A 229,306-nucleotide genomic window follows, 5' to 3' on the forward strand; every position below is an offset into this window, starting at 1 on the left:
AGGATGTTCAGCGTTTATCAAAATGGTTCAGTCTCAGGTGAAAGCATATGAAATGGAGCATGGAACGATTCCGACTGTACAACAGTTAGTAGATGGAAAATATATTGAAAGCAATCGTTGTCCGAATGGAAAAACGATCGTCATTACGAATGAAGGGAACGTTTTAGAGAGTGAATGAACGAGGATTTACGCTCGTAGAAATGTTAATCGTTCTTTTTATTGTGACAACCATTACGATTTTTACCGTTCCACCACTTCAACAAGTGTTAGCTGAACGACAACTACAATATTTTTTAGAACAGTTTAGTAACGATATGTTATATGCGCAACAATACGCCATCAGTCGGAAAAAGACGGTAGCTATTATGTTTTATTTTGATACGTGTCGCTATCAAGTAAGAGAAGGAGGAACGTTTGGGAAGGAACTGATCGCTCGTTCCTTTCCATCTCCTTTCCAGTTTCAAATGGCTACACTATCTCCACCGTTGTTTTATTATCCAAATGGTAATATCAACAAGGCCGGAACGTTGCTTATCGCATACGGTGGGAAAAAATATAAAATAGTTTTTCAATTAGGGAAAGGGAGATTGTATGTCCAAAAATTGTAACGGCTTTACATTTTTTGAACTGCTCGTCTCACTTAGTTTATGGAGTGGTTTAATCGCCGTCATCGTTGCTCATTGGACGGTGATTTTAATAGAAAGAGAAAACAAAAAAGTAGAAACGATCGCCAATCAAATTTTATATGAGGCAATGATGAACGAGCGCGTTGAAAACGAAACGGTCGTTGTACGAGATGCACATACATTTTCATTATTTATACGTTCAAATAAGCGATGTGTTCGTTGGGAAGATAGGTTGAAACGAACAAAGGAAAGATGTGAGACATTGTTGCAATGATGCAAAAAGAAAAAGGATTTACGTTAGTTGAAGTACTCATGTCGCTTACCGTTTTCTTTATCATTTTATTTTTATTGACAACATCGTTCCATTTAGCCTCGAATTACACTGTAAAGCATGGAAACTTTCACTATTTTGAATGGCTTGTTTTTATTCAACAAGCAAAAATTGAGCTAAGGGAATCGAAGGACGTTCGTATATACGGAATGACGATTCAATTCGATAAATGGACAGGTGAGCGTGTGACGTACGAAAAATATGGAACGATCATTCGGCGGCGTGTGAATGCTACCGGTCATGAAATCATGCTTCAATCTATTCAACAAGTATCGTATGAACAAGAACAAACAGGCATTCGTATTCGTGTATTAACGGATAAAGGAGAATTATATGAAGCGTTTATCCCATTTTTTCGTTAACATAAAAAATGAACAAGGCGTTATTTTTCCGTTCACCATTATGTGTGCATTATTGATTAGTGCTCTTTTTCTTCATTCTGTTACATTGTACGATGCAGAAATACAGTTTTTTGAAGAGGAAGAGAAATGGTATGAAGCGGATTATTTAATGAAACAAACGCTCATTTATGTGAAACAAGCGCTTGTCAACGCACCAGAAAACGTGTCATCATTAAGCCAAACAATTTTATTTGTTCATGGACAAGCAGCGTATCACGCAACACGAATCGGATCTACGATGTGGTCTGTAACCGTATCATGCGTAACGAGTAGACAATTTCGTTATGACGTTCAATTTCAGTTTCATTCCTTAACGAACAGCATATCGGCATGGAAAGAACTGTACTAGAGAGGAGAGAGAACATGAAAGCGATTTACTTAACAGGATTTATGGGAGCAGGTAAGACGACAGTTGGAAAACGGTTAGGAGAAGTATTGCAGCTACCTGTGATCGATACGGATGCATATATCGAACAACAAGTTGGAAAAACGATTGCAGACATTTTTGCGGAAGAAGGAGAGGGGGTGTTTCGTGCGTATGAACGGGAAGTATTAAAGAAGCTCCCAACGGAACATATCGTCATCACAACAGGTGGCGGAATTGTTATTCAAGAAGAAAATCGCCGATTTATGAGCAATCATGGCATCGTCATTTACTTGCATTGTGAGCTCCATGAATTGTTTCGTCGTTTAGCTGATGATGCGACCAGACCGCTACTGATGGAAAATAAACAAAGTCAAATGAAACAGCTATTTGAACAAAGGCTTCCGTGGTACCGACAAGCCCATATAACAATTGATACAACGAATCGTACGGTCGATGACATTGTAGAAACCATCGTGTCGTTGCTTAAATCGTCTCGTTTTTGACGATACTAGTATCGAGGTGATGAACGATGGCAGGAAACGACTATGTGAAATTTATGACCGAACAAGTCGTAAAATATTTAGACCAACCGAAAGACGAACGGAAAAAACAAAGGCAACAAAAGAAGGAGTTTAAAAAACAACAAAAGCAACCGTTTTTATATCGTTGGTTCGGTGTCATTCCGTATGCTATTATCCTTTTATTTAAGCGAAAATAAGGCTTGTGTTAGCCTTATTTCGCTTGTAAATAAAACAATCCACCATTGATGACTGACATATGAATTTTCGGCTCATATCTTTGGCGCAATGCTTCTTTTTCATTTTCATACTCTTCTTGTTTTTCTTCGATGCCCTCGTAAAAATGTTTCAGTAATGCTAACTCTTCTTTCCAACGCGCTCGTGCTTCATCCGCCCAATGATGCGTTTCAGATGCGATCAGACGTTCAACAAAGGCTTCGAGTCGCCCCAATCCGCTGAGCGGTTTAATCAGTGGAGAAATGGTAAAGCAATAATCTGGAACAGTGACGCCCCATTGTTTTTCTTTTAACACGTTGTAAAATGATTCAACAATCGATCCACTAATGAGATGGATGCCTAATGATAATAGGCGATCTTGTTTCCGATCGCACTCATATGAAAGCAATATGTTCGTATGAAGCCATGGATGAAGAGCGACGGATCGTTCGGATACTTGTTCATACAGGCGAATGAATCGCCCATTCATTTTAGCAATCGAAAAAATTTGGTGAAGACGTGGTGAACCGAAATGAATATATTCCCCTTCTTTCGTAGCTGATGGTTTCGTAATAAGCGACAATTGTAATGGTTCACCTATAGCGCCGATGCGTTCCATGTAATGCCAATAAAATGGACGATTCATTAATTGCTTATCCATTTCGGCGGTGAGTTGAACGCGTATATGTCCATCGCTACGTTCTAAAATATGGCAATGGGTAGCTATAAAAAAGCGTTCGAGAAAAGATTGAATATCATGTTGCTGCATGCGCACTATCCTCCATGTTCGTAAAAATTTCTACAAAATTTTGCATTTTAATTTTTAATTCCCCTTCGCTTTTGGACTGAGCAATCATGCGTTCTAAATGGCTTGAAAATGCAGGAGATTGTAGCTTCATTAAAATATCATCCAGTTCACCAACAACCCGTTCAAATAGACGAATTTTTTCGTACAGTAACGTAAATATATGTTCTTCGACCGTATTGCGCACGACAAAATTATAAATGTGGACATCTTTCGTTTGGCCGAGACGATGAACGCGTCCGATTCGCTGTTCTAGACGCATAGGGTTCCAAGGCAAATCATAGTTGATGACATGATTGCAAAATTGTAAGTTAATTCCTTCCCCCCCTGCTTCTGTGGCGATCAACACTTGAGCACGATGTTGAAACAGTTCTTTCATCCAATCTTTTTTACTTCGTTTAAATCCGCCGCGAAACGGTACGGAAGAGATGCCATGCTGTTTAAAAAACCATTGCAAATACAACTGTGTGGCGCGATATTCTGTAAAGACAATGACTTTATCGTTTATGGTTTGAATGAGCTCTAACGCTTTTTTCGCTTTTGTATGTTCGGCGATGTCATTCATTGTTTGTAACAATGCACCAATTGTTGCTTCAATATGAGGTTGACGTTCAAGCATATTTTTTAGCGTGCAAAAAAGCGCTTCTTTACTGCTACATATTTCACGCAATAACGTCATATGTGACAGCGATGTATCTAACAAAGGAGATTTGAGCTGTCGAATTTTTTCATATACATTTCGCTCAGCTTCCGAAAAATCAATGAAAATCGTTTCAACGTGTCGCTTCGTCCATTCAATTCCTGTATCGTGGCGACGATGACGAATCATTACTTTGCGAATGAGCTCTTTTAAATGGACGTCATCGTGTAATGTACGCAATTTCCCGTATCTTTTTTGAAATTGTTCGGCATTTCCTAAATGTCCTGGTTTCAGTAGGGAAACGAGATGAAAAATTTCTTCGATACGATTTTGAATGGGCGTTGCTGTTAATAGTAAACAAAACTTTTTTTTCAGCCCTTGAACAAATTCATAATTTTTCGTTTTATTGTTTTTTAACTTGTGTGCTTCATCAATAATAACGATATCGTATGATTGGCTATAAATGATGTCCCGATGTGGTTGTTTTTTCGCGGTATCTATCGATGAAACAACCACATCGCACTGCTCCCATACGTAACTTTTCTTTTGGGCAACGGCGGGAATGAAAAATTTTTCATTTAATTCTTGTACCCATTGTGAAACAAGAGAAGCTGGAACGAGAATAAGCGCCTTTTTCACAAGTCCACGAATCATATATTCTTTTAAAATTAATCCTGCTTCAATCGTCTTTCCTAGCCCCACTTCATCAGCTAAAATGGCTTTTCCGTTCATTTGTTCAACCACTTGACGAGCAACGTCATATTGATGGGGTAAAATAGTAATATGCGGCAAATGTTTTGGAGCTTGTAGCCCATCAAACTGAGGGATGGTTAACGCTTTCGTTGCTTCAAGCGCTAGTTCATACAACTCCCAGTTTGACCACGGACCGTCACGTTCGATACGTGTGGCAAATTCATTCTTCCAACTTCTCTCCCAATGCATTGTGACGTTCATAACGCATCCCTCATTTTCCGAACATTTTTAGTTAAAACGAAATAAATTTACGTATTTTATTTATAAAAAGGTGTTGCGACAAACGAGAAGTTATAAGATAATAAAAAACGTAAGAAAGTTTGTAAAATTGTTTCATTATGTGTTTACATGTAGTGTGGCACAAGAATGACAATTGTATACGGGCGGATGAGAACAAGGGGAGAGACTACGGGATGTAGCGCCGAAGGAGCAAGTGGCAACACGAATCTCTCAGGCAAAAGAACTCTTGTTTGACGCGGCTCTGGAGAGCGTTCACAGACGTGAACCACCCACGAGGACACCTATGCAATGTAGGGAAACTTTCAGGTGAAAGGACAGAGACTACCATATGACAATATGGGGGTCGTCTGTCTTTTTTTATGAACGAGGAGGGGAGCATATGTTACAAAGAACGCCACTATTTCCTCTGTATGCAGAGTATGGCGCAAAAACGATTGATTTTGGCGGTTGGGAGTTGCCTGTGCAATTTTCTAGCATTAAAGAAGAACATGAAGCGGTACGGACGCGCGCAGGATTATTTGATGTGTCGCATATGGGTGAGTTTGAAGTTAAAGGAAAAGATAGTCTTGCTTTTTTACAAAAAATGATGACAAATGATGTTTCGAAATTAACAGACGGTCGCGCCCAATATACGCTCATGTGTTACGAAGACGGCGGAACGGTTGATGATTTGTTAATTTATAAAAAAGCAGACGACCATTATTTGCTTGTCGTAAATGCTGCAAATATTGAAAAAGATTTTGCTTGGCTATGTGAGCATGTCGTTGGTGATGTCGAGCTTGTCAATATATCAAACGATATTGCGCAACTGGCGTTACAAGGGCCACTTGCGGAAAAAGTATTACAGCCATTAACAACGATCGATTTATCCGCAATGAAATTTTTCGCTTTTGCCGATCACGTCGATGTGGCAGGGGTTCAAACGCTCGTGTCGCGGACAGGATATACAGGAGAAGATGGATTTGAGCTATATTGTCGAGCAGAAGATGCCCAAACGCTTTGGCGAGCCATTTTAGAGGCAGGAAAAGAAGAAGGGGTACTTCCGTGCGGACTTGGTGCACGCGATACACTTCGTTTTGAAGCGTGCTTGCCGCTATACGGACAAGAGTTGTCAAAAGACATTACGCCAATTGAAGCAGGGCTTAGCTTTGCGGTCAAAACGAATAAAGACGTCGACTTTTTCGGAAAAGAAGTGTTAAGAAAACAAAAAGAAGAAGGAGCGCCGCGGAAACTTGTCGGAATCGAAATGATCGATAAAGGTATTCCACGTCACGGATATGCTGTATATGGAAACGATGAGCAGATTGGCGTTGTCACGACCGGAACACAATCACCGACGCTCAAAAAGAATATTGGCTTGGCGCTTATTCCTCCTGCGTTTTCGGTAATTGATACAGAAGTAGAAGTAGATGTTCGTGGAAAGCGATTAAAAGCGAAAGTGGTGGCAACACCGTTTTATAAGCGCACAAAATAATGTGAGGAGAGAGAGTCATGCTTCATCGTTATTTGCCAATGACGGAAGAAGATAAGCAACAGATGTTACAAACGATCGGGGTACAATCGATTGACGAACTATTTGCTGATATTCCAGAAAGCGTTCGTTTTCAAGGTGAGTATAACATTAAACGAGCAAAATCAGAACCGGAGTTAATGAAAGAGTTGATGGCACTAGCGGCAAAAAATGCGGATATGAAGACACACACGTCGTTTTTAGGAGCGGGGGTGTACGATCATTACATTCCGACGATCGTTGACCATGTCATTTCACGCTCGGAGTTTTACACCGCATATACACCGTATCAACCGGAAATTTCGCAAGGAGAACTGCAAGCGATTTTCGAATTTCAAACGATGATTTGTGAATTAACAGGCATGGATGTGGCGAATTCATCGATGTATGACGGTGGAACAGCGCTAGCAGAAGCAGCGTTATTAAGCGCGGCGCATACGAAAAAGAAAAAGGTGCTATTATCAAATGCGGTGCATCCCGAATATCGCGACGTGGTGAAAACGTACGTAAAAGGTCCCGGGCTTGAAATCGTAGAAATCCCGTATAAAAACGGCGTGACGGATGTTGATGCATTGCAAAAAGAGATGGATGAACATGTCGCATGCGTTATTGTGCAATATCCAAACTTTTTCGGACAAATCGAGCCGCTAAAAGAGATGGAGCCAATTGCTCATGCGCATAAAGGAATGTTCGTTGTCGCAAGCAATCCGCTCGCGTTAGGGGTATTAACACCGCCAGGACAGTGTGGTGCAGATATCGTTGTTGGTGACGCTCAACCATTTGGTATTCCAATGCAATTTGGCGGTCCGCATTGTGGTTATTTTGCGGTGAAATCGGCACTTATGCGTAAAATTCCAGGACGTCTTGTCGGACAAACGACGGACGAAGAAGGTCGCCGTGGTTTCGTCTTGACATTACAGGCGCGCGAGCAACACATTCGCCGCGACAAAGCAACATCGAATATTTGCTCCAACCAAGCGTTAAACGCCCTTGCTGCATCGGTCGCAATGACAGCGCTCGGCAAAAATGGCGTAAGAGAAATGGCAACGATGAATATTCAAAAAGCACACTATGCAAAAGAGGCGTTTGTCAACAACGGTTTTCATGTCGTATTTACAGGTCCGTTTTTCAACGAGTTTGTCGTTCGTATGAACAAACCGGTAGCGGAAGTAAATAAAAAGTTACTAGAAAAAGAAATCATTGGCGGATACGATCTCGGGCGTGATTATCCAGAACTACAAAACTGTATGTTAATTGCGGTGACGGAATTACGCACGAAAGAAGAAATCGACACGCTTGTGAAAGAATTGGGGGATTGTCATGCATAAAGACCAACCACTTATTTTTGAACTAAGCAAGCCGGGGCGAATCGGATATAGTTTGCCGGAATTAGACGTGCCAGCTATCGATGTTGCACAAGTCATCCCAACTGACTACATTCGAAAAGAAGCGCCAGAACTCCCAGAAGTGTCGGAGCTTGACATTATGCGCCATTATACAGCGCTATCGAAGCGCAATCACGGGGTCGATTCGGGCTTCTATCCGCTTGGATCTTGCACAATGAAATACAATCCAAAAATAAACGAAAACGTTGCTCGTTTTGCTGGATTTGCCCACATTCATCCACTTCAGCCGGAAGAAACGGTGCAAGGGGCGCTTGAATTAATGTATGACTTACAAGAGCATTTAAAAGAAATTACCGGCATGGATGCGGTGACATTGCAGCCAGCTGCTGGTGCGCATGGGGAATGGACAGGGCTCATGATGATTCGCGCCTATCATGAAGCGAATGGCGACTACAATCGAACGAAAGTGATCGTTCCAGATACAGCGCATGGAACAAACCCAGCGTCGGCAACGGTGGCAGGTTTTGAGACGGTGACGGTGAAATCGACAGAAGAAGGGCTTGTCGATTTAGACGATTTACGCCGCGTCGTCGGTCCAGATACGGCAGCGCTTATGCTTACAAACCCAAATACGCTCGGTCTTTTTGAAGAAAACATTCTAGAAATGGCAGAAATCGTACATCATGCAGGCGGAAAGCTGTACTATGACGGCGCGAATTTAAATGCGGTGTTAAGTAAAGCACGCCCTGGCGATATGGGCTTTGACGTCGTTCATTTAAATCTTCATAAAACGTTTACTGGTCCGCACGGTGGCGGTGGTCCAGGTTCGGGGCCTGTCGGCGTGAAGGCGGATCTCATTCCGTATTTACCGAAACCGACGGTGGAAAAAGGGGAAAACGGCTACTATTTCGACTACGATAGACCGCAAGCGATTGGGCGTGTGAAGCCGTTTTATGGCAACTTTGGCATTAACGTTCGCGCGTATACGTATATTCGCTCGATGGGTCCAGATGGCTTAAAAGCGGTGACAGAATACGCGGTACTAAATGCCAACTACATGATGCGTCGCTTAGCGGAACATTACGACTTACCATACAACCGCCATTGCAAACACGAATTTGTGTTATCAGGAAAGCGGCAAAAGAAATTAGGGGTGCGTACGCTCGATATTGCAAAGCGTCTGCTTGATTTCGGCTACCATCCGCCAACGATCTACTTCCCTTTAATCGTTGAAGAATGTATGATGATCGAGCCGACGGAAACCGAGTCAAAAGAAACGCTTGATGCGTTCATTGATGCGATGATCCAAATTGCGAAAGAAGCGGAAGAAACGCCAGAAATCGTCCAAGAAGCGCCGCATACAACGGTCGTGAGACGCTTAGATGAAACGACGGCCGCTCGCAAACCAATTTTGCGTTATCAAAAATAAAGTGCCAGGCGTTTTTGCTTGGCACTTTATTTTTTCTTCACTTTTCCTGTCCACATTTTAAATCCGCCTTTTAAGTGGTATAAGTCGCGATAGCCGTTACGATACAACATTTGTGCAGCGCGACTGCTGCGCATCCCACTTTGGCAATATAAGTAAATCGGTTGATCTTTACGTAATTCTTTCATGCGCAAGCGTAATTGTGAAAGCGGAATGTTACGTGCTCCTAAAATGTGACCAGCAGCGTATTCATCGGGTTCGCGAACATCGATGAGCTGTGCTTTGCGATAGCCTGCACGAAACTCTTCTTCTGTCAGCGTTTGAACGATTCGTTTCTGATAAAAGTATGTAATGACCGCGTACACAATAATTGCCCCGAGAATAATAAGAGCTATTGTCATGGTGTCCCTCCTTTTTTCATCGTTGCCATGTCTATTATATAAATGTTTTAGACAAGAAGCAAAGCATTTTCCATTGACTTATTGTGTTTTCTACACTATAAAATGATAGAGGAAAGGGTGGGGTAGATGGAAAAAGAAGTATGGCGTTTTATTGATTCAGGCAATTGTTCCCCAGCGTTTAATATGGCACTTGATGAAGCGTTGTTAGAATGGCATAGTGAAGGAAAAATTCCACCGACGATTCGTTTTTACGGTTGGAATCCACCGACGCTTTCAATCGGCTATTTTCAAAAAGTAGAAAAAGAAATCGATATGGAAGCGGTAAAAAAATACGGTCTTGGCTTTGTAAGACGGCCGACAGGTGGTCGTGGCGTGCTTCATGATCAAGAATTGACGTATAGCGTCATCGTGTCTGAAGCGCATCCAAACATGCCACAAACGGTGACGGAGGCGTATCGCGTCATTTCGCAAGGCATTTTAGAAGGATTTCGTTTTCTCGGACTTGATGCGTATTTTGCAGTGCCGAAAACAGAAGAAGAAAAAGCAGATTTAAAAAATCCGCGATCGGCTGTTTGTTTTGATGCACCGTCTTGGTATGAGCTTGTTGTTGAAGGGAGAAAAGTAGCAGGCAGTGCACAAACGCGGCAAAAAGGTGTCATTTTACAACACGGTTCGATTTTATTAGACTTAGATGAAGAGATGCTTTTTAGTTTATTTAAGTATCCGAATGAACGAGTAAAAGAGCGATTGCGACAAAACTTTAAAAACAAAGCGGTCGCAATGAATGAATTAACCGATCGGAAAATTACGATCGATGAGGCGAAAGAAGCATTTTTTAAAGGATTTGAAAAAGGTTTAAACATTCAGCTTGAACGATATGAATTAACAGACGATGAGCTTGCTTACGTTCAGCAACTTGCGAAAAACAAATACGAGACAGATGAATGGAATTTTAAACGGTAAATTTTTTTCTTGACAAGTAAAAAGTGCTTGACTTAATTATCAATATGTAGTATGTGTTTTTTAAAAAATCATACTACATATTGATTTTTTTATTGATTCTTGTTGTCGATATATGGTAGTTTAATGTAGTAAGATTATGTTGGTAGAGGAGAGGTAAAAATGACGGTTGCGTTTTCTGAAAAAATGACGGTGAATGTGGACAAGTTGAATGAAGACATTCGCCTGTTTCCACAAGTGCACCCGATTACCCCTGAGATGCACATTACATATAAGGGTGTATCGCGTTTAGTGATGCTCGATCGCTATTCGTTTAAAGATACGGAAAAGTTGACGTTAAGCGTCGGAGATTTTGTCGTTTTAACCGTGAAGGAAGATCCGAAGTTTCCAGCGCGTGGCCTTGGATTTATCGTTGAGCTGGACTGGGAAAATAAAAAAGCACACGTGCTTGTTGAAGAAGAATATCGTCATGTGTTGGAAGGAGAGGAAGCGAAAACAGGCATTGTTGTTCGTTCCCTCGATGTCATTGAAAAGCCACTCGAAATTTTTTATGAACAAATTGCGAAGCGGAACGCAACCGGGCTAGCCGCTGTGGAGCAAACAGAAGAGAAACGACAAGAGTGGTTTGAAAAGTTTTATGAACAGCTCGTCAGCCTGAACTTTGTTCCAGCTGGACGCGTATTGTATGGCGCAGGTTCTGGGACAGAAGTGACGTACTTTAACTGTTACGTCATGCCATTTGTTAAAGACTCGCGCGAAGGCATTTCTGAACATCGCAAACAAGTGATGGAAATTATGAGCCGCGGTGGCGGTGTAGGAACGAACGGTTCGACTCTTCGTCCACGCAATACACTTGCGCGCGGAGTGAACGGAAAATCGTCCGGATCGGTGTCATGGCTAGACGACATTGCGAAACTTACCCATCTTGTAGAACAAGGTGGCTCGCGCCGTGGCGCTCAAATGATTATGCTAGCCGATTGGCACCCGGACATTATTGAATTCATTATTTCGAAAATGCAAAATCCGCGCATTTTGCGCTATTTGCTTGAAAACACAGAAGATGAAGGCATTCAAAAAGCAGCGAGAGAAAAATTAAAGTTTACGCCACTTACTGAACAAGAACGCGCGATGTATCAAGGGATTGTCAATTACAAAAACATACCAGGTTACGGTGGTTTCACGGAAAAAATAATTAAAGATGCAGAAGAAAAGTTGCGGACAGGCGGAACGTATAGCGTGCACAATCCGGACTTTTTAACAGGGGCGAACATTTCTGTTTGTTTAACGAAAGAGTTTATGGAAGCGGTAGAAAAAGATGAAGAGTATGAATTGCGCTTTCCAGATGTTGAAACGTATTCAGAAGAAGAAATGCGTATTTATAACGAAAAATGGCATGAAGTTGGCGATGTGCGCGAATGGGAGAAAATGGGCTATCGCGTTCGCGTCTATCGGAAAATTCGTGCGCGCGAGCTATGGAAGCTCATTAACATTTGTGCAACGTATTCAGCAGAACCCGGCATTTTCTTTATCGACAACGCCAACGACATGACGAACGCAAGAGCGTATGGGCAAAAAGTAGTCGCAACAAATCCGTGTGGTGAGTAGTTTGCCTCACGTAAAAAACTGCGGAATGAAGCAGGAACCCTGAGATGGGAACCTGAACCGAAGGCTGAGCCTAAAAACTCAGTCAGGGGCAACGCATACGGAGTGAACCTGCCTATATAAAAGGCAGAATATAATCTCCGCAAGAGGCCGCAGCACTAATGAACATTCGTTAGTGAAAACGTATGCTGAGCTAACGGGAAATGAACCGTTAGAACTATCGGATAAAAAGCCGATAGGATAACATAAGCTGGAACAACCACTTGCGCCTTATTCTGTGTGCAATTTAGCTGCGATTAATTTGGCAAATATGGTCGATAAAGAAAAGAAAGTCGTTGATTATGAAAAGTTAAAACGAACGGTTGAAGTTGGCGTCCGTATGCAAGATAACGTCATTGACGCCACGCCATATTTCCTTGAGGAAAATAAAAAGCAAGCGCTTGGCGAGCGCCGCATCGGTCTTGGCGTCATGGGACTAGCTGATTTGCTCATTTATTGTGAAAAAGAGTACGGCTCCGAAGAAGGCAATCAGTTAGTGGACGAGCTGTTTCAAACGATCGCGACAACGGCGTATCGTGCGTCGATTGAACTCGCAAAAGAAAAAGGAAGCTTTCCGTTTTTAGTCGGTGAAACAGAAGAAGAAACGATGAAATTGCGTGAAGCGTTTATTCACACCGGTTATATGAAAAACATGCCAGACGATATTCGACAAGATATTCTAACGTACGGCATTCGCAACTCGCATTTATTAACGGTTGCTCCGACTGGATCCACAGGAACCATGATCGGCGTGTCTACAGGACTTGAGCCATATTTTTCTTTTTCTTATTATCGAAGTGGGCGTCTTGGTAAATTTATTGAAGTAAAGGCGGATATCGTTCAAGAATATTTGGACAAACATCCAGAAGCGGATCCGAATAATTTACCGCATTGGTTTGTAACCGCGATGGATTTATCGCCAGAAGCGCATGCGGATGTACAATGCATTATTCAACGTTGGGTTGACTCTAGCCTTTCGAAAACGGTGAACGCACCTCGTGGCTATACGGTCGAACAAGTGCAAAAAGTGTACGAACGATTATGGAGAGGTGGCGCAAAAGGCGGCACAGTATATGTCGATGGTAGCCGCGATGCGCAAGTATTGACATTAAAAGCGGAAGAACATGCGATCGAAGAGCAACTTGAGCTTCTTCCAGAAGAACCGAAAAAACGAGCAGTTGCAATCGTCGAAACGATTCCAGATTTACGGGCGACAGACGTTACGATCGGTTCAGAAGTCGGCAACATTTGCCCGGTATGCCGCGAAGGAACGGTCGAAGAAATCGGTGGCTGCAACACATGTACAAGCTGCGGTGCGCAATTAAAATGTGGTTTGTGATGGAAAAAGGAACGGGAAATCTCCGTTCCTTTTCATTATGAATGATAACAAAAATTGTATTTCATCACCTCATGACAATCAAACATACTAACATTGAGGTGATTGTATGAAGCCGTTTATTCCGCAACTCGTTTATTTTGAGCCAGAAGCGCTCCGTTATCCACTTGGCCAAGAGTTGTATGAGAAATTTAAACATATGCATATCGACATTCGCGAAACGACATCCCACAACCAAGTTCGTGGTATTCCAGGGGATAACGAACTGCAACAATACCGCAATGCAAAATCAACACTTGTTGTCGGTGTTCGCCGTACATTAAAATTTGATACGTCTAAACCGTCAGCAGAATATGCTATTCCACTTGCGACAGGGTGCATGGGTCATTGTCATTATTGTTATTTACAAACAACACTCGGAAGCAAACCTTACATTCGTGTGTACGTCAATCTTGATGATATTTTTGCCCAAGCGAAAAAATATATTGATGAACGTGCCCCGGAAATTACGCGTTTTGAGGCCGCTTGTACGTCAGATATTGTCGGCATCGACCATTTGACGCATGCGTTAAAAAAAGCGATTGAATTTATCGGTACAACCGAATATGGACGCCTTCGCTTTGTCACAAAGTATGAACATGTTGATCATCTGCTTGATGCGAAACATAACGGAAAAACACGTTTTCGTTTTAGCATCAATTCACGTTATGTCATTCAAAATTTTGAACCGGGGACGTCTTCGTTTGATGGACGGTTGGAGGCGGCACGGAAAGTGGCACGCGCTGGCTATCCGCTCGGCTTTATCGTTGCACCAATTTACATGCATGACGGCTGGGAAGAAGGATATTTTGAACTATTTGAACGATTACATGCGAATTTACAAGATATCGACTTAACGGGCGTAACGTTTGAATTAATTCAACATCGCTTCACAAAACCAGCGAAAACAGTCATTCAAAAACGGTATCCGAAGACGAAACTAGATCTTGATGAAACAAAACGAAAATATAAATGGGGACGATACGGGATCGGAAAATATGTGTACCGAGATGAAGAAGCCAATCGGCTAAATGACACGATTCGTTCCTATATTGCACAATTTTTTCCCGAAGCAACAATTGAATATTTTACGTAAATAGTTGTCATGCTTGGTAAACATGTTATAATCATAATGATTGCGGATGTTTGTTTAGGAGGGACATATATGCCAACACCAAGCATGGAAGATTATATTGAGCAAATTTATATATTGATCGAAGAAAAAGGATACGCTCGCGTATCGGATATTGCTGAAGCGTTATCTGTTCATCCCTCCTCTGTGACAAAAATGGTTCAAAAGCTTGATAAAGACGAATATTTAGTATATGAAAAATACCGAGGGCTCGTACTGACTCCGAAAGGAAAAAAAATCGGTAAGCGGCTTGTGTATCGCCACGAGCTACTGGAACAATTTATGCGCCTGATTGGCGTCAATGAAGAAAACATTTATCGCGATGTTGAGGGAATCGAACATCATTTAAGCTGGAATGCGATTGATCGTATTGGTGACTTAGTACAGTACTTTGAAGAAGATCGGTCACGTCTTGAAGCGCTTCGCAACATTCAAAAGCAAAACGAGCAAGAACAGGCATAAACGCTTGTTCTTTTTTGTTTTTTTATGCTCAATTTCTCCCGTTTTTCATACATATATGGCGAGGGAGGGAAGAGCATGGAGATTGATGGTGTCTTTTCCGGTGGAGGTGTGAAAGGTTTCGCATTGGTTGGCGCATACGAGGCCATCGAGGAAAAAGGTTTTCGTTTTAAACGGCTTGCCGGTACGAGCGCAGGGGCGCTTATTGCTTCGTTTATTGCGTCGGGATTTACAAGCAAGGAAATTATAGACATGATGGACGATATGAATTTAATGGATTTTCTCGATGAACGACGTACGATCATTCCGTATGCGTGGTTAAAATGGCTTTTACTTTATTGGAAAATGGGGCTGTATAAAGGAGAAAAGCTTGAACAATGGATAGCTGAACAGCTCAGTACAAAAGGAGTGCGTACATTTGCCGATTTACCTCATGAACGATTGCGCGTTATTGCTTCTGACTTAACAAATGGAACGATGCTTATTTTGCCAGACGATTTACCGAAATACGGCATTGATCCTCTTCGCTTTTCGGTCGCAAAAGCGGTCCGAATGAGCGTCGGCATCCCTTATTTTTTTGAGCCTGTACGGCTAAAGACAGATGAAGGGAAGCATATCGTTGTTGATGGTGGGTTGTTAAGCAATTTTCCGATTTTCTTATTTGATGAAGAGCGAAAAAAAAGACCCGTTCTCGGCATAAAACTAAGCGCGAGGCAGGCACAAAAAGCAAAAAAGAGCATTCATAATGCAATTGACTTATATGAAGCGTTATTTCAAACGATGCGCGAGGCGCATGATGAACGATACATTTCACGCCGTCATGAGAAAAACATTATTTTTCTCCCAGTCAAACATATTGTTGCCACAGATTTTTCAATGACCGATGAAGAAAAAAAGAAGCTTATTTTGTTTGGAAAAGAACGGACAGAGCAATTTTTAAAAACATGGACGTATTAAAAGAAGAAAATCGGGTTAAAAAGAAGCCCGATTTTTTTTCTTTCCTTTTTTACCTTCAATGACTGTTAAATGTGTGGCATGTTTTTTCTTTAAAGCGGTTGGGCGCGTTTGCTTTTTCGACGTCGGCTTCGTTTTTTGGTGGTGGAGTTTTTTCGATTGTTTTACCGCTTTTTGATACGAGTGACCAAAGCGCTGCCTTTGTATCCATTTATATATACCGTAAAAGACAGCCACAATACATATGATAAAAAATATTTGTTTCAACAACTGAATCGGATCGTTCCATAAACGATAAGAAAACCCAAAAATAGCGAATACAATAAGCAAAGTAATAAGCGGGAATGGGCGCCGACGCAATCGATCCACCTCCTTTATCATTACACCACTTCTTCTTGCTGTTTCGTCGCTTCTCCCTCTAACTCAAGCAAACGTTGAAATGATGCGATCGCTACTTCCACTTGATCATTAGTCGGTTCTTTCGTCGTTAATAGTTGTAACCATAAGCCGGGGTAGCCAAGTGAGCGCAACACAGGAACATGTCGCAACGCGTTTGTGACTTGTAATACTTCAAAAGATAATCCTAATACAACGGGAATGAGCGCTAATCGATTTAATACGCGCACCCAAAGTGGTTCAGTTGGGACGAACATGTAAACGAATACGCCAATGATGACAGTAAATAAAATGAAGCTACTACCACAACGATAATGAAGACGAGATTGTCGTTGTACATGTTCAACCGTCAACGGTAACCCATTTTCATAGGCATTAATTACTTTATGTTCTGCTCCATGATATTGAAACAGTCGTTTAACGAGTGGTGTGAGCGAAATAAAGTAAATATACCCTAAAAGTAAAAGAAGTTTAAAAAACCCTTCAACGAGTATTTGTGCTGTGCTCGACGGGAACATCGGTCTCGTTAATTCGGCCAAAAATACAGGAATAAGCGTAAAAATAAACTTCCCAAATAAAAACGATAACACCCCGATGAGCGCAACACCTAAAATCATTGTCCATTTGGATGGAGCCTCATTGTCCAACGCTTCATCTTCATTTGGATCAAGATCATATCGTTCACTTGAAAACTGTAAATGTTTCGAGCCGTTCGCGCTTGCTTGAATAATTGCAAAAATGCCGCGAAGAAACGGAATTTTTTTGAATAAAGCAAGCGTTTTATTTGTTTCGCGTGGAACGTGGAAATACTCAATCGAACCGTCTTTTCGCCGAATGGCTGTGACGGAATGATTACGTCCAGCGAACATGACCCCTTCAATGACCGCCTGCCCGCCATATACGTTTTTACTCATAAGAAGACACCAACCTATTTTCTTTTTTCTTATATTCTACAAGAAAACGCTAAAAACCTCTAGGTCGATGTATCGTTTGTATTTGTATTGTTGCCAAAAATGAGAGCTGATACACATGAGATCCAACATTTTGGACAAGATAAAAACGGAGGTGATTGCTGTGCAAGCAAAAACGAAACAAGACGCACAACTTGAACAAAATAAAAGAGAAAAACCAATGCCCGTTTTAGCAAAAGTTGCATTGATTGGTTTTATTGGAGGTGTATTTTGGAGCTTCCTCGCATACTGTGCTTATTTTTTTCATTTTACAGAAATAGCGCCAAATTTCATTTTGCAACCGTGGGCGATCGGTGATTGGAAAGACGGCGCCCTTGGTCAGACGATTGCGATTTTGTTCATTGGGCTCGCTTCAGTTATTGCTTCGTTTCTGTACTATGCTTTTTTAAAAAATCGTCAAGGCATTTGGCCAGGCGTCGCTTTCGGCATCGGGTTATGGGTGCTTGTTTTTTACGTATTAAATCCCATTTTTCCACAGTTAAAAGCTGTTTCACAACTTGAGCGAAATACGGTTGTCACGATGGTATGCTTTTACATTTTATATGGAATGTTTATCGGTTATTCCATTTCATTTGAAGTTGCAGAGATGAGGCGACAAAAACAGGTCGATGTGGTAAAATAACCATATGTATTTTCATCAGTAAAGGGGGGAGAGGGGGAATGGTTCGATTCCTCCTTTTAAACGGTCCGAACTTAAATCGTCTCGGTATGAGAGAGCCGCATATTTATGGACATACGACACTTGCTCAATTAGAAAAACAATTAACAGAATTTGCCGGTGAATATGGGGCGGAATTAACATGTTATCAAAGTAATTATGAAGGGGCGTTAATTGACCAAATTCATCGGGCGGAATCGTTGTACGATGGAATCATTTTTAATCCAGGAGCGTTTACGCATTATAGTTATGCGTTGCGTGATGCAATTGCAAGCATACAAACACCGGTTATTGAAGTACATATTTCAAATATTCACGCAAGAGAGCCGTTTCGTCATCAATCTGTTCTTGCTCCTGTGACGGCTGGACAAATTGTTGGGCTTGGTGTAAACGGATATCGATTGGCGATTTTAGCGTTGCTTGATATAGTTGAAGGGAAGGGGAAATAACATTGGATAAAGTACAAAAACTTCGTGCACAATTCGCCGAACATGGCATTGACGGATTTCTCATTACAAATGATTATAATCGTCGCTATATGACAAATTTTACAGGAACGGCGGGTGTTGCTTTGATTAGCGAAACGGATGCCGTATTTATTACCGATTTTCGCTACGTCGAACAAGCGACAAGACAAATTGAAGGGTATGAAATTGTTCAACATACACAAACGCTCATTGAAGAAGTAGCCAAACAAGTCGAGCGCTTAGGCATTAAAAAGCTTGGATTTGAGCAAGACGATCTTTCGTATGCAACGTTTTCAGTATATGAAAAAGCGATCAAAGCAACGCTTGTTCCAATTTCAGGCGTAGTTGAAAAGTTACGCTTGATTAAGTCGGAAGCAGAGATTAAGATATTAAAGGAAGCAGCCGAGATTGCCGATGCCGCCTTTCGCCATATTCTTGATTTTATTCGCCCTGGTGTGCGTGAAATTGATGTGGCGAATGAGTTAGAATTTTTTATGCGCAAACATGGGGCGACAAGTTCATCGTTTGATATCATCGTTGCATCTGGTGTGCGCTCAGCATTACCTCATGGAGTGGCGACAGAGAAAGTCATTGAACAAGGAGAGCTCGTCACGCTTGATTTTGGCGCATATTATAAAGGATATTGCTCCGATATTACGAGAACGGTTGCCGTTGGAGAGATAAGCGACGAATTAAAGCGCATATACGATGTTGTATTGCAAGCCCAACTTCGCGGTGTTGAACACATTCGCCCAGGGATGACAGGACGAGAGGCAGATGCGCTCACACGTGATTACATTTCTGCTTGCGGATTTGGGGAATATTTCGGACATTCCACAGGTCATGGGCTCGGCATGGAAGTGCATGAAATGCCAGCGCTTTCGATGCGCTCGGATACAGTGCTACAACCGGGAATGGTTGTGACGGTTGAACCAGGCATTTACATAGCAGGATTAGGCGGTGTTCGCATCGAAGACGACATCGTCATTACAGAAAACGGCAATGAGCGGCTCACTCTTTCACCAAAAGATCTCATTACTTTATAGACGTAGGAGGAAATGAACATGATTTCAGTAAACGATTTTCGTACAGGCTTAACGATTGAAGTTGACGGCGATATTTGGCGCGTCATCGAATTCCAACATGTGAAACCAGGAAAAGGTGCAGCGTTCGTTCGCTCAAAACTTCGTAACTTGCGCACAGGTGCGATTCAAGAAAAAACGTTCCGCGCCGGTGAAAAAGTAAACAAAGCGCAAATTGATAACCGCAAAATGCAATATTTATATGCAAACGGCGATCAACATGTGTTCATGGATATGGAATCATATGAACAAATTGAACTACCTGCAAAACAAATTGAACATGAATTAAAGTTTTTAAAAGAAAACATGGAAGTATTTATTATGATGTATCAAGGCGAAACGATTGGTGTCGAATTGCCAAATACAGTTGAGTTAAAAGTTGTTGAAACAGAGCCAGGCATTAAAGGTGATACGGCATCAGGTGGCTCCAAACCAGCAACGTTAGAAACAGGTCTTGTCGTTCAAGTACCGTTCTTCGTCAACGAAGGCGATGTGTTAATTATTAACACAACAGACGGCACATACGTATCACGCGCGTAATGGAAAAAGGCGCCCCTAAAGCAAATGGGGCACCTCTTTCTTTTATATGTTTTTGATGTCCTTAAATAATTGTGTCAAAAAGGCTAGATGATGACCAAGTGTAACCAAAACAGCAGAACTCGAATTGCGAAATATATCTTTCACAAGGAGTTTCTAATTCAATGTTCCAGAGTCCACTTGAGAATTGTGTAGTATTTACACTAAAATAAAATGTCCTTTCAAATTTGTTGTGTGAGTCCGATTTTTCTATCCATTCATCAAAAATATATAAGAACTGATTTTTATTATATATTTTTACCACGATAGGAAAATCGATTTTTACATTTTTTAGCCTACAAACACAGTGTAAACGCTGATCTAAAGAGTTGAATTTTAAAGACTGTTTTAATGGATATATTGTTTTTTCCTCTTTATTTATAGAGATACTTTTTGATAAAGAAAATTGATCAATTTTAGGTGACATACTCATATCCTGGGTCTCACTTAGAACGGATACAATAGTTTTATCCCGTATAACACATTTTTTTGTGGGATCTGGGACAAAAAATTGATCGTTAATTAGTATTTGATAGAGTTTTAGCTCTGTTTTCAAGGAGTCTGTCAACTCTAATATCCATATATCCCCTTCCGGTATCAAGGGGTATGTCTTTCCAGTAACTATGGAATATGCACCAACGTTGTAAATCGGTAAATCCTTTGGATCATATACAACAGTTTTTATTTCCATATATCTCTCCAGATTTGGATCATTTTTTTGGCAATGCCTCCTTTTATAGCACTAGCGATGAACAGAGTAATCAAAAGTAGAAAATAAACTTCAATTATTAAAAGATGTGTTAAAGGAAGCTTATTTGTGTGCTTAATGTAAAGAAAATACACATACAGGGCGATAGGCAAGTTGAGAAAAAGCCATATATCTATAGTTTTTGAACGTATATTCGAATTACTCACCTTTTCTAAAATAAGACGGATAATTGGAATTGATAAGATAACACATGATATTATTATAAGTAAATATGTCCATTTCAATTGCTACACCTACTTGTAACCTCGGATAATATCTTTGTTGGCATTATATAAGTTGTTAACACTTCTTACCCCTATCTCCATTAATGCTGATATTACTCCTCCACCAACTGTAGATTTTACTGCGACTTTTGTAGATGCTTTTTGAATATATTTACTGTAAACATAACTTCCACCTGCACCAGTAGCTGTAGGAATTCCAAAAGAGTCTTTAATAGCATTAGAAATAGGAGTTGTTATTCGTCTGTCAATTTCATGATAAAGGCTATTTGCCTTTTCAGTGATACCTAGTTTGTATGAAATTTGGTTTAAAGACATATAAGCACCTCCAGGATCCTTAAATTTTAAATTTCAATTAACATTTTACTTTTTTTTTTTTTTTTTTTGTAAATATTTTTAGAAAATTAATTTTTCGGGATAGGTTTCATTTTTTATAAATTCCCTCCTTCTGTACTTCTGAATTGTCCCATTTTCGCATACGTTGTACTAGCACCGTTGTACAAGGAGGATGCGATGAAAATTGATGCAACTGTTTGGACGATGGCGGGTTTACGGTTTTTATCTGCGGCGATTGAATTAAGCGCAGCAATTGTCATGTTGTCGCTGAATGATGTAAAAAAGGCGATTGCGATCAATACATTGCTTGCTGTTGTCGGTCCGACGATTTTTTTCGTTGTTATGATGATTGGGCTTGTTGCGGTGGCGAATGAACTATCATTGTTTAAGCTCGTATGGATCGGTGCGGGAGTTATATGTATATTGATCGGCATTTATGTCGTGAAATGAAGGAGGGAAGAAGATGCAAGCGGTGTTTGATATGTTGCCTAAAACGCTCGTGCATGCCATTCAATCGTTTTCTACTCGTTCCCATTCTACGATCGAAGAAATTCGCATTCGCATTCATCGCCCGTTGGAAGTCATTGCTGGGGGGAGGTCGTACATATGTCCACATGTTGTACAAATGGAAGAAGGCATCGAACTATTAAATAAACTAAGCCAATATTCCCTTTATACGATCGAAGAAGAGTTGAAAAAAGGTTACATCACGATTCAAGGTGGGCATCGAGTCGGTTTAGCCGGAAAAGTAATTACAGAAGACGGAAAAGTAAAAGCGATCCGACATATTACATCATTTAACATTCGGATGGCTCGGCAACAAATCGGCATGGCTGAGCCACTTCTTCCTTACTTATACGACAAACGATGGCTTAATACGATGATTATCGGAGCGCCTCAAACAGGAAAAACAACGATTCTTCGCGATATTGCACGCATCGTAAGCATTGGAGTGAAAGAGAGGCAGATTGCACCTCAAAAAGTGGGCATCGTCGATGAACGTTCAGAAATTGCTGGTTGTGTGAAAGGCATTCCGCAATTTACATTCGGCTATCGTGTCGATGTGCTCGATGCGTGCCCGAAAGCAGAAGGAATGATGATGATGATTCGTTCGATGAGCCCAAATGTATTGATCGTTGATGAAATCGGAAGTGAGGCAGATTGCACTGCGATTTTAGAAGCGGTTCATGCGGGAGTGGGCTTATTTATGACAGCGCATGGACACCATTTCGACGATATAATCAAGCGCCCATCGCTGCGCCCAATTATAGAACAAGCTGTATTTGAACGATTTGTTGAATTGACGAATATCGGACGTCCTGGAACGATTCAAGCCGTTCGAGATGCAAACGGTCGCGATATATATCGAAAGATGAGCGTGATGTAAATGAAATGGATTGGAGCAATATGCATTATATTGGCGACAACATGGTCAGGTTTTGAAGCGTCGCGACTTTTACGCGAGCGCACAAGACAATTGCGCCAGTTAAAAATGGCATTGCAGTCACTTGAAGCAGAAATTATGTACGGGCATACGCCGTTAATGGACGCTGCGTTTCGATTATCTCAACAGCTATCAAAACCGTTATCATGGTTGTTTGAATCGTTTGCGCAAAAGTTGCAAAAAGGAACGATGAATGCTCGTCAAGCATGGGAAGAAAGTTTGCATGAAGTGTGGAAAATGACTGCCTTCAAAGAAGGTGAATTGGAGATTATGAAACAGTTTGGCGAGACGCTTGGACAATACGATCATGAAATTCAACAAAATTATATTCGTTTAACGATGGTGCATTTAGAGAGAGAAGAAGGGGATGCCATCGAAAAACAACAACGTTATGAAAAAATGATGAAAAGTTTAGGTGTATTAACGGGCATTCTCATCGTGCTTTTACTCATATAGAGGAGGACATTTAAAATGGGCGTTGACGTAGATTTAATTTTTCGTATTGCTGGTGTAGGCATTGTCGTTGCTTTTTTGCACGCTGTATTAGAAGGGATTGGAAAAAAAGAATATGCACAATGGGTTACATTATTAGGGTTTATTTATATTTTATTTTTAGTCATTTCGATCGTTCAAGACTTATTCCAAAAAATTAAATCTGTTTTTTTGTTTCAAAGTTAGGAGGGAATGCTCATTGATATTTTGCAAATTGTTGGACTCGGACTTATTGCAACGTTTTTAGTGACGATTTTAAACGAACATAAGTCGAATATCTCACTTTTGTTAACCGTTTTTGTTGGAACAGTTATTTTTTTATTTTTAATTGATCGCATTCAAGACATTTTTCGCATGGTTCAAACGCTAGCGAACGAAGCACACGTTCAAACGGTGTATGTCGAAACGATTTTGAAAATTATCGGCATTGCTTATATTGCGGAGTTTGGTGCACAAATTTCAAAAGATGCCGGCCAAGGAGCGATCGCTGGAAAAATTGAACTAGGTGGAAAAATTTTAATTTTAGCAATGGCGATTCCGATTTTAACAGCTTTAATTGAAACGATTTTAAGCTTTCTTCCGATGAAGGGGTGATGACATGAAGCGCGCTCCCATCTTATTTTTCTTTCTTCTTTTTTTCTTGCCTTCTATTGTACAAGCTTCACCAACAACGAATGAACTAGTGAAACAACAGGCGGAACAAGTTGGAGTTGAGTCGATGAAACAATATTGGGATCATATTGTTCAACAGTATGGTGGTCTATTGCCAGAAAGTCAAAAAGGTTCCTTTTGGCAGTTTATTCATGGCGAAAAAGAACTATCGCTCAGTGAATGGTTGCGGGCGTTTATAAAATTTTTATTGTACGAGCTGATGGCGAATGGAAAATTGCTTGGGACACTTATTTTATTAACGATATTTAGCTTATTTTTACAATCGTTACAAAACGCTTTTTCACATCATGCTGTCAGTAAAGTCGCACATGCAGTTGTTTATATGGTGTTAATGATTATTGCGCTAAATAGTTTTCATGTTGCGGTGACGTATGCGAAAGAAGCCATTCAAACGATGACGAGTTTTATGATTGCCCTTTTACCCATTTTACTTGCGCTGATGGCGTCGTCTGGTGGTGTTGTATCCGTAGCTTTTTTTCACCCAATTGTGTTGTTTTTTATGAATATAACAGGAACGATCGTTGAACATTTTTCATTACCACTTTTGTTTTTAGCGACAATTTTAAGCATCGTTAGTTTATTAAGCGAACATTATAAAGTAACCAAATTGGCGGATTTGTTGCGCAACATTAGTGTCGGTTCACTTGGTGTAATGCTGACGATTTTTTTCGGTGTATTGTCGGTCAAGGGAGCGACAACCGCAATTGCGGATGGAGTGGCGATACGAGCAGCTAAATTTGTGGCAGGAAATTTTATCCCGATTATCGGGAGGATGTTTACGGATGCGGCAGATACCGTTGTCACCGCGTCTGTCTTATTAAAAAATACAGTCGGTTTATTTGGGGTCGCTTTATTACTTCTTATTGCGGCATTTCCAGCGATCAAAATTTTAGTGATTGCTCTTATTTATCAAATAGCCGCTGCGATGTTACAGCCGATGGGAGGAGGCATCGTCATTTCCTGTTTGAGCATAATGAGCAAAAGTATCATGTATGTGCTCGTTGCTCTAATGATCGTATCGCTTATGTTTTTTTTAAGTATGACCGTCATTATCGCAGCAGGAAATTTAACGATGATGGTTCGCTGAAAGGAGAATAGAAGCTGTGGGACTATTGACCGAATGGATTTCCCATCTCATTACGTTCATCTTGCTAGCCGTTATCATTGATCTCATTTTGCCAAACGGATCATTCCAAAAATATGTAAAGATAGTTGTCGGTTTACTGTTTATTTTCATTTTATTTTCACCGCTTCTTCGTTTATTTCATGGAAATGTAGATACGTGGTTCGCTTCGATTCAACACCAACAAAATGAAACGCTTGAAAATGACATTGAAAGAAAGAAAAAAGAAATACAAGCCTCACAACGTGCATATATTTTAGAACAAATGGCTGTCCAGCTAAAGAACACAGCGGCTGAGGAGTTGATGCGCACATATGGTTTAACGGTGACGGATATTTCATTAACGATCGGGGAGACGGAAAAAACCCCCCCTCCGATTGAGGCGATTACGGTTGAATTAGCAGAAGAAACAAGTTCTGTTGTCAAACCGATTCGCATTGAGTCATCGCCACAAATAACAAATGAACATGATGACCTCGCTCGCTTTTTAGCAAACATGTGGGGAGTAGACCCACAAACGATCACGATTCACCTAGAAAGGAGGGAGTAGGGAGGGGTGAAACAATGGATTGAAAAAAACGGACTAATCGCAATCCTTTTGGCTTTCGGTTTGTCATTTATGATCTTTAGCAATGTATTTAACTCCTCTTCTTCAAAACAAGTTCAGCAAGAAACAACTCAAGCTGTATTTCGTCAAACAGATGAAGAGAAAAAATTAAAACAAATTTCCGACTATGAAAAACGATACGAACAACAACTAAAAGAAGCGCTTGAGGCGATTGTTGGCGTTGGTGAAGTAAAAGTAATCGTAAATGTCGATGCCACAGAACAAAACGTACTTGAAAAAAATGCAATCATTCAAAAAAAACGAACGATGGAAGAAGATAAAGAAGGTGGAAAACGTCAAATTGAAGATGAATCAACAGACGAAAAAATTGTCATCGTCCGCAAAGGAGACGAAGAAACACCTCTCGTTTTGCAAACGAAAAAACCAGAAATTCGAGGTGTGCTTGTTGTTGCTAAAGGGGCTGATCAAGTGCAAGTGAAAAAATGGATTGTCGAAGCTGTGACGCGAACGTTGAACGTTCCGAGTCATCGCGTTGCTGTTTTACCAAAAAAGTAAGGGGGAGAACATATGTTGAAAAAGCAAACAGTTTGGTTGTTAACAATGTTTAGTTTAGTTGTCGTCTTATCGGTGTATTATGTAACAAGTCCTCAGCTTACAGAGCAAGTAGCGTTTGACCAAGAGGAAGAGGCAAACAATGAAAAAGGCTTAAAACCGACAGATGAAGCGATGAAAGAAGAAATCGTAAATGAGCAAGATGTGACTGTCGAACAAACGAATACTGGAAGTGACGATTTATTTACAGCACTTCGACTCGAAATTGAAGATGAGCGAAGCAAATTGCGTCAAGAGTTGAATGCCATTGTCGCTTCCAATAACGTATCTGCCGAAGAGAAAAGCAAAGCGATTGACCAGTTGCAACAGCTTTCCCATATTGCAGAAAAAGAAGCGGTGTTAGAAACGTTAATTAAATCGAAAGGATATGACGATGCTCTTGTTCGCGTTCACGAAAATCAAGTGCATATTACAGTGAAAGCAAAAGAACATTCGAAAAAAGCAGCGAATGAAATTATCCAACTCGTTCAAAGTGAACTTGGCCGCGTGCAAGATGTAGCTGTTCGTTTCCAAAAATAACCGGTAAGCCGGTTATTTTTTTTCGGTTGAAAATAAATTTTATAATACTATATAATAATAATTGTTTTTATGACCAGATATAAATTTTCTAACATTTTCTTATCATTTTATTGAATAATGGAAAAGGTGTGTCGTATCATGGTATTGTATAATCTTTTTCTACAAATGATGGGGCGAGGGGTGTAAGTCAATGTTGAAAATCCAAGAAATTCGCGAATTAATCCGATTAGTGAACGAATCAAACATTGTCGAGTTTGTGTATGAACACGACGGATCAAAAATTAAAATGAAAAAAGCTGGAGCAGCTGAACAGGTTGTTGTTGCTTCACCAAAAGTGGACGTGCCGCAAATAGCTGTCGCTCAACAACAAACACCGGTGGCACCAGTTGTGGAGAAGGTGGAAGTGAAAGAAGAAGTGAAGCTGGAAAAACAAGCTATGGCAGCAGAAAACTTACATACGATTACATCGCCGATGGTCGGTACATTTTATGCAGCGCCATCACCAGATGCTGCACCGTACGTAAAAGTTGGCGATAAAGTGAAAAAAGATACGATTGTATGTATTGTTGAAGCAATGAAATTATTTAACGAAATTGAAGCGGAAGTTGATGGGGAAATCGTAGAAGTGCTCGTGAAAAACGGTCAGCTCGTTGAATATGGACAACCTTTATTCCTTGTGAAGCCTGAATAAAGGAGCGATCGTGATGATAAAAAAATTGTTAATTGCCAATCGTGGGGAAATTGCTGTTCGGATTATTCGGGCGTGCAAAGAGCTTGGTATCGAGACGGTTGCTGTATTTTCTGAGGCGGATCGCGAAGCGCTTCATGTTCAATTAGCAGACGAATCATATTGTATCGGTCCAAAAACGTCTAAAGACAGCTACTTAAATTTTACAAATATTATGAGCGTAGCGACGTTAACTCAATGTGATGCTATTCATCCGGGCTACGGGTTTTTAGCTGAAAACGCTGATTTTGCCGAACTATGTCGGGAATGTAACGTTACGTTTGTCGGACCAAGTCCGGAAGCGATTACAAAAATGGGTACAAAAGATGTTGCGCGTGAGACGATGAGACAAGCTGGGGTTCCGATTGTTCCTGGTTCACAAGGAATTATTGAAAGCATCGATGAAGCAATTGCGCTATCGAACGAAATCGGGTATCCTGTAATTATTAAGGCAACTGCAGGTGGCGGTGGAAAAGGCATTCGTGTCGCTCGAAATGAGCAAGAGCTCATTAAAGGAATTACGATCACGCAACAAGAAGCTGCAACAGCGTTTGGAAATCCAGGGGTATATATTGAAAAATACATCGAAGATTTCCGTCATGTAGAAATTCAAGTGCTAGCAGACTCATATGGAAACGTCATTCACCTTGGAGAGCGCGATTGTACCATTCAACGTCGTTTACAAAAACTGTTAGAAGAAACGCCATCTCCTGTACTTGATGAAGAAATGCGTAAAAAAATGGGAGAAGCAGCTGTCAAAGCAGCGCAAGCAGTTCAATATACGGGGGCAGGAACGGTAGAATTTATTTACGACTACCGCAACCGTCAGTTTTATTTTATGGAGATGAACACGCGCATTCAAGTTGAACATCCGGTGACGGAAATGGTAACAGGTGTCGATTTAATTAAAGAGCAAATTCGCGTAGCATCTGGTGAGAAATTAACGTTGAAACAAGAAGATGTGACGTTCAACGGCTGGTCTATTGAATGCCGAATTAATGCGGAAAATCCTGCGAAAAACTTTATGCCATCGGCTGGGAAAATACAAATGTATTTGCCGCCAGGAGGATTTGGTGTGCGAGTGGACTCTGCCGCTTACTCAGGCTATACGATTCCGCCGTATTACGATTCGATGATTGCTAAACTGATCGTTCATGCACCGACGCGTGAAGAAGCGATTGCGCGTATGAAACGCGCCTTAAGTGAATTTGTCATTGAAGGAGTTCATACGACAATTCCGTTTCATTTAAAATTACTTGAGCACGAAAAATTTGTCGAAGGAAACTTTAATACAAAGTTTTTAGAAACATACGATGTAATGAACTCTTAATGATAAAGGAGGGGATTTGTTTGTCTGAACACGTATTAGAAATGGAAAATGGCCATAACAGTTTAGGTAAAGTAGAAATTGCGCCGGAAGTCATTGAAGTGATCGCAGGCATTGCCGCTTCTGAAATTGAAGGAGTAGCGCAAATGCGCGGTAATTTTGCGGCTGGTGTCGTTGAGCGATTAGGTAAAAAAAATCACGGCAAAGGCGTAAAAGTCGATTTAACAGATCGTGGCATTGTCATTGATATTTATTGTGTGATGAACTTTGGTGTATCTATTCCAACTGTTTCGCAAAAAATTCAAGAAAATGTTCGGCAGGCATTGTTGACGATGACAGGATTAGAAACAGCTGAAGTGAACGTCCATATTGTTGGCGTTCAATTTGAAACACCGAAAGTAGAGACGGAAGTCGAGTAAAGAAAAAGGGCCATCTCGTTTATGAGATCGCCCTTTTTCAATGTGTGAGTGTTTTCTTTCGTCGAAATATGGTATGATCATGATATAATTTTCGACAATATGATAGAAAGGGTTTTGGTCATGAAACGGCATACAGCAAGGGAAAAAGCGTTACAAGCGTTGTTTCAAATTGACGTAGGAGGCATTGAACCACACGAAGCGGTTGCTAACGTCATTGAAGAAGAAACAGATCCGTTTATGGAGATGCTTGTTTTTGGCGTAGTTAAGCACCAGAAAGAAATCGATGATTTATTGCGCCAACATTTAGAAAAATGGACGTTAGAGCGTGTCGCAAATGTCGATCGTTCCATTTTGCGCATGGCTGTATTCGAAATGAAATATATGGATGATATTCCGTTGAGTGTAAGTATGGACGAAGCTATTGAATTAGCCAAAGTATTCGGTGACGAAAAATCAAGTCGCTTTATTAACGGCGTACTTGCAAAAATAAAAGAAACATTGTCTTAAAAGAATAAGGGGGAGAAGGGTTTATGACAGCGCAAATCATTAACGGTTTTGAATTAGCAAAAGAAAAACGAGCACAATTAGCGAAAGAAGTCGAGCAGTTAAAACGAGAAGGTATTGTTCCATCACTAGCGGTTATTCTCGTTGGAGATCATCCTGCTTCACAATCGTACGTGAAAGCGAAGCAAAAAGCATGTGAAGAAATTGGGGTTCGTTCAGTTTTACTGACTTTTCCAAGCGACATATCCGAGTCGTTTTTGTTAGAGCAAATTGCTCGTCTAAATGAAGACGGCTCAGTACATGGCATTTTAGTTCAATTGCCGCTACCGCCACAAATTAATGAATTACATGTGATTGAAGCGATCGCACCAGAAAAAGATGTCGATGGTTTCCATCCGCTCAATATTGGACGAATGATGACGGGACAACAAACATTTTTACCTTGTACACCGTATGGTATTTTATATATGGTGCAATCTTTGCAAGTTGATATTGCAGGAAAACATGTCGTTGTCGTTGGACGTAGTAACATTGTCGGTAAACCTGTCGGCCAACTGTTTTTACGTGAACATGCGACGGTAACGTATTGTCATTCACGCACAAACGATTTAGAAGCGATCACACGCCAAGCAGATATTTTAATTGTTGCGGTCGGCAAACCGAAGCTGATCACGTCTTCATATGTGAAAAAAGGAGCAATTGTGATCGACGTCGGCGTTAATCGATTAGAAGATGGAAAGTTGTGTGGGGATGTCGATTTTGATGATGTAAAACAAATAGCAAGCTACATTACCCCTGTGCCAAAAGGTGTCGGACCGATGACGATTACGATGTTGTTGCACAATACTGTACAAGCAGCACGTGAGCAACATAAATAAGCGAGGTTATTTTTGTGACAGACATGAGGTATGTAACTGTTGCGGCGTTAACGAAGTACATTAAGCGAAAATTTGAAGTCGATCCCCATTTACAAGATTTATGGATTAAAGGAGAAATTTCGAATTTTACATATCATTCGCGCGGACATATGTATTTTACTTTAAAAGATGAACAAGCCCGCATTCAAGCGGTTATGTTTGCAGGATATAATCGTCAGCTTACATTTAAGCCCGAAAATGGAATGACTGTACTTGTACGCGGCGAAATTTCCGTATACGAGCCGAGTGGAACGTATCAAGTATATGTCAAAGAGATGCAGCCGGATGGGATCGGTGCCCTTTACTTAGCGTATGAGCAATTAAAAAAGAAACTGGAACAAGAAGGACTATTTGCAAAAGAGCATAAAAAGCCAATCCCAAAATTTCCACAACATATCGGGGTTGTGACATCGCCAACCGGGGCAGCGATTCGCGATATTTTAACGACGATTCGTCGCCGCTATCCGCTAGCAAAAGTCATTTTATTTCCGACGCTCGTTCAAGGGGAACAAGCTTCGTTATCGATCGTTCAATCGATTCAAAAAGCGAATGACATGGGATATATTGATGTGCTCATCGTCGGACGCGGTGGTGGCTCGATTGAAGAACTTTGGGCGTTTAATGAAGAAATTGTGGCGCGGGCGATTTTTGCCTCGCGCGTTCCGATTATTTCTGCTGTCGGGCATGAAACGGACTACACGATTGCTGACTTTGTTGCCGACTTGCGTGCACCGACGCCAACTGGAGCAGCGGAGCTTGCAGTGCCACATGTTGCAGATTTGCTTTCCCGTGTGTCTGATCAACAGGCGCGTCTCATTCGAGCAATGAAAGAACGAATGAATATGGAACAAAAACGGCTTCAATCGTTACGTTCATCATATGCTTTTCGCTATCCAAAGCGACTTTATGAACAAAAAGAGCAGCAACTAGATATGCTTGTTGATCGATTGCAACGGCAAATGAACGATATGTTAAAACAACAAAAAAACAAACTTCAGCAACTACAGCTGACGTTATTGGCCCAGCATCCGCAATCACGAATCGAAAAAGCGACTGACCGTGTTCGTACGTTAGAACAAACAATCGTTCGCAACATGAGCGATGTGATTAAACAAAAGAAGTGGTCGCTTGCAACAACGATGGCGAAGCTCGACGCGCTTAGCCCATTAAAAATTATGGAACGAGGATATAGTCTTGCATACGATGAACAAAACAAACTCATTAAGACAGTGACACAACTGGAAACAGGAGCTCGAGTTCATATCCGTTTTCAAGACGGGCGCGCGCATTGTATTGTTTCTGACATTGAGGAGGAGAACGTATGACGTTTGAAGAAGCGATGAGCAAACTTGAAGACATTGTGCAAAAGTTAGAAGAGGGGGACGTTCCCCTTGAGGAAGCGATTCACTTTTTCCAAGAGGGCATGAAATTATCGAAGTTTTGTCACGACAAATTACAGCAAGTTGAAAAACAAATGGAATTTATTTTACGAGAAGATGGGCAGCTTGAACCGTTTACGGTGCAGGAGGAATAGACGTTGAATACGGAATTAGTATTGCGACAATATAAAGAACAAATTGAACAGCAGCTCCCCGTATACATTGAATCGTTGCGGGCACCTGAGACGATTAAAGAAGCGATGTTATATTCGTTGCAAGCAGGTGGCAAACGCATTCGTCCTCTTTTATTGCTTGCAACGTTACATGCGTTTCGTAAACACATTGACATTGGCATGTCTGTTGCCTGTGCGCTTGAAATGATTCATACGTATTCACTTATTCATGATGATTTGCCAAGTATGGATAACGATGATTTACGGCGTGGTAAACCGACAAATCATAAAGTATTTGGTGAAGCCAATGCTATTTTAGCAGGCGACGCGTTACTGACATACGCTTTTCAAGTCGTTGCCGATGCTGAAGCTATTTCACCTGACGTAAAAGTCCGTCTCATTTCTGAATTAGCGAAAGCGGCTGGACCTGAAGGAATGGTTGGCGGACAAGTAGCCGACCTTGAAGGAGAAGGAAAAACGATTCATTTGCAACAATTAGAATACATTCACCGTCATAAAACAGGAAAGTTGTTACAATACAGCGTTCGAGCGGGTGCCATATTAGGTGAAGCAACAGAAAAACAATTAACGCTGTTAACAACATTTGCCGACCATCTCGGCTTAGCGTTTCAAATTCGCGATGACATTTTAGATATTGAAGGAGACGAACAAAAAATCGGAAAAAAAGTAGGAAGCGACATCGAAAATCATAAATCGACTTATCCTGCCCTTTTGACGCCTGATGGGGCAAAAAGGAAACTTCTCGATCATATGAAAGAGGCGCGTACACTTCTTCATGAAGTCGGGGTGGACGTATCGCTACTACATTATATTTGTGATATCGTCGAAACGCGCGATCATTAATAGCATTGAGGAAATAAGCAACATGTGGTATAGTGGAAAAGAAATGTTAGCCGTTCACACGTTCGTGTAAGCGGCTCTTTTTTGCGTACAAGCATGTTTATCTGTATAATTGAAAATACATAAAACTGTATGATATCGATTGTTTTAGCTTACATGAAAGAGAGTGATCGCGTTGGATGTTACAGCGATTCAAAACCCGAAATTTTTAAAACAAATGTCAAATGAACAGCTCGTTCAATTGAGCGAGCAAATTCGACAATTTTTAATTGAAAAACTATCGAAAACAGGCGGACATATTGGCCCGAATCTCGGAGTCGTTGAATTGACAATCGCCCTTCATAAAGTATTTGACAGTCCAAAAGATAAACTCATTTGGGATGTTGGCCATCAGTCGTACGTGCATAAAATTTTAACCGGTCGTGCCAGTCAGTTTGATACGTTGCGACAATATAAAGGATTGTGTGGTTTTCCAAAACGGAGTGAAAGTGAACATGACGTATGGGAAACGGGGCATAGTTCGACGTCGTTATCTGCCGCAATGGGCATGGCGATTGCGCGCGACTTAAAGGGAACGGACGAATATATTGTTCCGATTATTGGAGACGGCGCACTCACCGGCGGAATGGCGCTAGAAGCATTAAATCATATCGGACATGAGAAAAAAGATATTATCGTCATTTTAAACGATAACGAAATGTCGATTGCTCCAAACGTTGGAGCGTTGCACAATGTGCTCGGGCGACTACGGACAGCAGGAAAATATCATTGGGTAAAAGATGAATTAGAAATGTTGTTGAAGAAAATTCCAGCTGTCGGTGGAAAGCTTGCTACAACAGCGGAACGTGTCAAAGATAGCATCAAATATTTACTCGTTTCAGGCGTATTTTTTGAAGAGTTGGGCTTTACGTATTTTGGTCCGGTAGATGGCCATAACTTTGAAGATTTATTTGAAAACTTACATTATGCAAAAAAGACGAAAGGACCGGTTCTTGTTCACGTCATAACGAAAAAAGGAAAAGGATACCATCCTGCAGAAAGCGATAAAGTCGGAACGTGGCACGGAACAGGACCATATAAAATTGAAACGGGTGATTTCATTCAAACGAAGCAATCTGCTCCTTCTTGGAGTGCGCTTGTGAGTGAAACGGTACGTAAATTAGCACGGGAAGATCGTCGCATTGTTGCTATTACGCCAGCGATGCCTGTTGGATCGAAATTGGAGGGATTTGCAAACGAATTTCCTGAGCGTATGTATGATGTTGGTATCGCTGAACAACATGCTGCAACGATGGCAGCTGGCTTAGCAACGCAAGGGATGAAACCGTTTTTAGCAATTTATTCAACCTTTTTACAACGGGCGTACGACCAAGTGGTTCATGATATTTGTCGCCAAAACTTAAACGTGTTTTTTGGCATTGACCGCGCAGGTCTCGTTGGTGCGGACGGTGAAACACATCAAGGGGTGTTTGATATCGCCTTCTTACGCCACATTCCAAACATGGTATTAATGATGCCAAAAGATGAAAATGAAGGGCAACATATGGTATATACAGCTATTCAATACGATGACGGCCCGATTGCGATGCGTTTTCCGCGCGGCAACGGTCTCGGTGTGCCGATGGATAAAGAATTGAAAAAAATCCCGATCGGTACGTGGGAAGTGTTACGTGAAGGAACAGATGTTGCAATTTTAACGTTCGGTACGACGATTCCGATGGCGCTTCAAGCAGCTGAACGTCTTGCAAATGAAGGGATTTCTGTACAAGTTGTCAACGCTCGTTTTATTAAGCCACTTGATGAAGCGATGTTGCATACGTTACTACAACAAAACATGCCGTTACTTACGATTGAAGAAGCGGTGCTTCAAGGTGGATTTGGTAGCGCAGTACTTGAATTTGCTCATGATCATGGGTACTATGGAGCGATGATCGACCGAATGGGCATACCGGATCGTTTTATCGAACATGGCGGTGTGTCGCAACTTCTTGAAGAAATTGGTTTGACAACAGAACATGTGATGGAACGGATTTATTTATTAACTCCGAAAAAAAGAAAAAGGGCATGAGAGATGAAAGGGAAGAAAGAACGTTTAGATGTATTGCTTGTTGAACGTGGGTTGGCGGAAACGCGCGAAAAGGCGAAACGGACGATCATGGCTGGCCTTGTTTATTCAAACGAAATGCGGCTTGACAAGCCGGGGGAAAAAGTGCCGATTGACATTCCGCTTACGGTGAAAGGAAATGCATTACCGTATGTAAGTCGCGGAGGACTTAAACTTGAAAAAGCGTTGCAAGCATTCTCGCTTGAAGTAAAAGATAAGATTATGGTTGATATTGGTGCATCAACGGGCGGATTTACAGACTGTGCGTTGCAAAACGGGGTGAAGTTGTCATACGCTCTCGATGTGGGCTATAACCAATTAGCATGGAAACTGCGCCAAGATGAGCGTGTTGTAGTCATGGAGCGGACAAACTTTCGTTATGTGACACCGAGTGATTTTCAGCACGGTTTGCCGAATTTTGCAACAATCGACGTGTCGTTTATTTCATTAAAGTTAATTTTCCCTGTCTTAAAGATGATTTTAGTTCCGCATAGCGATGTCGTTGCTTTAGTCAAACCACAGTTCGAAGCGGGAAAAGAGCTTGTTGGAAAAAAAGGAATCGTTCGTGATGCACGCGTTCACGTACATGTGCTTGAAACGATTACAGCATTTGCTCAACAAGAAGGGTACGATATTATTGGGCTAACTCACTCGCCGATTACAGGCGGTGATGGAAATATTGAATTTTTACTTCATTTACGTTGGGAAGGGAAAGAAATCGGGGAAAATCGTTTGACCATTTCCCCGATAGAAGTAGTTGCTAGGGCACATGACGAATTGAAGGAAAATAAGGAACATGTGGGGGAATAACGGTCGGTTATTCCCTCTTGTTTGCCTGTCAATCGTTCGGTAACATAGAAGTATAAATATGCATATGTTATACACACGAAAGAGGTGTTTTCGTTGAATAAAGGACAACGTCATATTAAAATTCGTGAAATTATTTCAAACCATGATATTGAAACACAAGATGAACTTGTTGATATGTTGCGCAAAGAAGGGTTTAACGTCACACAAGCAACGGTGTCTCGCGACATTAAAGAACTACATTTAGTGAAAGTGCCAATGATCGATGGGCGATATAAATATAGCTTACCTGCGGACCAACGATTTAATCCACTCCAAAAGTTAAAACGAGCACTCGTGGATGCGTTTGTGAAAATTGATGGCGCTGGCCATTTACTTGTCATGAAGACGTTGCCAGGAAATGCACATGCCATCGGTGTACTGCTTGATCATTTAGAATGGGATGAAATTGTTGGAACGATTTGTGGGGATGATACGTGTTTAATTATTTGCCGCACGCCTGAAGATACAGAAGTTATTTCAAAACGATTGCTGGACATGCTGTAATAAAGGTGTGAGTGAAACATGTTAGCGGAGTTATCTATTAAAAATTTTGCTATTATTGAGTCCCTTTCGCTTTCGTTTGAGAAAGGGTTAACCGTTTTAACTGGAGAAACGGGGGCGGGAAAGTCAATTATTATTGACGCCATTCATTTATTAATTGGTGGACGCGGTTCGGCAGAATTTGTTCGGTACGGGGAAGCAAAAGCTGAAATTGAAGGTCTTTTTTTGCTTGAACAAGACGATCACCCATGTTACAGCAAATGTGCTGAACTCGGCATCGATATAAGCGATGGTATGATCGTGCTTCGGCGAGAACTAACGATAAACGGCAAAAGCGTCTGTCGTGTGAACGGAAAATTAGTCACGATTGCAGCATTGCGTGAAATTGGCGCTACGCTCGTTGATATTCACGGACAACATGAGCATCAAGAGTTGCTCGATGAGAGTAAACACTTACACTTATTAGACGAATATGGGGGGGACCGTATTCGCGATGCATTGGAAGAATACGGAGCGTTATATGCCACATATGAACGTGTCAAACGTCAACTGCAAAAGCTAAATGAAAACGAGCAGCAAATGGCACATCGTTTAGATTTGTTAACTTTTCAGCTTGATGAAATTCAAAAAGCAGAGTTACAAATAGATGAAGATGAACGATTAATGGAAGAGCGCCGAAAAATCGTCAACTTTCAAAAAGTATACGAGGCGTTACAAAGTAGCTATGAGGCACTTTACGGGGAACAACGTGGACTTGATTGGATTGGACTGGCAATGAATCATTTAGATCATGTTAGCGAGATTGATTCATCCGTTAAACAAGCTCAAGAGATCGTATCGAACTGTTACTACTTGTTAGAAGAAGTTGCTCACCAGCTACGTGAACAGTTAGATCAGTTAGAATATGATCCGCTTCGGCTTGATGAAATTGAAAGTCGCTTAAATGAAATTAATCATTTAAAACGGAAATACGGTCAAACAGTACGCGACATTTTAGAATATGCGGCGAAAGTGGAAGAAGAAATTGAAACGATTCAACACCGCGATGATCATATTCATAAATTGCAGACGGAGCTTCAGTCCATTACTGCCGATTTGTTAGTCGAAGCGAAACATATAAGCGAATTACGTATGCAATATGCGAAACAATTGATCGATGACATTCATCAAGAACTAAAAGATTTATACATGGAAAAAACGACGTTTGATGTCGTCTTTCGAAAACGGAAAGGAACGTATGATGACCCGCTGCTTGATGGAGCACCTGTCAAGTTGCAAGCAAACGGAATGGATGAAGTCGAATTTTTCATTTCGACAAACCCCGGGGAGCCGTTAAAACCGCTGGCCAAAGTTGCATCAGGTGGAGAATTGTCGCGCATGATGCTTGCTTTAAAAAGCATTTTCTCTAAACATCAAGGCGTCACTTCCATCATTTTTGATGAGGTCGATACCGGTGTAAGCGGTCGCGTCGCTCAAGCGATTGCAGAAAAAATTTATCGTGTCGCTCGTCACTCGCAAGTATTATGCATTTCGCATTTACCACAAGTGGCGGCGATGGCGGATACGCATTTATTTATTGCAAAAGAAACGAAGGATGGACGGACAAAAACAACGGTGGAAGCGTTAAATGAACAAGAAAAAATTAACGAAATTAGCCGTATGATTTCTGGCGTGGAAATCACAGATTTGACGAAACAGCATGCGCGTGAATTATTACAATTAGCGAAAAAGATCAAAAATGAAACAACATAAATACCAACATTGGCATTGTTTTTTCATTTTATTCTGTTATATTTCACTCGTTTCAGGCAACATTAAATAGTGTAGGATTCGGTGTGTACGTAGGAACGAGGAGAGTGAAGACTTTGGATTTTGACAAATTAAGAAAAGGAATAGGTGCATTTCTCCTTGTTTCTTTTATCGTTCTAAGTATGGCAACACCATTTCAAAAATATGTAAACATTCCGAAACAAATTGTGTTATTTCAAGGACAAACGGCTCATATACCTGTATTTGGTTCTGCTCACGCGATAACGACGAACGCCGTTTCTGTTCATCAAAAGGAAAAGTTGGCAATTACCGGAGAACATATTGGGGAAAGTGATGTCATTTTACAAATGGCGGGATTTCCGATGAAACAAGTAAACGTAAAAGTATTACCAGATTTTAAAGTTGTTCCTGGCGGCCAATCGATTGGAGTCAAATTAAATACGGTTGGAGTTCTTGTTGTCGGTCACCATTTAGTGGAGACAGAACAAGGAAAACAATCTCCAGGTGAAACGGCCGGCATCCAAGTGGGGGATGCGATTACTCACATTAATGGACAAAAAATCGAAAAAATGACAGATGTTTCCCCATTCATTGAAGAGGCGGGAAAAAAGGGTAAACCTTTACGATTAACCGTTGCCCGTGATCATCATACATTTGAGACGACACTTACTCCGTTGAAAGATAAACACGATCAGGCGTATCGTATCGGATTATACATTCGTGATTCAGCAGCAGGAATTGGAACAATGACGTTTTTTGACCCGAAATCAAACATATATGGGGCACTTGGACACGTCATTTCTGATATGGATACGAGAAAGCCGATTGTTGTTCGTGATGGGACGATTGTTAAATCAACGGTGACGGCGATTGATAAAGGAAGAAACGGTAGTCCAGGTGAAAAACTAGCAAGATTTTCGAGCGACAAACAAATTATTGGTAACATTAAAACGAATAGTCCGTTCGGTATTTTTGGTAAGCTTTCACAACCGATTCAAAATGGCATTTTCGACAAGCCGATGCCAATTGCTCTATCGACAGATGTAAAAAAAGGAAAGGCAAAAATATTGACGGTTGTCGAACAAGATCGGGTAGAAGCGTTTGATGTTGAAATTGTTAGTGTCATACCACAAAAATTCCCAGCTACTAAAGGGATGGTAATTAAAGTCACCGATCCACGATTGTTAGAAAAAACAGGTGGAATTGTACAAGGAATGAGCGGAAGCCCAATTATTCAAGATGGAAAACTTGTCGGAGCTGTCACACACGTATTTGTTAACGATCCGACATCTGGTTACGGTGTACACATTGAATGGATGCTGCATGAAGCGGGAATTAACATTTATGACCGAAGCGTACAAAAAGCGAGCTAATATTAGCTTGCTTTTTGTTTTCTCACACAATTTGTCATATTTTATCATGACATGACATAAAAATGTAGTGTAAAATGAAAGAAACAGCATGTACGAATGTTTTATGAAAAATATAAATTATTTGACTAATTTTGTGAAAGAAAAAGGATTTTTGTCCGTTGTGGCGAATTAAGCACGTATGTGACAAAAGATCATTGCTTTAGGGAGGAAGGATTTCGTGAGTACAATAAAAGTTTGTATTGTAGATGATAATCGAGAACTAGTGCATTTGCTTGAAGAATACATTACAAGCCAAGAAGATATGGAAGTCATTGGCGTTGCATATAATGGGCAAGATTGCTTGCAATTATTGCGCGATCGCGATCCTGACGTTCTCATTCTTGACATTATTATGCCACATTTAGATGGCTTAGCTGTGTTAGAAAAGTTGCGTATGTTCAAACAACCGTTGCCAAACGTCATTATGTTAACAGCATTTGGACAAGAAGATGTGACGAAAAAAGCAGTTGAACTCGGAGCTTCTTACTTCATTTTAAAACCGTTTGACATTGACCATTTAGTGAATCAAATTCGTCAAGTATGTGGCAAAAAGCCAGCCGTATTAAAGCGGCCGCTTCTTGCGCCAATTCGTGATGGAAAACCAAAAAATTTAGATGCAAGCATTACGAACATTATTCACGAAATCGGTGTTCCTGCACACATTAAAGGATATTTATATTTGCGTGAGGCCATTGCGATGGTATACAACGACGTCGAGCTGCTCGGATCAATTACGAAGGTGCTATACCCAGATATCGCCAAAAAGTATAATACGACAGCTAGTCGCGTTGAGCGAGCGATTCGTCATGCGATTGAAGTGGCATGGAGTCGCGGTAATTTAGAATCCATCTCATCTTTATTTGGCCATACGGTCAGCATGTCAAAAGCAAAGCCGACAAACTCAGAATTTATCGCGATGGTTGCTGATCGGCTAAGACTTGAGCATAAAGCAAGCTAATAAAGAAGGTAGTCCATAAGACTACCTTTTTTGGTGTTCATTTTTCTCAATCTCAAGCAACTTTTGGATTAATATGTGCTGAGGCATGTGCATAATTTGTTCTAGTGGCATGTTCAATGCTTTCGCTAGCTTTTGGGCTGTTTCTAACGAAATGTTTAGTGGTCGCATACATTCAACTCCTTTCATATGTTAAGTATAAAATGTTTTTGAAGGTGGGAAAAGGATGACACATATTTTTGCTCATCGTGGTTCAGCAGGAACACATCCAGAAAATACAATGGCTTCGTTTATAGAAGCGGTACGTGTGCAAGCGGACGGAATTGAACTTGACGTACAGCTTTCGAGAGATGGGGTTGTCGTCGTGATTCATGATGAAACCGTAAATCGAACGACAGATGGAACAGGATGGGTAGGACAAATGACGTATCGGCAATTACGGAAATTAAACGCCAATTATAAATTTAAACAATACGGTTTTTGTCCTATTCCATCGCTACAAGAAGTATTGGAGTGGGCGCAAAATACGTCGTTACTCATCAATATTGAATTAAAAAACAATCTTGTACCTTATGAACGGCTAGAAGCAAAAACGATTGAGCTTGTTGAACGATACGGTTTAGCATCGCGTGTCGTTTTTTCATCGTTTAACCACGAAAGTATGGCAACATGTCACAAATTGGCTCCCGATATTGAGACAGCGCTACTATACATGGAAAAGTTACACCGACCGTGGAGCTATGCCCACGCTTTACAGGCATTAGCGCTTCATCCGTATCATCCGACGGTCGATCAATCGTTTGTCGAAGCGGCTCATGCTCATCACTTGCTCGTCCGCCCTTTTACAATCAATAAAGAAGAACAGATGAAAACGATGTTTAGATATGAAGTGGATGGGATTTTTACGGATTTCCCTGAAAAAGCAAAAAACATACGTGAAAAAACGCTTCGATCATTTTGAATCGAAGCGTTTTTTTTGAAAGCGAGGTTGTACTTTATTTCGCTTTCGATCGCGATGAAAAATAAATCCTGCGATAAAGCCGAGACCGACGAGAAAACAAAATAAACCGAGTAAAAACTGAATGGCAAGTGAAGGAATTGGTGCATGCAAAATGCCAAATACGGTATCTCTCATCCATTTAATTCCTAACGCTGCAATAAATCCGGGAATAAGTAAGATGAGTAGGGCGATCATTCGTTGCATAAAACAAAACCCTTTCCATTTGTTCTGTTTTCATCATAAATGTTTTTGTTTGTTTGTCAAGAAGAGAAAAAAACGGTATGATGAAAGCGTCTGCAAAAAATTGCAAACGAATAGGTGATGGGAAATGAAAAAAGTATTAATTGTTGGGGCAGGCAAAGGTGGAAGTGCGCTATTAAAAATGTTCCATGAAACAAAACTAATGGATGTTGTAGCGATCGTGGATCGAAACGACGATGCACCAGGGATAAAGGCTGCACGTGACATGGGTATTCAAACGAGCAACCATTGGCAAGATGTGTTAACGAACGATATTGACGTCATTGTTGAAGTAACGGGAGACGATGAAGTGTTTGCTACGTTGCGTAAAGCAAGTGCTGTGCATACGGTTGTCATTCCTGGTGATATCGCTTATATTATGGCACAACTTGTTGAAGAAAAAGAACAACTCATTGCTACGTTAAAAACAGCGACAACCAAACACGATTTAATTTTCAACTCTACGCATGACGGAATGATTGTTATTGATGAACGTGGTTTCGTGACACATATGAATCCGAGTGCAGAGAAGATGATTGGGAAAAAAAGAAAGGAAGTAATAGGATCACACATTTTACATGTTATTCCAACCAGCGGATTGCCGCGCGTATTACATACAAGAGAAGTTGAATTAAACCAAGAATTGTTATTAGAAAACGGGAAAAAAATGATTACGACACGTATTCCGTTGATAGACGAAAACGGAAAATTGTTTGGTGCTTTTGCGGTATTCAAAGATATTACAGAGGTTGTTCATTTGGCGGAAGAAGTAACAAATCTGAAAGAAATTCGCACGATGTTAGAAGCTATTATTCATTCTTCCGAAGAAGCGATCTCCGTTGTTGATGAATATGGCAACGGCATTTTAATTAACCCAGCGTATACAAAGCTAACAGGCTTATCTGAAGAAGAAGTGATCGGAAAACCGGCAACAGCGGATATTTCAGAAGGGGAAAGCATGCATATGAAAGTGTTAAAAACACGCCGACCAGTCAGAGGTGTGCGCATGAAAGTTGGCCCGAAAAAGCGGGATGTTGTCGTGAATGTTGCCCCGATTATCGTTGATGGGGTGTTAAAAGGAAGTGTTGGTGTCATTCATGATGTTTCCGAAATTGAACAATTAACTTCTGAGTTGCAACGTGCTCGTCAAATTATTCGCACATTAGAGGCGAAATATTCCTTTGACGACATTGTCGGCACGTCAGAAGAGATGATGTTAGCGATTGAACAGGCGAAATTGGCAGCTAAAACCCCAGCAACTATTTTGCTTCGTGGTGAATCAGGAACAGGGAAAGAATTGTTTGCCCACGCTATTCATAATGCGAGTGATCGAAAATACCATAAATTCGTTCGTGTCAATTGCGCTGCCATTTCCGAGTCGCTACTTGAAAGTGAATTATTTGGTTATGAAGAAGGGGCGTTTTCTGGTGCAAGACGCGGAGGGAAAAAAGGATTATTTGAAGAAGCGAACAACGGAAGTATTTTTCTCGATGAGATTGGGGAGTTATCAGCCAATATGCAAGCAAAACTTTTGCGAGTGTTGCAAGAAAAAGAAATTGTGCGCGTCGGTGGCACAAAGCCGATTCCGATTAATGTACGTGTCATTGCTGCAACAAACGTTCACCTCGAAAAAGCGATTGCCGAAGGGACATTTCGTGAAGACTTATATTATCGGTTAAATCGCATGCCAATTTACATTCCGCCGTTACGTGCTCGAAAACAAGATATTCCAGCCTTATGTGAACGACTGATACAAAAACTAAATCAAGACTATGGGCGCAATGTCGAAGGTATTACAGATGATGCGCTAACTTATTTACTCTCGTACGATTGGCCTGGGAACGTACGAGAGCTAGAAAATGTGTTAGGAAGAGCAATGATTTTTATGAAATATAATGAAGTGATCATTGAGCGTAAACATATTTCGCTATTACACAAACCGAAAGAACAAGAACATCTTTCATCTTCTGAATCATCCCATGTTCATCAACCGTTGGCGGTGCTTGTAGAACAATATGAAGCCAAAGTGATTGCGAGCGTTTTACAATCGTGTCAAGGGAATAAAACGGCAGCTGCCAAAAAGCTTGGCATTTCTATTCGAAATTTATATTACAAGCTTGAAAAGTATGGACTTGATAAAAAAAGCATGCAATAATGTTCATAATGTGCAAAAAGTTGCAACGAAAACAAATAGAAGTAAAGCGTTTTCATCATAAAAGAAATTGGCACACTTTTTGCAAGAATAAAAAGTGACGAAAAAACAAAGGGGTTGAGCAGATGAGATGAAGCTACAATCGTTGATCACCAAAGCAACCCAATTTCCTGAGGCAACTGTAGCTGTTGCAGCGGCCGAAGATGAAGAAGTATTAAAAGCGGTCGCACAAGCATTACAAGCGGGATTCGGGCGATTTATTTTATACGGCGATGAATCCGTTTTGTCAAACCTCGTTGCTGAATATGTTCAGGAAGCAAGTGACGATGTGATTCGTATCGTTCATGTTGCGACAAACGAAGAAGCAGCCCACATGGCTGTGAAAGCGGTGCACGAAAAAGAAGCCAGCGTCTTAATGAAGGGGAACGTGCCGACAGCAACCATTTTAAAAGCGGTGTTAAATAAAGAATACGGGCTGCGCACAGGTCGTGTTTTATCGCATGTTGCTGTATTTGATGTACCACATTATGAACGGCCAATTCTCGTCACTGACGCAGCGATGAACATAGCACCTGATTTGCAACAAAAAACAGAAATTATTATGAATGCGGTACAAGTGGCTAAAGCCATCGGAATAGAAAAGCCAAAAGTTGCACCACTTGCCGCTGTCGAAGTCGTCAATCCAGCGATGCCAGCAACGATTGATGCAGCAGCGTTGTCGCTTATGAATCAACGCGGTCAGTTGAAAGATTGCATCGTTGATGGGCCGCTCGCTTTAGATAACGCCATTTCCGTTGAATCTGCCGAACATAAAGGCATTCAAAGCTCGGTAGCAGGACATGCTGACATTTTAGTTGTACCGAACATTGAAACGGGAAATGTGTTATATAAATCGCTCGTATACTTTGCCCGTGCGCAAGTAGGGGCGATAATTGCCGGAGCGAGAGCACCAATTGTATTAACATCTCGCGCAGATTCTGCAGAAAGCAAATTATATTCACTAGCACTAGCCATTTGTGCAACGAACAAATAACAAGGGGGAACGAAAGATGGAGATTTTCAAATATATGGAGCAATACGACTATGAGCAATTAGTATTTTGCCAAGATAAAGAATCAGGATTAAAAGCAATCATTGCTATTCATGATACAACACTTGGACCAGCGTTAGGTGGCACGCGTATGTGGATGTACGAATCAGAAGATGCAGCCATTGAAGATGCGCTTCGTTTAGCGCGTGGCATGACATATAAAAACGCTGCAGCCGGATTAAATCTTGGCGGTGGAAAAGCGGTCATCATTGGGGATCCACGAAAAGATAAAAATGAAGCGATGTTTAGAGCGTTTGGTCGCTTTATTCAAGGATTAAACGGTCGCTACATTACAGCAGAGGACGTCGGTACAACGGTTGCGGATATGGACATTATTTATGAAGAAACAGATTATGTCACAGGTATTTCACCAGCGTTCGGTTCATCTGGAAATCCTTCTCCCGTTACTGCGTACGGTGTGTATCGTGGCATGAAAGCAGCAGCAAAAGAGGCGTTTGGCAGCGATTCACTTGAGGGAAAAGTCATTGCGGTGCAAGGTGTCGGTAACGTGGCGTACAATTTATGCCGTCATCTTCATGAAGAAGGTGCAAAGCTCATTGTTACAGATATCAATAAAGAAGCGGTACAACGCGTTGTCGAAGAGTTTGGCGCAAAAGCAGTTGATCCGAACGATATTTACGGTGTGGATTGCGATATTTTCGCTCCGTGTGCGCTCGGGGGCATTATTAATGACCAAACGATTCCGCAGTTAAAAGCAAAAGTCATTGCTGGCGCTGCCAACAACCAATTGCGCGAAGCAAGACATGGAGACATCATTCATGAAATGGGTATCGTTTATGCGCCAGACTATGTCATTAATGCCGGAGGCGTTATTAACGTAGCCGATGAGCTATATGGATATAATCGTGAACGTGCGATGAAAAAAGTTGAGCAAATTTACAACAATATTGAAAAAGTCATCGAAATTGCGAAGCGTGATGGCATTCCGACATACCAAGCAGCAGACCGTTTAGCTGAAGAACGTATTGCAAAAATGCGTCAATCACGTAGCCAATTTTTACAAAACGGTCAGCACATTTTAAGCCGTCGTCGCACGCGCTAAATAAAAGAAGCGAGGACGGTCGTTCTCGCTTCGTCGATGATAAAAATGGAGGGTTACACATTGCAAGAACATTCATTTCGCATCTTAGTCATTAATCCGGGATCGACGTCAACGAAAATTGGCGTTTTTGATAATGAGCGCTCCATTTTAGAAAAAACGATTCGTCATGATGCAGAAGCGTTACAAGTGTATAAAAAAATTATTGATCAATACGAATTTCGTAAGCAAACGATTTTGGAAACGCTTGATCATGAAGGTATCAATATTTCTAAGCTCGATGCAGTATGCGGCCGTGGAGGCTTACTCCGTCCAATTGAAGGTGGCACATATGCTGTTAATGAGGCGATGTTGCAAGATTTAAGACGTGGGTACTCTGGTCAACATGCTTCAAATCTTGGAGGCATTTTAGCACATGAAATTGCTTCAGCATTAAATATTCCAGCCTTTATTGTCGACCCAGTCGTTGTAGATGAACTTGATCCGATTGCTCGCGTTTCTGGATTTTCATTAATTGAGCGTCGTAGCATTTTCCATGCATTGAATCAGAAAGCTGTTGCACGTCGTGTAGCTAAACAAATGGGTAAAACGTATGAAGATGTCAATTTCATTGTCGCGCATATGGGCGGAGGTATTACAGTCGGTGCACATAAATGCGGGCGTGTCATTGATGTCAACAACGGATTGGACGGAGAAGGTCCGTTTAGCCCAGAACGTGCTGGAACTGTGCCAGCCGGTGATCTTGTCTCCCTTTGTTTTTCAGGCGAATATTATCGCGAAGAAGTGATGCGCATGCTCGTTGGGGGCGGAGGTCTCGTTGGCTATTTAGGGACGAACGATGCGGTGAAAGTCGAGAAAATGATCGAAAATGGTGATGAGAAGGCAAAACTCATTTATAGCGCGATGGCATACCAAGTAGCGAAAGAAATAGGAGCAGCAAGTGCCGTTTTAGCCGGAAAAGTCGATGCCATCATCTTAACGGGCGGTTTAGCGTATGGAAAACAATTTGTGAAAGAAATTGCTGATCGGGTACAATGGATTGCCGACGTCATCGTGCAACCAGGGGAAAATGAATTGCAGGCGCTTGCTGAAGGTGCGCTTCGCGTATTGCGTGGAGAAGAAAAAGCAAAACAATATCCACAAGCGGTCAAAACAACGGTTTAAGGGGATGAAATGATGGCTAAAGAGTACGATGTAGTCATACTTGGGGGCGGAACAGGCGGATATGTCGCTGCGATTCGCGCTGCCCAGCTCGGTTTAAAAACAGCAATTGTTGAAAAAGGAAAGCTCGGGGGAACGTGTCTACATGCAGGATGCATTCCGAGTAAAGCGTTATTGCGCAGCGCAGAAGTGTACGCTCAAACAAAAGAAAGTGAAACGTTTGGTGTAGTTGCTAGCGAGGTGCGATTAGATTTTGCGAAAGTACAAGCGCGCAAACAAGCGATTATTGACCAACTGCATAAAGGCATCCACATGTTGATGAAAAAAGGAAAAATTGATGTGTATGAAGGAACGGGACGTATTTTAGGTCCATCCATTTTTTCACCGATGCCGGGAACGATTTCTGTTGAGATGAACGATGGAACGGAAAATGAAATGCTTGTACCAAAATACGTTGTCGTCGCAACAGGATCTCGCCCACGTACGTTACCTGGCCTAACAATTGACGGTCAATTTGTCATGACATCAGACGAAGCATTACGCATGGAGACGTTGCCATCTTCTATCATCATTGTTGGCGGTGGTGTCATCGGAATCGAATGGGCATCGATGTTAAACGATTTTGGGGTAGATGTTACAGTCATTGAGTATGCAGATCGCATTTTGCCGACAGAAGACCGAGATGTCTCAAAAGAAATTGAAAAAATATTAAAACAGCGTGGTGTACGCATTGTTACAAAAGCGAAAGTGTTACCAGAAACGCTCGTTGTTGGAAATGGTGTACGCATTCAAGCAGAGATTAATGGACAAAACGAAACGTTTACAGCTGAAAAAATGCTCGTTTCCGTCGGACGTCAAGCAAACGTTGAAGGCATCGGATTAGAAAATACCGATATTGTCGTCGAAAAAGGGTTTATTCAAACGAACGAGTATTATCAAACGAAAGAAAAACACATTTATGCGATTGGTGATGTGATCGGTGGTTTACAGCTTGCTCATGTTGCTTCACATGAGGGGATCATTGCAATTGAACATCTCGCTGGAAAAGAAGTTCACCCACTTGATTATGCGATGGTGCCAAAATGCATTTACAGTCGTCCTGAGGCTGCGAGCGTTGGCTTAACAGAAGAAGAAGCGAAGGCAAAAGGATACGAAGTGAAAGTCGGCAAATTCCCGTTTAAAGCGATTGGAAAAGCGCTCGTGTACGGAGAGGCGGAAGGATTTGTAAAAATTGTCGCTGATGCAAAGACAGATGATTTGCTCGGTGTGCACATGGTTGGTCCGCACGTCACAGATATGATTTCTGAAGCTGGATTAGCACGCGTGCTTGATGCGACACCGTGGGAAATTGCGCATACGATTCATCCGCATCCGACGCTGTCAGAAGCGATGATGGAAGCAGCGCTTGCTGTTGACGGAAAAGCGATTCATTTTTAAAGGAGGAATGCATGATGCGTCATAAACAACTCGGTTTAAGCGATGAAACCGTTTTACAAATGTATGAAACAATGGTGTTAGCGCGCAAAATTGACGAGCGGATGTGGCTACTCAACCGCGCGGGTAAAATTCCGTTCGTCATTTCTTGTCAAGGGCAAGAAGCAGCGCAAGTGGGAGCTGCATTCGCTTTAGATCGCACGAAAGATTATGTATTACCATATTATCGTGACATGGGTGTCGTATTAACGTTCGGTATGACACCGACAGAACTCATGCTTTCAGCATTTGCGAAAGCTGAAGATCCAAACTCTGGCGGTCGTCAAATGCCAGGCCATTTCGGGAAAAAGAAAAATCGAATCGTCACGGGCTCTTCGCCAGTTACAACGCAAGTGCCACATGCTGTTGGTATCGCACTAGCAGCGAAAATGGAGAAAAAAGATTTCGTATCGTTCGTTACATTTGGAGAAGGGTCTTCTAACCAAGGTGACTTCCACGAAGGAGCAAACTTTGCTGGTGTTCACAAGTTGCCGGTCATTTTTATGTGCGAAAACAATAAATATGCGATTTCAGTTCCAATTGAAAAGCAGTTAGCTTGCGAAAAAGTATCCGATCGTGCCATCGGCTACGGCATGCCAGGATACACTGTTGACGGTACAGATCCGCTTGAAGTATATCGCGTCGTCAAAGAAGCAGCAGACCGTGCGCGCCGCGGTGAAGGCCCAACGTTAATTGAAACGGTTGCTTATCGTTTAACGGCGCATTCATCAGACGATGATGACCGCGCATATCGTACGCCAGAAGAAATTGCAGAAGCAAAATCAAAAGATCCAATTTACTTGTTTGCAAACTACTTAAAAGAAGTAGGCGTATTAACAGACGAGCTAGAGAAAGAAATTCTCGATCGCGTCATGAAACAAGTCAATGAAGCAACAGATTATGCGGAAAAAGCACCATATGCAGAACCAGAACATGCGTTGAAATACGTATACGCAGAGGAGGAATAAATATGCCTGTCATTTCATATATCGATGCCGTTACGATGGCGATTCGCGAAGAAATGGAACGTGACCCGCGCGTATTCGTACTTGGGGAAGATGTCGGAAAAAAAGGGGGCGTATTTAAAGCAACACAAGGGCTATATGATCAATTTGGCGAAGAGCGCGTCATTGATACGCCGCTTGCGGAATCTGCGATCGTAGGCGTGGGCATTGGCGCCGCGATGTACGGATTGCGTCCCATTGCTGAAATTCAATTTGCTGATTTCATTATGCCTGCTGTAAACCAAATTATTTCCGAAGCAGCGCGTATTCGTTATCGTTCAAATAATGATTGGAACTGTCCAATTGTCATTCGTGCTCCTTATGGTGGCGGTGTTCACGGGGCGCTATATCATTCGCAATCCGTTGAAGCGATTTTTGCGAATCAGCCGGGATTAAAAATTGTCATGCCATCTACACCATACGATGTGAAAGGGTTATTAAAAGCGGCGATTCGCGATGAAGATCCGGTACTGTTTTTTGAGCATAAACGAGCATATCGCCTCATTAAAGGGGAAGTGCCAACAGATGATTATGTGCTACCAATTGGTAAAGCAGACGTTAAACGTGAAGGGGAAGATATTACAGTTATCACGTACGGTTTATGCGTTCATTTCGCGCTACAAGCTGCTGAAAAATTGGCACAAGAAGGCATTTCTGCTCACATTTTAGACTTGCGTACCGTATATCCGCTCGATAAAGAAGCGATTATTGAAGCGGCAAGCAAAACAGGAAAAGTGTTGCTTGTGACAGAAGACAACAAAGAAGGAAGCGTCATGAGTGAAGTGGCGGCAATTATTGCCGAGCATTGCTTATTTGACTTAGACGCGCCAATTATGCGTCTTGCTGGTCCAGACGTTCCAGCCATGCCATATGCGCCAACGATGGAAAAATTCTTTATGGTTAACCCAGATAAAGTTGAAAAGGCGATGCGCGAATTGGCGCAGTTTTAAGGAGGAGTCACGATGGCGATAGAGAAAATTACGATGCCACAGCTTGGCGAAAGTGTAACGGAAGGAACGATTAGTCAATGGCTTGTGTCTGTTGGCGATCGCGTCAATAAATACGATCCGCTTGCCGAAGTGATGACAGATAAAGTCAATGCGGAAATTCCATCTTCATTTGCTGGTGTGATTAAAGAAATTATTGCAAAAGAAGGAGAAACATTGCCTGTTGGCGCTGTCATTTGTACGATTGAAGTCGAAGGAGAAGGACAAGTAGAAGAAAAGCAAACGAGCGTGGAAAACGAATTACCGCCGACGAATGAACAAACGAATAAACAACCGGTGAAAAAGCAAGCCGGTGAGCGTGGACGTTACTCGCCAGCTGTTCTTCGTCTCGCGCAAGAACATCACATCGATTTAACACAAGTGACAGGAACAGGGATGGGCGGTCGCATTACGCGCAAAGATTTACTTAAACTCATTGAGTCTGGTAACGTGCCAAAAGCGGATGCACCAAAACAAGTCGCTGAGCAAGTCCAACAAGTAGAAGTACCGAAACAGGATATCGCACCAAAAATAGAGGCGTCAAAACAACAAGCGCCAAGTGTTCCTGTGCAAGCGGGTGACATCGAAATCCCTGTCACACCAGTCCGAAAAGCAATCGCAACAAATATGCTTCGCAGTAAACATGAAGCACCGCATGCGTGGACGATGGTCGAAGTCGATGTGACCAACTTAGTCGCTTATCGCGATTCGATTAAAGATGAATTTAAAAAGCGCGAAGGCTTCAACCTAACATACTTTGCGTTCTTTGTGAAAGCGGTAGCTCAAGCGTTGAAAGAATTCCCACAAATGAACTCGATGTGGGCAGGCGATAAAATTGTTCAAAAGAAAGATATTAACATTTCGATTGCGGTAGCGACAGACGATGCCTTATTCGTTCCGGTCATTAAACATGCCGACGAAAAATCGATTAAAGGCATTGCGCGTGAAATTGCGGAATTAGCAGCAAAAGTACGCGCAGGAAAACTCCGTCCAGAAGATATGCAAGGTGGGACATTCACCGTCAACAACACCGGCTCTTTCGGTTCAGTGCAATCGATGGGCATTATTAACTATCCACAAGCAGCGATTTTACAAGTCGAATCAATCGTCAAACGTCCTGTGGTTAAAGATGGTATGATCGCGATTCGCGACATGGTCAATTTATGTTTGTCGCTTGACCATCGCGTCCTCGACGGCTTAATTTGCGGTCGCTTCTTAGCACGCGTGAAACAAATCTTAGAAAACATGAATAAAGACAATACGCCAATTTATTAAACGAAAAGAGGGTGTCCACATAGGACCCCTCTTTCATTATATTATCCATTAATTACAATTGTTCGTTGCCCAAGCTGTCTATATATACTACAATAAATATGAATGTTTCAAAAATTAAAAAGAAAGCGCTTTAAAGGTCTTCAAAGGGGAGGGATTGTAATGGCGGATTTTTTAACGATGAAAAACGTCTCGTTTCCTATTCCGACATATGACGAGTGGAAACAGGAAGTAGAAACATCGCTTAAAGGAAAAACATTTGAAAAGTTAGTGACAACAACGTATGAACAACTGCAAGTAAAACCGATCTATGTACGAAGCGATATAGAGGCAACTCCTGAGCAATATCCGGGGTTCCCTGGCTATGTGCGAGGGACGGAGCCAGATGGGTATATGAAAAAAACATGGGCAGTCAGTCAAGCCATTTCTGCCAAAAATCCTAAGGAATGGAACGAAATCGCAACATACGATATTGCAAGAGGACAGACAGAAATTCATCTTATTTTAGACGAGCTCGGATTTTCGATCACGTCGCTAGAGGATATCGAAACGATGTTTTCTGGCATTTCGCTTTCCGATTATTCGATTCGTCTCGATGCAGGGGCATGTTCGTTGTCAGCTTTGGCTCTGTTTGTCGCTTATTTTCATAAACAACAACTTTCGTTCGATTCATTGCGCGGAATAATCGGTATGGACCCGCTTGCGGCATTAGCGATAAAAGGGGGACTTCCTACGTCGCTTTCGACGCTGTATGACGTGATGGCGGATGTGACGAAATGGACGAAAGAACAAATGCCTCATATAAAGACGATCATCGTTCACGGAGAGCCGTATCATCACGGTGGGGCGAATGCGGTGCAAGAGTTAGCGTTTTCGGTTGCGACCGCTGTCGAATATATGAACGAATGTTTAAAGCGTGGGTTGACGGTCGATGAGGTGGCCGAACGAATGAGTTTTTCGTTTGCGATTGGCGCCGACTTTTTTATGGAAATTGCAAAACTACGCGCGGCTCGTGCGATGTGGTCGAATATTGTTCAAGCGTTTGGTGGTAGCGAACGAGCACAAAAAATGTCGCTTCATGCGCGAACGTCGTATTTCACAAAAACGGTGTATGACCCATATGTGAACATGCTTCGGGCATCAGCAGAAGCGTTTGCCGCGATTGTCGGTGGTGCAAATAGTTTACACGTTTCCCCGTTTGACGAAGCGATTGGACCAGCGAATGAGTTTTCCCGAAGAATTGCCCGTAATACACAATTGATTTTACGAGAAGAAGCGCACATCGGGAAGGTCATCGACCCGGCTGGTGGTTCGTATTACGTTGAAACGTTAACGGAACAAATCGCAGAAGCTGCATGGAAGCTATTTCAACAAATCGAAGCGAAAGGCGGCATGACAAAAGCGCTGGAAGCGGGAGTGGTGCAAGCAGAAATCGAAAAAATCGCGAAACTCCGCGAGCAAAACGTCAAGGCGCGCAAAGAACGAATCATCGGCACAAACGTTTACGCCAATTTAGCAGAGCCAAAACCGAATATCCAATCCGTATCGCCGTCAAAAGATGAATCGTATGATGGCGAAACGATGGAACAAAGCGGAAATTGGGTAGATAGCGCCATTGCTTTCGTTCATCGTCGAGCGACCGCTCGAGGAATCGATGCTGCGCTCACCATGACTGGTCCATCGATTGCCATTTCCCCAGTTCGCCAATGGCGGCTATCCGAGCCGTTTGAGCAGCTGCGTCAAGCAGCGGAGCGGCATTTAGAAACGCACGGAAAGCGTCCGACCGTTCATCTCATCAATCTCGGTGCTATCGCCCATCATAAGGCGCGCGCTGATTTTATGACCGGCTTTTTTGAAGCGGGTGGATTTGCTGTCGTAAAAAATGACGGCTATATGTCGATTGACGAGGCGATAAAAGAAGCGTTAGAAGCAGGCGGAACACACTACATCATTTGCGGAACGGACGAAAGCTATCTGGAAGCGGTCCCAGCGATCGCAAAAGCATTAAAGGTCGTGAATCCGCCACGAAACGTCTACGTCGCTGGAAAACAATCGCCGGAAATCGAAACTGCTTTTATAGAAGCAGGGGTGGACGGATTTATTCATATCGGTTCTAATTGCTACGAAACGCTTGTGACGTTTATGAAGGACATGGGGGTGGCTTTAGATGGAGCGGAAAGTTGATTTTACGAATATTTCTTTCCACCGAACGGGAGATACGGTGAGCGAACAACAATGGAAACAGGCTATCGAAGAAAAGCTGAAAACATGTATTGATGACCTTTTCTTCCAAACAAATGAACAAATTGCGCTTAAACCGCTATATACAAAAAAAGATATCGAAGGATTTGATTTTCTCGATTATATGCCAGGCATTCCGCCATATTTGCGCGGACCGTACCCGACAATGTACGTCGTTCGACCTTGGACGATTCGCCAATATGCAGGTTTTTCCACGGCAGAAGAAAGCAACGCCTTTTACCGCCGCAATTTAGCGATGGGGCAAAAAGGGTTGTCGGTTGCGTTTGACCTTGCCACTCACCGCGGCTATGATTCTGACCATCCGCGCGTCGTCGGCGATGTTGGTAAAGCAGGGGTCGCCATCGATTCGGTGCTCGATATGAAAATTTTATTCGATGGCATTCCGCTTGACCAAATGTCCGTATCGATGACGATGAACGGGGCTGTGCTCCCGATCATGGCGTTTTACATTGTCACCGCCGAAGAGCAAGGAGTGACGCGAGACAAACTGTCCGGCACGATCCAAAACGACATTTTAAAAGAATATATGGTGCGCAATACGTACATTTATCCGCCAGAAACGTCGATGCGCATTATCGCTGACATTTTCGCCTATACTGCAAAATATATGCCAAAATTCAATAGCATTAGCATTTCCGGCTATCATATGCAGGAAGCGGGTGCACCGGCGGATATTGAGCTTGCCTATACGCTTGCCGATGGGCTTGAGTATGTGCGTACCGGCTTAAAAGCAGGTATTGACATCGACTCGTTCGCCCCGCGCTTATCGTTTTTCTGGGCAATCGGCATGAACTATTTTATGGAAGTGGCAAAAATGCGGGCAGCGCGCGTGATTTGGGCGAAAATGATGAAAACATTTAACCCGAAAAATCCGAAGTCGTTGGCGTTGCGAACGCATTCACAAACATCAGGTTGGAGTTTAACCGAACAAGACCCGTTCAACAACGTTGTCCGCACGCTCATTGAAGCGCATGCAGCGGCGATGGGGCATACGCAGTCGCTCCATACGAACGCGCTGGATGAAGCGATAGCGTTACCGACTGATTTTTCTGCGCGTATTGCTCGCAATACGCAGCTTTATTTGCAAGAAGAAACGGGCATTTGCCGCGTCATTGACCCATGGGCAGGCTCATATTATGTTGAAACGTTGACGAACGAGCTAATGGAGCGAGCATGGAAGCATATTGAGGAAATCGAAAATCTCGGTGGGATGGCGAAAGCGATTGAAACAGGATTGCCAAAAATGCGCATTGAAGAAGCAGCGGCAAGACGACAGGCGAAAATTGATTCTGGAGCGGAAACGATTATTGGCGTGAACAAATATCGTCCAGAAAAAGAAGTACCAATTGACATTTTAGAAGTCGATAATACCGCTGTCAGAGAGCGGCAAATTGAAAAATTAAAACAGTTGCGTGCTTCTCGGGATGAAGAGCGCGTACAACAGGCATTAAATGCCATCACAAAAGCGACGGAAACAGGGGAAGGAAACTTATTAGAATTGGCGGTAGAAGCCGCTCGTGCTCGTGCGACGTTGGGTGAAATTTCGTATGCGATTGAAAAAGTAGCAGGTAGGCATAAAGCGGTCATTCGTTCTGTTAGCGGGGTATATAGCGCCGAGTTTACGAACGAAGAAGAAATTGCGCGCGTGAAAAAAATGACGGATGAATTTTATGAGCTAGAAGGAAGAAGACCGCGCATTTTAATCGCAAAAATGGGGCAAGATGGGCACGACCGTGGAGCAAAAGTCATTGCCACGGCATTTGCTGATTTAGGGTTTGATGTCGATATCGGCCCGCTCTTTCAAACGCCAGAAGAGACAGCGCGACAAGCGGTTGAAAACGATGTGCACGTCGTTGGAATGAGCTCGCTTGCTGCAGGGCATAAAACGTTATTACCACAGCTTGTTGAAGAGTTGCGAAAATTAGGTCGGGAAGATATTATCGTCGTTGTTGGTGGGGTCATTCCACCGCAAGACTATGAATTTTTATATGAACATGGAGCGGCTGCCATTTTCGGACCAGGTACAATTATCCCGGTCGCAGCACAAAAAGTATTGCATGAAATTTATCGTCGACTCGGTTATGAGGAAGTGAGCGAATGAACGATGAGCGAACATCTCGGCCAGAATGGGCTGATGAAGGAAATATGTTTGCCACATCATACGTCAAAGGAAGCGACGGTGTTTATGCATCAAAAGAAAGACGGTGGGTGAAAAGAAAAGAACGTTCAGTTGAGGAATACGTCGCTGGGATATTAAATAACGAACGTACCATTTTAGCGCAAGCGATTACGCTCATTGAAAGCAATGCGGCAAAACATACAGAAAAGGCCCAACGCATATTGCATGAGCTCCTCCCCTATGTGGGACGTTCCATTCGCATCGGCATTACCGGTGTACCGGGAGCGGGAAAAAGTACGTTTATTGAAGCATTTGGGCAATTTTTATGCGACAAAGGTCATCGTGTTGCCGTGTTAGCTGTTGATCCGAGTAGTTCTGTTACAGGTGGAAGCATTCTTGGCGATAAAACGCGCATGGAAAATTTAGCTCGAAACCCACGTGCGTTTATTCGCCCATCGCCATCGGGTGGCACGCTCGGTGGCGTGCATCGAAAAACGCGTGAGACGATATTGCTTTGTGAAGCAGCAGGATATGATATTATTCTTGTTGAAACGGTTGGTGTTGGTCAAAGCGAAGTGGCAGTGCGCGGCATGGTTGATTTCTTCTTATTGCTCGCCTTAACGGGCGCCGGTGACGAACTACAAGGAATGAAAAAAGGAATGATGGAGCTCGTCGATGCGATCGTCATTAATAAAGCAGATGGGGATAATAAAAAGAAGGCCGAGCTTGCGAAAGAAGAATATAATCAAATTTTACATTACTTACGTCATGCGACGAAAGGTTGGGAGACGAAAGCATATACATGTTCTTCTCTCTACGGAGAAGGAATTGAACAAATTTGGGAAGTAATCGAACGGTTTGTCCAAACAACAAAACAATCTGGCGTATTTGAAGAAAGAAGAAGAGAACAGATGAAAGATTGGTTGCACGCGATGATTAAAGATTATTTGCATATCCGCTTTTTTCAGCATCCGGCTGTACAGCAACAGTTGCCGACGATTGAACGAGATGTGATGGAAGGAAAACAACCGGTCACGATGGCCGCTCAGCAATTAATTCGTTTATATGAGCAAACGTAAAAGGTGTCCGTTATGGGCACCTTTTATATTGGAATGTGTTATAATGAGGGCGGAGTGTGATATTTGTGTTAAAAATTGGTTATCGGACAGTAAAAACAGCGATTGGAACGGCGAGTGCCATTGCGCTTGCCCAATGGTTACATCTTGAAAATTTCGCTTCTGCCGGCATTATTACAATACTTTGTATTCAAGTGACGAAAAAAAAGTCGTTGCAGACGGCACGCGCCCGATTTGTTGCCGGGCTGGTCGGCTTATTGTTTTCGTTTCTCTTTTTTGAAGGGCTTCATTATCATCCGCTCTCGATTGGGTTATTGTTGTTGTTTTTTATTCCAACGACCGTTTCGTTAAAAGTAACTGAAGGGATTGCAACAAGTACGGTTATTATTTTGCACGTATATATGGCAAAAACGATGACGTGGCACCTCGTATATAATGAAGTGATGTTAATGATTATTGGAATCGGTATCGCTTTACTTGTCAATATGTACATGCCGAGCGTTGAAAAAGACTTAAAAGAGTATCAACGTATTGTAGAAGATTTATTTCGTATTATTTTTAAAGAAATTGTTCATTATTTACGTACGAACGAAAGTTTATGGGACGGAAAAGAAATTGCGTTAGCAAGTGATACGTTAAAGCAAGCGAAGGCGCTTGCGTTACAAAACATTGAAAACCATTTTTTACGCAATGAAGATTATTATTATCGATATTTTCGTATGCGTGAACGGCAATTTGAAATTATTGAGCGCATGTTGCCGCTCATTAGTTCAATGACATATACGGTCGAGCAACGCAATATGATTGCCGATTTTATCGACGAATTAAGCGATGCCATTCACCCAGGAAATACAGCGGATCGTTTTATTCGCCAGCTTGAAGCGATGAAAAAGCAGTTTCAACAAATGCCGTTACCAAAAACGCGCGAGGAGTTTGAACAACGTGCTGCTCTTTTGCATTTTGTGAAAGAGATGGAGCAATATTTAATCATTAAAAGCCAATTATAACGGTATGGTCGCTCTTTTTTGATGCACAATAATTGAAAAAGGGTGAGATCATGTCGCTTTTGTTTGCTTTTTTTCTTTTTATTTCGCCGCTTTGGCCACTTGGAGACAATCCGCGCGTTGGCGATCCAATGATCGTTGTCAACAAACAGACGAATCAACTTGCTTTTATTCGTAACGGGAAAATTGAACGCATATATCGTGTAGCAACAGGAAAAACGAATGCGCTCACACCAGAAGGATTATTTACGGTTACGGTGAAGGCGGTGAACCCGTATTATCGGAAAAAAAACATTCCGGGAGGCGCACCGAATAACCCACTTGGCACGCGCTGGATTGGATTTGATGCCCGCGGGACAGACGGTCGAACGTACGGCATTCACGGAACGAATCGCCCGTCATCAATTGGACGGTATATTACTGAAGGATGCGTACGTATGCATAATCGGGATGTTGAGGCGTTATACCCAAACGTGCCGCTTGGAACGAAAGTAGCGATCGTGAAAACAAGTCAATCATTTCAACAGCTCGGGAAAAAGTACGGAGCGCTCAAATAGAACAAGCTGGCCGAATGCGGTCAGCTTGTTCTATATCCACATGCTTAATCCAGCAAGCAACGATGTTAAAAGCATTGAACCGAGCATTAAATAGACGACGATTTTTTGCACTTTTTTTGAATGCATTTTTTTCACCTCTTGTTACCTATTGTACAAACATGCTGATCGACAAACAAGTATGAAAAAATGCAAAAAAGAAGGAAAAAAGAAAAAAGATGTCGAAATGCATAGGTGGTTTGCAACCGAGAACAACAAAGGGGTTGGGGTTATGGAAATGAAAAAAGTCGATCATATTGGCATCGCTGTCAAATCATTAGAAGAGGCGCTCCCGTTTTATACGGATACGCTCGGCTTATCGTGCGTTGGCATTGAAACGGTTGAATCCGAGCAAGTTCGGGTAGCGTTTTTAAAAGTCGGCGATGTCAAGCTCGAACTGCTTGAGCCGCTTTCTGAACATAGTCCAATTGCTTCTTTTATTGAAAAAAGAGGTGAAGGTATTCATCATGTCGCGCTTGGCGTGGATGATATTGAACTGCGCATTCAGGAGTTAAAAAATAACGGCATTCGTATGATTCACGAACAGCCGAAGCGTGGTGCAGGTGGCGCACGCATCGCTTTTATGCATCCGAAATCAGCCCACGGCGTGCTGTATGAACTTTGTGAAAGGGGCGGTGGGCGATAATGGATATGTATGATAAAATTAACGAGCTATATGACCGTCGCCGCGAAATTGAGCTAGGCGGTGGCGACGATAAAATTGCCAAGCAACATGAAAAGGGAAAATTAACGGCAAGAGAGCGAATCGATCTCTTATTAGATGAAGGGACATTCGTTGAGTTAAATCCGTTTATTGAACATCGTTGCACCGACTTTGGATTAGCAGAGAAAAAAGGTCCAGGTGATGGAGTTGTCACAGGATACGGTAAAATCGATGGACGAACAGTATTTGTCTTTTCGCAAGACTTTACTGTATTCGGTGGCGCCCTCGGGGAAATGCACGCGAAAAAAATTACAAATATTATGGATTTAGCTGCAAAAACAGGGGCCCCAATCATTGGATTAAACGATTCTGGTGGCGCGCGCATTCAAGAAGGCGTGTTGTCGCTTGATGGATACGGTCATATTTTTTATCGAAACTCGATTTATTCAGGCGTCGTTCCACAAATTTCTGTCATCATGGGGCCATGTGCAGGAGGGGCTGTCTATTCACCAGCCATTACCGATTTTGTTTTTATGGTCGAGAAAACGAGTCAAATGTTTATTACCGGACCGAAAGTCATCGAAACAGTGACAGGAGAAAAAATTAGCGCGGAGGATTTAGGTGGTGCGCGTGTTCATAATACGATTAGCGGAAATGCCCACTTTTCAGGCGCGACAGAAGAAGAGGTGCTTGCCCAAGTACGACGGCTATTAAGCTATCTTCCACAAAATTGTCAAGAAAAGCCGCCTGTTGCACCTGCACAAAAGGAAAGCGATTACCGTCCCGATTTAGCGGATGCTATTCCTATTGATGCGGTACGTCCATACGATGTGCGAAACGTCGTGTTGCAAGTCGTTGACGAAGGATCATTTATGGAAGTGCAAAAAGATTTTGCGAAAAATATTGTCATCGGTTTTGCCCGCATAAAAGGGGAAGTTATCGGACTTGTATGCAACCAGCCGAAGTTTATGGCGGGAGGACTAGATATTGACTCATCGGATAAAGCGGCGCGCTTTATTCGCTTTTGCGACTCGTTTAATATTCCGATTATTACATTTGAAGATGTGACGGGCTTTTTCCCAGGAGTCAAACAAGAGCATGGGGGAATTATTCGCCACGGAGCAAAAATTTTATATGCCTACTCTGAAGCGACAGTGCCGAAAATTACGGTTATTTTACGGAAAGCATATGGCGGAGCATACGTTGCATTAAACAGTAAATCGATCGGAGCGGATGTCGTATACGCATGGCCAAATGCAGAAATTGCCGTTATGGGACCACAAGGGGCAGCGAACATTATTTTCGCAAGCGACATCGAAAATAGTCCGAACCCAGAAGAAACGCGAGCGCAAAAAATTGAAGAATATCGCGACAAGTTTGCGAATCCATATGTCGCAGCAAAATACGGCATGGTCGATGACGTCATCGACCCACGCGACACGAGAATCAAACTCATTCAAGCACTCGATATGCTTCGTCATAAACAGGAAGAACGTCCGAAAAAGAAACATGGGAATATTCCGTTATAAATTGTTCAATGAAAAAGCGAACAGTACATGTACTGCTCGCTTTTTCTTATGAGAACCATGTTTGTAATTTTGGAATGCGACGAATAACAATCCAATCGAGAACAAAAGCGATGGCCAATGAAAGAGCGACTAAAGGCATCATAAGCCCTAATACGATGATGATGAGTGTGACGATTTGCATCGCTTTTTTGTTTTGTGGAGCAGATGGGACACCTAACGATCCTTTTGGGCGTCGCTTCCACCATATCACAACACCGCTATACGAAATGAATATGAGACCGAGGCAAGTGATAAGGCCGATCATTTGATTAAATAAGCCGAAATATCGACCTTCGTGAAGGGCAATACCAATTTCGATTACTTTAGCTAGCCAACCATAATCTTTAAAGCGTAAATCGGCTAACACTTTGCCGCTATATTGATCAATATGCAATGTAGCTTGATCTTGCGGCAAGTTTGGAAAGACCGAAACGGTATACACTCCTTTTTCTCCTTCAGGGAAGTAAATAGAAAACCCTGGATGAACATGTCGCTCTTTTGCAATTTGAATAACTGATTCAACTGGAATGGTCATTGTTCCGTTTTGATTCGATTCAGGTACAGGCATATTTTCCGCCGCCCATGGCACGTCTGCTACTGATTTCGTTGGAATAACGGATTCTGGAATTTGACCGTCCCATAAGCCAGGTGGGTAGCCGGTGTGTGTTGCCGTGGCAATGCGATTAATTTTATCGCCCATAAACCCAGCCCAAGGTAAACCAGTCAAAATAAGTAATAAAATAAAGACAGACAGCCAAATGGCAATCACGGAATGAATGTCTTTCCACATGACGCGCTTTCCTTCATTAAAGCGAATTTTCACAATGCCATATAAAGAACGATTTCTTGGCCACCATAAATATAATCCTGTTATTAATAAAATGACAGCCCAACATGCAGCAAGTTCAACAATTCTGTCGCCAATTGTTCCTACCATTAATTCACCATGCAGCTTGACAATGATATTCATGAGTTTATCTTCTTTTGCGATTTTACCAAGAATATCGCCGGTATATGGGTTAACAAAAACGATATATGTTTCACCATCTAAAACGACGCCAACTTCAGTCGAACGGTGTGGAGCATCGCTTGGCCGATAGCTGACGACCGTAGCATGTTCATACGTATTTGTAACTTTTTCAATGAGGGTACTCGGTGCCAACTCATGTTCCCCTTCTTCAATATAATAGTATTCTTTGTATAAAAACGATTCAATTTGTGGTTTAAATAAGTAGATAGCTCCGGTGATGGAAAGAATAATTAAAAAAGGTGCGAAAATAATTCCGGCATAAAAGTGCCAACGCCATATAGCTTTGTATAAATCTTTGTTTGATAATGAATTCATAAAAACCTCCTGTTTTACTATGAAATGAAATTCAATGTGAATGATATAACGAAATTGTGACAAATGTGTGAAGCGGAAGAAAAAAAATTATGTGCATGTGTTCATCGCCATATGAAGGAAAATTCGTTATACTTAAAGATGAGTACATACATAGGAGGATGGATGATGGTAAACGAACAGCGTTTAGTCGAAGAATTTTTAGAGCTTGTGCAAATTGATTCGGAAACGAAATATGAGCGCGACATTGCGGATGTGTTGAAGGCGAAGTTTGAAGCGCTCGGTTTACATGTCATTGAAGATGATACGACTGCGCAAACAGGGCATGGAGCAGGAAATTTAATTTGCACTTTGCCAGCGACAAAAGAAGGAGTTGATCCGATTTACTTTACATCTCATATGGATACCGTTGTGCCAGGAAAAGGGGTCAAGCCGTCGATTCAAGATGGATATATTGTGACAGATGGTACGACGATTTTAGGAGCGGACGATAAAGCAGGACTTGCTGCGATGTTTGAAGCGATTCGAGTATTAAAAGAAAAACAAATTGCGCACGGCACAATTCAATTTATTATTACTGTTGGTGAAGAGTCGGGGCTTGTTGGGGCGAAAGCGCTTGATCCGTCGCTCATTCAAGCGAAATTTGGATATGCACTAGATAGCGATGGAAAAGTTGGACAAATTATCGTTGCTGCTCCAACGCAAGCAAAGTTGAAAGTGACTATTCACGGAAAGACGGCTCATGCGGGTGTTGCACCAGAGCGTGGCGTATCGGCAATTACAATCGCTGCCAAAGCGATTGCGCAAATGCCGCTCGGTCGCATTGACGAAGAAACAACCGCAAACATCGGCCGTTTTGAAGGTGGAACACAAACAAATATCGTTTGCGATCGCGTGGACATTTTAGCAGAGGCGCGTTCGCTCGTTCCAGAAAAAATGGAAGCGCAAGTCGCGAGAATGAAAGAAGCGTTTGAACGAGTAGCGGAAGAAATGGGGGGGCGTGCAGATGTTCATGTGGAAGTGATGTATCCAGGATTTAAATTTGGCGACGGCGATCATGTTGTTGAAATCGCAAAACGAGCAGCCGAAAAAATTGGTCGTCCGCACGAGCTGTTGCGTAGCGGTGGCGGTAGCGATGCGAACGTCATTGCCGGATTTGGCATTCCAACGGTCAATTTAGCGATCGGTTATGAAGAGATCCATACAACAAATGAACGTATGCCAATTGAAGAACTTGTGAAAGCAACCGAAATGGTCATCGCTATTATTGAGGAAGTGGCTGCGAGGGGGTGAAACGATGAATAAAGTCGTCGTTTTTCAACTTGCGAACGAACAATACGCCATTCCGGTTGAACATGTCGTTTCCATTGAAAAGATGGGCCATCCGACGCTCATTCCAAGCATGCCTTCGTATATGCTTGGTGTTGTTCGCATTCGCGGTGAGCTTGTTCCCGTGCTTGATACATCGCAAATTTTATATCGCCGTCCGTATACGGAAGCAGAGAAAACGCGGCTTGTCGTTGTGCATACGGGCGATTTACACGTAGCATTTATCGTAGACGATGCAAAGGAAATTATTGATATTCCATCACATATGATGAAGCAAGTGAATATGCTTGCCTATCAACAGACGCCATACTTTATCGGCATTGCGAATTTACCTGATCGGCTCATTACTGTAATTGATCCAACGATATTGTTTGACAATTTAGAAGGAGCAAGCACCATTAAAGAACATATTAGGAATGAGAAACAGAACACTTGAACGAGAAAAGACGATTATGGTATGTTCTTTTTTGAACAATCAAAAATAGAAAGGAACGTTTGCTATGGCGAAACAACAAATTGGTGTGATCGGTTTAGCGGTCATGGGAAAAAACTTGGCGCTCAACATTGAAAGCCGCGGTTATTCCGTTGCCGTATATAACCGTTCACGCGAAAAAACAGACGAATTTTTACAAGAAGCGGAAGGGAAAAACATCGTTGGTACATACAGCATCGAACAGTTTGTCAACGCGCTTGAGAAGCCGCGCAAAATTTTATTAATGGTGAAAGCAGGCGCGGCGACAGACGCAACAATTGAGCAATTAAAGCCGTATTTAGAAAAAGGCGATATCGTTATCGACGGCGGCAATACGTATTTTAAAGATACACAACGCCGCAATAAAGAGCTTGCCGAGTTAGGCATTCATTTTATCGGTACAGGCGTCTCAGGTGGAGAAGAAGGGGCGTTAAAAGGACCTTCGATTATGCCAGGCGGACAAAAAGAGGCGCACGAACTCGTTCGTCCGATTTTTGAAGCAATTGCGGCAAAAGTCGATGGCGAACCGTGTACGACATATATCGGTCCAGACGGTGCAGGCCATTACGTAAAAATGGTGCATAACGGTATTGAATATGGCGATATGCAGTTAATTGCCGAAGCATACTTTTTATTGAAGCATGTGCTCGGCTTAAACGCCCAAGAGCTTCATGAAGTATTTGCCGAGTGGAATAAAGGAGAATTAGACAGCTATTTAATCGAAATTACGGCAGACATTTTTACAAAAATCGATGAAGAAACGGGCAAGCCGCTTGTTGATGTCATTTTAGACAAAGCAGGGCAAAAAGGAACAGGAAAATGGACGAGCCAAAACGCGCTCGATTTAGGCGTTCCACTTCCGATCATTACTGAATCGGTATTTGCTCGCTTTATTTCCGCGATGAAAGAAGAACGTGTGAAAGCAAGCAAGCTATTAGCTGGACCAGCAGTGAAGCCGTATGAAGGCGATCGTGCGCATTTCATCGAAGCTGTTCGCCGTGCGCTTTACATGAGCAAAATTTGCTCCTACGCCCAAGGCTTTGCGCAAATGAAAGCCGCATCAGAAGAATACAATTGGAATTTACAATACGGCAATATCGCGATGATTTTCCGCGGCGGCTGCATTATTCGTGCACAATTTTTACAAAAAATTAAAGAAGCGTATGACCGCGACCCAGCGCTTCCAAACTTATTGCTTGACCCATACTTTAAAGAAATCGTCGAAAACTATCAACAATCGCTTCGCGAAATCGTCGCAACGGCAGCGATGCGCGGCATTCCAACACCAGCGTTCGCAAGCGCTCTTGCATACTACGACAGCTACCGAATGGAAACATTGCCAGCAAACTTGATCCAAGCGCAACGCGACTACTTCGGCGCCCACACATACGAGCGCATCGACAAAGAAGGCATTTTCCATACCGAATGGTTGAAATAAACAAACCCCCCCTAGGGCAAGTGGCTCTAGGGGGTTTTTAAGAGAATTTATAAAATCCCCCTCACCATGCGATGAGGGGGATTGTTTATTGTTCAAACAACAATACGCGCGCTGGGGCGGCGTCGGTGCCGACGAGTTTAAGCGGGGCGGCAACCATCCAATATTCGCCCGCTGGTACGTCTTTTAATCGAAGCCCTTCGATGATAATAATGTGATGATTAAACAATGTTTTATGCGTTGGGTGTCCTGCTTGGTTACGTTCAACGCCGAGCGCGTCAATGCCGACGCCGCGAATGCGTTTTTCGGCTAAGTATGTTGCCGCATCTTCAGCAACGTAAATAAATTCAAAGTTAAAGGCGTCGTCGAATGAGTTTTTTGTTTTAAATAAAATAAAATCGTTCTCTTGAATATCAAAATGAATGAGATCTTCTTTTGTAATGCGATCGTTCACATGTGTGACGTCCAATACTTTGCAGTAGCCGACAAGTTTTTCAAGCGGAATCGTTTCGAACGTTTCTCCGTCTTTTACCATATGGAGCGGCGCGTCAATGTGTGTGCCTGTATGCACATCCATATCGATGCGCGATTCGGTGACGTAATCGTTCGTGATGGTCATTAGTTTCGGTTGTTTTTCCGGTTTATTTTTATACACAGGCATCCCTTCGAAAATAGGAGCGGTGACATCGTACATTTTCATAGGTGTTTCCTCCTTACATTGTTCCGTTTAGTGGCCACCAATGGAAGCCGTCTTTTTGCAATAGTTCGTCTGCTTTTTTTGGTCCCATCGAGCCAGCTTCGTAGTTCGGAAAGTCCGCGGCTTTCGTGTTTGCCCACACTTCCGAAATTGTGTCGACAAAGCTCCATGAAGCAGCGACCTCATCCCAATGTGTAAAGTTTGTCGCATCGCCGCGCATGCAGTCATATAACAATTTTTCATACGCTTCCGGTGTATTAATGCCGTCGATGCAGTTGTTGCAGTAGTCGAGCTTAATTGGCGTCGTTTTCATGCTTTCGCCGCTTTTTTTCGCATTTAAATGAAGGGTAATGCCTTCATCGGGCTGAATATGGATGACGAGCAAGTTCGGATGAACGTGTTCGCTTGTGCGATAATATAAATTCATCGGTACATCTTTAAATTGCACAACGATTTTCGTTGATTTTTCCGTCATTCGTTTTCCAGTTCGTATGTAAAATGGCACGCCTGCCCAGCGGAAGTTGTCGATCATTAATTTCCCTGCAACAAACGTTTCTGTATTGGAGTTTGGATCGACGCTATGTTCTTCACGATATCCGACGACTTGTTGCCCGCGCACGATGCCGCGTCCGTATTGCCCACGCACGAAATATGTCTCGACGTCATCATGCGTCATCGGACGAAGCGCCCGCAACACTTTCACTTTTTCGCTACGAATATCGTCAGTCGTCAGCTTAATCGGAGGCTCCATCGCTAAAAGCGCAACCATTTGCAGCATATGGTTTTGCACCATATCGCGCAGTGCACCGGAGTGGTCGTAATAGCGCCCACGGTCTTCTACACCGAGCGTTTCGCTTGATGTAATTTGAATATTAGCAATAAATCGGTTGTTCCAAAGCGGTTCAAAAATAGCGTTTGCAAAGCGAATAACTTCGATGTTTTGCACCATTTCTTTTCCAAGATAATGGTCAATTCGAAAAATTTGTTCCTCCGAAAACGATTGACGAATTGCTTCATTTAATTTTTGCGCGCTTTGTAAATCATGACCGAACGGTTTTTCAATCACTAATCGCGTCCAGCCGTTCGTTGTCGTCAGTCCTTCTGATTTTAAATGCGATGTAATCGTTCCAAAAAATTCAGGTGCCATTGCTAAGTAAAAAATGCGATGACCTGGAATGTGAAACTGCTCTTCAACGTGTGTTAATAATTCGTTCAGTTGTTTGTATGATTGCGTATTTGTCGCATCTAGTGAATGATAGTAAAAATGAGAAATAAATTTCTCATGTATCAACTCTTGTTTCGTTGCTTCTTCAATTGTTTCTTTTACATAGTGGCGAAACGATTCGTCTGTATGCGGGCGACGGGCAACGCCAACAACCGCAAACTGTTCATCAAGCTTTCCTTTTTGATAAAGTTTATAAATAGATGGGAATAGTTTACGTTTTGCTAAGTCCCCAGTCGCACCAAAAATTACAATTGTCGCTTTTGGTTGTACGTCATTCACGGATCACATACCTCGCTTTTATTCATTTTTTGAAAGGTTCATGATAATGTAATTTTAGAGGTTTATTGTGGTAAACGCAAATGTTTTATCTAATTAAAGAAAAGAGAGGAGATCGTAGTGTGGAGTTATTGTTTTTAGGGACAGGCTCTGGCGTCCCATCAAAAGGTAGAAACGTATCAGCCATTGCCCTTCAGTTGTTAGAAGAAAGAGGGGCGACATGGCTATTCGATTGCGGAGAAGCAACGCAACATCAAATTTTACATACGTCTATTCGCCCACGGCGCATTGAACGTATTTTTATTACGCACTTACATGGCGATCACATTTTTGGTTTACCCGGATTGCTTGGTAGCCGTTCGTTTCAAGGGGGGGAAACACCTCTTTTTGTTTACGGTCCAGCAGGTATTCGTTCGTTTATCGAAACCGCATTAACGGTCAGTGGCACGCGACTCAAATATGAGCTACATATTGAAGAGTTTACAGAAGGTGTCGTATTTGAAGACGAACAGTTTGTTGTTACAGCAAAATTGCTTGATCACGGGTTGCCTTCGTACGGTTTTCGAATTGTCGAAAAAGATTTGCCGGGTACGTTGCTCGTTGATGAGTTGCGTGCACTTGGTGTGAAGCCCGGTCCGATTTATCAACAAATTAAAAGGGGAGAGCTCGTTACGTTAGATAACGGAACAGTTATTGATGGGCGTAAATTTGTTGCCCCACCGAAAAAAGGGCGCGTTGTGGTCATGATGGGAGATACACGTTATTGTGAGGCAAGTGTTGAACTAGCAAAACAAGCGGATGTGCTTGTCCATGAAGCGACATTTAGCGCAGAGGAAGCTCATTTAGCGCACGATTACTATCATTCAACGACGTTGCAAGCAGCGGAAGTGGCGAAAAGAGCGGAAGTGAAGCAACTCATTTTGACACATATTAGTTCTCGCTATCAAGGGGATATGTGTGAGCGACTCGTGGAAGAAGCAAAAACCATTTTTCCGAATGTCGCACTTGCCTTTGATTTTTCATCATTTCCGATTATAAGAAAAGGGAATGATGAGTGATGATCGAAGTCAAAGGAAACGTCATCGACAAACAAACGAGATGTGTACATTATTATAGTGAACGCGATGTCATCGCGATTAAGTTTTATTGTTGTCAAACGTATTTCCCGTGTGTGCACTGTCATGAAGAACATGGTTGTGGCAAGCATGCGGTATGGCCGAAAGAACGTTTTTATGAAAAAGCTGTCTTATGCGGCGTTTGTCAAACGGAGCTGACGATTGAACAATATATGACGAGCAATTACCGTTGTCCACATTGCGATGCCGCGTTTAATCCGGGGTGTCAACTTCACGCCCACTATTATTTTGACATATAAAAGGATGTCCGTTGCATTGGACATCCTTTGTTGTGTTTTACCATCCTCTGACATATGGTTTTGGCGCTTCAAGAGATATACCAAGTTCGGTTGCGGCTGCTCTTGGCCAATATGGGTTGCGAAGGAGCTCGCGACCGATAAAAATGAGATCAGCGCGTCCGTTACGTAAAATTTCTTCTGCCTGTAAGCCTGACGTAATAAGCCCGACGGCCCCTGTCGGCACATTCGCTTCACGGCGAATTGTTTCAGCAAACGGCACTTGATAGCCTGGATATACTTGAATTTTTGCTGGAACGACAGCGCCAGAGCTCACATCGATCAAATCAACACCTTGTGCTTTCATTCGTTTTGCATATTCGATGTAGTCGTCCACCTTTAAGCCGTCCGGATGGTAGTCAGAAGCAGAAATGCGGACAAACAACGGTCCGTCCCATACCTCTTTTACCGCTTCAATCACTTCGCTTAAAAAGCGGTAGCGATTTTTCCCGCCATATTCATCTGTTCGTTTGTTTGTAAGTGGCGATAAAAACTCGTTAATGAGATAGCCGTGAGCAGCGTGAATTTCGATGACATCAAATCCAGCTTCCTTGGCGCGACGCGCACCTTGTTGAAACGCATGAATCGTTTCTTCAATATCGGCTTTCGTCATCTCTTTTGGTGTACGCATCGTGTCATCGAACGGAATAGGGGATGGAGCGAAGATTTCTCCAGCAACCGTCGCTTTTCGTCCAGCATGAGCAAGCTGAATGCCGATTTTGGCGCCTTGCTCATGAACGAGCGAGGTAAGTGTGCGCAATCCATCGATATGGGCATCATCCCAAATCCCTAAATCGCGAGCTGAAATTCTTCCTTGTGGTGTTACGGCTGTTGCTTCAACAATAATAAGTCCGACTTGCCCAACAGCGCGCGTTGCATAATGAATAAGATGCCAGTTGTGAACCGTTCCGTCTTCACGATCGCATGCATACATGCACATCGGCGACATGACGATACGGTTTTTTAATGTGATGTCCCGAATCGTATATGGTGAAAAGAGCATATTCCTTCCCGTTACAGAAAACTTACAAAACTTTATAAATCATCTATTCATTATTTATAAAGTCTACGTTTCCTTCCTTGTTCATCGCGCCCGATTTCGCAAAAAAGCTACTCTCGTTTTCTTGGCACTCCGAAGGCTTCACTTCCCCACTAACGTATGGGTACATAGTCATGTCACATCATGGATTCGGCATATTGTTTCAAGTTGATGCTCGCGTTGAGATCGCGATCCATTTGTAACCCACACACTTCGCAACGGTACGTCCGTTCCGATAAAGAAAGGTGGTCTTTCACATGACCGCAACGGCTACACTTTTTGCTTGACGGATAAAAGCGATCTACGACGATCAACTCGATACCATGCCATGCACATTTGTACGTCATTTGCCGCTTGAACGCGTGGAATGTTTGTTGTTGAATCGCTTTCGATAGCTTGCGATTTTTTAACATGCCACTTGTGTTCAAGTCTTCCATCACGACATACGCTGGCTTGGCTTTCACCAACGTCGTTGTGATGTGGTGGGTATGATTAAGCTGTATGTTTTTCAGCCTTCGGCGTTTTTTTAAAACAAGGAACTCCAGTTTCTTGATGTTTTCCGTTTTTCTGTAACGGAATTCACCTCCTTCTGTTTTTGTTTTATTCATTTCGTACTTTCGTGATATTTGTCTTTGCATGCGCCTAATTGACTTTTCCAGCTTTTTTACTTTCGGTGTTTGGTTAATGTTTGGAAACATCATGCCATTGCTGACGGTAGCGAACGACTTTACCCCTAAATCAATGCCGATGCCCTCGTTGTACGTTTCATGTTTTACTTCCGCTTCTTCTACACCGACCGTTAAAAACCAATGTATTCCGTCAAACACGATGCGTGGATTGACGTATGTTACATGTTTTCCGTGCGGAATACGTCCTCGCTCCGCCAAACGAATCCAATTGAGCTTCTGTCTATTTTTCTTTTTGGAAGGCGTCAGTTTCTCTAGTTTCACATGCGTGTCGGTGATTTTAATTTTCGATGTATCTTGATAAAAACTTGGGCGTGTTCGTTTCTTCGTTTTAAATTTCGGAAACTTCGCCCGTCCTGCAAAAAAGTTTTTGTAGGCTTGACACGCATCTTTGATCGCTTGTTTTGTAATGTTGTTGGAATAATTGTTGAGCCAACTGTACTCTTTCGTTTGTTTGAGCCGCGTTAATCTTTTTCTTAATTCACCATCATTTAAAAATTTACCGCCTTGTTTATGATTTTCTTGTTGTTGTGCTAAGGCAAAATTATACGCCCACCTTGCTACACCAGCGCACTCAAATAATCTTGTTTGTTGTTTATGATTAGGAAGTAGCATAACTTTAAATGTTTTAATCATTTTCAGTTAGCTCCTTAATCATCTTCTTGGCTTTATTTGCTCTTTTGCCTTGTAATTTTTTATAAATTGTATATAGAGTTTTATGGATTTTCACAAAAATATTTTAACAGTTACTAACCCTCCCATCGTATCTTTCATTACGAATGATACCACGTTCGTTTGGAAAAGAAAAACAATTTGCCTTATTGAACGGAAGAAAGAAGTGCCTCACCGAGCTCTTTCGAACGTTCGGTCGCTCGTTTAATGCAAGCAATCATCGCCTCTTGATAGCGATAGCGCTCAAGCACGCCGATGCCTGCTTCTGTCGTTCCGCCTGGGCTTGTGACTTCTTTACGCAAAACAGACGGATGTTTGTTTGTTGCTTTTAACATATGAGCAGCGCCGATAATCGTCTGTAAAATAAGCTCTTTTGCAATATCGCGATCGAGCCCGATTTCATCGGCTGCTTTTTCCATCGCTTCAACTAAATAATAAACGTAAGCTGGTCCGCTGCCGGATAACCCTGTCACAGCATGTAACTGTGTTTCATCAACAACCGTAACGATGCCGACCGTTTCAAATAGCTCTTTTGCCATGTGTAAATGTTCAGCCGTTGCGTATAATCCTTGTGAAATCGCTGTTGCAGATTGCCCGATGGCCGCTGATGTATTTGGCATGGCACGAATGACAGGGATTTTTTTTCCGATGAGCGATGCAATCGTATCCGTCGTCACCCCTGCAAGTAATGAAATAATAAGTTGTTGCTCATGAAAAGCATGTGCGATTGGCGTTAAGCTTTCTGCAACGTCTTTTGGTTTCATCGCTAAAATAACAATATCAGCTTCTTTGACCGCTTGTTCTTTATTTGTTTCGATTCGTACCCCGTATGTTTGTTGCATATACGTCAGTCGCTCCATTCGAGAGCGATTCGTTACAATCATTTGCTCTGGCTTATATAACGTTTGTGTAACCCCCGAAATAAGCGCTTCTGCCATCGACCCTGCACCGAGAAACGTCACTGTCATTTTTTCTCCTCCTCGTCTCCAAAATAAAAAGACCTTTCGTCCGATAAAGGACGGAAAGGTCTTTATTTCCGCGGTACCACCTTTGTTGGCACAAATGCGCCCACCTCTTATGCCGGTATCGTCGGCAAGACGGTTAGGTTTGCCTAACAGCTCATAGGGTAGGTTCCATGATAAAGAGGGTAATGAAACCTTTCAGCCGGTGGGTTTCACTCTCTTTTACCGTTTATCATGTACTGGCCCTATTCATCGCTTCGTACATATATGATTTGTTTGCAATTATGCACGAAAAACAAGCATGTTGTCAATACATTTTCAATATTTATTTTCTGAATTTTTTAATAAATAAATAAAAATAAATGACAAACAGAAAAAATAAGTGTAAACTGATAAACAGACGAAAAGGAAAATTATGATGATATAATGAAGGAGTCGAAAAAATGGAACAATTGCATCGCATTGTCGTCCCAACGCCATTTGCCGTTGGCGATGTGAATATGTATATTGTCAAAGGCGAACGTTTAACGCTCATTGATGCGGGAGTGAAAACGGAAGAAGCATGGCATGTCTTCGTTCGTGAATTACGCGAACTCGGTTATGAACCGGAGGATATTGAGCAAGTCATCATTACACATCACCATCCAGATCACGTCGGTTTACTCGATTATTTACCGCCGTCGCTTCCCGTTATCGGCCATCGCAAAGCAGCCCCTTGGATTGCGAAAGATGCTGCTTTTTTTGCGTGGCATCAACAATATTTCGAGCAATTTTTAATTGAGTGTGGCATCGGTGAAGAAGGAATCGCGAAACTTGGGAACTTTCGACGTTCTCTCCGTTTTTCGTGCGAGCGCTCGCTCACACAAGAAGTGAAAGAAGGGGACATGATTGAAGGTTGGACGGTCATTGAAACACCAGGACACGCACAAAGCCATATTGTTTTATATCGTGAAGCGGACGGTCTGATGATCGGGGGAGATCATTTGCTAGCAACGATTTCATCAAATCCGCTGTTAGAGCCGCCTGCGATCGGTGAACAAGAGCGCCCGAAACCACTTTTGCAATATAACGATTCATTGGAAAAGTTGTTGAATTACGACATTACAACGATTGTCACCGGACACGGCGAAGATGTGACGAATGTCGCACCGCTTATCGCAAAGCGGCTTGAAAAACAAAAGGAGCGTGCACAATATGTATGGCAATTGTTGAGCGAAAAGCCGATGACGGCATTTGACGTATGCCGAGCACTTTTTCCAACCGTATATGAACGCGAATTTTTATTGACGATGTCTGAAACGATTGGTCAGCTGGACTATTTAGAAGCGATTGGGGAAGTGAAAAAAGAAAAAGATGGTCAAATATATATGTACGAGGTGGTGAGAGCGTGAAGCTGAAAGGGAAATACGTCGTCATTACAGGAGCATCGAGCGGCATCGGTGAACAAATCGCATACGAAGTAGCTAAACGCGGTGGGACACCGATACTGCTTGCTCGATCAAAAGAAAAATTAGCACAAATTGCGCAACATATTGAGCAAACGTATGGCATGTCTTGCTTATATGAGCAGCTAGATGTTAGTAACGAAAAAGAAGTAGATGCTGTATTTGATCGTTTGCTTGCTTCTGTTGATGTACATATTCTTGTCAATAATGCTGGTTTTGGTGTGTTTCGTTATGTCGAACATATCGATCTCTCGGAAGCAAAACAAATGTTTGACGTCAATGTTCTCGGATTGATCTCGTGTACGAAAAAAGTGTATACGCATATGATGGAAAAACGATCGGGGCATATTATTAACATCGCATCGCAAGCCGGAAAAATTGCCACACCGAAATCGAGCGTATATGCTGCCACAAAACATGCTGTTCTCGGATTTACAAATAGTTTACGAATGGAAGCATCGATGTATGGCATTTATGTGACAGCTGTGAACCCTGGACCAATTGAAACAAACTTTTTTACCGTTGCTGATACGTCTGGGGAATATGTGAAAAACGTGAAACGATGGATGCTTCGACCTGAATTTGTCGCACAGCGCATCGTTGATGTGATGCTTACTCCTACGCGTGAAGTGAATTTGCCGGTTTGGATGCACATTGGAAGTCGTATGTATCAACTATTCCCATCGCTTATCGAAAAAATCGGAAAACAAGCGTTTTTAAAAAAGTAAGTGAGGTGAACAAGATGAACATTACATTAACAAAACGAGCGATTGAACAACTTCATCGTGTTCGAGGGAACAAGCATGTCAAGCTGATATATGATATAGATGATTGTGGATGTGCCGTGAATGGTGTGCCTGTTTTGCTCCTTGTCGATGAATTAGATGAGCATGATGTGGTGATTGAAACAAATGATCTGCCCATTTGGGTAGAGAAACATCGGCTCATTTTTTTCGATGAACAAATGACGATTGACGTTGTCGACGGGGCAGGATGTTTTCAATTAAAAAGCCCGAATCAAATATTGAATCCGCGCATGTCGCTTGTGGAGCGCTGAAAAGAAAAATGATGAACAATTATTTTGTTGATTTACATATTCATATTGGTCGAACGGCTTCACAACGACCAGTTAAAATGACAGGAGCGAAATCATTAACGCTATCTAATATTGTCCATGAAGCGACATATACAAAAGGTTTACAAATGATTGGCATTGTTGATGCTCATGTGCCGGAAATATTAAAAGAAATCAAGCAACATATTGAAAAACATGGTTGGACGGAACATCGAGATGGGGGAATTTTAGCGCAGGGTGTCACAATGTTGTTAGGAAGCGAAATAGAAATATACGATGAACATTGCCAAGGTCCAATCCATGTGTTAGTTTTCTTTCCAACCATGGATACAATGCGCAAATTTTCCGATTGGATGGCGAGTTATGTGAAAAATCGCTCGCTTAGCTCGCAGCGCATATACGTGTTAGGAAAGCAACTGCAGGAACAAGTAAAAAAATGGGATGGATTATTTATTTTAGCGCATGCGTTTACTCCGTTTAAAAGTGTATATGGAAAAGGAGTCAAACAAAGTTTGACAGAAGTATTTGATCCTCGCCTTATTGATGCAGTTGAATTAGGATTAAGTGCGGATACAACGATGGCGGATCAAATCGAAGAGCTCCATCGTTATTGTTATGTATCTAACTCGGATGCTCATTCGTTAAAAAATATAGCGCGTGAATATCAAATGATTGCGATGGAAGAAGCAACGTTTGCCGAATTAACAAAGGCGTTACGACATGAACAAGGAAGAAAAATAACAGCAAATTACGGGTTAAATCCGAGGCTTGGTAAATATTATCGCACAACTTGTGCGCGTTGTTTGTCGCGATGGAGCGGTGAACAATGTGAGCAGTGTGGTTATAATCAACAAATTGTTGGGGTATATGAGCGGCTGCAACAGCTACGCACCACTTTTTATACATCTGTTGTGCGTCCGCCATATATTCATCAAGTGCCTCTGTCGTTTATTCCCGGAATAGGCCAGAAGACATATAAAAAACTAATCGAACGAGTAGGAACGGAAATGTATATTATGCATGAAGCGTCTGAAGACGAATTAGCATATGCAGCAGGACAAAAAATTGCTCAAATGATTATCGCAGCTAGAAACGGTACATTGCAAGTAGATGAAGGAGGGGGAGGGAAATATGGCAAAGTAAAAAGCCCGGAATAAAAGCCGGGCTTATTCGCTTTTCGGCGCGCGAACGACCGATTCAAATTTTCCTTTATGGGCAGCATCACAAAACGGCATGCTTTGTGAAAGCCCACAACGACAGAGGGAAAACGTTTCTTTTGTTTCAAACTTGTTTCCTTCCATATCAATTAATTCCACATCTCCGGTTACACGAAAAGAACCGTTATCCATTACTTTAATTTGCACTTTCGCCATATTGCCACCTCCTTATATACCTTATATCGTATATACTATCTGTTTTATATCGGAAATGCAAGGACGTGCATGTTTGTCAGAATAGTGACAAGATGGTTATGTGATACTTTTTGTGATGAATGTCACATGATCTATCTCCGCCTTTTTGTACAATGAGAGGTAGTGATCGAATCGGAGGGATCAAATATGCGTGATTTTCAACAAAATCCGTTTATTGTTATATGGGAGTTAACGCGGGCATGTCAGCTCAACTGTCTTCATTGTAGGGCAGAAGCGCAATATCATCGCGATCCACGTGAGTTAACGTTTGAAGAAGGAAAGCGATTAATTGATGACATTTATGAAATGAATCAACCTCTTCTCGTGTTTACAGGTGGCGATCCACTGATGCGTCCAGATGTATACGATATTGCTAAGTATGCGATTGATAAAGGACTTCGTGTATCAATGACGCCAAGTGCCACACCAAACGTAACAAAAGAAGCGATCCGAAAAGCGAAAGAAGTAGGACTTGCTCGTTGGGCGTTTAGTTTAGATGGACCAAATGCTCAAATTCACGATCACTTTCGCGGAACACCTGGCTCGTTCGACTTAACGATGAAAGCGATTCAATATTTGCACGAGCTCGATATTCCAATTCAAATTAATACGGTCATTTCTCGTTATAACGTTCATGTGCTTGATGAAATGGTGCAACTTGTTGAAAAGCTCCGGTGTGTGCTTTGGAGTGTATTTTTCCTCGTACCGACAGGCAGGGGAAAAGAGACGGATATGATTTCGCCCGTTGAACATGAAAAAGTGTTTCGATGGCTGTATGAAACGAGCAAACGTGTACCGTTTGATATTAAAACGACAGCGGGACAACATTATCGACGTGTTGTGTTGCAGCAAAAAATGCGAGAGCAACAAATTCACGGTGACATTCGTTATGAAGACGTGTTAATGAAAGGGCTGACCGGGCAAGTAGATGGGCTAGGACGTGCCCCAAAAGGAGTAAACGACGGAAATGGCTTTGTATTTATTTCTCATATTGGCGATGTATATCCGAGCGGATTGTTGCCTGTAAAAGCAGGAAATGTGCGCGAACAACCGCTATCATACATTTATCGCCATTCTCCGATTTTCAAACAGTTAAGAAATCCAGACGGATATAAGGGAAAATGTGGCGTGTGTGAATTTCGCTACGTTTGTGGCGGATCGCGTTCTAGAGCGTACGCGGTGACAGGCGATTACTTAGCAAGCGAACCGTATTGCATCTACATCCCGAAAGCGTGGAGGCAAAAAGAAAGGGTCGGCGAATAGCCAACCCTTTTTCTACATGTTCATATGATGCCCATGCCCGCTTCCGAGAGAAGGATCTAACATACCAAAAATCATTGCAATGTGAGCGACAATTAAAAAAATGCCAACGAATATAGCGTGAACTTTTAATTTTTTTTCTTCACTCCAACTGCGGCCGATGATGTGTAAATCTAACAAGCTTAATCCAACGAGTGGGATGACGCCTAATAAATAAAATGTCACAGCGATCACGTCAATCCACCCTCTCCATTCCCCATTCATTGTGAGTGGAATGACAGCTGATATGAACAAATAAATGAAAACAAACAAAAAATAAAATCCACCTATAATACTACATATTTTATTTAGTCTTCTCACATTTCCATCAAAACGCCGCGTAAACAAAATGACTAATTCGGTAATAGCAACAGTTTCGGCTAGAATAACAGGGATTGCCATAAACAAAATTAAATTCCATGGTTGATTAACAGCTAACAACTCCATGTAGTGCGTCATACTCATACATGCTTCCTCCTTTGTTTTATTCTTTCATCATTGTATGTAACGAAAAAGTGTGCATTTTTTTTGCAGAAATGAAGAAAAAATTGTGACAATGTTTTATATTAAAAAAATAATTTGTGAAAATATGATCATTCTATTTGTGTTCTAAAACAAAATTATAACGTTAAGAAAATGAATAAAATATGAACTTTATCACATTTTATGTTGTATTTTTCGTGAAAACTATTATTGAACAAATTGTGAAAATGTTATCATGCATACACAAAAATCCCAGATGTTTTTCTATACTAAACGTAGAAGAATGATCAAAGAAACGAGGGAACAACGGTGAAAAAGTATGTATATACATTCGTATGTTTGCTTTTCTTATGTTGTGTTCGTTCCACGGCTGCACAAGAAAATGCTTTTGTACTAGAAAACGGACTTATCCAAGTAATGCCAGAATATGCGAATCATCCGGATGATCAAAGCGATAAACCGTCCATGTTAGTCGGAATGCATCTTTCTTTCCGCAACGTAAGCAAGCAAGGACAAAAAGGAATGATTGTCATCCCGCTTCCAACGAAAGAAAAAGAGTTTCGAGTTGGTTACGTTGCTCAGTATGTAAATGATGAGCCAAAAGAAATCGATTATACACTCGACCAAGAGAAAGGGTATATCTCTTTCGAAGTAGACAAAGAAATTCAGCCAAATGAACGTTACGATATTGTAATCGAATACTACACAAAAAATATAAGGCTAGAAAAAAAGAAACGGACGATCACATACACATATCATCATTTGTTACCTATTGAACATATGAAAATTGTTTTTTATCAACCATTAGGAGCGAATGATTTTAAGATCGTTCCCTCACCACAATATTATGAGGAAAATACGTATGGGATGGGGATGTATTTATATGAGTTCACAAAAATGAAGCAAGGGGATGTAAAAACGTTCAATATCACATATAGCCGAGAAGATATGCGCACAACGTATGAATTGTTAAATGAATATCACGGGAATGAACAAGAAAAGGAAAATAAAACATTATCACCTATATTCGTAGCAAGTGGTGTTATCGGTGGCAGCTTGCTTTCGATCGCAACGATGATTATTACGCTTCACAAAAGGAGGGGGAAAAATGGGAAATAAAAAAATTATCGTCGGTATATGTTTCATTGTTTTAGCCATTGGTATGTTGCTGTTTACATCGATGCCTTCTGCAAGTGTCGTAGAAGTGAAATTGAAAGATTTAACAAAGAACGAACAATATAAAAATGAATATGTGTTAACACAAGGCATGCTGAAACAATCTTCTGTGCGATGGGATGCCAAACGTACGCAATTATCGTTTGAGCTATACGATCAAAGTGAAACGATTCAAGTTCGTTACACAGGGGCCAAACCCGATAATTTTTCTGATGGCGTCATTGTGATTATCGAAGGGAAATGGCGAAATGACATATTTTATGCTGAAAAAGTACAAACGAAATGCCCATCCAAATATGAAGGAGAGGATATGAAAAAGTACGACAAAGAAATGCACAAAAAACTTTTAGATTGAGGCGGTGCTTTATGTATATATTAGGATACACAACGATGGTTGCTAGTTTTGTTTTTGCTTTGTATGGCCTTTGGGCGTATGGATACGGGATCAAACGAAAAAAAGAAATGTATCTTGAAAGCGGTAAAGGGGCTGTCCTTGCTGTTTTTGTTACAGCTACAATTGGAATTTGTTTGCTTGTTTATTTGTTAGTAACAAACCATTTTGAGTATAAATATGTCGCTTCATATACAAATTCATCGTTAGCGTGGTTTTATCGATTTTGCGCGCTTTGGGCAGGGAATGCAGGTTCTCTTCTCTTATGGGCATTTTTGCTTAGTTTATTTGCTTTGATTATCGCATACTCAAAACGTACGCAAACGCATGCTTTAACACCTTATGCGTTGCTCGTTTTACTAATGAATCTCGTATTTTTCTTTCTCGTTTTATCCGTGAACGAAAATCCATTTAAAATGACGAAAACGATTCCGTTTGATGGAAACGGCATGAATCCGATGCTATTACATCCTGGCATGATTATTCACCCTGTTTCCACATACGTTGGTTATGTTGTTTTGGCTGTGCCATTTGCTTATACGATTGGGGCTCTTTTTCAAAAAGATTGGAGTACGATGTGGGTTCCTATTGTAAGAAGGTGGACGCTCATCGCGTGGTTTAGCTTGACAATTGGAAATATAGTGGGTGCGTGGTGGGCTTACGTCGAATTAGGATGGGGAGGATATTGGGCTTGGGATCCGGTTGAGAATGCCTCATTTATGCCATGGCTAACGACGACAGCATTGTTACATTCATTAATGATGCAAGAAAAAAAACAGATGTTGAAAGGATGGAACGTGGCGCTCGTTATCGTATCATATTTCCTTACACTATTTGGGACATTTATCGTGCGTAGCGGTGTGCTAACATCTGTTCACGCTTTTTCAAATTCAACGTTAGGAACGTACTTCCTTATATTTATGATCGTTATGTTTATATTTACGATGTACGTCGTAGTTGATCGTGCTCATGTGTGGAAACAAAATAAAGTCGTGATTGAACATGTGATTTCAAAAGAAATGAGCTTTTTAGTCGCCAATTTAATTTTTATTGGTGGGGCGGTAGCTATTTTTTGGGGTACGATTTTCCCGCTCGTATCAGAAATGTTGAATGGAAAAAAAGTAAATGTTGGCCCCCCATATTTTAATGAAGTGACCGCACCCATTTTTCTATCATTAATTTTATTGATGGCGATCTGTCCAATTGTTCCGTGGAAATCGGCATCACTCCCGATAATGTTGCGACGGTTAAGTATGCCGTTAATCATGAGCGTATGTATAGCTGTTGCGTTGTATGTCAATGGAAAAAAGGATTTATACGTCATTTTAGCATGTTTTATTGTTACGCTCATGATCATTGTACACATGATCGAGTTATTTCATGATGTGTGGAAAAGAAGAAAAAGAACGCAACAATCCATTGGTCGTGTGCTTGTTGATTTGTTAAAACATAACGGACGAAAGTATGGGGGGTATATTGTTCATATCGGTGTTGCTTTCATCGCTTTTGGCGTTATTGGTTCGCAAGCATATAGCGTAGAAATGATGAAAACGCTCTCGCTTGGGGAAAGTGTGAAAATTGGAAAGTATGAATTGCTGTATAAATCATTGGATGAACGATATGAAAAAGATAAAGATGTCGTATATGCAACGTTAAAAGTACATGACGACAATAAGAAGACGAATGTACTAGAGGCAGAAAAATGGTTTTATCACCATTGGAAAGAACCTTCAAGTGAAGTAGCTTTACAGTCAAGCATATTCGAAGATTTATATGTTGTATTAAGTTCATGGGAAAGCGATCGAAGTGCGACATTTTTAATAAAAATGAATCCGCTCGTTTCATGGATTTGGATCGGTGGGATAATCATGATGATCGGAGCGATGATTGCCATGACACATCCAATGAGAGGGTGGAGAAAATGATGAAAAAGCTTGGGCTATGTTTGCTTTTACTGCTTGTTCTACCGATTCACGTTTCAGCGCAAACGTATGATTACAATTCTAAGTTATTTCAACGTATCGTGAATCAACTATCAATGCAAGGGCATAAAGAACACGATCTTGCTACATGTACAGTAAAGCAACAATATTATAAAGAAGTACTTGATATGTTGAATAAAGGAAAAAGTGAGGAAGAGATTTTAAATTATTATGTTGAACAACTAGGAGAACAGGCGCTTGTCGTTCCGCAAAAAAGCGGATTTAGTTTAACAGCTTGGATCGTCCCGATAGCTATCTTTATGTTCGGAATTTTCGTCATTTATCGGACGGTTCGTCGGAGAGAGGGGAATTAAATGGAGTATATGTATATGGTTATAAGCATAGCAGTTGTCACAGGATGTTCGTATTTTATCGTTAGCCCGTTTTTTAAAAAGAGGGAGAGCGAATGATTGTATTACACAACGTTCAAAAAAAGCTCGGTATGCGTCCTGTACTGCGACACATTCATATGGAAGTAAAAAAAGGAGAATGTCTCTCGATTGTCGGGCCAAATGGTGCGGGGAAAACAACTCTTTTGAAAGTTTGTGCATGCATTCATCAAATTGATGCTGGAAGTATGTATTGGAACGGTCAAGACGTATATAAACAATTGACTGAATATAAAAGAAATCTCGGATGGATTTCACATCACCACTTTTTATATGAAAATTTTACGCCAGTAGAAAATTTACGATTTTACAGTGAGTTGTACGGAGTAAAAAACTGTGAAGAAACGATTAAAAGGTGGTTAAAGATTGTCGATTTATATGTATTTAAAGACATTCCTGTGCGCACTTTTTCAAAAGGAATGAAGCAACGGTTATCTTTGGCGCGTGCGCTATTACATGAACCGAGCATTTTACTTCTCGACGAGCCATTTACAGGATTAGATCAAGATGGAGTGCAGTTGCTTTTTCACTTGTTGCAACAAGAAAAAGAAAAACAAACAGCAATCATGATGGTGACACATGATTTTAGTCATATTGAAAAAATAAGCAATAAAGTTATTTTTCTTCACAAAGGAGAAATTGCTGCTGAAAGCGTCCAAACAGAAGAAAAACATATAAAGGAAATGTATAAAACATTGGTGGATGAACGATGAATATAAAACAAATATGGATGATCACGAAAAAAGAGCTGTATTACGAGTACAAAGAGAAGCAAAACGTCATGTTTATTCTCGTTTTTGCGCTATTAATGATTACAACGTATAGCTTTTCGTTTACGATTACACAAGATTTACTAAAACAAATTACGCCTGGTTTTATTTGGATTGTGACCATTTTTACAGGCGTGATGTGTTTCGAACGTTCTATTTCCTATGAGCTACATAATGATTGTTTGACAGGATTGCTCGTTGCTCCAATTGAAAAAAGTGCGATTTATATCGGGAAAGCAATTGCAAATTTTTTAATCCTTTTTTGCACTAATGTTATCGTGATTCCGCTTCTGTTTATATTGTTTGATTTTCGCTATTATCAACATCTTTCTCTTTTCTTCGTTGTCATGGTTGTTGGCTTATTTGGGTTTTCAATCGTTGGTACATTTTTAGCGTGCATCTCAAACAAAGTATTGTTTTACATTTTACTTTTACCAATGGTTAGTCCTTTGCTTATTGCAGGTGCTCAGTCTACAAAAATATTGTTTCTTACCGAAAATCAAATTCATGATATGTTCAGTTGGCTAAAGATGATGATTGCGTATGATTGCATCTTTTTTACCGTCTGTTACTGGTTAATTGATTTTGTGTTAGGAGAGTGAAGAGATGAAGAGGCTTGATGCCATTTTGCTTGCGTGTTCGGCGGTTTGTATGTTCATCGCATTATACATGGTGTTTATTTGGTCGCCAATCGAAGTAAAAATGGGCGTTGTACAAAAAATTTTTTACATTCACGTGTCATCAGCGTGGGTAAGTTTTTTAGCGTTTTTCGTCGTGTTTATTTGTAGCTTGCTTGTCATTTGGAAATCGAATGAGTTAGCTTATCACATAGCGGGAGCGTCAGCAGAAATTGGTGTCGTGTTCACAGCCATTGTACTAACGACCGGGCCTATTTGGGCGCGTAGTGCATGGAATACGTGGTGGACGTGGGAACCGCGCTTAACGACAACGTTGATTTTGTTTTTTATGTATATTGGTTATTTACTATTGCGCCAATCAGATGGGGAACGGAATAAAGTTGCTCGTTTTTCTTCCGCATTCGGTCTCGTGGCGTTCATTAACGTTCCGATTGTGTTTATGGCCATTCGTTGGTGGAACTCCCGTTTGCATCCTGTCGTTTTTGGGGATGGAAAAAATCAAAAAGGTGGCGGTGTAGAACCAGAAATGTTGTTGACTTTAATTGTTTGTGTGGTAACGATGACATTTCTTTATGTCGTCCTGGTCAGAAAAGGTGTTCGTATTGCACGAATGAAAGAAAAAATAAAAATGTATATGGAACAAGTGTATACACATTTTTCATAATAAGGGGGATGTCAAATGATTTATTTATTTAGCGCTTACACAGTTGCTTGGCTGATCATTTTCTCATATTTGTTCCTTCTTTTTCGGCGCGAAAACAAAATTAGAGAGCAACTGCATTTTATTGAACATTGCTTACAAGAAAAAAAGAATAGGAAGATGGTGAGATGAAAAAAAGGGTATGGTGGTTTGCGCTATTGATGATAACCATGATGGTTGCTGTGCTTATTGTCAATAAAAAACAAGAAAAGCTTCATGTTGGAGATGTTGTTGAAGAAATTCAATTACCGACGTTAGAAGGAGAAATATGGAATATAGAAGAAACAAGAGGAAAAGTAACGGTATTAAACTTTTTCGCAACATGGTGTGAACCGTGTGAAAAAGAGTTTCCTGAATTAGAAGCTTTTCATAAACAATATAAACAAGCGAACATATTTGTTATTTCAAAAGGCGAACCAAAAAGTTGGGTACAACAGTTTGTTCATAAGCATCAAACTTCTCTTCCTTTTTTACTCGATGTGGATGAAAAAATTGCAAAGCGATTTCAAATTGTTGGACAACCGGAAACCGTCATTCTTGATCGCGATGGTGTCATTCGTGAAAAGATTGTCGGTCCGGTGACAAAAGAAATGTTAGTTGAAAAAGTCAAAGCGATGCAATGATAGCAGCGCTTCATTTAAAGCGTTGTTATAGATCATTCAATGAGAAAGGAGGTGAGAATATGTGGAAGAAGCTATTTAGTCTTGATAAAAAGGTGCTCGTTGTCGTTTTCTTATTTGTCGGAATTGTTGGCACAGTGGCAACTGCAGAGACATTGAGCTATACAGATTCCCCAGAGTTTTGTAGCAACTGTCACATTATGAACGAGGCACATGATTCGTTCGCAGCATCGACGCACGCAAATGTGGCATGTAACGATTGTCACTTACCACACGACAGTGCAGTAAATAAACTTGTTTTTAAGGCGAAAGCAGGCATGACGCACGTTTACTTTAATACGTTAGGTTCTGAAAAAATACCGAAAGTGCTTCATGCAACAACAGCTTCAAAAGATGTGATTAATAAAAACTGTATCAGTTGCCACGAAGCAACCATTCAAAACGTCTCGCATGACGCTAAAGAAAACTGTTTTGATTGTCATCGTGATGTACCACATGGGAAAGCGACGTTTAAAACAAAAGAATTTTATGAGCCATTGCCTTCAAGAACATTATTAAATAGAAAAGGAGGGTTTTAAGGTGATGAAAAAAGCTTTCATGCTTATTGGATCGCTTCTTCTCGTCCTTGTCGGTTGTGGTCAAACAGAGGAAGCATCTAAACAAAGCAAAAGCACAGGTCTTGCCAAAGATGAGTATCGCAACGAAGCATTTAAAGACTTGTTTCCGTTACATTATGAAAGCTATATGAAAAACAAAAAAGAAGAAGACACGAAATATAACGGCTCCGTCAAAAGAAGTAAGTTTGAACACGATAAAGAGCCGTATTTACCGATTTTATTTAACGGATTTGGATTTGCGACAGAATACAACGAAGATCGCGGACATGTGTACGCGGCAGAAGATGTGCGCAACATTAAACGGATTACCGACAAATCGGTCGGATCATGCTTAACTTGTAAAAGTACAGCTGTGCCAAAGTTAATTGAAGAGATGGGCGATGATTATTGGGGGGCAAATTTCAACCAAGTCGTTTGGCCGAAGGCAGAAGCAATGGGGCATTCTCCAATCGGATGTTCCGACTGCCACGATCCGCAAACGATGGATTTGCGAATTACACGCCCAAGTTTTATTGAGGCGATGAAAACTCGTGGTGTGGATGTAACGAAAGCAACGAAAAACGAAATGCGTTCATACGTATGTGCACAATGCCATGTAGAGTATTATTTTGAACCATCGAAATCAAAAGTGACGTTCCCATGGGCAAAAGGATTTAAACCTGAAGAAATGTACGCATATTACGAAGAAATCGGGAAACAGCAAGGGTTTGAAAAAGATTGGATCCATAACGTATCAGGCACACCAATGTTAAAAGCGCAACATCCAGAGTTTGAAACGTGGATTGAAGGACCTCATGGAAAAGCAGGGGTATCTTGTTCAGATTGCCATATGCCATATGAACGAGTAAATGGCAAGAAGAAAATAACATCTCATTACTGGACGTCGCCATTAAAAACGATTGAACAATCTTGTTTAACATGTCACGCCGATAAGTCCGAACAATGGATTAAAACACGTGTAGACGAAATTCAAACAACACATATGGAAATGCTTCATAAAGCGGAAGAAGTATCCGTTTTTGCTCATTATTATGTTAATAAAATGATTACGGCAAAAGTAGATGAAGTAAAAATTAAAGCGGCACAAGAACATATAAGAAAAGGTCAATGGTATTGGGACATTGTCGCGGCAGAAAACTCTGCAGGATTTCATAATCCACAAGGGACGATGGCAACGTTAAGCAAGTCCATTGAGGAATCTAATCAAGCGATTTTAATTGCGACAGAGGAGCTCATGAAAAAGGGAATAGATGTAGATAAGTTGAAAAAAGAAATTGAGGAGCGGATGAAAGCTGTCTATAATGAAGCGGATCCGTTTAAGAAGAAGGATCACGCGATTACAGACAGTTTCCCAGGTCAAACTCCGCCTCCTCCTGCAAAAAAATAAATGGAAAGAGGGGACCGGCATCCCCTCTTTTTCATCTTATTGTGATTTATACGATGTTGCAAGTGAAATGAATGAATGTATGAAAGTTTTGTGAACATAGAAAAAATTGTGAACAATATAACAGTATCAAACAATTACGTTTTTTACGATAAAATTGTCAAATGGTAAGTGAAGGAGGAGATAAGGATGGAACGATTAAAACAATTTTTGCGGGTGGGACATTTACCAACACTTCTTTCATCTTTTTTGTACTTCGACATTAGTTTTATGATTTGGGTGATTCTTGGGGCGACGGGAACGTTTATTGTAGAAGATTTAGGTTTGACGCCTGCTCAAAAAGGAATGATGGTAGGTATTCCTGTATTAGGAGGGGCGTTGCTTCGTATTCCGATGGGGCTGCTAGCTGACCGATTTGGTGGTAAGAAAATGGGGATGATTGGAATGATACTGACGTCCATTCCACTTTTTTGGGGATGGTTGTTTGCTGATACACTGACACACATTTATGCACTCGGATTGTTGCTAGGGATTGCAGGGGCGAGTTTTGCAGTTGCGCTTCCTTTAGCTAGTCGATGGTATCCGAAAGAACACCAAGGACTAGCGATGGGAATTGCAGGAGCCGGGAATAGTGGAACGGTGTTGGCGATGTTATTTGGCCCTCGTCTTGCTGAAGCGCATGGATGGAACAGTGTATTCGGATTAGCGCTCATTCCTCTTATCGTTGCATTTATTGTATTTATCCTATTTGCGAAAGAATGTCCGACAGCGGTAAAACCAACGAAAATGTCAGAATATACACGCGTAATGAAAATGAAGGAGACATGGTTGTTTAGCTTCTTTTACAGCTTATCTTTTGGTGGATTTGTAGGAATGACGAGCTATTTAACGTTATTCTTTTTTGATCAATACGGGGTTGACAAGGTGACGGCAGGGGACTTTGTGACGCTTGTCGTATTTGCAGGAAGCTTTGTTCGGCCAATTGGTGGATATTTGGCGGATAAATACGGCGGGATGAAATTGCTCGTTTGGTTATTTACTGGTGCGACTGTCACATTAACGATTGTTGGTATGCTTCCACCTGTCTATGTCGCGTTAGCGCTTTTATTTGTTACACTTATTTTTTTTGGTACAGCGAACGGAGCGTTATTCCAAGTCATCCCTAACGTATTCCCGAAAGAAGTTGGATTATTAACAGGTTTTGTTGGAGCTGCCGGCGGGTTAGGAGGGTTCTTTTTACCGAATATTTTAGGGATGTTTAAGCAATGGACGAATTCATATTCGTACGGATTTTGGTGGATTGCAGCGACGATGCTCGTTGCGATGCTCATTATGAGACGACTGCGCAAAACGATCGCTTAAATATCATTTTTTAACATTGTATGAACATTTCATAATATGTGATGCACATCACATTCTTGTTTATACACTTTCTATATGATGAAAGTACAGCAATGATTTTTATAATTATATACTGTCAAAAAAGGAGAGACGATCGTTATGAGTCAAACATTGAAAACGGCTTCAGATTATGCTGAACGAAAAAGTCGCATCGGTTCGTACTGGAATCCAGAGGATCCTGAATTTTGGGAAAAAGAAGGAAAAAAACATGCTCGAAGAAACCTTTGGATTTCTGTTCCAACGTTAATGCTTGCATTTATTGTTTGGCAAATTTGGTCTATCGTTGCTGCCCGATTAAATGATATTGGATTCCAATTCACGCAAAGTCAATTGTTTACGTTAGCTGCTGTCCCTGGACTTGTCGGTGCGACGCTACGCTTCATTTACACATTTGCAGTCGGGAAATTCGGAGGAAGAAATTGGGTTGTTTTCTCGACAGGGGTGTTGCTCATCCCAGCCATTGGGGTTGGTTTAGCGGTACAAAATCCGAATACACCGTACTGGGTTATGTTGTTGCTAGCTGCCCTCTGTGGACTCGGTGGTGGAAACTTTTCATCTGCATTAGCGAATATTAGCTTTTTCTTTCCGAAAAAAGAAAAAGGGACAGCGCTCGGTATTAACGGTGGCCTTGGAAATATGGGAGTATCGGTCGTTCAGTTCGTCACACCGTTAATCGTGACAGTCGGTGTATTTGGGGCCATCGGTGGTGAACCACAAGTACTAGCAGATGGTTCAAAAATTTGGTTACAAAACGCTGCGTTTATTTGGGTCATTCCGATTGTGTTCTTTACGATTTTAGCATATTTCGGTATGGATAACTTACCAAATGCAAAACAATCTGTATCAGAGCAGTTTGTCATCGTAAAAAGAAAACATACGTGGATTATGACATGGTTGTATATCGCAACGTTCGGTTCGTTTATTGGATATGCGGCAGCGTTTCCGCTTTTATTAAAATCACAATTTCCAGAACACGTCTCGCTTGCCTTTTTAGGGGCATTTTTAGCAGCTTCATTCCGTCCAGTCGGTGGTTGGTTGTCTGATAAGCTAGGAGGGGCGCGCGTAACAAACTACGTCCTAATGACTATGGGGCTTGGCGCTGCTGCGGTCATGTATTTTACAACTGAAAAACATTTTATCGGATTTATTGTATCTTTCATGATCTTATTTATTGCTGCTGGAATGGGATCAGGGTCAACATTCCAAATGATCCCGATCATCTTCCCACCAAAAGAAGCAGCACCTGTTCTCGGTTTTACAGCAGCATTTGCAGCGTATGGTTCATTTTTCATTCCAAAGCTATTCGGTTGGGCAGCCCAAAATACAGGTACACCAATTACAGCATTTTACTTCTTTATCGCATTTTATATCGTATCCATTGCATTAAATTGGTATTATTATGCTAGAAAAAATGCGGAAGTGAAATGTTAGAAGAATAAAAGGGGATATCTGTAATAGATATTCTCTTTTATTGATATGTGGGGGGACTAAAGTGAAAAACATATGGTTTCTTGTTTTGATTTTGTCGTTAGTGGCGTGTAATCCTAACATCGCTCAACCAAATGTGGCACCAACGATTAAAGTTGCCGCAGCAGCCGACTTAACCAATGCGTTTAAAGAAATTGGAGAACAATTTAAAAAAGAAACAGGAATAGACGTTACATTTATTTTTGGATCAAGTGGTCAGTTAGCGGAACAAATTAAACAAGGGGCGCCGTTTGATATATTTGCTTCAGCAAATGTAGAATATGTCGATGAACTCGTTCACGAGCATATTGCTATTGAACAAACAAAAAACATATACGCCTTTGGGCGCATTGGACTTGCCGTAAAAGAAGGAGTAGCTGTAACGTCATTACAAGATGTAGTGAAACAAGAAGTGAAAAAGGTAGCGATTGCTAACCCAGACCATGCACCGTATGGGCTAGCAGCAAAACAAGCGTTACAAAAAGCGGGTTTATGGGAACAAGTAGAGCCGAAGCTCGTTTATGGAAAAAATATTGCTGATACACTTACTTATGTGGAATCAGGCAATGTTGAAGCGGCGATCGTGGCGCTTGCACTTATGAAAGATCATCATCTTCCATTTTATCTCATTGATGAGCATATGCATGAACCAATTCAGCAAGCGATTGTCATTGTCAAACAAACGAAACATGAAAAAGAAGCGGACAAATTTATTGAATTTTTGCAAGGACCGACTGGGACGAGTATTATGAAAAAATATGGGTTTATCATTCCTGAGGAGAAATAATTGTGCAGGCGATTAATCTTTTTCCGCTCTTTTTATCGTTAAAAGTAGCAACAATAGCAACCATTTGTGCACTTGTTGTTGGTTTGCCCATTTCTTACTATTTAAGCCGTTCTAACAATAAAATAGGTGATATACTTGATTCATTGTTTACGTTGCCGATTGTATTGCCACCGACCGTTCTCGGCTACTATTTACTTGTGTTGCTCGGGAGATCGAGTCCACTTGGTCGTTTTTTAGAAGAAACGTTTGGGATATTTATTGTATTTACACCGACAGGAGCAGTTGTTGCTGCTTTTGTTGTTGCTTTACCGTTTTTTGTGAAAACGGCGCGGGCAGCATTTGCGAGCATTGATGAGCAATTGCTAAATGCTGCAAGAGTGCTCGGTCGATCTGAATGGGATATTTTTTTCGCCGTTGTCATCCCGCTTTTTTGGCGTAGCATTGCATCTGCAACTACACTTGTCTTTGCACGTGCGCTCGGCGATTTTGGAACGACGTTAATGGTTGCAGGAAGCATTCCAAATGAAACGATGACGATGCCTATTGCCATTTACGATGCGTTGCTTGCGGGGGATAAAAAAATGGCGAATATACTCGTCCTTATCATGACCGTTGTATCTATTGCTTTGTTGTACACAATGAAACGATTAGAAAAACGAATGATTCGAGGAGAAAACGATGCTGTACGTCGCCATTAAGAAAACATTTCCACACTTTCAGTTAGACGCTCATTTTACAATTCAAAACGGAATTGTCGGGATTTTAGGTGCATCGGGATGTGGAAAAAGTTTAACATTGCAAAGCATTGCAGGATTACAGCAGCCGGATGAAGGAATTATTCAATTGCACGATCGGTTATTTTTTCATTCAGACAAACGGATTCATGTCCCTGCTCGTCATCGAAACGTCGGGTATATGTTTCAACATTATGCTCTTTTCCCACATTTAACAGTTTACGAAAATATCGCGTTCGGTTTAAAAAAATGGCCCAAAAAGAAAGTACAACATACAGTTTTAAATATGATTGAAAATATCGGATTAAAAGGATACGAACATCATTACCCACATCAACTATCTGGCGGTCAGCAACAGCGAGTTGCGCTTGCACGTACGCTTGTCACAAAGCCGAGTATATTATTGCTTGATGAACCATTCTCAGCGCTCGATCATCACACAAAACAAGTGATGGAACAACAATTTTTCTCTTATTTACAACAACACTTTTCTGGTATCGTTCTTTTTGTTACACATCATTTAGAAGAAGCCTATCGGTTATGTGACGAACTTATTTTATATGACCGTGGTCGCGTCATACAACAAGGAAAGAAAGAATGTGTATTTCATGAACCGGACAATGTACAGGCTGCAAAAATTGTCGGCTGTAAAAACATATTTCCTTGTACGGTTGATGATAGGGGAAAGCAGCTCGTTTGCTCCGTCAATGGCGCATCACTCATTGTTCCTGCCCATAAAAAAAAGAATAAGGCAACACATATGGGCATTCACTCACACCATATTCGTTTTGTAGATGAAGCGACATGCAACGCTTTTTCTTTTCAGATCATTCGGGCCGTTCCAAATGTATATACGTATGATGTGACATTGCAAACCGATCATTTTACATTGCAGGCAAGCGTAAGTGAAGAACAGTGGAAGCATATACACAATAAAAAAGTATATTTGCCGCCCGAGCATTTATTTCTTTTATTTGAATAAATCATGAACAAATATGTTTGACAAATATGTTTGTGTGACGTACGTCACATTTGTTTGTTCACAAATTTAGTAACATGGACATAGAACCTCGGTAAATGAAATGAGGGATTGACGATGGTATATGATGTATATGGACGTCCATTATTAGACTTACGCATGTCGGTAACGGATCGGTGTAATTTTCGTTGCACGTATTGCATGCCGGATATAGAGGGAAAACAGTATTGTTTTATGAAGCGGGAACAACTGATGACATTTGAAGAAATGGAGCGTTTAGCCCGGCTATTCGTACAACTAGGAGTAAGGAAAATTCGCTTAACGGGTGGCGAGCCGTTATTGCGTAAAAATATTGATGTACTTGTGGCGATGTTGACAAATATTGAAGGTGTTCAAGATGTAGCGTTAACGACAAATGGTTTTTTTTTAAAAAAGTATGCAAAAAAATTAAAAGATGCGGGTATGAAGCGTGTGAATGTTAGTTTAGATGCACTCGATGACCGCATTTTTATGAAAATGAATGGTGTTGGTGTTTGTTCTACCCATATTTTAGAAGGGATTGACACGGCGCTTGCCGAAGGGCTTACGGTGAAAGTCAATATGGTTGTAAAAAAGGGATTGAACGATAGTGAAATTTTACCGATGGCTTACTTTTTTAAAAAGAAAGGTATAACGCTCCGTTTCATCGAATTTATGGATGTTGGCTCCTTGAATGGATGGAAGTTAGACGATGTTGTGACGAGTAAACAAATTTATGACATGATTTCTGAACATATGCCGCTTGAGCCTGTTGCTCCTGCCCATGTCGGTGAAGTAGCTAAACGTTATCGTTACGTAGGAACAGATGTGGAAGTCGGCTTTATTTCCTCGGTTTCTGCCGCTTTTTGTTCCGGCTGTACACGGAGCCGACTATCCGCTGATGGAAAGCTGTATACATGTTTATTTGCGATAAACGGAACAGATTTATTAAGCATGATGCGCGCTGGAGCGAACGATGAACAACTTCTTACATGTATTGAACATGTTTGGCGAAAACGAGCCGATCGCTATTCAGAGGAGCGTGGGGAACAAACGGCGTGGAACGGAAAACGAATCGAAATGTCATATATTGGAGGTTGACGACATGGGTGTTTATGATCATAAAAAGCAAGCGACGCTTCCCGTTCGTTGTAAAATTGTTACTGTTTCAGATACTCGTACGTATGAAACGGATAAGAGTGGACAAATCATTCACGAACAATTACAGCAAGCGGATATCATCGTTGCTGCATACGAAATTGTCAAAGATGACGTATTTGCCATTCGGCAAGCGGTTCAAATAACGGAACAAGTCGATGTGATTTTAATCAATGGAGGAACGGGATTTACAAAGCGCGATGTGACAATTGAAGCGATTCAACCGTTGCTTGAGAAAGAAATGGTTGGATTCGGTGAACTGTTTCGTTTTTTAAGTTACGAACAAATTGGTAGTGCAGCGATGTTAAGTCGGGCGCTTGCTGGCTCGATGAACAACATGATGGTTTTTTGTATGCCCGGATCGACAAATGCGGTGCGCTTGGCGATGGAAAAGTTAATTTTACCAGAAATTCGTCATCTTGTTTGGGAGCTTCGTCGCCAATGAAAACGATCGGGATCGTTTTGGCAGGGGGACAGTCGAAACGGTTTGGAGAACCAAAGGCGCTCGCATTGCGTCGTGGGAAACCTTTCCTTTTTTATAGCGTGGAGGCGTTACGTCCGATAGTTGATCAAGTTGTTGTTGTTGCTCAGCCGCATATTCAAAAACAGATTCAACTGAAAGATGTGCAATGGATAGAGGACGTTTCGCAACATAAAGGAAAAGGGCCGTTAGCCGGGATTTATTCAGCGATGAAGCATCACGGGGCGACGTGGTATATCGTATTGCCGTGTGATATCCCATTTATTCATGAAACGATTGTAACTGCGTTAAAGCAGCAAGCAGACGATGCATTTGATGCTATTGTCCCATATGTAAACAGGCGACCTCAACCGCTTGTTGCGATATATCATCATCGTGTGAAATCGCTCATTTACGATTGCCTTCAGCAAGGGGAGTATCGCATGTACACGTTTCTTTCTTCTTGCCGAGTGAAGCATATAGAAATGAAAGAAGAGCAGCCGTTTATGAATATTAATACAAAAGAACAATATTACAAATGGATTGGCTAGAGGCAATACGCCTCTTTTTTTATCAACATTTATGAAAAAAATGTGAACTTCGTCACAGTATGCAATGTTTTTGTGACGTACATCACACGATTTGATAGCCGAAAGCGATATAGTAAAAGTAGGAATAGATTGTTTAAGAAGGGATGAACATATATGCGCAAGCCGATTCCGGTTGACGAAGCAATTGAACGAGTCATGAAATGGTGTCAAGAAGGGGAAAAAGAATATGTTTCGTTAGAACAATGCGATGGGCGCATTTTAGCAGAGCATATTGACGCAACGATGCCAATTCCTTGGTTTGATCGCTCACCATATGATGGTTATGCTCTCTCAGCTGAAGCGACAGCAGAAGCATCATCTGATCACCCTGTATTATTAGAAGTCGTTGCCACAGTTGGTGCTGGGACGGTTTGGGATGGCTCATTGATGCCAAAGCAAGCGGTGAAAATTATGACCGGTGCAGCCATTCCAGATGGTGCAAATGCTGTCATCATGGTTGAATTGACGAAGGAAATTGAAAAAGATGGGACGCGTTTTGTAGAAATAAAAAGAAAAGTGCATGAAGGTGAAAATATTTCGCGTATAGGGGAAGACATGAAGCAGGGTGATGTTGTTGTTGAAAAAGGAACGATGATTCATCCAGGCATTGTCGCTGTTTTAGCAACATTTGGATATGATCGAGTGCCTGTTATGAAAAAGCCGAAAGTCGCTATTATTTCAACGGGAAGCGAGCTTCTTCATGTTTATGAGCCACTTGAAAAAGGGAAAATCCGAAACAGCAACGCCTACATGCTTCAAGCGCAAATTCGACGCGCGGGTGGAGAGCCGATTTTATTTGGAAAAGTAGCAGATACATTTGAACATACGTTATACGTCGTACAAAAAGCATTGCGGGAAGCGGATGTTGTCATCACAACGGGCGGGGTATCTGTTGGGGACTTTGATTATATGCCTCGCGTATATGAGCATCTAGGAGCGCAATTATTATTCAATAAAGTAGCCATGCGACCAGGAAGTGTAACGTCGGCAGCAATATTTGAAAAGAAAATGTTGTTTGGACTATCAGGCAATCCTTCTGCATGTTATGTGGGCTTTGAATTATTTGCTCGTCCATTTATAAAAGCGATGTTAGGGCAGTCGAAACGTTATTTAAAGAGAGCGCAAGCGGTTTTACAAAAAGATTTTTTAAAACCGAACCCATTTACTCGTTTTGTTCGTGCCAACGTATCGTATGATGATGGTATGTTACACGTGGAACCGGTTGGAAAAGATAAATCAAATATTGTTTCGTCGCTTGTCCAGGCGAACGCCCTGCTCGTCTTGCCAGGAGGGACGCGCGGGTTTCAAGCAGGGGATCGCGTCGATGTGCTTTTATTCGAGGATGAGGGGGATGATATTTGGCGATGATTATTTTACAAGTTGTTGGTTATCAAAATAGCGGAAAAACGACGCTTATTGAAAAGGTGATTCAACGGTTATGTGAAATCGGATATCGTGTCGGAACATTAAAACACCACGGTCACGAAGGAAAAGTGACGTTGCCGAAAGAAAAAGACACAACACGTCATGCCCAGGCTGGTGCGGCTGTATGTGCAGTTGAAGGAGACGGTACATTTTTTCTTCACGCAAAAGGAAATTGGACGCTCAATGAGTTAATTTCTCTCTATAAAACATTTCCGCTCGATGTATTGCTTATTGAAGGATTTAAACATGCATCCTATCCGAAAATCGTTTGTTTGCGTAGTCGAGAAGATGAGCATTTATTACATTTAAAAAATGTGCTTATTTCAATTAGTTGGCAACGCACGGACGGCTCATTTTTTATTGAAGATGAACAAGCGTATATGGAGCACATTATTGCTTATGTAAAGGGGGAAAAACATGTTTGCCATCGTTCGTGAGCCCATTCATGTAGGGAGTGTAATTGAGGCGGTCGTTGATCGTAATGCGGGTGCTATTGTGACGTTTCTTGGCACAGTAAGAGAATTGACGAATGGAAAAAAAACTGTATATTTGCAATATGAAGCGTATGAGTCGATGGCGCAAAAACAATTAAAGCAAATCGGTGAAGAAATTGTTGCGCGCTTTCCACAAGCAAAAGTAGCGATTGTACATCGTATTGGACGGCTTGATGTTACCGATATCGCAGTAGCGATTGCTGTTTCCACTCCTCATCGCGCAGATGCATATGAAGCGAATCGCTATGCAATTGAAAGAATAAAAGAGATCGTTCCCATTTGGAAAAAAGAATATTGGGAAGATGGGGAAATGTGGATTGGTAATCAAAAAGAAACCGTTCGCTACGATGGCGGTGCGCCGAGGGAGGAAGAGGAATGATTCGCGTATTATTATTTGCATATATAAAGGAGAGGCTAGGTACAGAGGAAGTGATGTTTCATGAGCAACAAATGACTGTTCGGCAACTTCGCGAACGCCTGCAACATGAATATGATTTACAAACAGCTCCGTCGCTCATGATTGCGATTAACGAAGAATTTGCAACAGACGATGATATCATATATGCCGATGACGTTGTGGCTCTTATTCCACCGGTAAGTGGGGGGTGATAACATGGGAACGTTTACACATTTTAACGAACAAGGTCGGGCAAAAATGGTTGACATTTCTGAGAAGGAGGAAACGATGCGAACGGCTCGAGCGGTATCTCGTGTCATCGTTTCGAAAGAAGTGTATGAAAAAATTGCACGTTCAGAAGTCAAAAAAGGGGACGTACTCGCCGTTGCCCAAGTGGCAGGCATTATGGCGGCAAAACGCACGGCTGACTTGATTCCGATGTGTCATCCTCTCTCTTTAACAGGGGTCGACATTTCGTTTACTTGGCAAATGAAAGAAGCAAACTATGAGTTGCAAATTGAAGCATTTGTTAAAACAAAGGGAAGTACGGGAGTAGAAATGGAGGCATTAACAGCTGCTTCCGTTTGTGCGCTAACAATTTATGACATGTGTAAAGCTATTGATAAAGGAATTGTCATTGGTCCAACGTACGTAGTGGAAAAAACGGGTGGAAAGAGCGGAACTTTTAAAAGATAAGAGGGATTGTAATGGAGCGATATTCGCGACAAATATTATTTTCGCCAATTGGTGAAGAAGGACAACAAACGATTCGACATAAACATGTTCTCGTTGTTGGGGCAGGAGCGCTCGGTTCGGCGAATGCAGATATGTTAGTGCGCGCAGGCGTCGGGCGACTGACAATCGTTGATCGCGATTATGTCGATTGGACGAATTTACAGCGGCAAACGTTATATAGTGAAGAAGATGCTGAAAAAGGGTGGCCAAAGGCGATTGCTGCTAAACGTCGTCTTTCTTCTGTAAATCGTGACGTCCATGTGGAAGCGCTTGTCATGGATATGCAAGATACATCGTTTGATGCACTTTTTGAGCAGCAGATTGACATTATGATTGATGGAACAGATAATTTTGAAACACGTTTTCTACTAAATGATTTATCACAAAAATACCGAATTCCATGGGTATACGGTGCTTGTGTGGGAAGTTATGGTCTTTCTTTTACGATCATTCCAGGGCAAACGCCATGTTTTCGCTGTTTCGTCAATCATTTGCCTTCTTATCATTTGACTTGTGATAATGTTGGTATCGTTTCTCCCGCTGTACAAATGGTAGCCTCTTATCAAACAGCGGAAGCGTTAAAAATATTAGTTGGAGATGTTGCGGCGATCCGACGTTCGCTCGTTATGTTTGACGTTTGGCAAAATGAACATCGATTTTTACGAGTTGATAAATTAAAAAACGAACATTGTCCGTCTTGTGGGAGCAATCGCACATATCCGGCTTTGCAAAGCGAAAAAGCGAAAATGTCCGTCTTATGTGGACGAGATACGGTGCAGATTCGCCATGTGCATCCATTTCATATAACTGAAATGATGGAGCAAATGAAAGCAAGCGGTCAACAAGTACATGGGAACGAGTATTTGTTAATGACCCAACTCGAAGGACATCGTGTCGTTTTATTTGCTGACGGCCGCATGCTCGTGCACGGGACGAAAGATGTCACATTTGCTCGCTCGTTATACCAAAAATACTTTTCCTAAAAAGGAGGCATACGCATGTCTCAGTTTATTAGCGAAAAAAATTTTGAACAACTAAAAAAGTTGGCCTACAAAACGATGAAAGTGAAAAAAGGAATGTTTTTGTTTCAAGAAGGGCAACTTGGCGAAAATTTCTTCGTCGTTCTATCGGGTAAATTTCAAATTAGTAAATTTTCTGGTGATGGAAAAGAGTTATGTTTACGGTTATGCGGTTCGAATGCTGTTATTGGCGAGCTTATGATTTTTGCCGAGAATGGAAGATATTTATTTAACGGGCGGGCGTTAGAAGATAGTGAAGTGCTTGCGATTAAAAATGAAGATATTGAAAAAGAGCTGCTTGCCAATCCAGAGTTTGCTGTCGAATTTTTGAAAATGATGACCGATCATTTTCGTAAACAACATACGAAATTTCGCGATCTCGTTTTATATGGCAAAAAGGGGGCGTTATATTCTACACTGATTCGTATGGCTAATAGTTATGGTATTCAGACGAAAGATGGTATTTTATTAGACGTTCCTGTTACACATCAAGATTTAGCGAATTTTAGTTCTACATCTCGTGAAAGTGTAAATCGCGAATTAAATACATTAAAAAGTAAAGGTATCATTTCTTTCAAAGGAAGAAAAATTATTATTCATAGCTTAGACTATTTAAAAAAGCAAATTAACTGCGAAGGTTGTCCATCGTCATATTGCAACATTGAATAGTCAATAAACATTCAATTTTTTCGAAAGATGTGTGACGTGCATCACACGAAAAATCGTTTTCCTTTTATACAATAAACATGCAAGCACATAAAGAAAAGAGGGATGACGATGGAGTTTTCACCTTGCAGTCTCATTGGAAATGAACCAGTTTCATTATGTCCACCATTACAACGACTAAAAGAAGAACACGGCCCATTAAATGAAGAAAAGTATGCCCTTTTTGTTGCTGCAAAAAACATTTACGATGGCAAAGAGCAAGATGTTGTTCAAGCGCTTATTCGTTTGCGCGAACATGTGCAGCAATTTTTACAACATTTAGATCCGCATTCACGACGAGAAGAGGAAGTATTATTTCCAATGATGGAACGCTATATTGGCAAACAGTTCGGTCCGATTGCGGTCATGGAATACGAGCATCATGAAGCAAAACAAAATATCGCAACATTTTTACAAAAAACAGAAACAATTCGTGCGGAAGAAGCAAAACCATTAGCTTCTTATGTAATGAACGCTTATATGATTTTAACCGATCATTTTGCGAAAGAAGAACAAGTGCTTTTTCCGATGGCTGAGAAGTTGTTATCTCTCGAAGAAAAAGAACAATTAGCAAAAAGAATAAATGAAATCGCAGGCTAATCCATTGTGGGTTAGTCTTTTTTTATATAATATTTCGACATATTTGTGACAATTGAAAAACATGTGAGGTACCTCACATTTATTTATCACGTCCCGTTTTATAGTGAAGATAGAAGGATTTCATACGAAGAGGAGTGAGCGATATGAAAAAGAAATCACCGTTGTTCAAGCGATGGAACTATGTGAAACCGATTGAACGTCAAGCGGATGGACATAGTGAAGTTACACATCAAGATCGTGATTGGGAGCAAATATATCGCAGAAGATGGCAACATGACAAAGTGGTGCGCTCAACGCACGGTGTAAATTGTACAGGTTCGTGTAGTTGGAATATTTACGTGAAAGATGGCATCGTGACATGGGAAGGACAAAAGCTTGACTACCCAACGACCGGACCTGATATGCCAGATTTTGAGCCTAGAGGCTGTCCACGGGGAGCGAGCTTTTCGTGGTACATTTATAGCCCGCTTCGTGTCAAATACCCATACGTTCGCGGTGTGTTGTTAAATATGTGGCGTGAAGCATTGCAGCAACATAAAAATCCGATTGATGCTTGGAAAAGCATCGTTGAAAACCCGGAGAAAGCAAAGCGTTATAAGCAGGCGCGTGGAAAAGGTGGATTTGTTCGTGCGGAGTGGGATGAAGTATTAAAACTTGTTGCTACTTCTTTACTTTACACAGTAATCAAGTATGGACCGGATCGCAATGTCGGTTTCTCTCCAATTCCAGCGATGTCGATGGTAAGTCATGCGGCTGGCGCACGCTTTATGTCATTGATGGGTGGACCGATTTTAAGCTTTTATGATTGGTACGCTGACTTGCCACCAGCTTCACCACAAATTTGGGGAGATCAAACGGACGTTCCAGAAAGTAGCGACTGGTATAACGCTGGTTACATTATGACATGGGGATCAAACGTTCCAATGACGCGTACTCCAGACGCTCACTTTTTAGCAGAAGTTCGATACAAAGGAACAAAAGTCGTCTCGATTAGTCCAGACTTTGCTGAATCGACGAAGCTAGCGGATGAATGGTTGAGCGTTAAACAAGGGACAGACGGCGCCTTAGCGATGGCGATGGGGCATGTTATTTTAAAAGAGTTTTATGTAGATAGGCAAGTACAATACTTTACAAACTATGCGAAAACATACACAGATTTTCCATTTTTAGTTACGTTGAAAAAGAAAGAAGATGGGCAATTTGTTGCTGATCGTTTCCTACACGCGTCTGATATTGGACGGAACACGACAAATGGGGAATGGAAACCAGCGCTTTGGAATGAACGAACAAATGATTTTGCGATTCCGAATGGAACAATTGGTTCACGCTGGGAAAACAAAGGAAAATGGAACTTAAACATGGTAGACGAAGAAACAGAGGAAGCGATCGAGCCGCGACTGACGATGTTAGGCATAGAAGACGAGGTTGTAACTATACAAATTCCGTATTTTTCTCATGATGGAAACAAAATTTTAAAACGTGCTGTGCCTGTAAAACGCGTACAAACGGAGCATGAAGAATTATACGTCACGACCGTATATGATTTAGTGCTTGCTAACTATGGGGTTGATCGTGGGATCGGTGGTGAAGTAGCGAAAACATACGATGACCTTATTCCGTTTACGCCAGCATGGCAAGAAAACATCACAGGTGTGAAGCGCGATCTCGTTATTCAAATTGCGCGTGAGTTTGCGCAAAATGCAATCGATACAAAAGGTCGCTCAATGATTATCGTTGGCGCAGGGATTAACCATTGGTTTAACTCAGATACGATTTATCGTGCCGTCTTAAACCTCGTTTTATTCGTTGGTGCACAAGGAGTAAACGGGGGTGGTTGGGCGCATTACGTTGGTCAAGAAAAGTTGCGTCCGGTAGAAGGTTGGCAAACGATTGCGATGGCACGAGATTGGCAGGCTCCACCAAAACTGCAAAACGGCACATCATTTTATTATTTTGCAACGGATCAATGGCGGTATGAGGATACGCCGGTTGGGCAACTCGTCTCACCGCTTGTTAAAAAGGCGCGTTACCAGCATTATGCCGATTATAACGTCCTTGCGGCGCGTTTAGGTTGGCTCCCTTCATATCCAACGTTTGAGCGAAACGGAATTGATTTGTATAACGAAGCTTTGGCATCAGGAGCGGAAACAATTGAAGACATTGGCACATACGTAGCAAACCAATTAAAAGAGAAGAAGTTGCGTTTTGCGATTGAAGACCCGGACAACGAGAAAAACTTCCCGCGTAACTTAATCGTTTGGCGTGCCAACTTAATTTCAAGCTCCGGAAAAGGGCACGAATACTTTTTAAAACATTTGCTTGGTACGTCGCACGGATTAATGAACGATGACAAAGATAGCCTCCGTCCGCAAGAAATTACATGGCGTGAAGAAGCGCCAGAAGGAAAATTAGATTTGCTCATTAATCTCGATTTTCGGATGGCTGGAACAGCTTTATATTCTGATGTTGTATTACCTGCAGCAACATGGTATGAGAAACATGATTTAAGTAGCACAGATATGCATCCGTTTATTCATCCGTTTAATCCAGCGATTGCTGTACCTTGGGAAGCGCGATCAGATTGGGAAATTTTTAAATCGCTTGCGAAAGCAGTGTCACAAGTAGCGGAAGAAGTAGGAATGGCACCGATGAAAGAAGTTGTAGCGACACCGATTCTTCACGATACGCCACAAGAGTTAGCACAACCGTTTGGAAAAATTAAAGACTGGAGTAAAGGAGAATGTGAACCAATTCCAGGAAAAACGATGCCACAAATTCACGTCGTTGAACGTGACTATACAAAAATATTTGAAAAAATGACAGCGCTCGGTCCAAACGTTGTGAAAGCGCCTTTCGGTGTAAAAGGGATGACGTGGTCAGTAGAAGAAGAATATGGAAAATTAAAACGTGTGCTCGGGACCGTTCGTGGTTCTTCGGTTGCGAACGGTTGCCCGGATATAAGCGATGCGAAAAAAGTAGCTGAAGCGATTTTAACACTTTCATCAACAACAAATGGGCATGTGGCTGTGAAGGCATGGGAATCGCTTGAAAAGAAAACAAATTTACAACTAAAAGATTTAGCAGAAGAACGGGAAGAAGAATGTTTCACATTTGAACAAATTACAGCGCAACCAAAAACAGTCATTACATCGCCGGCATTTAGCGGATCAGAAAAAGGCGGACGTCGTTACTCGCCATTTACGACAAATGTTGAGCGGCTCATTCCTTGGCGGACGTTAACAGGGCGTCAATCATTTTATATTGATCATGAGTTAATGCAAGAATTTGGTGAAACAATGGCAACGTTTAAGCCAATTTTGCAGCATAAACCGTTTCGCAAAAATCGACCAGATATCGAAGGAAAAGAGATTACGCTCAATTACTTAACACCGCACAATAAATGGTCTGTCCATAGCATGTATTTCGATTCACAACCGATTTTGACGCTATTCCGAGGCGGTCCAACTATTTGGTTAAGCAAAGAAGATGCAGAAGAAGCAGGAATTCAAGATAACGATTGGATTGAATGTTTCAACCGAAACGGCGTTGTTGTTGCGCGTGCAGTCGTTTCTCATCGTCTTCCAAGAGGAATTGCATTTATGCATCATGCGCAAGATCGTCACATTAACGTGCCCGGGTCGAAGTTAACGAACAACCGAGGTGGTACGCACAACAGCCCGACGCGCATTCACGTCAAACCGACGCATATGATCGGTGGTTATGCGCAGTTAAGCTATGGATTTAACTATTACGGACCGACAGGAAACCAACGCGACTTGAACGTCATTATTCGCAAGTTGAAGGAGGTTGATTGGCTTGAAGATTAAAGCGCAAATCGGCATGGTGATGAATTTGGACAAATGTATTGGGTGCCATACGTGTAGCGTTACATGCAAAAACACCTGGACGAATCGTCCAGGTGCCGAGTATATGTATTTTAACAACGTAGAAACGAAACCTGGCATCGGTTATCCGAAAAAATGGGAAGACCAAGAGAAATATAAAGGCGGTTGGGAGTTGAAAAACGGAGAGATTCAACTAAAGTCCGGCTCGAAAGTAAACCGATTGCTCAACCTATTTTACAATCCGAACTTACCAACGATTGATGACTATTATGAGCCATGGACTTACGATTATGAAACGTTAACAAATAGCCCTGAAAAGAAACATCAGCCAGTCGCTCGACCAAAATCTGCATTAACCGGAGAGTTTATGGAGTTAAAATGGGGGCCAAACTGGGAAGATGATTTAGCTGGTGCGCATGTCACAGCGTTAGAAGATCCAAATGTCGTGAAAATGGAGCAATCGATTCAAGCAGAATTTGAGCAAGTGTTTATGATGTATTTACCGCGTATTTGTGAGCATTGTGTGAATCCTCCTTGCGTATCAAGCTGTCCATCTGGGGCAATGTATAAGCGAGAAGAGGATGGCATTGTTCTTGTTGACCAAAATGCTTGTCGTGCTTGGCGGTATTGTGTATCAAGCTGTCCGTACAAAAAAGTATATTTTAACTGGCAAACAAGTAAAGCAGAAAAATGTACATTATGCTTCCCACGATTAGAAGCAGGATTACCAACGATTTGTTCTGAAACGTGCGTAGGAAGAGTGCGTTACCTCGGCGTTATGTTATATGACGCAGATCGCGTAAAAGAAGTGGCGAGCGTCGCGAATGAAAAAGATTTATATGAAGCACAGTTATCAATTTTCTTAGATCCGCATGATCCAGAAGTGATTGCGAAAGCAAAAGAAGAAGGCATTCCACAAGCGTGGATTGAAGCGGCACAACAATCACCTATTTATAAAATGATCGTTGATTGGAAAATTGCTTTGCCGCTACATCCGGAGTATCGGACATTGCCGATGGTATGGTACATTCCGCCATTAAGCCCAATTACAAATATGATTGAAGGAAAGGGAAGTCGAGCAAGTGAATATGACATTTTCCCAGCGATTGATGATATGCGCATTCCAATTGAGTATTTAGCTCATTTATTAACGGCTGGGGATCAAGGGCATATTCGTACCGTACTGAAAAAAATGGCAGCGATGCGTTTATATATGCGCGCGCTTCAAACGAACAAACAACCAAATGAACAAATGGTTCAGTCACTAGGACTAACCGAAGAAGACATTGAAGAAATGTATCGCTTATTGGCAATTGCAAAATACAATGATCGTTTCGTCATTCCAGCATCGCACCGCGAACAAGTTGCTGAGTTATACGCAGAACAAGGTACATGCGGATTATCGTTTATGGGTGGACCGGGATCATGCGGCACCATTTCGTCATAAAGGGAGAGGATTCAAATGGATTATGTTCACGTACAAACGGTGTTTGAAATCGTTTCGTATTTGTTATCGTACCCAGATCGACAATGGCGCGAACAACTAGATGATTGTGCAACGTTTAGTCAACAAATTCCGCATCGTCCGATTGTTCAAAACATCCAAAAATTTATTGATTATGTGAAACAAACGGGTGAAACGTCATGGATTGAAACATATGTGTATATGTTTGACTTTGGAAAAAAAACAAATTTATATGTCACATATATGAGCACGGGTGAGCAAAGAGAACGTGGAATTGAACTATTGCAATTAAAGCAATTATACAAATCAGCAGGTTTTGACATAACGGAGCGAGAATTGCCGGACTACTTACCGCTTATGCTTGAATTTGCATCACAAGCAGAGCGTGTGTATGTTCAACCGCTCATGCAAAAATATCTCAATCATCTTTCTTACCTTCGTGAACAGCTCATTGCAGCTGAAAGTTATTACGCCATTTTATTCGATGTGTTGCTCATGGCACTTGAAGAGATCGGGGTGCGTAAACTTGCAGAAGGGAGCGTGTCGTAATTGCTCGAACAATTTCTTTGGGGATACTTCCCTTACATCGTTTTAACGATTTTTATTGGCGGACATATTTATCGCTATCAGCACGATCAGTTTGGGTGGACGACAAAATCGAGCGAGTTTCTTGAAAAAAAATCGTTGCGGCTCGGAAGCACGTTATTTCACTGGGGGATCATCATCGTTTTTATCGGTCATGTGATGGGCATTCTTATTCCGAAATCGGTCTACGATGCGGTTGGTATTTCTGAGCACACGTATCATACGATGGCGATCGCGTTCGGGCTTCCAGCAGGGATTGTTTCTATTGTTGGTTTAGCGATTCTTATTCAACGTCGTTTAACAGTGAAGCGCATTCGTTTGATAACTAGTAAAGCAGATTGGTTCGTTTTAATTTTATTAGCGATTGTCATGTTGACCGGTTTTGCTTCTACATCGTTGAACGTGAATGCTGACGGATTTGACTATCGAACAACGATCAGCCCTTGGTTTCGCACCGTTTTAACGTTTCGTGCAGATCCAACATACATGGAAAGCGTACCGATTTGGTTTAAAATTCATATCATCTCAGCTTTATGTATTTTCATCGTCTGGCCGTTTACACGGTTAGTTCACATATTCAGCATGCCGTTTCGTTATTTGGGTCGCAGCTACGTTGTGTATCGTCGTCGCGTGCCAAAGCAACAATGAAAAGAGGTCTCTTTTTCGAGATCTCTTTTCTTATTTTACGATATTGAGTTAAAATGATGGTGTATATGTAAATGACATAGAAAGAGTGATAGTTGTGAATGATCAAGTAAACCGTCTTCGAAAAATAGCAAAAGAAAAAACGTGGGTGTCGTTTTTGTACAATAACCATCCGTATAGCTTGCTTCATTGGTCTGTTGCAGGATTTTCAAATGATGAACGCGACGTTTGGTTACTGCAAGATGAAATGACATTTGAAACACAATCGTTCGTTCAGTTAGATGAAGCGCTTGCCTGGATTGAACAACATATGCCGCATATTACAGATATTTTGTAAGGAGGCGAGATGCCCCCTTTCTATTGCGGAGAGTTTTGACGCTTTGTCGGATGAATCGCTTTTTCTAATTCCTCTTTAGCAATCACAGGACGAACGGTATCAGCTGTCGTTTTTCCTTTTTGGCTTTTATTTTTTGTCATGACAGTTCACTCCTTTACGTTTGTTCTTTATTAGTTTGGAGAAAGAAAGGGATGTTTATGCTAAAAGATCGATTAAATGAGCAACTGATCGAACAGTTAAAGCAAAAACAAAAGCAGCTGCAAGAAAAAGAACAAAAACGAAAAGAAGAAGAGGAAGAGAAACGAAAAGAAGAAGCTCGCAAGCGCGAAAAAAACAAAACGTTTGCGGAGTGGTTAGAAGAAAGTGATTTAGATTGGCGAAAATTTAAATAACCGAGGTTCGAACCTCGGTTATCGATGAGCAGTAAAAATCGTTTGTTTTGTTAGTTGTTTTAATATAGCTATTTGTTCATCGCTTAACGTCACCGATTGGGCAGCGACGTTTTCGATGAGCTGTGTTAATCGGCTTGCACCTGGAATGACTGTTGCAACCGCATCATGAGCTAAACAAAAGCGAAGGGCAATCGCCGTTAGCGTTTCATTTGGTGCAACGGCTTTTAGTTTTGGAATGAGTGTAACTAATTCAGCGAACGAATAATCGACATAGCCGTTTTGTTTCGTTTCATCGCTTGCTCGTTCAATGGGACGTTCAGTTAATAATCCTTTCGCAAGCGGTCCGCGCGCAATGACGCTAATGCGATGTTGCTTTAAAAGCGGAAACCATTCTTCAGCGCGGCGATCGAGCAAACTATACGGCATCATTACAGAAACGATGCGCGAGCGTTTGACGTATTCACGAATGACATTTGGACGCATAGAGGAGATACCGTAATAACGAATAACGCCTTCTTGTTGCAACTCTTCAAACGCTTCAATTGCCTCATCGATCGGATCATCGATTGTTCCGCCGTGTAATTGATATACATCAATATAATCGGTTTGTAACCGTCGCAAGCTATGTTTCACAGCCTCTTTGATGTATGCTTTTGACGGATCCCACGTCCAACCGTCTCCTTGTTCTGTCCAACGATTCCCTACTTTCGTTGCAACGATGACATCGTGGCGCTTGCCTTTTAATGCTTTACCAACGATTTCTTCATTCAAGCCACGATCATATAAATCGGCTGTATCGAAGTAGTTCACTCCTTTGTCTATTGCTTCATGAATGATGCGAATCGCATCACTTTCCGATGTACCGAGCGACATGCAACCAAACCCAATTTCACTTACGTATAAGTTTGAATGTCCGAGCTTTCGTTTTTTCATGTGACCACCTCTTTTTCCCCATTATATCGAATAAATTTCCCATTTGTCTTTAAGTATGTAGTACAATCAATATGAAACGATAAAATGGTGGTGAAACAATGGATCATTTATATGAAAAAACGATCAGTAAGCAACGCATTTTTTCAGGAAAAGTGATTGACGTATATGTTGAAGATGTGTTGTTGCCGAACGGAGAAATGAGCAAGCGAGAAGTTGTAAAACATCCTGGAGCAGTTGCGGTACTTGCGATCACAGAGGAAAATAAAATCGTGCTTGTTCGTCAATATCGGAAAGCGTTGGAGCGAGTGCTTGTTGAAATTCCAGCAGGAAAACTAGAAAAAGGGGAAGAACCGCTTGAAACAGCGAAACGTGAACTCGAGGAAGAAACGGGATACGTATGCAGGGACATGGAGCCGCTTCACTCTTTTTACACTTCCCCAGGATTTGCGGATGAATTAGTACATATATTTCTTGCGAAAGGACTAATGAAAAAAAGCGCAAAGCAAATGCTCGATGATGACGAGTTTGTGGATGTGCTCGAAGTCACGTTAGAAGAAGCGCTTAACATGGTCAAAGAAAAGCAAATTTACGATGCAAAAACGATTTACGCACTTTTATATTGGCAATTGTATGCGTAAAAGCGGTCTGTGTGACCGCTTTTTGTCATATTGCGCTCCTTTTCCCATACAATGTAGTAACAGAATGTGTAGGGGGATGGGGCGATGAGAAAGCGGTCATGGATGACAGCATGGGGACAACACGTGCAAGAGAATTATACGACATATGTGTTTACCGTCGTTCTTTTTGTGATGGGCATTATTTTTGGTGCGATTGTCGTCAATAGCTTAAGTTTTAGTCAAAAAGAAGATTTATATTATTATTTAACGAATTTTTTTGGACAAGTTTCTTCAGGAAATATTGCAAGTGCGCATGATGTGTGGAAAGAAAGTTTTTTACAAAATTTAAAATATATTGGGTTGATGTGGATTTTAGCGATGTCACTCGTTGGATTGCCACTTATTTTAATTTTATTGTTTTTAAAAGGACTTGTTGTCGGTTTTACGGTTGGATTTTTAGTCAATCAAATGGGGTGGAACGGATTTTTGCTAGCTTTCGTATCTGTCGTCCCACAAAACATTATTCTCGTTCCCATTTTTATTATGATGGCGGCTGTATCCATCTCGTTTTCATTAAAAATGATTCGGCATCAATTTGTGAAACGAACCCACGAACCGATTTTTCGAGCGATGCTTCGTTATACGTTTGTCATGTTGTCGTTTAGTATCGCTTTAGCGTTAGCATCTTCACTTGAAGCATACGTATCCCCATTACTTATGAAAGAAGTTGTTGAATTAATAGAAAAATAATTATTATTTAATAATCATTTTATTTATCAGTTTATAATCATTTTATTTTGACACGTTCCTTTCTTTTGTTATAATGAGAATGAGTAACGAGGGAGGGAATAACAATGGAAGGTCGCCTTGAACGAATTAAAAAACAATTGCATGCAGCAAGTTATAAATTAACGCCGCAACGGGAAGCAACAGTACGTGTGTTGCTTGAACATGAAGAAGATCATTTAAGCGCGGAAGATGTGTACCTCCTCGTGAAGGAAAAAGCACCTGAAATTGGGTTAGCTACAGTATATCGCACGTTGGAGTTATTAACGGAATTAAAAATTGTCGATAAAATTAACTTCGGGGATGGCGTTTCCCGCTACGATCTTCGCAAAGAAGGTGCGGCGCATTTTCATCATCATTTAGTGTGTATTGAATGTGGAGCGGTCGATGAAATTCAAGAAGATTTATTAGAAGATGTTGAAGCGATTGTAGAACGGGATTGGAATTTTAAAATTAAAGACCACCGTTTAACATTTCACGGCATTTGCCATCGTTGTCAAGATAAGCATGAGGAGCAGTAAAACCTTTTCGTCTATGAAAAGGTTTTTTCATTTGTGTATAAAATGCGGTCAAACGGGCATATCCTCTTACTATATGACAGTTGACGGAGGTGTGCCATGAGAAGAATGTTGGACGTGTTAAAAGTGTTTCTACTGTTTACGGGATGTACGATTTTATTTTATTATAGTATTGTATGGATGAGTGAGGAATATAACTATTATCGTCGCTACGATGAGCCGATGGGATCAGCTGTAAAAGTATCGACGACGGAGCAACAAGAAGCATATTGGCTCGATCGACTATTGTTTTTCTATCAAAACGGGGAGTAGAGTGCGTGTGGAAGATCAAGTAAAAGATTTTATTCATTATTTAATTGTGGAACGAAACTTAGCTCATAACACGATCGTATCGTATGAACGTGATTTAAAAAAATATGTTCAATATTTACAAAAAGTCGAACAAATATGTCGTTGGAACGATGTCACCCGTTTTCATATTATGCAATTTTTAAAGTTTTTAAAAGAAAAAGGAAATTCTCCGAAAACGATTGCGCGCCATTTGGCGTCAGTTCGGTCGTTTCATCAATTTTTATTGCGTGAAAAAGCCGTTGATCAAGATCCGACTGTTCATATTGAAACACCGCAACTACCAAGGACGTTGCCAAACGTGTTGTCGATGGCGGAAGTCGAGGCCTTACTCGAGGCGCCGAAGCAAAACACACCGTTTAGCATTCGGGATAAGGCGATGTTAGAATTGTTATATGCGACTGGTATTCGGGTGAGCGAGCTCATTCAATTAAACGTATCTGACGTTCATTTGACGATGGGATTCATTCGTTGTTACGGAAAGGGACGGAAAGAACGGATCGTGCCGATTGGAAAAATGGCGACTGACGCGTTAAAACGGTATATAGAGCAAGGTCGACCAGAGCTGTTACGAAGAAAAAAAGGAGCGACAGACGCCCTGTTTTTAAACCATCACGGTGAACGGTTAACAAGACAAGGATGCTGGAAAATTTTAAAACGGCTCGCTCAAGAAGCGAACATTCAAAAACAATTAACTCCTCATACGTTGCGCCATTCATTTGCGACGCATTTATTAGAAAACGGAGCAGATTTACGGGCCGTGCAAGAAATGCTCGGACATGCTGATATTTCGACGACGCAAATTTATACGCACGTAACGAAAACGAGATTAAAAGATGTGTACAAGCAGTTTCACCCGCGAGCATAACTGTGACGATGATTTGTCACAGTTTTTTTATTGCACATCATTATGAAAACGTTTTATAATATAGTTGTCAGACTTCTGACAAATAGGGACAATGCGTGATTTTGTTTTGTAGTGGGTATGCTATGAAGCGAATGAAGCGATTGAGGAGGTAAAAAGGTGAAGCCTACATATAAACGTGTATTTTTAATTGTGATGGACTCTGTTGGAATTGGCGAAGCGCCAGATGCTGAAAAATATAATGATAAAGGTGCGGATACACTTGGACATATTGCTGAACATCGCGGGGGCTTGCATATGCCGAATATGGCGAAGCTAGGTTTAAGTAATATTCGTGAAATTAAAGGTGTTCCAAAAGCGGAAAAACCACTTGCATATTTCACGAAAATGCAAGAAGCGTCGGCTGGAAAAGATACGATGACAGGACATTGGGAGTTGATGGGACTTCGCATTGATACGCCGTTTCAAGTATTTCCTGACGGATTTCCAAAAGAGCTGATTGATGAATTAGAAAAACGCACAGGAAGAAAAGTGATCGGAAATAAACCGGCAAGTGGAACAGCGATTATTGATGAACTTGGCCCAGAGCATATGGAAACAGGTGCACTTATTGTGTATACATCAGCCGATTCCGTTTTACAAATTGCTGCGCATGAAGAAGTCATTCCGTTAGAAGAACTATATCGCATTTGTAAAATTGCACGTGAACTAACGCTCGATGAAAAATATATGGTCGGTCGTGTCATTGCTCGTCCATTCATCGGCACACCGGGTAACTTCCAGCGAACAGCGAATCGTCATGACTATGCGTTAAAACCGTTTGGTCGTACGGTAATGAATGAATTACAAGATGCAGGTTACGACGTGATCGCCATCGGTAAAATTGCTGATATTTACGATAACGAAGGTGTGACACAAACGTTGCGCACAAAATCAAATATGGACGGAATGGACAAATTAGTCGATACGTTACAAATGGACTTTACAGGGCTCAGCTTTGTGAATCTTGTTGATTTCGATGCATTATACGGTCATCGTCGCGACCCAAAAGGATATGGTGATGCGTTAGAAGAGTTTGATGCCCGTTTACCAGAAGTGTTTGAACGTTTAAAAGAAGACGATTTATTAATTATTACGGCAGACCATGGAAATGACCCGGTTCATCATGGAACCGACCATACGCGCGAATATGTTCCCCTTCTCGTTTATAGTCCGAGCATGAACGGAGGAAAACAACTGCCGTTGCGTGAAACGTTTGCAGACGTTGGAGCAACAATTGCAGAAAACTTCCGTGTAAATATGCCGAAATACGGAACGAGCTTTTTACATGAGTTGAAATAAGGAGCGTGAAAGCATGAATCGAGCAGCAATTGAACAAGCGGCACAATTTTTAAAAGAAAAGTTTCCAACTTCACCGCAAATCGGCTTAATTCTTGGCTCTGGTTTAGGTGTGTTGGCAGATGAAATTGAACAAGCGATTAAAATTTCGTACAGTGATATTCCGAATTTTCCTGTATCGACGGTCGAAGGACATGCAGGTCAGCTCGTATACGGTCAATTAGAAGGAGCGACAGTTGTCGTTATGCAAGGTCGTTTCCATTATTATGAAGGATACAGTTTCGATAAAGTGACGTTTCCTGTACGCGTGATGAAAGCACTCGGTGTGGAACAGCTTATTGTCACAAATGCAGCAGGTGGTGTGAACGAATCGTTTGAACCGGGCGATTTAATGATTATTTCAGACCATATTAACAATATGGGCGGCAATCCGCTTATCGGTCCGAATGATGCTGCACTTGGTGTGCGTTTCCCAGACATGTCGGAAGCATATAGTAAACGACTTCGTCAACTCGCGAAAGATGTGGCGAATGAAATTGGATTGCGTGTGCGCGAAGGGGTATATGTCGCCAATACAGGTCCTGCATACGAAACGCCTGCAGAAATCCGCATGATTCGTGTCATGGGTGGTGATGCAGTCGGCATGTCTACCGTGCCTGAAGTCATTGTTGCACGCCATGCTGGAATGGAAGTGTTAGGTATTTCGTGCATTTCTAATATGGCTGCCGGCATTTTAGATCAGCCACTGACACACGATGAAGTGATCGAAACGACAGAAAAAGTAAAAGCGGACTTTTTACGATTTGTAAAAGCGATTGTACGCCATATGGCGAAAAAATAAGCGAGAAGGTGAACGGCGATGAGAATGGTCGATTTAATTGAGAAAAAACGGGACGGTCATGCGTTAACGAAAGAAGAAATTCAGTTTATGATTGAAGGTTATACAAAAGGCGACATTCCAGACTATCAAATGAGCGCATTAGCGATGGCGATTTTCTTTCGCGGTATGAACGAAGAAGAAACAGCAGAATTGACGATGGCGATGGTACATTCCGGGGATACGATCGACCTTTCACGAATCGAAGGAATTAAAGTCGATAAACATTCAACGGGTGGTGTAGGCGATACTACAACGTTAGTGCTCGGACCTCTTGTTGCCTCCGTTGGTGTACCGGTTGCGAAAATGTCTGGGCGCGGACTCGGTCATACAGGGGGAACAATTGATAAATTAGAATCTGTCCCAGGATTTCACGTTGAAATTAGCAACGACGAATTTATCGAACTTGTCAATAAAAATAAAATTGCTGTTGTCGGTCAGTCTGGTAATTTAACGCCAGCCGATAAAAAATTGTATGCGCTTCGTGACGTGACGGCAACGGTGAACAGCATTCCGTTAATTGCTTCATCGATTATGAGCAAAAAAATTGCCGCAGGGGCAGATGCGATCGTACTTGACGTAAAAACAGGTGCAGGTGCATTTATGAAAGATTTAAACGACGCTAAAGCGTTAGCAAAAGCGATGGTTGATATCGGAAACCGCGTTGGACGTAAAACGATGGCAATTATTTCTGATATGAGTCAACCGCTTGGATATGCAATCGGAAATGCGCTTGAAGTGAAAGAAGCGATCGATACGTTAAAAGGTGAAGGTCCAGAAGACTTACAAGAGCTTTGCTTAGTGCTTGGAAGCCACATGGTATATTTAGCTGAAAAAGCATCTTCGCTCGAAGAAGCTCGCCATATGTTAGAGAAAGCAATGAAAGACGGTTCAGCACTTCAAACATTTAAAACGTTTTTAGCTGCGCAAGGTGGCGATGCGTCTGTTGTTGATGATCCGAGCAAATTGCCACAAGCGAAATATGTCATTGAACTTGAAGCAAAGGAAGATGGATACGTATCAGAAATTGTCGCGGATGCGGTCGGAACAGCAGCGATGTGGCTCGGTGCCGGACGTGCGACGAAAGAATCGACAATTGATTTAGCCGTCGGTTTAGTGCTTCGTAAAAAAGTTGGCGATGCGGTGAAAAAAGGGGAATCGCTTGTCACCATTTACAGCAACCGCGAACAAATTGATGATGTAAAACAAAAACTATATGAAAACATTCGTATTTCAGCGACACCAGTTCAAGCACCAACATTAATTTACGATAAAATTTCGTAACCTGAAGGATTCGCTCCTTCAGGTTTTTTATGTATATAAAAAATAAAAAATGGAAAAGATGGCAAGTATAAAGAAATGGAGGGTTGGAGATGAAGCGATTTTTTTATGTGCTTGCCATCGCGTTATTATTTATTCCGATCGTATCCGTGCATGCGGAACAACCGAAAGTTGAATTAGCGACTGAAGCGCGATCTGCTATTTTAATTGAACGCGATACAGGGGCTATTTTGTATGAAAAAAATGCCCATGAGCCGCTTCCACCTGCGAGCATGACAAAAATTATGACGATGCTCCTCGTTATGGAAGCAATTGATCAAGGAAAGTTGAAGTTAGATGAACGGGTACGTGCGAGTGAATATGCTGCATCGATGGGCGGTTCGCAAATTTTTCTTGAACCCGGAGAAGAAATGACGGTTGACGATTTACTAAAAGGTGTTGCGATCGGATCAGGCAATGACGCATCGGTTGCATTAGCAGAACGAATTGCAGGATCAGAGGAAGCGTTTGTTCATATGATGAACGAAAAAGCAAGGGAACTTGGTTTAAAGCATACTGCATTCGAAAATACGACAGGTTTACCAGCGAAAAATCATTATAGTACAGCATATGATATGGCGATTATGGCAAAAGAGTTATTGAAATATGATTTAATTACAAAATACACAGGTACGTATGAAGATTATTTACGAGAGCATACAGATAAAAAATTTTGGCTCGTCAATACAAATCGACTTGTGAAATTTTATCCAGGTGTTGATGGTTTAAAAACGGGTTACACGAGCGAAGCAAAATATTGTTTAACAGCGACGGCGAAAAAAGGGAATATGCGCGTTATTGCTGTTGTGTTTGGAGCGCCGACGCCAAAGGCGCGAAATGCACAAATTACAAAAATGTTAGATTATGCATTTAGTCATTACGAAACGAAGCCGCTTTATAAAAAAGGCGAGACGATTGCGATGCTCCCTGTCAGCAAAGGAAAGAAAAAGGCAGTCGCCGCCGTGACATCTGAACCGATTTCTGTCCTATTGAAAAAAGGAGAAAAATCTGAATCAGTACAAACGAAATGGAAGTTAAATGAGAAAGTGAAAGCCCCTGTGAAAAAAGGGGAGGTGCTCGGCACGCTCGTTATAAAAAAAGATGGAGCGGTTATCGCTAAAAGTTCTTTAGTGGCGAAAGAGCCAGTAGAAGAAGCAAATATGTGGGAATTGTTTAAACGAATGTTTCGCTCCTTCTCACGCACATCTTGACGAAATGAGACGAATGACGACTAGTTTTGTCAATAAGAAGGATTGACGCATAAACAAATCGAATTCTTCCTTAACCTAAACGGATAAGGAGGAAACGATAGTGAGTTTATCGATTCAGTTGGAAGTGAAACAACACGTATTGCTTGTTCGATTAGCTGGCGAACTAGACCATCATACAGCCGAACAGTTGCGCGCAGCTATCACGGATGTATTAGAACGAGAGCGAATTCAAGCGATCGTTTTAAACTTGAATGAGTTAACGTTCATGGATAGCTCAGGGTTAGGTGTTATTTTAGGAAGATATAAACAAATACAACGTATGGGTGGAGAAATGATCGTCTGTTCCGTTTCTCCATCCATTAAACGCTTATTTGATATGTCAGGATTGTTTAAAATTATTCGTTTAGAAGTAAATGAACAATTTGCATTACAAACGTTGGGGGTGGCGTGAATGAGAAATGAAATGCATCTTCAATTTTCCGCCCTCAGCCAAAATGAATCATTTGCGCGTGTGACAGTTGCAGCGTTTGTTGCGCAACTCGATCCGACGCTCGATGAGTTGACCGAAATTAAAACCGTTGTATCTGAAGCAGTAACGAACGCGATTATTCATGGCTATGAAAATGATCCGAGCGGTGTCGTCTATATTTCTGTCATGATTGAAGGACATACCGTTCATTTAACGATTCGCGATCATGGAAAAGGAATTGAAAATGTTGAAGAAGCGCGGCAACCGTTATTTACGACGAAGCCAGAGCTCGAACGTTCCGGCATGGGATTTACGATCATGGAAAACTTTATGGATGAAGTGAACATTTATTCTAAAGTGAATGAAGGAACGACTGTGGAGTTGATTAAGCATTTAACGAAAAGTAAAGCGCTATGTAATTAAGGGAGACGTGCCTATGGATGTCGAGGTACAAGCTGTCAAAGACCATGAAATCAAAGAGTTGATTCGGAGGAGTCAGCAAGGCGATCAGCAGGCGCGCGATGAGATTATCGAAAAAAATATGCGGCTTGTCTGGTCGGTTGTGCAGCGGTTTTTAAACCGCGGATACGAGCCTGAAGATTTGTTTCAAATCGGTTGTATCGGTTTAATGAAGTCGGTCGATAAGTTTGATTTATCTTACGATGTCAAGTTTTCAACATATGCGGTACCGATGATTCTTGGGGAAATTCAACGATTCATTCGTGATGATGGGTCTGTCAAAGTGAGTCGTTCATTAAAAGAAATTGGCAATAAAATTAGAAAAGCAAAGGACGAATTATCGAAACAAAACGGTCGCGTTCCAACGGTGAATGAAATCGCACAGTTTTTACAAATTTCACCCGAGGATGTTGTACTAGCCCAAGAAGCGGTCCGTTCACCGACGTCTATTCATGAAACGGTATATGAAAACGATGGCGATCCGATTACGCTGCTCGATCAAATTGCAGATGAGCAAGACGTTTGGTTTGACAAAATTGCGTTAAAAAAGGCGATGGAAGAGTTAGATGAACGGGAACGGCTCATCGTTTACTTGCGCTATTATAAAGACCAAACCCAATCAGAAGTGGCAGCTAGATTAGGCATCTCTCAAGTGCAAGTGTCTCGTTTAGAGAAAAAAATATTGCAACAAATGAAAGCTCGAATGGATGAATAAGTCCGTTCGGGCTTTTCTTATGCATATAGGGAACGTTCATATGTCATACTACGAATACAATGATGGAAGCAAGGTGTCAGTATGAAAGAAACGATTTTTTTGAAAATGCGTCATCGTGTCCAAGTACAACCGAACGCAACGATTCGGGTAGGAGATGTAGCACAAGTCGTCGCAAACAAACGAATCGACGATATTGTACAAACTCCCATTTATACAGTACAAAAGAAAGATCGTAACATTGTTATTATTGATGTGATGCATGTGATGAAAGTATTAATGGCCGTTGCACCTCATGATGACATTCAGTCGCTCGGACCGTCGCAAACGATCGTTGAAGTTGTTTATGAAAAAAAACGATGGGGGTATTTGTACGTCCCGATCGTTTGGCTTCTTTTGTTTGTCGGATCGGGGCTTGCGATTATGAACTTTCATGAAGATGTAAGCATGCAACAAGTGCAACAACGGTTATATCGGGTCATTACAGGAAAGGACGTAGAAAAACCATTGTGGTTTCAAATTCCGTATTCACTTGGGCTTGGTATTGGTATGATTTTATTTTTTAATCATTTCTTTAAAAAACGAATTAATGAAGAGCCGAGCCCACTTGAAGTTGAAATGTTTCAATATCAACAGTCACTCGATCAATACGTCATTATGCATGAAAATAAAGAGGCGATGAGGCGAATGGACGATGATTCGTGAATTCGTTGTGGCATTTGTCGGATTGGCGGGAGGATTAGCTGTCGGCTCTGGCTTTGTCGCATTTTTAACTGTGCTTGGCGTTATCCCGCGCTTAACACAATTAACTAAAACGATGAAATGGATTGCGACGTACGAATGGGGCGTTGTACTTGGGGCGGTCGTAAGCAGCTGGATGAGCTTGCGCGATCCTCTTTTTTCTTTTCCTCCTATTTTGGCAGGCGCTATTGGGCTGTTTAGCGGTGTATTTGTCGGCATGCTTGCAGCTGCATTAACGGAAGTATTAAATGTTTTCCCGATTTTAGCTAAACGGCTCGGCATTGACGAGCAAATTGTCGTTTTACTCATGGCCATGGTATTTGGTAAAGTAGCAGGCTCGCTTTTTCATTGGATATATTTCGTGAATCGATAAGGGGGAAGCAGATGGGAAAAGCATTTTTGTTCGGAGGATTCATTGCAGTCGTTGGACAGGCGCTTCATGATATGTACAGTATGTGGTTTCAGATGAATGAAGAGGAGGCGATTCGTTGGATGAATGGGACGCTCATCGTATGTGCTGCGATATTTACACCGAATCGATTGTATCGCCGATTGACGCAATTTGCAGGAGCGGGAATGATCGTGCCGATGATGAGTTTAGCAAACATATGGAGTGCTAGTGCCCTTGAACATCGCAATGAAGGAGCAACAGAGCATATGCTTTCTGTTGGAGGGAGCATCATTGTCACGTTAATTGTAGCATCATATGTTGCAGCATTGTTTTTATGAGGGGGACTGAGATGAAAAGAGTAGGGGCACAAACGATTGTGTTTGATAAAAACATTTATATTGAATCAGTTGGCACTGTCGTGGGACCAAAGGAGCGCCAAGGTCCGCTCGGTCCATCGTTTGATCGCGCATACGACGATTTATATTGTGGTGAACAAAGTTGGGAGCTAGCTGAACGCCGCCTTATGAAAGAAGCGATTACAGTTTGTTTAGCGAAAGGAAATGTACAAACGCAAAATGTTGATTTATTTATCGCAGGGGATTTACTTAATCAAACGGTCACTGCAAATTACGTGGCAAGTGAATTAGACCTTCCCTTTTTAGGCGTATTTAGCGCTTGTTCAACGATTACGGAGGCGATGCTTGTAGCTAGCACGTTTATTGACGGTGCATTTGCCCATCGTGTATTAGTTGCCACAAGCAGTCACTACGGTGCAGCTGAGCGGCAGTTTCGTTTCCCAACGACAATCGGTGTTCAAAAAGGGGAAAGTGCATCGTGGACTGTGACAGGGGGAGCGGCAGCACTATTAAGTACGACACGTTCCCCTTTTCGCATTCGCGCCGCAACGATCGGACGAGTCATTGATAACGGGGTGACCGATCCACTCGATATGGGACGAGCCATGGCACCGGCAGCGTTTGCAACAATTAAACAACATTTGACGGACTGTGGACTTTCGCTTGAAGCGTATGATGTTATTGTCACAGGAGATTTAGGAAAAGTCGGGAGTAGTGAATTGAAGTCGCTATGCTATCATACGGGCATGAACTTAAGTGAGCGATATGATGATTGTGGTGTGCTCATTTACGACGCGGAACAACAAGCATTTGCAGGCGGGAGTGGATGTGCATGTTGTGCCGTTGTGGCGTATAGTTATTTTCTTGAGAAAATGAGGGAGAAAAAAATAAAGACGATGCTCGTTGTGGCGACAGGAGCATTATTTAATAGTACGATGGTGAAACAAAATCAAAGCATTCCAGCGATCGCTCATGCGATTGCAATTGAAGCGGTGACGTAAAGATGGAAACGTACGTATACGCATTTATTGTTGGCGGTATGTTATCACTTATTGGACAATTATTGCTTATAAAATGGTCGTTTATTCGCATGATGACAATACTTTTGTTCATCGGCATGACGATCGAGGCAATTAGTTTATACGATCCTATGCAGTCATTTGCGCATGCTGGGATCGAGATGACGCTTGTCCATGTTGGCGCTTCTTGTATACAAGCGGTAAAAACGGGGGACTTTACAAATGTCATCTTTTTCATTTCATTTCCGATTTTCGTCGCGCGGATGACCGCTATCGTTTGTAGACCGAGAGGAAGGATCGAATGAAAAAAAGAAAAGTCATTTTAGTGACAGATGGTGATCAACATGTACAACGTGCGCTTGAGAAGCTGGCAAAGCAGTTTGGTGCTCGTTGCATTAGCCAATCGCAAGGCAATCCATCGCGGTTAACAGGGAAACAGCTTGTTGACCTTATTTTACAGACGCCATATGACCCTGTTTTTGTCATGTTTGATGATAGTGGCATTATTGGTGAAGGATCTGGTGAACAAGCGCTTCGTTATGTTGCGACACATGAACAAATTGATGTGCTCGGAGCGGTTGCTGTTGCGTCTGACACGAACAATCAAGAATGGACAAAAGTCGATATTTGTGTCGATTATGATGGGAATTTGACGGCATACGGTGTCGATAAAGAAGGCATTCCAGAATGGGAGTTTGGCCGAATTAATGGAGATACGGTATATTGTTTAGATCAATTATCGATTCCGATCATCGTCGGAATTGGCGATATCGGAAAGATGAGACGTCGGGATGACATTCGTAGCGGTTGTCGCATTACTCGCAAAGCGATTGAATATATTCTCGAAAGGAGCAAACATGATGAAAATAGAAAGTTACACACCGATTTCTCCGAAGTTGAATGAAAACGAACAGTTTTTCAAAGACGCAATCGGGGTCGGAACGAGCTTCGATTTAGGTGTGCGCAAGCTACACATTTTAAAAACAGATGTCCACTTATATTATTGTAACGGACTTTGTGATACGCAATATATTATTGAGTTGCTTGAAATGCTCATTCAAATAAACGATCGTGAGCGTCAGCCGACTAAGTTACTTGAAATTATCGAAAATCGTCTCGTTCACCAACAAGTAAATCCTGTAAAAAGTTTAGATGAAGCGGTTGACTTTTTGTTAACCGGTCTCATTTTATTGTTTATTGATGGAGAGACGAAAGCGTTTGCTGTCGATGTGCGCAGTTATCCAGGTCGCTCGCCTGAAGAACCGGATACAGAAAAAGTGGTGCGCGGGGCGCGCGATGGGTATGTTGAAAATATTGTCGTTAATACGGCCCTTACGCGTCGACGCATTCGCGATGAACGGCTTCGCTTTGAAATGATGCAAGTCGGTGAGCGGTCAAAAACGGACATTTGTATCGCATACATTCAAGATGTGGCCGATCCGGGATTGGTTGAACTTATTAAGAAGGAATTGAACGAAATTCAAATTGATGGGTTAACGATGGCAGATAAAACGATTGAAGAATTTTTAGTGAAACAAGGATACAATCCGTATCCGCTCGTTCGTTATACAGAGAGACCTGACGTCGCTGCTACGCATTTATTAGAAGGGCATGTCATTATTATGGTTGATACGTCGCCAAGCGTCATTATTACACCAACGACGTATTTCCATCACGTTCAACATGCAGAAGAATATCGGCAATCGCCAGCTGTGGGGACGTTTGTGCGTTGGGTAAGATTTTTAGGTATTTTTGCTTCGCTTTTTTTACTTCCTCTTTGGTTTTTATTTGTTCTTGACCCATCGTTATTACCTGAGAAATTAGCATATATTGGTCCAAATGAAAAAACAAACATCCCGATTTTTGTGCAACTTCTCATTGCTGATATTGGTATTGAGTTTTTACGTATGGCTGCAATCCATACTCCAACACCTCTCTCCACAGCGATGGGCTTAATTGCAGCAGCGTTAATTGGACAAATTGCGATTGATGTTGGGCTGTTTGTACCGGAGGTGATTTTATACGTATCTGTCGCAGCGATCGGTTCTTTTGCGACACCGAGCTATGAATTAAGCATTGCAAATAAAATTTTTCGCCTTTTATTTTTAGTTGTTATTGCTTTGTTCGGTGTTCCTGGGTTTATGATTGGCGTTACGGTGTTTTTACTTTTCCTTGCAAACATTCGCTCGTTAAATACTCCATATTTATGGCCGTTTATCCCATTTGATCCGGGGGCATTTATGCAAATTATTGTGCGACGATCTGTGGCTGGTTCATCGATTCGACCGAGCATTGTGCATCCACAAAATAAGCAAAAGCAGCCAACATAAAAAGGTTGAAACGTACCAAAATTTATGGTACGTTTTCTTTAATTATTTCGGAATCATCAGGGGGAATGTATAATTATGCACGGAACGATGCGAATTAATGAACGGGGTCATTTAGAAATTGGTGGTGTCGATACGATTGAACTTGCTTGCACATATGGAACACCGCTTTATATTTACGATGTTGCCCTTATTCGAGAACGCGCGCGAGCATTTAAACGAATGTTTGATCAACACGGTGTGCGCGCGCAAGTCGCTTATGCAAGTAAAGCATTTTCGACAATAGCGATCGTGCAATTAATGGAACAAGAAGGTTTGTCGCTTGATGTTGTTTCTGGTGGCGAGTTATATACGGCGTTAGCTGCTAAATTTCCTGTAGAACGCATCCATTTTCACGGAAATAATAAAAGTGAAGAAGAGTTACAAATGGCGATCGAAGCGAAAATTGGTTGTATCGTCGTCGATAATTTTTATGAGTTAGAGATGCTACAACAGCTTTGTCATACTCATAAATATACGATGCCGATTTTATTACGTGTCACACCTGGAATTGAAGCTCATACACATGACTATATTTTAACAGGTCAAGAAGACTCAAAGTTCGGATTTGATTTGCATAACGGACAAGCGGATGAAGCGTTGCAACGTGCTCTCGCTTCCTCACATGTTCATGTACTCGGCATTCATTGTCACATTGGCTCGCAAATTTTTGATGCGACGGGTTTTGTGCTTGCGACAAAGAAATTATTTGAAAAACTTGCTGTATGGCGTGATACGTATCATTTTACTGCGCAAGTTGTCAATCTTGGTGGCGGTTTTGGCATTCGATATACGAAAGAAGATGACCCGCTCGCACCTGAACAATACGTGGAACAAATTATTGAAGAAGTGAAAAGAAATGTGACATCGTTTCATCTGCCATTCCCGGAAATTTGGATTGAGCCGGGTCGTTCGCTTGTCGGGGATGCTGGAACAACCATTTATACGGTCGGTTCCCGTAAAGAAGTGCCAAACGTTCGCCAATACGTTGCGGTAGATGGAGGAATGAGCGACAACATTCGGCCTGCGCTATATGAAGCGAAATATGAAGCGGTGCTAGCAAATCGGATGCATGACCGTTGTGAAGAAGTGGTAGCGATTGCGGGGAAATGTTGTGAGTCAGGTGATATGCTCATTTGGGATTTACCGCTTCCGCAGGCCCAACCGGGCGACTATTTAGCTGTTTTTTGTACCGGTGCTTACGGCTATGCAATGGCAAATAACTACAACCGCATTCCGCGTCCAGCCGTCGTATTTGTTGAAGATGGCGAGGCAACGCTTGTTGTAAAGCGTGAAACGTATGAAGATTTAATTCGCCTTGATTTGCCATTAAGAACGAAAGTGAAAAAATAACCGAGGCGACAACCTCGGTTATTTTTATGCGCCAAATGCTCCGCGAAGGGCATTCCATATTTCGCGCAAAATGTCAACGATGCGTTGAATAAACGTTCGACCTTCTTCCGTTTGTAAAAAAGCAGATAGCTTGTCTTTCGCTTGAGCAAGCTGTTCGTTTACTTGATTCCAATCAATGTTGACGTTTTTCATTTTATTGAATAAAGAAAGCAAGCTGTTTATTTCGTCCTCTGTTAACGTAATGCCAAGCTCTTGAGCGATTTTCTCAATGAGCGCACGCATATCCGCATCTGTTTGCGGTGGATTTTTCGCTATTTCTTCTTTAATTTTTGCAAGCAGCGCGACCGCTTTATCGTTTCCGATTGATTCGCCGAGTTGCGCTGTTTTTACCATTTCTTCGTTTGCTACTTTTTTTACTTCATCAGGAATGACCTCATTTGATGAAAGTTCGTACGCTTTCATTAACCCTGTTAACGCAGCTGTCCCTGATACAGGAAACGGTGCAGTAATATAAATGACTGCATCTTTCACCCCTGCGGTAATGAGTGCATTCATATACATTTCTTTTGTTACCCAGTTAATGTTATTTGTTTCAACTTGCAACCCCGAACCTGGTGCTCCAATTGTAATTTTTGATGACGAAATCGCCTTCGTTCCGATTTGTCCTTTTGGAATAATGTCACCGAGATATTTATGCTCTTCTGCATTTGTGACCGTAATCATTTCCGCGTTCTCTGGTGCATTCATCTCTTTTAATATTTGTTGCTTTTGCTGTTCTGTTAAATTTTCTCCGAGCGTAATAATGACATCTCCTTCAATCGCATCAGCTAAACTAACCGATGGAATCATAAACAGTAATAAAATAAATATCGTAAACCACTTCTTCATTTCATGCCCTCCTTCAGTCTCCTTCTGTACTATTGTACAAACATTTGCGTGAATATAGAAGCGAAATATAGTAAAATGAAGCTACATTTGTTTTTACGATAGAAAGGTGGAAAAGTTTCATGAAGAAAAAAGGATACATTTTAATGGAGAATGGTGGAAAGGTGCAATTTGAACTATTCCCAAACGAAGCGCCAACAACAGTTGCGAATTTTGAAAGGTTAGCGAATGAAGGATTTTATAACGGATTGACATTTCATCGCGTCATTAAGGGATTTGTGAGCCAAGGTGGTTGCCCAATTGGAAATGGAACAGGGGATGCAGGTTACACGATTCCTTGTGAAACAGATAACAATCCACATAAACATATCGAAGGTGCGATATCGATGGCGCATCGCGGTCGTCATACGGGAAGTTGTCAATTCTTTATTTGTCATGAGCCACAGCCACATTTAAATGGTGTACATACAGTATTTGGTCAAGTGACGGCTGGAATGGATGTTGTCAAAGCGATGAAAAATGGTGATGTGATGAAAGAAGTGAAAGTGTGGGATGAACAATAAAAGGAAGATGAAGCGATGAAAAAAAACTGGGTATTATTTTTCATCCTTTTGTTTGTTAGCTTGATTTGGGGAGTCGTGTATTGGCTAGTTATTGCAAAATAATAGACATTTCGTTTTATTGTGCTATAATGAATAAAAATGGAATAAACGCATCCTTCGGGGCAGGGTGAAATTCCCGACCGGCGGTAATGAAACGGATGTTTCTCAGCCCGCGAGCCGTTAAGGCATGATCCGGTGAGATTCCGGAGCCGACAGTATAGTCTGGATGGGAGAAGGATTGCCAAAGCTCACGTCACTTATTGGAAAAATAAGTTTGGCGATGGGTTATTTTTGCTATGCAAAAAAGGCGATCTTTACATACATCTTGCCCTAGGACGTCGTTCCTAGGGTTTTTTATTATTAAGGAAAGGTGGGGCGATATGGACGAACGATATATGCGTTTCGCCTTACAATTAGCTGAATCGGCGAGTGGACAAACGTCACCAAATCCGCTTGTTGGCGCAGTTGTTGTAAAAAATGGTGAAATTGTTGGCTTTGGCGCACACTTAAAAGCAGGCGAGCCACATGCAGAAGTACATGCGCTACGTATGGCGGGCGAGAAAGCGGAAGGAGCAACTGTTTATGTGACGCTTGAACCGTGCAGTCATTATGGAAGGACGCCTCCTTGTGCCGATTTGTTAATTGAAAAAAAGGTGAAGCGTGTCGTTGTGGCGACAACGGATCCAAATCCGCTCGTTGCAGGAAAAGGCATTGAAAAATTAAGGCGAGCGGGAATTGATGTCACCGTCGGGGTGTTGAAAGAAGAAGCGGATGCGTTAAACGAAATGTTTTTTCATTATATTTCAACGAAAACACCGTATGTGACGTTAAAGTATGCGATGAGTTTAGATGGAAAAATTGCAACGAAAACAGGTGAAAGCAAATGGATTACGTCGGAAGATGCGCGGCGTGACGTGCATCGCGAGCGACGGATGCACGATGCGATCGTTGTCGGTGTTGGCACGATTTTAGCGGACGATCCGAGTTTGACCGTTCGTTTCGGTCATGAAGGGAAGCAACCGATTCGTATTGTGCTCGATACGCATTTGCGCACACCGCTTCATGCGAATGTTGTCACAGACCGAATGGCGCCAACATGGATCGTCGTCGGCCATCACGTCACAGAAGAACAAATGAAGCCATATGAACATGCAGGTGTACAAATCATTCGTATGAATGAAAATAAAATTGATGTTCCAACACTTTTACTTGAACTTGGTAAGCGCAACGTCATGTCCATATTTGTTGAAGGTGGCGCACATGTGCACGGCAGCTTTTTACGTTCTCGTTCCGTGCAACAAGTGTTGGCATATATCGCTCCCACATTGATTGGGGGGAACGAAGCGCCTTCCGCTGTTGGTGGGGAAGGTTTTGGACGAATGATGGATGCGCTTCGCTTGCAAGTGAAACATGTTCAAATGATCGGACGAGATATAAAAATCGTTGCTAAAGGATGATCGCGATGTTTACAGGAATTATTGAAGAAATTGGAACAATTCAACAAATGAAACAAACAGGGGAAGCGATCGTCTTTACGATCGGGGCACAAAAAGTGTTACAAGACGTACAGCTCGGTGACAGCATTGCGGTAAATGGCGTTTGTTTAACAGTGACGTCATTTACAGATCGTTTTTTTACTGTCGATGTCATGCCTGAGACGGTCCGGGCAACATCGCTTCGCACGCTTACAGTAGGAGCAAAAGTAAATTTAGAGCGGGCGATGGCAGCAAACGGTCGTTTTGGCGGACACTTCGTTTCGGGGCATGTCGATGGCATCGGACGCATCGTTCGTAAACAACCTGTCGCAAACGCTGTTTATTATGACATTGAAGTGCCAAGTCATTTGCGTAAATATATGATTTTAAAAGGCTCTGTTGCTGTCGATGGCACAAGCTTGACGATTTTCGGTTTAACCGACCGAACGTTTACGATTTCGCTCATTCCGCATACGCGTGAAGCGACGATTTTAGGAGCAAAAAAAGTCGGTGATGTTGTCAATATTGAATGTGATATCATTGGAAAATATGTTGAACAGTTCGTCAGCGGTAAACGTGAAGGATTGACGATGCAATTTTTACAAGAGCACGGATATAAGGAGTGAGCGCGATGTTTCATACGATTGAAGAAGCGATTTACGATTTAATGCAAGGAAAAATTGTTATCGTTTGCGATGACGAAGACCGTGAAAACGAAGGTGATTTTGTAGCGCTTGCTGAAAAAGCGACACCGGAAGTCATTAACTTTATGATTACACACGGTCGTGGTCTCGTATGTGTGCCGATTACCGAAGAACTAGCTGATCGGCTCGATTTAACGCCAATGGTCAATCATAATACAGATGCCCACGGTACAGCATTTACCGTCAGTATTGACCATAAAGCGACAACAACAGGCATTAGCGCCTTTGAGCGCTCGTTGACGATTCAAGAAATGCTCAATCCAGAAGCAAAAGCAAGCGATTTTAAACGACCAGGTCATATTTTTCCGCTTGTTGCGAAAAAAGGTGGAGTATTGCGCCGCGCTGGACATACGGAAGCAGCTGTCGATTTAGCCCGTCTTTGCGGGGCGAAACCGGCAGGCGTCATTTGCGAAATTATAAAAGATGATGGAACGATGGCGCGCGTACCTGATTTGAAACAAATCGCTGAAAAATTTGATATGAAAATGATTACGATTAAAGATTTAATCGCCTATCGCAACCGGAAAGAAAAGCTCGTCAAACGCGAAGTCGAAATTACGTTACCAACCGATTTTGGCGAATTTAAAGTGATCGGATATTCAAATACGTTAGACGGGAAAGAACATATCGCCATCGTCAAAGGAGAAATCATCCCAGATGAACCTGTGCTCGTGCGCGTTCATTCGGAATGTTTAACAGGTGACGTGTTCGGCTCGCATCGTTGCGATTGTGGCCCGCAACTTCATGCCGCATTAGCGCAAATCGAAGAAGAAGGTCGCGGGGTATTGTTATATATGCGCCAAGAAGGTCGCGGCATCGGCTTGTTAAATAAATTGCGCGCCTATAAGTTGCAAGAACAAGGATATGATACGGTAGAAGCGAACGAAAAATTAGGCTTTGCGCCAGATTTGCGCGACTATGGAATCGGTGCGCAAATTTTAAAAGATTTAGGCGTGACAAAAATGCGCTTATTGACGAACAATCCACGTAAAATTACCGGATTGAAAGGATACGGCTTAGAAGTCGTTGAGCGCGTTCCATTGCAAATGCCAGCGAAACGCCATAACGAGCGCTATTTGCGCACAAAATACGAAAAGCTAGGACATATGTTGCACTTTTAAGGAGGAGAATGAGATGAACGTATATGAAGGAAATTTAGTTGGAACAGGGTTAAAAGTAGGCATCGTTGTTGCGCGATTTAACGAATTTATTACAAGCAAATTGCTAAGCGGTGCGCTTGATGGCTTAAAGCGCCACGGAGTAGAGGAACAACATATTGATGTTGCTTGGGTGCCGGGAGCGTTTGAAATCCCGCTCGTCGCGAAAAAAATGGCGGAGTCGAAAAAATATGATGCAGTTATTACGCTTGGCGCCGTCATTCGCGGAGCAACAAGCCATTACGATTACGTATGTAATGAAGTGGCGAAGGGAACGTCTCATGCGGCACTTTCATCAGGCGTTCCGGTTATTTTTGGTGTGCTGACGACTGATACGATTGAACAAGCGATTGAGCGTGCTGGGACAAAAGCCGGAAATAAAGGTTGGGAAGCAGCGCTCAGCGCCATTGAAATGGCGAATGTCATGCGCACATTTTCTTAAAAAATGTTTAAAAAAGCGACAAGACCGTTTATAATAGCAATAGCGAGTAAACAATAAGTCTTGTCGATAATGAGGGATTCGTATGCTAGTTCGCTATCGAAAAAACTATGAGAAAATTGCGATGGGCCTTTTGTCGTTTATGCCAAATGAAAAAGACTTAAAACAGCTTCAACAAACGATGAAAAACTACGAGACAAACGATGATTGGCAGCTGTTTTTATGGAAGCAAGACGAAGATTTTATTGGCATTGTCGGTGTGATTGTGCGCGAACATGCAGTTGAAGTGCAGCATATTAGCGTCAATCCGTCCCATCGTCATCAAGGAATCGGAAAACAAATGGTGAAAGCATTGAAAGAATTTTATCCAAATAAGTCGCTATGTGCTAATGACATGACCGCTCCATTTTTGGATAGATGCGAACAATGACAGGGATTAACGTCCCTGTCTTTTTTGTCTTTGTCGTTCGCGCTCAGCAATGACATCACTTCGGTCGCGCAATGTATGTTTATGAATGAGATAGTCGTTTGTCATATCGCTTTTTTCTCCCCATACGAGTCCTTTTTGCTCACATTGCTGTTGACATATATGTAATAAGGAAGCATCACTAATCGGCAAGCAAGTGCTTTCATACGGTTGTCCATGATTGATTCGCTTTACATATGTATGAATAAGCGCAATAAGTTGCTCCGCATGTATCCCTAGCGCTTCATATGCTTGCTTCTCTCTTTCACATGCGTTCATTGCTTTTGTAAACATTCGTTTGGCGCCGGCAATATTTCCTCGGCGATAATGATACATCCCGACCGCGAGCTGAATAAAGCCGACCCATACATGTTCGCCTGTTTGTTTCCAATGTTCTTCTAGCACTTCATGACATTCAAAATAATCGCGCGTGGCGTGAAAATGAAGTAAATATTCGATATATGCCTTCGGATACAAGTGAAAGCCCCCTTTTTTCATATACTCACCTGTATTATACTATTAGTTATGAACAAAGGTGGGATCGATGTGCATTATCATGTAAAATTAGATCAATTTGAAGGGCCGCTTGATTTATTGCTGCATTTAATTCATCGCTATGAAATTGATATTTACGATATTCCTGTCGCACAAATTACAGAGCAATATATGGCTTACATTCACGCGATGAAAGAATTGCAGCTTGATGTAGCGAGCGAATATTTAGTAATGGCGGCAACGCTTATTGAAATGAAAAGTAAAATGTTGTTACCTAAACATGAAGAAACGCTTGAGGATGATGAATTTTTTATCGAAGAAGACCCGCGTGAGCAATTAATGCAACAGTTAATCGAGTATAAAAAGTTTAAAGAAGCAGCGAAACAGTTGCGCGAGCGAGAAGAAGAGCGAGCGCTTTTATTTACGAAGCCGCCGAGCGATTTAACCGCTTATGCGACAAACGGTGCACCGCTTGCGCTCGATGTTGATTTGTACGATATGCTTGGGGCGCTTGCGAAATTGTTGCGGCGGAAAAAATTACAAAAGCCACTTCATACGAAAGTAGCACGTCAAGAAATTCCGATCGGACGACGGATGGAAGAAATTTTACACATATTAAAACATGGAGAACGAGTGAACTTTTACGATTTATTTCCGTATGACGATCGCGAGCAAATTGTCGTGACGTTTTTAGCTTTGCTTGAATTGATGAAACGAAACGAAATTATTGTTGAACAAGAAAACAATTTTGCTGATTTATACATTCGACGAAAAGGTGATTGGTATGAATGAATTTGCGATTATGGAAGCGTTATTGTTTGCGGTGGGAGAAGAAGGATTGACGTATAAACAAATGGCTGATGTGCTTGATATACAAGAAGAACGTGTATATGAGCTTGTGGAACAATTGAAGCATATGTATGAAACAGCAGAACGCGGCATTATGGTCGTTGAGATGGCAGGAACGCTTCAGCTTGTGACGAAAAAACAATGCGCTCCATATTTGCAAAAGCTTGTTGAATCACCAGCGACGTCATCGTTGTCACAAGCTGCGCTTGAAACGTTAGCGATCATCGCATACCGCCAACCAATTACGCGTGCCGAAATTGAACATATTCGTGGCGTGAAAAGCGATAAACCGCTTCAAACCTTATTAGGAAAAGCGTTAATTAAAGAAGTAGGTCGCGCAGAAGGAACAGGTCGCCCGATTTTATATGGAACGACGAAAGAGTTTTTAGACTACTTTGGCTTAAAGACGTTAGACGAACTCCCGCCTCTTCCAGAATGGGACGAACAGGAAGAAGAACGCGAAGCCGACTTATTTTTCGAACGTCTAAACGAACAACTGCAAGCAGTGAATGAGTAAATCAAAGGTGATGGGGGATGAGTTCTCGTTTTTTCTTTGGGCTTCTTTTTATTTTTGTTTTTGGAAGAATGGTTGAGTACCATGTAGAGACGTATATTTTACATCCAATTTTGCAAAGTGCCGTTCTCGCTATTTTTGTTGCTGTTGTGTTTATATTAAGTGGGAAGGTGAGCAAGCGTTACGATCTTTTGGATAAAAAAGTGAAGATGCACATCTGGCTCCCAAGCCTGATCGGTGCGTTATGTATAGCGATCTTTTTATACGAAATCGGTATTTTGCCTGGAAAGTAAGCAGGTGCCTTTGTGCGCCTGTTTTTCTTTTTGGAGAAGAAGTTTTATTAATTTGTTAGGTTTCTAGTAACGACTCTGGGGTGAAATTAATCCTATTTTTATTTTTAAATTTCTAATATTGACAAAAAAAAGAATCTGTAGTAACATTATTACGTAATTACGTAATTACGTAATAATGTAATTATGTAATTATATAAGGAGGAATGGTCAGTGATTGACTTGAGAAGCGATACGTTGACGTTACCAACTCAAGAAATGAGAAAGGTTATTGCTGATGCGATAGTTGGTGATGATTGTTATGGAGAAGATGGAAGTGTTATGGAATTGGAGGAATATTGTAAACAATTATTTTGTGTGGAAGATGCTCTATTTGTTCCAACGGGCACAATGGCTAATCAATTAGCAATTAAATCACAAGTAACTGAAGGAAATGAGGTGATTACAGAAACAAATTATCATATAAACTTTTACGAAAGTTCTTCAATTGCTATGTTAAGTAGAGCTGTTTTGCATACATGTAGAACAGAAGATGGCATTTTAAGAGTCGAACATGTTGACGAGTTAATTCATTCTAAGCCTAGAGGCTCTTTTTATGCTTATCCTCAATTAGTTTCTATCGAGAATACTATTAACTATTATCAGGGAAAAATATTTCCTCTTAAAGAAATCGAACAATTGTATGAGTTCACGAGAGAGAAGAACATATCTTTACATATGGATGGAGCAAGGTTGTTTAATGCACACGTAGCAACGGATATTCCATTAAGTAACTATGCAAAATTTGTGGATTCACTTAGTATATGTTTTGCAAAAGGACTTGGTGCTCCATTTGGGTCGATGCTTATGGGAAAAAAGGAAGTGATCAGCAAAGCTAGGATTTATAGAAAACAATTTGGAGCAGGATTTCATCAAATAGGTATGTATGCAGCTGCGGCGTCGTATGCTTTAAAACATCATATATCCTATTTGCATACAGATCATCTGCTTGCAAAAAAATTAGCAATGATGCTATCTAAAATAGATGGACTGTATGTCGATCCTCATGCCGTTGAAACAAATATGATCTTTTTCCATGTGAATAACTTTCATATCAATTCATTTGAGTTTGCCGATAGGTGCAAGAAAAAGGGATTACTTTTATTTCCTTGGTTACCTTATGAAGTAAGGATTGTGGTTAGTAGAAATGTTAATGAAGAAGATATATGTGAAGCAGCTAATATTATTGAAGCAGTATGTAAAGAGCTGACGAGAGGGATTATGTATGCTTTCTAAAGTTAATGAAGGAGTTTTAACGTTTAGTATCAGAATTTTCAATTCCATCGGTTTTTTTGTGTATGTTCCGTTACTTTCTTTATGGTTAGTGAAAATGAAAAATCTCGATATTACGGAAATGAGTGTGGTGGTGGCAGCGTTTACGTTTGTATCGAAAGCAGGGAATTTATTGGTTGGGGGAGTTGTTAATAAGCTTGGAATTAAAAATAGCCTTATTGTTGGTTTATGGGGATCGGCTTTGTTGCTCACAATTTTAACGTTCATTCAATCTTATACATTCATATTTGTAATCGTGTTACTATTGGGAATATCGATCTCGCTTTACAATGTGAGTTTGAAAACACATATTTCGTTATTAAAGGAAGACGAGAGGTTGCAGGCGTTTGCATTATTAAACGTCGCTGTCAACGTTGGTGCTTCTGTTGGCCCTTTATTAGGTGGATGGTTATTGGATTGGAATTCTTTTGGTATCATCATTGCTGCGATTGTTTGTTATGTTTTGGCCGGATGTGTTTCGTTACTATTACCTCGCATCATCATTGAAGATGCAGAGAAGGGGATTCATATCGTACAGTTCGTTAAAAGCAGCAAATCGAACCCGCATTTTTTTGTCTTTGTAAGATTTATTGCTTTTTCAGGGTTATTTTGGTTTTTGTACACACAACTATTTACGACTTTTCCTGTCGTAGTTTCTCAATATTTTTCTGGAAAAACGATTGGATTGTTTTTTACGGTAAATGCGATGACGATTATTGCTCTTCAAGGCTTCTATCCAAAAATACAGCCGAAATGGAAGTTGGAGTATTGGTATGCGCTAGCCTTAGTTCTCAACACCATATCTTATTTCTTACTATGGATTTCACATCATTTTTGGATCATCTTTGTCGGTGTGATCTTGTTCAGCATTGCGGAAATTATTTGGGTTCCTACCGTTGATCATCAAATTGTAGAAAAAAAGGGGATGTTAAGCTCTTCATGGGCCTTCGGAATATCAGGGGTGCTTTGGGGAATGTGGGAGTCTATCGGTGGATTCGTTGGTCTGAATCTGTATGAGTATGTTGGACAGAAAACCTTTTTCTATCTAGCTATGATAAGTACCATGATTTTTATTGGCTATATGCTTCATCTATCATATAGAAAAATGTCTTTTTTCACGAATAAAAATCAAGTAGAGAGAAAGGACTGGCGATGATGCACTTGTTATTTGTCGAGACGAATACAACAGGTACTGGTACAAAGGCGATGAAAATCGCTAAACAACTAGGTTATAAAATCCATTTTTGGACGATGGATTTAGAACAATATAAGTCCATGACAGATGACCATCCGCTGAATTTTGCTGATCGAGTCGTTATTATCGACACGTATGATACGGAGCGGATGAAAGAAGAAATGGTACGCTCTGAGGTGAATTTTTCCGGAATCCTTGCTTTCGATGACTACCATTTGATCCCAGTTGCTGAATTAGCGAGTTATTTGGGAGTGAGGGGTCACGATATCGAAGCATTGAAAAGAGCTCGTTATAAACATATAATGAGAAATTATATAAAAAATAAAAAAATTAGATATTTTTTACAACCTAATTTCCATATCATTCATCATCCTGACGAAGTCATAAATTTGGAAATCTCGTTTCCGTGTGTCATTAAACCTGTGGATGATAGCGGGAGTAATGGGGTAACGATTTGTCAAAATCGTTGTGATTTAGAATTGTCCCTGCGCGAAGAATGGCAAAGACAGCGTAATGAGCGTGGATATGTACTGGAAAGGAAATGGCTGATTGAGGAATGGATCGAAGGTCAAGAATTTTCAGCTGAAATGTTATATACGATTGATGGATGGAAATTAATATCCGTTACGAAAAAAGAAACGTATGGTTCTCACGCCGTTGAATGTGGACATGTAACGGGTCCGAAATTAAATCCTTTTTATGATTTAGAAGAAAGATGCAAAAGGCTACTGAACTTATTGGGATTGAACTATGGAGCAGCACATATAGAATTTTTTGTTCGCGGAAACAACTTATATTTGGTTGAAGTCAACCCTAGACTAGCAGGTGACTGTATCCCTGAATTAGTAGAATTAGCTACAGGGGTGGATATGATTAGGCATGTTGTTTTACAATCCATAGGAAAATATGAAGAAACAGTGAACACTAGACGACGCTATGCCGCTATTAAGTTTATCCTGCCTGTTGAGCAGGGGATATATCAAACGGTTAGGGGGATGGAGGAAGCGCAAAAAGTAGCGGGAGTAAAAAGGATAAGCATAGGGAAGTTGCCTTTTAAGGCGAATGAAATTAAAAGCAGCTACCAAAGATTAGGGTTTGTCATAGCTGAAGGAGATAGTATGGAAAACGCCATCGCTTCGATACAAGAAGCAATGGATTTATTAGAATGGGGGATTGTACATGAATAAATACATCATCATTTTAGGGGCAAGCCGTTACGGAGCGGAAGCGGCGGCTAAATGTGGGTTGAAGCCAATTATTGTGGCGGATCAGCATTCAAGTATTGACAAGGAAATAGCACAGTGGGCCAAAGCCATATTTTATGTTCGTGACATTGCAGAGAAAGCAGAAGTATTTTGTGTTGTTGAGGAAATCATGAATTTATATCAAACAGTGGAGCTTGTCGTAAGTTTTACAGAATTAGGGCTAGAAACAGCTGCTTATATTAGTGAAAGGATACAATTACCAACGAATTCACTTGAAACGGTCGTGAATACGAGGAATAAGGGATTGATGCGCCAGATTTTGTGGAGGGATCCAGAATTACGATTAGACGTCGTGAGTGGCAAAGTATCTGCTCTTCCTAAAAAGTTCCCATATTCAAGATCGGCCATCATCAAACCGCTTGACGGATTTGGAAGTAAAGAGATTAATTATATTTCCGATCAACAGGAGTGGGAAAAATGGTTAAAGAGAAATCAAGATCATCCTCACGAATGGATCTTAGAGCCGTATGTTAAAGGTCCGGAATATAGTGTGGAGACGGTTTCTTGTAGAGGAAAACATTTCATTTTAGGAATAACTGAAAAACAAACAACTGGAACTCCCCACTTTATTGAGACTGGACATATTGTACCTGCGAGACTGGAACAACAAAAAGTTAAACGAATTGAACAAGTGGTGATGAAAGCGTTGCATTTGTTAAATGTCCAATATGGACCGGGGCATATCGAGATCAAATGGGATGTAGAAGAGGATAGACCAGTGATGATTGAAATGCATACGAGACCCGGGGGAGATTTTATTCCTTATTTACATCAATTAGCGTCTGGTTTCAATCAATATGAGTTAGGAATTTTATCTTATATGAACCAGGTGCCACTTGATGTAAAACAAATTTATACAAAGGCAAGCCTTGTCAAATTTTTTATGTTTCCAGAGGGCGCGTTGCGACAGATTTCCCTTGCCACAGAAGTTAATCGGGAATATATCCGAGATTGGACCATCTACTATCAAGTAGGGGATCATATAAAGAAAACGGTGGATTCTTATACACGTTCTGCTCATGTGATTATTTGTTCATCGACAGTTGAAGAATGCCAGCGGTTATGCGACAATTTTGTTAAGCAGTTGAAGTATCAAATTGTTCAAGAATAAAAACAGAAAGCATGGGATGTCGAATGGCTGTATATACAATGGAAGAAGTGAATCATCATTGCAAAGTAGAACTATCGACCTCTTCTTTATTTGAGATGATGGCGTGTTTAAGGAAGTGTTACGTTTCATCGGGAAAAATGGAAGGTGTAACTCATTTACCTGTTGCTTGTTTTGAGGAGTTTTTTCAACAACATGAATCATTATTGAAAAAGTTTTACGGTCGGTATGAATACGGAGCTCAGTTGGCGGAATTTTTGGTCGATTTGCCCGTCCCCCATACCTTTTCGCAACTCATGTCATATATTGGTCGCGTATCTCCGTATGAATTTTTGTATTATTTATTCGGTCGTTACTTGTCTGAAAAGGAGATCGAGATTTGTCTAACGAACACCGCTTCTCCCCTTGATGAGATTCGCTCGAAAATCACATCTTTGGGCGGATTTGTGAATGACGAACAGTTGGAATTTGCACAGAACTATGAGCAGTATTTACGGGAGCTGACCTATCTTTGGGAACAATTTTATCGGCAATGTTACGTTCATATTGAGCCAATCCTATCCCCTCTCTGGGGTCAAGCAAATGAGCGATTGAGAGTGGAACTCAACGAGTCGGGAATAGAGAAAATGGTTCGAAAATTGTTGTACGATTACCCAATTCCAGAGCAGTTTCCAACGAAAGAGACAAAATTGATCAAATTGTATCCCTCGTATTTTGTGTCGCCGAAATTCATCTTGGTTTGGGGGCTCGGTGAACTTCATATTATTTATGATATGAGACATTGTATTAATGAAAAGAAGCTCTCTCTCATCGGATATCCGATGGAAATGAAGTATGATGAAAGTCAGCTTCAGTATGTCGTTGATATTTCCAAGGCATTGTCTGAAATCGTTCGTATGAAAATGCTGTCGTTTATTGCAAATAAAGAAAAAATGAAGTCGCAAGAGATGGCAAATCAATTAAATATTACAGCTGCTACCGTTTCACGACATTTAAATCTTTTGAAACAAGCGAATCTCATTACGGAGCAGAAAGAAAATGGCTATCATGTTTACGAGGTTAACGAAAATGAGATACAAAGATATTGTTCTATGCTAAAAGAAACGTTATGTGTAAAAAAAGGGGGGAAAAGATAACTAAGTGTCGTTTGTCATTTGTTCATCCCCTTTATTTAACAAAATTCTTTTGCTGATTAATTAATAAGACAAACACAGGTGCCTTTGTGCGCCTGTTTTTTCTTTGTTATAGAAATGATAAAATTTTTCGCACGATTCGTAATTTATGGTAAAATAAATGTAGCTTCGTTGTTGAAAAAGGGGTGTATCGTTTGTGAAAATTATTTCTTGTCATGGGTATGAATTACAAAAAGCACAGCCGAATACGTCGGAAGATTTTTTTAACCGTTCGGAAGTGACGTTTGTTGATGATGATGGAACGGAGCGGACGTTGCGTGTGTTATATGTTCGATATTTCGATGAGCGTTTTTCACAATGGACGCCGTATGAACAAGACCCGGTATTTCAAGCAGGTGGGAAAGACGTATATTTTAAAGATGTTGTCGCGCTCGTCTGTTTGCTTGTCGATCCATCGCTTCGGATGAGAAAACGTGTATATATAAGTGAAGAAGAAGAGCTTCGTCGCTATTTTTCATCGATCGACTTTGCCAAATTGCCAGAAGTATTTGAATCGCTTGCGAAACAACAAGCGTACGATGTGAAATCATCGCTTTTATTCATCGCGCAACCGTAAAGGAGGATACTATGGGTAACACTGTTGTTTTTAACCAAACAAAGCAAGTTGAGCAGTTGCTAAGTGGCATTGTAGCACAAATTACTCGTTATTTGAACGAAACGACGATTGAACAAATGCAAGCAGAATGTGCGGGTGACCGCCATTATTATGAAGGGGTGCTTGCGGATTTACGCCGTTTAGCTGTATATGGCGAAGAAGGGATTGACGCATGTCGCATCGTCCTTCAAGAAGAACCGTTTCGGAAAGCTGCTGCAGAACAGGCACTATATAAAATTTATCACTCATGTGTCGCGGAGTTTTTTACACCAAAGCGCGATTTATGGTATGAAGATAGCCGCTCGGCGTACACAGGGAGACATTCGATTAAATTGCGACAACCTGCGCCTCAATCGTTACAACAATTGCTTCATGCGATTGAAGCTGATTTTCAAACGATGCGGGAAGAGCTCGAGTTTTACGAAACAGACTACCGAACAAAAATGATTCAATCGCAATAAAGAAGCTGCGTGTGTCAGCTTCTTTTTTTGCTGCATATGATGCCGAAGGAGGTGTGAAGATGAACGAATATATTCATAACGTGCAAATGTGGCTTGAGCGCATAAAGCCGTTTGTCGACGAAGAGGCGGTTGAGCAATTAAAGTTAGAGCTTGAACGTGGGGATGTCGTACGCATTCATGGGCAAGTGACAAACATATATGAACAATTACAGCGTAAGCGCGTGCCGATTGGAGGACATACGCTACCTAAGCTACCGTATGCGTACAATGCATTAGAGCCATATATTGCGGAAGAGATTATGCGTTTGCATCATGAAAAACATCATCAAAGCTACGTCGACGGGTTAAACCGCGCGGAGCGAATGATGCAACAAGCGCGTGAAAAAAATGACTATGCGTTATTAAAACATTGGGAAGGTCAAGCTGCATTTCATGGATCCGGACATTATTTGCATACAATTTTTTGGAACAATATGAAACCGCGTGGCGGTGGGCGTCCAACGGGGATGCTACTTCAACAAATCGAGCTCGATTTTGGCAACTTTGAAGCGTTTCAACGACATTTTACAGAAGCGGCAAAACAAGTAGAAGGAAATGGATGGGCACTTCTCGTTTGGTCACCATTTGCAGGGCGGTTAGAAATTTTACAGACGGAAAAACATCAATGTGGCACACAATGGACGACCGTTCCGCTTCTTGTATTAGATGTATGGGAGCATGCGTATTATTTGCAATATAAAAACGATCGTGCGACGTACGTTCAACAATGGTGGAACGTCGTGAATTGGGACGACGTCGAGCGACGATTTGTAAAAGCGAAAGACCGTGTGTCATACATCGTTTACTAGCGCATACACTTGTACAAAACGGACAAAGGGATGAGGGTGTATGCGACGGCAATGGTTCATATGGATGATCGTGCTTTGTTTTTTTTGTTCGCTATTTCCGAATGAAACGAAGGCGATGTCGGTTAGTGCCAAAAGTGCGATTTTAATGGAACAAACGACAGGACGGGTGCTATTTGAAAAAGATGCGCATACGAAGCGACGTATTGCGAGCATTACAAAAATTATGACCGCCATTTTAGCGATCGAATCGGGAAAATGGGAAGAACTTGTGACGGTAAGTGAACGGGCAGTTCGTACAGAAGGATCTTCAGTTTATTTAAAGCCTGGTGAAAAAATTGCGCTCAAACATTTAGTATATGGGCTTATGCTTCGTTCTGGAAACGATGCGGCGGTAGCGATCGCTGAGCACGTTGGTGGTAGCGTTGAAGGCTTCGTTTTTTTAATGAATGAAAAAGCGGCAGAAATCGGTATGACAAATACGGAGTTTGCAAATCCGCACGGGTTAGATGACGCGGAAAATCATTACTCTACTGCGTATGATATGGCGCTATTGATGCGATATGCGATGCAAAACGAGCAATTTCGCGAAGTATCGGGAACAAAATTGTATCGTGCGCCAAATCCGACAGAAGATTGGGATCGTGTTTGGCGCAATAAAAATAAGCTGTTGACGCATTTGTATGAATATTGTACAGGTGGAAAAACAGGGTATACGAAGCGAGCGAAGCGTACATTAGTGACAACTGCTTCAAAAGATGGGCTTGACCTCATTGCAGTGACAATTGATGCAGGCGATGATTGGAACGATCATATCGCGATGTATGAGCATGGATTTGCGCATTATGAACTTGTAAAGATTAAAGCAGATACGATTGTGAAAGATATGGACGATCCTTTTTATGATCATCATTTGTTTGTTGCACGCGATTTTATATATCCGGTCACAAAAAAGGAAGAGTCGTTAATTCGTTTAGAGCGAAAATTACTTCGCCCACAAGAACAATGGAAAGAGACAGGCGTCCCATCTGTTGTTGGTAGAGCGGAACTATATATCGGAAACGAAAAAGTTGATGAAACACCGATTTTTTATAGACAACAAAAGAAAACACGTTCTTTTTTTGACTGGCTGTTGGGGGTGGGGCGAGATGGTTAATCTCATTTGGGTTGCGCTTTTACTCATCGGGCTTATGTTTGCGGGAATAAACGGGACGATGAAAGACGTCAATGAGGCGATGTTTCAAGGGGCGAAAGAAGCGGTAACGATTAGCATCGGGCTAATTAGCGTGCTCGTTTTTTGGCTCGGTTTAATGAAAATTGCTGAGCAATCTGGGCTGCTTTCGTTTTTTGCCCATTTGTTCCGCCCGATTGCGAAAAAAATTTTCCCAGAAGTGCCGCCTGATCATCCTGCGCTCGGATATATATTATCTAATATGATTGCAAATATGTTCGGGCTAGGAAATGCTGCGACACCCCTTGGCATTAAAGCGATGGAGCAATTAAAGCAATTAAACGGTCAAACAGACGAGCCGAGCCGTTCGATGATTACGTTTGTCGCTCTCAATACTGCAAGCATTACACTTATTCCTGCGACCGTCATTTCCATTCGCATGACATATCACTCTGCCTCACCAGGAGAAATTATCGGGACGACGTTTGTCGCTTCCCTTATTGCGACAATATCAGCAATGATGATCGACCGCGCATTTTACATACGGAGGCGGAAAAAAGGAGGACTGTGATGCACGTTATTCAATTTCTGTCACTTTGGCTTATTCCCATTTTAATCGCGTGCATTTTGTTGCACGGAACGTACAAGCGTGTGCCAACGTATGAAGCGTTTGTTGAAGGGGGGAAAGAAGGGATTCAAATCGCCTTTTCCCTTATTCCGTATTTAGTTGGCATGCTTGTAGCTGTCTCCGTTTTTCGCGCTTCTGGTGCGCTAGATTTTTTTATTTCATATATAAAGCCATTGATTATCCCGTTCGGTCTGCCGCCAGAGGTCGTCCCGCTTGCGATCATCCGCCCGATTTCAGGAACCGCATCGCTCGGCATGGTCACCGACTTAATCGCAACATACGGACCGGATTCGTTTATCGGTCGATTAGCTTCTACGATTCAAGGAAGTACAGAAACGACGTTATACGTGCTCACTGTTTACTTCGGTGCTGTCGGCATTCGCAAAATGGGAGATGCCCTAAAAGTCGGCTTACTTGCCGATCTCATTAGCTTTATCGTATCATTTATTATTGTATTATGGATGTTTGGGAAATGAAGCGGTCTATGATGATCGCTTTTTCTTATTTTTGAACTCCTGTACCGAATGTGGTAAAACTATATAGTGAGGTGAATGAAATGGAACGATTACAAAAAGTGATTGCTCATGCAGGTGTTGCATCGCGAAGAAAAGCAGAGCAATTGATCGTCGAGGGAAAAGTAAAAGTGAATGGAAAAGTGGTGACCGAACTTGGGGTGAAAGTAAGCCCACAAGATCGCATTGAAGTAGACGGTATTCCGCTTGAGCGTGAAGAGCCCGTATATTATTTGTTGTACAAGCCACGGGGCGTCATTTCGAGCGTAAAAGATGAAAAAGGAAGAAAAGTAGTGACTGACTTTTTTAAACATGTAAACAAACGCATTTATCCAATTGGAAGGCTAGATTACGATACGTCAGGATTGCTGTTGTTAACAAATGATGGGGAGTTTGCGAATGTATTAATGCATCCGCGTTATGAGATTGAAAAAGTGTACATCGCAAAAGTAAAAGGTATTCCAGCGCGTGAAAAAATAAAACAGCTGGAAAAAGGTATAGTGTTAGAAGACGGTATGACGGCGCCAGCGAAAGCGAAAGTGTTATCCATTGATAAACGAAAACAAACAGCCATTGTTGAACTGCGTATTCACGAAGGACGAAATCGTCAAGTGCGTCGCATGTTTGAGGCGATCGGTCACCCTGTGTTAAAGCTAAAACGAGAACGTTACGCTTTTTTAGATTTAAAGGGGCTCAATCCTGGAGACTACCGCGAGCTGTCGCCACATGAAGTGAAGCAATTACGCGCTCTGGCGTCGGCTGGTTCGCCTTATCCATCATAATTTTGTCACAGTTTGTTCAAATAATTTTCATTATTTGTATAGTGGTAACTTGTATAATGGGATTGATGAAAACGGTTTATAGGAGAGTTGGCGATGAAAGAAAAGCGATTTTGGCTTCGGACGGTCATTTTAGCTATTATGCTTGCAGCTATTGGCTATACCATTTATTCAAACGTATTTGTCGAGAAAAAAGCAATTCAAGTTGGCGATTCGGCACCAGATTTCGTCCTTACAGATTTAAATGGCAACAAAATTCAACTATCTGATTACCGTGGAAAAGGTGTATTTTTAAATTTTTGGGGAACTTGGTGTAAGCCGTGTGAAAAAGAAATGCCATACATCAATAACCAATACAATCTATATAAAAATGAAGGAGTAGAAGTGATCGCTGTGAACGTAGGAGAAGCGAAAGTCGCTGTACAAACGTTCGTTAACCGTTTCCAGCTTTCATTTCCAGTTGTCATCGATCAACAAGATCAAGTGATGAACGCGTATCATATCGGTCCGTTGCCAACGACATTTTTAATTGATAAAGATGGAAAAATTGTAGATATGATCACAGGAACAATGACAGAAGAAGATGTAAGAAAATATATGGAGACAATTAAACCGTAAGGGGTTTTCAATATGGAACACGTAAAATGTGAATGCGGACACGTCAATCCGATCGGAACGGTACTTTGTGAGGCGTGTGGCAAACCGCTTGAAGAGGTGCCAACATTAGTAGATATGCGCTATGAAGGGAGCGCGCGACGTTCACAAACGTACAACAAAACGATTATTGATAAAATTTGGAACTTTTTTTCGTCTGTCAAAGTAGGGGTTTGGTTAATTGTTATTACATTAATTGCTTCAGCTATCGGTACGATTTATCCGCAACAAATGTACATTCCGCCAACTGTATCACCAGCCGAATATTATGAACAACAGTACGGCTGGTTGGGAAAATGGTACTATACACTTGGTTTTCATGACTTGTATAGTTCATGGTGGTATATGTTGCTTATTGCACTGATCGGTGTATCGCTCGTTATTTGTAGTTTAGACCGTGTCGTTCCGCTATACCGAGCGTTAAATAATCAGCGGGTGACGCGCAATGAACAATTTTTACAGCGGCAACGGCTATTTAGCCGTGCGCAAGCAACAGATTATGAAACGGCGTTGCGACATGTCGTGGACAAGTTAACGAAGCGCGGCTATCGCATTCGTGAAGAAAATGGGAACATTTTAGCGGAAAAAGGACGTTTTTCGCGTTGGGGACCGTATGTCAATCACATTGGTCTCATCATTTTTTTAATCGGTGCGATGCTTCGATTCGTTCCCGGAATGTATGTGGATGAAAACATGTGGATTCGCGAAGGGGAAATAAAAGAAATTCCAGGAACAAAAGGAAAATATTTTTTAGAAAATAAAAAGTTTATTTTTGAAGTATATGAGAAAGAAAAAGAGAAGGAAGCTTTTCAACCAGCGATTGACCGTGTCGGTAGCGGGATGATGGCGAAAAACTATCAAACGGACGTTGTATTATACGAACGTGTTGGTCCCGTCGTTGCTGGCGAAGAGCCGAAGCTCAAAAAAATAAAAAGTTTTTCGATTCGTGTCAACGAACCGTTAAAACACGATCATTATGCATTATATCAAGTAGACTTTAAGTTAGATGAATTGAAAAATATGTCATTTCATTTGACAGATAAACAAACGAACAAATCATTTGGCACGATTACCATTGACTTAATTCAACCTGAAAAAGAGTATGACCTCGGTAACGGCTATAAAGTACAACTATTAAGCTATTTTCCAGATTTTTATTTTGATGAAAATGGAAATCCGAATACGCGCTCGAAAGTGCCAAACAATCCAGCGTTTGTATTTAAAATGTTTGCCCCTGATCGTCCAAAAGGGGAAGTGAGTTTCACCGCCATTCGTCAAACGATTGAACCGCTTGGTGACAATAAATATAAGATGTCGTTTGCCGGTATTGAAACACGAAACGTATCGGCGCTGACGGTGCGTCGCGATTTTACACTTTGGATTTTAGGGGTTGGCGGCGCGATTTTTATGATCGGTCTTATTCAAGGGATGTATTGGAATCACCGCCGCTTATGGATTCGCCGGATTGATGAAGAAGTGCTTATTGCCGCACATACGAATAAAAACTGGTTTGGATTGAAAAAAGAGCTTGAAGGAATATTTAACGATACGCCGTTTGTCATGCCGATTGATCAAGCGGACAAGCGGTCATAGGGGGGAACATTGTGGTTCAACTAAGCAGTACATTACTATATATAGCATTTGTTCTTTATTTAATTGCGACACTTTTCTTTGGCGGTGCCATTCGCGTCAAAAAGAAAGACGGGGTAGATCGTTGGGCAACGATTGGGATCGTTGTCACGATCATTGGATTTATTGCACAACTCGGTTATTTTATTACACGATGGATTGCCGCTGGGCATGCACCTGTCAGCAATTTATTTGAGTTTACGACATTTTTCGGCATGATGCTTGTTGGAGCGTTTATCGTCATTTATTTTATTTATAAAACAAGTTTACTTGGCTTATTCACTTTACCGATTGCTATTTTAGTGATTGCTTATGCGAGCATGTTTCCACGGGAAATTTCCCCGCTCATTCCAGCGTTACAAAGTGATTGGTTGCATATTCATGTGACGACAGCGGCAGCTGGAGAAGCGATTTTAGCGATTAGTTTTGTAGCAGGATTAATTTATTTAATTCGCGTTGTCGATCAATCGAAACCGAGTAAGCGCACGTTTTGGCTCGAGTTCGTGTTGTTTTTCTTAATTAGTACGCTTGGTTTCGTTATTGTGACAACGTCGTTTCGTGCCGCTGGCTACGAAGCAGCGTTTGAATGGATCGATAAAAACGGTAAGCAAGATGAAATGGTATATCATATGCCAGCACTTGTCGGACCGCACGAAGGTGTGTTAAAAACAGAAGGACGCATGACACCGCTTATTGACATGCCAGCGATCATTAATGCGCGCAAGTTAAATACGGTAATTTGGTCTTTATTTGCAGGTCTTGGCCTATACGGTTTGCTTCGCCTCGTTTTACGGAAGCGCATCGCAGCCGCGCTACAGCCGCTTGTGAAAAACGTTAATTTAGACTTGGTTGATGAGATCGGATATCGTTCTGTAGCCATTGGATTTCCGGTATTTACGCTCGGTGCTCTTATTTTTGCGATGATTTGGGCACAAATTGCATGGACACGTTTTTGGGGCTGGGACCCGAAAGAAGTATGGGCGCTTATTACATGGTTGTTTTATGCCGCGTTTTTACATTTGCGTTTATCAAAAGGATGGCATGGTGAGCGTTCCGCATGGCTTGCGGTCATCGGATTTGCGATCATTATGTTTAACCTAGTAGCTGTTAACTTAGTTATTGCTGGCTTACACTCATATGCTGGATCTTAAAAAACGCCTTCATTGCGAAGGCGCTTTTCTTATGAGAAGTAGAAAAAAGTTTACCGGTTTTGTACAATAGTGAATGAGGAGGTATGACATCATGGAGAAGGAAATTAAAATTTTAGTTGTTGATGATGAAGAACGGATTCGTCGCTTGCTTCGCATGTATTTAGAACGTGAGCAATATGTCATTGATGAGGCGGAAAACGGCGAAGATGCGCTAGTTTTAGCGCTTGAAAATGATTATGATTTAATTTTACTGGATCTTATGTTACCAGGAAAAGATGGCATTGAAGTATGTAAACAGCTACGGGAGAAAAAAGCAACGCCTGTCATTATGTTAACAGCAAAAGGAGAAGAAGCAAACCGCGTGCAAGGATTTGAAGCAGGAACGGACGATTATATTGTAAAACCGTTCAGTCCACGTGAAGTGGTGCTCCGTGTTAAAGCGTTGCTTCGTCGTACCGCCAACTCTCCATATGTACCGACGGATACGACTGCACGAGATGTGCTTGTTTTCCCACATTTAACAATTGATCATGATGCCCATCGTGTCACAGCGGACGGACATGAAGTAAGCTTAACTCCGAAAGAGTATGAATTGCTTCACTTTTTAGCGAAATCGCCAGATAAAGTGTTTGATCGTGAACAGTTGTTAAAAGAAGTATGGCATTACGAATTTTTTGGTGACTTACGCACAGTTGATACGCATGTCAAACGATTGCGCGAAAAACTAAATAAAGTGTCGCCTGCTGCGGCTAAAATGATCGTCACCGTTTGGGGTGTCGGATATAAATTTGAGGTCGTGAATGAATGATGGCGTTATGGCGTAGTGTAGTTGGAAAACTATGGCTGACCATTTTGTTGCTTGTTGCTTTCGTCCTTTTTATTTTAACGGTTTTGTTACTTGGTTTTTTTGAAAAATATTATTTAGAAAAGACAGGAGATCAACTAACCCAACAAGCAGTAAAAGTGGCTCGTGTCGTGGCGGAACATGATGAACAATTTGCACGCTCCATTGCATGGACGATGGTTGATGACGTATCAAAGCTTATGATTATTATCGATGATCGTCATTATTGGTATTCGCCGAATGAAAAGCTTGCTGATTTGCCACTTTCGTTTATTCAGCAAGATAGGCAGTTATCGCGTGTTTTTAATGGGAAAAGAGTGGTAAAACGAACGCTGATGCCAAATCAAACGATGCGAAACAATGAATATAACGAGCTATTTATTGTCGGCGTCCCGCTTCAAACATCTAATGGAAACGGTGCTGTTTTCGTGTATCAATCGTTAAAAGCAGTAGAAGAAACGACAAAACAAACGACGAAATTTATTTTTCTTGCGGCATTTATTGCGATTGTACTAACGACGGTGTTCGCATTTTTCTTGTCTACACGCATTACAGCACCGCTTCGAAAAATGAGGCAAGTGGCATTTGAAATCGCACGTGGAAAATTTGATTCTAAAGTGCCGATCGTCACCCATGACGAAATCGGGGAACTTGCGATGGCATTTAATCAAATGGGTCGGCAACTGCAATTTCATATTAATGCGTTAAACCAAGAAAAAGAGCAATTAGCAAGCATTTTAAGTAGCATGGCAGATGGTGTTATCACGCTCAATCGAAATGGCGAAGTGCTCATTACAAATCCGCCTGCTGATAGATTTTTACAAGCGTGGTATTACGAACAAGGACAGCGCGACGATTTATCGCCACTTCCTCCGCAAGTGAATGAATTGTTTAAGAAAGCGGTAACGGAAGAGAAGGAACAAGCGATAGAAATGGCGTTACAAGGTCGCAATTGGGTCATTGTCATGACGCCGTTATACAACGGCAAAATGATTCGCGGAGCGGTTGCGGTGCTTCGCGATATGACGGAAGAACGACGATTAGATAAGTTACGCAAAGATTTTATCGCCAATGTCTCTCATGAATTGCGCACGCCGATTGCGATGTTACAAGGATATAGCGAAGCAATTGTCGATGATATTGCAGCGACAGATGAAGAGAAAAAAGAATTAGCAAAAGTCATTTATGATGAATCGTTGCGCATGGGACGCCTCGTCAATGATTTGCTTGATTTAGCGCGCATGGAAGCCGGCCATTTAACGCTTCATCACGAGCAAGTGTCCCTTCGACCGTATATTGAACGTATCATTCATAAATTTCAAGGGTTAGCGAAAGAAAAAGGGGTTCGTTTGCTTGTTGACATGAACAACGAGCCCATTGTTTCGTTCGATCCCGATCGTATTGAACAAGTGATGACGAATTTAATTGATAACGCTCTTCGTCATACAGACGACGGTGGGGAAGTGCGTGTCATTGTCGCTGCGGATGAAGAAGTCGTACGCATTTCCGTACAAGATTCTGGTACAGGTATTCCAGAAGAAGATTTACCGTTTGTATTTGAGCGTTTTTATAAAGCGGATAAAGCGCGTACGCGCGGTCGATCTGGTACGGGATTAGGTCTTGCGATTGCGAAAAACATCGTCGAAGCGCATAAAGGAACAATTACTGTTCATAGCAAACTCGGAGAAGGAACGACATTTACATTTGCATTGCCATTAAAATAGAAAAAATTTGTTGCTATTCATCATATTTTTCGTTATGATAGAAACGTAAAAATTGTTCGACAATTACATACATCCGTTGCAAAAAGGTGTCGAACGGGCGACCTAGTAGACTTAATAGGGAATCTGGTGCAAGTCCAGAACTGTCCCCGCAACTGTAAGTGCTGACGAAATGAAATATGCCACTGTACGATTCGTATGGGAAGGCTTCAAAGTAGGATGACGCATAAGTCAGTAGACCTGCCTTTTTGCATCGTCATTCGCGTCTTCGGGGAGTGAGATAGCGAAACGACAAGAGGAGTTATTATCTTTTGTTGTTTCCAGCTCATTCCATTTGGAGTGAGCTTTTTATTTTTATACATAAAAGGGGGTAAAATCATGAAAAAATGGAAACAGTACATGTGGCTTTTGGCACTCGTGTTGACGCTCGGATTAGCAGCGTGCAACAGTAACGCAGAGCCAGCGAAAGAAACAAAACAAGAGACGAAAACAGAGGAAGTTGCTTTTCCAGTTACCGTCAAAGATGCGGTTGGTGATGTCACGATTGAAAAAGAACCGACAAAAATCGTTTCACTCATTCCGAGCAATACAGAAATTGCATACGCGTTAGGGCTTGGTGACAAAATTGTCGGTGTCAGCGATTTTGATAACTATCCAGAAGATGTGAAAAACAAAGAAAAAATTGGTGGTATGGAGTTTAATGTCGAAAAAATAATTTCGCTTCAACCAGACGTTGTGCTTGCGCATGCATCTAGTGCCCACAATGCTGAAGAAGGGTTAAAGCAGTTAAAAGATGCAGGCATTACGGTCATTGTCGTGCCAAATGCGACGTCGTTCAACGACGTATATGCGTCCATTGAGCTCATCGGGAAAGCGACAGGGAAAGCGAAAGAAGCAGCGGATGTTGTGCAGCAAATGAAACAAAAAATTGATGCGATTGCTGAAAAAGCGAAAGAAGTAAAAGAGGAAGCGACAGTTTGGGTCGAAGTTTCTCCTGCACCAGAAATTTATACAGCAGGAAAAGGAACATTTATGGATGAAATGTTAACGATCATTCACGCGAAAAACGCAGCAGGTGATCAAGAAGGATGGCCGATGTTTACTGAAGAAGATGCGGTGGCATTAAATCCAGACGTCATTATTACGACGTATGGCTATTATACGCCAAACGCTGTCGAGCAAGTGCTCGCTCGTCCGGCATGGAAAGAAGTTACTGCGATTAAAAATAAACGAGTATACGATGTCAATTCTGATTTAGTTTCTCGTCCAGGGCCACGTTTAGTTGAAGGGGTCGAAGAAATTGCCAAAGTCGTTTATCCAGACATTTTTAAATAATTACATTACTGCATCAATCATTGCGATCGTTGCATTATTATTAGGGATATCGATTGGATCACAATCGATTCCCTTTTCTTCTATATGGGAAACGTTGTTGCATCATACGTTTCATACATCAACAAATGTTCCCGCGGCTATTTCGCAAATTATTGTTTCTATTCGCTTACCACGAGTTGTGCTCGCTTTTTTAGTTGGCGCTGCACTAGCACTTGCAGGGGTAGCGTTTCAAGGTCTTTTGAAAAACGTTTTAGCTGATCCGTATACGATCGGTGTATCATCTGGTGCAGCTGTTGGAGCGGTCATCGTTTTCTTTTTTCAGCTTCATCTGTCGTTTCTCGGTCGTTTTACGTTACCGATTGTGAGCATTACGTTTGCGCTCGTGACGTTATTGTTTGTTTTGTTATTTGCTCGGCTTGCTGAACGCAATATGGGAATTGAAACAATTGTTTTAATCGGTATTATCATGAATGCGTTTTTCGGCTCGGTTATTTCACTTATGGTTGCCTTTAGCGGTGAGGAATTGCGTCAAGTTATCAGTTGGTTAATGGGAAGTGTCGCGATGCGCGGCTGGCCATATGTTTCTTTATTTGTACCGTTTTTTATCATCGGCTGCCTCGGCTTATTTGTACATATTCGCGAGTTAAACGCCTTTTCATTTGGAGAGCGAGCAGCTGCAAACATTGGTGTACATGTATTACAAAAAAAGCTATTCATTTTACTTAGTGCCTCACTACTTACAGGCGCAGCGGTAGCTGTATCGGGAACGATCGGCTTTGTCGGACTAGTCATTCCGCATATGACTCGTTTGATTTGTGGAGCGAATCATCGAAAGTTGTTGCCGCTTTCTTTTTTATATGGTGGCGCATTTTTAGTATTAGCAGATGTCGTGGCGCGAACGATTGTTGCACCGCGGGAATTGCCGATCGGAGTCATTACATCGTTGATTGGAGCACCGTTATTTGCGATGTTGTTATTTAAAAGTTTAAAACGGAAGACGGGATGAACATGATTGATGTGAAGGACGTTTCGTATCAATATGGGGAAAAGCAAGTATTACACCATATTTCATTTACCGTTCATGAAGGGGAGTTTTTTGGTATTTTAGGGCCGAACGGAAGCGGAAAAACGACGTTAATGAAACTGTTAAGTCGAGAACTGCCGTTACAGCGAGGAAATATTGTTGTTTGCGGACGACATATTGAAACGTATAAACCGAAACAATATGCTAAACTTATTGCTGCGTTGCCTCAACATATAGACGTTTCGTTTGGATATACAGTCAAAGAAATGGTTGAGCTTGGACGCTATCCTTACCAATCTACTCTTTTTCCTAAATGGACGGAGGAAGATGATCAAGTTGTTGATGAAGCACTTCGTTGTGTGACATTAGCGCATAAACAACATGTTTTCCTAGAGCAATTAAGCGGCGGAGAACGTCAACGAGCGGCGCTTGCACGTGCGTTAGCACAACAACCGCGCGTATTATTACTAGATGAACCAACGAACCATATGGATGTGGCGCAACAGTTCAAGTTGTTAAATTTATTAAAGCAATCGAAGCTTACGGTTGTTGCTATTTTTCATGATATAAATATCGCATCGCTATATTGCGATCGTCTTCTTTTTTTGCGAGATGGAAAGGCAGTTGCGTGTGGAACACCGAGAGAGTTGTTGAACGAGTCCATGATTGAGAGCGTATTTGATACATGTATGAAACGACATGAACATCCTGTATTACCGAAACCGCTTGTAACGTTCGTTCCGTTTTTAGAACAACCGATTGACGATGTGCCATGGCACGTCACACAACATGAAACGATGGTTGTCATTGAAACAATAAAACCGTTTAAAGTGCTTTCTTCGGCCATCGTTGGCGGTGGCACGCGTTGGGCAACGACTTTTGTAAATCGCCATGTTTCACTGGACTACCGTTGTGACGATGCTGCACAAGAGATGATTGAATTTTTGCGACAACAAGGTTTTGATGAGCAATGGACCGTTGGGATGATGACAGCGGTTGATGTAAGAGATGTTGTGTTTACATCCGCTTATGAACCTGTTCGCCTTTTTGTTGCGGTAACTGCTGGGGTGGGAAATGCCGTTGATAGCGCGAATGCGTGGCGTCGAACGGATGTGATCGCTTCTCCTGGGACAATTAATACGTTTGTTTTTATTGATGCCCATTTATCGGAAGCAGCGTTTGTGCAAGCGTTAATGACTGTAACAGAAGCAAAAACAAAGGCTCTGTACGATAAACAAGTCGTTGATACACAAACAAATACAATCGCAACAGGCACATCAACAGATTGTACTGCCATTGCTGCATCACAACAAGGTACATATTATGAATATGCAGGAACGATTACACCGATCGGCAAACAGCTTGCTCGTTTCGTCTATGAAGCTACACAAATGGCAATCGATCGCTATAATGAACGAAAGGGGTGAGAATCGGTGGCGCACGTGTGGGCTATATTACTTGCGCTTTTGCTTGACCGCATATTCGCTGATCCTCATCGCTTTCATCCTGTTTGTTGGATCGGACAAGTGATTACGTATATGGATCGTCGCTTGAATAAAGGAAAATGGCGAAAAGGAAAAGGGTTACTCACGCTTTTTGTCGTTTGTACGCTTACGCTTGTCGTGAGCTATAGTGTCATTACTGTTGCGTATCGGTTTTCTTTTTTAGTTGGCATGTTTATCGAAGCGATGATCATTTTTGTTTCTATTGCTCCGACAAGCTTAGCAAAAGCCGCATACAGCGTGCTTGAGCCACTAAAAAGAGGTGACATGGAGGAAGCGAGAAAAAACGTGGCGATGATTGTCGGGCGTGATACAGAGATGTTACAAGAAGATGGAATCGTGCGTGCATGTGTGGAAACGGTAGCGGAAAATACGAGCGATGGAGTGACAGCGCCCCTTTTTTATGCTTTTCTTGGCGGTGGGGCTTTGGCGATGTTGTATCGTGCTGTGAATACGTGCGATTCAATGCTTGGCTATAAAAGCGAACGATATGTCCAATTCGGCTGGGCGTCTGCTCGCTTAGATGATGTACTCAATTACATTCCTGCAAGATTAACAGCGTTTGTTATGCTTCTTGTCCATCGTGCTAACAAGCGGGCATGGACATTATTATTTCGTGATGCCAACAACCATCCAAGTCCAAACAGCGGATGGTGCGAGGCAGCGGTGGCCGCATTATTAGGCATTCAACTTGGTGGGGTGAATACATACAAAGGTGTCGTATCGATTCGTCCGACGATTGGTGATCCGTCTGTTCCACTTGCGTCCGCGCATATTGAACAAGCTGTGGCGATAATGAAACGAACGACAGTTGCTTTTACGATTGGGGGGAGCTTGCTTGCATTTGCCTGTACATGGAGCTAATCCGCATCGTTTATATGAAGCGATGAAAATGAATATGCCAAGCGAATATATCGATTTTAGTGTAAATGTAAATCCGCTTTCGCTCCCAGACGAATATATGCTAAACAAAAAACAATGGTTTCGTTGGATGAGTGAGTATCCAGAAGAGCGAAGTGAGGCGCTTCGCACGATCATTGCCGAACGAGAACATGTCATGCCGTCAAACGTCTTTGTTGGAAATGGTGCTGCCGAGTGCATTTATTTGCTTGCTGAACAATTTGCAGGAAAACATATCGGTATTATCGAGCCAACGTTTTCAGAATATCGTCAGGCATGTGAAGCGTACGGTTGTACTGTTCAGTCTTTTATGTTAGATAAACATTGGCACCCACCAATTGACCAAGTGATCGAGCGTTTGCCGTCTTTACACGCTCTATTCGTTTGCCATCCGAACAATCCAACGGGCACGGTATGGTCAAAAGAAACGATGTATGCTTTGTTGAGAGCGGCAAATGATGAAGGAGTATATATTATTGTTGATGAAGCGTTTTACGACTTTTGGCTTGACGGTTATGCTGTTTCTCCATTTTTGCGTACGTTTGATCGTTTAATTGTATTGCGATCGTTAACGAAAATGTATCGACTAGCAGGTGTGCGACTCGGTTATGTGCTCGCACACGAACATGTTGTAAACAAGTTAATGAAGAAACAGCCGCCGTGGAGCGTTAATACGATTGCTCAACAAATGGCGAAACAATTATTAAAAGACGGTGCATTTGTGGAACGAACAAAAGCGTATATTGCATCGGAGCAGAAGCGATTATTTTCGCAATTTACAGAACTCGGCTATATATATACACCATCTGTCGTCAATTTTTATATGTTGCATGATGAGACGATGACGCTATTCCCATTTCTTTTACAACATGGCATTGTCGCTCGTCATACGTTTAATTTTCAAGGGCTTGATGGTAAATATGTTCGTTTAGCCATTCGAACGAAAGAAGAAAATGATTGCCTTCTTTCTTGTTTAAGAAGGTGGAAGACATGATCATATTTATTAGCGGTGGTGTACGTAGTGGAAAATCTTCATTGGCGGAACAATGCGCGAAAAAGATAGCAGAAGCGGGTGATTCGCTTCATTATATCGCCACAGCGGTGCGGACAGATGAAGAAATGGAAGCGCGTATCATTCATCATCAACAACAGCGAAAATATGATCGTTGGCAAACGTGGGAACAGCCGTATGATCTCGATCAGATCATTCCTATTTTTTCTAACCGTCATATCGTATTGCTTGATTGTTTAACAAATTTGTGGGCTAATGAGCTGTTTCGTGATGAGCGATGGCATATAGAGGAGAAAGCACCGCGCATCGTGCAACAAATCAAAAAATTGGGCGATCAAGCGAAAGCATGTATAGTTGTAAGTAACGAAATATTTTATGATGGTATACCTCATGAACAAGGAACGTATGCATATATGCGCGGACTCGGTTTATTGCACCAACACATTGTTTCATTCAGTGATGTAGCCATGTTGATGCGTTACGGTTTGCCGATTGTAAAGAAAGGAAGATGGCCATGTGGCGCGGAGTGATCTTAGCGATACAGTTTTTAACTGTGTTTCCTATTCGTATGCAAGTGGAATGGAACGAACGAACAGCGCGCGGAGCTGTCCTTTCATTTCCGTTCGTCGGTGCAATCATCGGCACGTTTCTTGTTGCCCAACATGAGCTATTGTTTAATCACGTTTCTTTGCTCGTCTTATCGTTTTCATTCCTATTTTCCTCTATCTTTCTGTCAGGGGGACTGCATGCGGACGGGTGGATGGATTGTAGCGATGCGTATTTTTCATATCGTGATCGAAAACGCCGCCTTGACATTATGAGCGACTCGCGCGTTGGGGCGTTTGCGGTGTTATCGATTTTATTTTTGCTTGGCTTTCGCTTCGTTTTCATATTTGAAACGGTCGCACATATGTCATTGTTTTCTCTTTTTTGTATTCCGTTATTTTCTCGCCTTGGAATGACAGTGCTTTTATTGACAACACCGCTGGCGAAACAAACAGGCATGGCAGCTGCATTTCGTCAATATGTCGATTACCAATATGTGCCGGCTATCATCATGTACGGGCTCATTGCTTTCTTATCGCGTGAAACGATCGTGTTATTTATAGCATTGGTGTTATTTTATGTTGTCGCACGCGCGTTTGTAGTGAAGCAGTTTGGTGGGATAACAGGCGACGTGCTTGGCGCGTTCATTGAAGGGAGCGAAACCTTTTTATGGCTCATCATTTGGCTATTACATACATTCGTCATTTTGTAACGAAAGAAAATGAAGCGAAGCAATATATCGGTTGGACGAATGTGCCGATTGTCAAACAACCGAATGTGTCGCATCAGCTTGAAGCGGACATCGTTATGGCAAGTGATTTGCTTCGTTGTCGACAAACGGCACAGCTTTTATTCCGAGATGTTGTTATTGAATGTTCGTATCGTTGGCGTGAACTCCATTTTGGCGATTTTGAAGGAAAAACATATGAACAATTGCAAACGGTTGAAGCGTATCGCTACTGGCTCGGCGATCCATTTCGTTATGCGCCTCCAAACGGAGAGACGTTTACCGATTTTGAAGCACGGGTGGAACAAGCGATTGACGATGTTGTTCGTCGGTCGGTGTCGCATGTTGTTGTTGTGACGCATGGCGGAGTGATTCGTTATGTGTTATCACAGTACGCACCAGACGTACGTCCGTTTTGGGAATGGCACGTCTCTTTTGGCGAAGGAGTGACACTTTATAATACGAAAGAACGATGGAGGGAGAGAAAGCGATGCATTTCGTTAGCGGCGGTGCGTTTCAAGGAAAACGAAAATGGGTAAACGCATATTATTCATTAACGCATACGCCACACGTTTGGCATTGTGCATATGAACAGCCGTTTTCATTTCCAAACGGTCATGAACATGCCACTATTGTTGTGCTTGAAGGAATTGAGCAATGGATTCGCGAATATTTCTTTCCTTATACAACACGTGAAAAAGAAGCAATCATGTCGTATATGTATGCGTGGGAAAGATGGGAAAAAGAGGGGAGACGGACGGTCATTTGGATTGGCTGTGATATTAGTCAAGGAATTGTGCCAATTGATGCGCATGAACGAGCGTGGCGAGATGTGGTAGGCTGGACGTATCAACAGCTTGCGCGCATATGTAACCGTGTGGATTACATATGGTGTGGTATGCATGAACAAATAAAATAGGGGTGATTGACTATGAAATTGTACACGAAAACAGGAGATCAAGGGCAAACGAGTTTAGTTGGTGGACGAGTTGATAAAAACCATATGCGTGTGGAAGCATACGGAACGATTGATGAAGCAAATTCAGTCATCGGTTGGGCGATGACGTTATTGCAAGATGAGAAATTTCGCGATATTTATCAAGAACTACAGCGCATTCAACATGAGCTGTTTGATTGTGGAGGCGACTTAGCGATCGTTAGTGAAAAAATGCCGTACAAAGTGAAAGAAGATATGGTGACGTTTTTAGAGGAACGGATTGATGCATATATTCAACAAGCGCCACCGCTAGAACGGTTTATTTTGCCGGGAGGGTCACCGCAGGCAGCTGCGTTACATATGGCACGTACAGTAACGCGGAGGGCGGAACGTTGTGTCGTGGCGTTAATGAAACAAGAACAAATGAACAAAGTCGTTTTGCAATATATTAACCGTTTATCAGACTATTTATTTGCAGTTGCGCGCGTTGTCAACGCTCGCTTGCAAGTGAAAGACGTAGAATATGAACGGAGTGCGATCGTGTTTCGTGATAAAGAAGAAAAGAAGGGAGAATGATGATGCGGCGTCTGACGTTGCTTGTTATGTTTATTAGTTTATCAGTCATCGGTTCGCTTATAAAAATCCCATTTACAATTGGCAGCATTGCGCTCGATAGCGCCCCTGCGGTTGTAGCGGCCTTTTTACTCGGTCCGACGGCGGCTGCGCTCATTGCTAGTGTCGGTCATATTGTATCTGCGTTGTTTGGCGGTTTTCCGCTCGGGCCATTTCATCTGCTTGTAGCGTGTGAAATGGCTACGCTTTTGTATGTTGTCGGCTTACTCATAAAAAGAGGTTGGCTCATTTACAGTTATATATGTTTTTTTATAGGCAACGCATTTATTGCACCGTTGCCATTTATATGGATTATTAGTCCAGCATTTGTTTTATCTATTGTCCCTTCTCTTGCGTTAGCAACGGCAGTCAATTTGGCGATTGCTATTGTTGTTTCAAAAGCGTTACAACGTGTCAGGGGGGAGCAGCATGCGTGATGTATTATGTGTGCCGCTTGACGAACAACATGAGCTCGTCTTTGCAACGGATTGTTCGGGTGGGATTGGATTAAAGCAATATGATGTTGTTCATGTACCATATGACGTTGTTGGTTATTACGGAGCTCGCGTTGCGCTCATGGAACTCCTAAGCATTGGGGCAACACCTAATGCTTTTATACTACAAAACTTTGTCGATGATCGTTCATGGGGTGCACTTGTCACAGGCGTTGAACAAACGATGGCAGAGTTACAGTTATCGCTTTCTGTAACAGGGAGTAGCGAGTCAAACATACCGCTTATGCAATCCGCTGTTGGATTTGTTGCTGTCGGAACGGTAGGGAAAACAGAAAAGAGAATAAACGTGACACCAACTGATGCGTGCTGGGCAGTGATCGGTGAGCCACTCGTTGGCGAAGCGGTTATGCATAAAAAGGACCGCATGATTCCGCTTTCTTTATTTCGTATGTTGTTGCACATAGATGGGGTGTATGAAATGATCCCAATCGGTTCAAAAGGAATATGGCATGAGTGGAAGCTCATTCATGGGGATAAATCGATTCATTGCCCCCTTCCACTACATGCTTCTGCTGGTCCAGCGACATGTGTGCTCGTAAGTTATCATCGAAAGAACGCACCGTTACTACAATCACTGGCGCAAACACTTTTTTATCCGATTGTAAATGAATTGTAAAATGTTATGTTCTATCGTTCTAACCGTTCATTTTTTTGCATACAACATATATGGTCATCGGTGAACGGGAGGGAATAAACGATGGAAGATATGATGAAACGCGTGCTTGTTGTTGTTGGCATGGCAGCATGCATTCATTTATTGTTTCTTGTTGGCTTAAACAACTAGAAAAAGAGAGACATGTGCTATATAATGAAAAACAATACGAAAGGGGGAGAAAAAAATGTTAACAGATTACCATAATCATTTAGAGCGCGGCACGTTAACGCTCGATTATTTAAAGCAATTTACCGACGAAGCTGCACGAAAAGGAATTGAACATTTCGGTATTTCGGAACATGCGTATCATTTTTATCAAACGAAAAATATTTTATCGAATCCATGGATTGAAGAACGTCGTTATTATGACATGGCTGACTACGTTCGTTTATTTCACGAAGCGTGGGATGCTGGAATTGATGTGAAAATGTCGATCGAAATGGACTATACGCCAGGCAAACATGAAGAAATGGCACAATTTATTCGCGCCTACGATTTTGATTATGTCATCGGTTCGATTCATTGGGTTGATGATTTTGGCATTGATTTAGCCGAGTTTCGGAAAGAGTGGGATCGTCGTGATATATACGATACATATCGAAAATATTTCGATCAAGTTGTCACGTTAGCTGAGTCGAACTTATTTGACATTATCGGTCATTTAGATTTAGTGAAAATTTTTAAATATGTGCCAGAAGACGAAGAGTTTTTGTTTGAACAGTACGATCGTGCAACAACAGCGTTAGCGAATTCTAAAACGTGCGTTGAAATTAGTACGGCAGGTTTGCGTAAACCGGTTGGTGAACTATATCCTGATCCTCGTCTATTACAAATGTGCTATGACAAAGGCATTCCCATCGTGCTATCATCCGATGCACACGTACCACAAGATGTCGGTGCCGATTATGACAAAGCGATCGCTCTTGCTAAAACAGTCGGTTACAAGGAAATTATGACGTTTTGTAAAGGGGAACGAAAAGCCGTTCCACTTGGATAAGAAAAGGTTCAGCCATGCGGCTGAACCTTTTATACTTCTAATTTTTTCACAACATCAATATCGCTAATTTGTTCGAGTGTTTCAACGAGTGTATCATCAAGCGGTTTATCGAGCGAAAGCATCATAATCGCCTTTCCACCAACTTCTTGGCGACCAACTTGCATCGTTGCGATGTTTACTTGATGGTCACCTAAAATGTTTCCGACTTTTCCGATCATTCCTGGCTTGTCATGATGTTGAATGTACAACAAATGTCCTTCTGGAGCAAAGTCGATCGCAAAACCGTTAAAGTGAACGATACGATCACCATAGTGAGCGATATGCGTTCCTTTCATCGTAAACGTTTTGTTTTCACCATATACTGTTAATGTAATGCTATTGTTGTAGTCGTTTCCGTTTGCTGAAAATTTTTCGCTAAAGGCGATACCGCGTTCTTTGGCGATCATCGCTGCGTTCACTTCGTTGACGGTTGACGCAACGCGAGGTTTTAAAAATCCAGCGAGCAAACTACGTGTAATAAATGTTGTTTCTAAATCTGCAACAGAACCTGAATACGTAATCGCAATTTCTTGAACGGGTTCGCTCATATATTGCGAAGCTACAATGCCCATTTTTCGAGCTAATGTATAAAAAGCTTGAATTTTTTCGTATACATCTTTTGAAAGTGTCGGCAAGTTAATGGACGATGTGACAGGTTTTCCTTGTAAAAATGTTAATACTTCTTGAGCTACTTGTGTCGCTACATTCACTTGCGCTTCGACTGTTGATGCCCCGAGATGTGGAGTGACGATGACGTTATCAAAAGAAAGAAGTGGATGATCTCCTGGAGGCTCTTGTTCAAATACATCGAGCGCAACGCCTGCCACGTGTCCATTTTCTAAAAACGAAATGAGCGCTTGTTCGTCGATAATTCCACCGCGGGCGCAGTTAATTAAATACACACCTTTTTTCGTTTTTGCTAAGTTTTTCGGACCGAGAAGCCCTTTTGTTTCTTTTGTTAGCGGTGTATGTACGGTAATGATATCCGCTTGTGCAAGCAACTCATCAAGCGTGCAAACGTCGACACCAATTTTTTCTGCTCGTGCTTTCGTTAAAAATGGATCGTACACATGAACATGCATACCGAATGCTCGCGCCCGTTTCGCTACTTCAGAACCAATGCGACCAAAGCCGATAATACCTAAATGTTTTCCAAATAACTCGACACCAACGAAAGCGGAACGATTCCATTCACGTGATTTGACCGAGATATGCGCTTGTGGAATACGACGCACTAATGAAGCCATCATCGCAAATGTATGTTCCGCTGTTGAAATCGTATTGCCATTTGGGGCGTTAATGACGACGACACCGTATCGTGTAGCTGCATCAACATCAATATTGTCCACACCAACTCCAGCGCGTCCAACAATTTTTAAATTTTTCATTTTTTGGAGTAATTGTTCGGTTACTTTTGTTGCGCTACGAACGAGTAACGCATCAAATTGATCAAGCTCATCTTCTACATCAACTACTTTTTTTTGTACGACTTCAATCGTTGGATCAGCAAGAAGTGGGGCAAGACCTTCTTCACTCATCGCATCAGCTACTAAAATGCGAACCATAAATATCCGCTCCTTTCAAACTATTAGTTTTTAAATTTCTGATAATTTAACATAACCGTATACGCATGTCAATAACTTTCGGCAAGGTCATACAAATGAAAACGTTTTTATATACAAATGTTCGGAAAAAAGACGAAAAGCTGGCTCAAAGCCAGCTTAAAACATGGAATGTATTTATTTTTGCTCATTGTAACGAGCGATGCATTCATCAATAAGTTTCGCAGCTGCTTCTGGACCTTCCCACGTACCAATTTCTGTTTTCTTTCCTTCTAAGTCTTTATAACGTTCAAAGAAATGAGCGATTTCTTTAAGTTTATGTTGCGGAAGATCTTCAAGCGTGCGCACATCAGCAAAACGCGGATCATCGACAGGAACGCCGATTAACTTTGCATCTTCTTCGCCACCGTCTACCATGTTTAAGTAGCCGAGTACACGTGTTTCGATGACGCAGCCAGGGAATGTTGGATTTGTCACGATAACTAAAATATCAAGCGGGTCGCCATCTAATGCGAGTGTATTTTCTAAATAGCCATATTCTGCAGGATAAAACATTGGTGAATATAAGACACGATCGAGTTTAAATACGCCACGCTCTTTGTCATATTCATATTTGTTTTGACTACCTGTTGGAATTTCAATAAACGCTTCAACAACTTTGTTTTCAAACGCCATGCCAAATTCCTCCTTTTTATTATGTATACTTTTTTATTATAGTCGATCGGACAAGTAGTGACAATGACTGAACGAAAGAAAAGGGCAAGCTTCGTATGAAGTTTGCCCTTACCCTTAGATGTTTTTTATTCGAATTTGTTTGGATCGCCGTCAAATGGCTCGTCCGCTACTTTGATTGAGTCTGTTGGACAGCCTTCAAACGCATCCATCATATCATCAATAAGTACGTCTGGCACTTCAACAATGCCTTGGTTGTCGTCTAGCGTAACGTAAGCGATACCTTCATCATCGTAATCGTAAATGTCTGGTGCAGCCGCTCCACATGCACCACAGGCAATACATGTTTCTTTGTCAACAATCGTGTACTTTGGCATACAATGACCCTCCTTAATTATATGGAACCAATCGCTTCATATGAAACGTTGGAAACGTATTCCTCACACTTTTATAATAAATGTGTTGCGGTAACTTTTCAATAAAAAACTCCAATGAAAATGCTTATCAGTACGTAGTTTTCCCTCACATCCCCTCGCTTAATCTGGTAAAATGAAAGGGAAAATGGAGTGAATGTCGCATGTTACAACATATTGTTTTATTTTGTATCGATCGGTTTCGTGGAGAACGATCGCTCGCTGCGATCGATCATTTACTCAATGGAAAAAAAACAGCACAGACGTTACAAGATAGTAAATGGTATGACGTTAGCCGTTTATTTGGGACGGTACCGATTGATCGTTCTCGTTTATTTGATGTCGCACGAGCATTAGAGGCGGACGGATTTATTTCTCGAGTCGATGAACATATATATTGCACAACTGCAAGTGGAAAAGAGAAACTTCGACACTTTATCCTTCCTCCTTATATTGATGGATGGAAATATATGAATGAATCTTCTTTGTTTTGGAAAAGGCTCTCTTTACTCATTCAAACGATCTCAAACATCATTCATCGTACGTCATTTGAGCCTATACATCGCGATGAACACATTCAATCGTTCGTGAAACGGTGGCTGTTTCAACATACACATATAAAAACGCTCGCTCGTTCATTATATGAAGAAATGTACGAGCTACTTAGTTATGTGGAAGAAAAAGATGCTAACATTTTCGTTTGGCGGTTAACAAGCCATGAACGCATCGGATGGACGAACGAACAAATTGCTTATGCCATAAATGAGGAAGATGTGGCGGTTTTGTTATCGTTTCAAAACGTCCTTCATTTTATGCTTGAAATGACAGAGAAAGAAACGGAAAAATTTCCGCTTTTATATTCGTTACGTGAACGAAAACGTTCACAATTGACAAGTTCAGCTCAAAAAACGTGGGAATTGCTAAAGGAAGGTTATTCACTTGAACAAATTGCACAGCTGCGCGGGTTGAGAAAAGGAACGATTGAAGATCATATTGTAGAAATTGCCACGTATATTCCAACGTTTGTGTCGACACCATTTTTGGAGGAAAATAAACGCAAGCGCATTATTCAACAAGCACGTCAATTAAAGACGAAAAAATTGCGGGCGATAAAAGAATTGTTACCAGACGTTTCTTATTTCGAAATTCGGCTCGCGCTAGCAAGGTGGGAGAGAGAAGATGCTTGACATATTAAAGGAACGATTTGGTTACGATTCGTTTCGCATAGGACAAAGGGAAATTATTGAAGATGTGTTGAATGGACAAAATTGTGTTGCTATGCTTCCGACCGGTGGAGGAAAATCGCTTTGTTATCAGCTCCCGGGTTATATGTTAGACGGCAGTGTGTTGATTATTTCCCCGCTTGTTTCACTTATGGAAGATCAAGTACAACAACTGAGAAATCGTGGTGAAAAACGTGTGGTAGCCCTCAATCGTTTCCTTTCTTATCGCGAAAAAAAAGACGTGTTGCGTGAGTTGGCATCGTATCGTTTTATTTATGCTTCTCCTGAAGTTTTACAATCTCCGTTACTCATTGAAGCGCTAACACGTATAAACATTTCGCTGTTTGTTGTAGATGAGGCGCATTGTATTTCACAATGGGGACACGATTTTCGCCCTGATTTTTTGAAGCTAGGTCTTCTTCGCGAGACGCTTGGCAATCCGCCTTGTTTAGCACTAACGGCAACCGCTACACGCCAAGTCATTGATGATATCGTGACAACGCTTCGTCTGGATCATGTCAAACAACACGTGTATCCACTTGATCGCACAAACATTTGTTTATGCGTTCAATATGTTCGTACGCTAGAAGAAAAAATCACGATGTTAAAACATCTCGTTGCGATATTGCCGAAACCTGGAATTGTGTACGTCGCTAGTCGGCAATGGGCAGAAACATTATCCGAGGTGCTTCGTGAGGATCATCGTGTAAGCTACTATCATGGAGGCATGGATGGTGAACAGCGACTACTTATTCAACAACAGTTCGTTTATGATCAGTTAGACGTCATTTGTTGTACAAATGCGTTTGGAATGGGGATCGATAAACCGAACGTTCGCTTTGTCATCCATTTTCATTTGCCGACACAACCAGAAGCATATTGGCAAGAAGTTGGGCGAGCCGGGCGCGATGGAAACGAAAGCATCGCGATATTATTGTATGCACCAGGAGATGAACAAGTGGGACAAACGATAATCGACATGGAATTTCCGACGATGGAACAAATCGTTTATGCGCTACACGCTTTACGTCATGGGCAGAAAGAAACAGGGCTGACAGATGTACAACAACGTCTACTTTTATATTGGCTTGAACAAATGGACAAACAGGAGCATATCCACACATTAGCGAAGCAACTATATGCCCGCATGGAACAAAGAAAAAAAGAAAAACTGACAAAATGGATATTTATGCAACGATGGGTAACCGGGCACACATGTCGTCGACGTTCGCTTCTTTCGTATTTTGAACAACAGCCGCTTAAAAACGAACGTTGTTGCGACCAATGTGGCGCCCATATACATACAGATGCCACTATCGAACGCATTCAACAAATACAGCTTCGGTCTTGGCATGAAGAGCTTTGTTCAATGTTTGCCATAAAGGTGGGGAACAAATGATTAAAAAACAAATGGAAATAGCAAGTCAAATGAACGACCGAGAAATTGTATATCATCTATATATAACACAAGCGCTTATTTTTCTTGTTGCTGTCATATTCAGTCTATTTTTATTTACGCCTGTGACATTTTTTTCGATGTGGCAGTGGGATATACGGGAAATACTATTATACGGTAGCGGTTGTGCGGCGCTCGTCCTTTTTGTCGATTTTTTACTTATTCAGTATGCTCCTGAACAATGGTATGATGATGGTGGAATTAATGAAAAATTATTTCGTTCCCGTTCGGTACCGAGCATTTTTCTGATGACTATGGTCATTGCATTTTGTGAAGAGCTGTTGTTTCGCGGTGTCATTCAAACACACGTTGGCTTATTTTTCGCAAGCGTCATTTTTGCTTTATTGCACATTCGCTATTGGCGAAAATGGCTTCTCCTCGTTGCTGTTGTTAGTTTGAGTTTTTGGATTGGGCTTATATATGAATGGACAAATAATTTATGGGTAACGATTTTTGCTCATTTTCTTATAGATTTTATTTTAGCGTTACACATCCGATATTGCACAAAAGAGGTGACAAATGATGCGTGAAGATCAAGCAGAAAACTTGCGCAAGAAGATGGAAAGTATCGGGAAGCGGCTAGAAAATGATGAACTTCAGTTGCCACCCCGTAGCGAAGTGCATAAAAAGAAAAAAACGAAATGGAAAATCAAACATCCGCTCATTCGCATTCTTGCGCTCTTTTTTGCTTTATTACCTATTTCCATTTATAGCATATACCACTTAGTTGAAAAACGACCGATCCAAGTCGTGACGATTGATAATGAAAGCTATGAGACTGTTGATGTCGATCAACAAAAAGAACATAAGCCACAACAGCCGCTTGAAAACGAAGCAAAAGAAGTGGAACAGGAGTCGAATGAGACAGAGTCATCCTTTACGTATCATACGGTACAAGAAAATGAAACATTATATAGTATTGCGATGAAATATTATGGAAATGAAAAAGGAATGGATCTCATTAAAGAATGGAATCATTTAACGAGCATGAAGCTACAAAAAGGCCAAGTATTAAAAATCCCGAATATGAATGGAAAATAAGGTATACTGCCTCACCGATGGACATACAATCGTAGTAAAACATGATCGGTAGGGGTGGTTATGATTTTTCCGATTGAATTAGACGAAGTAACAGAAGTGATTTTAAAGCGAGTCATGATGCATAAAAAAGAATGGAATGACATGAAAAAAAGAATGCAACTATCATTCATTTTGTTTTTGCTTTCACTTGCTTTATTTGGATTATATATGTATCAGACGATCGTTATTCCGCATCGTCCATCCATAGAACGAATGATGATGGCACTCATTGATGATGAACATACCTTTTGGTTCGCTGTATTCGTTGGCTCGCTCGCTTGGCTCGCCTTTTTTTATAAAAAGAAAAGCGAAAAAGCGGAGCAAGACTTCCATGCACTCCGTTGTGAATTCATTCAGAAAAGTAACGAATTGCTTCAAGAGCGGGCGTGGGAGAAAAGGCACGTTCTTTATGAATGGATGAAAAAAACGTACGATATTTCGCTTTACCATGAAAATAAGTGACCACAAACTCTCTCGCTTCATATGTTGAAAAAGGGAGGGAGCAACATGTGGTTTCTTTTTATTGTTGGATTGTTATGTGGATATTTTATGATCGCTTGGACGCCAACGGTAGATCCGTTCGTGTTGGAAGTGTTTTTAACGGATATCATTTTCGATCCACTGAAAACATTTTTTGCGCTTGTTAGTTTTTTTATTGGTTTTATTTCTAATGCGATTTTAATTCGCTCAGCGACTTGGCATACGTTACAAGCGTGGCGAAAGGAAACAACGAACCGAAAAGAGCAATTTCTTTCGTATAGCGTATTGCTCACATTTTTTATATTGTCGATGATTGATGTGAAAAAAACGATAATTTTTTTTCTCTTTTCTTTTGCATATGGTATGATGTCAATGAACGTATACAAAGAGAGGGAAAGTTAATATGGTGTATATTATCGTAGCTTTTGTTGCATTTATGATATACATGTGGATCGAAGCGCATCGTCATCGAGTAGTTTTTCATTCATTATCATTTCCAACGTTTCCAGAAAGCTTTTCTCGCTTTCGTCTTTTTTTTATTTCAGATATTCATCGTCGACGTATATCTGAAACGTTTATTGATTCATTAAAAGGAAAAGTCGATCTTGTCATTATCGGCGGCGATTTAACTGAAAAAGGGGTCCCATTTTCACGTGTCAAACGAAATATTGAATTGTTAAAACAGCTCGGTCCTGTTTATTTTGTTTGGGGAAATAATGACTATGAAGTAGATTACCATGAGTTAGACGCACTACTACTTGAAAGCGGTGTGAAAATATTAGATAATACAGCGGTTACATTTGAAAGTGAGCGAGGTGATTGCATCGCTTTGCTCGGTGTTGATGATATGAATAAAAGGCGAGATCGGCTCGATCTTGCGTTAAGCGATGCAGAGCATACAACGTTTCGCATTCTCGTTAGTCATGATCCACGCATTATTGAAAAAATCATGCCACAACATCAAATTGATCTCGTCTTAAGTGGACATACGCATGGTGGACAAATTCGTCTCGGACCGTTTGGCTTATATGAGAAAGGATGTTTGCAAAATATAAATGGAACGATGTTGCTTGTTAGCAACGGATATGGGACGACGACGCTCCCACTTCGTTTAGGTGCACGCGCAGAGACGCATCTCATTGAATTAAAACATGAAAAAAGTTAAGCAAAACCTATACAAATTTTACACACTTCCTTCACATCCGCTATAATGTTGACAGAATGACGCGAGATATGGAGGATTTTGTATGTCAACACAAGAAGGAAAATATAATGTGAAGGCGGTCTCAAACATGCTAGGGATTCAACCCGGGACGTTGCGGGCGTGGGAGCGCCGCTATCAAATTATTGCCCCACCGCGCAATGAAGCAGGGCACCGTCTATATACAGAAGAGCAAGTACAAATATTAAAATGGCTCGTTGATAAAGTAAATCAAGGGTTTACAATTAGCCAAGCCATTTCGCTGTTAGAACAGCGACCGTCAGAAATGCATATACAAGCAGAAGATCATGTCACTGCGCTTCGCGAACGGTTATTGCAAGCCCTTTTATCATTTGAAGAGTGGACAGCACATGAATTGTTAAACGAGGCGTTCAGTTTATATACGGTTGAAAAAGTTGCACTTGACATATTAAGTCCACTTCTTGTAAAGATCGGGGACTTATGGGAAAATGAAAAAATTACGAGCGCACATGAACATTTCGCTTCCGCCTTTTTACGCTCACGACTTGGTATGGCCTTTTCTATGATTCCAGTGAATCGCTTGCTTCCGAAAACGATTTCTGTTTGCGGGCCAAATGAATGGCATGAACTTGGATTACTTATTTTTACTTTATATTTGCGCAGAAGAGGTTATGAAACCATTTATTTAGGGGCAAGCATTCAACAACAAGATTTACCGATTGTTATTCATGAAGTGAAACCCTCATACCTCTTTTTATCTTGCACGTTACAACAAAATGTACGAGCGACACTACAACTTGTCGATCAATTGAAACAAACATATCCACATATTCGTATTGGAATTGGGGGACGGGCGTTTGATGAGATGGACGAACCAGTGAAAAATAAGTATCGCGATCATCTTCTCGGACAGTCAAAAGAGCAATGGGATGAATGGTTAAAATCGAATGAAAAATACTTGTCTAAAAGGGAGAAAACGATGTAAACTCATTAGTAATATGACGAACATTTTTACACGTTCGTCATATGCTAACAGTAAAGTCTGTGTAGGTAAGGAGGGATGTTTATGCGGCTTGAACGCTTAAACTACAATAAAATTAAAATATTCCTCACATTTGATGATCTAGTCGAGCGCGGTTTAACGAAAGAAGATTTATGGAAAGACACGTTTAAAGTGCATGAACTATTTCGTGATATGATTGAGGAAGCAAGTGAGGAGCTCGGCTTTGAAATTAACGGGTCGGTCGCTGTTGAAGTGTACTCTTTACCGGCACAGGGCATGGTCGTGATCGTAACGAGCGAAGGTGAGATGACAGATGAGGAAGACGAGTTTAGCGACGATTATATTGAAATGCAAGTAACGCTAGATGAAAGCGATGATATATTTTTCGAATTTCAAACGTTTGAAGATGTCATTCAATTAGCAACACGTCTTTATTCGCTCGGTTGTCATGGCGGCTCGCTTTACAGTTATGAAGGACGCTTTTATTTACATTTTGCTGAATCCGTTATTCCGACAGATGACTTTGTTGCTATTTTGGCTGAATACGGCAGCCCATCCACATTGACGATTTATCGTGTCGAAGAGTACGGCAAAAAATTGATCGCCAACGAAGCGATCGCCCAACTATATAAATACTTTGTACAAAAATAACCTTCGCCCATGCGCGAAGGTTATTTTTTAAAACGGATATGGTGGCTCACTTTCTTTTGACCATGCACGTATAAAGTATTCACGATTTTGAAACTTATGAAACGAGTCATGATGAATAGTCGGGAACACGCGCTCGACAGATAAATGTTGCGTGCGGTGCGCAAGCAAAGCTTCGCGCACTTTTTTTGCTTCTTCATCTGTAAACGTAAAGACGATATCAATGTTTTCGATTGGGTCACCGTAACGGTTCGAACGACCAACGACAGTCACGTAATACAACTGTTCGACAATATGATCCATTGATGTTACTGCTTGATAGGTGGCTCGCTGAATCGCTTGATGGTCTCGATGTCCAGAAATACCATGTGGCGGAAAAGTGACGACAACGGTCGGTTTATATTGTTCAATTATGAGACGAATCGAATCAACAAGTTGTGTTTCATATTCGGTTAGTTTTCCGTCGGGATATGTATCGGTAACGACGTAATCAACACCTAAAATAGTTGTCGCTTGTTGTAATTCTTTTTTACGCACGTGAGGGAGTTGTTCCTTTGTACAAACTGGCGGATTTCCGCATTTTCCAGCATCGCCAAGCGTCGCACTATATACGATCGTTTCGACATCCTCACGCTTCGCTAATGAGGCAAGCAATCCTCCAACCGTAAACGTCTCATCATCAGGATGTGCAAAACAAAATAAAATTCGTTTTTTCATCTTTTTCGCCCCTTTCTATCGTATGTTCATTATATCGCTTTCGTATTGTCATGTGAATGATCGTTTTTTTTTGAAAACGATTACAAAAAATCAATAAAAACTTCTTTGCATATGCGCATAGAAGGTGTATACTATGACATGAAAGGCGGACAATATTTTACAAAAGGTTATGGGAGGTTTACAAATGGTAGCCGAAAAGCATACCAACGAAGAAAAACATGATGTCCTACGAGCAACGCAAATCGTCATACATAGAGCACTTGAAAAGCTCGGATATCCTGAAGAGGTGTATGAGCTGTTGAAAGAGCCGTTGCGCATGTTAACGGTGAAAATTCCGGTGCGCATGGATGATGGCTCAGTAAAAGTGTTTACTGGCTACCGTGCACAGCATAACGATGCGGTCGGTCCAACTAAAGGGGGTATTCGCTTTCACCCGAATGTGACAGAACGTGAAGTGAAAGCACTTTCTATTTGGATGAGTTTAAAATGTGGGATTGTTGATTTACCGTATGGCGGTGGAAAAGGCGGAATTGTATGCGATCCGCGTACGATGTCATTCCGTGAGTTAGAGAGACTAAGTCGCGGTTACGTTCGCGCCATTAGCCAAATTGTCGGTCCAACAAAAGATATTCCTGCGCCTGATGTGTTTACAAATTCGCAAATTATGGCGTGGATGATGGATGAATATAGCCGTATTGACGAATTTAACTCGCCGGGATTCATTACAGGAAAGCCGCTTGTACTCGGTGGTTCACACGGTCGTGAAACGGCAACAGCTAAAGGTGTTACAATTTGTATTCGCGAAGCGGCTAAAAAGCGCGGCATCGACTTAAAAGGCGCGCGTGTTGTTGTGCAAGGATTCGGTAACGCGGGAAGTTATTTGGCGAAGTTTATGCATGATGCTGGAGCGAAAGTCATTGGCATTTCTGATGCATACGGCGGTTTATACGATCCAAATGGTCTTGATATTGATTACTTATTAGATCGTCGCGACAGCTTTGGTACAGTGACGAAGCTGTTTAAAAATACAATTACGAACAAAGAGTTGCTTGAATTAGAGTGCGACATTTTAGTGCCAGCTGCGATTGAAAACCAAATTACAGAAGAAAATGCGCACAACATTAAAGCGAAAATCGTTGTCGAAGCGGCAAACGGTCCAACGACATTAGAAGCGACAGAAATTTTAACGGAGCGTGGCATTTTGATCGTTCCTGACGTTTTAGCAAGCGCTGGTGGTGTAACGGTCTCTTACTTCGAATGGGTGCAAAACAATCAAGGATATTACTGGACGGAAGAAGAAGTGGAAGAAAAACTTGAAAAAGTGATGGTGAAAGCGTTTAATAACGTATATGAAACTGCTCAAACACGTCGCGTCGATATGCGCTTAGCAGCTTATATGGTCGGTGTGCGTAAAATGGCGGAAGCGTGCCGTTTCCGCGGTTGGATTTAATGTTTGCACGAACGCAAAAAATCTCCTATCATTGTATGATAGGAGATTTTTTATTGAGGTGAGCGTCAAGTGAAAAAAGAACAAATGATTATTGTCGGTGGAGGACCGTGCGGATTAGCAGCTGCGATTGCTTTGCAAAACGCAAACTTTTCACCGCTTGTTATCGAAAAAGGAAATATCGTCAATTCAATATATCATTATCCGACACATCAAACATTTTTTAGTTCGAGTGATCGTTTAGAAATTGGTGGTGTACCGTTTATTACAGAAAATCGCAAGCCGAAGCGCAATCAAGCCCTCGCTTATTACCGAGAAGTTGTGACGCGGAAAAATATTCGTGTTCATTCGTTTGAAAAAGTAGAGCGCGTGACGAAACAAGCCAATGGAACGTTTATTGTGGAGACAAGTAAAGATACGTACGAAGCGACATACGTCATTATTGCAACAGGGTATTATGACAATCCAAACTATATGAATGTACCTGGAGAGCATTTGCCGAAAGTGACTCATTATTTTAAAGAAGCCCATCCATACTACAATACAGATTGTGTCGTCATTGGGGGAAAAAACTCAAGTGTTGATGCAGCGTTAGAACTTGTAAAAGCAGGGGCGCGCGTCACCGTTTTGTATCGCGGTTCACAATATTCTTCCAGCATTAAACCGTGGATTTTACCTGAGTTTGACTCGCTTGTGCGTCAAGGTGTCATTACGATGGAATTTAATGCTCATGTGAAAGAAATTACAGAAGATGCGGTCATTTATACAGTAAATGGTGAAGAAAAGAAAATAAAAAATGATTTCGTTTTTGCGATGACGGGATATCATCCTGACCACGATTTCTTACAGAAAATGGGTGTTAACATTGATGCTGAGACAGGGCGACCAATGTACAACCCGGAAACGATGGAAACAAATGTAGAAGGTATTTTTATTGCCGGGGTTATTGCGGCTGGAAATAACGCCAATGAAATTTTTATTGAAAACGGTCGTTTCCATGGCGACTTCATTGCTGCATGTATTGCAAAAAGGGAGAAAAAAGTGTCCGAGTAACGCTCGGGCATTTTTTTTGTTGTTTTATATTGTTAACTATAATAAAATAAAAGTTAACAAATAAAAGGGAGAGGAACATTATGAAAGGTTTTTTCATTACAGGGACAGACACAGATGTCGGAAAAACATTTGTTACCGCTTGCATGTTGCGTACTCTTACCGATAAACGTATACGTGCAACGGCTTATAAGCCTGTGCAAAGCGGAGCGCAATGGCGAGATGGAAAATGGGTTGCGCCTGATGTGGACATGTATCGAAAAGTGATCAATGTGGCTGATGAAGATGGATGTACATATTTACTAAAAACTCCTTGCTCGCCACATCTTGCTGCAAAAATTGATGGGGTCACAATAGAACCAGATCGTATTTTGTTACATATGAGAAGGCTACAACAAACGCATGATTTTGTACTTGTCGAAGGTGCAGGAGGAATTGCCGTTCCGCTCGTTGACGAATCGTTTCTTGTTGCTCATTTAGCTCAGTTGTTATCTCTTCCGATCATTATTGTTGCTCGAGCGAGTGTCGGAACGATTAACCATACGGTGTTAACCGTACAATATGCAAAATCATTTGGTTTACAAATAGCTGGCATTATCATGAACGGCTTTTCTACACCAAAAAATGAAATTGAACAAGAGAACATACGAATGATTGAAGCGATGACAAATATTCCAGTGATTGGTGAAATTCCGCATATGACGAACTTTTTACGAGGTGAAATTGTATGGCGAAAGGAATGGTGGCAATGAACGAGTGGATTGAAAAAAGTAAAACATATTTATGGTTACCATTTACACAAATGAAAGATTATGAGCAACATCCACTCGTCATTGAAAGCGGTGAAGGTATTTTTTTGACAGATGTGAACGGAAAAACATATTATGACGGATATTCATCCCTTTGGTTAAACGTTCATGGTCATCGAAAAAAAGAAATTGACGATGCGATTCGGACTCAACTTGAACGAATTGCTCATTCGACGCTTTTAGGTGCAGCGAATGTTCCTGCTATTGCATTAGCTGAAAAATTAATCGAATGGACGCCAAATCATTTAACGCGCGTGTTTTATTCGGATAGTGGAGCAGAAGCGGTAGAGATTGCGCTAAAAATCGCTTTTCAATATTGGCGGAATATCGGGAAAGATAAAAAACAAAAATTTGTCACGTTGACAAACGGCTATCACGGAGACACAGTTGGTGCCATTAGCGTCGGAGCCATCGACATTTTTCATACCGTATATGAACCGCTTATGTTTACGAGCTATAAAGCCCCATTTCCGCTTGTCTATCGTCATCCAAGCAACGATCCGAACATTGTGCGCGATGAAGCGTTAGAGGCATTACAAAAAATATTTGCCGAACATCATGAAGAAATTGCAGCGATGATTGTTGAAGGGATGATTCAAGGAGCAGGTGGCATGCATGTAATGCCAACAGGGTATTTAAAAGGAGTAGAGCAATTATGTCGGAAATATAACATTTTATTGATTGTCGATGAAGTAGCTACGGGCTTTGGACGAACAGGAAAGCGATTTGCGATTGAGCATGAAGATGTGAAACCTGATATTATGACGGTTGCAAAAGGTATTACTGGCGGTTATTTGCCAATTGCTGCTACATTGACAACTGAAACGATTTATGAAGCGTTTTATGGCGATTATACAGAGTTTAAAACGTTTTTCCATGGACATTCTTATACAGGGAACCAGCTCGGTTGTGCGGCTGCTTTAGCGAACATAGAAATTTTTGAGCGTGAGCGACTGATAGAACAAGTAGAAAAAAAGGCGGCGTTTGTTGCCGAACAACTTGCATCGTTTACTGAGCTCGAGCATGTTGGTGATGTGCGCCAACTTGGACTCATGTGTGGCATCGAACTTGTGCGTGATCGCCAGACACACGAACCGTATCCATGGGCCGAACGTATGGGATATAAAACTACGCTAACGATGAGAGAAAAAGGGATGTTAACACGTCCGCTCGGGGATGTCATCGTCTTTATGCCACCGTTAGCTAGTACATTTGAACAACTAGAAGTGATGATCACTATTATGCGTGACGCCATCATCGAAACGACAGAAAAAAGGGGCTGATTGCTAGCCCCTTATATTTCACCATATATAGGTTCAGGATTTTGAAGTTTTTCTACTTTTTCTTCGATTCCATTTTGTGCATTAATGAAAATGCGGTATGTGTCGTCCCCGAGCGTTCCTAAAAATTCATAGCAAAGTACTTCTTGATTTACATTGTTCATAATAATCGCTTTTCTTTCTTCCATAATGGTGACATTCGGATTCATTTTTTTGCGTGCTTGTTCAATCGAAATCGCTGGTTTTGGAATGGTTCGTTCACGTTTTGACGATAAGTAGTCGCGAGCGGAAAAACCAATAATGTTTCCATCATCTAGTGCGATTTTCATTTTAATTGATTCAGGATAAATACGAACACCGTTTTGTGCTGTAACGAACGTGAGCACAGCGACATGATCATACTGCGTACTTTCGTACAGTTCGAAGTTGTTAAATTTATGTTGTTTTAAAAAGCGAAGCCCGCGTATCGTTGCGTCATTTAAACTGATGTTTTGTTTGTTAACCGGGCGATTTTCAATAACCCAAATCGGATATCCCCCTTTTTCGGTAATATCCATATACGTCTCACTCTTTGTTTTTGGATTTTTAATCGTCACACTATAAAACGCGTCACTCGCTCCTTCTCCGCTATGAACAACTTGTATTTCCTCATTTCCTTCTAGCCCAAGAAATGTTTTTGCAATTTGTTTTGCTTCTTCTTTCGTAATCTTTTTTCCAGAAATATGTTCAAACCCTTTTGTTCGCTTTTCAACGTTTGTAAACGAAGGGCCGAAATCGGTTTCGTTATAAGATTGAACGTTTTTTTCTACCGTTTTAAACCCATCAATAATTGTGTTGTCATTTGGACGGTTGTTTGTCGCGAGTGCCAGCTCAACATCCATCCACCGCAAGTTGTTTTCTAATACGAGATGTTGCACGTTTCGCAACTCTTGTTGAATATCGGCAGACTTTTTATATAGTTGTTGTAATGTTTTATATTCTTCACTATTTAACGGTTGTTTATCCAAATCCCGAATCGCCGCGCGGTAGCTAAATGAACCAATATTAGACAAAAACTCTTCTGTTTTGTTAAAAGGTAAAAGAGAAAGAGGGAGCTGCCCAACAGTTGCGTGCGCTTCCGAGGCAAGACGCCATACTTCCGCAAGCGCTGGTGACAAAGATTGACGGGAGTTCATCGCAAGCGTTGTTCCAATTTGATCGTGAAGCAAGTCAATTTGATACGTTAAATCGTGAAATGCACGTTGATAGTTGTTTTCCGCATGAATCAAAATCGCATTTTTTTGTTGGTGTTCTCGATAACCCCAATATGCTGTGCCAGCAATGCCAATCGATAGAACGGCAATGAGTAAAATTCGTAGCAAAAAACTCCCCTCCTATTTACAAAAAATATGTTTTCCAATTTGTTTAATTTGCGGACGACTCCAAATCCATCCGTTTGTCGCTGTGTTTGGATTGAAATAATATAGCGCTCCACTAGATGGATCCCATCCGTTTAACGCATCAAGTACCGCCTTGCGAGACGTTTCATTTGGGGTGAGCCAAATTTGTCCGTCCGCGACAGCTGTAAACGCTCCTGGTTCAAAAATGACGCCAGCTACTGTGTTTGGAAACGAAGGACTATTGATACGATTTAAAATGACTGCTGCAACAGCTACTTGGCCGATATACGGTTCACCCCGCGCTTCACCATGCACAGCGTTCGCCATCAGTTGTATATCATTTTGAGAAAAGCCATTTGGTACATTTACTGCAGCCGTTTTTACACGTTTTACAGCTGTTTGCTGAGGACTTGCCGTTTTGTTTGCTTGTTTATTTGTTGTTCTCGTTGCAGTTGCTTGATTTTTGGCTTTCGTTTGACGTACCTTGACTTGTTTGCTTAATGGGATGCCACCGTAATGAGTAAACGTGTTTCCTTTTCGTAAATTGCTATGAACAAACGATTTGTAATATTTTGAGGCCCGCACTAATTTTTGCTTTGTCGTTTCTCCGGCTAAACCGTCTACAGGCAATTTAAATTTGTATTGAAAGTTGCGTAACGCCCAATATGTTCGCCAACCAAATACCCCATCAATTTTCCCTCTATAAAAGCCGAGATATTGCAATCTTGCTTGTAGTTCAATGACATCATCACCGACAGCTCCGCGTTGAATGACTTGTTTAGAAAATGCATGCGCCTGCGATGTATAACTAAACGAAAAAATCAAAAATAAACAAATGAACCATTTGCGCATTGTGACTCCTCCCTTGATGTGTAAACAATACCTTTTAACGCTATTTTTTGTCACAATGACGTTTTTATACATAGGAAAAGCAAAATGACATAATAAAAAGCCAAGCGTTACGCCTGGCTTGATGATCGTGCGATCTCTATCGTCATTCCTTTTGCAAGTTTGACTTTTCGTAAAGCGAGCCACCATAAAAAAATCATAAATGGAAGCATGTAGTATATCCAACGTTCTTGTGTTAATAAAATATAGTCATATATGCCATGAAATAAAAATGGGAGAAGGAAAGAAAACCATACATAATTTCTTTGTTTTTTAGGTAACCCAAATTTTGCTTTTCCTAAATAAAAACCCATGATGACACCAAACAATGCATGGCTTGACACAGGTAAAAGCGCACGAGTAACTGCAAATTCCACCCCGTTCGCAAATAAATATAAAATATTTTCAAGCGTAGCGAACCCGAGTGATACACTTACTCCATAAACAATGCCATCATACGGTTCGTTAAATTCCCGATGATCATAAATGGCATAGTAAAATATAAACCATTTAAAAAACTCTTCCAATAAACTTGTTGATAAAAACGCTTCAACAAAAGGGTTTGGTAACATATGTTCAATTTTTAATACGTGCTGGATAAACATAAGCGGAAAGACTAAAAATGCACCATATAAAAACATGCGCAAAACGAGTGATAGCGGTTCGGTTTCGTATTCGTCTCTCAAATAAAAATAACTGAGCAACGCTAGTCCGGGAGCAATGCCCGCAGAAATAATAGCCCACATAAATTCTTCCTCGTTCCCAATTCTTTTCTTTTCATTTTGATGGTATCATGTTATTGTCAAATTGAAAATGCTATGAGGTGTATTTTTCATATACCAAATGGAAAGACGGAAATGTTTTTAGCAAGGGGGATTTACACATTGATTAAAATTGGGGTACCGTTAACGCTTGAACCAAAATATAGCGAACAAATGGAGAAGTATAAGTGTAAAGTAGCTGAAATAGAGGAAGGAAAAATTTACATTGATTACCCAATTGATATGAGCACAAATCGCACAGCTTTTTTGTTAGACGGAACGCAACTAAAAGTCAGTTTTGTCGGCGAGGATGAAGCCGTTTATGCGTTTGAAGCGGAAGTGTTAGGTCGCACAAAACGAAACATTCCGTTGCTCATTTTGTCATATCCAGGGGATCGACACCTTCTGCGTATTCAACGTCGTCAGTTCGTACGTGTTGAAGCGATTGTAGACGTTGCCGTTCATCCTCTCAATGATGAGTTTGCTCCATTTACGACAGTGACAAGCGACATAAGCGCAGGGGGAGCAGCGATTGTATTGCCACATCGCGAAACAGGGTTAAAACACGGGATGACAATTGAAATTTGGCTCGTGTTGCATATGCGTTCAGGGGATTATCATTATTTACGTTTTCCTGCGCGCGTTGTTCGTATATTTGACGAAAACGTCGTAAAAGCATCTTTGCAGTTTTTAGAAGTGAGCGATGTCGACCGTCTCACATTAATTCGTTACAGCTTTGAAAAACAGCTTGAGTTAAGAAAAAAAGAGCAGTTTGACGCATAAATCGATACGTTCTCTCCCATAATAAAATAAACATGACAGAGAGGGAGAAACGAATGAAGACAGTGGAACGAATGTTATGGAAACTAGCAATCATTCAATTTATTTTTTTGCTTATCGCTCAATTTGTCGTCTCTCATTCGTCAATTGCGCCATATGTTGTAAAAGTCGTTCATTACGAAGGTGTCATGAAAAATTCCGTATTAAAAACGATTGAAACATTCGACCAACGATAAGCGGTGTGGTACAATAGAAAAAGCAGGGGCGTTCCTGCTTTTTTGTTGAAAACAAACTGATTCACAGGAGGCATTATGGAAAAGAAACTTTCGATCGCGATTGACGGACCGGCGGCTGCTGGTAAGAGCACGGTCGCGAAACGATTAGCAGAAGCATTATCTTACGTTTATATTGATACAGGAGCGATGTATCGCGCCTTAACATATTGCGCTCTTCAGCGCGGAGTAGATGTTCATAACGAAAAACAATTAATGAATGTACTTCATGATACATATATTGAATTAAAGCCATCGCCAAGTGGACAGCTTGTGTTTGCGAATGGTGAAAATGTGACCGAAGCGATTCGAACGAATGATGTCACAAACAACGTATCGTATGTAGCGAAACATCCAGCTGTGCGCAAAGAAATGGTCAAACGTCAGCGAGAGTTAGGGCAACATGGTGGCGTGGTCATGGATGGTCGCGATATCGGTACACACGTGTTGCCACATGCTGAAGTGAAAATTTTTTTGCTTGCTTCTGTTGAAGAGCGAGCTAAACGGCGCCATCAAGAAAATGTAAAAAGGGGTATTCCGTCTGATTTCGAGCAACTAAAAGAAGAAATTGCTCGGCGTGACCAAATTGATTCTGAACGTGCGGTTGCTCCATTAAAAAAAGCAGAGGACGCAATTGAAATTGATACGACATCGTTATCGATTGATGAGGTTGTCGATCGTATTATGCGCATCGTTCAAGAAAGGGTGGAGGGGTAGTGAGTTTTTACACGTTTGCCCGTACAGTTGTAAAACAAGTGCTTACTCCGCTTTACCGTATTGAAGTAAGTGGGGTAGAGCATATCCCAAAAGAAGGTGCTGTCATTATTTGTGCCAATCATATTAGCAACTTAGATCCGCCTGTCGTCGGCATTACATGTCCGCGCCCAGTTCATTTTATGGCAAAAGAAGAATTGTTTCGCACACCTATTGTTAAACAACTTGTCTCCCGCTTACATGCGTTTCCCGTTCGTCGCGGAATGGGCGATCGAGAGGCATTAAGAACAGGTTTAGCTTTATTGAAAGAAAAAAAAGTACTCGGATTATTTCCAGAAGGAACACGAAGTAAAGATGGAAAATTGAGAAAAGGATTGGCCGGAGCAGGATTTTTTGCGTTGCGCAGCGAAGCCGTTGTTGTGCCTTGTGCCATTGTTGGACCTTATCGGATCGGAAAGCGATTAAAAGTTGTATATGGTGCTCCGATTGATTTCACGCCATGGCGGGAAAGAAAAGCGAGTGCCGATGAAGTGACAGCCGTCATTATGGAACATATTCAACAACTTTTACATGAACATCAATAGTTGTGACTTGACAAAATGAATGTTTTAATACAGATTAGTAAAAAAGGAAGTTTTTTCTTTGTGTCAAATGGACGAGCAAATCGTTGTTCGCCCATTGAACATATATTTCTGTCGTCGAGCAGGTGTGGAGTGTAAGGAGGTATTCACTATGGAAGAGATGAATCAAGTTGATGTGCGTGTCTATGAAGTAGGCGACACAGTGAAAGGTCAAGTAACAAAAGTAGAAGACAAGCAAGTGCTTGTAGATGTCGAGGGAAGCAAGCTAGTTGGTATTATCCCAATTAGTGAGCTATCAAGCCTTCATATCGAGAAAGCAAGCGATGTACTTGCAGTCGGAGATGTAGTGATTGCACAAGTGAAAAAAGTAGAAGATGAAGCCCTTATTTTATCGAAAAAAGCTGCAGATGCAGAAAAAGCATGGGAAGATCTCGAGCGAAAACACGCAAATGGTGAAGCGTTTGATGTGGTTGTAAAAGATATTGTAAAAGGTGGACTTGTGGCGGATGTTGGCGTCCGTGCATTCATTCCGGCTTCGCTTGTTGAAAAAGATTTTGTCGAAGATTTCACAGACTATAAAGGACGTACATTAACTGTGAAAGTTGTAGAGCTTGACCGTACAAAAAATCGCGTTGTTTTATCACATCGTGCGGTTGTAGAAGAAGAACAATTATCGAAAAAGAAAGCCGTATTACAGTCGCTTCAAGTCGGTCAAGTGCTTGAAGGAACGGTGGTACGTATGACCAACTTTGGCGTGTTTGTTAATATTGGCGACATTGATGGTCTCGTACATATTTCCCAACTTGCTCATACACGTGTAGATCATCCGGCAGACGTTGTAAAAGAAGGCGATGTTGTAAAAGTGAAAGTGCTTGCGATTGATGAGGAAAGCGGACGCGTCTCTTTATCAATGAAAGCTGCGCTTCCAGCTCCTTGGGACGGCATTGAACAAAAAATAAAAGAAGGCGACGTATTAGAAGGCACAGTCAAACGTTTAGCCCCATTCGGAGCGTTTGTCGAAGTGTTCCCAGGAGTCGAAGGCCTTGTTCATATTTCCCAAATTTCAACGAAACATATTGGCACGCCGCATGAAGTGTTAAAAGAAGGCGATGTCGTAAAAGTAAAAGTTCTTGCTGTCAGCGAACAAGAGAAACGATTATCATTAAGCATTCGAGAGTTGCTTGAAGATGATGTGCAAGAAGATTATCGTGAATATACAACTTCAACAGAAACGACGACAGGATTTCAAATTGGCGAAGTAATTGGAGAGCAGTTAAAAAAATTAAAATAAAATGGTGATCGCAGTGGAACGTGCAAAACGAAAATTACAACATATTGAATACGCTCTTGCAACAGGACAACGTCGCTTGCACGGGTTTGAAGATATTACATTTGTGCATAATAGCTTGCCGAATATATCCACTGCTCATATCGATCTACAAACAAACATCGGCGAACTTTCATTACGTTCGCCGATTTTCATTAATGCGATGACAGGTGGCGGAGGCGACGAAACGACAAAAATTAACGAGCAGCTCGCCTATATTGCTAAGCAATGTGGCGTGGCTATGGCCGTTGGCTCACAAATGGCCGCTTTAAAAGATGAACGAGAGCGGAAATCATTTACAATTATTCGCAAAGTTAATACGCACGGCGTTGTATTTGCTAACTTAGGTAGTGAAGCGACGGTTGACGAGGCAAAGCGTGCCGTTGATATGATCGAGGCGAACGCACTTCAAATTCATTTAAACGTTGTTCAGGAATTAGTTATGCCTGAAGGAGATCGTAATTTTTGTGGAGCGCTTTCACGCATTGAACAAATTGTTGCTGCCGTCGATGTGCCTGTGATCGTCAAAGAAGTCGGATTTGGAATGAGCAAAGAGACGGCACGAGCGTTAGAAAATGTAGGTGTATGTGCTGTTGACGTCGGAGGCTTTGGAGGCACAAATTTTGCACAAATTGAAAATAAGCGGCGTGAAAAACAGCTTGTGTATTTTAACGAATGGGGAATAACGACGACAGCATCGATTGCGGAAGTGGCGTCCGAAGTGCAGCGTATAAGCATTATTGGAAGCGGAGGAGTACAACATGCCCTTGATGTCGCAAAATGTATTGCGCTCGGCGCCTCGGCGGTAGGAATGGCTGGTTATATGTTGCGCTTGCTTATTGAACAAGGCGTGGAAGCATTAATTGCAGAGGTGGATCAATTGCACGATGATTTAACGCTCATTATGACTGCACTTGGCACTCCTACAATTGCTCATTTGCAAAAAGCGCCCCTCGTTATTACAGGAAAAACGCATCATTGGTTGCGCGAACGCGGCGTCGACACGACTCGTTATAGTCAACGCTCATGAAAAAAGGTGTCCCGAAAAAAAGACGGGGCACCTTTTTCACAAGATAGGAAAATATAAAATTTAGGTGGAGCGTTGTCCAGTTCCAAGCGCCATCGGCTCGATTCACATCGCCCCCTCTTTCGGAAGCTAAGCCTTCTCGGTGGGGCTTGCGAGATCTTCGCGGAGCCAAGGATGGCGACATTTCGCCGTTGCCCGCAGGATGAGAGCGACCTTTAGGCGAAATGGGGGCGCTTTGCCCCTTAGCACGTGTAGATGTTTATGCTTCTATTTTTGTGCTCCCTTTAAAATTTTTCGCTGGATCACGATCTGATTCAACGCGACGCGATTGCTTTAACTTCTTCTCTTGGCGATCTTTCCCCATCTACATCCCTCCTTGTTTTTTATTTTGTCCGTTCTCTTTTTTTACATGCAGAGATTAAATTTTTAAAAATAAGACATAATGGAAAGTGGAGGTGTGACGGTGGAAGGAGGTTATTTTTATTGGATTTCCTGGTTTTTATGGATTGTTTACACATTTTTTGCCCCGAAAAATCGCGTTCGCCTATCGATTTGTCTATATGTTTTATTGTTAATTACACTATCTATTCATGAGGTAACGATTTTTTCGTTTCACATTTCACTTACTTACATACTTATGCTCATTGGTAGTTACTTTTTCGTAATGAAACAAAAGGGAGCGACATTCGTTTATTTTGCATTCGCAAGTGCAAGTTTGACCATGTTGTATGCCGCATTTCATTTTCTATTATTGTTCGACCCGGTTTGGGTGTTTATTGAAGCGAGATGGTTACTAGCTTTCGCACTTTTGTTTGCATTGTTTGCCTTCTATCGCTCATTTTATGATCGCTTACTTGTGTTGACAGTCGGGTGTTGTCAAGGTGATTTTTTATATGCATTTGTGTTAAAACAATTTTCTTTTCCTCATTTGATCGGTTCCCTTTCTTTTTTAGATGGCTGGGCGTTAGCAACAGCATGTTTATTTTTATGGAAATGGCTTGAACAATTACCTATGTATATCGATGGACGATTTCAAAAGCGGGCAAAGGAGGTTAAGACGTGAACGAATATACGTATCCGATTTTATTTGGCGTAACGATTGGTTTATTAACGAGACTGTATTTATTAAAAACAGACTACCGTCAATATCCGACTTATTTACACGGGAAAATTATTCATATTGCTTTAGGGTTTATTGCAGCTGGGCTCGGAACGATTGCGGTCCCAGCTATTATGGAAAAAGAGTTTGCAGCCATTACATTTTTAGCATTAGCTGCCTCTCAGTTTCGCGATGTGCGCAACATGGAACGAAATACGTTAAATGAGCTTGATCAATATGAACTCGTCCCGCGAGGCAAGACGTATATTGAAGGAATTGCGATCGTTTTTGAAGGGAGAAACTATTTAGTTATTTTTGCATCATTTTTAAGCACGTTTGCTTACTTAGTTTGGAACGTATGGCTTGGGCTTGTTGCGGCTGTCATTTCATTTATCGTTGCGCGCAAACTAATGTCCGGTAGTCGGCTTGGGGATATTGTCGAAGTGGAATACGTGAAGCCACATTTTAAAGGAGCTGGATTGTATGTCGACAATATTTATATGATGAATATCGGGTTAGAAGCACGGCGCGAAGAAATTTTACGATACGGCATGGGATTTATTTTAAAACCGAAAAACTTTAACGCTCGCTCAACCATTGCAAATCTCGGACAGCGCCAAGCGATTTTGCATGATATTTCAACGGCGTTAGGTGTGTATCGCGATTCCGGCACACCAGCGCTTGTACCACTTGCTAAGCGCGATTTGGATGATGGTCGAGTCGGCATTTTCATTTTACCTCAAGAAAAAGATGTCGAAAAAGCTAAAGCGATCATTCGTAACGTACCGACGTTAGAAAATGCGATTCGCATGCCAACGAAATCCGAAACGAATCGAGCAGGGAAGGTGTTAAGATGACTGTAGAAAAAATAATTTTAGCTGTCATTACGACGTCACCACATAAAGTGGCTGGCGGGATGACGTTCGTTTGTGAAAATGATGAAGAAATGCAGCGCATCGCAGCCAATTTAGAGGCGATTTTAGACGGCATTGCTCACGCATTAAGCGACGATTTGCTCATTATTGTGAAACATTGATTTTTTTGATAAAATGGGAAAGCTAGCCCCTTCAGTGGAAGGGCTTCTTTTTTGTTCGGGTTTCGAATTTTAGTGAAGGAGTGTGAGAATATGTCGAAACCAGTTGTAGCGATCGTTGGTCGCCCAAATGTTGGGAAATCGACGATTTTTAATCGTATTGTTGGGGAACGTATTTCGATTGTAGAAGATGTGCCGGGAGTGACACGTGACCGGATTTATAGTAGCGCAGAATGGTTAAATACAACGTTTAACATTATTGATACCGGTGGAATTGATATCGGTGATGAACCTTTATTAACGCAAATTCGTCAACAGGCTGAAATTGCAATTGACGAGGCGGACGTCATTATTTTTATGACGAATGGTCGTGACGGTGTCACAGCAGCGGACGAAGAAGTAGCGAAAATTTTATATCGCTCGAATAAACCAGTTGTTTTAGCTGTAAATAAAATTGACAATCCAGACATGCGTGAAAACATTTACGATTTTTATACGCTTGGATTCGGAGAGCCGATTCCGATTTCAGGTACGCATGGATTAGGAATCGGAGATTTGTTAGATGCAGTCGTTGCGCATTTTCCTAAGCGTGAAACGAAAGAATACGATGCGGATGTCATTAAGTTTTGTTTAATCGGTCGCCCGAATGTTGGGAAATCATCCCTTGTTAACGCAATTTTAGGAGAAGAACGGGTCATTGTTAGCGATATAGCAGGAACGACGCGCGATGCAATCGACACGACGTTTAAGCGAGACGGACAAGAATATGTCATTATTGATACAGCGGGGATGCGCAAAAGAGGAAAAGTGTATGAGAGTACCGAAAAATATAGTGTGTTGCGTGCATTAAAAGCAATTGAGCGTTCTGATGTTGTGCTTGTCGTCATTAACGCCGAAGAAGGCATTATTGAACAAGATAAAAAAATTGCTGGATATGCACATGAAGCCGGCCGTGGTGTTGTTATCGTTGTAAATAAATGGGATGCGATTGAAAAAGATGAAAAGACAATGAATGAATTCGAGAAAAAAATTCGTGATCATTTTCAATTTCTTGATTATGCTCCCGTCGTATTCGTTTCTGCCAAAACGAAACAACGATTGCACAAGTTGCTACCGGTTATTCAAATGGTAAGCGAAAATCATGCGATGCGCGTTCAAACGAACGTATTAAATGAAGTACTTATGGATGCAATTGCGATGAATCCGACACCGACACATAACGGCCAACGATTAAAAATTTACTACATGACACAAGTTGCAGTAAAACCACCGACATTTGTCGTATTTGTCAACGATCCTGAACTTATGCATTTTTCGTATGAGCGATTTTTAGAAAACCGTATTCGTGATACGTTCGGATTTGAAGGAACGCCAATAAAAATCATTGCGCGTCCGAAAAATTAAGGGGGTGACTAGATGGTTGCAGTATTAGGTGCAGGTAGTTGGGGCACGGCTTTGGCGATCGTTCTTGCTGATAATGGACACGACGTTCGACTTTGGGGACAGCGCCAAGAACAAATTGATGAAATTAACGAAAAACATATGAATGAGAAATATTTACCGAATATTCATCTTCCTGAAACGATTGTCGGTTATGTAGATCTTGCCAAAGCACTGGAAGGGATTGAAACGGTCGTATTAGCTGTTCCGACAAAAGCGATTCGCGATGTGTTGCAGCGTGTTCGCGCGTGTATAGAACAGCCGATTACGGTCGTTTCGGTTAGCAAAGGTATTGAACCAGATACAAATAAACGTATTTCAGAAATTATTGAAGAAGAAATGGGAGAACGGTTGCAAGATGTTGTCGTTTTATCAGGTCCAAGTCACGCCGAGGAAGTGAGTTTACGTCATCCGACAACGGTGACCGTATCATCGAAAAATATGGATGCAGCGGAGCGCATTCAAGATTTATTTATGAATCACCAATATTTTCGCGTATATACAAACCCAGATTTAATCGGAGTAGAAATTGGCGGGGCATTAAAAAATATTATTGCATTAGCAGCAGGAATTACCGACGGGCTCGGTTACGGGGATAATGCGAAAGCAGCGCTTATGACGCGCGGGCTTGCGGAAATGGCTCGCCTCGGTAGTCGGCTTGGTGCCAACCCCCTTACGTTTGCCGGGTTGACAGGAATTGGTGATTTAATTGTCACATGTACAAGCGTCCATTCGCGCAACTGGCGCGCAGGAAATATGCTTGGAAAAGGATATGCGCTTGATGATGTGCTAGCAAATATGGGAATGGTTGTTGAAGGTGTGCGAACGACAAAAGCTGCCTATCAGTTAGCGAAAAAAATGAATGTGGATATGCCGATTACAAATGCACTTTACGATGTATTATTTAACGGAAAAGATGTAAAAAGTGCAGTAGATTCGTTGATGGCGCGTGGAAAAACGTCAGAACTTGAAGATTTGGCAAACATTTCGCTATAATTTTCTTTGAAATGGGCATGTGAAGAGCGCTTTGTTATTTATATTGCATACAATGCTATGAAAACATTCTCAGACTTGAATGGATGGTGCATGTTTAGTCATCGTCTGAAGTAAAGACGCCCCCCTTTACTTCAGCTTTTTTATGCAGCCATTATATAGAAAGTGAGGGAGAGAGATGTCGCCGGGTCTTTTAAAAATGTGGATTTCATTAACAGGAATCGGATTAATGTTTGTCTCTGTATTTTCGATTTATTTTAGTCGATATAAGGTGAAAAATAAGGTCATTAAAATCGTTTTAGCGACAATTGCATACATAAGTATGATTATCGCTGGTCTCATTATTGTATTTGTCGTATTTAGCGGACCGGTGCAAGAATAAAAGGATGGATGAATGATGAAAAAGTGGCTAATTTCTGCAATGGTCGTTGTCGTATCGATGATGTTATCTGGATGTTTATATCCACAAGAGCGATTAGCACAAAACCAAATTCCGTATAAAGAACAAGTCGAGCGTGTGCAACAAGCAGTAAATGAATATCGACAAGCGACAGGTGGCTTACTACCAATTAAAACACGTGATATGTCTACGCCAATTTATCAAAAATATCCGATTGATTTCAACATGCTTGTGCCACGATATATGGCAGAGCCGCCAGGAAATGCATTTGAAAGCGGTGGCGTATACCAATACGTTCTCGTTGATGTCGAAACAAATCCGACAGTGAAATTGCTCGATTTACGTGCCGCAGAGGCGATTCGTGATTTAAAATTGCGTATTCGTATGTATCAAGACGCCCATGGTTACCCGCCATTTAAAGACGTGTTGGCGAAAGGTGTATTTACGCTCGATTACAAGAAGCTTCGTTTAGATGCGCCTCCCCATGTCGTTAGCCCGTATTCCGGAAAAAACCTTCCTCTCATCATCGATGGCAAAGGGGAAATTTATATTGATTACCGTATTGATTTATACGAAAAACTGCAAACAGAAGCGCATCACTATCGGTATGGAGATGATATTCGCGACTTGCTTGTCAAGCATTCGCTTTTTGTACCTGCTTATTCCCTCCCTTATACGATTGATGAAAAGAAAAAAGAGCCAATTTTTCTTGTGAAATAAGTCATGATCCCTTCTCTAAACAAATACATTTTAGAGAAGGGATTTTTTTAGTCATAAACAAATAGGACAACAACATATGCATATAGTGTCCTCATATGTTTCAAATATAAGGGAGGGAAGGCAGTTGGAAAAGGTCGATCTTTTTAAAGATATTGCTGAACGAACAGGCGGAGATATTTATTTAGGAGTTGTCGGTGCTGTTCGAACAGGCAAATCGACATTTATTAAAAAGTTTATGGAACTTGTTGTCATTCCGAATATTCAAAACGAAGCAGATAAAGCGCGGGCACAAGATGAACTGCCACAAAGTGCAGCTGGAAAAACAATTATGACGACAGAGCCGAAGTTTGTTCCGAATCAAGCGGTAAAAGTGAAAGTAGACGATGGACTTGAAGTGAATATTCGTCTTGTAGATTGTGTCGGTTATACAGTCCAAGGGGCAAAAGGTTTTGAAGATGAAAACGGACCACGTATGATTCACACACCATGGTATGAAGAGCCGATTCCGTTTCAAGAAGCAGCCGAAATTGGCACGAGAAAAGTCATTCAAGAACATTCAACGATCGGTGTGGTCATTACAACGGATGGTTCGATTGGAGAAATTCCGCGCGAAAATTATATCGAAGCGGAAGAACGTGTCGTCAACGAATTAAAAGAAGTAGGTAAGCCGTTTATTATGATTATTAATACAGTACGTCCGCAACATCCAGAAACAGAAATGTTAAAGCAACAATTAAGCGAAAAATACGATATTCCGGTGTTAGCATTAAGTGTAGAAGGAATGCGCGAAACAGATGTATATCAAGTGCTCCGTGAGGCATTATATGAGTTTCCAGTATTAGAGGTGAACGTCAATTTACCAAACTGGGTTATGGTGTTGCGCGAAAATCATTGGTTACGTGAAAGTTATCAAGATGCAGTGCGCGATACAGTAAAAGATATTAAGCGATTACGCGATGTCGACCGCGTCGTGCAACAATTTAGCGAATATGACTTTATTGATGAAGCTCGTTTAGCTGGCATTGAAATGGGGCAAGGCATTGCAGAAATTGATTTATACGCGCCGGACGAATTGTACGATCAAATTTTAAAAGAAGTTGTCGGTGTTGACATTCGCGGAAAAGATCATTTGCTGCAATTGATGCAAGATTTTGCTTATGCGAAGGCGGAATACGATCAAATCGCTGATGCGCTTCGCATGGTGAAACAAACAGGTTATGGTATCGCTGCTCCATCACTTTCTGATATGAGCTTAGATGAACCGGAAATTATTCGCCAAGGCTCTCGTTTTGGTGTTCGACTAAAAGCCGTCGCCCCATCCATTCATATGATTAAAGTCGATGTGGAATCAGAGTTTGCACCAATTATTGGAACAGAAAAACAAAGTGAAGAGCTCGTCCGTTATTTGATGCAAGATTTTGAAGATGATCCTCTTTCCATTTGGAATTCTGATATTTTTGGCCGCTCGCTCAGTTCCATTGTTCGCGAAGGCATTCAAGCAAAGTTGGCGCTTATGCCTGAAAATGCCCGTTACAAACTAAAAGAAACGTTAGAGCGCATCATTAACGAAGGATCTGGTGGACTGATTGCCATTATATTATAAAAAGACTCCGTTTGGGGTCTTTTTTGCTTTGAAACGAAAATTTTTTCTTGCAGTGAAAAAGAGCGATATGATAATCTTTATTCAGAAAATGTTAGACTCGTTGGAGAATAATAGGCAAATTGCATGATTTTGCTGAAAAAATGTTGAATTATGAGCAAGAATCAGTTAATATAAGGCATGTTAATGTATAGAAACAATAGAAAGTGTAAACAACTGAAAGTAATGTATAATACATACGCTTTGGGAGGAGGTGAATGGCATGAACAAAACGGAATTAATCAACGCGGTAGCTGAAGCAAGCGGCCTTTCTAAAAAAGATGCATCTAAAGCAGTTGATGCGGTTTTTGATGCGATTACAGAAGCGCTTAAAAACGGTGATAAAGTGCAATTAATCGGTTTTGGTAACTTCGAAGTGCGTGAGCGTGCGGCGCGCAAAGGACGCAACCCGCAAACAGGAGAAGAAATCGAAATTGCTGCAAGCAAAGTTCCTGCTTTCAAACCTGGGAAAGCGTTAAAAGATGCTGTAAAGTAAGAAATTACATACAGCCAAAGAGGTAGCCGGTTGCGTGCTACCTCTTCTTTTTTGCCTTTTTTCATCTTTATATGCTAGAATCGGATTACGTGAAGTTGAATGCTAGGAGGATGCAACAAATGAATGTAGAACAAATCGAACAGGCAGTCCGCTTAATTTTAGAAGCTATCGGTGAAGATCCAAATCGTGAAGGTTTACTTGATACGCCGAAGCGGGTAGCAAAAATGTATGCGGAAGTGTTTTCAGGTTTAAACGAAGATCCGAAAATACACTTACAAACGGTATTTAGTGAAGATCATGAAGAACTTGTCCTCGTCAAAGACATTCCATTTTATTCGATGTGTGAACATCATCTCGTTCCATTTTTCGGTGTTGCTCATGTTGCATACATTCCACGTGGTGGCAAAGTGACAGGATTAAGCAAACTAGCAAGAACGGTCGAAACAGTCGCACGACGCCCGCAGTTACAAGAGCGAATTACGGCAACCGTAGCTGACGCCATTATGGAGACGCTCGAACCACATGGAGTGATGGTTGTTGTAGAGGCTGAACATATGTGCATGACGATGCGTGGTGTGAAAAAGCCAGGAGCTAAAACAGTTACAACGGCAGTACGTGGAACGCTAGAAACAGATGACAAAGCTCGTGCGGAAATATTAGCGCTTATTAAATAGGGGGGTATTATGATGCAAGGCGATTATGTTGTAATTAAGGCGTTAGAGGACGGAGTGAATGTTATCGGGTTAACGCGTGGTTCGGATACGCGTTTCCATCATTCTGAAAAGCTTGATCAAGGGGAAGTGCTTATTGCCCAATTTACAGAGCATACATCAGCGATTAAAGTACGTGGAAAAGCACTTATTCAAACGCAACATGGCGAAATCCAGTCTGATGCGAAAAATCATCGTTAACGTCAAGAAGGTTTATGATATAATAAAGTTTGAGTTTTTGGGAAGCAAGGGTGATGAGTCATGGATATGCAACAGCAAATCGAACAAGTAAAGACGCGCATTCAACGGGCAATTGCCCATTCGTATGTAGATCGCTATATACAACCACGCATCATAGATGAAGATCGCATATCGTTTGCTCTTTCTATGTTACGTTCCGCTCAAGTGGAAGAAAACATCGCACTCGATCACGTGTTTGCCATGATGTTAATTCAACTCGCCCTTGACACCCATGATGAAGTAGATGAGCAACAAATGATGCAACAGAGGCAATTAACGGTGCTTGCCGGAGATCTATATAGTGGATTGTACTACGAATTTTTAGCGCGACGACATGACATTTCACTCATTCGTCGCTTTGCCGAAGCGATTAAAGAGATCAATATACAAAAAATTCGCCTGCAGCAACTGTCGTCAGATGATCTTGAACGCTTTCATTGCATCGCTGTTATTGAATCCGCTTTGCTTCGTCAACTTGCGAAACATGTGCATGCTCATGAGTGGGGAGAATTAGCGTATTACTTGTTCGCGCTAAAACGTGTTCATCGTGATGGAGCGAAATCAACAGCGTTGATGGATTATATCGATCACTGTCAGCGAAAATTACAAGATCTTCTCCCGTTTCATGTGCACGAAGAAGTAAAAGAGCGATTCTCTCATCTCCTCGTTTGATTTCAGTTGAAAGAAGGGGATTTTTATGCAACAGTCGAAAGAAGAACGTGTGCATCGTGTATTTGAAAAAATTTCTGATCATTACGATCGGATGAATTCAGTCATTAGTTTTAAACGTCATGTCGCATGGCGAAAAGATACGATGAAACGAATGAATGTACAAAAGGGAGCGAAAGCGCTCGATGTATGTTGCGGAACGGCAGATTGGACAGTCGCGTTAGCCGAAGCCGTTGGACCTAGTGGTGAAGTGTATGGGCTTGATTTTAGTCGCAATATGTTAAAAGTTGGGGAAGAAAAAGTAAAAGAGCGCGGTTTTCAACACGTTACGCTTGTTCATGGTAATGCGATGAGTTTACCGTTTCCTGACGATACGTTCGACTATGTGACGATCGGCTTTGGATTGCGTAACGTTCCTGATTATATGACGGTATTAAAAGAAATGTATCGTGTAGCAAAGCCAGGCGGAAAAGTCGTTTGTCTGGAAACGTCACAGCCAACGCTCATCGGTTTTCGACAATTATACTATGCATATTTTCGTTATGTCATGCCTTTTTTTGGGAAGATTTTCGCAAAAAGTTATGAAGAATACTCGTGGCTACAAGAGTCAGCACGTGAATTTCCGGGAATGGACGAGTTAGCAAATATGTTTCGTCAAGCCGGTTTCGTGGACGTACAAGTGAAACCGTATACGTTCGGAGTGGCGGCGATGCATCTCGGACATAAACCTGATAGACGTTAAGGTGAATAGTGATGAAGCTAAAAGCGATGTATTCGTTTTTGAATGGAGATTTAAACCGAATCGAAGAACAATTAAAAATAACGGTGCAAACGTCCGATCCGCTCGTCAACGAAGCATCGTTACATTTGCTTGAAGCGGGAGGAAAGCGCATTCGTCCGGTGTTTGTTTTGCTTGGCGGACAATTTGGTACGTATCATTTTGAGAAGATGAAGCGGGTAGCTGTCGCTCTTGAGCTCATTCATATGGCTTCCCTTGTCCATGATGATGTGATTGATGGGGCGATGTTGCGACGTGGAAAGGAGACGATTCAAGCGAAATGGGGCGATCGATTTGCCATGTACGTTGGTGACTATTTGTTTGCCCGAGCGCTTGAGCAAATGTGTGAAATCGATGATCCAGTCGCTCATCACATTTTAGCAAACACCATTGTTGAAGTATGTCGAGGAGAAATTGAGCAAATTAGCGACAAATACCGATTTGATCAAAATTTACGTCGTTATTTGCAACGAATTAAGAGAAAAACCGCGTTGCTCATTGCAGCAAGTTGCCAACTCGGCGCTGTCGTGGCAGGAGCGCCTGAAGCTGTCCATAAAAAATTGTATTGGTTCGGTTATTACGTCGGTATGTCGTTTCAAATTACAGACGATATTCTTGATTTTATTGGGACAGAAAAGCAACTGGGTAAGCCAGCAGGCAGCGATTTATCGCAAGGTCATGTAACGCTCCCTGTTTTGTATGCCATGAGGGAACGAACATTAAAAGAACAAATTATGAAAGTAAACGAACATACGACAAATCTTGAAATGGCAAATGTCATTGATCGCATTAAGCAAACAAATGCGATCGAAAAGTCGTATGAGCTTGGGGATCGCTATTTGCAAAAAGCGCTTGATACGTTACAAAAATTGCCGCGCAATCGCGCTTGGACAGCACTTTATAACATTGCGAAATATATCGGAAAGCGAAAATATTAAAAGAAAAATTAAAACGTTTTCATGGCGAATATTGCTAACTTGCATACAAAATGGTATAATTGCGGAGGAGTCAATTCCAATACATAACGTATCAGGGGTGGAGAATTCGTCATGGAAAGAACATTTCTAATGGTCAAACCAGATGGGGTACAGCGCGGTGTCATCGGTGACATCGTTGCTCGCTTTGAGCGCAAAGGTTTTCAGCTTGTCGGTGCAAAGTTGATGCAAGTATCGCGTGAACTTGCTGAACAACATTATGCAGAACATAAAGAGCGTCCTTTTTTCGGTGAGCTCGTTGAATTTATTACGTCCGGTCCAGTATTTGCGATGGTATGGGAGGGTGAGAACGTTATCGCAACAGCTCGTCAAATGATGGGAAAAACAAACCCACAAGAAGCGTTACCAGGCACCATTCGCGGTGATTTCGGCTTAACTGTCGGAAAAAATATCATTCACGGCTCTGACTCAAAAGAGAGCGCTGCGCGCGAAATTCAACTATTTTTCAAAGAAGAAGAACTCGTTTCTTACAACAAGCTAATGAACGAGTGGATATACTAAAAAAGGTAGGCGCATGCCTATCTTTATTTTTTTATTCCTGTTTTTTCACATTTTCGTTATACTGTATGTATGAAAGAAAAGGAAGAGGAGTTTTTAGAATGAGTGATTATCAACAATTTATTGCAAACGTGAAACGAAAAACAGGTATTGATTTAGCGTTATATAAAGAAGCCCAAATGAAACGGCGCTTAACTTCTCTTTATGAAAAGAAAGGATTTAAAAATTTTGATGAATTTTTTCGGGCAATGAATCATGATCAAGCGTTGTTTCATGAGTTTTTAGATCGTATGACGATTAACGTATCTGAATTTTTCCGAAATGCAAAACGATGGGAAGTGCTAGAGAAAAAAATTATTCCGAAACTTCTTGAAAAAAATAAACGATTGAAAGTTTGGAGTGCCGCTTGCTCAACAGGAGAAGAACCATATACGTTAGCGATTATTTTGTCTAAATTTATGCCATTATCGCAAGTGAGTGTATTAGCGACAGACATTGATGATAACGCCATGGCTCGCGCGAAGCTTGGCATTTATATGGAACGTTCTCTTCAAGAAGTGCCAGAAGATGTGAAGAAAAAATTTTTTGTTAAAGAAGGGTCTCACTATAAAATTATCGATGACATTAAACGAACGGTCACGTTTAAAAAGCATAATTTGCTTGCCGATCCGTTTGATACGAACTTCGACTTAATTGTTTGTCGCAACGTGCTTATTTATTTCACAGAAGAAGCAAAACATGAGTTGTACTTAAAATTTAATCGCGCTCTTCGTCCTGGAGGAATATTTTTCGTCGGTAGCACGGAACAAATTTTTAATCCGGCGGCATACGGTTTTGAAGTAGAAGATACATTTTTTTATCGAAAAATGTAGTTGCGACCGAACTTGGTCGCTTTCTGTGCAATTAAGGGGTTACGTCCACCAAAAAAATGTGCTATATTCATACATAATCGCTTTAAAGAGATGAAGGGAGAGAGGGAATTGCGGTACTTAACAGCTGGTGAATCTCACGGTCCACAATTAACAACAATTATTGAAGGTGTTCCGGCCGGATTGACGCTTTTGGCGGAGCATATTAACGAAGATTTAGCGCGTCGCCAAAAAGGATATGGTCGCGGACGACGCATGCAAATTGAAAAAGACGAAGTGAAGATTTTAAGCGGTGTTCGTCACGGGAAAACGCTCGGTTCTCCGATTACGCTCGTTGTTGAAAATCGCGATTGGAAACATTGGACGAACATTATGGGGATCGAACCGCTCGCTAGTGATACAGAAGAAGTGAAACGAAAAGTGACGCGCCCACGTCCAGGACATGCTGACTTAAACGGGGCGATCAAGTATGGTCATCGTGATATGCGCAACGTATTAGAGCGTTCCTCGGCGCGTGAAACAACGGTGCGCGTAGCAGCTGGAGCGGTAGCGAAGCGCATTTTATCGGAATTAGGTATTCGCATCGCAAGCCACGTCGTTGAAATTGGAGGGGTAAAGGCGGAAAATACCGCATATACATCGCTTGAGGAGTTGCAACGAGTGACAGAACAATCTCCTGTTCGTTGTTTTGATGCGGAAGCGGAAAAAAAGATGATGGCCGCAATTGATGAAGCGAAAGAAAAAGGCGACTCGATTGGTGGAATTGTTGAAGTCATTGTTGAAGGTGTTCCGGTAGGCGTTGGGAGCTATGTTCATTATGATCGGAAGTTAGATGCAAAAATCGCTGCTGCGATTGTTAGCATCAATGCCTTTAAAGGCGTTGAGTTTGGCATCGGATTTGAAGCTGCACGTCGCTTTGGCAGCGAAGTGCACGATGAAATTATATGGAGCAAAGAAACGGGATATACGCGCAAAACAAACCGACTTGGCGGATTTGAAGGCGGGATGACGACGGGCATGCCGATCGTTGTTCGCGGAGTCATGAAGCCGATTCCGACATTATATAAACCGCTCATGAGTGTCGATATTGAAACGAAAGAACCGTTTGCAGCAAGCATTGAACGTTCAGATAGTTGCGCAGTTCCAGCCGCAAGCGTTGTTGCGGAAGCTGTTGTAGCATGGGAAGTTGCCAATGCCATTGTCGAACAATTTGGACAAGATCGCATCGATCTCATTATAGAGAATGTTGAAAACATGCGCCGGTACGCAAAGGAGTTTTAATGATGAAACGCATTCACATCGCTACGTCGTCGAAACAATATGAAGTTGTCATTGGGAATGAATTATTGCATATGATAGATCGCATGATTGATCGTATTTGTCCACATGTGACAGCTGTCCTTATCATTACAGATGAAACAGTCGCTTCGCTTTACTTAGCTGATGTGCAACAAGCTCTTCGTCAAACATATGACCGTGTGTATACTCATATTATTCCAAGTGGAGAAGAAGCGAAGTCATTTGAACAGTTTTACGCGTGCCATACAGCAGCATTAACAAACCGTCTCGATCGTGATTCATTAATCATTGCGCTTGGCGGAGGGGTCGTCGGAGATTTAGCAGGCTTTGTCGCAGCGACATATATGCGTGGCATTCGATTCGTTCAAGTGCCGACGACGTTACTAGCGCATGACAGTGCTGTTGGTGGGAAAACGGCTATTAACCATCCGCTCGGAAAAAATATGATTGGCGCTTTTTATCAGCCTGAACTCGTTTTTTACGATATTTCTTTGCTTCATACGCTTCCAGAACAGGAAATGCGGTCAGGTTTTGCGGAAATTATTAAACACTCTTTAATTTATGATCGTGTTTTTTTCGGCTGGTTACAAGCGAATGTGCAAAAACTCGATGATTTACGTGGTGACCGTTTGCAATACGCGATTCAAAAAGGAATTGAAATTAAAGCGGCTATTGTCGCCAAAGATGAAAAAGAGCACGGTGTTCGCGCTCATTTAAACTTTGGTCATACGCTCGGTCATGCGCTAGAGAGTGAACTTGGTTATGGGGTGATGACGCACGGAGATGCGGTTGCTCTTGGTATGCTATTTGCCATTTTTGTAAGCGAACATTTTTACAAACAACCGCTTTTTTATTCATCTTTTCGAACGCTGTTTAAACATTACGGGTTTCCAACATCCCTTCCATCGCACGTATCGCCCGAACGGTTGCTCGAAAAAATGAAAAAAGATAAAAAAGCGAAAGATCAAACGGTGCGTATGGTGTTAATGAAAGAGATTGGAACGGTATGTGTAGAGCGTATAGACGATGAGCAATTATTGAGATGGTTATACGCGTTTGCCGAAGAAGGAGGGGAAAAATGTGATTCGAGCGATTCGCGGGGCAACGACTGTGAGCGATAACGATGAACGAGAAATTATAGATGAAACGAAGCGATTGTTAACGGAAATGATACAGCAAAACGATGTGAAAGCAGAAGACGTCGTATCGGTACTCATTTCGATGACCGATGATTTAAACGCTACGTTTCCAGCAAAAGCGTTGCGTCATCTGGACGGCTGGACGTATGTGCCCGTCATGTGTATGCGTGAAATTAACGTTCCACACGCGTTACCAAAATGTATTCGCGTCATGATGACCGTACATACAAATCGAACGCAACAAGATATGCATCACGTATATTTACGCGATGCTATCCAACTTCGCCCAGATTTAAAGTTGACAAAAAAGTCAGACATATAATATGATGGTTTATAAGTTAGTTGAGTAGAGTAAGAGTTGAGTAGAGTAGAGAATGAGTGAGAGCGGAGCAGAGGATCATTAGGATACGTACGCCTAAAGGCCGCTCGTCTTTAGGCTTTTTTACTTTCCTCTTTGTTTCCCCCTCATGTTCATTCTCCAAGAAAGGAGAACGATCATGAATATAGCTACATTTTTACAAACAGCTTCCCGGTTTCGAACGATTCCGATTGTGCGCCGTTTTTTTGCAGATACGTTTCAACCCATACAGCTATTTGTGGCGTTACGTGATGAGGCGGCGTTTTTGCTTGAGAGCAAAGACGATATGTCCCCTTGGTCGCGCTATTCGTTTATCGGCATTCGTCCGTTTATGTCGATTGAAAGTGATGACGGCAAGCAATTTTTTGTAAAAGAAAAACAACAAGTGCTCGCGTGTACGGCGACAATCCAAGAAGCGTTTGCGACGATGCAACATCATTTAAACGTTCAACTACTATCATTGGACGTTCCGTTTCGTGGAGGAGCTGTCGGGTATATAAGCTACGATTTTATTTCTTCTATTGAGAAAGTCCCATATCATGCACATAACGACTTACAAATGAAAATCGTCCATTTTGTCGTTTGTGAAACACTTTTTGCCTTTGATCATATAAAGAAAGAGCTATTACTTATTCATTATGTTCGTTTAACGGAAACAGATGATGAAGCAAAACAAGTAGAAAAATATGAAGCAGCTTGCCGAAGAATCGATGAGCTAGCACGTCAAATGGTTCAAGGCTACGATGAACAAGCACATATGATGTTCGACCGAAATATATGTGTTTCATTTGACCGAGTTCGTTCGAATATGGATCGCGAAATGTTTTATGAAGCTGTTGAAAACATTCAATCGTACATTGCCAGCGGAGATGTGTTTCAAACGGTGTTGTCGCAACGATTTGAGATTGAAACTTCCATTGATGGACTTGAGCTATATCGTTTATTACGTTTATTAAATCCGTCACCATACTTATTTTATTTAAAAATTGGTGAAGAACACATCGTCGGTAGCTCCCCAGAGAAGCTCATTCAAGTACGAAACAGGGAGCTTGAAATTGATCCGATCGCAGGGACGCGTCGCCGCGGTAAAAATGAACAAGAAGATGTTGCGCTCATGAACGAGTTGCTTCATGACCCGAAAGAGCGAGCGGAACATTATATGCTTGTCGATTTAGCACGCAACGACATCGGTCGCGTTGCTATGTATGGGACGGTGCGTACGCCACAATTTATGCAAATCGGGAAGTTTTCACACGTCATGCATTTAATCTCAAAAGTAACGGGAACGCTCCGTGATGACGTTCATCCGCTTGATGCCCTTATCGCAGCTTTTCCTGCAGGAACGGTGAGCGGAGCACCGAAAGTTCGGGCGATGCAAATTATTCAAGAGCTAGAGCCGACAGCACGCAACGTATATGCAGGTACGGTTGCCTATATTGGTTTTGACGGGAATATTGACTCGTGTATAGCAATTCGCACAGCTGTATTAAAAAATAATGTAGCATACGTACAAGCAGGGGCGGGAATCGTTGCGGATTCATTGCCTGCATTGGAATGGAAAGAAACACGAAATAAAGCGAGCGCTTTAATTCATGCGATTCAGCTTGCAGAGCACGTATTTCAAAGGGGGAAGCGACATGTTTGAACGGTTTTTGCATAAATGTGCTGGACAACAAACGTTGACGGAACAAGAAGCGTATGAAGCGATGCATGCGATGATGAGCGGGGAAGTGGATGAAAGACAAGTAGCTGCTTTTTTAGTTTTGTTGCGGTTTCGTGGTGAAACGGTTGATGAGCTTGTTGGCTTTATTCGGGCCATGCGTGAACGTATGCGAACGGTTTCTTTCGACGAACCAGTGATCGATACGTGTGGAACAGGTGGAGATGGAAAAGGGACATTTAACATTTCGACAGCCGTCGCTTTGCTTGTGGCTTCGCTCGATGTTGCTGTCGCAAAGCACGGCAATCGTGCGGTGTCGTCGACAAGTGGAAGCGCGAATGTCATTGAGCATTTCCTAATCCCAATGCCGAAAACGGAAGAAGAAGCAAAACAAGCGTTACGTACACATCGGCTCGTTTTTTTATTTGCTCCATTTTATCATGAGGCAATGAAGCATGTTGCCCCTGTTCGCCAAAGTTTAAAAATGCGAACAGTATTCAATTTGCTCGGTCCGCTCGTCAATCCAGCTCAACCGAAACGCCAAGTCATTGGCGTACATGATAAAAAAGATGCGCGCAAAATGGCTGAAGCGTTGCGACGAATGGGAACGGAACATACCGTGTTTGTCACAAGCGATGACGGTTTAGACGAATGTAGCATCAGTGCGGTAACACAATTAATTGAACTCAAACATGACCATATCGTTGAGCGCATCATTACACCAGAAGATGTAGGGTTACAGCGTGGTTGTTTGTCTCATATATGCGTTCATAGCGTAAACGAAAGTGCGCAACTCATTGAACACGTGTTTGCTAATCGTGCAAATAAAAGTGCGACAAATATCGTTTTACTAAACGCAGGTGTTACTTTATATGTTGCAGGTGTTGCATCACATATTGAAGAAGGAGTCGATATGGCGAAGCGAGCGATTGAAACGGGTCGTGCTTATGCATATTTACAGCGATTGCGAGGTGCTATGTATGCTTGAAGCGATTTTACAAACAAAGAGAGAAGAAGTTTTATCGTTACAATTACCAGAGACATATGAACAACTTCCGCGTCGTTCGTTTTACGACGCTTTAGCGAAGCCACGTCGCGTTTTAGGATTGATTGCAGAAGTGAAAAAAGCGTCACCATCAAAAGGAATCATTCGACAACATGTGAATGTCGTTGATATTGCCCGCGCATACGAGCAAGCAGGTGCCGATGTCGTGTCTGTTTTAACAGATGAAAAATATTTTGCTGGCCATCGGTCATACGTGACGCAAGTGAAACAACACGTGCAAATTCCAATTTTACGTAAAGACTTTATTATTGATCGTAAACAACTTGTCGAAAGTGTGCGCATTGGCGCAGATGCCATTTTACTCATTGGTGAAGCGCTTGATCCGAGTTTTTTGCATGAATTATATGAAGAAGCGCACGAAATGGGATTGCAATGTTTAGTAGAAGTGCATACCAAAAAAACAGTAGAAGCGATTTTAAAACGTTTCACACCGAAAGTGATTGGCATCAATAATCGCGATTTAACAACGTTTCACACATCGCTTCATGTGACAAAACAAATTGTTCCGCTTTTGCCTCCATGCATTATCGTTAGTGAAAGTGGCATTCACACATACGACGATGTGCAGACGATACGACAAGCCGGTGCCCATGCGATGCTCGTTGGTGAGGCATTTATGCGCAAGCCAGCTGTCGATGTGGCCATTTATGAATTGTTTGGGGAGCGGTATGTATGACCGTTTTAAAATATTGTGGAAATCGTTCATTGCAAGATGTGCAACTTATTGCCAAAAGCAAAGCGGACTATATCGGATTCGTGTTTGCAGAAAGTAAGCGAAAAGTCGAACCGAAAGATGTGAAACGATGGTTATCTGTCGTTCAACTTGAAACAAAACAAATTGTTGGGGTTTTCGTTCATCCAACCGTTTGTTCCGTTGCTTCCGTTCTTGAGCACGTTCCATTATCCATTATTCAATGTCATGGGATGGAAACGGTCCAGACGGTGCAGCAGTTAAAAGAGAGGTTTCAACTTCCAGTTTGGAAGGTTATTCATCACAACCTAGAAGCGTGGACATATATGCGCGCATGGAAAGGCGTTGCAGACGGTTTTGTTATTGATAGCGGACGAAAGGGAGCGTGGGGAGGAACAGGCATCTCATTTGATTGGTGTAATGTTCCTCAATACATGGAAGAAGCATATAAACAAGGTGTGCCTTGTTTCATCGCTGGAGGTATTACGCCAGACAACGTTGAGCAGCTGTTAGCATATGAACCATTCGGGATCGATATCAGTAGTGGAATTGAAGAAAATGATAGAAAAAGCGAAAAAAAAATAAACAAAATTGAACAGAAGGTGAAATCATGTTGACGTTACCAAATGAACGTGGTCGTTTTGGCATGTTTGGTGGAAAATTCGTTCCAGAAACATTAATGCGTCCATTAGCTGATATAGAGCGCCAATTGCATGAAGCATTGGCTGATCCTTCGTTTCATGCCGAATATATGCATCATTTGTATGAATATTCGGGACGACCGACCGCTTTAACATTTGCAAAAAACTTGACAGAACGATTAGGCGGGGCGAAAATGTACTTTAAACGTGAAGACTTAAACCATACCGGTGCTCATAAAATTAACAACGCCATTGGGCAAGCGTTGTTAGCGAAACGAATGGGAAAACGAAAAATTATCGCTGAAACAGGTGCAGGTCAACACGGAGTAGCTGCGGCGACCGTTGCCGCTCGTTTTGGTATGGAATGTAAAGTGTTTATGGGTGAAGAAGATGTGAAGCGACAAGCATTAAACGTATTTCGTATGAAATTGCTTGGTGCACAAGTCATTCCAGTAACAAGCGGCAATCGTACACTAAAAGATGCGACAAACGAAGCGATTCGTTATTGGGTGGAGCATTGTGACGATCATTTTTATATGATTGGCTCTGTCGTTGGACCGCATCCGTATCCGATGATGGTGCGTGAATTTCAACGTATTATCGGGGAAGAAGCGCGCGAACAAATGTTAAAAGTAGAAGGAAAACTCCCAAATACGATCATCGCTTGTGTTGGTGGTGGAAGTAATGCGATTGGCATGTTTCATCCATTTTTAGAGGATGACGTCGAATGTATTGGTGTCGAGGCAGCCGGAAAAGGTGTGCATACAACTGAGCATGCTGCAACAATAACAAAAGGGACAAAAGGTGTCATTCATGGCTCCCTCACATACGTATTGCAAGATGAACACGGTCAAATTACGGAACCTTATTCGATTTCAGCGGGATTGGATTATCCAGGTGTCGGACCAGAACATGCATATTTAGCACATATCGGTCGTGTTCGCTATGAAAGTGTCACAGATGAAGAAGCGATTGCAGCAGTTCAAATGACTGCAGAAACAGAAGGAATCATTCCAGCGATCGAATCGGCGCACGCACTTGCTAAAGCGTTTCAAATCGCCCCTCTTCGTCCAAAAAACGAAACGATTCTCGTTTGTTTATCAGGAAGAGGAGATAAAGATGTGCAAACGGTCATGAACTATTTGGAAGGGGATGAGCCGAGATGAAACATTTTATTCCATTTATCGTTGCTGGCGATCCATCTGAAGACGTGACGATGGATTTAGCGATTGCGCTTGAAAAAGCAGGTGCGACGATATTAGAGCTTGGTGTACCATACTCCGATCCGCTTGCAGATGGTCCAATTATTCAACGAGCAGCGAGCCGGGCGCTGAATAATGGAATGACGTTAACAAAAGCGCTTGAGCTCATTGGACGAATGCGAAAAAAAGGTGTAAAAATTCCGATTATTGTCTTTACGTATTACAATCCTGTGTTACAATTAGGAGAAGAACGCTTTTTTGCTTTAGCGCAACAAAACGGTGCGAGCGGTGTACTCATTCCAGATTTACCGTTTGAAGAAAGCGAGTATATGAGAACATTAGGTGACGCATATAAAATTCCTTATATTTCGCTTGTTGCTCCAACGTCTCATGAACGCATCGCAATGATTGCATCGCAAGCTCAATCGTTTTTATATTGCGTGTCATCGTTAGGTGTAACGGGCATTCGGGATTCGTTGCCGGCGGAATTGCACGAATTTTTGAAACAAGTGAAATTATATAGCCGTGTCCCTGTTGTCGTCGGATTCGGTATTTCGACAGCTGAACAAGTAGATCGACTACAACACGTGTGTGATGGCATCGTCATCGGTAGCGCCATTGTGCAAAAAATTGAACAGCTACAAGATGAATTAAACGACGTCCGTACACGCCCAAACGCGCTTATCGCTTTTTCTCAATATGTCGTTTCACTTATTGAACCATTGAAAAGGGTGGGGAAAAATGAAAGTCAAACAACAACTGAACCAACTAAAACCGTATCAACCGGGCAAACCGATTGAAGAAGTAAAACGTGAATATCGGTTAGAAACGGTCATTAAACTTGCATCAAATGAAAATCCGTACGGATGTTCACCACTTGCTCAACAGGCGATTATGAAAGAACTTGATTACTTAGCTTTGTATCCTGACGGATATAGCCGAGCGTTGCGCGAGGCGCTTGCATCGCACGTTGGTGTCAATGAAAAGCAACTCATTTTCGGAAATGGTTCGGATGAAATCGTTCAAATCGTTTGTCGTGCCTTTTTACAAAAAGGGACGAATACAGTGATGGCTACGCCGACGTTTCCACAATACCGCCATAATGCGGTCATTGAAGGTGCGGAAGTGCGCGAGATTCCTCTTCAAGACGGACATCATCATTTAGAAGCGATGCTTGCAGCGATCGACGATCATACGCGCGTCGTTTGGATTTGTAGTCCAAACAACCCGACGGGGACGTATGTGAATGACGTTTCTTTGCGTGCCTTTTTGGACAAAGTACCGAAACATGTGCTCGTCGTTGTTGATGAAGCGTATTATGAATACGTGCAAGCGGAAGATTATCCAAATACCGTTTCTTTGCTTCAACAATATGAAAATATGATGATTTTACGCACGTTTTCAAAAGCATACGGGTTAGCAGCGCTCCGCATCGGATATGGCATTGCCCACGAGCATATTTTACAAGCAATCGAGCCAGCGCGTGAACCATTTAATACATCTCGGCTGGCGCAAGTGGCAGCATTAGCCGCATTAAACGATCAAACATTTATTGAACAATGTGCACAAAAAAATAAACAAGGGCTAAGTCAATTCTACACATTTTGTGATGAACATAGCTTGCGTTACTACAAGTCGGAAGGGAATTTTATTTTAATTGATTTCGGTTTTAGCGGTGACGAAGTGTTTACGTATTTGCTTCAACGCGGCATCATTGTTCGTTCAGGATGCGCTCTCGGTTTTCCGACCGCTGTGCGCATTACAGTCGGATCACCGGAACAAAACGAAACGATTATTCGTGTTTTAACAAACATGTTGAAAGAAAGAAGTGAGCAGTTTTGCGAGGAAACATTTTAATTGCGGGTCTTGGCTTAATTGGTGGTTCGATTGCGCTTGCTATAAAGCGAGCGCATCCGAACGCGACAATGATCGGATATGACGTATCAGACGAATCGTTGCGTTTGGCGCGTTCGCTTGGTGTCATTGATGAAGCAGTACCGTCGTTTGCTCATGGGGCATGTGAAGCGGATGTCATCGTGCTTGCTGCCCCTGTCGTTCAAACGGAGCAATTGCTTCGAGACTTAGTTCATCTCTCGTTGCGACCAAACGTCATTGTAACAGATGTCGGAAGCACAAAAGAGCGCATCGTCAAACAAGCATTGCCGTTATTAGAAAAAGGAGCGACGTTTATCGGTGGACACCCGATGGCCGGCTCGCATAAAAGTGGAGTGGCAGCTGCGCGTGCGCATTTGTTTGAAAATGCGTTTTACATTTTAACACCAACGGAACATGTGAAAGAAGAAGATGTCATACGACTAAAACATTGGCTTGAAGGAACGAAAGCTCATTTTGTTACATTAACACCGAAAGAGCATGACCGCATTGCTGGCGTCATTAGCCACTTTCCGCACATCATTGCAGCAAGCCTTGTTCATCAAGCACAGCAGTATGAGCGAGAAGATGAACTTGTGAGCCGATTAGCGGCAGGTGGATTTCGTGATATTACGCGCATTGCTTCAAGCAATCCGGAAATGTGGCGTGATATTTTCATACATAATAAAGAGGAGTTGCTGCAGCTGTTTGATCGTTGGATCGAGGAAATGAAAAAAATCCGCACATACGTTGCTGACGGTGATAGCGAACGCATTTATCAATATTTTCATGAAGCGAAACAGTTTCGTGATGGGTTGCCTGTTCGAACGAAAGGAGCGATTCCTTCTTTTTACGATTTGTATGTTGATGTGCCAGACTATCCAGGGGTTATTTCTGAAATTACGGGTTATTTGGCAAAAGCGCGCATTAGTATTACAAACATCCGTATTATTGAAACGCGCGAAGATATTTATGGTGTGCTTCGTTTAAGCTTTCAAACAGAAGATGACCGTCAACGAGCAAAGCATTGTATTGAAGCAAATACAAACTATGAAACGCACGTTGTGTAAAAGAGGGTGGAATGATGGAATTAAAAACAAATATTCATGCATTGCGAGGAGAGATTGCTATCCCGGGAGATAAGTCGATTTCTCACCGCGCCGTTATGTTTGGTGCGCTGGCGAAAGGGACAACTCGGGTGACAAATTTTCTAACAGGTGAAGATTGTTTAAGTACAATCGATTGTTTTCGAAAAATGGGTGTAGAAATTACGCAACAAGGAAATGAAGTGATTGTAGAAGGAAAAGGGATTGCCGGTTTAAAAGAGCCTACACATATATTAAATGTCGGCAACTCAGGGACGACGACACGTTTATTGTTAGGCATTTTGGCAGCTTGTCCATTCCATGCTTGTTTAATCGGAGATGATTCGATTGCGAAACGACCAATGGATCGCGTCACAAAACCGTTAAAACAAATGGGCGCGCACATCGATGGAAGGGAACAAGGGCGCTATACACCGTTAGCCATTCGTGGTGGACAACTCCAGCCAATCACATATCATTCCCCTGTTGCGAGCGCACAAGTAAAATCGGCTATTTTGCTTGCAGGTTTACATGCAGAAGGAACGACTACAGTTACTGAACCTCATCGTTCGCGCGATCATACTGAGCGTATGTTAAGAGCGTTTGGAGCGGACGTGCATGTCGACGGATTAAGTGTCTCCGTCACAGGAAGACAAACGCTTCAAGCGATTGATATACAAGTGCCAGGTGATATTTCTTCCGCAGCTTTCTTTTTAGTCGCTGGTGCAATTGTCCCAAATAGTGAAATTACATTAAAGCATGTCGGAATGAATCCGACGCGCACAGGGATTATTGATGTATTAAAAGACATGGGGGCAAATATTTCTATTGAAAATGTTCGTCATGAAGAAAGTGAACCTGTAGCCGATATTACCGTTCGTACTTCAACGTTGAAAGCAACGCATATCGGAGGAGATATGATCCCACGATTAATTGATGAAATCCCAATCATTGCGCTTTTAGCAACACAAGCAGAAGGAACGACCGTCATTACAGATGCAAGTGAGTTAAAAGTAAAAGAAACAGATCGTATTGCTACGGTCGTATCCGAGTTACGAAAGCTTGGTGCTCACATCGAAGCGACAGAAGATGGGATGGTTATTCACGGAAAAACACCGCTTTATGCGAACGATGTCATTGTTGATAGCTATGGTGATCATCGCATCGGTATGATGTTAGCTATCGCAGCATGCATCACAAAAGGAAACGTCACTCTCCAACGTCCCGAAGCGATTGCGGTGTCATATCCGGCATTTTTTGAACATTTGCATGCCTTGCAAAGCTGATTCTATGATGGATCAGCTTCTTTTTTTGCATGGTTATTTGTTCGGTGGTATGATAAAGCGTGATGATATGAATGATGAGGGTGAGATTGATGAAGACAGTAGATCAAATCGTTCAACTCGTTGAACAAGGTGATGTTGAACGCGCATTAGCACTTGCCGAACAAGTGAAACAAAACGGAAACGATGAAGAGCGATATATGTTAGCAGACCAACTATTTTCGTGGGGATTGTTAGAAGAGGCGGAATCGCTCGTTCGTATGTTGCTTACACGTTATCCAGACGAACGCGAACTACAACTTTTTTTAGCAGAAATATATACAGAGATGGATAAAGAAGAAGAAGCGCTCGAATTGTTGATGGACATAGAAGAAGATGACCCATATTATGTGCGCGCATGCTTGTTAATGGCAGACCTTTATCAAATGCAAGGATTAGATGAAGTAAGTGAACAAAAACTACTAAAAGCATATGAAAACATGCCAGACGAACCACTCGTTCAGTTTGCATTAGCAGAGTTATACTTTACGACCGGTCAATATCAAAAAAGTTTGCTATATTATGAACAAGTCATAAACAAAACAAAAACGCTCGCAGGTACTGTCATTGCCCAGCGCATAGCGGAAGCATATAGCTTACTTGGTGAATTTGAACGATCATTATCTTATTATGAAGAAGCATTAAACGAACGTTTCGATGTGCATACGTTATTTCAATACGGATTTACAGCATATCAAGCGGAAGCATATAAAACAGCTATCGCGAAATTTAGTGAGCTAAAAGTACTTGATCGCGAGTATGTGCCTCTTTATTTATTTTTAGCAAAATCGTATGAACAAGAAGGAGATATACAACAAAGTTACGAAATAGCAAAAGAAGGATTAACAATAGATGAATGGAATAAAGAATTACTCGTATATGTTGGGAAAATCGCATTAAAACTCGGCAAGCGAGAGGAAGCGTTGATGTACATTGAAAAAGCGCTCGATATTGATCCGGGTTATTTAGAAGCATTGTTTATACAGACGAGTTTGCTTTTCCATGAGGAACGGTATGAAGACGTTGTACATGTCATTCAACAAGCGATCGATCAAGGCGAATATGATCCACAATTTGAATGGGAACTTGCGAAGGCGAAGCAAAAGCTTGAAATGTATGATCAGGCATTAAATCATTATGAAGAAGCATATACTTTTTTTAAAGATGATCCAAACTTTTTATATGATTTTGGCTACTTTTTATTTGAGGAGGGAAGAAGAGAAAGAGCAAAAGATATATTTGAACAACTATTACGTATCGATTCGACAAACGAAGAGATTGCCCATATGATGTTGCAGTTTGAATGAAGTTGTCATTCGGATGCAAGGGGGGAAGGGAATGGTTTCTGTTCGGGAGAAGAAAGAGTTTGTTCGCTGGTTTTTAAACAATTATCAATTGAAACGGCGTGAATGTGTATGGATTTTAAACTATTTACTTAGTCATGATGCGCTCATGGAAAACGTGCATTTTGTGGAACATGCGGAATATTGTCCGCGTGGCATGATGATGTCGACGCATTGTGTAGACGATGTACCGTTTCGATTTTACAAGCAAAATGTCGTCACGACAGATGCAGAAAAATCGTTTCACGACATTCGTTTAAATCGTGACGAAGATATTTACATTCAGCTCAATTTTCGTGGCGCTTTCCATTCACCACAATACGTGGCGGTGCTTGAAGAAAATCCGTACATGCCAAAACGAGTGAATAAACAAGATGAACAACTCGTTGAAACAATCGTCCATCAATCGATTCAACATTTTCAACGTCAAAAAATTATGCGGCTAATTGACGAGGCGCTTGATCAGCAAGATGAACAAAAGTTTCGTGAGCTGACTGAACAATTAAAAGCGTTGCGCTAACCTCGTGTTTTCGCAACGCTTTTTACTATGGTATATATTTGTCACAAAACGTTCAAAAAAATACATATGCGTTTCGTGTAATATGGAAACATAAGGAGTGATTTCAATGAAATGGACAGCAAAAGATGTAGACATGTATCAACAAGCGAAAGAGTATGTGGATACCGCGCTCGTTCCGTGTGTACCGATAGGAATCACAAATATGAAAGCGTTTGCTGAAATGAGCGAGCATACGTTGTTTATTGCAAATGAAGTGGAGCGACAGTTTAAAGGGAGGGTGATGTTATTTCCGCCACTCACATATTTCGTGCAAGAACAAATACAAGCGCGGGTGTATGAATGGATAAACATGTTGAAACAAGCAGGATTTCAACATATATGTTTTGTTACTTCGCATGCGGATATTGCGGATGAATCGTTTGTGTATGTACCAGCGCTACCGCTTGAACATGCTGATGAAGCATATAAGCAAAAAGTGATGCGCCAACAAGTCGAACAAGTAATGGATGCATTAGTTACAAAATGGACGTTAAAAAATTAGATAGCGTTTACACTATCATTATATTGACCTTGATGGAAACATGATATATCATTAGGTTGTCCTAGTTTTATATATGTGTTATAACAATTCGTCCGGATGGACTTAACTTTGCATAGAGGGGGGAAAACGATGAGCGAGAAAAAGCATCGCGTGTCAAGACGGCAATTTTTAAACTACACGTTAACAGGTGTAGGCGGATTTATGGCAGCTGGTATTTTATCACCAATGGTGCGCTTTGCCTTAGATCCGATCTTAAAAGAAGAAGCTGGGCAAGATATGGTTGCGGTTGCCCAAGTGAAAGACATTACGACAGAACCACAGCGCTTCGACTTCAAAGTAAAAGTAAAGGACGCGTGGTATGAGTCAGAAGAGCCAAGATCGGCTTGGGTATTTAAAGATGAAAACGGGGATATCGTTGCGCTATCGCCAATCTGTAAACATCTTGGCTGTACGGTGAACTGGAACGGTGAAAAAAGCAATCCAAACCGTTTCTTCTGTCCTTGTCACTATGGATTATACGAAAAGGACGGAACGAACGTGCCAAACACGCCACCACCGGCTCCACTAGACCGTTATGAATATGAAGTGAAAGACGGCACGTTGTATTTAGGAAAAGCGAAACCACAAGGGGGTGCGTAATACATGCTTAATAAGATTTACGATTGGGTTGATGAGCGGTTAGATATTACGCCTTTGTGGCGCGATATCGCAGATCATGAAGTGCCAGAGCACGTAAACCCTGCGCATCACTTTTCAGCGTTTGTTTACTGCTTTGGTGGATTGACGTTTTTCGTTACAGTTATCCAAATTTTATCTGGTATGTTTTTAACGATGTATTACGTACCAGATATTAAAAACGCTTGGGAATCTGTTTATTACTTACAAAACGAAGTGGCGTTTGGGCAAATTGTGCGCGGTATGCATCACTGGGGGGCAAGCCTTGTTATTGTGATGATGTTTTTACATACGTTGCGCGTATTTTTCCAAGGTGCTTACAAAAAGCCACGTGAGTTGAACTGGATCGTTGGTGTACTTATTTTTATGGTTATGATGGGTCTTGGCTTCACAGGTTACTTATTACCTTGGGACATGAAAGCGCTCTTTGCGACAAAAGTCGGATTGCAAATTGCTGAAGCGACACCAGTTATCGGTCCAGCGATTAAAACGTTATTGGCAGGTCACCATGAAATCGTTGGAGCTCAAACGTTAACGCGCTTCTTTGCGATTCACGTATTCTTCTTGCCAGGGGCGTTATTAGGTTTAATGGCTGCACACTTTTTAATGATTCGAAAACAAGGTATCTCTGGTCCACTGTAAAATTTAGCATAAGGGAGGGAACGATATGCATCGCGGAAAAGGGATGAAATTTGTCGGCGATTCACGCGTGCCTGCCATGCGCAAGCCGAACATTCCGAAAGACTATTCCGAATATCCGGGGAAAACCGAGGCGTTTTGGCCGAACTTTTTATTAAAAGAATGGATGGTCGGCTCCGTCTTTTTAATCGGCTTTTTATGTTTAACCGTCGCACATCCATCGCCACTTGAGCGAATTGCGGATCCGACAGATACAAGTTATATTCCGCTTCCAGACTGGTACTTCTTATTCTTATACCAGTTATTGAAGTACTCATTTGCATCTGGTCCATATACTGTGATCGGAGCGATCGTTATTCCTGGACTCGCGTTTGGAGCGTTATTGCTTGCACCGTTTTTAGATCGTGGTCCAGAGCGTCGCCCATCGAAGCGCCCAGTTGCTGTCGGTATGATGTTGCTTACGCTCGCTGCAATCATTTTCTTAACATGGGAATCTGTCGTCACGCACGACTGGGAAGCGGCTGCTGAGCAAGGAAAAATTCGTGCAGAAGTAGAAATTGACAAAAATGCAGAAGGATATAAAATTTTAGAAGCAAACACATGCTTAACATGTCACGGCGAAAACTTACAAGGTGGTCCAGCTGCTCCATCTCTTGTCGGCACAGGATTATCTCCTGAGGAAATTGCTAATATTGCGAAAAACGGTCAAGGCGGCATGCCAGGAGGTATTTTCAAAGGTACAGATGAAGAGTTACAAAAGCTTGCAGAATTCGTTGCAGGTTTAAAAGCAGAATAATTGATGAAAGCTGACTGAACATCAGTCAGCTTTTTTGTACATATGGGAGGTTCGGTATATGTTATACATACGTGATTGGTTGATGCATCGCTCGTTTCTTATGCTATTATTGGTCGTCAATGTCATTGGGACAATTTATGGTTATGTATGGTATGGACCACAGTTGTCGGAAACGCCAACGATTTTTCTTCCGTTTGTCCCGGATAGCCCAACAGCAAGTTTGTTTTTTGTTTTTGTTGTAATCGCCTGGCTTCGTCATACACATTGGCCGCTCATGGAAGCGTTGGCGGTTGTTACGCTCGTAAAATACGGTATTTGGGCTGTTGTCATGAATATGCTTGTATTTATTGTGACAGGAGAACTCGGTTGGGCGGGATGGATGCTCGTTGTATCGCACGGAGCGATGGCGGTGCAAGCAGTGCTATATGCCCCACAGTATCGCATGTCATTTGGTCATGTTGTCATCGCTGCCATTTGGACATTGCATAACGACGTCATCGATTACGTGTTTGGGATGATGCCGCAATATCGGATGTTGGCACAATATACGCTACAAATCGGCTATTTTACATTTTGGCTAAGCATCGTTTCAATTGCGGTGGCGTACATTTTTTCGCGTCGGCGATAAATCGAGGTCTATGTCTCTTTTTACGATCATATATTCAATAGTAAGATCGTAAGGAGGGACAAGGAGATGCGCATTCGATTCGTCGTGATGTTTATCATCATTTTTTTATTTCCGTATACCGTATATGCAAACGGACATGAGTGGGACAAACTCGATCAAATTTCTGACGAAGCGCTTCAGCTAACAAAAAATGATCGCCTGCAAGAAGCAAAGCAGTTATTAGAATATTTCGAAAAACAATTTGCATTATTTCGTGAAGACATTCATTCTATGGATGTCATATATGTGTTAACGGCTACGCACGAAGAAGCATTAAAAGCGGTTACGACATCGAGTGTACCGATGGAACAACGAATCAATCAATTGACGCAATTTCGGCTTGCTGTTGATGCTGTTCACACGAAACATCAACCGCTTTGGAAAGAAATGAAACACGCTGTCATGTCAGCATTTGAAAAGATGAAGCAAGCGATGGAACGTGAGGACGAACAACTATTTCAACAAGCGTTTCATCAATTTTTACAACGGTATCAACTCATTGAACCGAGCGTAAAAATTAACGCCGATCGTGAACAAGTGCAACGTGTATCAGCTCATATTTCTCTTTTAGAAGCTCCTGCTTTTCGTCAATTGCATGCAACAGAGCGAATGAAAGAGTTGCGACAAATGGAAGAAGATTTGCATGCTTTGTTTGCTGATGAAAAAAAGGAAATGACACTCCCGTCACTTTGGTGGGTTATGACGTCTATCGGTGGCATGATTATTATGACGTTAACGTATGTAGGATGGCGAAAATATCATGGGGAAAAAGAACGAAAAATGATAAAGGATAAACAATAAAAGCGTCCGTCGATGGACGCTTTTATTCATGTAGCGGTTGTTTATTTTCATCTAGTGTAAATCCTTCACCGTGTACATCGTGTACATCGCTAATGGCGACAAAGGCATATGGGTCAACGGAAGTGATAATGGATTTTAAACGCGATAATTCGTTTTTAGCTACAACGCAATATAAAACATCTCGTTCGCGTTTTGTATAAGAGCCGATTCCTTTTAAAATCGTAACCCCTCGTTCCATTTCCGTCATAATTTTTTCAGAAATTAAATCGCTTTTTTCAGAAATAATGGTTGCTCCTTTTGCCGCGTATGCTCCTTCCTGTAAAAAGTCAATCACGCGCGCCCCGACAAACACTGCAACGAGCGTATACATGCCTTCACGGTACGGTAAATACGTCAGCAACGAGAGAAAAATGACACATGAGTCAAACAAAAACATCGTTTTTCCCATACTAATGCTTTTATATTTATATACGAGCCGCGCAATAATATCGACACCGCCTGTTGTTCCGCCGTAGCGGAAAATAATACCGAGACCGACCCCGATAAACACACCAGCAAACAATGCCGCTAACGTAAGGTCGTTATTGAGCGGAATGTGAAATCCGTACCGTTGGAAAATCCAAAGAAATACAGATAAACTAACCGTTCCGATAATCGTATAAAAAAACGTCGTCTGCCCAAGCAATTTCCATCCGATAAAAAAGAGTGGGATGTTCAGCACTAAGTTTGAGATAGAAGGATCAATGCCAAACAAAAAGTATAAAAGAAGCGTAATCCCTGTAAATCCGCCTTCCGCTAATTTATTTTCCATATTAAAGTGGACAAGTCCAAACGCAAAAATAGCAGATCCTAGTAAAATAAATGCGACATTTTTTAGTTTCATCGTCTTCACCTCTCGAATATGACTGCGTTTTTTATTATAGAGGAATGTCATCGCACCCGTCAAAAACATTTGTCAAATGCCCCACTTTTAGCTAACATGAATGTAGAGGTGAAGACAATGGAAAAAACGATGCGGCAAATGCAACATGAAGTTGACGAATACATTGGACAGTTTAAAGAAGGGTATTTTAGTCCGCTCGCCATGCTGGCTCGTTTAACAGAAGAATTAGGCGAGTTAGCGCGTGAAGTGAACCATTATTACGGAGAAAAACCAAAAAAGAAAACCGAACAAGAAAAAACAATTCAAGAGGAGCTAGGCGATTTATTGTTCGTCCTTATATGTATGGCGAATTCGTTACGTATCGATTTACAAGAAGCGCATGATACGGTCATGCATAAATTTCAAACGCGAGATCGCGATCGTTGGACAAGAAAGGAAGAGGGAAGATGATTCGAATTGTTATTGCCGGACCACGTGGACGAATGGGCCGAGAAGCTGTTTCTCTCGTTCATGAAACAAAACATTTTGAGCTCGTCGCTGTTGTAGACCGAATAAACGAAGGAAAAACGTTAGCACAACTTGACGGTTTTCCAGCAATTGAAGTCCCGATTTTTACAGATTTAGAGCGATGTTTACAAACAGTGCAAGCGGACGTATTCATCGATTTAACGACGCCAGAAGTCGGAAAACGTCATGCGGAAATTGCATTGCATTACGGTGTTCGACCAGTCGTTGGTACGACAGGATTTACAGAAGATGATTTAACACGTTTAACACAAGTAGCTGAAGAGAAAAAAATTGGTGCAATTATTGCCCCAAATTTTGCGATTGGTGCAATTTTAATGATGAAATTTGCACAAATGGCGGCTAAATATTTTCCTCACGTAGAAATCATTGAACTTCATCACGATCAAAAACTTGATGCTCCGTCTGGTACAGCGTTGAAAACAGCGCAGCTCATTCAACAAGTACGTCCTTCATTCATACAAGGGCATGAAGCTGAAAAAGAGACGATGGAAGGAGCGCGCGGAGCCTTATATGACGGCATGCGCATTCATAGCGTTCGCTTGCCGGGGCTTGTAGCACATCAAGAAGTCATTTTTGGTGGCGATGGACAAACATTGACAATTCGTCACGATTCGTTCCATCGTTCATCATTTATGTCAGGTGTTCGTTTTTCTGTTGAGACGGTGATGAAGCTAGAAACGCTCGTATATGGATTAGAACATTTAATTGAATAAGGAGGAGAGGGAATTGAAAATTGCTTTAATTGCGCACGATAAAAAGAAGGAAGATATGGTTCAGTTTGTGACAGCTTATCAACATATTTTAGCTGAACATGAGCTATATGCAACAGGTACGACGGGATTGCGCATTCAAGAAGCGACAGGTCTTTCTGTTCATCGCTTTCAATCTGGTCCACTTGGAGGCGATCAGCAAATCGGTGCGATGATTGCAAATAACGATATGGATATGGTTATTTTCTTCCGCGATCCATTGACAGCTCAACCACACGAACCGGATGTTAGCGCTCTTATTCGTCTTTGTGACGTGTATGCTATTCCGTTAGCGACAAACATGGGAACAGCTGAAGTACTCATACACGGTTTAGAGCGTGGCGATTTTGCATGGCGAAATATTGTGAAGCGAGGGAAGAAGTAATGCATATGTTAGCATTTGGCGCCCATCCCGATGATGTTGAAATCGGCATGGGCGGCACGATTGCGAAATACGCTCAACAAGGATATAACATCGGTATATGCGACTTGACGTTAGCAGAGCTATCATCGAACGGAACGGTACATATTCGCCAGCAAGAAGCGAAGCGGGCAGCTGACATTCTCGGCGTTCATACACGTATACAGCTCAATCTTCCAGATCGTGGACTAACCATGCAAAAAGAGCATATTGATCCGATCGTGACCGTTATTCGTACATATCGACCGCATATTGTGTTTGCACCATATTGGGAAGATCGCCATCCAGATCATGGTCAATGCGCGAGATTAGTGGAAGAAGCGGTGTTTTCAGCTGCCATTCGCCGTTATGAAGATGGTCAACAGCTACCTCCTCATCGCGTGCAAGCCGTTTATTTTTATATGATTAACGGATTTCATCGCCCTCATTTTGTCGTCGATATTAGTGATACAATCGATAAAAAATTAGCGAGTTTACAGGCATACGAAAGCCAATTCGATCGAATGAGCGATTCAGTTGACACGCCGTTAACGAACGGATATATTGAAACCGTTGAAAGCCGCGAACGATTATTTGGCAAAGAAGTTGGCGTCTCGTTTGCGGAAGGATTTATGACAAAAAAACCAATTATACTTGCACAAGATTTGTTAGGGGAAGAAAAATGAAACTGAAAATAGGAATCGTTTGTTATCCGTCAGTCGGCGGCTCTGGGGTCGTTGCGACGGAATTAGGAAAAATGCTTGCTGAACGTGGTCATGATATTCACTTTATTTCATCAAGCATTCCATTTCGACTCAATAAAGTGTATCCGAACATTTATTATCATGAAGTGACAGTGAATCCGTATTCTGTATTTCAATATCCGCCATACGATTTGGCATTGGCAAGTAAAATTGCAGAAGTGGCGAAGCGGGAGCAACTTGACATCATTCACGCCCACTATGCTGTTCCGCACGCCCTTTGCGCCTTTTTAGCAAAACAAATGGTCGGTGATCATTTAAAAATTGTGACGACGCTACATGGTACAGATATTACTGTGCTCGGGTACGATCCGTCATTAAGTGACTTAATTAAATTTGGTATCGAACAATCCGATGTTGTCACAGCCGTATCCAATGCATTAGCTATTCAAACGTATGAACTACTTGATGTGCAAAAGCCGATTCAAACGGTGTATAACTTTGTTGACGAACGTGTATACAGCAAACGGCGAAATGATGAACTCCGTCGGCAATACGGCATCGCCCCGCATGAAAAAGTAGTTATTCATGTGTCGAACTTTAGAAAAGTAAAGCGGGTATGCGATGTCGTCCGTACGTTTGCGCTCGTTGTGAAACAAGTCCCTGCGAAATTACTCCTTGTCGGTGATGGACCAGAAATGACAGTCGTTTGTCGTCTCGTGAAAGAATTGAAACTATGCGAATATGTTCGCTTTTTAGGGAAACAAGAAAATTTAGCGGACTTGTACTCGATTAGTGATGTGAAATTATTATTGTCAGAAAAGGAAAGCTTCGGTCTTGTTTTACTTGAGGCGATGGCATGTCATGTGCCTTGCGTTGGCACGGCGATTGGCGGCATTCCCGAAGTCATTGAGGATGGAAAAAACGGCTTTTTATGTGCGCTCGGTGATATCAACGATGCGGCACGTCAAACACTTCGTTTATTAACGGATGAAGCTCTTCGTCAAACGATGGGACAAAAGGCGTGTGAAACCGTGTATGAAAAATTTTATTCTGAGAAAATCGTGGCACAATATGAACATATTTATTTTCAACTTAAAGGGGATGAATGATGAACGAACAATTTCAACAGGCGCTGTCTGTCATTGAAACATTAAAACGTCATGGACATGAAGCGTATTTTGTCGGTGGGGCGGTTCGTGACTATTTACTACAAAGACCGATCGGTGACATTGATATTGCGACATCTGCCCATCCACAAGAAGTAATGTCCATCTTTCCGAAAACCGTTCCTGTCGGTATTGCGCACGGAACGGTGATAGTTATCGAGCGTGGCGTTTCATATGAAGTGACAACATTTCGAAAAGAAGGACGTTACGAAGATTATCGAAGGCCGAAAGATGTCACGTTCGTCAGCTCCCTTTATGAAGATTTGCAGCGACGCGATTTTACGATGAATGCCATCGCGATGAATGAGCACGGTGACATCATCGATCCGTTTGGGGGAACGGAAGCGTTGAAGCAGCGCATCATTGAAACGGTTGGCGATGCTGCGGAGCGCTTTAACGAAGATGCGTTACGGATGATGCGAGCGCTTCGGTTTGTCAGCCAACTCGGCTTTTCTTTATCTACAAAGACAAAACAAGCCATTATACAATACGGACATTTATTGCAACATATTGCTGTTGAGCGCATCGCCGTTGAATTTGAAAAATTGCTGCTCGGTCCGTTTATGTCAAAAGCAATTGATCTCTTAATCGAAACGAATTTATTTTGTTATTTGCCAGAGCTTGCTACGAAAAAAAAGGAGCTTGCTCAACTAGCTACCTATTCCATTGTGCCAACTCATCGCACGGAAGCATGGGCCCGATTTGCATTTGTCGTCCATTTTCATCAAAAAGAACTGAAAAAATGGAAACTACCAAACCACTTCATTCGTGACGTTTTGATTTGTTTAAAGGCGCTCGAACATATTCGTTCGCTTTCGGATTGGACAGTTGATACATTGTATGAGTATGGACCATACATTCCACATATCGAGCGCATACGCGCAGCATTTAAACATGATGAGCCGCATGTGCATCTGTTATTAAAACGGTGGGAGGCGTTACCTATTCGCAATCGCAAAGAGCTTGCGATTAATGGAAACGATTTACTGACTCTATTTGAACGAAAAGCTGGTCCATGGTTAGCCACAGTGATTGAAAATATCGAGCGTGCCGTACTGCATCGTAAAGTGGAAAATGAGAAAGAGAAGCTAAAGGAGTGGGCGGTGTGCAATCAGAGACGAGAAAACAACTGTTGAAACTATTTACAGAAGCAGATGGAACATTTTTGTCCGGGCAAAAAATTAGTGAGCAGCTTGGTTGCTCAAGAACAGCTGTTTGGAAGCATATCGAAGACTTAAGAAAAGAAGGATTTGAAGTTGAAGCCGTTCGCAGGCTTGGCTATCGTTTAAAACAAATGCCTGATAAACTGAACGCAAATGAGATCCAACTCGGATTAAAAACGAAACGTTTTGGTTGGAACGTATATGATCAAGAAAGCGTGCCCTCAACGCAACAATTAGCTCATCAACTTGCCCACGAAGGCGCCGAAGAAGGAACGATTGTCATTGCCGAGGAGCAGACGGCAGGAAGAGGACGCTTAAACCGGTCATGGCATTCGCCGAAAGGAACAGGGATTTGGATGAGTTTAATTTTGCGCCCGTCTATTCCACCGCAACAAGCGCCTCAGCTGACGCTTTTAGTTGCTGTTGCGGTTGCCGAAGCAATTCAAGAAGAAACAAACATCATACCGGATATTAAATGGCCGAACGATATATTAGTCAATGGCAAAAAAGTCGCTGGCATTTTAACAGAATTGCAAGCCGATCCCGATCAAGTACGGGCAGTCATCGTCGGCATCGGCATGAACGTCAATCAAAAACAGTTTCCAAATGATATTGCCCCGATTGCGACGTCTCTGGCGCTTGAAACAGGACGAACGTTTCACCGTCCGAAAATCGTTCAAACATTGTTACAAAAATTAGAACAGCTATACGGACAATATTTACAACACGGCTTTCTACCGATTAAACTGTTGTGGGAAGGTTATGCAGTCACGATTGGTCAGCAAATTGTAGCGCGTACGCTAAATGGGGCAATTCGCGGTGTGGCACTTGGAATTACAGATTCGGGTACATTAAAAGTGCAAACCGAAGATGGAGCAATTCATTACATTTACTCAGCAGATATTGAAATAAAAAAACAGTAGGAAAATTTCGAAATATTTGTTAAAATGAAAGCGGTTGAAATTGGGCAGTATCTTCATAAGAACTGCACCACGCATACGACATATTGACGATCATTTCTGCCTTGATCCGATCAACCGGACGGGGACAGAGGGATGGAGCAAAACAAAAAGTCCTTCTTTCTCTATTTTGGCAGAAAGAAGGCTTTTTTTATCCATTTCCTCTGCATATTGAGAGGAGGATGTATATGAAAACGAAATTAGATTTTTTAAACATGAAAAAAAATCATGAGCCAATTGTCATGCTGACGGCTTACGATTATCCATCAGCGAAGCTTGCTGAGGCAGCCGGTGTTGATATGATTTTAGTTGGCGATTCGCTCGGAATGGTCGTATTAGGATACGACTCGACGATCCCTGTGACAGTGGAAGATATGATTCATCATACGAAAGCTGTTCGACGTGGCGCACCAAATACGTTTATCGTTACAGATATGCCGTTTATGTCGTATAGCACGCTTTCTGATGCGTTACAACATGCGAAAGCAATCATGCAACAATCAGGTGCAAATGCTGTAAAAGTCGAAGGGGCAGGTTCTGTATTACAAGTCATTTCTTCTTTAACAGAAGCAGGCGTGCCTGTTGTTGCTCATCTCGGTTTAACACCACAATCGGTCGGCGTGCTAGGTGGATATAAAGTACAAGGAAAAGATGCCGAAAGTGCTCGGCGTCTTATACAAGAAGCAAAAGCATGTGAACAGGCTGGAGCGATCGCACTCGTTTTAGAATGTGTACCGAAACAACTTGGTGAAGCGATCACGAAGCAATTGACAATTCCAACGATCGGTATCGGGGCGGGAGTCGGTACGGATGGACAAGTGCTCGTCTATCATGATGTGCTCGGATATGGGGTAGAACGTGTACCGAGGTTTGTTAAACAATATGTGAACGTACAACAAACGATGCAACAAGCGCTAGCGGAGTATGTAGCTGACGTAAAAATGCGCCAATTTCCAAGCGATGAGCAATCGTTTACGATGAACGAACAACAATGGCTAGCGTTATACGGAGGGAAACAATCGTGATTACAATCGAAAAAATCGAACAGATGCAAGCCTGTATGTTAGCCGAACGGCAAAAAGGAAAAACGATCGGTTTCGTGCCAACGATGGGCTACTTGCACGAAGGACACGTTGCGTTACTAAAGCGAGCGCGGGAGGAGAATGATTTTGTTGTTTTAAGCATTTTCGTCAACCCGCTTCAATTTGGACCGAATGAAGATTTTGAACGTTATCCACGCGATTTTGAACGCGACCATGAAATAGCTAAACGGGCGGGTGTTGACATCGTCTTCTACCCGTCCGTTCGTGAAATGTATCCGCATAAGCCGTCGGTAACAGTGAAGGTGCATGAGCGCGTCGATGTACTTTGTGGCAAATCTCGCCCAGGACACTTTGACGGGGTCGCAACGGTTGTGACGAAACTGTTTCATATTGTCATGCCACATCGTGCATATTTTGGAATGAAAGATGCGCAACAAGTGGCGGTCATCGATGGGCTTATTCGCGATTTCCATTTTCCGATTGAACTCGTTGCTGTTCCGACAGTGCGTGAAGACGATGGACTGGCGAAAAGTTCACGTAATGTGTATTTAAGCGAGCAAGAGCGAAAAGAAGCGCCTGCGTTATATGCGGCTTTACAAAGAGGAAAAGCATTTATCGAAGCCGGAGAACGCGACGTAGAGAAGGTACGACAAGCGATTGTGCATCATATTGAACAACATACAAACGGTGTCATTGATTACGTTGAAATTTACTCTTACCCAGAGCTAAAGCCACTCGAGACGTTACAAGGAAAGATCATCCTTGCGCTCGCTGTACGGTTTACAAACGCTCGTTTGATTGATAATATCGTTATGAACGTACAATAAGGAGGCAACACCATGTTCCGTACATTAATGAACGCTAAAATTCATCGTGCTCGTGTGACGGAAGCGAATTTAAATTATGTTGGTAGCATTACAATTGATGAAGATATTTTAGATGCAGTTGGGATGGTTCCAAATGAGAAAGTGCAAATTGTAAATAATAATAATGGAGCACGATTCGAAACATATATTATTCCTGGTGAAAGAGGAAGCGGTGTGTTTTGTTTAAATGGAGCGGCAGCTCGTCTTGTTCAAAAAGATGACATTATTATCGTCATCTCATACGTACTCGTACCAGAAGAAAAATTGGCGTCTCACCGCCCGAAAATTGCGATTATGGACGAGCATAACCGCATTAAAGAACTCATCGTACAAGAGCCGGCGGCGACCGTTTTATAACGGGAGCCATGCCGCCTCTTTTTGTTTGTTACACAGATGTGAGGTGAAAAAAGATGAATGATCGCTTTGTCGTCGTCGATATTGAAACGACAGGAAATGCCCCGAAAAAAGAAGATCGCATCATTCAAATTGGTTTTGTCGTCATCGAGGGCGACAAAGTTTGCGAAAGTTTTTCAACATTTATTCAGCCAGAGCGAGACATTCCTCCTTTTATTCAACAGTTAACGGGCATTGATCATACGATGGTGCATGATGCTCCGCCGTTTCACTATATTGCCCCAATGCTTGTTGAAAAATGGAAAGGAGCTTATTTCGTAGCGCATAACGTTCATTTCGACTGGGCATTTTTACAAGAGGAGTTTATTCGAAGCGGCATACAACCGCCGACATGTCGGCTTTTAGATACGGTGGAGCTCGCCCGTTTTCTTATGCCGACACAGTCAAGCTATAAGTTGAATCATTTAGCTGAAGCGTTGTCGCTTGCACATGATCGTCCTCATCAAGCAGATTGCGACGCAGAAGCGACAGCCCAACTGCTTCTTTTTTTACTGCATAAGCTATCTCGTTTACCGCTTGTGACATTAAAACAACTGCGCCGACACAGTCAAGCGCTAAAGAGTGAGTTAACTGCTCTTTTAGATCAATACATCACTAAAAAAGAACGCTCTCTTCAGCAGAACGAAGAAACGATTGAATATGAAGGGGTCGCTTTAAAAAAATGGTTTTCGCCAAAACGAACTGACTACCGTAAACATATTCCATCTTTTTCACAATGGCTTGCGACAAACCCATTTGCTTCGCCATTTGAATATCGAGATGGACAAAAACAAATGATGGAAGACGTCGACTACGCGTTACAAACGTGTCAACATGCACTCATTGAAGCGGGAACAGGCATTGGAAAAACGATGGCGTACTTACTTCCTTCCGTTTTTTATGCGGTAAAGCAACAGCAACCTGTCGTCATTAGCACACATACGCTCCAGTTGCAAAAACAAATGATTGAAAAAGAATTACCGAGGGTCACACAGCTTGTTCCTTTTTCATTTACAACAGCTGTTTTGAAAGGCAAACGAAATTATATCAGCGTAAAAAAATTTGCTCGTACGTTAGACGATATAGATACGAACTACGACATTGCTTTAACAAAATGTCAATTGCTCGTCTGGCTAACAGAAACAGAGACAGGTGACGTCGATGAACTAAACTTAACTGCGGGAGGTACGTTATTTTGGGAAGATGTGTATAGCGATGACACGAATGAGGAATACGATTTTTTTGTTCGTGCCAAAGAACAAGCAAAACATGCGCATATCATTATTACAAACCATTCGTTCGTTATGCATGATTTAACTGCTGACGAAAACTTTCTCCCACCGTATGAACGACTCATCATTGATGAGGCTCATCATTTAGAAGATGTGGCTGCTCATTTTTTCGGAAGGCACGTGTCATATGAGTACGTTCGTCTACTGTGGACACGAATGAACGACGTTGCTATGATGCACAAAATGGGTGCACTCCGCTCGTTTCTAGGAGACCTTGAATATGAACTGAATCAACTATTTCAATCTCTTCGCTATTATGTATTACGTCGACAAAAAGGAAATGGACGTATTCGCTATCGCTTTGTTCCGTGGAAAGAGTATGGGAAAGAATGGAACGGAACAATTGAATTGCTTATGCGCATTATGAGCACCGTGCAACAATTGTCGCAAATGATAGACGATATTCCAAAAGAAGAGAGGAAACCTTTTACAACGTTTATTGACGTTTTATCGACGTTACAACATTTATTAACGAGCGACGACGATGATATTGTTCGCTGGCTAGAAGTAGATGCGAAAGCCGCTGTAAATGCGATCACAGTCATTTCACAGCCGCTCGATTTAGCCCATTTTTTTGCTGAGCAATTATTTTCACGTAAGCGGAGTGTTATTTTAACTTCAGCAACGTTAACGACAAACAATCGTTTCTCGTTTATGATTGCTCGGCTTGGTCTTGATGATTTTTATCCGTTTACACGCATCATTCCGTCACCATTTTCGTATGAAAAACAAGCCGCACTGATGGTGCCAACAGACTTGCCAACGTTTCCTGCGGTTGCAGTTGAACAATATGCTGAACATGCCGCTCAGCAAATTATTCGTATCGCTGAACATACAAAAGGGCGCATGCTTGTATTGTTTACTTCATATGAGCTATTGAAACAAACGTATACCTTCGTAAAACAGCTCAATGACGAGCAATCATTTGTGTTACTTGCTCAAGGAGTAAGTGGAGGTAATGCAGCGAAGTTAACGCGCCATTTTCAGCAATTTGAACAAGCGATTTTATTTGGCACAAGTAGCTTTTGGGAAGGGGTAGACCTCCCTGGAAATGAAGTGACATGCGTCGTCATTGTTCGGCTACCATTTGCTCCACCAGATGATCCGGTCATGAAAGCGAAAAGCGATTATATTCGCGCCAAAGGAGGCAATCCGTTTTACGATTTATCGTTGCCACAAGCGATTTTGCGCTTTAAACAAGGATTTGGACGATTAATTCGTACAAAAGAAGATCGAGGAATGATTTTCGTTTTAGATCAGCGATTGTTAACAGCATCGTACAGTAAATATTTTTTGCAATCTCTTCCACCTATTCGGGTATATCATGCGCCGCTTGCCGAACTTTTACAACATGTTAATGAGTGGCTATAAAATTCCCTTTATCAGTGAAAGATAAAAGATGTAGATGAAGGGAGTGAACATTTTGCAATGGATGCTATTCTTTTTTGTATTAAGCAGTTTCATGCATCCTTCAACGGTAGGAGAGCACATTCAAAAAATTGATATGATGCTTGAAGAAGAGGAAATGGCCATTATGTTTTTGCCACTTAGCAACGGAGAAGCGACGTTATTTAAACATGCAAGCGGAAAAACGGTATTGTTAAATACAGGGGCCCCGCATACGGAGCGAGAACTAAAAAGATGGTTTGAGCATTTCCATATTGCTGAAATCGATGAACTTTTGCTAACGAGTGATGATCAAGAATATGTCGGCAATGTCAAATGGATTGAACAAACGTATGGCCCGAAAATAGTGAATGAATGGAAAGAACAAAAAGTATATGAACCTTTCCCGCATTTTCGGATACAGCCACTCTATATAGCCGATGGGGATGTAACGATGTCCCTTCAATACGGTCAGCTCCGCCTTTTATATATGGCGCACGCTGATAATAATGTCGAGCGAAAATTGATGACCATGCCGCTTCATGACGTAAACATATTGAAAATTGCCCATTTTGGTATAAATGACTATCCGCGGACGTCTTTTTTAAAACATGTCGACCCACAAGTAGCAATCATTTTCAAAAAGCATGGTAGCTGGCCGAGTGAACGTTTGCTTGAGCGATTGTATGCGGCCTGGATCGATTGTTATGAGACAAATCGTTTTGGTGTGATTGTAGTAAAGTGCAACTTAGAGGAATACGATGTCATGACATTTTAAAAAAGGGCCAACGTTCGGCCCGCGGTGTGTACGATAGGAATTTTTTTAATTCAAATTGACCAATGTAGGAAATCGTTGCTACAATGAAGATGTTTACACACCGAAATCGGTGTGTAAGTGTATTGTTTCCGTTCATGATAAACGATATAAGTAACAAAATTTGTGCACATGGAGGATCGGGTCGTGGAGAGCAAAATCGAAGTATTAGCAACTGTAAAAGTTGAATACTCATCGGACTTATACAAAATTGTTGATTGTTTGAACCGAACGTTAAAAGAAAAAGATTTAATGTTCGGACTAGCACTTGATGAAGAAAATAAAGAAAAGGCTGTGTTTACCATTTATCGAACGTAAGAAGGGATGAAGGTGAAAAAAATAGTCATTGCCTTCGTATGCGTGTTGTTCGCCGCTTTATTCCTATACATCGACGCATATAGCGATGCGATATCGTCTAAAAACGAAAGTGAACAACGTGCAATGAAGCAGGTGGAGAAAAAGGGAATTGTCGAAGTGACGGATGTGTATACGTATCGAGGTAGCGATGTATACGTCATCGTCATAGGCAAAAATGATAAAGGTGAACAAATGATTGCATGGGTGACGGAAAAAGGAAGAGTGGTTGATGTTCGAAAGGCTTCAGAAGGTATTACGAAACAACAAGCGCTTTCTTCCGTACAACCGTACCAACCAGAAGCGGTCGTATCAGTGAAATTAGGAATGGAAAAAGAGGTCCCGCTATGGGAAATTACATATATTGACGAACGAGACCGTTATTCGTTTTATTACGTTCGTTTTGAAGACGGGGCCTTTTTGAAAAGATATCATTTTGCGAGGGGGAAGGATTCATGAAGTTAGCGAAGCGCGTTGCATCATTAACGCCATCATCAACGCTTGCTATTACAGCGAAAGCGAAAGAACTAAAAGCAGCAGGGTACGATGTCATTGGGCTTGGCGCCGGTGAACCAGATTTTAATACGCCGCAACACATTATGGAAGCGGCTGTGAAAGCGATGTACGATGGACATACGAAATATACGCCATCTGGTGGATTAGCAACACTCAAAGAAGGGATTATTAAAAAATTTCAGCAAGACCAACAACTTGACTATAAACCGTCAGAAATTATTGTATGTGTCGGAGCGAAACATGCCCTTTACACGCTATTTCAAGTCATTTTAGACGAAGGCGATGAAGTCATTATTCCAACACCGTATTGGGTGAGCTATCCGGAACAAGTGAAACTAGCAGGTGGAGTGCCGATATATGTTGAAGGGCTTGAACAAAATGAGTTTAAAATTACACCGGAGCAATTGAAACAAGCGATTACAGATCGCACGAAAGCAGTCATTATTAACTCACCAAGCAATCCAACGGGCGTCATTTATACGAAAGAAGAGCTACAAGCGCTCGGTGAAGTATGTTTGGCACATGATGTGCTGATTGTTTCTGATGAAATTTATGAAAAACTCGTTTATGGTGGACACGAACATGTTTCTGTTGCCCAACTCTCACCTGAATTGAAAAAACAAACGATTATCATTAACGGAGTGTCGAAGTCACATTCCATGACAGGATGGCGCATTGGCTATGCAGCAGGAGATGCCGATATTATTCGTGCGATGACAGATTTAGCAAGCCATAGCACGTCAAACCCAACATCGATTGCCCAATATGCTGCCATTGCTGCATATAGCGGGTCTCAAGATCCAGTCGAACAAATGCGGCAAGCGTTTGAAGAACGGTTAAATATTATTTACGATCGCCTTATTCAAATTCCTGGTTTTTCGTGTGTCAAGCCACAAGGTGCATTTTATTTGTTCCCAAATGCAAAAGAAGCGGCAACAATGACGGGATACGAAAGTGTCGATGCGTTTGTCGAAGCGTTGCTTGAAGAAGCAAAAGTTGCACTCGTCCCTGGTTCAGGATTTGGTGCACCAAACAACGTACGCTTATCATATGCGACGTCGCTCGAGTTACTTCATCAGGCGCTCGACCGTATCGCAACATTTGTCAATGAAAAAACGCGCGGCTAGTCGATATGACTAGCCTTTTCTTTACGTGTAAGAACGATCATCTTGCGTTTTTTTGTCGAAATGTATAATATTGATGATGTACATAACAGTTGAACGTCTTTGGAGGGAATTTTTGTGAAAACGACGATTGCAGAAGTACATAAATATGTAGGGCAAGAAGTAACGATTGGCGCTTGGCTTGCGAATAAACGGTCAAGTGGAAAAATCGCTTTTTTACAGTTGCGCGATGGCACAGGCTTTATTCAAGGAGTTGTAGAAAAAGCACAAGTAAGTGAAGACGTATTTCAATCGGCAAAAAGCATAACACAAGAAAGTTCGCTATATGTCACAGGTATTGTGCGTGAAGATAATCGTTCACCGTTTGGATATGAGCTATCTGTCACAAACATTGAACTTATTCATATGGCTGTTGATTATCCGATTACACCAAAAGAACATGGTATTGAATTTTTAATGGATCATCGCCATTTATGGCTTCGCTCGAAGCGCCAACATGCGATTATGAAAATTCGTAACGAAGTCATTCGCGCCACGTATGAATTTTTCAATGAAAACGGCTTTGTGAAAGTGGACCCACCAATTTTAACAGGAAGTGCGCCAGAAGGAACGACAGAATTGTTCCATACGAAATATTTTGATGAAGATGCGTATCTTTCACAAAGTGGACAACTATATATGGAAGCAGCAGCGATGGCACTTGGCAAAGTATTTTCGTTCGGTCCAACGTTCCGCGCGGAAAAATCCAAAACTCGTCGTCATTTAATTGAGTTTTGGATGATTGAGCCGGAGATGGCGTTTTATCAATTTGAAGATAACTTACAAGTACAAGAACAATACGTTTCTCATATTGTGCAGTCCGTATTGAAAAATTGCCAACTAGAGCTTAAAACGCTCGGTCGTGATACGTCTAAGCTCGAAAATGTCAAGCCGCCATTTGCGCGCATTACGTATGATGAAGCGATTCAGCTTCTTCATGAGAAAGGATTTGACGACATTCAATGGGGCGATGACTTCGGTGCGCCACATGAAACAGCGATTGCGGAAAGTTTTGATAAACCGGTATTTATTACACATTATCCAACGACATTAAAGCCGTTTTATAT

Annotated in this window: 260 protein-coding genes, 2 pseudogenes, 3 riboswitches and 1 other annotated feature (2 of these 266 only partly in view); of the genes and pseudogenes, 232 read left to right on the top strand and 30 right to left on the bottom strand. The window is 41.6% G+C overall.

Annotated features, from left to right (window positions below; all coding sequences use genetic code 11):
- The 7 genes in view from comGC to HNQ82_RS00655 are tightly spaced (at most 26 nt apart) and all read left to right on the top strand, a layout consistent with a single transcriptional unit that may run on beyond the window.
- Window positions 1-178: the 3' portion of a competence type IV pilus major pilin ComGC gene (gene comGC, locus HNQ82_RS00625; RefSeq protein ID WP_167338095.1), read on the top strand. It extends 125 nt beyond the left edge of the window; only the last 178 of its 303 coding nucleotides appear in the window; its start codon lies off the left edge, out of view; its stop codon occupies window positions 176-178.
- Window positions 171-608, top strand: coding sequence for a competence type IV pilus minor pilin ComGD (comGD, locus tag HNQ82_RS00630; protein ID WP_032100040.1), 438 nt, complete (start codon window positions 171-173; stop codon window positions 606-608). Before comGC ends, comGD begins: the two co-directional genes overlap by 8 nt.
- Window positions 592-900, top strand: coding sequence for a competence type IV pilus minor pilin ComGE (gene comGE, locus HNQ82_RS00635; RefSeq protein WP_183246284.1), 309 nt, complete (start codon window positions 592-594; stop codon window positions 898-900). Before comGD ends, comGE begins: the two co-directional genes overlap by 17 nt.
- Complete coding sequence (comGF, locus tag HNQ82_RS00640) at window positions 897-1,319, top strand: competence type IV pilus minor pilin ComGF (RefSeq protein WP_183246286.1); 423 nt, start codon at window positions 897-899, stop codon at window positions 1,317-1,319. The genes comGE and comGF overlap by 4 nt, the downstream gene beginning before the upstream one ends.
- Window positions 1,291-1,707 (top strand): competence type IV pilus minor pilin ComGG, encoded by a 417-nt coding sequence (comGG, locus tag HNQ82_RS00645; RefSeq protein WP_183246289.1) that lies wholly within the window; start codon window positions 1,291-1,293, stop codon window positions 1,705-1,707. Before comGF ends, comGG begins: the two co-directional genes overlap by 29 nt.
- A gap of 14 nt (window positions 1,708-1,721) precedes the next feature.
- On the top strand, window positions 1,722-2,228 hold the full coding sequence (locus HNQ82_RS00650) for a shikimate kinase (RefSeq protein ID WP_183246291.1): 507 nt from the start codon (window positions 1,722-1,724) through the stop codon (window positions 2,226-2,228).
- A 26-nt stretch (window positions 2,229-2,254) separates the two neighbouring features.
- Window positions 2,255-2,443 carry a YqzE family protein gene (locus HNQ82_RS00655; RefSeq protein ID WP_055440955.1) on the top strand — a complete coding sequence of 63 codons (189 nt, stop codon included), beginning with the start codon at window positions 2,255-2,257 and terminating at the stop codon, window positions 2,441-2,443.
- A gap of 14 nt (window positions 2,444-2,457) precedes the next feature.
- On the opposite strand, the gene HNQ82_RS00660 is transcribed toward HNQ82_RS00655, so the two are convergent.
- Together HNQ82_RS00660 and HNQ82_RS00665 are read right to left on the bottom strand one after the other, a co-directional pair.
- Complete coding sequence (locus HNQ82_RS00660) at window positions 2,458-3,228, bottom strand: YqhG family protein (protein ID WP_183246293.1); 771 nt, start codon at window positions 3,226-3,228, stop codon at window positions 2,458-2,460.
- Window positions 3,215-4,858, bottom strand: a complete 1,644-nt coding sequence (locus HNQ82_RS00665) for a DEAD/DEAH box helicase (protein ID WP_183246295.1) — start codon at window positions 4,856-4,858, stop codon at window positions 3,215-3,217. The genes HNQ82_RS00660 and HNQ82_RS00665 overlap by 14 nt, the downstream gene beginning before the upstream one ends.
- Window positions 4,859-5,044: 186 nt before the next feature.
- Window positions 5,045-5,133, top strand: a riboswitch (glycine riboswitch).
- Between the two features lie 143 nt (window positions 5,134-5,276).
- Here HNQ82_RS00665 and gcvT point away from each other — a divergent pair.
- From gcvT to gcvPB, 3 genes are read left to right on the top strand one after another with little or no spacing between them, the layout of a single operon-like run.
- On the top strand, window positions 5,277-6,371 hold the full coding sequence (gene gcvT / locus HNQ82_RS00670; RefSeq protein WP_183246297.1) for a glycine cleavage system aminomethyltransferase GcvT: 1,095 nt from the start codon (window positions 5,277-5,279) through the stop codon (window positions 6,369-6,371).
- A gap of 17 nt (window positions 6,372-6,388) precedes the next feature.
- The gene (gene gcvPA, locus HNQ82_RS00675) at window positions 6,389-7,735 is read left to right on the top strand and encodes an aminomethyl-transferring glycine dehydrogenase subunit GcvPA (RefSeq protein ID WP_183246299.1); all 1,347 of its coding nucleotides are present in this window, start codon (window positions 6,389-6,391) and stop codon (window positions 7,733-7,735) included.
- Complete coding sequence (gene gcvPB / locus HNQ82_RS00680) at window positions 7,728-9,182, top strand: aminomethyl-transferring glycine dehydrogenase subunit GcvPB (protein ID WP_183246301.1); 1,455 nt, start codon at window positions 7,728-7,730, stop codon at window positions 9,180-9,182. Before gcvPA ends, gcvPB begins: the two co-directional genes overlap by 8 nt.
- A gap of 26 nt (window positions 9,183-9,208) precedes the next feature.
- On the opposite strand, the gene HNQ82_RS00685 is transcribed toward gcvPB, so the two are convergent.
- Window positions 9,209-9,580 (bottom strand): rhodanese-like domain-containing protein, encoded by a 372-nt coding sequence (locus HNQ82_RS00685; RefSeq protein ID WP_032100032.1) that lies wholly within the window; start codon window positions 9,578-9,580, stop codon window positions 9,209-9,211.
- Window positions 9,581-9,706: 126 nt separating this feature from the next.
- On the opposite strand from HNQ82_RS00685, the gene HNQ82_RS00690 reads away from it, so the two are divergent.
- The 6 genes and pseudogenes from HNQ82_RS00690 (at window position 9,707) to HNQ82_RS00715 (ending at window position 16,104) form a co-directional block, all read left to right on the top strand.
- Window positions 9,707-10,543 (top strand): lipoate--protein ligase family protein, encoded by an 837-nt coding sequence (locus tag HNQ82_RS00690; RefSeq protein ID WP_183246303.1) that lies wholly within the window; start codon window positions 9,707-9,709, stop codon window positions 10,541-10,543.
- A 159-nt stretch (window positions 10,544-10,702) separates the two neighbouring features.
- Window positions 10,703-12,142, top strand: a pseudogene (locus HNQ82_RS00695) (vitamin B12-dependent ribonucleotide reductase); the annotation flags it as partial.
- A 253-nt stretch (window positions 12,143-12,395) separates the two neighbouring features.
- Window positions 12,396-13,520 (top strand): annotated as a pseudogene (locus tag HNQ82_RS00700) (vitamin B12-dependent ribonucleotide reductase); the annotation flags it as partial.
- Window positions 13,521-13,626: 106 nt separating this feature from the next.
- Complete coding sequence (splB, locus tag HNQ82_RS00705; protein ID WP_183246307.1) at window positions 13,627-14,652, top strand: spore photoproduct lyase; 1,026 nt, start codon at window positions 13,627-13,629, stop codon at window positions 14,650-14,652.
- A gap of 69 nt (window positions 14,653-14,721) precedes the next feature.
- Complete coding sequence (gene mntR, locus HNQ82_RS00710) at window positions 14,722-15,150, top strand: transcriptional regulator MntR (protein WP_183246310.1); 429 nt, start codon at window positions 14,722-14,724, stop codon at window positions 15,148-15,150.
- A gap of 75 nt (window positions 15,151-15,225) precedes the next feature.
- Window positions 15,226-16,104, top strand: coding sequence for a patatin-like phospholipase family protein (locus tag HNQ82_RS00715; RefSeq protein ID WP_183246312.1), 879 nt, complete (start codon window positions 15,226-15,228; stop codon window positions 16,102-16,104).
- Window positions 16,105-16,119: 15 nt separating this feature from the next.
- Here the strand turns inward: HNQ82_RS00715 and HNQ82_RS00720 are convergent, their stop codons facing one another.
- Together HNQ82_RS00720 and HNQ82_RS00725 are read right to left on the bottom strand one after the other, a co-directional pair.
- Entirely contained in the window at window positions 16,120-16,461 is a 342-nt protein-coding gene (locus HNQ82_RS00720) for an SA1362 family protein (protein ID WP_055441051.1), read from the bottom strand.
- Window positions 16,462-16,481: 20 nt separating this feature from the next.
- Entirely contained in the window at window positions 16,482-17,411 is a 930-nt protein-coding gene (locus HNQ82_RS00725) for a DUF1385 domain-containing protein (protein WP_032100026.1), read from the bottom strand.
- 115 nt (window positions 17,412-17,526) lie between these two features.
- Between HNQ82_RS00725 and HNQ82_RS00730 the strand changes: the two genes are divergently transcribed.
- The 4 genes from HNQ82_RS00730 to efp are packed head-to-tail and all read left to right on the top strand — an operon-like array spanning window position 17,527 to window position 20,215.
- On the top strand, window positions 17,527-18,090 hold the full coding sequence (locus tag HNQ82_RS00730; RefSeq protein WP_183246314.1) for a YqhR family membrane protein: 564 nt from the start codon (window positions 17,527-17,529) through the stop codon (window positions 18,088-18,090).
- A gap of 38 nt (window positions 18,091-18,128) precedes the next feature.
- The gene (aroQ, locus tag HNQ82_RS00735) at window positions 18,129-18,575 is read left to right on the top strand and encodes a type II 3-dehydroquinate dehydratase (RefSeq protein WP_183246316.1); all 447 of its coding nucleotides are present in this window, start codon (window positions 18,129-18,131) and stop codon (window positions 18,573-18,575) included.
- A gap of 2 nt (window positions 18,576-18,577) precedes the next feature.
- A complete protein-coding gene (locus tag HNQ82_RS00740; protein WP_183246318.1) occupies window positions 18,578-19,639 on the top strand; it encodes a M24 family metallopeptidase in 1,062 nt (353 codons plus the stop codon).
- 18 nt (window positions 19,640-19,657) lie between these two features.
- On the top strand, window positions 19,658-20,215 hold the full coding sequence (gene efp, locus HNQ82_RS00745; RefSeq protein ID WP_004889583.1) for an elongation factor P: 558 nt from the start codon (window positions 19,658-19,660) through the stop codon (window positions 20,213-20,215).
- Window positions 20,216-20,276: 61 nt separating this feature from the next.
- On the opposite strand, the gene HNQ82_RS00750 is transcribed toward efp, so the two are convergent.
- Together HNQ82_RS00750 and HNQ82_RS00755 are read right to left on the bottom strand one after the other, a co-directional pair.
- A complete protein-coding gene (locus tag HNQ82_RS00750) occupies window positions 20,277-20,942 on the bottom strand; it encodes a hypothetical protein (protein ID WP_183246320.1) in 666 nt (221 codons plus the stop codon).
- 311 nt (window positions 20,943-21,253) lie between these two features.
- Entirely contained in the window at window positions 21,254-21,559 is a 306-nt protein-coding gene (locus HNQ82_RS00755; RefSeq protein WP_032100020.1) for a hypothetical protein, read from the bottom strand.
- Window positions 21,560-21,754: 195 nt separating this feature from the next.
- Between HNQ82_RS00755 and HNQ82_RS00760 the strand changes: the two genes are divergently transcribed.
- The 23 genes from HNQ82_RS00760 to spo0A all read left to right on the top strand — a co-directional run bounded on the left by HNQ82_RS00760 (window position 21,755) and on the right by spo0A (window position 40,908).
- On the top strand, window positions 21,755-22,027 hold the full coding sequence (locus tag HNQ82_RS00760) for a YqhV family protein (protein ID WP_055440938.1): 273 nt from the start codon (window positions 21,755-21,757) through the stop codon (window positions 22,025-22,027).
- A 13-nt stretch (window positions 22,028-22,040) separates the two neighbouring features.
- Window positions 22,041-22,964: a stage III sporulation protein AA gene (gene spoIIIAA, locus HNQ82_RS00765; protein ID WP_183246322.1), complete on the top strand. Its 924-nt coding sequence runs from the start codon at window positions 22,041-22,043 to the stop codon at window positions 22,962-22,964.
- On the top strand, window positions 22,965-23,477 hold the full coding sequence (spoIIIAB, locus tag HNQ82_RS00770) for a stage III sporulation protein SpoIIIAB (RefSeq protein ID WP_032100017.1): 513 nt from the start codon (window positions 22,965-22,967) through the stop codon (window positions 23,475-23,477). It abuts the gene before it with no gap.
- A gap of 15 nt (window positions 23,478-23,492) precedes the next feature.
- The gene (spoIIIAC, locus tag HNQ82_RS00775; RefSeq protein WP_032100016.1) at window positions 23,493-23,699 is read left to right on the top strand and encodes a stage III sporulation protein AC; all 207 of its coding nucleotides are present in this window, start codon (window positions 23,493-23,495) and stop codon (window positions 23,697-23,699) included.
- Between the two features lie 6 nt (window positions 23,700-23,705).
- On the top strand, window positions 23,706-24,107 hold the full coding sequence (spoIIIAD, locus tag HNQ82_RS00780; protein ID WP_183246324.1) for a stage III sporulation protein AD: 402 nt from the start codon (window positions 23,706-23,708) through the stop codon (window positions 24,105-24,107).
- 4 nt (window positions 24,108-24,111) lie between these two features.
- Window positions 24,112-25,272: a stage III sporulation protein AE gene (gene spoIIIAE / locus HNQ82_RS00785; protein WP_183246326.1), complete on the top strand. Its 1,161-nt coding sequence runs from the start codon at window positions 24,112-24,114 to the stop codon at window positions 25,270-25,272.
- A gap of 16 nt (window positions 25,273-25,288) precedes the next feature.
- Window positions 25,289-25,858, top strand: a complete 570-nt coding sequence (spoIIIAF, locus tag HNQ82_RS00790) for a stage III sporulation protein AF (protein ID WP_055440933.1) — start codon at window positions 25,289-25,291, stop codon at window positions 25,856-25,858.
- A gap of 6 nt (window positions 25,859-25,864) precedes the next feature.
- The gene (spoIIIAG, locus tag HNQ82_RS00795) at window positions 25,865-26,431 is read left to right on the top strand and encodes a stage III sporulation protein AG (protein WP_183246327.1); all 567 of its coding nucleotides are present in this window, start codon (window positions 25,865-25,867) and stop codon (window positions 26,429-26,431) included.
- Between the two features lie 12 nt (window positions 26,432-26,443).
- The gene (locus tag HNQ82_RS00800) at window positions 26,444-27,007 is read left to right on the top strand and encodes a SpoIIIAH-like family protein (RefSeq protein ID WP_183246329.1); all 564 of its coding nucleotides are present in this window, start codon (window positions 26,444-26,446) and stop codon (window positions 27,005-27,007) included.
- 190 nt (window positions 27,008-27,197) lie between these two features.
- On the top strand, window positions 27,198-27,698 hold the full coding sequence (gene accB / locus HNQ82_RS00805) for an acetyl-CoA carboxylase biotin carboxyl carrier protein (protein WP_183246331.1): 501 nt from the start codon (window positions 27,198-27,200) through the stop codon (window positions 27,696-27,698).
- A 13-nt stretch (window positions 27,699-27,711) separates the two neighbouring features.
- Window positions 27,712-29,064 carry an acetyl-CoA carboxylase biotin carboxylase subunit gene (gene accC / locus HNQ82_RS00810; RefSeq protein WP_183246333.1) on the top strand — a complete coding sequence of 451 codons (1,353 nt, stop codon included), beginning with the start codon at window positions 27,712-27,714 and terminating at the stop codon, window positions 29,062-29,064.
- Window positions 29,065-29,084: 20 nt separating this feature from the next.
- Window positions 29,085-29,480, top strand: a complete 396-nt coding sequence (locus tag HNQ82_RS00815) for an Asp23/Gls24 family envelope stress response protein (RefSeq protein WP_032100010.1) — start codon at window positions 29,085-29,087, stop codon at window positions 29,478-29,480.
- A 120-nt stretch (window positions 29,481-29,600) separates the two neighbouring features.
- On the top strand, window positions 29,601-29,987 hold the full coding sequence (nusB, locus tag HNQ82_RS00820) for a transcription antitermination factor NusB (protein ID WP_032100009.1): 387 nt from the start codon (window positions 29,601-29,603) through the stop codon (window positions 29,985-29,987).
- Window positions 29,988-30,010: 23 nt separating this feature from the next.
- Complete coding sequence (gene folD, locus HNQ82_RS00825) at window positions 30,011-30,862, top strand: bifunctional methylenetetrahydrofolate dehydrogenase/methenyltetrahydrofolate cyclohydrolase FolD (RefSeq protein ID WP_183246337.1); 852 nt, start codon at window positions 30,011-30,013, stop codon at window positions 30,860-30,862.
- A gap of 23 nt (window positions 30,863-30,885) precedes the next feature.
- On the top strand, window positions 30,886-32,226 hold the full coding sequence (gene xseA, locus HNQ82_RS00830; protein ID WP_183246829.1) for an exodeoxyribonuclease VII large subunit: 1,341 nt from the start codon (window positions 30,886-30,888) through the stop codon (window positions 32,224-32,226).
- Window positions 32,223-32,435, top strand: coding sequence for an exodeoxyribonuclease VII small subunit (locus tag HNQ82_RS00835; protein ID WP_032100006.1), 213 nt, complete (start codon window positions 32,223-32,225; stop codon window positions 32,433-32,435). The genes xseA and HNQ82_RS00835 overlap by 4 nt, the downstream gene beginning before the upstream one ends.
- 3 nt (window positions 32,436-32,438) lie before the next feature.
- Window positions 32,439-33,317 (top strand): polyprenyl synthetase family protein, encoded by an 879-nt coding sequence (locus HNQ82_RS00840; protein ID WP_183246339.1) that lies wholly within the window; start codon window positions 32,439-32,441, stop codon window positions 33,315-33,317.
- A 172-nt stretch (window positions 33,318-33,489) separates the two neighbouring features.
- Window positions 33,490-35,382: a 1-deoxy-D-xylulose-5-phosphate synthase gene (dxs, locus tag HNQ82_RS00845; protein ID WP_183246341.1), complete on the top strand. Its 1,893-nt coding sequence runs from the start codon at window positions 33,490-33,492 to the stop codon at window positions 35,380-35,382.
- A 3-nt stretch (window positions 35,383-35,385) separates the two neighbouring features.
- Entirely contained in the window at window positions 35,386-36,228 is an 843-nt protein-coding gene (locus HNQ82_RS00850) for a TlyA family RNA methyltransferase (protein WP_183246343.1), read from the top strand.
- A gap of 93 nt (window positions 36,229-36,321) precedes the next feature.
- Window positions 36,322-36,771 carry a transcriptional regulator AhrC/ArgR gene (gene ahrC, locus HNQ82_RS00855; protein ID WP_183246345.1) on the top strand — a complete coding sequence of 150 codons (450 nt, stop codon included), beginning with the start codon at window positions 36,322-36,324 and terminating at the stop codon, window positions 36,769-36,771.
- 18 nt (window positions 36,772-36,789) lie between these two features.
- Window positions 36,790-38,520 (top strand): DNA repair protein RecN, encoded by a 1,731-nt coding sequence (gene recN, locus HNQ82_RS00860; RefSeq protein WP_183246347.1) that lies wholly within the window; start codon window positions 36,790-36,792, stop codon window positions 38,518-38,520.
- 113 nt (window positions 38,521-38,633) lie between these two features.
- Window positions 38,634-39,911, top strand: a complete 1,278-nt coding sequence (spoIVB, locus tag HNQ82_RS00865) for a SpoIVB peptidase (protein WP_183246349.1) — start codon at window positions 38,634-38,636, stop codon at window positions 39,909-39,911.
- Window positions 39,912-40,128: 217 nt separating this feature from the next.
- On the top strand, window positions 40,129-40,908 hold the full coding sequence (gene spo0A, locus HNQ82_RS00870) for a sporulation transcription factor Spo0A (protein ID WP_055440920.1): 780 nt from the start codon (window positions 40,129-40,131) through the stop codon (window positions 40,906-40,908).
- A 21-nt stretch (window positions 40,909-40,929) separates the two neighbouring features.
- Here spo0A and HNQ82_RS00875 read toward each other — a convergent pair whose 3' ends face one another.
- On the bottom strand, window positions 40,930-41,076 hold the full coding sequence (locus HNQ82_RS00875; RefSeq protein ID WP_183246351.1) for a YycC family protein: 147 nt from the start codon (window positions 41,074-41,076) through the stop codon (window positions 40,930-40,932).
- 55 nt (window positions 41,077-41,131) lie between these two features.
- On the opposite strand from HNQ82_RS00875, the gene HNQ82_RS00880 reads away from it, so the two are divergent.
- A complete protein-coding gene (locus HNQ82_RS00880) occupies window positions 41,132-41,866 on the top strand; it encodes a glycerophosphodiester phosphodiesterase (RefSeq protein ID WP_183246353.1) in 735 nt (244 codons plus the stop codon).
- On the opposite strand, the gene HNQ82_RS00885 is transcribed toward HNQ82_RS00880, so the two are convergent.
- Window positions 41,858-42,109, bottom strand: coding sequence for a DUF2627 domain-containing protein (locus HNQ82_RS00885; protein WP_183246355.1), 252 nt, complete (start codon window positions 42,107-42,109; stop codon window positions 41,858-41,860). The genes HNQ82_RS00880 and HNQ82_RS00885 overlap by 9 nt on opposite strands.
- 124 nt (window positions 42,110-42,233) lie before the next feature.
- On the opposite strand from HNQ82_RS00885, the gene HNQ82_RS00890 reads away from it, so the two are divergent.
- From HNQ82_RS00890 to HNQ82_RS00950, 13 genes are all read left to right on the top strand, one after another.
- Window positions 42,234-44,300 carry a sigma 54-interacting transcriptional regulator gene (locus tag HNQ82_RS00890; protein ID WP_183246357.1) on the top strand — a complete coding sequence of 689 codons (2,067 nt, stop codon included), beginning with the start codon at window positions 42,234-42,236 and terminating at the stop codon, window positions 44,298-44,300.
- Between the two features lie 127 nt (window positions 44,301-44,427).
- Window positions 44,428-45,330 (top strand): phosphate butyryltransferase, encoded by a 903-nt coding sequence (gene yqiS / locus HNQ82_RS00895; protein ID WP_183246359.1) that lies wholly within the window; start codon window positions 44,428-44,430, stop codon window positions 45,328-45,330.
- A 16-nt stretch (window positions 45,331-45,346) separates the two neighbouring features.
- A complete protein-coding gene (gene bcd / locus HNQ82_RS00900; RefSeq protein ID WP_183246361.1) occupies window positions 45,347-46,450 on the top strand; it encodes a branched-chain amino acid dehydrogenase in 1,104 nt (367 codons plus the stop codon).
- A gap of 60 nt (window positions 46,451-46,510) precedes the next feature.
- A complete protein-coding gene (buk, locus tag HNQ82_RS00905) occupies window positions 46,511-47,611 on the top strand; it encodes a butyrate kinase (RefSeq protein ID WP_183246363.1) in 1,101 nt (366 codons plus the stop codon).
- 12 nt (window positions 47,612-47,623) lie between these two features.
- The gene (gene lpdA, locus HNQ82_RS00910; protein WP_183246365.1) at window positions 47,624-49,045 is read left to right on the top strand and encodes a dihydrolipoyl dehydrogenase; all 1,422 of its coding nucleotides are present in this window, start codon (window positions 47,624-47,626) and stop codon (window positions 49,043-49,045) included.
- 11 nt (window positions 49,046-49,056) lie between these two features.
- Window positions 49,057-50,049 (top strand): thiamine pyrophosphate-dependent dehydrogenase E1 component subunit alpha, encoded by a 993-nt coding sequence (locus HNQ82_RS00915; protein ID WP_183244038.1) that lies wholly within the window; start codon window positions 49,057-49,059, stop codon window positions 50,047-50,049.
- Between the two features lie 2 nt (window positions 50,050-50,051).
- Window positions 50,052-51,035, top strand: coding sequence for an alpha-ketoacid dehydrogenase subunit beta (locus tag HNQ82_RS00920; RefSeq protein WP_003394199.1), 984 nt, complete (start codon window positions 50,052-50,054; stop codon window positions 51,033-51,035).
- A 12-nt stretch (window positions 51,036-51,047) separates the two neighbouring features.
- Window positions 51,048-52,346: a dihydrolipoamide acetyltransferase family protein gene (locus HNQ82_RS00925; protein ID WP_183246367.1), complete on the top strand. Its 1,299-nt coding sequence runs from the start codon at window positions 51,048-51,050 to the stop codon at window positions 52,344-52,346.
- A 159-nt stretch (window positions 52,347-52,505) separates the two neighbouring features.
- Window positions 52,506-54,527, top strand: a complete 2,022-nt coding sequence (locus tag HNQ82_RS00930; protein WP_183246369.1) for a methylmalonyl-CoA mutase family protein — start codon at window positions 52,506-52,508, stop codon at window positions 54,525-54,527.
- Window positions 54,511-56,706 (top strand): methylmalonyl-CoA mutase, encoded by a 2,196-nt coding sequence (scpA, locus tag HNQ82_RS00935; RefSeq protein WP_183246373.1) that lies wholly within the window; start codon window positions 54,511-54,513, stop codon window positions 56,704-56,706. The genes HNQ82_RS00930 and scpA overlap by 17 nt, the downstream gene beginning before the upstream one ends.
- Window positions 56,703-57,803, top strand: coding sequence for a methylmalonyl Co-A mutase-associated GTPase MeaB (meaB, locus tag HNQ82_RS00940; protein WP_183246375.1), 1,101 nt, complete (start codon window positions 56,703-56,705; stop codon window positions 57,801-57,803). The genes scpA and meaB overlap by 4 nt, the downstream gene beginning before the upstream one ends.
- A 65-nt stretch (window positions 57,804-57,868) precedes the next feature.
- Complete coding sequence (locus tag HNQ82_RS00945; RefSeq protein WP_183246831.1) at window positions 57,869-58,807, top strand: aromatic acid exporter family protein; 939 nt, start codon at window positions 57,869-57,871, stop codon at window positions 58,805-58,807.
- A 50-nt stretch (window positions 58,808-58,857) separates the two neighbouring features.
- Window positions 58,858-59,361 (top strand): L,D-transpeptidase, encoded by a 504-nt coding sequence (locus tag HNQ82_RS00950; protein WP_183246377.1) that lies wholly within the window; start codon window positions 58,858-58,860, stop codon window positions 59,359-59,361.
- A gap of 30 nt (window positions 59,362-59,391) precedes the next feature.
- Here HNQ82_RS00950 and prli42 read toward each other — a convergent pair whose 3' ends face one another.
- Complete coding sequence (prli42, locus tag HNQ82_RS00955; RefSeq protein WP_009373849.1) at window positions 59,392-59,487, bottom strand: stressosome-associated protein Prli42; 96 nt, start codon at window positions 59,485-59,487, stop codon at window positions 59,392-59,394.
- A gap of 142 nt (window positions 59,488-59,629) precedes the next feature.
- Here prli42 and mce point away from each other — a divergent pair, with 142 nt between their 5' ends.
- Entirely contained in the window at window positions 59,630-60,043 is a 414-nt protein-coding gene (gene mce / locus HNQ82_RS00960; RefSeq protein ID WP_183246379.1) for a methylmalonyl-CoA epimerase, read from the top strand.
- Window positions 60,040-61,590 (top strand): carboxyl transferase domain-containing protein, encoded by a 1,551-nt coding sequence (locus HNQ82_RS00965; protein ID WP_183246833.1) that lies wholly within the window; start codon window positions 60,040-60,042, stop codon window positions 61,588-61,590. The genes mce and HNQ82_RS00965 overlap by 4 nt, the downstream gene beginning before the upstream one ends.
- A 46-nt stretch (window positions 61,591-61,636) precedes the next feature.
- Here HNQ82_RS00965 and HNQ82_RS00970 read toward each other — a convergent pair whose 3' ends face one another.
- Entirely contained in the window at window positions 61,637-62,974 is a 1,338-nt protein-coding gene (locus HNQ82_RS00970) for a PepSY-associated TM helix domain-containing protein (protein ID WP_183246381.1), read from the bottom strand.
- A 165-nt stretch (window positions 62,975-63,139) separates the two neighbouring features.
- Between HNQ82_RS00970 and HNQ82_RS00975 the strand changes: the two genes are divergently transcribed.
- The 3 genes from HNQ82_RS00975 (at window position 63,140) to gndA (ending at window position 66,210) form a co-directional block, all read left to right on the top strand.
- A complete protein-coding gene (locus tag HNQ82_RS00975; RefSeq protein ID WP_183246383.1) occupies window positions 63,140-64,264 on the top strand; it encodes a M20/M25/M40 family metallo-hydrolase in 1,125 nt (374 codons plus the stop codon).
- Between the two features lie 4 nt (window positions 64,265-64,268).
- On the top strand, window positions 64,269-64,736 hold the full coding sequence (locus HNQ82_RS00980) for a chemotaxis protein CheW (RefSeq protein ID WP_183246385.1): 468 nt from the start codon (window positions 64,269-64,271) through the stop codon (window positions 64,734-64,736).
- A 64-nt stretch (window positions 64,737-64,800) separates the two neighbouring features.
- Window positions 64,801-66,210 carry an NADP-dependent phosphogluconate dehydrogenase gene (gndA, locus tag HNQ82_RS00985; protein WP_183246387.1) on the top strand — a complete coding sequence of 470 codons (1,410 nt, stop codon included), beginning with the start codon at window positions 64,801-64,803 and terminating at the stop codon, window positions 66,208-66,210.
- Window positions 66,211-66,295: 85 nt separating this feature from the next.
- Here gndA and HNQ82_RS00990 read toward each other — a convergent pair whose 3' ends face one another.
- Complete coding sequence (locus HNQ82_RS00990; RefSeq protein WP_183246390.1) at window positions 66,296-66,907, bottom strand: cyclase family protein; 612 nt, start codon at window positions 66,905-66,907, stop codon at window positions 66,296-66,298.
- A 13-nt stretch (window positions 66,908-66,920) separates the two neighbouring features.
- Window positions 66,921-68,408, bottom strand: coding sequence for a glucose-6-phosphate dehydrogenase (gene zwf / locus HNQ82_RS00995; RefSeq protein ID WP_183246393.1), 1,488 nt, complete (start codon window positions 68,406-68,408; stop codon window positions 66,921-66,923).
- 119 nt (window positions 68,409-68,527) lie between these two features.
- On the opposite strand from zwf, the gene rnz reads away from it, so the two are divergent.
- Window positions 68,528-69,463, top strand: a complete 936-nt coding sequence (gene rnz / locus HNQ82_RS01000) for a ribonuclease Z (protein WP_183246395.1) — start codon at window positions 68,528-68,530, stop codon at window positions 69,461-69,463.
- Window positions 69,463-69,780 carry a CHY zinc finger protein gene (locus tag HNQ82_RS01005; RefSeq protein ID WP_183246836.1) on the top strand — a complete coding sequence of 106 codons (318 nt, stop codon included), beginning with the start codon at window positions 69,463-69,465 and terminating at the stop codon, window positions 69,778-69,780. The genes rnz and HNQ82_RS01005 overlap by 1 nt, the downstream gene beginning before the upstream one ends.
- A 37-nt stretch (window positions 69,781-69,817) precedes the next feature.
- Here HNQ82_RS01005 and namA read toward each other — a convergent pair whose 3' ends face one another.
- The 3 genes from namA to proI form a co-directional block, all read right to left on the bottom strand.
- Window positions 69,818-70,819 (bottom strand): NADPH dehydrogenase NamA, encoded by a 1,002-nt coding sequence (gene namA / locus HNQ82_RS01010; RefSeq protein WP_183246397.1) that lies wholly within the window; start codon window positions 70,817-70,819, stop codon window positions 69,818-69,820.
- A gap of 173 nt (window positions 70,820-70,992) precedes the next feature.
- A complete protein-coding gene (locus tag HNQ82_RS01015) occupies window positions 70,993-72,177 on the bottom strand; it encodes an RNA-guided endonuclease InsQ/TnpB family protein (RefSeq protein ID WP_183246399.1) in 1,185 nt (394 codons plus the stop codon).
- Between the two features lie 182 nt (window positions 72,178-72,359).
- On the bottom strand, window positions 72,360-73,181 hold the full coding sequence (gene proI, locus HNQ82_RS01020) for a pyrroline-5-carboxylate reductase ProI (RefSeq protein ID WP_183246401.1): 822 nt from the start codon (window positions 73,179-73,181) through the stop codon (window positions 72,360-72,362).
- 43 nt (window positions 73,182-73,224) lie between these two features.
- Window positions 73,225-73,437, bottom strand: a binding site (T-box leader).
- 181 nt (window positions 73,438-73,618) lie between these two features.
- Here proI and HNQ82_RS01025 point away from each other — a divergent pair.
- Genes HNQ82_RS01025 through HNQ82_RS01040 form a run of 4 tightly spaced genes read left to right on the top strand, consistent with a single transcriptional unit; the run spans window position 73,619 to window position 76,852 of the window.
- Window positions 73,619-74,566, top strand: a complete 948-nt coding sequence (locus HNQ82_RS01025) for an MBL fold metallo-hydrolase (protein ID WP_183246403.1) — start codon at window positions 73,619-73,621, stop codon at window positions 74,564-74,566.
- Window positions 74,563-75,348, top strand: a complete 786-nt coding sequence (locus HNQ82_RS01030) for an SDR family NAD(P)-dependent oxidoreductase (RefSeq protein ID WP_183246405.1) — start codon at window positions 74,563-74,565, stop codon at window positions 75,346-75,348. The genes HNQ82_RS01025 and HNQ82_RS01030 overlap by 4 nt, the downstream gene beginning before the upstream one ends.
- A gap of 14 nt (window positions 75,349-75,362) precedes the next feature.
- Window positions 75,363-75,677: an iron-sulfur cluster biosynthesis family protein gene (locus tag HNQ82_RS01035; protein ID WP_183246407.1), complete on the top strand. Its 315-nt coding sequence runs from the start codon at window positions 75,363-75,365 to the stop codon at window positions 75,675-75,677.
- Between the two features lie 8 nt (window positions 75,678-75,685).
- A complete protein-coding gene (locus HNQ82_RS01040) occupies window positions 75,686-76,852 on the top strand; it encodes an endonuclease Q family protein (RefSeq protein WP_183246409.1) in 1,167 nt (388 codons plus the stop codon).
- 9 nt (window positions 76,853-76,861) lie between these two features.
- Here the strand turns inward: HNQ82_RS01040 and HNQ82_RS01045 are convergent, their stop codons facing one another.
- Window positions 76,862-77,068 (bottom strand): CDGSH iron-sulfur domain-containing protein, encoded by a 207-nt coding sequence (locus tag HNQ82_RS01045; RefSeq protein WP_183246411.1) that lies wholly within the window; start codon window positions 77,066-77,068, stop codon window positions 76,862-76,864.
- A gap of 186 nt (window positions 77,069-77,254) precedes the next feature.
- Between HNQ82_RS01045 and HNQ82_RS01050 the strand changes: the two genes are divergently transcribed.
- A complete protein-coding gene (locus HNQ82_RS01050; protein WP_183246413.1) occupies window positions 77,255-78,370 on the top strand; it encodes a TIGR04053 family radical SAM/SPASM domain-containing protein in 1,116 nt (371 codons plus the stop codon).
- A 12-nt stretch (window positions 78,371-78,382) separates the two neighbouring features.
- Here the strand turns inward: HNQ82_RS01050 and HNQ82_RS01055 are convergent, their stop codons facing one another.
- Entirely contained in the window at window positions 78,383-78,871 is a 489-nt protein-coding gene (locus HNQ82_RS01055; RefSeq protein ID WP_183246414.1) for a DUF6803 family protein, read from the bottom strand.
- A 327-nt stretch (window positions 78,872-79,198) separates the two neighbouring features.
- Between HNQ82_RS01055 and HNQ82_RS01060 the strand changes: the two genes are divergently transcribed.
- From HNQ82_RS01060 to HNQ82_RS01220, 33 genes are all read left to right on the top strand, one after another.
- On the top strand, window positions 79,199-80,008 hold the full coding sequence (locus HNQ82_RS01060) for a hypothetical protein (protein WP_183246416.1): 810 nt from the start codon (window positions 79,199-79,201) through the stop codon (window positions 80,006-80,008).
- Window positions 79,998-80,420 (top strand): cytochrome c maturation protein CcmE, encoded by a 423-nt coding sequence (locus HNQ82_RS01065; RefSeq protein WP_183246418.1) that lies wholly within the window; start codon window positions 79,998-80,000, stop codon window positions 80,418-80,420. Before HNQ82_RS01060 ends, HNQ82_RS01065 begins: the two co-directional genes overlap by 11 nt.
- 11 nt (window positions 80,421-80,431) lie before the next feature.
- Complete coding sequence (locus tag HNQ82_RS01070) at window positions 80,432-82,381, top strand: heme lyase CcmF/NrfE family subunit (RefSeq protein ID WP_183246420.1); 1,950 nt, start codon at window positions 80,432-80,434, stop codon at window positions 82,379-82,381.
- Entirely contained in the window at window positions 82,381-82,752 is a 372-nt protein-coding gene (locus HNQ82_RS01075; protein ID WP_246348799.1) for a cytochrome c-type biogenesis protein, read from the top strand. Before HNQ82_RS01070 ends, HNQ82_RS01075 begins: the two co-directional genes overlap by 1 nt.
- Before the next feature lie 92 nt (window positions 82,753-82,844).
- Window positions 82,845-83,540, top strand: coding sequence for a heme ABC exporter ATP-binding protein CcmA (gene ccmA, locus HNQ82_RS01080; protein WP_183246424.1), 696 nt, complete (start codon window positions 82,845-82,847; stop codon window positions 83,538-83,540).
- Window positions 83,537-84,199 carry a heme exporter protein CcmB gene (locus HNQ82_RS01085; RefSeq protein ID WP_183246426.1) on the top strand — a complete coding sequence of 221 codons (663 nt, stop codon included), beginning with the start codon at window positions 83,537-83,539 and terminating at the stop codon, window positions 84,197-84,199. Before ccmA ends, HNQ82_RS01085 begins: the two co-directional genes overlap by 4 nt.
- Before the next feature lie 4 nt (window positions 84,200-84,203).
- Entirely contained in the window at window positions 84,204-84,899 is a 696-nt protein-coding gene (locus HNQ82_RS01090) for a cytochrome c biogenesis protein (protein WP_183246429.1), read from the top strand.
- Window positions 84,900-84,914: 15 nt separating this feature from the next.
- The gene (locus HNQ82_RS01095; RefSeq protein WP_183246431.1) at window positions 84,915-85,067 is read left to right on the top strand and encodes a CcmD family protein; all 153 of its coding nucleotides are present in this window, start codon (window positions 84,915-84,917) and stop codon (window positions 85,065-85,067) included.
- Window positions 85,064-85,558 carry a TlpA family protein disulfide reductase gene (locus HNQ82_RS01100; protein ID WP_183246432.1) on the top strand — a complete coding sequence of 165 codons (495 nt, stop codon included), beginning with the start codon at window positions 85,064-85,066 and terminating at the stop codon, window positions 85,556-85,558. The genes HNQ82_RS01095 and HNQ82_RS01100 overlap by 4 nt, the downstream gene beginning before the upstream one ends.
- Window positions 85,559-85,617: 59 nt before the next feature.
- The gene (locus HNQ82_RS01105; protein ID WP_183246434.1) at window positions 85,618-86,133 is read left to right on the top strand and encodes a NapC/NirT family cytochrome c; all 516 of its coding nucleotides are present in this window, start codon (window positions 85,618-85,620) and stop codon (window positions 86,131-86,133) included.
- Window position 86,134: 1 nt separating this feature from the next.
- The gene (locus HNQ82_RS01110; protein ID WP_183246436.1) at window positions 86,135-87,559 is read left to right on the top strand and encodes an ammonia-forming cytochrome c nitrite reductase subunit c552; all 1,425 of its coding nucleotides are present in this window, start codon (window positions 86,135-86,137) and stop codon (window positions 87,557-87,559) included.
- Between the two features lie 186 nt (window positions 87,560-87,745).
- Window positions 87,746-88,918, top strand: coding sequence for a nitrate/nitrite transporter (locus tag HNQ82_RS01115; protein ID WP_003394282.1), 1,173 nt, complete (start codon window positions 87,746-87,748; stop codon window positions 88,916-88,918).
- Window positions 88,919-89,056: 138 nt separating this feature from the next.
- Entirely contained in the window at window positions 89,057-90,388 is a 1,332-nt protein-coding gene (locus HNQ82_RS01120; protein ID WP_183246438.1) for a NarK family nitrate/nitrite MFS transporter, read from the top strand.
- Window positions 90,389-90,449: 61 nt separating this feature from the next.
- Entirely contained in the window at window positions 90,450-91,211 is a 762-nt protein-coding gene (modA, locus tag HNQ82_RS01125) for a molybdate ABC transporter substrate-binding protein (protein WP_183246440.1), read from the top strand.
- A 2-nt stretch (window positions 91,212-91,213) separates the two neighbouring features.
- Window positions 91,214-91,909, top strand: coding sequence for a molybdate ABC transporter permease subunit (gene modB / locus HNQ82_RS01130; RefSeq protein ID WP_183246442.1), 696 nt, complete (start codon window positions 91,214-91,216; stop codon window positions 91,907-91,909).
- Entirely contained in the window at window positions 91,890-92,927 is a 1,038-nt protein-coding gene (locus tag HNQ82_RS01135) for a sulfate/molybdate ABC transporter ATP-binding protein (protein WP_183246443.1), read from the top strand. The genes modB and HNQ82_RS01135 overlap by 20 nt, the downstream gene beginning before the upstream one ends.
- 114 nt (window positions 92,928-93,041) lie before the next feature.
- Window positions 93,042-94,043: a GTP 3',8-cyclase MoaA gene (gene moaA / locus HNQ82_RS01140; RefSeq protein WP_183246445.1), complete on the top strand. Its 1,002-nt coding sequence runs from the start codon at window positions 93,042-93,044 to the stop codon at window positions 94,041-94,043.
- Window positions 94,044-94,047: 4 nt separating this feature from the next.
- The gene (locus tag HNQ82_RS01145) at window positions 94,048-94,545 is read left to right on the top strand and encodes a MogA/MoaB family molybdenum cofactor biosynthesis protein (protein WP_003394296.1); all 498 of its coding nucleotides are present in this window, start codon (window positions 94,048-94,050) and stop codon (window positions 94,543-94,545) included.
- Window positions 94,542-95,111, top strand: coding sequence for a molybdenum cofactor guanylyltransferase (locus tag HNQ82_RS01150; protein ID WP_183246447.1), 570 nt, complete (start codon window positions 94,542-94,544; stop codon window positions 95,109-95,111). Before HNQ82_RS01145 ends, HNQ82_RS01150 begins: the two co-directional genes overlap by 4 nt.
- Window positions 95,112-95,264: 153 nt before the next feature.
- Window positions 95,265-96,518 carry a molybdopterin molybdotransferase MoeA gene (locus HNQ82_RS01155; protein ID WP_183246449.1) on the top strand — a complete coding sequence of 418 codons (1,254 nt, stop codon included), beginning with the start codon at window positions 95,265-95,267 and terminating at the stop codon, window positions 96,516-96,518.
- The gene (mobB, locus tag HNQ82_RS01160) at window positions 96,509-97,012 is read left to right on the top strand and encodes a molybdopterin-guanine dinucleotide biosynthesis protein B (protein WP_183246451.1); all 504 of its coding nucleotides are present in this window, start codon (window positions 96,509-96,511) and stop codon (window positions 97,010-97,012) included. Before HNQ82_RS01155 ends, mobB begins: the two co-directional genes overlap by 10 nt.
- Window positions 96,993-97,448 carry a molybdenum cofactor biosynthesis protein MoaE gene (locus HNQ82_RS01165; RefSeq protein WP_183246453.1) on the top strand — a complete coding sequence of 152 codons (456 nt, stop codon included), beginning with the start codon at window positions 96,993-96,995 and terminating at the stop codon, window positions 97,446-97,448. Before mobB ends, HNQ82_RS01165 begins: the two co-directional genes overlap by 20 nt.
- Window positions 97,445-97,678: a molybdopterin converting factor subunit 1 gene (moaD, locus tag HNQ82_RS01170; RefSeq protein WP_183246455.1), complete on the top strand. Its 234-nt coding sequence runs from the start codon at window positions 97,445-97,447 to the stop codon at window positions 97,676-97,678. The genes HNQ82_RS01165 and moaD overlap by 4 nt, the downstream gene beginning before the upstream one ends.
- 4 nt (window positions 97,679-97,682) lie before the next feature.
- Window positions 97,683-98,162 (top strand): cyclic pyranopterin monophosphate synthase MoaC, encoded by a 480-nt coding sequence (gene moaC / locus HNQ82_RS01175; RefSeq protein WP_003394312.1) that lies wholly within the window; start codon window positions 97,683-97,685, stop codon window positions 98,160-98,162.
- A gap of 11 nt (window positions 98,163-98,173) precedes the next feature.
- A complete protein-coding gene (locus HNQ82_RS01180) occupies window positions 98,174-99,184 on the top strand; it encodes a ThiF family adenylyltransferase (protein WP_183246458.1) in 1,011 nt (336 codons plus the stop codon).
- A 15-nt stretch (window positions 99,185-99,199) separates the two neighbouring features.
- The gene (locus HNQ82_RS01185) at window positions 99,200-99,889 is read left to right on the top strand and encodes a Crp/Fnr family transcriptional regulator (protein ID WP_183246459.1); all 690 of its coding nucleotides are present in this window, start codon (window positions 99,200-99,202) and stop codon (window positions 99,887-99,889) included.
- Between the two features lie 108 nt (window positions 99,890-99,997).
- On the top strand, window positions 99,998-100,525 hold the full coding sequence (locus tag HNQ82_RS01190) for a hemerythrin domain-containing protein (RefSeq protein WP_183246461.1): 528 nt from the start codon (window positions 99,998-100,000) through the stop codon (window positions 100,523-100,525).
- A gap of 143 nt (window positions 100,526-100,668) precedes the next feature.
- Complete coding sequence (locus HNQ82_RS01195) at window positions 100,669-104,352, top strand: nitrate reductase subunit alpha (RefSeq protein ID WP_183246463.1); 3,684 nt, start codon at window positions 100,669-100,671, stop codon at window positions 104,350-104,352.
- A complete protein-coding gene (gene narH, locus HNQ82_RS01200; RefSeq protein WP_183246465.1) occupies window positions 104,342-105,817 on the top strand; it encodes a nitrate reductase subunit beta in 1,476 nt (491 codons plus the stop codon). The genes HNQ82_RS01195 and narH overlap by 11 nt, the downstream gene beginning before the upstream one ends.
- A 15-nt stretch (window positions 105,818-105,832) precedes the next feature.
- A complete protein-coding gene (narJ, locus tag HNQ82_RS01205; RefSeq protein ID WP_183246467.1) occupies window positions 105,833-106,384 on the top strand; it encodes a nitrate reductase molybdenum cofactor assembly chaperone in 552 nt (183 codons plus the stop codon).
- Complete coding sequence (gene narI / locus HNQ82_RS01210) at window positions 106,385-107,068, top strand: respiratory nitrate reductase subunit gamma (RefSeq protein ID WP_183246469.1); 684 nt, start codon at window positions 106,385-106,387, stop codon at window positions 107,066-107,068.
- Window positions 107,069-107,162: 94 nt separating this feature from the next.
- Window positions 107,163-107,402 (top strand): YqkC family protein, encoded by a 240-nt coding sequence (locus HNQ82_RS01215; protein WP_041638171.1) that lies wholly within the window; start codon window positions 107,163-107,165, stop codon window positions 107,400-107,402.
- A gap of 191 nt (window positions 107,403-107,593) precedes the next feature.
- A complete protein-coding gene (locus HNQ82_RS01220; protein WP_183246471.1) occupies window positions 107,594-107,794 on the top strand; it encodes a DUF3886 domain-containing protein in 201 nt (66 codons plus the stop codon).
- Between the two features lie 18 nt (window positions 107,795-107,812).
- On the opposite strand, the gene HNQ82_RS01225 is transcribed toward HNQ82_RS01220, so the two are convergent.
- Window positions 107,813-108,727 carry an aldo/keto reductase gene (locus HNQ82_RS01225; protein WP_183246473.1) on the bottom strand — a complete coding sequence of 305 codons (915 nt, stop codon included), beginning with the start codon at window positions 108,725-108,727 and terminating at the stop codon, window positions 107,813-107,815.
- A gap of 98 nt (window positions 108,728-108,825) precedes the next feature.
- On the opposite strand from HNQ82_RS01225, the gene HNQ82_RS01230 reads away from it, so the two are divergent.
- The 20 genes from HNQ82_RS01230 (at window position 108,826) to lysA (ending at window position 124,473) form a co-directional block, all read left to right on the top strand.
- Window positions 108,826-109,365, top strand: coding sequence for an NUDIX hydrolase (locus HNQ82_RS01230; RefSeq protein ID WP_183246474.1), 540 nt, complete (start codon window positions 108,826-108,828; stop codon window positions 109,363-109,365).
- Between the two features lie 84 nt (window positions 109,366-109,449).
- Window positions 109,450-110,094, top strand: a complete 645-nt coding sequence (gene spoIIM / locus HNQ82_RS01235) for a stage II sporulation protein M (protein ID WP_183246476.1) — start codon at window positions 109,450-109,452, stop codon at window positions 110,092-110,094.
- A 104-nt stretch (window positions 110,095-110,198) separates the two neighbouring features.
- Window positions 110,199-110,651, top strand: coding sequence for a ferric iron uptake transcriptional regulator (fur, locus tag HNQ82_RS01240; RefSeq protein WP_183246478.1), 453 nt, complete (start codon window positions 110,199-110,201; stop codon window positions 110,649-110,651).
- 96 nt (window positions 110,652-110,747) lie between these two features.
- Window positions 110,748-110,960, top strand: coding sequence for a YqzK family protein (locus HNQ82_RS01245; protein WP_032099968.1), 213 nt, complete (start codon window positions 110,748-110,750; stop codon window positions 110,958-110,960).
- Window positions 110,961-110,967: 7 nt separating this feature from the next.
- The gene (gene xerD / locus HNQ82_RS01250) at window positions 110,968-111,864 is read left to right on the top strand and encodes a site-specific tyrosine recombinase XerD (protein WP_032100496.1); all 897 of its coding nucleotides are present in this window, start codon (window positions 110,968-110,970) and stop codon (window positions 111,862-111,864) included.
- Between the two features lie 156 nt (window positions 111,865-112,020).
- A complete protein-coding gene (gene deoB, locus HNQ82_RS01255; RefSeq protein WP_183246480.1) occupies window positions 112,021-113,202 on the top strand; it encodes a phosphopentomutase in 1,182 nt (393 codons plus the stop codon).
- 13 nt (window positions 113,203-113,215) lie between these two features.
- Window positions 113,216-114,040: a purine-nucleoside phosphorylase gene (locus HNQ82_RS01260; RefSeq protein ID WP_183246482.1), complete on the top strand. Its 825-nt coding sequence runs from the start codon at window positions 113,216-113,218 to the stop codon at window positions 114,038-114,040.
- A gap of 18 nt (window positions 114,041-114,058) precedes the next feature.
- Complete coding sequence (locus HNQ82_RS01265; RefSeq protein WP_183246484.1) at window positions 114,059-115,360, top strand: pyrimidine-nucleoside phosphorylase; 1,302 nt, start codon at window positions 114,059-114,061, stop codon at window positions 115,358-115,360.
- An 89-nt stretch (window positions 115,361-115,449) separates the two neighbouring features.
- Complete coding sequence (locus tag HNQ82_RS01270) at window positions 115,450-116,607, top strand: D-alanyl-D-alanine carboxypeptidase family protein (RefSeq protein ID WP_183246486.1); 1,158 nt, start codon at window positions 115,450-115,452, stop codon at window positions 116,605-116,607.
- A gap of 100 nt (window positions 116,608-116,707) precedes the next feature.
- On the top strand, window positions 116,708-117,058 hold the full coding sequence (spoIIAA, locus tag HNQ82_RS01275; RefSeq protein WP_183246488.1) for an anti-sigma F factor antagonist: 351 nt from the start codon (window positions 116,708-116,710) through the stop codon (window positions 117,056-117,058).
- Entirely contained in the window at window positions 117,059-117,499 is a 441-nt protein-coding gene (spoIIAB, locus tag HNQ82_RS01280) for an anti-sigma F factor (RefSeq protein ID WP_032099963.1), read from the top strand.
- 13 nt (window positions 117,500-117,512) lie between these two features.
- Window positions 117,513-118,250, top strand: coding sequence for an RNA polymerase sporulation sigma factor SigF (sigF, locus tag HNQ82_RS01285; protein WP_004889712.1), 738 nt, complete (start codon window positions 117,513-117,515; stop codon window positions 118,248-118,250).
- A gap of 81 nt (window positions 118,251-118,331) precedes the next feature.
- The gene (locus tag HNQ82_RS01290) at window positions 118,332-118,952 is read left to right on the top strand and encodes a stage V sporulation protein AA (RefSeq protein ID WP_183246490.1); all 621 of its coding nucleotides are present in this window, start codon (window positions 118,332-118,334) and stop codon (window positions 118,950-118,952) included.
- Window positions 118,942-119,361 carry a stage V sporulation protein AB gene (locus HNQ82_RS01295; RefSeq protein WP_055440716.1) on the top strand — a complete coding sequence of 140 codons (420 nt, stop codon included), beginning with the start codon at window positions 118,942-118,944 and terminating at the stop codon, window positions 119,359-119,361. The genes HNQ82_RS01290 and HNQ82_RS01295 overlap by 11 nt, the downstream gene beginning before the upstream one ends.
- 11 nt (window positions 119,362-119,372) lie before the next feature.
- Window positions 119,373-119,717, top strand: a complete 345-nt coding sequence (locus HNQ82_RS01300; RefSeq protein ID WP_183246492.1) for a SpoVA/SpoVAEb family sporulation membrane protein — start codon at window positions 119,373-119,375, stop codon at window positions 119,715-119,717.
- A gap of 11 nt (window positions 119,718-119,728) precedes the next feature.
- On the top strand, window positions 119,729-120,736 hold the full coding sequence (spoVAD, locus tag HNQ82_RS01305; RefSeq protein WP_183246494.1) for a stage V sporulation protein AD: 1,008 nt from the start codon (window positions 119,729-119,731) through the stop codon (window positions 120,734-120,736).
- A gap of 2 nt (window positions 120,737-120,738) precedes the next feature.
- Window positions 120,739-121,059, top strand: a complete 321-nt coding sequence (locus HNQ82_RS01310; protein ID WP_183246496.1) for a SpoVA/SpoVAEb family sporulation membrane protein — start codon at window positions 120,739-120,741, stop codon at window positions 121,057-121,059.
- Complete coding sequence (gene spoVAEA / locus HNQ82_RS01315) at window positions 121,056-121,658, top strand: stage V sporulation protein SpoVABEA (protein WP_183246498.1); 603 nt, start codon at window positions 121,056-121,058, stop codon at window positions 121,656-121,658. The genes HNQ82_RS01310 and spoVAEA overlap by 4 nt, the downstream gene beginning before the upstream one ends.
- The gene (locus HNQ82_RS01320) at window positions 121,615-123,084 is read left to right on the top strand and encodes a spore germination protein (RefSeq protein ID WP_183246500.1); all 1,470 of its coding nucleotides are present in this window, start codon (window positions 121,615-121,617) and stop codon (window positions 123,082-123,084) included. The genes spoVAEA and HNQ82_RS01320 overlap by 44 nt, the downstream gene beginning before the upstream one ends.
- Before the next feature lie 69 nt (window positions 123,085-123,153).
- Entirely contained in the window at window positions 123,154-124,473 is a 1,320-nt protein-coding gene (gene lysA / locus HNQ82_RS01325; RefSeq protein ID WP_183246838.1) for a diaminopimelate decarboxylase, read from the top strand.
- A 24-nt stretch (window positions 124,474-124,497) separates the two neighbouring features.
- On the opposite strand, the gene HNQ82_RS01330 is transcribed toward lysA, so the two are convergent.
- Window positions 124,498-125,361 (bottom strand): DUF1002 domain-containing protein, encoded by an 864-nt coding sequence (locus HNQ82_RS01330; RefSeq protein WP_032099955.1) that lies wholly within the window; start codon window positions 125,359-125,361, stop codon window positions 124,498-124,500.
- Window positions 125,362-125,480: 119 nt separating this feature from the next.
- Between HNQ82_RS01330 and HNQ82_RS01335 the strand changes: the two genes are divergently transcribed.
- The 6 genes from HNQ82_RS01335 to HNQ82_RS01360 all read left to right on the top strand — a co-directional run bounded on the left by HNQ82_RS01335 (window position 125,481) and on the right by HNQ82_RS01360 (window position 130,165).
- Window positions 125,481-125,921 (top strand): peptidylprolyl isomerase, encoded by a 441-nt coding sequence (locus HNQ82_RS01335; RefSeq protein ID WP_183246503.1) that lies wholly within the window; start codon window positions 125,481-125,483, stop codon window positions 125,919-125,921.
- Window positions 125,922-126,069: 148 nt separating this feature from the next.
- Window positions 126,070-126,202, top strand: a riboswitch (FMN riboswitch).
- Between the two features lie 138 nt (window positions 126,203-126,340).
- The gene (gene ribD / locus HNQ82_RS01340; RefSeq protein WP_183246505.1) at window positions 126,341-127,417 is read left to right on the top strand and encodes a bifunctional diaminohydroxyphosphoribosylaminopyrimidine deaminase/5-amino-6-(5-phosphoribosylamino)uracil reductase RibD; all 1,077 of its coding nucleotides are present in this window, start codon (window positions 126,341-126,343) and stop codon (window positions 127,415-127,417) included.
- Between the two features lie 5 nt (window positions 127,418-127,422).
- Window positions 127,423-128,061 carry a riboflavin synthase gene (gene ribE / locus HNQ82_RS01345; protein ID WP_055440706.1) on the top strand — a complete coding sequence of 213 codons (639 nt, stop codon included), beginning with the start codon at window positions 127,423-127,425 and terminating at the stop codon, window positions 128,059-128,061.
- Between the two features lie 5 nt (window positions 128,062-128,066).
- Entirely contained in the window at window positions 128,067-129,260 is a 1,194-nt protein-coding gene (locus tag HNQ82_RS01350) for a bifunctional 3,4-dihydroxy-2-butanone-4-phosphate synthase/GTP cyclohydrolase II (RefSeq protein WP_183246507.1), read from the top strand.
- 13 nt (window positions 129,261-129,273) lie between these two features.
- Window positions 129,274-129,738, top strand: coding sequence for a 6,7-dimethyl-8-ribityllumazine synthase (gene ribH, locus HNQ82_RS01355; RefSeq protein ID WP_032099951.1), 465 nt, complete (start codon window positions 129,274-129,276; stop codon window positions 129,736-129,738).
- Window positions 129,739-129,820: 82 nt separating this feature from the next.
- Window positions 129,821-130,165: a GNAT family N-acetyltransferase gene (locus tag HNQ82_RS01360; protein WP_183246509.1), complete on the top strand. Its 345-nt coding sequence runs from the start codon at window positions 129,821-129,823 to the stop codon at window positions 130,163-130,165.
- 6 nt (window positions 130,166-130,171) lie between these two features.
- On the opposite strand, the gene HNQ82_RS01365 is transcribed toward HNQ82_RS01360, so the two are convergent.
- Window positions 130,172-130,678: a DUF309 domain-containing protein gene (locus HNQ82_RS01365; protein ID WP_246348801.1), complete on the bottom strand. Its 507-nt coding sequence runs from the start codon at window positions 130,676-130,678 to the stop codon at window positions 130,172-130,174.
- Between the two features lie 48 nt (window positions 130,679-130,726).
- Here HNQ82_RS01365 and HNQ82_RS01370 point away from each other — a divergent pair, with 48 nt between their 5' ends.
- From HNQ82_RS01370 to HNQ82_RS01530, 33 genes are all read left to right on the top strand, one after another.
- Window positions 130,727-131,488: a segregation/condensation protein A gene (locus tag HNQ82_RS01370; protein ID WP_183246513.1), complete on the top strand. Its 762-nt coding sequence runs from the start codon at window positions 130,727-130,729 to the stop codon at window positions 131,486-131,488.
- The gene (gene scpB, locus HNQ82_RS01375) at window positions 131,481-132,062 is read left to right on the top strand and encodes an SMC-Scp complex subunit ScpB (RefSeq protein ID WP_183246515.1); all 582 of its coding nucleotides are present in this window, start codon (window positions 131,481-131,483) and stop codon (window positions 132,060-132,062) included. The genes HNQ82_RS01370 and scpB overlap by 8 nt, the downstream gene beginning before the upstream one ends.
- Window positions 132,063-132,079: 17 nt before the next feature.
- Entirely contained in the window at window positions 132,080-132,352 is a 273-nt protein-coding gene (locus HNQ82_RS01380; protein ID WP_183246517.1) for a hypothetical protein, read from the top strand.
- 210 nt (window positions 132,353-132,562) lie between these two features.
- Entirely contained in the window at window positions 132,563-133,624 is a 1,062-nt protein-coding gene (locus HNQ82_RS01385) for a GntG family PLP-dependent aldolase (RefSeq protein ID WP_183246519.1), read from the top strand.
- Entirely contained in the window at window positions 133,614-134,816 is a 1,203-nt protein-coding gene (locus HNQ82_RS01390) for an MFS transporter (protein WP_183246521.1), read from the top strand. Before HNQ82_RS01385 ends, HNQ82_RS01390 begins: the two co-directional genes overlap by 11 nt.
- A complete protein-coding gene (locus tag HNQ82_RS01395) occupies window positions 134,813-136,042 on the top strand; it encodes an ATP-grasp domain-containing protein (protein WP_183246523.1) in 1,230 nt (409 codons plus the stop codon). Before HNQ82_RS01390 ends, HNQ82_RS01395 begins: the two co-directional genes overlap by 4 nt.
- Window positions 136,035-137,231 carry an ATP-grasp domain-containing protein gene (locus tag HNQ82_RS01400; protein ID WP_183246526.1) on the top strand — a complete coding sequence of 399 codons (1,197 nt, stop codon included), beginning with the start codon at window positions 136,035-136,037 and terminating at the stop codon, window positions 137,229-137,231. Before HNQ82_RS01395 ends, HNQ82_RS01400 begins: the two co-directional genes overlap by 8 nt.
- A gap of 23 nt (window positions 137,232-137,254) precedes the next feature.
- Window positions 137,255-138,364 (top strand): ArsR/SmtB family transcription factor, encoded by a 1,110-nt coding sequence (locus tag HNQ82_RS01405; protein ID WP_183246527.1) that lies wholly within the window; start codon window positions 137,255-137,257, stop codon window positions 138,362-138,364.
- 193 nt (window positions 138,365-138,557) lie between these two features.
- Entirely contained in the window at window positions 138,558-138,977 is a 420-nt protein-coding gene (locus tag HNQ82_RS01410) for a hypothetical protein (protein ID WP_183246529.1), read from the top strand.
- A gap of 11 nt (window positions 138,978-138,988) precedes the next feature.
- Window positions 138,989-139,477, top strand: coding sequence for a YpuI family protein (locus HNQ82_RS01415; protein ID WP_032099942.1), 489 nt, complete (start codon window positions 138,989-138,991; stop codon window positions 139,475-139,477).
- Between the two features lie 59 nt (window positions 139,478-139,536).
- A complete protein-coding gene (locus HNQ82_RS01420) occupies window positions 139,537-140,325 on the top strand; it encodes a superoxide dismutase (protein ID WP_183246530.1) in 789 nt (262 codons plus the stop codon).
- 40 nt (window positions 140,326-140,365) lie between these two features.
- Entirely contained in the window at window positions 140,366-141,478 is a 1,113-nt protein-coding gene (locus HNQ82_RS01425) for a D-alanyl-D-alanine carboxypeptidase family protein (RefSeq protein WP_183246532.1), read from the top strand.
- The gene (locus HNQ82_RS01430) at window positions 141,471-142,064 is read left to right on the top strand and encodes a nucleoside recognition domain-containing protein (protein ID WP_183246534.1); all 594 of its coding nucleotides are present in this window, start codon (window positions 141,471-141,473) and stop codon (window positions 142,062-142,064) included. Before HNQ82_RS01425 ends, HNQ82_RS01430 begins: the two co-directional genes overlap by 8 nt.
- Window positions 142,064-142,597, top strand: coding sequence for a spore maturation protein (locus tag HNQ82_RS01435; RefSeq protein WP_183246536.1), 534 nt, complete (start codon window positions 142,064-142,066; stop codon window positions 142,595-142,597). Before HNQ82_RS01430 ends, HNQ82_RS01435 begins: the two co-directional genes overlap by 1 nt.
- Window positions 142,598-142,677: 80 nt before the next feature.
- A complete protein-coding gene (gene rluB, locus HNQ82_RS01440) occupies window positions 142,678-143,415 on the top strand; it encodes a 23S rRNA pseudouridine(2605) synthase RluB (protein ID WP_183246538.1) in 738 nt (245 codons plus the stop codon).
- A 93-nt stretch (window positions 143,416-143,508) separates the two neighbouring features.
- A complete protein-coding gene (resA, locus tag HNQ82_RS01445) occupies window positions 143,509-144,030 on the top strand; it encodes a thiol-disulfide oxidoreductase ResA (RefSeq protein WP_183246540.1) in 522 nt (173 codons plus the stop codon).
- Between the two features lie 12 nt (window positions 144,031-144,042).
- A complete protein-coding gene (resB, locus tag HNQ82_RS01450) occupies window positions 144,043-145,659 on the top strand; it encodes a cytochrome c biogenesis protein ResB (protein WP_055440691.1) in 1,617 nt (538 codons plus the stop codon).
- 11 nt (window positions 145,660-145,670) lie between these two features.
- Window positions 145,671-146,846, top strand: a complete 1,176-nt coding sequence (gene ccsB, locus HNQ82_RS01455) for a c-type cytochrome biogenesis protein CcsB (protein ID WP_183246542.1) — start codon at window positions 145,671-145,673, stop codon at window positions 146,844-146,846.
- A gap of 91 nt (window positions 146,847-146,937) precedes the next feature.
- Window positions 146,938-147,654, top strand: coding sequence for a response regulator transcription factor (locus HNQ82_RS01460; RefSeq protein WP_183246544.1), 717 nt, complete (start codon window positions 146,938-146,940; stop codon window positions 147,652-147,654).
- Window positions 147,651-149,414, top strand: coding sequence for an ATP-binding protein (locus tag HNQ82_RS01465; RefSeq protein ID WP_281380790.1), 1,764 nt, complete (start codon window positions 147,651-147,653; stop codon window positions 149,412-149,414). Before HNQ82_RS01460 ends, HNQ82_RS01465 begins: the two co-directional genes overlap by 4 nt.
- Before the next feature lie 67 nt (window positions 149,415-149,481).
- A riboswitch (cobalamin riboswitch) is annotated at window positions 149,482-149,673 on the top strand.
- A 116-nt stretch (window positions 149,674-149,789) separates the two neighbouring features.
- Window positions 149,790-150,746, top strand: coding sequence for an ABC transporter substrate-binding protein (locus HNQ82_RS01470; protein ID WP_183246546.1), 957 nt, complete (start codon window positions 149,790-149,792; stop codon window positions 150,744-150,746).
- Window positions 150,712-151,752: a FecCD family ABC transporter permease gene (locus tag HNQ82_RS01475; RefSeq protein WP_183246548.1), complete on the top strand. Its 1,041-nt coding sequence runs from the start codon at window positions 150,712-150,714 to the stop codon at window positions 151,750-151,752. The genes HNQ82_RS01470 and HNQ82_RS01475 overlap by 35 nt, the downstream gene beginning before the upstream one ends.
- Window positions 151,753-151,754: 2 nt before the next feature.
- Window positions 151,755-153,197, top strand: a complete 1,443-nt coding sequence (locus HNQ82_RS01480; protein WP_183246550.1) for an adenosylcobinamide amidohydrolase — start codon at window positions 151,755-151,757, stop codon at window positions 153,195-153,197.
- 6 nt (window positions 153,198-153,203) lie between these two features.
- Window positions 153,204-154,136: an adenosylcobinamide-phosphate synthase CbiB gene (cbiB, locus tag HNQ82_RS01485; protein WP_183246552.1), complete on the top strand. Its 933-nt coding sequence runs from the start codon at window positions 153,204-153,206 to the stop codon at window positions 154,134-154,136.
- Entirely contained in the window at window positions 154,111-155,166 is a 1,056-nt protein-coding gene (cobD, locus tag HNQ82_RS01490; protein ID WP_183246555.1) for a threonine-phosphate decarboxylase CobD, read from the top strand. Before cbiB ends, cobD begins: the two co-directional genes overlap by 26 nt.
- Window positions 155,163-155,714, top strand: coding sequence for a bifunctional adenosylcobinamide kinase/adenosylcobinamide-phosphate guanylyltransferase (locus tag HNQ82_RS01495; RefSeq protein WP_183246557.1), 552 nt, complete (start codon window positions 155,163-155,165; stop codon window positions 155,712-155,714). The genes cobD and HNQ82_RS01495 overlap by 4 nt, the downstream gene beginning before the upstream one ends.
- Window positions 155,693-156,442: an adenosylcobinamide-GDP ribazoletransferase gene (locus HNQ82_RS01500; RefSeq protein WP_183246559.1), complete on the top strand. Its 750-nt coding sequence runs from the start codon at window positions 155,693-155,695 to the stop codon at window positions 156,440-156,442. The genes HNQ82_RS01495 and HNQ82_RS01500 overlap by 22 nt, the downstream gene beginning before the upstream one ends.
- Window positions 156,400-156,996, top strand: coding sequence for a histidine phosphatase family protein (locus tag HNQ82_RS01505; protein ID WP_183246561.1), 597 nt, complete (start codon window positions 156,400-156,402; stop codon window positions 156,994-156,996). Before HNQ82_RS01500 ends, HNQ82_RS01505 begins: the two co-directional genes overlap by 43 nt.
- Window positions 156,948-157,376, top strand: coding sequence for a bifunctional adenosylcobinamide kinase/adenosylcobinamide-phosphate guanylyltransferase (locus HNQ82_RS01510; RefSeq protein ID WP_183246563.1), 429 nt, complete (start codon window positions 156,948-156,950; stop codon window positions 157,374-157,376). Before HNQ82_RS01505 ends, HNQ82_RS01510 begins: the two co-directional genes overlap by 49 nt.
- A gap of 12 nt (window positions 157,377-157,388) precedes the next feature.
- Window positions 157,389-157,970 carry a cob(I)yrinic acid a,c-diamide adenosyltransferase gene (locus HNQ82_RS01515; protein ID WP_183246564.1) on the top strand — a complete coding sequence of 194 codons (582 nt, stop codon included), beginning with the start codon at window positions 157,389-157,391 and terminating at the stop codon, window positions 157,968-157,970.
- Window positions 157,971-157,972: 2 nt separating this feature from the next.
- The gene (locus tag HNQ82_RS01520) at window positions 157,973-158,443 is read left to right on the top strand and encodes an ECF transporter S component (protein WP_183246842.1); all 471 of its coding nucleotides are present in this window, start codon (window positions 157,973-157,975) and stop codon (window positions 158,441-158,443) included.
- A complete protein-coding gene (locus tag HNQ82_RS01525; RefSeq protein ID WP_183246565.1) occupies window positions 158,436-159,137 on the top strand; it encodes an ATPase in 702 nt (233 codons plus the stop codon). The genes HNQ82_RS01520 and HNQ82_RS01525 overlap by 8 nt, the downstream gene beginning before the upstream one ends.
- A gap of 223 nt (window positions 159,138-159,360) precedes the next feature.
- Entirely contained in the window at window positions 159,361-160,173 is an 813-nt protein-coding gene (locus HNQ82_RS01530) for a histidinol-phosphatase (protein ID WP_183246567.1), read from the top strand.
- A 29-nt stretch (window positions 160,174-160,202) separates the two neighbouring features.
- On the opposite strand, the gene serA is transcribed toward HNQ82_RS01530, so the two are convergent.
- The 3 genes from serA to HNQ82_RS01545 form a co-directional block, all read right to left on the bottom strand.
- Entirely contained in the window at window positions 160,203-161,777 is a 1,575-nt protein-coding gene (gene serA / locus HNQ82_RS01535) for a phosphoglycerate dehydrogenase (RefSeq protein ID WP_183246569.1), read from the bottom strand.
- Window positions 161,778-161,951: 174 nt separating this feature from the next.
- Complete coding sequence (locus HNQ82_RS01540) at window positions 161,952-162,449, bottom strand: inorganic diphosphatase (RefSeq protein WP_032099918.1); 498 nt, start codon at window positions 162,447-162,449, stop codon at window positions 161,952-161,954.
- A 125-nt stretch (window positions 162,450-162,574) separates the two neighbouring features.
- On the bottom strand, window positions 162,575-162,823 hold the full coding sequence (locus HNQ82_RS01545) for a ferredoxin (protein ID WP_003394452.1): 249 nt from the start codon (window positions 162,821-162,823) through the stop codon (window positions 162,575-162,577).
- 200 nt (window positions 162,824-163,023) lie between these two features.
- On the opposite strand from HNQ82_RS01545, the gene HNQ82_RS01550 reads away from it, so the two are divergent.
- From HNQ82_RS01550 to HNQ82_RS01590, 9 genes are all read left to right on the top strand, one after another.
- The gene (locus HNQ82_RS01550; protein ID WP_183246571.1) at window positions 163,024-164,046 is read left to right on the top strand and encodes a YpbB family protein; all 1,023 of its coding nucleotides are present in this window, start codon (window positions 163,024-163,026) and stop codon (window positions 164,044-164,046) included.
- Window positions 164,039-165,481, top strand: a complete 1,443-nt coding sequence (locus HNQ82_RS01555) for a RecQ family ATP-dependent DNA helicase (protein WP_183246573.1) — start codon at window positions 164,039-164,041, stop codon at window positions 165,479-165,481. Before HNQ82_RS01550 ends, HNQ82_RS01555 begins: the two co-directional genes overlap by 8 nt.
- A complete protein-coding gene (locus tag HNQ82_RS01560) occupies window positions 165,478-166,068 on the top strand; it encodes a CPBP family intramembrane glutamic endopeptidase (protein WP_183246574.1) in 591 nt (196 codons plus the stop codon). Before HNQ82_RS01555 ends, HNQ82_RS01560 begins: the two co-directional genes overlap by 4 nt.
- Entirely contained in the window at window positions 166,061-166,579 is a 519-nt protein-coding gene (locus tag HNQ82_RS01565) for a LysM peptidoglycan-binding domain-containing protein (RefSeq protein ID WP_183246844.1), read from the top strand. Before HNQ82_RS01560 ends, HNQ82_RS01565 begins: the two co-directional genes overlap by 8 nt.
- Window positions 166,580-166,639: 60 nt before the next feature.
- Entirely contained in the window at window positions 166,640-167,080 is a 441-nt protein-coding gene (locus tag HNQ82_RS01570; protein ID WP_183246576.1) for a DUF2663 family protein, read from the top strand.
- A gap of 45 nt (window positions 167,081-167,125) precedes the next feature.
- The gene (locus HNQ82_RS01575) at window positions 167,126-167,500 is read left to right on the top strand and encodes a hypothetical protein (RefSeq protein ID WP_183246578.1); all 375 of its coding nucleotides are present in this window, start codon (window positions 167,126-167,128) and stop codon (window positions 167,498-167,500) included.
- Between the two features lies 1 nt (window position 167,501).
- Window positions 167,502-168,263, top strand: coding sequence for a metallophosphoesterase (locus HNQ82_RS01580; RefSeq protein ID WP_183246580.1), 762 nt, complete (start codon window positions 167,502-167,504; stop codon window positions 168,261-168,263).
- Between the two features lie 82 nt (window positions 168,264-168,345).
- Window positions 168,346-169,266, top strand: coding sequence for a MerR family transcriptional regulator (locus tag HNQ82_RS01585; RefSeq protein WP_183246582.1), 921 nt, complete (start codon window positions 168,346-168,348; stop codon window positions 169,264-169,266).
- Between the two features lie 81 nt (window positions 169,267-169,347).
- Complete coding sequence (locus tag HNQ82_RS01590; RefSeq protein WP_032099910.1) at window positions 169,348-169,935, top strand: genetic competence negative regulator; 588 nt, start codon at window positions 169,348-169,350, stop codon at window positions 169,933-169,935.
- Between the two features lie 27 nt (window positions 169,936-169,962).
- Here the strand turns inward: HNQ82_RS01590 and HNQ82_RS01595 are convergent, their stop codons facing one another.
- Window positions 169,963-170,649: a PIG-L deacetylase family protein gene (locus tag HNQ82_RS01595; protein WP_183246584.1), complete on the bottom strand. Its 687-nt coding sequence runs from the start codon at window positions 170,647-170,649 to the stop codon at window positions 169,963-169,965.
- A 184-nt stretch (window positions 170,650-170,833) separates the two neighbouring features.
- On the opposite strand from HNQ82_RS01595, the gene HNQ82_RS01600 reads away from it, so the two are divergent.
- The 4 genes from HNQ82_RS01600 to bioA all read left to right on the top strand — a co-directional run bounded on the left by HNQ82_RS01600 (window position 170,834) and on the right by bioA (window position 175,238).
- Window positions 170,834-172,099: a Glu/Leu/Phe/Val family dehydrogenase gene (locus tag HNQ82_RS01600; protein ID WP_035046061.1), complete on the top strand. Its 1,266-nt coding sequence runs from the start codon at window positions 170,834-170,836 to the stop codon at window positions 172,097-172,099.
- Window positions 172,100-172,168: 69 nt separating this feature from the next.
- Window positions 172,169-173,149, top strand: coding sequence for a YpdA family putative bacillithiol disulfide reductase (locus HNQ82_RS01605; protein ID WP_183246586.1), 981 nt, complete (start codon window positions 172,169-172,171; stop codon window positions 173,147-173,149).
- Window positions 173,150-173,229: 80 nt separating this feature from the next.
- Window positions 173,230-173,898: a dethiobiotin synthase gene (bioD, locus tag HNQ82_RS01610; protein ID WP_183246588.1), complete on the top strand. Its 669-nt coding sequence runs from the start codon at window positions 173,230-173,232 to the stop codon at window positions 173,896-173,898.
- Window positions 173,874-175,238, top strand: a complete 1,365-nt coding sequence (bioA, locus tag HNQ82_RS01615) for an adenosylmethionine--8-amino-7-oxononanoate transaminase (RefSeq protein ID WP_183246590.1) — start codon at window positions 173,874-173,876, stop codon at window positions 175,236-175,238. The genes bioD and bioA overlap by 25 nt, the downstream gene beginning before the upstream one ends.
- Before the next feature lie 11 nt (window positions 175,239-175,249).
- On the opposite strand, the gene ypeB is transcribed toward bioA, so the two are convergent.
- The 3 genes from ypeB to prsW all read right to left on the bottom strand — a co-directional run bounded on the left by ypeB (window position 175,250) and on the right by prsW (window position 178,248).
- Window positions 175,250-176,596 carry a germination protein YpeB gene (gene ypeB / locus HNQ82_RS01620; RefSeq protein ID WP_183246592.1) on the bottom strand — a complete coding sequence of 449 codons (1,347 nt, stop codon included), beginning with the start codon at window positions 176,594-176,596 and terminating at the stop codon, window positions 175,250-175,252.
- 12 nt (window positions 176,597-176,608) lie between these two features.
- Window positions 176,609-177,466, bottom strand: coding sequence for a spore cortex-lytic enzyme (sleB, locus tag HNQ82_RS01625; RefSeq protein WP_425486230.1), 858 nt, complete (start codon window positions 177,464-177,466; stop codon window positions 176,609-176,611).
- Between the two features lie 107 nt (window positions 177,467-177,573).
- The gene (gene prsW, locus HNQ82_RS01630; RefSeq protein WP_183246594.1) at window positions 177,574-178,248 is read right to left on the bottom strand and encodes a glutamic-type intramembrane protease PrsW; all 675 of its coding nucleotides are present in this window, start codon (window positions 178,246-178,248) and stop codon (window positions 177,574-177,576) included.
- Window positions 178,249-178,386: 138 nt separating this feature from the next.
- Between prsW and HNQ82_RS01635 the strand changes: the two genes are divergently transcribed.
- The 6 genes from HNQ82_RS01635 (at window position 178,387) to fni (ending at window position 182,967) form a co-directional block, all read left to right on the top strand.
- Entirely contained in the window at window positions 178,387-179,046 is a 660-nt protein-coding gene (locus HNQ82_RS01635) for a flagellar brake protein (protein ID WP_183246596.1), read from the top strand.
- A gap of 53 nt (window positions 179,047-179,099) precedes the next feature.
- Window positions 179,100-179,279 carry a YpfB family protein gene (locus tag HNQ82_RS01640; protein ID WP_183246598.1) on the top strand — a complete coding sequence of 60 codons (180 nt, stop codon included), beginning with the start codon at window positions 179,100-179,102 and terminating at the stop codon, window positions 179,277-179,279.
- Window positions 179,280-179,354: 75 nt separating this feature from the next.
- Entirely contained in the window at window positions 179,355-180,032 is a 678-nt protein-coding gene (gene cmk, locus HNQ82_RS01645) for a (d)CMP kinase (protein WP_183246600.1), read from the top strand.
- Window positions 180,032-180,613: a 1-acyl-sn-glycerol-3-phosphate acyltransferase gene (locus HNQ82_RS01650; RefSeq protein ID WP_183246603.1), complete on the top strand. Its 582-nt coding sequence runs from the start codon at window positions 180,032-180,034 to the stop codon at window positions 180,611-180,613. The genes cmk and HNQ82_RS01650 overlap by 1 nt, the downstream gene beginning before the upstream one ends.
- A 148-nt stretch (window positions 180,614-180,761) precedes the next feature.
- Window positions 180,762-181,901 (top strand): 30S ribosomal protein S1, encoded by a 1,140-nt coding sequence (gene rpsA, locus HNQ82_RS01655; RefSeq protein WP_183246604.1) that lies wholly within the window; start codon window positions 180,762-180,764, stop codon window positions 181,899-181,901.
- A 13-nt stretch (window positions 181,902-181,914) separates the two neighbouring features.
- Window positions 181,915-182,967, top strand: a complete 1,053-nt coding sequence (gene fni, locus HNQ82_RS01660) for a type 2 isopentenyl-diphosphate Delta-isomerase (RefSeq protein ID WP_183246606.1) — start codon at window positions 181,915-181,917, stop codon at window positions 182,965-182,967.
- A gap of 256 nt (window positions 182,968-183,223) precedes the next feature.
- On the opposite strand, the gene HNQ82_RS01665 is transcribed toward fni, so the two are convergent.
- Window positions 183,224-183,328, bottom strand: coding sequence for a YpzI family protein (locus tag HNQ82_RS01665; protein WP_183246608.1), 105 nt, complete (start codon window positions 183,326-183,328; stop codon window positions 183,224-183,226).
- Window positions 183,329-183,427: 99 nt separating this feature from the next.
- Here HNQ82_RS01665 and HNQ82_RS01670 point away from each other — a divergent pair, with 99 nt between their 5' ends.
- The 36 genes from HNQ82_RS01670 to ypjB all read left to right on the top strand — a co-directional run bounded on the left by HNQ82_RS01670 (window position 183,428) and on the right by ypjB (window position 213,860).
- Window positions 183,428-184,027, top strand: coding sequence for a YphA family membrane protein (locus HNQ82_RS01670; RefSeq protein WP_183246610.1), 600 nt, complete (start codon window positions 183,428-183,430; stop codon window positions 184,025-184,027).
- A complete protein-coding gene (locus tag HNQ82_RS01675; RefSeq protein ID WP_183246612.1) occupies window positions 184,024-184,920 on the top strand; it encodes a YIEGIA domain-containing protein in 897 nt (298 codons plus the stop codon). Before HNQ82_RS01670 ends, HNQ82_RS01675 begins: the two co-directional genes overlap by 4 nt.
- The gene (locus HNQ82_RS01680) at window positions 184,917-185,099 is read left to right on the top strand and encodes a capping complex subunit for YIEGIA (protein ID WP_183246614.1); all 183 of its coding nucleotides are present in this window, start codon (window positions 184,917-184,919) and stop codon (window positions 185,097-185,099) included. Before HNQ82_RS01675 ends, HNQ82_RS01680 begins: the two co-directional genes overlap by 4 nt.
- Window positions 185,100-185,189: 90 nt before the next feature.
- Complete coding sequence (gene der / locus HNQ82_RS01685; RefSeq protein ID WP_183246616.1) at window positions 185,190-186,500, top strand: ribosome biogenesis GTPase Der; 1,311 nt, start codon at window positions 185,190-185,192, stop codon at window positions 186,498-186,500.
- Window positions 186,501-186,512: 12 nt separating this feature from the next.
- On the top strand, window positions 186,513-187,532 hold the full coding sequence (locus HNQ82_RS01690; protein ID WP_183246618.1) for an NAD(P)H-dependent glycerol-3-phosphate dehydrogenase: 1,020 nt from the start codon (window positions 186,513-186,515) through the stop codon (window positions 187,530-187,532).
- 175 nt (window positions 187,533-187,707) lie between these two features.
- Entirely contained in the window at window positions 187,708-187,911 is a 204-nt protein-coding gene (locus HNQ82_RS01695; RefSeq protein WP_032099893.1) for a DUF2768 domain-containing protein, read from the top strand.
- 15 nt (window positions 187,912-187,926) lie between these two features.
- Complete coding sequence (locus tag HNQ82_RS01700; protein ID WP_055440654.1) at window positions 187,927-188,649, top strand: hypothetical protein; 723 nt, start codon at window positions 187,927-187,929, stop codon at window positions 188,647-188,649.
- A gap of 124 nt (window positions 188,650-188,773) precedes the next feature.
- Window positions 188,774-190,252 carry a stage IV sporulation protein A gene (gene spoIVA / locus HNQ82_RS01705; RefSeq protein ID WP_055440653.1) on the top strand — a complete coding sequence of 493 codons (1,479 nt, stop codon included), beginning with the start codon at window positions 188,774-188,776 and terminating at the stop codon, window positions 190,250-190,252.
- A gap of 259 nt (window positions 190,253-190,511) precedes the next feature.
- The gene (locus tag HNQ82_RS01710; RefSeq protein WP_003394524.1) at window positions 190,512-190,784 is read left to right on the top strand and encodes an HU family DNA-binding protein; all 273 of its coding nucleotides are present in this window, start codon (window positions 190,512-190,514) and stop codon (window positions 190,782-190,784) included.
- A 110-nt stretch (window positions 190,785-190,894) separates the two neighbouring features.
- A complete protein-coding gene (gene folE, locus HNQ82_RS01715; RefSeq protein WP_032099890.1) occupies window positions 190,895-191,458 on the top strand; it encodes a GTP cyclohydrolase I FolE in 564 nt (187 codons plus the stop codon).
- 9 nt (window positions 191,459-191,467) lie between these two features.
- Window positions 191,468-191,695, top strand: coding sequence for a trp RNA-binding attenuation protein MtrB (gene mtrB / locus HNQ82_RS01720; protein ID WP_004889838.1), 228 nt, complete (start codon window positions 191,468-191,470; stop codon window positions 191,693-191,695).
- A 60-nt stretch (window positions 191,696-191,755) separates the two neighbouring features.
- Window positions 191,756-192,406 (top strand): heptaprenyl diphosphate synthase component 1, encoded by a 651-nt coding sequence (locus tag HNQ82_RS01725; protein WP_183246620.1) that lies wholly within the window; start codon window positions 191,756-191,758, stop codon window positions 192,404-192,406.
- A gap of 25 nt (window positions 192,407-192,431) precedes the next feature.
- Complete coding sequence (locus tag HNQ82_RS01730) at window positions 192,432-193,145, top strand: demethylmenaquinone methyltransferase (protein ID WP_183246622.1); 714 nt, start codon at window positions 192,432-192,434, stop codon at window positions 193,143-193,145.
- Window positions 193,146-193,156: 11 nt separating this feature from the next.
- The gene (gene hepT / locus HNQ82_RS01735) at window positions 193,157-194,119 is read left to right on the top strand and encodes a heptaprenyl diphosphate synthase component II (RefSeq protein WP_055440650.1); all 963 of its coding nucleotides are present in this window, start codon (window positions 193,157-193,159) and stop codon (window positions 194,117-194,119) included.
- Window positions 194,120-194,230: 111 nt separating this feature from the next.
- Window positions 194,231-194,677 (top strand): nucleoside-diphosphate kinase, encoded by a 447-nt coding sequence (ndk, locus tag HNQ82_RS01740; protein ID WP_032099885.1) that lies wholly within the window; start codon window positions 194,231-194,233, stop codon window positions 194,675-194,677.
- Window positions 194,678-194,775: 98 nt separating this feature from the next.
- On the top strand, window positions 194,776-195,546 hold the full coding sequence (locus tag HNQ82_RS01745; RefSeq protein WP_183246624.1) for a CheR family methyltransferase: 771 nt from the start codon (window positions 194,776-194,778) through the stop codon (window positions 195,544-195,546).
- 108 nt (window positions 195,547-195,654) lie between these two features.
- Window positions 195,655-196,824, top strand: a complete 1,170-nt coding sequence (gene aroC / locus HNQ82_RS01750) for a chorismate synthase (RefSeq protein ID WP_183246627.1) — start codon at window positions 195,655-195,657, stop codon at window positions 196,822-196,824.
- Window positions 196,824-197,963: a 3-dehydroquinate synthase gene (aroB, locus tag HNQ82_RS01755; RefSeq protein WP_183246629.1), complete on the top strand. Its 1,140-nt coding sequence runs from the start codon at window positions 196,824-196,826 to the stop codon at window positions 197,961-197,963. The genes aroC and aroB overlap by 1 nt, the downstream gene beginning before the upstream one ends.
- Window positions 197,923-198,303, top strand: a complete 381-nt coding sequence (aroH, locus tag HNQ82_RS01760) for a chorismate mutase (RefSeq protein ID WP_032099881.1) — start codon at window positions 197,923-197,925, stop codon at window positions 198,301-198,303. The genes aroB and aroH overlap by 41 nt, the downstream gene beginning before the upstream one ends.
- Window positions 198,304-198,478: 175 nt before the next feature.
- Window positions 198,479-199,984, top strand: coding sequence for an anthranilate synthase component I (gene trpE / locus HNQ82_RS01765; protein ID WP_183246631.1), 1,506 nt, complete (start codon window positions 198,479-198,481; stop codon window positions 199,982-199,984).
- Window positions 199,977-200,987 carry an anthranilate phosphoribosyltransferase gene (gene trpD, locus HNQ82_RS01770; protein WP_183246632.1) on the top strand — a complete coding sequence of 337 codons (1,011 nt, stop codon included), beginning with the start codon at window positions 199,977-199,979 and terminating at the stop codon, window positions 200,985-200,987. Before trpE ends, trpD begins: the two co-directional genes overlap by 8 nt.
- A complete protein-coding gene (gene trpC / locus HNQ82_RS01775) occupies window positions 200,980-201,741 on the top strand; it encodes an indole-3-glycerol phosphate synthase TrpC (RefSeq protein WP_183243093.1) in 762 nt (253 codons plus the stop codon). Before trpD ends, trpC begins: the two co-directional genes overlap by 8 nt.
- Entirely contained in the window at window positions 201,738-202,373 is a 636-nt protein-coding gene (locus HNQ82_RS01780; protein WP_183246634.1) for a phosphoribosylanthranilate isomerase, read from the top strand. Before trpC ends, HNQ82_RS01780 begins: the two co-directional genes overlap by 4 nt.
- Complete coding sequence (gene trpB / locus HNQ82_RS01785; protein WP_183246636.1) at window positions 202,367-203,563, top strand: tryptophan synthase subunit beta; 1,197 nt, start codon at window positions 202,367-202,369, stop codon at window positions 203,561-203,563. Before HNQ82_RS01780 ends, trpB begins: the two co-directional genes overlap by 7 nt.
- Window positions 203,560-204,399 (top strand): tryptophan synthase subunit alpha, encoded by an 840-nt coding sequence (gene trpA / locus HNQ82_RS01790; protein WP_183246638.1) that lies wholly within the window; start codon window positions 203,560-203,562, stop codon window positions 204,397-204,399. The genes trpB and trpA overlap by 4 nt, the downstream gene beginning before the upstream one ends.
- Entirely contained in the window at window positions 204,341-205,456 is a 1,116-nt protein-coding gene (hisC, locus tag HNQ82_RS01795; protein WP_183246641.1) for a histidinol-phosphate transaminase, read from the top strand. The genes trpA and hisC overlap by 59 nt, the downstream gene beginning before the upstream one ends.
- Window positions 205,438-206,541, top strand: a complete 1,104-nt coding sequence (locus HNQ82_RS01800; protein WP_183246643.1) for a prephenate dehydrogenase — start codon at window positions 205,438-205,440, stop codon at window positions 206,539-206,541. The genes hisC and HNQ82_RS01800 overlap by 19 nt, the downstream gene beginning before the upstream one ends.
- Before the next feature lie 14 nt (window positions 206,542-206,555).
- Window positions 206,556-207,842, top strand: coding sequence for a 3-phosphoshikimate 1-carboxyvinyltransferase (gene aroA / locus HNQ82_RS01805; RefSeq protein ID WP_183243104.1), 1,287 nt, complete (start codon window positions 206,556-206,558; stop codon window positions 207,840-207,842).
- Between the two features lie 89 nt (window positions 207,843-207,931).
- The gene (locus tag HNQ82_RS01810; RefSeq protein ID WP_183246645.1) at window positions 207,932-209,185 is read left to right on the top strand and encodes a tetratricopeptide repeat protein; all 1,254 of its coding nucleotides are present in this window, start codon (window positions 207,932-207,934) and stop codon (window positions 209,183-209,185) included.
- 31 nt (window positions 209,186-209,216) lie between these two features.
- Window positions 209,217-209,741 (top strand): ReoY family proteolytic degradation factor, encoded by a 525-nt coding sequence (locus HNQ82_RS01815; RefSeq protein WP_183246647.1) that lies wholly within the window; start codon window positions 209,217-209,219, stop codon window positions 209,739-209,741.
- A gap of 106 nt (window positions 209,742-209,847) precedes the next feature.
- The gene (locus tag HNQ82_RS01820) at window positions 209,848-210,282 is read left to right on the top strand and encodes a YpiF family protein (RefSeq protein ID WP_183246648.1); all 435 of its coding nucleotides are present in this window, start codon (window positions 209,848-209,850) and stop codon (window positions 210,280-210,282) included.
- Window positions 210,283-210,411: 129 nt separating this feature from the next.
- Window positions 210,412-210,921 carry a Rieske (2Fe-2S) protein gene (locus tag HNQ82_RS01825; RefSeq protein WP_183246650.1) on the top strand — a complete coding sequence of 170 codons (510 nt, stop codon included), beginning with the start codon at window positions 210,412-210,414 and terminating at the stop codon, window positions 210,919-210,921.
- Between the two features lie 3 nt (window positions 210,922-210,924).
- The gene (gene qcrB, locus HNQ82_RS01830; protein ID WP_006319468.1) at window positions 210,925-211,599 is read left to right on the top strand and encodes a menaquinol-cytochrome c reductase cytochrome b subunit; all 675 of its coding nucleotides are present in this window, start codon (window positions 210,925-210,927) and stop codon (window positions 211,597-211,599) included.
- Between the two features lie 25 nt (window positions 211,600-211,624).
- The gene (locus tag HNQ82_RS01835; protein WP_183246652.1) at window positions 211,625-212,392 is read left to right on the top strand and encodes a menaquinol-cytochrome c reductase cytochrome b/c subunit; all 768 of its coding nucleotides are present in this window, start codon (window positions 211,625-211,627) and stop codon (window positions 212,390-212,392) included.
- A 58-nt stretch (window positions 212,393-212,450) separates the two neighbouring features.
- Entirely contained in the window at window positions 212,451-213,020 is a 570-nt protein-coding gene (gene lhaT / locus HNQ82_RS01840) for a lipoprotein heptaprenylglyceryl N-acetyltransferase LhaT (RefSeq protein WP_183246654.1), read from the top strand.
- A gap of 66 nt (window positions 213,021-213,086) precedes the next feature.
- Window positions 213,087-213,860 carry a sporulation protein YpjB gene (ypjB, locus tag HNQ82_RS01845; RefSeq protein ID WP_183246656.1) on the top strand — a complete coding sequence of 258 codons (774 nt, stop codon included), beginning with the start codon at window positions 213,087-213,089 and terminating at the stop codon, window positions 213,858-213,860.
- 22 nt (window positions 213,861-213,882) lie between these two features.
- Here the strand turns inward: ypjB and HNQ82_RS01850 are convergent, their stop codons facing one another.
- Window positions 213,883-214,743 (bottom strand): YitT family protein, encoded by an 861-nt coding sequence (locus HNQ82_RS01850; protein ID WP_343053354.1) that lies wholly within the window; start codon window positions 214,741-214,743, stop codon window positions 213,883-213,885.
- Between the two features lie 117 nt (window positions 214,744-214,860).
- Here HNQ82_RS01850 and HNQ82_RS01855 point away from each other — a divergent pair, with 117 nt between their 5' ends.
- From HNQ82_RS01855 to asnS, 16 genes are all read left to right on the top strand, one after another.
- Window positions 214,861-215,193, top strand: coding sequence for a nucleotide pyrophosphohydrolase (locus tag HNQ82_RS01855; RefSeq protein ID WP_183246657.1), 333 nt, complete (start codon window positions 214,861-214,863; stop codon window positions 215,191-215,193).
- Complete coding sequence (gene dapB / locus HNQ82_RS01860; RefSeq protein ID WP_183246659.1) at window positions 215,190-215,984, top strand: 4-hydroxy-tetrahydrodipicolinate reductase; 795 nt, start codon at window positions 215,190-215,192, stop codon at window positions 215,982-215,984. The genes HNQ82_RS01855 and dapB overlap by 4 nt, the downstream gene beginning before the upstream one ends.
- A gap of 13 nt (window positions 215,985-215,997) precedes the next feature.
- A complete protein-coding gene (mgsA, locus tag HNQ82_RS01865) occupies window positions 215,998-216,405 on the top strand; it encodes a methylglyoxal synthase (protein WP_032099864.1) in 408 nt (135 codons plus the stop codon).
- Window positions 216,372-217,106 carry a bacillithiol biosynthesis deacetylase BshB1 gene (gene bshB1 / locus HNQ82_RS01870; protein WP_246348803.1) on the top strand — a complete coding sequence of 245 codons (735 nt, stop codon included), beginning with the start codon at window positions 216,372-216,374 and terminating at the stop codon, window positions 217,104-217,106. The genes mgsA and bshB1 overlap by 34 nt, the downstream gene beginning before the upstream one ends.
- On the top strand, window positions 217,103-218,233 hold the full coding sequence (bshA, locus tag HNQ82_RS01875) for an N-acetyl-alpha-D-glucosaminyl L-malate synthase BshA (protein WP_183246662.1): 1,131 nt from the start codon (window positions 217,103-217,105) through the stop codon (window positions 218,231-218,233). The genes bshB1 and bshA overlap by 4 nt, the downstream gene beginning before the upstream one ends.
- On the top strand, window positions 218,233-219,426 hold the full coding sequence (locus tag HNQ82_RS01880) for a CCA tRNA nucleotidyltransferase (RefSeq protein ID WP_183246664.1): 1,194 nt from the start codon (window positions 218,233-218,235) through the stop codon (window positions 219,424-219,426). The genes bshA and HNQ82_RS01880 overlap by 1 nt, the downstream gene beginning before the upstream one ends.
- Window positions 219,396-220,376 carry a biotin--[acetyl-CoA-carboxylase] ligase gene (locus HNQ82_RS01885; protein WP_055440628.1) on the top strand — a complete coding sequence of 327 codons (981 nt, stop codon included), beginning with the start codon at window positions 219,396-219,398 and terminating at the stop codon, window positions 220,374-220,376. Before HNQ82_RS01880 ends, HNQ82_RS01885 begins: the two co-directional genes overlap by 31 nt.
- 224 nt (window positions 220,377-220,600) lie before the next feature.
- Window positions 220,601-221,437, top strand: a complete 837-nt coding sequence (gene panB, locus HNQ82_RS01890) for a 3-methyl-2-oxobutanoate hydroxymethyltransferase (RefSeq protein WP_183246667.1) — start codon at window positions 220,601-220,603, stop codon at window positions 221,435-221,437.
- On the top strand, window positions 221,434-222,282 hold the full coding sequence (panC, locus tag HNQ82_RS01895; RefSeq protein WP_183246669.1) for a pantoate--beta-alanine ligase: 849 nt from the start codon (window positions 221,434-221,436) through the stop codon (window positions 222,280-222,282). Before panB ends, panC begins: the two co-directional genes overlap by 4 nt.
- A gap of 12 nt (window positions 222,283-222,294) precedes the next feature.
- On the top strand, window positions 222,295-222,678 hold the full coding sequence (gene panD, locus HNQ82_RS01900; RefSeq protein WP_003394601.1) for an aspartate 1-decarboxylase: 384 nt from the start codon (window positions 222,295-222,297) through the stop codon (window positions 222,676-222,678).
- Window positions 222,679-222,731: 53 nt separating this feature from the next.
- Window positions 222,732-225,377 carry an ATP-dependent DNA helicase DinG gene (gene dinG, locus HNQ82_RS01905; protein ID WP_183246672.1) on the top strand — a complete coding sequence of 882 codons (2,646 nt, stop codon included), beginning with the start codon at window positions 222,732-222,734 and terminating at the stop codon, window positions 225,375-225,377.
- A gap of 61 nt (window positions 225,378-225,438) precedes the next feature.
- Window positions 225,439-226,170 carry a ComEC/Rec2 family competence protein gene (locus HNQ82_RS01910; RefSeq protein ID WP_246348836.1) on the top strand — a complete coding sequence of 244 codons (732 nt, stop codon included), beginning with the start codon at window positions 225,439-225,441 and terminating at the stop codon, window positions 226,168-226,170.
- 183 nt (window positions 226,171-226,353) lie between these two features.
- Entirely contained in the window at window positions 226,354-226,524 is a 171-nt protein-coding gene (locus HNQ82_RS01915) for a YpmA family protein (protein WP_006319505.1), read from the top strand.
- A gap of 6 nt (window positions 226,525-226,530) precedes the next feature.
- Window positions 226,531-227,019 (top strand): cell wall elongation regulator TseB-like domain-containing protein, encoded by a 489-nt coding sequence (locus HNQ82_RS01920; RefSeq protein WP_183246675.1) that lies wholly within the window; start codon window positions 226,531-226,533, stop codon window positions 227,017-227,019.
- Window positions 227,016-228,203: a pyridoxal phosphate-dependent aminotransferase gene (locus tag HNQ82_RS01925; protein WP_183246677.1), complete on the top strand. Its 1,188-nt coding sequence runs from the start codon at window positions 227,016-227,018 to the stop codon at window positions 228,201-228,203. The genes HNQ82_RS01920 and HNQ82_RS01925 overlap by 4 nt, the downstream gene beginning before the upstream one ends.
- A 114-nt stretch (window positions 228,204-228,317) precedes the next feature.
- A protein-coding gene (gene asnS / locus HNQ82_RS01930; protein WP_183246679.1) for an asparagine--tRNA ligase crosses the window boundary here: on the top strand, window positions 228,318-229,306 show its 5' portion. The gene runs 304 nt beyond the window's last position; 989 of the gene's 1,293 nt are visible here — the first part of the coding sequence; it begins with the start codon at window positions 228,318-228,320; the stop codon falls past the right edge of the window.

The sequence above is a fragment of the Anoxybacillus tengchongensis genome (assembly GCF_014201585.1).
Classification (GTDB): Bacteria; Bacillota; Bacilli; order Bacillales; family Anoxybacillaceae; genus Anoxybacillus; species Anoxybacillus tengchongensis.

What these genes read in the sequence shown, in the direction of transcription:
- HNQ82_RS00925 (WP_183246367.1), top strand. Translation starts at nt 51,048, where the DNA reads ATGGCGATAGAGAAAATTACGATGCCACAGCTTGGCGAAAGTGTAACG.
- HNQ82_RS01560 (WP_183246574.1), top strand. Translation starts at nt 165,478, where the DNA reads ATGATTAAAAAACAAATGGAAATAGCAAGTCAAATGAACGACCGAGAA.
- HNQ82_RS01155 (WP_183246449.1), top strand. Translation starts at nt 95,265, where the DNA reads ATGCGCAAGCCGATTCCGGTTGACGAAGCAATTGAACGAGTCATGAAA.
- HNQ82_RS01460 (WP_183246544.1), top strand. Translation starts at nt 146,938, where the DNA reads ATGGAGAAGGAAATTAAAATTTTAGTTGTTGATGATGAAGAACGGATT.
- HNQ82_RS00975 (WP_183246383.1), top strand. Translation starts at nt 63,140, where the DNA reads ATGGTAAACGAACAGCGTTTAGTCGAAGAATTTTTAGAGCTTGTGCAA.
- HNQ82_RS01420 (WP_183246530.1), top strand. Translation starts at nt 139,537, where the DNA reads ATGAACGAATATATTCATAACGTGCAAATGTGGCTTGAGCGCATAAAG.
- comGE (WP_183246284.1), top strand. Translation starts at nt 592, where the DNA reads ATGTCCAAAAATTGTAACGGCTTTACATTTTTTGAACTGCTCGTCTCA.
- HNQ82_RS01780 (WP_183246634.1), top strand. Translation starts at nt 201,738, where the DNA reads ATGACCGTTTTAAAATATTGTGGAAATCGTTCATTGCAAGATGTGCAA.
- sigF (WP_004889712.1), top strand. Translation starts at nt 117,513, where the DNA reads ATGGATGTCGAGGTACAAGCTGTCAAAGACCATGAAATCAAAGAGTTG.
- HNQ82_RS01855 (WP_183246657.1), top strand. Translation starts at nt 214,861, where the DNA reads ATGGAAAAAACGATGCGGCAAATGCAACATGAAGTTGACGAATACATT.
- HNQ82_RS00650 (WP_183246291.1), top strand. Translation starts at nt 1,722, where the DNA reads ATGAAAGCGATTTACTTAACAGGATTTATGGGAGCAGGTAAGACGACA.
- dapB (WP_183246659.1), top strand. Translation starts at nt 215,190, where the DNA reads ATGATTCGAATTGTTATTGCCGGACCACGTGGACGAATGGGCCGAGAA.
- moaD (WP_183246455.1), top strand. Translation starts at nt 97,445, where the DNA reads ATGATTCGCGTATTATTATTTGCATATATAAAGGAGAGGCTAGGTACA.
- spoIIAB (WP_032099963.1), top strand. Translation starts at nt 117,059, where the DNA reads ATGAGAAATGAAATGCATCTTCAATTTTCCGCCCTCAGCCAAAATGAA.
- HNQ82_RS00725 (WP_032100026.1), bottom strand. Translation starts at nt 17,411, where the DNA reads ATGAGTAAAAACGTATATGGCGGGCAGGCGGTCATTGAAGGGGTCATG.
- HNQ82_RS01880 (WP_183246664.1), top strand. Translation starts at nt 218,233, where the DNA reads ATGAACGAACAATTTCAACAGGCGCTGTCTGTCATTGAAACATTAAAA.
- HNQ82_RS00885 (WP_183246355.1), bottom strand. Translation starts at nt 42,109, where the DNA reads ATGCAACGAATGATCGCCCTACTCATCTTACTTATTCCCGGATTTATT.
- cmk (WP_183246600.1), top strand. Translation starts at nt 179,355, where the DNA reads ATGGAAAAGAAACTTTCGATCGCGATTGACGGACCGGCGGCTGCTGGT.
- hepT (WP_055440650.1), top strand. Translation starts at nt 193,157, where the DNA reads ATGAAGCTAAAAGCGATGTATTCGTTTTTGAATGGAGATTTAAACCGA.
- nusB (WP_032100009.1), top strand. Translation starts at nt 29,601, where the DNA reads ATGAAACGGCATACAGCAAGGGAAAAAGCGTTACAAGCGTTGTTTCAA.
- ribE (WP_055440706.1), top strand. Translation starts at nt 127,423, where the DNA reads ATGTTTACAGGAATTATTGAAGAAATTGGAACAATTCAACAAATGAAA.
- HNQ82_RS01580 (WP_183246580.1), top strand. Translation starts at nt 167,502, where the DNA reads ATGGTGTATATTATCGTAGCTTTTGTTGCATTTATGATATACATGTGG.
- prsW (WP_183246594.1), bottom strand. Translation starts at nt 178,248, where the DNA reads ATGTGGGCTATTATTTCTGCGGGCATTGCTCCCGGACTAGCGTTGCTC.
- HNQ82_RS00990 (WP_183246390.1), bottom strand. Translation starts at nt 66,907, where the DNA reads ATGAAAATGTACGATGTCACCGCTCCTATTTTCGAAGGGATGCCTGTG.
- HNQ82_RS01710 (WP_003394524.1), top strand. Translation starts at nt 190,512, where the DNA reads ATGAACAAAACGGAATTAATCAACGCGGTAGCTGAAGCAAGCGGCCTT.
- scpB (WP_183246515.1), top strand. Translation starts at nt 131,481, where the DNA reads ATGAATGAATTTGCGATTATGGAAGCGTTATTGTTTGCGGTGGGAGAA.
- spoVAD (WP_183246494.1), top strand. Translation starts at nt 119,729, where the DNA reads ATGAAAAGAGTAGGGGCACAAACGATTGTGTTTGATAAAAACATTTAT.
- splB (WP_183246307.1), top strand. Translation starts at nt 13,627, where the DNA reads ATGAAGCCGTTTATTCCGCAACTCGTTTATTTTGAGCCAGAAGCGCTC.
- HNQ82_RS01195 (WP_183246463.1), top strand. Translation starts at nt 100,669, where the DNA reads ATGAAAAAGAAATCACCGTTGTTCAAGCGATGGAACTATGTGAAACCG.
- aroQ (WP_183246316.1), top strand. Translation starts at nt 18,129, where the DNA reads ATGGTTCGATTCCTCCTTTTAAACGGTCCGAACTTAAATCGTCTCGGT.
- prli42 (WP_009373849.1), bottom strand. Translation starts at nt 59,487, where the DNA reads ATGCATTCAAAAAAAGTGCAAAAAATCGTCGTCTATTTAATGCTCGGT.
- accB (WP_183246331.1), top strand. Translation starts at nt 27,198, where the DNA reads ATGTTGAAAATCCAAGAAATTCGCGAATTAATCCGATTAGTGAACGAA.
- HNQ82_RS00890 (WP_183246357.1), top strand. Translation starts at nt 42,234, where the DNA reads ATGAAAAAAGTATTAATTGTTGGGGCAGGCAAAGGTGGAAGTGCGCTA.
- gcvPA (WP_183246299.1), top strand. Translation starts at nt 6,389, where the DNA reads ATGCTTCATCGTTATTTGCCAATGACGGAAGAAGATAAGCAACAGATG.
- panB (WP_183246667.1), top strand. Translation starts at nt 220,601, where the DNA reads ATGAAAACGAAATTAGATTTTTTAAACATGAAAAAAAATCATGAGCCA.
- HNQ82_RS01465 (WP_281380790.1), top strand. Translation starts at nt 147,651, where the DNA reads ATGATGGCGTTATGGCGTAGTGTAGTTGGAAAACTATGGCTGACCATT.
- HNQ82_RS01835 (WP_183246652.1), top strand. Translation starts at nt 211,625, where the DNA reads ATGCATCGCGGAAAAGGGATGAAATTTGTCGGCGATTCACGCGTGCCT.
- aroB (WP_183246629.1), top strand. Translation starts at nt 196,824, where the DNA reads ATGATGAAACGCATTCACATCGCTACGTCGTCGAAACAATATGAAGTT.
- resA (WP_183246540.1), top strand. Translation starts at nt 143,509, where the DNA reads ATGAAAGAAAAGCGATTTTGGCTTCGGACGGTCATTTTAGCTATTATG.
- scpA (WP_183246373.1), top strand. Translation starts at nt 54,511, where the DNA reads ATGGAGCGGAAAGTTGATTTTACGAATATTTCTTTCCACCGAACGGGA.
- HNQ82_RS01400 (WP_183246526.1), top strand. Translation starts at nt 136,035, where the DNA reads ATGAATAAATACATCATCATTTTAGGGGCAAGCCGTTACGGAGCGGAA.
- HNQ82_RS01435 (WP_183246536.1), top strand. Translation starts at nt 142,064, where the DNA reads ATGCACGTTATTCAATTTCTGTCACTTTGGCTTATTCCCATTTTAATC.
- HNQ82_RS01570 (WP_183246576.1), top strand. Translation starts at nt 166,640, where the DNA reads ATGATTTTTCCGATTGAATTAGACGAAGTAACAGAAGTGATTTTAAAG.
- panD (WP_003394601.1), top strand. Translation starts at nt 222,295, where the DNA reads ATGTTCCGTACATTAATGAACGCTAAAATTCATCGTGCTCGTGTGACG.
- HNQ82_RS01300 (WP_183246492.1), top strand. Translation starts at nt 119,373, where the DNA reads ATGGGAAAAGCATTTTTGTTCGGAGGATTCATTGCAGTCGTTGGACAG.
- HNQ82_RS00875 (WP_183246351.1), bottom strand. Translation starts at nt 41,076, where the DNA reads ATGCGACCACTAAACATTTCGTTAGAAACAGCCCAAAAGCTAGCGAAA.
- HNQ82_RS00835 (WP_032100006.1), top strand. Translation starts at nt 32,223, where the DNA reads ATGACGTTTGAAGAAGCGATGAGCAAACTTGAAGACATTGTGCAAAAG.
- HNQ82_RS01725 (WP_183246620.1), top strand. Translation starts at nt 191,756, where the DNA reads ATGGATATGCAACAGCAAATCGAACAAGTAAAGACGCGCATTCAACGG.
- HNQ82_RS00880 (WP_183246353.1), top strand. Translation starts at nt 41,132, where the DNA reads ATGACACATATTTTTGCTCATCGTGGTTCAGCAGGAACACATCCAGAA.
- recN (WP_183246347.1), top strand. Translation starts at nt 36,790, where the DNA reads ATGTTAGCGGAGTTATCTATTAAAAATTTTGCTATTATTGAGTCCCTT.
- HNQ82_RS00660 (WP_183246293.1), bottom strand. Translation starts at nt 3,228, where the DNA reads ATGCAGCAACATGATATTCAATCTTTTCTCGAACGCTTTTTTATAGCT.
- HNQ82_RS01540 (WP_032099918.1), bottom strand. Translation starts at nt 162,449, where the DNA reads ATGGCGTTTGAAAACAAAGTTGTTGAAGCGTTTATTGAAATTCCAACA.
- dinG (WP_183246672.1), top strand. Translation starts at nt 222,732, where the DNA reads ATGAATGATCGCTTTGTCGTCGTCGATATTGAAACGACAGGAAATGCC.
- HNQ82_RS01320 (WP_183246500.1), top strand. Translation starts at nt 121,615, where the DNA reads ATGAAAATAGAAAGTTACACACCGATTTCTCCGAAGTTGAATGAAAAC.
- namA (WP_183246397.1), bottom strand. Translation starts at nt 70,819, where the DNA reads ATGCTCTTTTCACCATATACGATTCGGGACATCACATTAAAAAACCGT.
- ribD (WP_183246505.1), top strand. Translation starts at nt 126,341, where the DNA reads ATGGACGAACGATATATGCGTTTCGCCTTACAATTAGCTGAATCGGCG.
- mce (WP_183246379.1), top strand. Translation starts at nt 59,630, where the DNA reads ATGGAAATGAAAAAAGTCGATCATATTGGCATCGCTGTCAAATCATTA.
- moaA (WP_183246445.1), top strand. Translation starts at nt 93,042, where the DNA reads ATGGTATATGATGTATATGGACGTCCATTATTAGACTTACGCATGTCG.
- HNQ82_RS01120 (WP_183246438.1), top strand. Translation starts at nt 89,057, where the DNA reads ATGAGTCAAACATTGAAAACGGCTTCAGATTATGCTGAACGAAAAAGT.
- sleB (WP_425486230.1), bottom strand. Translation starts at nt 177,466, where the DNA reads ATGCGCAAATGGTTCATTTGTTTATTTTTGATTTTTTCGTTTAGTTAT.
- HNQ82_RS01225 (WP_183246473.1), bottom strand. Translation starts at nt 108,727, where the DNA reads ATGAAAAAACGAAAGCTCGGACATTCAAACTTATACGTAAGTGAAATT.
- HNQ82_RS01290 (WP_183246490.1), top strand. Translation starts at nt 118,332, where the DNA reads ATGAAAGAAACGATTTTTTTGAAAATGCGTCATCGTGTCCAAGTACAA.
- HNQ82_RS01245 (WP_032099968.1), top strand. Translation starts at nt 110,748, where the DNA reads ATGAGAAGAATGTTGGACGTGTTAAAAGTGTTTCTACTGTTTACGGGA.
- HNQ82_RS01575 (WP_183246578.1), top strand. Translation starts at nt 167,126, where the DNA reads ATGTGGTTTCTTTTTATTGTTGGATTGTTATGTGGATATTTTATGATC.
- HNQ82_RS01640 (WP_183246598.1), top strand. Translation starts at nt 179,100, where the DNA reads ATGAAGACAGTGGAACGAATGTTATGGAAACTAGCAATCATTCAATTT.
- HNQ82_RS01665 (WP_183246608.1), bottom strand. Translation starts at nt 183,328, where the DNA reads ATGGGGAAAGATCGCCAAGAGAAGAAGTTAAAGCAATCGCGTCGCGTT.
- HNQ82_RS01065 (WP_183246418.1), top strand. Translation starts at nt 79,998, where the DNA reads ATGGGAAATAAAAAAATTATCGTCGGTATATGTTTCATTGTTTTAGCC.
- HNQ82_RS00755 (WP_032100020.1), bottom strand. Translation starts at nt 21,559, where the DNA reads ATGTCTTTAAACCAAATTTCATACAAACTAGGTATCACTGAAAAGGCA.
- HNQ82_RS00685 (WP_032100032.1), bottom strand. Translation starts at nt 9,580, where the DNA reads ATGACAATAGCTCTTATTATTCTCGGGGCAATTATTGTGTACGCGGTC.
- HNQ82_RS01330 (WP_032099955.1), bottom strand. Translation starts at nt 125,361, where the DNA reads ATGAAGAAGTGGTTTACGATATTTATTTTATTACTGTTTATGATTCCA.
- HNQ82_RS01135 (WP_183246443.1), top strand. Translation starts at nt 91,890, where the DNA reads ATGCTGTACGTCGCCATTAAGAAAACATTTCCACACTTTCAGTTAGAC.
- HNQ82_RS01265 (WP_183246484.1), top strand. Translation starts at nt 114,059, where the DNA reads ATGAGAATGGTCGATTTAATTGAGAAAAAACGGGACGGTCATGCGTTA.
- HNQ82_RS00655 (WP_055440955.1), top strand. Translation starts at nt 2,255, where the DNA reads ATGGCAGGAAACGACTATGTGAAATTTATGACCGAACAAGTCGTAAAA.
- HNQ82_RS01075 (WP_246348799.1), top strand. Translation starts at nt 82,381, where the DNA reads ATGAAAAAGCTTGGGCTATGTTTGCTTTTACTGCTTGTTCTACCGATT.
- HNQ82_RS00915 (WP_183244038.1), top strand. Translation starts at nt 49,057, where the DNA reads ATGATGCGTCATAAACAACTCGGTTTAAGCGATGAAACCGTTTTACAA.
- HNQ82_RS01555 (WP_183246573.1), top strand. Translation starts at nt 164,039, where the DNA reads ATGCTTGACATATTAAAGGAACGATTTGGTTACGATTCGTTTCGCATA.
- trpA (WP_183246638.1), top strand. Translation starts at nt 203,560, where the DNA reads ATGAAACATTTTATTCCATTTATCGTTGCTGGCGATCCATCTGAAGAC.
- HNQ82_RS01920 (WP_183246675.1), top strand. Translation starts at nt 226,531, where the DNA reads ATGAAGGTGAAAAAAATAGTCATTGCCTTCGTATGCGTGTTGTTCGCC.
- HNQ82_RS01405 (WP_183246527.1), top strand. Translation starts at nt 137,255, where the DNA reads ATGGCTGTATATACAATGGAAGAAGTGAATCATCATTGCAAAGTAGAA.
- HNQ82_RS01415 (WP_032099942.1), top strand. Translation starts at nt 138,989, where the DNA reads ATGGGTAACACTGTTGTTTTTAACCAAACAAAGCAAGTTGAGCAGTTG.
- HNQ82_RS01695 (WP_032099893.1), top strand. Translation starts at nt 187,708, where the DNA reads ATGTCGCCGGGTCTTTTAAAAATGTGGATTTCATTAACAGGAATCGGA.
- HNQ82_RS01700 (WP_055440654.1), top strand. Translation starts at nt 187,927, where the DNA reads ATGAAAAAGTGGCTAATTTCTGCAATGGTCGTTGTCGTATCGATGATG.
- efp (WP_004889583.1), top strand. Translation starts at nt 19,658, where the DNA reads ATGATTTCAGTAAACGATTTTCGTACAGGCTTAACGATTGAAGTTGAC.
- trpD (WP_183246632.1), top strand. Translation starts at nt 199,977, where the DNA reads ATGTTTGAACGGTTTTTGCATAAATGTGCTGGACAACAAACGTTGACG.
- trpB (WP_183246636.1), top strand. Translation starts at nt 202,367, where the DNA reads ATGTTGACGTTACCAAATGAACGTGGTCGTTTTGGCATGTTTGGTGGA.
- HNQ82_RS00980 (WP_183246385.1), top strand. Translation starts at nt 64,269, where the DNA reads ATGAATAAAGTCGTCGTTTTTCAACTTGCGAACGAACAATACGCCATT.
- folE (WP_032099890.1), top strand. Translation starts at nt 190,895, where the DNA reads ATGCAACAAATGAATGTAGAACAAATCGAACAGGCAGTCCGCTTAATT.
- HNQ82_RS00690 (WP_183246303.1), top strand. Translation starts at nt 9,707, where the DNA reads ATGGAAAAAGAAGTATGGCGTTTTATTGATTCAGGCAATTGTTCCCCA.
- moaC (WP_003394312.1), top strand. Translation starts at nt 97,683, where the DNA reads ATGGGAACGTTTACACATTTTAACGAACAAGGTCGGGCAAAAATGGTT.
- bshB1 (WP_246348803.1), top strand. Translation starts at nt 216,372, where the DNA reads ATGGCGAAATATTGTGAAGCGAGGGAAGAAGTAATGCATATGTTAGCA.
- HNQ82_RS01910 (WP_246348836.1), top strand. Translation starts at nt 225,439, where the DNA reads ATGCTATTCTTTTTTGTATTAAGCAGTTTCATGCATCCTTCAACGGTA.
- HNQ82_RS01350 (WP_183246507.1), top strand. Translation starts at nt 128,067, where the DNA reads ATGTTTCATACGATTGAAGAAGCGATTTACGATTTAATGCAAGGAAAA.
- HNQ82_RS01395 (WP_183246523.1), top strand. Translation starts at nt 134,813, where the DNA reads ATGATGCACTTGTTATTTGTCGAGACGAATACAACAGGTACTGGTACA.
- HNQ82_RS01470 (WP_183246546.1), top strand. Translation starts at nt 149,790, where the DNA reads ATGAAAAAATGGAAACAGTACATGTGGCTTTTGGCACTCGTGTTGACG.
- HNQ82_RS00715 (WP_183246312.1), top strand. Translation starts at nt 15,226, where the DNA reads ATGGAGATTGATGGTGTCTTTTCCGGTGGAGGTGTGAAAGGTTTCGCA.
- HNQ82_RS01505 (WP_183246561.1), top strand. Translation starts at nt 156,400, where the DNA reads ATGGCTCATCATTTGGCTATTACATACATTCGTCATTTTGTAACGAAA.
- HNQ82_RS01745 (WP_183246624.1), top strand. Translation starts at nt 194,776, where the DNA reads ATGAGTGATTATCAACAATTTATTGCAAACGTGAAACGAAAAACAGGT.
- HNQ82_RS01025 (WP_183246403.1), top strand. Translation starts at nt 73,619, where the DNA reads ATGGAACAATTGCATCGCATTGTCGTCCCAACGCCATTTGCCGTTGGC.
- HNQ82_RS00970 (WP_183246381.1), bottom strand. Translation starts at nt 62,974, where the DNA reads ATGAATTCATTATCAAACAAAGATTTATACAAAGCTATATGGCGTTGG.
- ypjB (WP_183246656.1), top strand. Translation starts at nt 213,087, where the DNA reads ATGCGCATTCGATTCGTCGTGATGTTTATCATCATTTTTTTATTTCCG.
- HNQ82_RS00930 (WP_183246369.1), top strand. Translation starts at nt 52,506, where the DNA reads ATGGCGGATTTTTTAACGATGAAAAACGTCTCGTTTCCTATTCCGACA.
- HNQ82_RS01925 (WP_183246677.1), top strand. Translation starts at nt 227,016, where the DNA reads ATGAAGTTAGCGAAGCGCGTTGCATCATTAACGCCATCATCAACGCTT.
- ribH (WP_032099951.1), top strand. Translation starts at nt 129,274, where the DNA reads ATGAACGTATATGAAGGAAATTTAGTTGGAACAGGGTTAAAAGTAGGC.
- HNQ82_RS01495 (WP_183246557.1), top strand. Translation starts at nt 155,163, where the DNA reads ATGATCATATTTATTAGCGGTGGTGTACGTAGTGGAAAATCTTCATTG.
- HNQ82_RS01820 (WP_183246648.1), top strand. Translation starts at nt 209,848, where the DNA reads ATGAAATGGACAGCAAAAGATGTAGACATGTATCAACAAGCGAAAGAG.
- HNQ82_RS01070 (WP_183246420.1), top strand. Translation starts at nt 80,432, where the DNA reads ATGTATATATTAGGATACACAACGATGGTTGCTAGTTTTGTTTTTGCT.
- spoIIIAB (WP_032100017.1), top strand. Translation starts at nt 22,965, where the DNA reads ATGAAATGGATTGGAGCAATATGCATTATATTGGCGACAACATGGTCA.
- trpC (WP_183243093.1), top strand. Translation starts at nt 200,980, where the DNA reads ATGCTTGAAGCGATTTTACAAACAAAGAGAGAAGAAGTTTTATCGTTA.
- spoIIIAA (WP_183246322.1), top strand. Translation starts at nt 22,041, where the DNA reads ATGCAAGCGGTGTTTGATATGTTGCCTAAAACGCTCGTGCATGCCATT.
- HNQ82_RS01230 (WP_183246474.1), top strand. Translation starts at nt 108,826, where the DNA reads ATGGATCATTTATATGAAAAAACGATCAGTAAGCAACGCATTTTTTCA.
- bioD (WP_183246588.1), top strand. Translation starts at nt 173,230, where the DNA reads ATGAAAGGTTTTTTCATTACAGGGACAGACACAGATGTCGGAAAAACA.
- HNQ82_RS01045 (WP_183246411.1), bottom strand. Translation starts at nt 77,068, where the DNA reads ATGGCGAAAGTGCAAATTAAAGTAATGGATAACGGTTCTTTTCGTGTA.
- spoIIIAC (WP_032100016.1), top strand. Translation starts at nt 23,493, where the DNA reads ATGGGCGTTGACGTAGATTTAATTTTTCGTATTGCTGGTGTAGGCATT.
- der (WP_183246616.1), top strand. Translation starts at nt 185,190, where the DNA reads ATGTCGAAACCAGTTGTAGCGATCGTTGGTCGCCCAAATGTTGGGAAA.
- HNQ82_RS01145 (WP_003394296.1), top strand. Translation starts at nt 94,048, where the DNA reads ATGGGTGTTTATGATCATAAAAAGCAAGCGACGCTTCCCGTTCGTTGT.
- HNQ82_RS01530 (WP_183246567.1), top strand. Translation starts at nt 159,361, where the DNA reads ATGTTAACAGATTACCATAATCATTTAGAGCGCGGCACGTTAACGCTC.
- aroA (WP_183243104.1), top strand. Translation starts at nt 206,556, where the DNA reads ATGGAATTAAAAACAAATATTCATGCATTGCGAGGAGAGATTGCTATC.
- mtrB (WP_004889838.1), top strand. Translation starts at nt 191,468, where the DNA reads ATGATGCAAGGCGATTATGTTGTAATTAAGGCGTTAGAGGACGGAGTG.
- HNQ82_RS01050 (WP_183246413.1), top strand. Translation starts at nt 77,255, where the DNA reads ATGCGTGATTTTCAACAAAATCCGTTTATTGTTATATGGGAGTTAACG.
- HNQ82_RS01425 (WP_183246532.1), top strand. Translation starts at nt 140,366, where the DNA reads ATGCGACGGCAATGGTTCATATGGATGATCGTGCTTTGTTTTTTTTGT.
- mntR (WP_183246310.1), top strand. Translation starts at nt 14,722, where the DNA reads ATGCCAACACCAAGCATGGAAGATTATATTGAGCAAATTTATATATTG.
- HNQ82_RS01105 (WP_183246434.1), top strand. Translation starts at nt 85,618, where the DNA reads ATGTGGAAGAAGCTATTTAGTCTTGATAAAAAGGTGCTCGTTGTCGTT.
- HNQ82_RS01055 (WP_183246414.1), bottom strand. Translation starts at nt 78,871, where the DNA reads ATGAGTATGACGCACTACATGGAGTTGTTAGCTGTTAATCAACCATGG.
- spoIIIAD (WP_183246324.1), top strand. Translation starts at nt 23,706, where the DNA reads ATGCTCATTGATATTTTGCAAATTGTTGGACTCGGACTTATTGCAACG.
- HNQ82_RS01585 (WP_183246582.1), top strand. Translation starts at nt 168,346, where the DNA reads ATGTCAACACAAGAAGGAAAATATAATGTGAAGGCGGTCTCAAACATG.
- HNQ82_RS01085 (WP_183246426.1), top strand. Translation starts at nt 83,537, where the DNA reads ATGAATATAAAACAAATATGGATGATCACGAAAAAAGAGCTGTATTAC.
- HNQ82_RS01185 (WP_183246459.1), top strand. Translation starts at nt 99,200, where the DNA reads ATGTCTCAGTTTATTAGCGAAAAAAATTTTGAACAACTAAAAAAGTTG.
- gndA (WP_183246387.1), top strand. Translation starts at nt 64,801, where the DNA reads ATGGCGAAACAACAAATTGGTGTGATCGGTTTAGCGGTCATGGGAAAA.
- fur (WP_183246478.1), top strand. Translation starts at nt 110,199, where the DNA reads ATGGAAGGTCGCCTTGAACGAATTAAAAAACAATTGCATGCAGCAAGT.
- HNQ82_RS01815 (WP_183246647.1), top strand. Translation starts at nt 209,217, where the DNA reads ATGGTTTCTGTTCGGGAGAAGAAAGAGTTTGTTCGCTGGTTTTTAAAC.
- HNQ82_RS01515 (WP_183246564.1), top strand. Translation starts at nt 157,389, where the DNA reads ATGAAATTGTACACGAAAACAGGAGATCAAGGGCAAACGAGTTTAGTT.
- HNQ82_RS01220 (WP_183246471.1), top strand. Translation starts at nt 107,594, where the DNA reads ATGTTTATGCTAAAAGATCGATTAAATGAGCAACTGATCGAACAGTTA.
- HNQ82_RS00760 (WP_055440938.1), top strand. Translation starts at nt 21,755, where the DNA reads ATGAAAATTGATGCAACTGTTTGGACGATGGCGGGTTTACGGTTTTTA.
- narJ (WP_183246467.1), top strand. Translation starts at nt 105,833, where the DNA reads ATGGATTATGTTCACGTACAAACGGTGTTTGAAATCGTTTCGTATTTG.
- HNQ82_RS01090 (WP_183246429.1), top strand. Translation starts at nt 84,204, where the DNA reads ATGAAGAGGCTTGATGCCATTTTGCTTGCGTGTTCGGCGGTTTGTATG.
- HNQ82_RS00800 (WP_183246329.1), top strand. Translation starts at nt 26,444, where the DNA reads ATGTTGAAAAAGCAAACAGTTTGGTTGTTAACAATGTTTAGTTTAGTT.
- HNQ82_RS01310 (WP_183246496.1), top strand. Translation starts at nt 120,739, where the DNA reads ATGGAAACGTACGTATACGCATTTATTGTTGGCGGTATGTTATCACTT.
- HNQ82_RS00920 (WP_003394199.1), top strand. Translation starts at nt 50,052, where the DNA reads ATGCCTGTCATTTCATATATCGATGCCGTTACGATGGCGATTCGCGAA.
- comGG (WP_183246289.1), top strand. Translation starts at nt 1,291, where the DNA reads ATGAAGCGTTTATCCCATTTTTTCGTTAACATAAAAAATGAACAAGGC.
- HNQ82_RS01040 (WP_183246409.1), top strand. Translation starts at nt 75,686, where the DNA reads ATGATGAACAATTATTTTGTTGATTTACATATTCATATTGGTCGAACG.
- HNQ82_RS01380 (WP_183246517.1), top strand. Translation starts at nt 132,080, where the DNA reads ATGAGTTCTCGTTTTTTCTTTGGGCTTCTTTTTATTTTTGTTTTTGGA.
- spoIIM (WP_183246476.1), top strand. Translation starts at nt 109,450, where the DNA reads ATGAGAAAGCGGTCATGGATGACAGCATGGGGACAACACGTGCAAGAG.
- HNQ82_RS01520 (WP_183246842.1), top strand. Translation starts at nt 157,973, where the DNA reads ATGCGGCGTCTGACGTTGCTTGTTATGTTTATTAGTTTATCAGTCATC.
- proI (WP_183246401.1), bottom strand. Translation starts at nt 73,181, where the DNA reads ATGACAGTGACGTTTCTCGGTGCAGGGTCGATGGCAGAAGCGCTTATT.
- HNQ82_RS01295 (WP_055440716.1), top strand. Translation starts at nt 118,942, where the DNA reads ATGATTCGTGAATTCGTTGTGGCATTTGTCGGATTGGCGGGAGGATTA.
- bcd (WP_183246361.1), top strand. Translation starts at nt 45,347, where the DNA reads ATGGAGATTTTCAAATATATGGAGCAATACGACTATGAGCAATTAGTA.
- comGF (WP_183246286.1), top strand. Translation starts at nt 897, where the DNA reads ATGATGCAAAAAGAAAAAGGATTTACGTTAGTTGAAGTACTCATGTCG.
- HNQ82_RS01270 (WP_183246486.1), top strand. Translation starts at nt 115,450, where the DNA reads ATGAAGCGATTTTTTTATGTGCTTGCCATCGCGTTATTATTTATTCCG.
- HNQ82_RS01500 (WP_183246559.1), top strand. Translation starts at nt 155,693, where the DNA reads ATGGCCATGTGGCGCGGAGTGATCTTAGCGATACAGTTTTTAACTGTG.
- lhaT (WP_183246654.1), top strand. Translation starts at nt 212,451, where the DNA reads ATGTTATACATACGTGATTGGTTGATGCATCGCTCGTTTCTTATGCTA.
- HNQ82_RS01550 (WP_183246571.1), top strand. Translation starts at nt 163,024, where the DNA reads ATGTTACAACATATTGTTTTATTTTGTATCGATCGGTTTCGTGGAGAA.
- HNQ82_RS01600 (WP_035046061.1), top strand. Translation starts at nt 170,834, where the DNA reads ATGGTAGCCGAAAAGCATACCAACGAAGAAAAACATGATGTCCTACGA.
- ndk (WP_032099885.1), top strand. Translation starts at nt 194,231, where the DNA reads ATGGAAAGAACATTTCTAATGGTCAAACCAGATGGGGTACAGCGCGGT.
- meaB (WP_183246375.1), top strand. Translation starts at nt 56,703, where the DNA reads ATGAACGATGAGCGAACATCTCGGCCAGAATGGGCTGATGAAGGAAAT.
- HNQ82_RS01165 (WP_183246453.1), top strand. Translation starts at nt 96,993, where the DNA reads ATGTTTGCCATCGTTCGTGAGCCCATTCATGTAGGGAGTGTAATTGAG.
- HNQ82_RS01005 (WP_183246836.1), top strand. Translation starts at nt 69,463, where the DNA reads ATGATCGAAGTCAAAGGAAACGTCATCGACAAACAAACGAGATGTGTA.
- trpE (WP_183246631.1), top strand. Translation starts at nt 198,479, where the DNA reads ATGAATATAGCTACATTTTTACAAACAGCTTCCCGGTTTCGAACGATT.
- HNQ82_RS01095 (WP_183246431.1), top strand. Translation starts at nt 84,915, where the DNA reads ATGATTTATTTATTTAGCGCTTACACAGTTGCTTGGCTGATCATTTTC.
- HNQ82_RS01390 (WP_183246521.1), top strand. Translation starts at nt 133,614, where the DNA reads ATGCTTTCTAAAGTTAATGAAGGAGTTTTAACGTTTAGTATCAGAATT.
- HNQ82_RS01810 (WP_183246645.1), top strand. Translation starts at nt 207,932, where the DNA reads ATGAAGACAGTAGATCAAATCGTTCAACTCGTTGAACAAGGTGATGTT.
- HNQ82_RS00850 (WP_183246343.1), top strand. Translation starts at nt 35,386, where the DNA reads ATGAAAGGGAAGAAAGAACGTTTAGATGTATTGCTTGTTGAACGTGGG.
- HNQ82_RS01590 (WP_032099910.1), top strand. Translation starts at nt 169,348, where the DNA reads ATGCGGCTTGAACGCTTAAACTACAATAAAATTAAAATATTCCTCACA.
- HNQ82_RS01545 (WP_003394452.1), bottom strand. Translation starts at nt 162,823, where the DNA reads ATGCCAAAGTACACGATTGTTGACAAAGAAACATGTATTGCCTGTGGT.
- resB (WP_055440691.1), top strand. Translation starts at nt 144,043, where the DNA reads ATGGAACACGTAAAATGTGAATGCGGACACGTCAATCCGATCGGAACG.
- HNQ82_RS01480 (WP_183246550.1), top strand. Translation starts at nt 151,755, where the DNA reads ATGATTGATGTGAAGGACGTTTCGTATCAATATGGGGAAAAGCAAGTA.
- rpsA (WP_183246604.1), top strand. Translation starts at nt 180,762, where the DNA reads ATGGAAGAGATGAATCAAGTTGATGTGCGTGTCTATGAAGTAGGCGAC.
- HNQ82_RS01565 (WP_183246844.1), top strand. Translation starts at nt 166,061, where the DNA reads ATGCGTGAAGATCAAGCAGAAAACTTGCGCAAGAAGATGGAAAGTATC.
- HNQ82_RS01115 (WP_003394282.1), top strand. Translation starts at nt 87,746, where the DNA reads ATGGAACGATTAAAACAATTTTTGCGGGTGGGACATTTACCAACACTT.
- HNQ82_RS01680 (WP_183246614.1), top strand. Translation starts at nt 184,917, where the DNA reads ATGACTGTAGAAAAAATAATTTTAGCTGTCATTACGACGTCACCACAT.
- xseA (WP_183246829.1), top strand. Translation starts at nt 30,886, where the DNA reads ATGAGGTATGTAACTGTTGCGGCGTTAACGAAGTACATTAAGCGAAAA.
- spoIIIAE (WP_183246326.1), top strand. Translation starts at nt 24,112, where the DNA reads ATGAAGCGCGCTCCCATCTTATTTTTCTTTCTTCTTTTTTTCTTGCCT.
- yqiS (WP_183246359.1), top strand. Translation starts at nt 44,428, where the DNA reads ATGAAGCTACAATCGTTGATCACCAAAGCAACCCAATTTCCTGAGGCA.
- HNQ82_RS01525 (WP_183246565.1), top strand. Translation starts at nt 158,436, where the DNA reads ATGCGTGATGTATTATGTGTGCCGCTTGACGAACAACATGAGCTCGTC.
- accC (WP_183246333.1), top strand. Translation starts at nt 27,712, where the DNA reads ATGATAAAAAAATTGTTAATTGCCAATCGTGGGGAAATTGCTGTTCGG.
- lpdA (WP_183246365.1), top strand. Translation starts at nt 47,624, where the DNA reads ATGGCTAAAGAGTACGATGTAGTCATACTTGGGGGCGGAACAGGCGGA.
- HNQ82_RS00950 (WP_183246377.1), top strand. Translation starts at nt 58,858, where the DNA reads ATGTCGCTTTTGTTTGCTTTTTTTCTTTTTATTTCGCCGCTTTGGCCA.
- HNQ82_RS01730 (WP_183246622.1), top strand. Translation starts at nt 192,432, where the DNA reads ATGCAACAGTCGAAAGAAGAACGTGTGCATCGTGTATTTGAAAAAATT.
- folD (WP_183246337.1), top strand. Translation starts at nt 30,011, where the DNA reads ATGACAGCGCAAATCATTAACGGTTTTGAATTAGCAAAAGAAAAACGA.
- spoVAEA (WP_183246498.1), top strand. Translation starts at nt 121,056, where the DNA reads ATGAAAAAAAGAAAAGTCATTTTAGTGACAGATGGTGATCAACATGTA.
- ccmA (WP_183246424.1), top strand. Translation starts at nt 82,845, where the DNA reads ATGATTGTATTACACAACGTTCAAAAAAAGCTCGGTATGCGTCCTGTA.
- HNQ82_RS00730 (WP_183246314.1), top strand. Translation starts at nt 17,527, where the DNA reads ATGAGATCCAACATTTTGGACAAGATAAAAACGGAGGTGATTGCTGTG.
- HNQ82_RS01260 (WP_183246482.1), top strand. Translation starts at nt 113,216, where the DNA reads ATGAATCGAGCAGCAATTGAACAAGCGGCACAATTTTTAAAAGAAAAG.
- HNQ82_RS01510 (WP_183246563.1), top strand. Translation starts at nt 156,948, where the DNA reads ATGCATTTCGTTAGCGGCGGTGCGTTTCAAGGAAAACGAAAATGGGTA.
- HNQ82_RS01360 (WP_183246509.1), top strand. Translation starts at nt 129,821, where the DNA reads ATGCTAGTTCGCTATCGAAAAAACTATGAGAAAATTGCGATGGGCCTT.
- HNQ82_RS01100 (WP_183246432.1), top strand. Translation starts at nt 85,064, where the DNA reads ATGAAAAAAAGGGTATGGTGGTTTGCGCTATTGATGATAACCATGATG.
- HNQ82_RS00750 (WP_183246320.1), bottom strand. Translation starts at nt 20,942, where the DNA reads ATGGAAATAAAAACTGTTGTATATGATCCAAAGGATTTACCGATTTAC.
- HNQ82_RS01335 (WP_183246503.1), top strand. Translation starts at nt 125,481, where the DNA reads ATGAAGAAAAAAGGATACATTTTAATGGAGAATGGTGGAAAGGTGCAA.
- bioA (WP_183246590.1), top strand. Translation starts at nt 173,874, where the DNA reads ATGGCGAAAGGAATGGTGGCAATGAACGAGTGGATTGAAAAAAGTAAA.
- HNQ82_RS01035 (WP_183246407.1), top strand. Translation starts at nt 75,363, where the DNA reads ATGAACATTACATTAACAAAACGAGCGATTGAACAACTTCATCGTGTT.
- HNQ82_RS01150 (WP_183246447.1), top strand. Translation starts at nt 94,542, where the DNA reads ATGAAAACGATCGGGATCGTTTTGGCAGGGGGACAGTCGAAACGGTTT.
- serA (WP_183246569.1), bottom strand. Translation starts at nt 161,777, where the DNA reads ATGGTTCGCATTTTAGTAGCTGATGCGATGAGTGAAGAAGGTCTTGCC.
- qcrB (WP_006319468.1), top strand. Translation starts at nt 210,925, where the DNA reads ATGCTTAATAAGATTTACGATTGGGTTGATGAGCGGTTAGATATTACG.
- HNQ82_RS01430 (WP_183246534.1), top strand. Translation starts at nt 141,471, where the DNA reads ATGGTTAATCTCATTTGGGTTGCGCTTTTACTCATCGGGCTTATGTTT.
- gcvPB (WP_183246301.1), top strand. Translation starts at nt 7,728, where the DNA reads ATGCATAAAGACCAACCACTTATTTTTGAACTAAGCAAGCCGGGGCGA.
- HNQ82_RS01825 (WP_183246650.1), top strand. Translation starts at nt 210,412, where the DNA reads ATGAGCGAGAAAAAGCATCGCGTGTCAAGACGGCAATTTTTAAACTAC.
- HNQ82_RS01690 (WP_183246618.1), top strand. Translation starts at nt 186,513, where the DNA reads ATGGTTGCAGTATTAGGTGCAGGTAGTTGGGGCACGGCTTTGGCGATC.
- HNQ82_RS01015 (WP_183246399.1), bottom strand. Translation starts at nt 72,177, where the DNA reads ATGATTAAAACATTTAAAGTTATGCTACTTCCTAATCATAAACAACAA.
- bshA (WP_183246662.1), top strand. Translation starts at nt 217,103, where the DNA reads ATGAAACTGAAAATAGGAATCGTTTGTTATCCGTCAGTCGGCGGCTCT.
- HNQ82_RS01180 (WP_183246458.1), top strand. Translation starts at nt 98,174, where the DNA reads ATGGAGCGATATTCGCGACAAATATTATTTTCGCCAATTGGTGAAGAA.
- rluB (WP_183246538.1), top strand. Translation starts at nt 142,678, where the DNA reads ATGGAACGATTACAAAAAGTGATTGCTCATGCAGGTGTTGCATCGCGA.
- gcvT (WP_183246297.1), top strand. Translation starts at nt 5,277, where the DNA reads ATGTTACAAAGAACGCCACTATTTCCTCTGTATGCAGAGTATGGCGCA.
- HNQ82_RS01595 (WP_183246584.1), bottom strand. Translation starts at nt 170,649, where the DNA reads ATGAAAAAACGAATTTTATTTTGTTTTGCACATCCTGATGATGAGACG.
- HNQ82_RS00665 (WP_183246295.1), bottom strand. Translation starts at nt 4,858, where the DNA reads ATGAACGTCACAATGCATTGGGAGAGAAGTTGGAAGAATGAATTTGCC.
- hisC (WP_183246641.1), top strand. Translation starts at nt 204,341, where the DNA reads ATGAAAGTCAAACAACAACTGAACCAACTAAAACCGTATCAACCGGGC.
- HNQ82_RS01190 (WP_183246461.1), top strand. Translation starts at nt 99,998, where the DNA reads ATGGAGTTTTCACCTTGCAGTCTCATTGGAAATGAACCAGTTTCATTA.
- HNQ82_RS01370 (WP_183246513.1), top strand. Translation starts at nt 130,727, where the DNA reads ATGAACAAAGGTGGGATCGATGTGCATTATCATGTAAAATTAGATCAA.
- HNQ82_RS01850 (WP_343053354.1), bottom strand. Translation starts at nt 214,743, where the DNA reads ATGAAACTAAAAAATGTCGCATTTATTTTACTAGGATCTGCTATTTTT.